Origin of the sequence: Breoghania sp. (genome assembly GCF_030066895.1) — a bacterium.
Classification (GTDB): domain Bacteria; phylum Pseudomonadota; class Alphaproteobacteria; order Rhizobiales; family Stappiaceae; genus Breoghania.
On record NZ_JASJAV010000003.1, the window covers coordinates 1 to 225560 of the forward strand.

The 225560-nt window shown below is 61.0% G+C and carries 218 protein-coding genes, 3 tRNA genes and 40 pseudogenes (1 of these 261 running past the window's edge); 133 read left to right on the top strand and 128 right to left on the bottom strand.

Annotated features, from left to right (window positions below; translation table 11 throughout):
- The 5 genes and pseudogenes from QNJ43_RS05140 to QNJ43_RS05155 all read right to left on the bottom strand — a co-directional run.
- Positions 1-774: ABC transporter permease subunit (locus tag QNJ43_RS05140; protein WP_300467987.1), on the bottom strand; the 774-nt coding region annotated here is incomplete at its 3' end.
- Between the two features lie 243 nt (positions 775-1017).
- The gene (locus QNJ43_RS26760; RefSeq protein WP_346432892.1) at positions 1018-2118 is read right to left on the bottom strand and encodes an extracellular solute-binding protein; all 1101 of its coding nucleotides are present in this window, start codon (positions 2116-2118) and stop codon (positions 1018-1020) included.
- A gap of 71 nt (positions 2119-2189) precedes the next feature.
- A pseudogene (locus tag QNJ43_RS26765) lies at positions 2190-2744 on the bottom strand (ABC transporter substrate-binding protein); the annotation flags it as partial.
- Positions 2741-4612, bottom strand: a complete 1872-nt coding sequence (locus QNJ43_RS05150; protein WP_300467989.1) for an extracellular solute-binding protein — start codon at positions 4610-4612, stop codon at positions 2741-2743. The gene QNJ43_RS05150 and the pseudogene QNJ43_RS26765, both read right to left, overlap by 4 nt.
- A gap of 244 nt (positions 4613-4856) precedes the next feature.
- Positions 4857-5450, bottom strand: coding sequence for a cytochrome c family protein (locus tag QNJ43_RS05155; protein ID WP_300467991.1), 594 nt, complete (start codon positions 5448-5450; stop codon positions 4857-4859).
- 390 nt (positions 5451-5840) lie between these two features.
- Here QNJ43_RS05155 and QNJ43_RS05160 point away from each other — a divergent pair, with 390 nt between their 5' ends.
- The 3 genes from QNJ43_RS05160 (at position 5841) to QNJ43_RS05170 (ending at position 8651) form a co-directional block, all read left to right on the top strand.
- On the top strand, positions 5841-6617 hold the full coding sequence (locus QNJ43_RS05160) for a 3-deoxy-manno-octulosonate cytidylyltransferase (RefSeq protein WP_300467993.1): 777 nt from the start codon (positions 5841-5843) through the stop codon (positions 6615-6617).
- Positions 6618-6676: 59 nt separating this feature from the next.
- Positions 6677-7567, top strand: a complete 891-nt coding sequence (locus tag QNJ43_RS05165) for a prephenate dehydratase (RefSeq protein ID WP_300467995.1) — start codon at positions 6677-6679, stop codon at positions 7565-7567.
- An 82-nt stretch (positions 7568-7649) separates the two neighbouring features.
- A complete protein-coding gene (locus QNJ43_RS05170; protein ID WP_300467997.1) occupies positions 7650-8651 on the top strand; it encodes an adenosine kinase in 1002 nt (333 codons plus the stop codon).
- A 78-nt stretch (positions 8652-8729) separates the two neighbouring features.
- Here the strand turns inward: QNJ43_RS05170 and QNJ43_RS05175 are convergent, their stop codons facing one another.
- The 4 genes from QNJ43_RS05175 to QNJ43_RS05185 form a co-directional block, all read right to left on the bottom strand.
- Complete coding sequence (locus QNJ43_RS05175) at positions 8730-9791, bottom strand: Ldh family oxidoreductase (RefSeq protein ID WP_300467999.1); 1062 nt, start codon at positions 9789-9791, stop codon at positions 8730-8732.
- A 181-nt stretch (positions 9792-9972) separates the two neighbouring features.
- Positions 9973-10143, bottom strand: coding sequence for an FCD domain-containing protein (locus QNJ43_RS26770; protein WP_346432863.1), 171 nt, complete (start codon positions 10141-10143; stop codon positions 9973-9975).
- 31 nt (positions 10144-10174) lie between these two features.
- Entirely contained in the window at positions 10175-10669 is a 495-nt protein-coding gene (locus tag QNJ43_RS05180) for a FadR/GntR family transcriptional regulator (RefSeq protein WP_346432864.1), read from the bottom strand.
- A gap of 11 nt (positions 10670-10680) precedes the next feature.
- Positions 10681-11733: a four-carbon acid sugar kinase family protein gene (locus tag QNJ43_RS05185; RefSeq protein ID WP_300468001.1), complete on the bottom strand. Its 1053-nt coding sequence runs from the start codon at positions 11731-11733 to the stop codon at positions 10681-10683.
- Positions 11734-12042: 309 nt separating this feature from the next.
- Here QNJ43_RS05185 and QNJ43_RS05190 point away from each other — a divergent pair.
- A pseudogene (locus tag QNJ43_RS05190) lies at positions 12043-12264 on the top strand (transposase); the annotation flags it as partial.
- 128 nt (positions 12265-12392) lie between these two features.
- Positions 12393-12521, top strand: a pseudogene (locus QNJ43_RS05195) (integrase core domain-containing protein); the annotation flags it as partial.
- 82 nt (positions 12522-12603) lie between these two features.
- Here QNJ43_RS05195 and QNJ43_RS05200 read toward each other — a convergent pair.
- The 3 genes from QNJ43_RS05200 to QNJ43_RS05210 form a co-directional block, all read right to left on the bottom strand.
- Positions 12604-12987 (bottom strand): hypothetical protein, encoded by a 384-nt coding sequence (locus QNJ43_RS05200; RefSeq protein WP_300468003.1) that lies wholly within the window; start codon positions 12985-12987, stop codon positions 12604-12606.
- An 86-nt stretch (positions 12988-13073) separates the two neighbouring features.
- The gene (locus QNJ43_RS05205; RefSeq protein WP_300468005.1) at positions 13074-13271 is read right to left on the bottom strand and encodes a hypothetical protein; all 198 of its coding nucleotides are present in this window, start codon (positions 13269-13271) and stop codon (positions 13074-13076) included.
- 18 nt (positions 13272-13289) lie between these two features.
- Positions 13290-13739 carry a hypothetical protein gene (locus tag QNJ43_RS05210; RefSeq protein WP_300468007.1) on the bottom strand — a complete coding sequence of 150 codons (450 nt, stop codon included), beginning with the start codon at positions 13737-13739 and terminating at the stop codon, positions 13290-13292.
- Positions 13740-13889: 150 nt separating this feature from the next.
- Between QNJ43_RS05210 and QNJ43_RS26775 the strand changes: the two genes are divergently transcribed.
- Complete coding sequence (locus tag QNJ43_RS26775) at positions 13890-14198, top strand: helix-turn-helix domain-containing protein (RefSeq protein WP_346432865.1); 309 nt, start codon at positions 13890-13892, stop codon at positions 14196-14198.
- Positions 14199-15029: 831 nt separating this feature from the next.
- Here QNJ43_RS26775 and QNJ43_RS05220 read toward each other — a convergent pair.
- The 3 genes from QNJ43_RS05220 to QNJ43_RS05230 all read right to left on the bottom strand — a co-directional run bounded on the left by QNJ43_RS05220 (position 15030) and on the right by QNJ43_RS05230 (position 16599).
- Positions 15030-15106: transfer RNA gene (locus tag QNJ43_RS05220), tRNA-Arg, on the bottom strand.
- 258 nt (positions 15107-15364) lie between these two features.
- Entirely contained in the window at positions 15365-16198 is an 834-nt protein-coding gene (locus QNJ43_RS05225) for a PAS domain-containing protein (RefSeq protein ID WP_300468009.1), read from the bottom strand.
- The gene (locus tag QNJ43_RS05230) at positions 16135-16599 is read right to left on the bottom strand and encodes a hypothetical protein (protein ID WP_300468011.1); all 465 of its coding nucleotides are present in this window, start codon (positions 16597-16599) and stop codon (positions 16135-16137) included. The genes QNJ43_RS05225 and QNJ43_RS05230 overlap by 64 nt, the downstream gene beginning before the upstream one ends.
- Before the next feature lie 430 nt (positions 16600-17029).
- Between QNJ43_RS05230 and QNJ43_RS05235 the strand changes: the two genes are divergently transcribed.
- Positions 17030-17533 (top strand): MmcB family DNA repair protein, encoded by a 504-nt coding sequence (locus QNJ43_RS05235; protein ID WP_300468013.1) that lies wholly within the window; start codon positions 17030-17032, stop codon positions 17531-17533.
- A gap of 205 nt (positions 17534-17738) precedes the next feature.
- Positions 17739-17918 (top strand): DUF1284 domain-containing protein, encoded by a 180-nt coding sequence (locus tag QNJ43_RS05240; protein ID WP_300468015.1) that lies wholly within the window; start codon positions 17739-17741, stop codon positions 17916-17918.
- 400 nt (positions 17919-18318) lie between these two features.
- Here QNJ43_RS05240 and QNJ43_RS05245 read toward each other — a convergent pair.
- Together QNJ43_RS05245 and QNJ43_RS05250 are read right to left on the bottom strand one after the other, a co-directional pair.
- Positions 18319-18892: pseudogene (locus QNJ43_RS05245) on the bottom strand (ActR/PrrA/RegA family redox response regulator transcription factor).
- A 131-nt stretch (positions 18893-19023) separates the two neighbouring features.
- Positions 19024-20370, bottom strand: a complete 1347-nt coding sequence (locus QNJ43_RS05250; protein WP_300468017.1) for an ActS/PrrB/RegB family redox-sensitive histidine kinase — start codon at positions 20368-20370, stop codon at positions 19024-19026.
- 254 nt (positions 20371-20624) lie between these two features.
- Between QNJ43_RS05250 and secB the strand changes: the two genes are divergently transcribed.
- The gene (secB, locus tag QNJ43_RS05255) at positions 20625-21101 is read left to right on the top strand and encodes a protein-export chaperone SecB (protein ID WP_300468019.1); all 477 of its coding nucleotides are present in this window, start codon (positions 20625-20627) and stop codon (positions 21099-21101) included.
- Positions 21102-21303: 202 nt separating this feature from the next.
- Here the strand turns inward: secB and QNJ43_RS05260 are convergent.
- Both QNJ43_RS05260 and hrcA read right to left on the bottom strand, forming a co-directional pair.
- Positions 21304-22099: pseudogene (locus QNJ43_RS05260) on the bottom strand (molybdopterin-synthase adenylyltransferase MoeB).
- 8 nt (positions 22100-22107) lie between these two features.
- Positions 22108-23198 (bottom strand): annotated as a pseudogene (gene hrcA, locus QNJ43_RS05265) (heat-inducible transcriptional repressor HrcA).
- Positions 23199-23434: 236 nt separating this feature from the next.
- Between hrcA and rph the strand changes: the two are divergent.
- The 8 genes and pseudogenes from rph to QNJ43_RS05305 all read left to right on the top strand — a co-directional run bounded on the left by rph (position 23435) and on the right by QNJ43_RS05305 (position 29271).
- Positions 23435-24148 carry a ribonuclease PH gene (rph, locus tag QNJ43_RS05270; RefSeq protein ID WP_300468021.1) on the top strand — a complete coding sequence of 238 codons (714 nt, stop codon included), beginning with the start codon at positions 23435-23437 and terminating at the stop codon, positions 24146-24148.
- Between the two features lie 10 nt (positions 24149-24158).
- Complete coding sequence (rdgB, locus tag QNJ43_RS05275) at positions 24159-24812, top strand: RdgB/HAM1 family non-canonical purine NTP pyrophosphatase (RefSeq protein ID WP_300468023.1); 654 nt, start codon at positions 24159-24161, stop codon at positions 24810-24812.
- The gene (gene hemW / locus QNJ43_RS05280; protein ID WP_300468025.1) at positions 24809-25960 is read left to right on the top strand and encodes a radical SAM family heme chaperone HemW; all 1152 of its coding nucleotides are present in this window, start codon (positions 24809-24811) and stop codon (positions 25958-25960) included. Before rdgB ends, hemW begins: the two co-directional genes overlap by 4 nt.
- 340 nt (positions 25961-26300) lie before the next feature.
- A pseudogene (gene phaZ, locus QNJ43_RS05285) lies at positions 26301-27727 on the top strand (polyhydroxyalkanoate depolymerase).
- Complete coding sequence (locus QNJ43_RS05290; protein WP_300468027.1) at positions 27658-27906, top strand: hypothetical protein; 249 nt, start codon at positions 27658-27660, stop codon at positions 27904-27906. Before phaZ ends, QNJ43_RS05290 begins: the two are co-directional and overlap by 70 nt.
- Positions 27907-28047: 141 nt before the next feature.
- Entirely contained in the window at positions 28048-28317 is a 270-nt protein-coding gene (locus QNJ43_RS05295) for a DUF2852 domain-containing protein (RefSeq protein WP_300468029.1), read from the top strand.
- A complete protein-coding gene (locus QNJ43_RS05300) occupies positions 28307-28408 on the top strand; it encodes a DUF2852 domain-containing protein (protein ID WP_300468031.1) in 102 nt (33 codons plus the stop codon). The genes QNJ43_RS05295 and QNJ43_RS05300 overlap by 11 nt, the downstream gene beginning before the upstream one ends.
- Before the next feature lie 110 nt (positions 28409-28518).
- Positions 28519-29271, top strand: a complete 753-nt coding sequence (locus QNJ43_RS05305) for a SprT family zinc-dependent metalloprotease (RefSeq protein ID WP_300468033.1) — start codon at positions 28519-28521, stop codon at positions 29269-29271.
- A gap of 198 nt (positions 29272-29469) precedes the next feature.
- Here QNJ43_RS05305 and QNJ43_RS05310 read toward each other — a convergent pair whose 3' ends face one another.
- Entirely contained in the window at positions 29470-29679 is a 210-nt protein-coding gene (locus QNJ43_RS05310) for a hypothetical protein (RefSeq protein ID WP_300468035.1), read from the bottom strand.
- 314 nt (positions 29680-29993) lie between these two features.
- Here QNJ43_RS05310 and QNJ43_RS05315 point away from each other — a divergent pair, with 314 nt between their 5' ends.
- From QNJ43_RS05315 to QNJ43_RS05325, 3 genes are read left to right on the top strand one after another with little or no spacing between them, the layout of a single operon-like run.
- Positions 29994-30359: a hypothetical protein gene (locus tag QNJ43_RS05315; RefSeq protein ID WP_300468037.1), complete on the top strand. Its 366-nt coding sequence runs from the start codon at positions 29994-29996 to the stop codon at positions 30357-30359.
- A gap of 12 nt (positions 30360-30371) precedes the next feature.
- The gene (locus QNJ43_RS05320; protein ID WP_300468039.1) at positions 30372-31589 is read left to right on the top strand and encodes a caspase family protein; all 1218 of its coding nucleotides are present in this window, start codon (positions 30372-30374) and stop codon (positions 31587-31589) included.
- On the top strand, positions 31586-31801 hold the full coding sequence (locus QNJ43_RS05325) for a hypothetical protein (protein WP_300468041.1): 216 nt from the start codon (positions 31586-31588) through the stop codon (positions 31799-31801). The genes QNJ43_RS05320 and QNJ43_RS05325 overlap by 4 nt, the downstream gene beginning before the upstream one ends.
- Before the next feature lie 24 nt (positions 31802-31825).
- Here QNJ43_RS05325 and polA read toward each other — a convergent pair whose 3' ends face one another.
- The 3 genes from polA to QNJ43_RS05340 all read right to left on the bottom strand — a co-directional run bounded on the left by polA (position 31826) and on the right by QNJ43_RS05340 (position 36747).
- On the bottom strand, positions 31826-34759 hold the full coding sequence (gene polA, locus QNJ43_RS05330) for a DNA polymerase I (protein WP_300468043.1): 2934 nt from the start codon (positions 34757-34759) through the stop codon (positions 31826-31828).
- 88 nt (positions 34760-34847) lie between these two features.
- Entirely contained in the window at positions 34848-35873 is a 1026-nt protein-coding gene (locus QNJ43_RS05335; protein WP_300468537.1) for an acyltransferase family protein, read from the bottom strand.
- Between the two features lie 319 nt (positions 35874-36192).
- Positions 36193-36747: an acyloxyacyl hydrolase gene (locus QNJ43_RS05340; RefSeq protein ID WP_300468045.1), complete on the bottom strand. Its 555-nt coding sequence runs from the start codon at positions 36745-36747 to the stop codon at positions 36193-36195.
- A 494-nt stretch (positions 36748-37241) separates the two neighbouring features.
- On the opposite strand from QNJ43_RS05340, the gene QNJ43_RS05345 reads away from it, so the two are divergent.
- The 3 genes from QNJ43_RS05345 (at position 37242) to QNJ43_RS05355 (ending at position 38278) form a co-directional block, all read left to right on the top strand.
- A complete protein-coding gene (locus QNJ43_RS05345; RefSeq protein WP_300468047.1) occupies positions 37242-37667 on the top strand; it encodes a hypothetical protein in 426 nt (141 codons plus the stop codon).
- 105 nt (positions 37668-37772) lie between these two features.
- Entirely contained in the window at positions 37773-37925 is a 153-nt protein-coding gene (locus tag QNJ43_RS05350; RefSeq protein WP_300468049.1) for a hypothetical protein, read from the top strand.
- A 134-nt stretch (positions 37926-38059) separates the two neighbouring features.
- Positions 38060-38278 (top strand): tryptophan-rich sensory protein, encoded by a 219-nt coding sequence (locus QNJ43_RS05355; RefSeq protein WP_300468051.1) that lies wholly within the window; start codon positions 38060-38062, stop codon positions 38276-38278.
- Between the two features lie 33 nt (positions 38279-38311).
- Here the strand turns inward: QNJ43_RS05355 and folK are convergent, their stop codons facing one another.
- Positions 38312-38836 carry a 2-amino-4-hydroxy-6-hydroxymethyldihydropteridine diphosphokinase gene (gene folK, locus QNJ43_RS05360; RefSeq protein WP_300468053.1) on the bottom strand — a complete coding sequence of 175 codons (525 nt, stop codon included), beginning with the start codon at positions 38834-38836 and terminating at the stop codon, positions 38312-38314.
- Entirely contained in the window at positions 38833-39678 is an 846-nt protein-coding gene (gene folP / locus QNJ43_RS05365; protein WP_300468055.1) for a dihydropteroate synthase, read from the bottom strand. The genes folK and folP overlap by 4 nt, the downstream gene beginning before the upstream one ends.
- Before the next feature lie 227 nt (positions 39679-39905).
- Between folP and QNJ43_RS05370 the strand changes: the two are divergent.
- Positions 39906-41475 (top strand): annotated as a pseudogene (locus QNJ43_RS05370) (alkaline phosphatase D family protein).
- A gap of 110 nt (positions 41476-41585) precedes the next feature.
- On the opposite strand, the gene QNJ43_RS05375 reads toward QNJ43_RS05370, so the two are convergent.
- Entirely contained in the window at positions 41586-41771 is a 186-nt protein-coding gene (locus tag QNJ43_RS05375; RefSeq protein WP_300468057.1) for a hypothetical protein, read from the bottom strand.
- Positions 41772-41985: 214 nt separating this feature from the next.
- Here QNJ43_RS05375 and QNJ43_RS05380 point away from each other — a divergent pair, with 214 nt between their 5' ends.
- The 3 genes from QNJ43_RS05380 to nudC all read left to right on the top strand — a co-directional run bounded on the left by QNJ43_RS05380 (position 41986) and on the right by nudC (position 43498).
- Entirely contained in the window at positions 41986-42303 is a 318-nt protein-coding gene (locus QNJ43_RS05380; protein WP_300468059.1) for a MarR family transcriptional regulator, read from the top strand.
- A gap of 241 nt (positions 42304-42544) precedes the next feature.
- Positions 42545-42805 carry a hypothetical protein gene (locus QNJ43_RS05385; RefSeq protein WP_300468061.1) on the top strand — a complete coding sequence of 87 codons (261 nt, stop codon included), beginning with the start codon at positions 42545-42547 and terminating at the stop codon, positions 42803-42805.
- A gap of 90 nt (positions 42806-42895) precedes the next feature.
- On the top strand, positions 42896-43498 hold the full coding sequence (nudC, locus tag QNJ43_RS05390; RefSeq protein WP_300468063.1) for an NAD(+) diphosphatase: 603 nt from the start codon (positions 42896-42898) through the stop codon (positions 43496-43498).
- Positions 43499-43507: 9 nt separating this feature from the next.
- Here the strand turns inward: nudC and pdxA are convergent.
- From pdxA to QNJ43_RS05410, 4 genes and pseudogenes are all read right to left on the bottom strand, one after another.
- Positions 43508-44475, bottom strand: a pseudogene (gene pdxA / locus QNJ43_RS05395) (4-hydroxythreonine-4-phosphate dehydrogenase PdxA).
- Between the two features lie 55 nt (positions 44476-44530).
- Complete coding sequence (locus tag QNJ43_RS05400) at positions 44531-45022, bottom strand: NAD(P)-dependent oxidoreductase (RefSeq protein ID WP_300468065.1); 492 nt, start codon at positions 45020-45022, stop codon at positions 44531-44533.
- A gap of 427 nt (positions 45023-45449) precedes the next feature.
- A complete protein-coding gene (locus tag QNJ43_RS05405) occupies positions 45450-46337 on the bottom strand; it encodes a dihydrodipicolinate synthase family protein (RefSeq protein WP_300468067.1) in 888 nt (295 codons plus the stop codon).
- Positions 46334-46870 carry a tripartite tricarboxylate transporter permease gene (locus QNJ43_RS05410; RefSeq protein ID WP_300468069.1) on the bottom strand — a complete coding sequence of 179 codons (537 nt, stop codon included), beginning with the start codon at positions 46868-46870 and terminating at the stop codon, positions 46334-46336. The genes QNJ43_RS05405 and QNJ43_RS05410 overlap by 4 nt, the downstream gene beginning before the upstream one ends.
- A gap of 161 nt (positions 46871-47031) precedes the next feature.
- Here QNJ43_RS05410 and QNJ43_RS05415 point away from each other — a divergent pair, with 161 nt between their 5' ends.
- Positions 47032-47274 (top strand): hypothetical protein, encoded by a 243-nt coding sequence (locus tag QNJ43_RS05415; RefSeq protein ID WP_300468071.1) that lies wholly within the window; start codon positions 47032-47034, stop codon positions 47272-47274.
- A 317-nt stretch (positions 47275-47591) separates the two neighbouring features.
- Here the strand turns inward: QNJ43_RS05415 and QNJ43_RS05420 are convergent, their stop codons facing one another.
- Positions 47592-47867, bottom strand: coding sequence for a hypothetical protein (locus QNJ43_RS05420; RefSeq protein WP_300468073.1), 276 nt, complete (start codon positions 47865-47867; stop codon positions 47592-47594).
- A 49-nt stretch (positions 47868-47916) separates the two neighbouring features.
- The gene (locus QNJ43_RS05425) at positions 47917-48234 is read right to left on the bottom strand and encodes a hypothetical protein (RefSeq protein WP_300468075.1); all 318 of its coding nucleotides are present in this window, start codon (positions 48232-48234) and stop codon (positions 47917-47919) included.
- A 615-nt stretch (positions 48235-48849) separates the two neighbouring features.
- Between QNJ43_RS05425 and QNJ43_RS05430 the strand changes: the two are divergent.
- Positions 48850-49966 (top strand): annotated as a pseudogene (locus QNJ43_RS05430) (iron-containing alcohol dehydrogenase).
- 178 nt (positions 49967-50144) lie between these two features.
- Here the strand turns inward: QNJ43_RS05430 and pyrF are convergent.
- A complete protein-coding gene (pyrF, locus tag QNJ43_RS05435; RefSeq protein ID WP_300468076.1) occupies positions 50145-50852 on the bottom strand; it encodes an orotidine-5'-phosphate decarboxylase in 708 nt (235 codons plus the stop codon).
- Between the two features lie 189 nt (positions 50853-51041).
- Between pyrF and hisB the strand changes: the two genes are divergently transcribed.
- The 8 genes from hisB to QNJ43_RS05475 all read left to right on the top strand — a co-directional run bounded on the left by hisB (position 51042) and on the right by QNJ43_RS05475 (position 56353).
- A complete protein-coding gene (gene hisB, locus QNJ43_RS05440) occupies positions 51042-51635 on the top strand; it encodes an imidazoleglycerol-phosphate dehydratase HisB (RefSeq protein ID WP_300468078.1) in 594 nt (197 codons plus the stop codon).
- A gap of 5 nt (positions 51636-51640) precedes the next feature.
- Positions 51641-52132: a DUF2628 domain-containing protein gene (locus QNJ43_RS05445; protein ID WP_300468080.1), complete on the top strand. Its 492-nt coding sequence runs from the start codon at positions 51641-51643 to the stop codon at positions 52130-52132.
- Positions 52129-52794 (top strand): imidazole glycerol phosphate synthase subunit HisH, encoded by a 666-nt coding sequence (gene hisH / locus QNJ43_RS05450; protein ID WP_300468082.1) that lies wholly within the window; start codon positions 52129-52131, stop codon positions 52792-52794. The genes QNJ43_RS05445 and hisH overlap by 4 nt, the downstream gene beginning before the upstream one ends.
- A gap of 37 nt (positions 52795-52831) precedes the next feature.
- The gene (hisA, locus tag QNJ43_RS05455; protein WP_300468084.1) at positions 52832-53569 is read left to right on the top strand and encodes a 1-(5-phosphoribosyl)-5-[(5-phosphoribosylamino)methylideneamino]imidazole-4-carboxamide isomerase; all 738 of its coding nucleotides are present in this window, start codon (positions 52832-52834) and stop codon (positions 53567-53569) included.
- On the top strand, positions 53569-54363 hold the full coding sequence (hisF, locus tag QNJ43_RS05460; protein WP_300468539.1) for an imidazole glycerol phosphate synthase subunit HisF: 795 nt from the start codon (positions 53569-53571) through the stop codon (positions 54361-54363). The genes hisA and hisF overlap by 1 nt, the downstream gene beginning before the upstream one ends.
- A gap of 167 nt (positions 54364-54530) precedes the next feature.
- Complete coding sequence (locus tag QNJ43_RS05465; protein WP_300468086.1) at positions 54531-54854, top strand: phosphoribosyl-ATP diphosphatase; 324 nt, start codon at positions 54531-54533, stop codon at positions 54852-54854.
- A 166-nt stretch (positions 54855-55020) separates the two neighbouring features.
- The gene (gene coaA, locus QNJ43_RS05470; RefSeq protein ID WP_300468088.1) at positions 55021-55974 is read left to right on the top strand and encodes a type I pantothenate kinase; all 954 of its coding nucleotides are present in this window, start codon (positions 55021-55023) and stop codon (positions 55972-55974) included.
- Between the two features lie 166 nt (positions 55975-56140).
- Complete coding sequence (locus QNJ43_RS05475) at positions 56141-56353, top strand: hypothetical protein (protein ID WP_300468090.1); 213 nt, start codon at positions 56141-56143, stop codon at positions 56351-56353.
- Here the strand turns inward: QNJ43_RS05475 and QNJ43_RS05480 are convergent.
- From QNJ43_RS05480 to QNJ43_RS05500, 5 genes and pseudogenes are all read right to left on the bottom strand, one after another.
- A complete protein-coding gene (locus tag QNJ43_RS05480; protein ID WP_300468092.1) occupies positions 56350-56640 on the bottom strand; it encodes a methyl-accepting chemotaxis protein in 291 nt (96 codons plus the stop codon). The genes QNJ43_RS05475 and QNJ43_RS05480 overlap by 4 nt on opposite strands.
- A gap of 12 nt (positions 56641-56652) precedes the next feature.
- On the bottom strand, positions 56653-57573 hold the full coding sequence (locus QNJ43_RS05485; protein ID WP_300468094.1) for a cache domain-containing protein: 921 nt from the start codon (positions 57571-57573) through the stop codon (positions 56653-56655).
- A 395-nt stretch (positions 57574-57968) separates the two neighbouring features.
- A complete protein-coding gene (locus tag QNJ43_RS05490; protein WP_300468096.1) occupies positions 57969-58166 on the bottom strand; it encodes a hypothetical protein in 198 nt (65 codons plus the stop codon).
- A gap of 114 nt (positions 58167-58280) precedes the next feature.
- Positions 58281-58802 carry a penicillin-binding transpeptidase domain-containing protein gene (locus tag QNJ43_RS05495; protein ID WP_300468098.1) on the bottom strand — a complete coding sequence of 174 codons (522 nt, stop codon included), beginning with the start codon at positions 58800-58802 and terminating at the stop codon, positions 58281-58283.
- Positions 58803-58866: 64 nt separating this feature from the next.
- Positions 58867-59313: pseudogene (locus QNJ43_RS05500) on the bottom strand (biosynthetic peptidoglycan transglycosylase); the annotation flags it as partial.
- Positions 59314-59858: 545 nt separating this feature from the next.
- Between QNJ43_RS05500 and QNJ43_RS05505 the strand changes: the two are divergent.
- Positions 59859-60151 (top strand): annotated as a pseudogene (locus tag QNJ43_RS05505) (DUF1330 domain-containing protein).
- A 100-nt stretch (positions 60152-60251) separates the two neighbouring features.
- Here the strand turns inward: QNJ43_RS05505 and QNJ43_RS05510 are convergent.
- From QNJ43_RS05510 to QNJ43_RS05565, 12 genes and pseudogenes are all read right to left on the bottom strand, one after another.
- On the bottom strand, positions 60252-61172 hold the full coding sequence (locus tag QNJ43_RS05510) for a GNAT family N-acyltransferase (RefSeq protein WP_300468100.1): 921 nt from the start codon (positions 61170-61172) through the stop codon (positions 60252-60254).
- A gap of 457 nt (positions 61173-61629) precedes the next feature.
- Positions 61630-61905, bottom strand: coding sequence for a response regulator (locus QNJ43_RS05515; protein ID WP_300468102.1), 276 nt, complete (start codon positions 61903-61905; stop codon positions 61630-61632).
- Entirely contained in the window at positions 61878-62147 is a 270-nt protein-coding gene (locus tag QNJ43_RS05520; RefSeq protein ID WP_300468104.1) for a hypothetical protein, read from the bottom strand. Before QNJ43_RS05520 ends, QNJ43_RS05515 begins: the two co-directional genes overlap by 28 nt.
- A 9-nt stretch (positions 62148-62156) precedes the next feature.
- Positions 62157-62279, bottom strand: coding sequence for a hypothetical protein (locus QNJ43_RS05525; RefSeq protein ID WP_300468106.1), 123 nt, complete (start codon positions 62277-62279; stop codon positions 62157-62159).
- Positions 62279-62665 (bottom strand): ATP-binding protein, encoded by a 387-nt coding sequence (locus tag QNJ43_RS05530; protein ID WP_300468108.1) that lies wholly within the window; start codon positions 62663-62665, stop codon positions 62279-62281. The genes QNJ43_RS05525 and QNJ43_RS05530 overlap by 1 nt, the downstream gene beginning before the upstream one ends.
- On the bottom strand, positions 62659-63345 hold the full coding sequence (locus QNJ43_RS05535) for a histidine kinase dimerization/phospho-acceptor domain-containing protein (protein ID WP_300468109.1): 687 nt from the start codon (positions 63343-63345) through the stop codon (positions 62659-62661). Before QNJ43_RS05535 ends, QNJ43_RS05530 begins: the two co-directional genes overlap by 7 nt.
- 21 nt (positions 63346-63366) lie before the next feature.
- Positions 63367-63717 carry a hypothetical protein gene (locus QNJ43_RS05540; protein ID WP_300468111.1) on the bottom strand — a complete coding sequence of 117 codons (351 nt, stop codon included), beginning with the start codon at positions 63715-63717 and terminating at the stop codon, positions 63367-63369.
- A gap of 312 nt (positions 63718-64029) precedes the next feature.
- Positions 64030-65594 (bottom strand): annotated as a pseudogene (locus QNJ43_RS05545) (YifB family Mg chelatase-like AAA ATPase).
- 428 nt (positions 65595-66022) lie between these two features.
- Positions 66023-66967 (bottom strand): glutathione synthase, encoded by a 945-nt coding sequence (gshB, locus tag QNJ43_RS05550; protein ID WP_300468113.1) that lies wholly within the window; start codon positions 66965-66967, stop codon positions 66023-66025.
- A gap of 157 nt (positions 66968-67124) precedes the next feature.
- Complete coding sequence (gene dut, locus QNJ43_RS05555) at positions 67125-67580, bottom strand: dUTP diphosphatase (RefSeq protein ID WP_300468115.1); 456 nt, start codon at positions 67578-67580, stop codon at positions 67125-67127.
- The gene (gene coaBC / locus QNJ43_RS05560) at positions 67577-68818 is read right to left on the bottom strand and encodes a bifunctional phosphopantothenoylcysteine decarboxylase/phosphopantothenate--cysteine ligase CoaBC (RefSeq protein ID WP_300468117.1); all 1242 of its coding nucleotides are present in this window, start codon (positions 68816-68818) and stop codon (positions 67577-67579) included. Before coaBC ends, dut begins: the two co-directional genes overlap by 4 nt.
- An 80-nt stretch (positions 68819-68898) precedes the next feature.
- Positions 68899-70116 carry a penicillin-binding protein activator gene (locus tag QNJ43_RS05565; RefSeq protein WP_300468119.1) on the bottom strand — a complete coding sequence of 406 codons (1218 nt, stop codon included), beginning with the start codon at positions 70114-70116 and terminating at the stop codon, positions 68899-68901.
- A gap of 284 nt (positions 70117-70400) precedes the next feature.
- Between QNJ43_RS05565 and rsmI the strand changes: the two genes are divergently transcribed.
- The 3 genes and pseudogenes from rsmI to cysK all read left to right on the top strand — a co-directional run bounded on the left by rsmI (position 70401) and on the right by cysK (position 72907).
- On the top strand, positions 70401-71348 hold the full coding sequence (gene rsmI / locus QNJ43_RS05570) for a 16S rRNA (cytidine(1402)-2'-O)-methyltransferase (protein WP_300468121.1): 948 nt from the start codon (positions 70401-70403) through the stop codon (positions 71346-71348).
- Entirely contained in the window at positions 71341-71709 is a 369-nt protein-coding gene (locus tag QNJ43_RS05575) for a YraN family protein (protein ID WP_300468123.1), read from the top strand. Before rsmI ends, QNJ43_RS05575 begins: the two co-directional genes overlap by 8 nt.
- Positions 71710-71945: 236 nt before the next feature.
- Positions 71946-72907: pseudogene (gene cysK / locus QNJ43_RS05580) on the top strand (cysteine synthase A).
- Positions 72908-73020: 113 nt separating this feature from the next.
- Here cysK and trpS read toward each other — a convergent pair.
- The 4 genes from trpS to mutS form a co-directional block, all read right to left on the bottom strand.
- Complete coding sequence (trpS, locus tag QNJ43_RS05585; protein ID WP_300468125.1) at positions 73021-74070, bottom strand: tryptophan--tRNA ligase; 1050 nt, start codon at positions 74068-74070, stop codon at positions 73021-73023.
- Between the two features lie 106 nt (positions 74071-74176).
- Positions 74177-75763: a murein biosynthesis integral membrane protein MurJ gene (gene murJ / locus QNJ43_RS05590; RefSeq protein ID WP_300468127.1), complete on the bottom strand. Its 1587-nt coding sequence runs from the start codon at positions 75761-75763 to the stop codon at positions 74177-74179.
- Entirely contained in the window at positions 75760-78579 is a 2820-nt protein-coding gene (locus QNJ43_RS05595; RefSeq protein WP_300468129.1) for a [protein-PII] uridylyltransferase, read from the bottom strand. Before QNJ43_RS05595 ends, murJ begins: the two co-directional genes overlap by 4 nt.
- Before the next feature lie 188 nt (positions 78580-78767).
- On the bottom strand, positions 78768-81485 hold the full coding sequence (mutS, locus tag QNJ43_RS05600; RefSeq protein ID WP_300468541.1) for a DNA mismatch repair protein MutS: 2718 nt from the start codon (positions 81483-81485) through the stop codon (positions 78768-78770).
- Positions 81486-81622: 137 nt separating this feature from the next.
- Between mutS and QNJ43_RS05605 the strand changes: the two are divergent.
- The 6 genes and pseudogenes from QNJ43_RS05605 (at position 81623) to QNJ43_RS05630 (ending at position 89433) form a co-directional block, all read left to right on the top strand.
- Positions 81623-83774, top strand: a pseudogene (locus QNJ43_RS05605) (NADP-dependent malic enzyme).
- Positions 83775-83872: 98 nt separating this feature from the next.
- Complete coding sequence (locus QNJ43_RS05610) at positions 83873-84538, top strand: phosphoribosylanthranilate isomerase (protein WP_300468543.1); 666 nt, start codon at positions 83873-83875, stop codon at positions 84536-84538.
- The gene (gene trpB / locus QNJ43_RS05615; RefSeq protein WP_300468131.1) at positions 84535-85749 is read left to right on the top strand and encodes a tryptophan synthase subunit beta; all 1215 of its coding nucleotides are present in this window, start codon (positions 84535-84537) and stop codon (positions 85747-85749) included. Before QNJ43_RS05610 ends, trpB begins: the two co-directional genes overlap by 4 nt.
- Positions 85750-86229: 480 nt before the next feature.
- On the top strand, positions 86230-87081 hold the full coding sequence (gene trpA / locus QNJ43_RS05620; RefSeq protein ID WP_300468133.1) for a tryptophan synthase subunit alpha: 852 nt from the start codon (positions 86230-86232) through the stop codon (positions 87079-87081).
- Positions 87082-87130: 49 nt separating this feature from the next.
- On the top strand, positions 87131-88069 hold the full coding sequence (gene accD / locus QNJ43_RS05625) for an acetyl-CoA carboxylase, carboxyltransferase subunit beta (RefSeq protein WP_300468136.1): 939 nt from the start codon (positions 87131-87133) through the stop codon (positions 88067-88069).
- Positions 88070-88113: 44 nt separating this feature from the next.
- Positions 88114-89433: a folylpolyglutamate synthase/dihydrofolate synthase family protein gene (locus QNJ43_RS05630; RefSeq protein ID WP_300468138.1), complete on the top strand. Its 1320-nt coding sequence runs from the start codon at positions 88114-88116 to the stop codon at positions 89431-89433.
- A gap of 21 nt (positions 89434-89454) precedes the next feature.
- Here QNJ43_RS05630 and QNJ43_RS05635 read toward each other — a convergent pair whose 3' ends face one another.
- The 3 genes and pseudogenes from QNJ43_RS05635 to QNJ43_RS05645 all read right to left on the bottom strand — a co-directional run bounded on the left by QNJ43_RS05635 (position 89455) and on the right by QNJ43_RS05645 (position 92517).
- Positions 89455-90321 carry a bifunctional helix-turn-helix domain-containing protein/methylated-DNA--[protein]-cysteine S-methyltransferase gene (locus QNJ43_RS05635; protein ID WP_300468545.1) on the bottom strand — a complete coding sequence of 289 codons (867 nt, stop codon included), beginning with the start codon at positions 90319-90321 and terminating at the stop codon, positions 89455-89457.
- 174 nt (positions 90322-90495) lie between these two features.
- Positions 90496-91968 (bottom strand): annotated as a pseudogene (locus tag QNJ43_RS05640) (ATP-binding protein).
- A 144-nt stretch (positions 91969-92112) separates the two neighbouring features.
- Positions 92113-92517, bottom strand: coding sequence for a DUF2244 domain-containing protein (locus QNJ43_RS05645; protein WP_346432866.1), 405 nt, complete (start codon positions 92515-92517; stop codon positions 92113-92115).
- Between the two features lie 156 nt (positions 92518-92673).
- Here QNJ43_RS05645 and nth point away from each other — a divergent pair, with 156 nt between their 5' ends.
- The gene (gene nth / locus QNJ43_RS05650; protein ID WP_300468140.1) at positions 92674-93417 is read left to right on the top strand and encodes an endonuclease III; all 744 of its coding nucleotides are present in this window, start codon (positions 92674-92676) and stop codon (positions 93415-93417) included.
- A 142-nt stretch (positions 93418-93559) separates the two neighbouring features.
- Here the strand turns inward: nth and irrA are convergent, their stop codons facing one another.
- Complete coding sequence (gene irrA / locus QNJ43_RS05655; RefSeq protein ID WP_346432893.1) at positions 93560-94000, bottom strand: iron response transcriptional regulator IrrA; 441 nt, start codon at positions 93998-94000, stop codon at positions 93560-93562.
- 573 nt (positions 94001-94573) lie between these two features.
- Between irrA and fabA the strand changes: the two genes are divergently transcribed.
- From fabA to fabI, 3 genes are all read left to right on the top strand, one after another.
- Entirely contained in the window at positions 94574-95080 is a 507-nt protein-coding gene (fabA, locus tag QNJ43_RS05660) for a 3-hydroxyacyl-[acyl-carrier-protein] dehydratase FabA (protein WP_300468142.1), read from the top strand.
- A gap of 205 nt (positions 95081-95285) precedes the next feature.
- On the top strand, positions 95286-96503 hold the full coding sequence (fabB, locus tag QNJ43_RS05665; protein ID WP_300468144.1) for a beta-ketoacyl-ACP synthase I: 1218 nt from the start codon (positions 95286-95288) through the stop codon (positions 96501-96503).
- 135 nt (positions 96504-96638) lie between these two features.
- Positions 96639-97469, top strand: a complete 831-nt coding sequence (gene fabI / locus QNJ43_RS05670) for an enoyl-ACP reductase FabI (protein WP_300468146.1) — start codon at positions 96639-96641, stop codon at positions 97467-97469.
- A 90-nt stretch (positions 97470-97559) separates the two neighbouring features.
- On the opposite strand, the gene QNJ43_RS05675 is transcribed toward fabI, so the two are convergent.
- Positions 97560-98117, bottom strand: a complete 558-nt coding sequence (locus QNJ43_RS05675; protein WP_346432867.1) for an SH3 domain-containing protein — start codon at positions 98115-98117, stop codon at positions 97560-97562.
- Between the two features lie 296 nt (positions 98118-98413).
- On the opposite strand from QNJ43_RS05675, the pseudogene QNJ43_RS05680 reads away from it, so the two are divergent.
- Positions 98414-99350: pseudogene (locus QNJ43_RS05680) on the top strand (D-glycerate dehydrogenase).
- An 89-nt stretch (positions 99351-99439) separates the two neighbouring features.
- Here the strand turns inward: QNJ43_RS05680 and dnaQ are convergent.
- From dnaQ to QNJ43_RS05705, 5 genes and pseudogenes are all read right to left on the bottom strand, one after another.
- Positions 99440-100156 (bottom strand): DNA polymerase III subunit epsilon, encoded by a 717-nt coding sequence (gene dnaQ, locus QNJ43_RS05685; RefSeq protein WP_300468148.1) that lies wholly within the window; start codon positions 100154-100156, stop codon positions 99440-99442.
- Positions 100157-100247: 91 nt separating this feature from the next.
- On the bottom strand, positions 100248-100838 hold the full coding sequence (gene coaE, locus QNJ43_RS05690; protein WP_300468150.1) for a dephospho-CoA kinase: 591 nt from the start codon (positions 100836-100838) through the stop codon (positions 100248-100250).
- A 3-nt stretch (positions 100839-100841) separates the two neighbouring features.
- Positions 100842-101699, bottom strand: a complete 858-nt coding sequence (locus QNJ43_RS05695; protein ID WP_300468152.1) for a shikimate dehydrogenase — start codon at positions 101697-101699, stop codon at positions 100842-100844.
- 16 nt (positions 101700-101715) lie between these two features.
- Positions 101716-102287 (bottom strand): annotated as a pseudogene (locus QNJ43_RS05700) (Maf family protein).
- Between the two features lie 73 nt (positions 102288-102360).
- Positions 102361-103075 (bottom strand): annotated as a pseudogene (locus QNJ43_RS05705) (pyruvate, water dikinase regulatory protein).
- Between the two features lie 533 nt (positions 103076-103608).
- Here QNJ43_RS05705 and hemE point away from each other — a divergent pair.
- The 4 genes from hemE (at position 103609) to QNJ43_RS05725 (ending at position 107069) form a co-directional block, all read left to right on the top strand.
- Positions 103609-104634 (top strand): uroporphyrinogen decarboxylase, encoded by a 1026-nt coding sequence (gene hemE / locus QNJ43_RS05710; protein WP_300468154.1) that lies wholly within the window; start codon positions 103609-103611, stop codon positions 104632-104634.
- Between the two features lie 9 nt (positions 104635-104643).
- Complete coding sequence (gene hemJ / locus QNJ43_RS05715; protein WP_300468156.1) at positions 104644-105090, top strand: protoporphyrinogen oxidase HemJ; 447 nt, start codon at positions 104644-104646, stop codon at positions 105088-105090.
- A 285-nt stretch (positions 105091-105375) separates the two neighbouring features.
- Entirely contained in the window at positions 105376-106641 is a 1266-nt protein-coding gene (gene rho / locus QNJ43_RS05720) for a transcription termination factor Rho (protein WP_300468549.1), read from the top strand.
- A gap of 299 nt (positions 106642-106940) precedes the next feature.
- Positions 106941-107069: a hypothetical protein gene (locus QNJ43_RS05725; RefSeq protein ID WP_300468158.1), complete on the top strand. Its 129-nt coding sequence runs from the start codon at positions 106941-106943 to the stop codon at positions 107067-107069.
- A gap of 780 nt (positions 107070-107849) precedes the next feature.
- On the opposite strand, the gene QNJ43_RS05730 is transcribed toward QNJ43_RS05725, so the two are convergent.
- On the bottom strand, positions 107850-108005 hold the full coding sequence (locus tag QNJ43_RS05730) for a hypothetical protein (protein ID WP_300468160.1): 156 nt from the start codon (positions 108003-108005) through the stop codon (positions 107850-107852).
- Positions 108006-108013: 8 nt separating this feature from the next.
- Positions 108014-109009 (bottom strand): hypothetical protein, encoded by a 996-nt coding sequence (locus tag QNJ43_RS05735; RefSeq protein WP_300468162.1) that lies wholly within the window; start codon positions 109007-109009, stop codon positions 108014-108016.
- A gap of 618 nt (positions 109010-109627) precedes the next feature.
- Between QNJ43_RS05735 and mnmE the strand changes: the two genes are divergently transcribed.
- The 6 genes from mnmE to QNJ43_RS05760 all read left to right on the top strand — a co-directional run bounded on the left by mnmE (position 109628) and on the right by QNJ43_RS05760 (position 115716).
- Positions 109628-110959, top strand: a complete 1332-nt coding sequence (gene mnmE / locus QNJ43_RS05740) for a tRNA uridine-5-carboxymethylaminomethyl(34) synthesis GTPase MnmE (RefSeq protein WP_300468164.1) — start codon at positions 109628-109630, stop codon at positions 110957-110959.
- 284 nt (positions 110960-111243) lie between these two features.
- The gene (gene mnmG, locus QNJ43_RS05745) at positions 111244-113121 is read left to right on the top strand and encodes a tRNA uridine-5-carboxymethylaminomethyl(34) synthesis enzyme MnmG (RefSeq protein ID WP_300468166.1); all 1878 of its coding nucleotides are present in this window, start codon (positions 111244-111246) and stop codon (positions 113119-113121) included.
- Positions 113122-113126: 5 nt separating this feature from the next.
- Positions 113127-113474 carry an RsmG family class I SAM-dependent methyltransferase gene (locus QNJ43_RS26780; protein ID WP_346432868.1) on the top strand — a complete coding sequence of 116 codons (348 nt, stop codon included), beginning with the start codon at positions 113127-113129 and terminating at the stop codon, positions 113472-113474.
- Positions 113475-113516: 42 nt separating this feature from the next.
- Positions 113517-113789: a hypothetical protein gene (locus QNJ43_RS26785; protein ID WP_346432869.1), complete on the top strand. Its 273-nt coding sequence runs from the start codon at positions 113517-113519 to the stop codon at positions 113787-113789.
- Positions 113790-113818: 29 nt separating this feature from the next.
- Complete coding sequence (locus QNJ43_RS05755) at positions 113819-114634, top strand: ParA family protein (RefSeq protein WP_300468168.1); 816 nt, start codon at positions 113819-113821, stop codon at positions 114632-114634.
- A gap of 167 nt (positions 114635-114801) precedes the next feature.
- On the top strand, positions 114802-115716 hold the full coding sequence (locus tag QNJ43_RS05760; RefSeq protein ID WP_300468551.1) for a ParB/RepB/Spo0J family partition protein: 915 nt from the start codon (positions 114802-114804) through the stop codon (positions 115714-115716).
- 135 nt (positions 115717-115851) lie between these two features.
- Here QNJ43_RS05760 and QNJ43_RS05765 read toward each other — a convergent pair whose 3' ends face one another.
- The 7 genes and pseudogenes from QNJ43_RS05765 to QNJ43_RS05790 form a co-directional block, all read right to left on the bottom strand.
- Positions 115852-116433, bottom strand: a complete 582-nt coding sequence (locus QNJ43_RS05765; RefSeq protein ID WP_300468170.1) for an NAD(P)H-dependent oxidoreductase — start codon at positions 116431-116433, stop codon at positions 115852-115854.
- 7 nt (positions 116434-116440) lie between these two features.
- Positions 116441-117852: pseudogene (locus tag QNJ43_RS05770) on the bottom strand (FAD-binding oxidoreductase).
- Positions 117849-118613 carry an amidohydrolase family protein gene (locus tag QNJ43_RS26790; RefSeq protein WP_346432870.1) on the bottom strand — a complete coding sequence of 255 codons (765 nt, stop codon included), beginning with the start codon at positions 118611-118613 and terminating at the stop codon, positions 117849-117851. The pseudogene QNJ43_RS05770 and the gene QNJ43_RS26790 overlap by 4 nt, the downstream one beginning before the upstream one ends.
- 66 nt (positions 118614-118679) lie before the next feature.
- Positions 118680-119186: a hypothetical protein gene (locus QNJ43_RS26795; protein ID WP_346432871.1), complete on the bottom strand. Its 507-nt coding sequence runs from the start codon at positions 119184-119186 to the stop codon at positions 118680-118682.
- A gap of 1 nt (position 119187) precedes the next feature.
- Positions 119188-119979: pseudogene (locus QNJ43_RS05780) on the bottom strand (ABC transporter permease).
- A gap of 53 nt (positions 119980-120032) precedes the next feature.
- Entirely contained in the window at positions 120033-120872 is an 840-nt protein-coding gene (locus QNJ43_RS05785) for an ABC transporter ATP-binding protein (protein ID WP_300468553.1), read from the bottom strand.
- A gap of 155 nt (positions 120873-121027) precedes the next feature.
- Positions 121028-122032, bottom strand: a pseudogene (locus tag QNJ43_RS05790) (ABC transporter substrate-binding protein).
- A gap of 476 nt (positions 122033-122508) precedes the next feature.
- On the opposite strand from QNJ43_RS05790, the gene QNJ43_RS05795 reads away from it, so the two are divergent.
- The 4 genes and pseudogenes from QNJ43_RS05795 (at position 122509) to pcaG (ending at position 125784) form a co-directional block, all read left to right on the top strand.
- A complete protein-coding gene (locus QNJ43_RS05795) occupies positions 122509-122817 on the top strand; it encodes a RidA family protein (RefSeq protein ID WP_300468173.1) in 309 nt (102 codons plus the stop codon).
- A 42-nt stretch (positions 122818-122859) separates the two neighbouring features.
- Positions 122860-124186: pseudogene (locus QNJ43_RS05800) on the top strand (8-oxoguanine deaminase).
- Between the two features lie 242 nt (positions 124187-124428).
- Complete coding sequence (gene pcaH / locus QNJ43_RS05805) at positions 124429-125154, top strand: protocatechuate 3,4-dioxygenase subunit beta (protein ID WP_300468175.1); 726 nt, start codon at positions 124429-124431, stop codon at positions 125152-125154.
- Between the two features lie 3 nt (positions 125155-125157).
- Entirely contained in the window at positions 125158-125784 is a 627-nt protein-coding gene (gene pcaG, locus QNJ43_RS05810) for a protocatechuate 3,4-dioxygenase subunit alpha (RefSeq protein ID WP_300468177.1), read from the top strand.
- Positions 125785-125873: 89 nt separating this feature from the next.
- Here pcaG and QNJ43_RS05815 read toward each other — a convergent pair whose 3' ends face one another.
- Together QNJ43_RS05815 and QNJ43_RS05820 are read right to left on the bottom strand one after the other, a co-directional pair.
- Entirely contained in the window at positions 125874-126323 is a 450-nt protein-coding gene (locus tag QNJ43_RS05815; RefSeq protein WP_300468179.1) for a putative metalloprotease CJM1_0395 family protein, read from the bottom strand.
- 484 nt (positions 126324-126807) lie between these two features.
- Entirely contained in the window at positions 126808-127896 is a 1089-nt protein-coding gene (locus QNJ43_RS05820; RefSeq protein ID WP_300468181.1) for a Glu/Leu/Phe/Val dehydrogenase dimerization domain-containing protein, read from the bottom strand.
- Positions 127897-128365: 469 nt separating this feature from the next.
- Between QNJ43_RS05820 and QNJ43_RS05825 the strand changes: the two are divergent.
- From QNJ43_RS05825 to QNJ43_RS05840, 4 genes and pseudogenes are all read left to right on the top strand, one after another.
- Positions 128366-129046 (top strand): annotated as a pseudogene (locus QNJ43_RS05825) (DUF1007 family protein).
- Positions 129043-129267 (top strand): hypothetical protein, encoded by a 225-nt coding sequence (locus tag QNJ43_RS05830; protein WP_300468183.1) that lies wholly within the window; start codon positions 129043-129045, stop codon positions 129265-129267. Before QNJ43_RS05825 ends, QNJ43_RS05830 begins: the two are co-directional and overlap by 4 nt.
- A complete protein-coding gene (locus QNJ43_RS05835) occupies positions 129264-130016 on the top strand; it encodes a nickel/cobalt transporter (RefSeq protein WP_300468185.1) in 753 nt (250 codons plus the stop codon). The genes QNJ43_RS05830 and QNJ43_RS05835 overlap by 4 nt, the downstream gene beginning before the upstream one ends.
- A 100-nt stretch (positions 130017-130116) precedes the next feature.
- Positions 130117-130830 carry a carbonic anhydrase gene (locus tag QNJ43_RS05840; RefSeq protein WP_300468187.1) on the top strand — a complete coding sequence of 238 codons (714 nt, stop codon included), beginning with the start codon at positions 130117-130119 and terminating at the stop codon, positions 130828-130830.
- A gap of 10 nt (positions 130831-130840) precedes the next feature.
- Here the strand turns inward: QNJ43_RS05840 and QNJ43_RS05845 are convergent, their stop codons facing one another.
- From QNJ43_RS05845 to QNJ43_RS05875, 7 genes are all read right to left on the bottom strand, one after another.
- On the bottom strand, positions 130841-131317 hold the full coding sequence (locus tag QNJ43_RS05845) for an SPASM domain-containing protein (protein WP_300468189.1): 477 nt from the start codon (positions 131315-131317) through the stop codon (positions 130841-130843).
- Positions 131318-131592: 275 nt separating this feature from the next.
- Positions 131593-131922, bottom strand: coding sequence for a radical SAM protein (locus QNJ43_RS05850; protein WP_300468191.1), 330 nt, complete (start codon positions 131920-131922; stop codon positions 131593-131595).
- Positions 131919-132140: a PqqD family protein gene (locus tag QNJ43_RS05855; RefSeq protein WP_300468193.1), complete on the bottom strand. Its 222-nt coding sequence runs from the start codon at positions 132138-132140 to the stop codon at positions 131919-131921. Before QNJ43_RS05855 ends, QNJ43_RS05850 begins: the two co-directional genes overlap by 4 nt.
- Complete coding sequence (gene pqqC / locus QNJ43_RS05860; protein WP_300468195.1) at positions 132124-133095, bottom strand: pyrroloquinoline-quinone synthase PqqC; 972 nt, start codon at positions 133093-133095, stop codon at positions 132124-132126. Before pqqC ends, QNJ43_RS05855 begins: the two co-directional genes overlap by 17 nt.
- Before the next feature lie 97 nt (positions 133096-133192).
- Complete coding sequence (locus tag QNJ43_RS26800; protein WP_346432872.1) at positions 133193-133489, bottom strand: hypothetical protein; 297 nt, start codon at positions 133487-133489, stop codon at positions 133193-133195.
- A 460-nt stretch (positions 133490-133949) separates the two neighbouring features.
- Complete coding sequence (locus QNJ43_RS05870) at positions 133950-134981, bottom strand: aspartate-semialdehyde dehydrogenase (protein WP_300468555.1); 1032 nt, start codon at positions 134979-134981, stop codon at positions 133950-133952.
- Between the two features lie 141 nt (positions 134982-135122).
- Entirely contained in the window at positions 135123-135248 is a 126-nt protein-coding gene (locus QNJ43_RS05875) for a hypothetical protein (RefSeq protein WP_300468196.1), read from the bottom strand.
- A 273-nt stretch (positions 135249-135521) separates the two neighbouring features.
- Between QNJ43_RS05875 and QNJ43_RS05880 the strand changes: the two genes are divergently transcribed.
- Positions 135522-136547: a hypothetical protein gene (locus tag QNJ43_RS05880; RefSeq protein WP_300468197.1), complete on the top strand. Its 1026-nt coding sequence runs from the start codon at positions 135522-135524 to the stop codon at positions 136545-136547.
- Positions 136492-137577: a methyl-accepting chemotaxis protein gene (locus QNJ43_RS05885; RefSeq protein ID WP_300468199.1), complete on the top strand. Its 1086-nt coding sequence runs from the start codon at positions 136492-136494 to the stop codon at positions 137575-137577. Before QNJ43_RS05880 ends, QNJ43_RS05885 begins: the two co-directional genes overlap by 56 nt.
- A 60-nt stretch (positions 137578-137637) precedes the next feature.
- On the opposite strand, the gene QNJ43_RS05890 is transcribed toward QNJ43_RS05885, so the two are convergent.
- The gene (locus tag QNJ43_RS05890) at positions 137638-138237 is read right to left on the bottom strand and encodes a hypothetical protein (protein ID WP_300468201.1); all 600 of its coding nucleotides are present in this window, start codon (positions 138235-138237) and stop codon (positions 137638-137640) included.
- Between QNJ43_RS05890 and QNJ43_RS05895 the strand changes: the two genes are divergently transcribed.
- Positions 138223-138894: a hypothetical protein gene (locus QNJ43_RS05895; protein WP_300468203.1), complete on the top strand. Its 672-nt coding sequence runs from the start codon at positions 138223-138225 to the stop codon at positions 138892-138894. The two genes, QNJ43_RS05890 and QNJ43_RS05895, sit on opposite strands and share 15 nt — an antisense overlap.
- Positions 138869-139129 (top strand): hypothetical protein, encoded by a 261-nt coding sequence (locus QNJ43_RS05900; RefSeq protein WP_300468205.1) that lies wholly within the window; start codon positions 138869-138871, stop codon positions 139127-139129. Before QNJ43_RS05895 ends, QNJ43_RS05900 begins: the two co-directional genes overlap by 26 nt.
- A gap of 110 nt (positions 139130-139239) precedes the next feature.
- Here QNJ43_RS05900 and QNJ43_RS05905 read toward each other — a convergent pair whose 3' ends face one another.
- The 4 genes from QNJ43_RS05905 to ftsE form a co-directional block, all read right to left on the bottom strand.
- Positions 139240-140019, bottom strand: a complete 780-nt coding sequence (locus QNJ43_RS05905) for a 1-acyl-sn-glycerol-3-phosphate acyltransferase (RefSeq protein ID WP_300468206.1) — start codon at positions 140017-140019, stop codon at positions 139240-139242.
- Positions 140020-140068: 49 nt separating this feature from the next.
- Positions 140069-140632: a YdcF family protein gene (locus tag QNJ43_RS05910; protein ID WP_300468208.1), complete on the bottom strand. Its 564-nt coding sequence runs from the start codon at positions 140630-140632 to the stop codon at positions 140069-140071.
- Between the two features lie 303 nt (positions 140633-140935).
- Positions 140936-142063, bottom strand: coding sequence for an ABC transporter permease (locus QNJ43_RS05915; RefSeq protein WP_300468210.1), 1128 nt, complete (start codon positions 142061-142063; stop codon positions 140936-140938).
- Between the two features lie 6 nt (positions 142064-142069).
- On the bottom strand, positions 142070-142729 hold the full coding sequence (gene ftsE, locus QNJ43_RS05920; protein WP_300468212.1) for a cell division ATP-binding protein FtsE: 660 nt from the start codon (positions 142727-142729) through the stop codon (positions 142070-142072).
- Between the two features lie 427 nt (positions 142730-143156).
- Here ftsE and QNJ43_RS05925 point away from each other — a divergent pair, with 427 nt between their 5' ends.
- The 3 genes from QNJ43_RS05925 to QNJ43_RS05935 all read left to right on the top strand — a co-directional run bounded on the left by QNJ43_RS05925 (position 143157) and on the right by QNJ43_RS05935 (position 145156).
- Positions 143157-143999 carry a hypothetical protein gene (locus QNJ43_RS05925; RefSeq protein ID WP_300468214.1) on the top strand — a complete coding sequence of 281 codons (843 nt, stop codon included), beginning with the start codon at positions 143157-143159 and terminating at the stop codon, positions 143997-143999.
- A gap of 62 nt (positions 144000-144061) precedes the next feature.
- Positions 144062-144616 (top strand): hypoxanthine phosphoribosyltransferase, encoded by a 555-nt coding sequence (gene hpt, locus QNJ43_RS05930; RefSeq protein WP_300468217.1) that lies wholly within the window; start codon positions 144062-144064, stop codon positions 144614-144616.
- A 144-nt stretch (positions 144617-144760) separates the two neighbouring features.
- A complete protein-coding gene (locus QNJ43_RS05935; protein ID WP_300468219.1) occupies positions 144761-145156 on the top strand; it encodes a response regulator in 396 nt (131 codons plus the stop codon).
- A gap of 25 nt (positions 145157-145181) precedes the next feature.
- On the opposite strand, the pseudogene QNJ43_RS05940 reads toward QNJ43_RS05935, so the two are convergent.
- A pseudogene (locus QNJ43_RS05940) lies at positions 145182-146147 on the bottom strand (NADPH:quinone oxidoreductase family protein).
- Between the two features lie 156 nt (positions 146148-146303).
- Between QNJ43_RS05940 and QNJ43_RS05945 the strand changes: the two are divergent.
- The 8 genes and pseudogenes from QNJ43_RS05945 to QNJ43_RS26815 all read left to right on the top strand — a co-directional run bounded on the left by QNJ43_RS05945 (position 146304) and on the right by QNJ43_RS26815 (position 152364).
- Positions 146304-146972, top strand: coding sequence for an RNA methyltransferase (locus QNJ43_RS05945; protein ID WP_346432873.1), 669 nt, complete (start codon positions 146304-146306; stop codon positions 146970-146972).
- 98 nt (positions 146973-147070) lie between these two features.
- Positions 147071-147565, top strand: a complete 495-nt coding sequence (locus QNJ43_RS05950; protein ID WP_300468221.1) for an invasion associated locus B family protein — start codon at positions 147071-147073, stop codon at positions 147563-147565.
- A 142-nt stretch (positions 147566-147707) separates the two neighbouring features.
- The gene (gene rlmN / locus QNJ43_RS05955) at positions 147708-148964 is read left to right on the top strand and encodes a 23S rRNA (adenine(2503)-C(2))-methyltransferase RlmN (protein ID WP_300468223.1); all 1257 of its coding nucleotides are present in this window, start codon (positions 147708-147710) and stop codon (positions 148962-148964) included.
- Between the two features lie 3 nt (positions 148965-148967).
- Positions 148968-149363, top strand: coding sequence for a hypothetical protein (locus tag QNJ43_RS05960; protein WP_300468225.1), 396 nt, complete (start codon positions 148968-148970; stop codon positions 149361-149363).
- Between the two features lie 268 nt (positions 149364-149631).
- A pseudogene (locus tag QNJ43_RS05965) lies at positions 149632-150610 on the top strand (WD40 repeat domain-containing protein).
- Positions 150611-150878: 268 nt separating this feature from the next.
- Positions 150879-151320 (top strand): annotated as a pseudogene (locus QNJ43_RS26805) (gamma-glutamyltransferase).
- A complete protein-coding gene (locus tag QNJ43_RS26810; RefSeq protein ID WP_346432894.1) occupies positions 151317-152015 on the top strand; it encodes a gamma-glutamyltransferase in 699 nt (232 codons plus the stop codon). The pseudogene QNJ43_RS26805 and the gene QNJ43_RS26810 overlap by 4 nt, the downstream one beginning before the upstream one ends.
- Positions 151999-152364 (top strand): gamma-glutamyltransferase, encoded by a 366-nt coding sequence (locus tag QNJ43_RS26815; RefSeq protein ID WP_346432874.1) that lies wholly within the window; start codon positions 151999-152001, stop codon positions 152362-152364. The genes QNJ43_RS26810 and QNJ43_RS26815 overlap by 17 nt, the downstream gene beginning before the upstream one ends.
- Here the strand turns inward: QNJ43_RS26815 and gluQRS are convergent.
- Positions 152361-153259, bottom strand: a pseudogene (gluQRS, locus tag QNJ43_RS05975) (tRNA glutamyl-Q(34) synthetase GluQRS). The gene QNJ43_RS26815 and the pseudogene gluQRS sit on opposite strands and share 4 nt — an antisense overlap.
- Before the next feature lie 146 nt (positions 153260-153405).
- On the opposite strand from gluQRS, the gene QNJ43_RS26820 reads away from it, so the two are divergent.
- The 4 genes from QNJ43_RS26820 to QNJ43_RS05985 all read left to right on the top strand — a co-directional run bounded on the left by QNJ43_RS26820 (position 153406) and on the right by QNJ43_RS05985 (position 154587).
- Positions 153406-153609, top strand: coding sequence for a hypothetical protein (locus tag QNJ43_RS26820; protein ID WP_346432875.1), 204 nt, complete (start codon positions 153406-153408; stop codon positions 153607-153609).
- Complete coding sequence (locus tag QNJ43_RS26825; RefSeq protein WP_346432876.1) at positions 153569-153817, top strand: hypothetical protein; 249 nt, start codon at positions 153569-153571, stop codon at positions 153815-153817. The genes QNJ43_RS26820 and QNJ43_RS26825 overlap by 41 nt, the downstream gene beginning before the upstream one ends.
- 66 nt (positions 153818-153883) lie before the next feature.
- Entirely contained in the window at positions 153884-154048 is a 165-nt protein-coding gene (locus QNJ43_RS26830; protein WP_346432877.1) for a hypothetical protein, read from the top strand.
- 80 nt (positions 154049-154128) lie between these two features.
- Positions 154129-154587 carry an MAPEG family protein gene (locus tag QNJ43_RS05985; protein WP_300468226.1) on the top strand — a complete coding sequence of 153 codons (459 nt, stop codon included), beginning with the start codon at positions 154129-154131 and terminating at the stop codon, positions 154585-154587.
- Here the strand turns inward: QNJ43_RS05985 and phbB are convergent.
- Positions 154584-155304: pseudogene (gene phbB, locus QNJ43_RS05990) on the bottom strand (acetoacetyl-CoA reductase). The gene QNJ43_RS05985 and the pseudogene phbB sit on opposite strands and share 4 nt — an antisense overlap.
- A gap of 129 nt (positions 155305-155433) precedes the next feature.
- Positions 155434-156620, bottom strand: a pseudogene (locus QNJ43_RS05995) (acetyl-CoA C-acetyltransferase).
- Positions 156621-157059: 439 nt separating this feature from the next.
- Here QNJ43_RS05995 and phaR point away from each other — a divergent pair.
- Positions 157060-157659 (top strand): polyhydroxyalkanoate synthesis repressor PhaR, encoded by a 600-nt coding sequence (phaR, locus tag QNJ43_RS06000; protein WP_300468228.1) that lies wholly within the window; start codon positions 157060-157062, stop codon positions 157657-157659.
- A gap of 112 nt (positions 157660-157771) precedes the next feature.
- Here phaR and QNJ43_RS06005 read toward each other — a convergent pair whose 3' ends face one another.
- The gene (locus QNJ43_RS06005) at positions 157772-158149 is read right to left on the bottom strand and encodes a heme-binding protein (RefSeq protein WP_300468557.1); all 378 of its coding nucleotides are present in this window, start codon (positions 158147-158149) and stop codon (positions 157772-157774) included.
- Between the two features lie 207 nt (positions 158150-158356).
- Here QNJ43_RS06005 and QNJ43_RS06010 point away from each other — a divergent pair, with 207 nt between their 5' ends.
- Entirely contained in the window at positions 158357-159874 is a 1518-nt protein-coding gene (locus tag QNJ43_RS06010; protein ID WP_346432878.1) for a gamma-glutamyltransferase family protein, read from the top strand.
- A gap of 38 nt (positions 159875-159912) precedes the next feature.
- On the opposite strand, the gene QNJ43_RS06015 is transcribed toward QNJ43_RS06010, so the two are convergent.
- The 4 genes and pseudogenes from QNJ43_RS06015 to mtgA form a co-directional block, all read right to left on the bottom strand.
- A complete protein-coding gene (locus QNJ43_RS06015; protein ID WP_300468232.1) occupies positions 159913-160236 on the bottom strand; it encodes a hypothetical protein in 324 nt (107 codons plus the stop codon).
- A 339-nt stretch (positions 160237-160575) separates the two neighbouring features.
- Entirely contained in the window at positions 160576-160842 is a 267-nt protein-coding gene (locus tag QNJ43_RS06020) for a hypothetical protein (RefSeq protein ID WP_300468234.1), read from the bottom strand.
- Between the two features lie 425 nt (positions 160843-161267).
- Positions 161268-161453 carry a 50S ribosomal protein L32 gene (rpmF, locus tag QNJ43_RS06025; RefSeq protein ID WP_300468236.1) on the bottom strand — a complete coding sequence of 62 codons (186 nt, stop codon included), beginning with the start codon at positions 161451-161453 and terminating at the stop codon, positions 161268-161270.
- 247 nt (positions 161454-161700) lie between these two features.
- Positions 161701-162219: pseudogene (gene mtgA, locus QNJ43_RS06030) on the bottom strand (monofunctional biosynthetic peptidoglycan transglycosylase); the annotation flags it as partial.
- 498 nt (positions 162220-162717) lie between these two features.
- Here mtgA and QNJ43_RS06035 point away from each other — a divergent pair.
- Together QNJ43_RS06035 and QNJ43_RS06040 are read left to right on the top strand one after the other, a co-directional pair.
- On the top strand, positions 162718-163569 hold the full coding sequence (locus tag QNJ43_RS06035; protein WP_300468559.1) for a farnesyl diphosphate synthase: 852 nt from the start codon (positions 162718-162720) through the stop codon (positions 163567-163569).
- Between the two features lie 238 nt (positions 163570-163807).
- A complete protein-coding gene (locus QNJ43_RS06040) occupies positions 163808-164113 on the top strand; it encodes a hypothetical protein (protein WP_300468238.1) in 306 nt (101 codons plus the stop codon).
- 42 nt (positions 164114-164155) lie between these two features.
- On the opposite strand, the gene QNJ43_RS06045 is transcribed toward QNJ43_RS06040, so the two are convergent.
- The 5 genes from QNJ43_RS06045 to QNJ43_RS06065 form a co-directional block, all read right to left on the bottom strand.
- The gene (locus tag QNJ43_RS06045) at positions 164156-164803 is read right to left on the bottom strand and encodes a septation protein A (RefSeq protein ID WP_300468240.1); all 648 of its coding nucleotides are present in this window, start codon (positions 164801-164803) and stop codon (positions 164156-164158) included.
- A 110-nt stretch (positions 164804-164913) separates the two neighbouring features.
- Positions 164914-166362, bottom strand: a complete 1449-nt coding sequence (ftsY, locus tag QNJ43_RS06050) for a signal recognition particle-docking protein FtsY (RefSeq protein WP_300468243.1) — start codon at positions 166360-166362, stop codon at positions 164914-164916.
- Between the two features lie 78 nt (positions 166363-166440).
- Entirely contained in the window at positions 166441-167736 is a 1296-nt protein-coding gene (gene mtaB, locus QNJ43_RS06055) for a tRNA (N(6)-L-threonylcarbamoyladenosine(37)-C(2))-methylthiotransferase MtaB (protein WP_346432879.1), read from the bottom strand.
- A gap of 3 nt (positions 167737-167739) precedes the next feature.
- Positions 167740-168642 carry a diaminopimelate epimerase gene (dapF, locus tag QNJ43_RS06060; RefSeq protein WP_300468246.1) on the bottom strand — a complete coding sequence of 301 codons (903 nt, stop codon included), beginning with the start codon at positions 168640-168642 and terminating at the stop codon, positions 167740-167742.
- Positions 168643-168749: 107 nt separating this feature from the next.
- A complete protein-coding gene (locus QNJ43_RS06065) occupies positions 168750-169292 on the bottom strand; it encodes a L,D-transpeptidase family protein (protein ID WP_346432880.1) in 543 nt (180 codons plus the stop codon).
- Positions 169293-169464: 172 nt separating this feature from the next.
- Here QNJ43_RS06065 and QNJ43_RS06070 point away from each other — a divergent pair, with 172 nt between their 5' ends.
- Entirely contained in the window at positions 169465-170148 is a 684-nt protein-coding gene (locus QNJ43_RS06070; protein ID WP_300468251.1) for a response regulator transcription factor, read from the top strand.
- 55 nt (positions 170149-170203) lie between these two features.
- Here QNJ43_RS06070 and ggt read toward each other — a convergent pair whose 3' ends face one another.
- Positions 170204-171946: a gamma-glutamyltransferase gene (gene ggt, locus QNJ43_RS06075; RefSeq protein WP_300468253.1), complete on the bottom strand. Its 1743-nt coding sequence runs from the start codon at positions 171944-171946 to the stop codon at positions 170204-170206.
- A 204-nt stretch (positions 171947-172150) separates the two neighbouring features.
- Here ggt and QNJ43_RS06080 point away from each other — a divergent pair, with 204 nt between their 5' ends.
- Positions 172151-172396, top strand: a complete 246-nt coding sequence (locus QNJ43_RS06080) for a cytochrome c (protein WP_300468561.1) — start codon at positions 172151-172153, stop codon at positions 172394-172396.
- 3 nt (positions 172397-172399) lie between these two features.
- Here the strand turns inward: QNJ43_RS06080 and QNJ43_RS06085 are convergent, their stop codons facing one another.
- Positions 172400-173356, bottom strand: a complete 957-nt coding sequence (locus QNJ43_RS06085; RefSeq protein WP_346432895.1) for an endonuclease/exonuclease/phosphatase family protein — start codon at positions 173354-173356, stop codon at positions 172400-172402.
- Between the two features lie 207 nt (positions 173357-173563).
- On the opposite strand from QNJ43_RS06085, the gene QNJ43_RS06090 reads away from it, so the two are divergent.
- The 3 genes from QNJ43_RS06090 to QNJ43_RS06100 all read left to right on the top strand — a co-directional run bounded on the left by QNJ43_RS06090 (position 173564) and on the right by QNJ43_RS06100 (position 174815).
- Positions 173564-173947 carry a YchJ family metal-binding protein gene (locus tag QNJ43_RS06090; RefSeq protein WP_300468254.1) on the top strand — a complete coding sequence of 128 codons (384 nt, stop codon included), beginning with the start codon at positions 173564-173566 and terminating at the stop codon, positions 173945-173947.
- A 103-nt stretch (positions 173948-174050) separates the two neighbouring features.
- Positions 174051-174404 carry a hypothetical protein gene (locus tag QNJ43_RS06095; protein WP_300468255.1) on the top strand — a complete coding sequence of 118 codons (354 nt, stop codon included), beginning with the start codon at positions 174051-174053 and terminating at the stop codon, positions 174402-174404.
- Between the two features lie 51 nt (positions 174405-174455).
- Positions 174456-174815, top strand: coding sequence for a hypothetical protein (locus QNJ43_RS06100; protein WP_300468256.1), 360 nt, complete (start codon positions 174456-174458; stop codon positions 174813-174815).
- On the opposite strand, the gene QNJ43_RS06105 is transcribed toward QNJ43_RS06100, so the two are convergent.
- Positions 174812-175054: a GNAT family protein gene (locus tag QNJ43_RS06105; protein WP_300468257.1), complete on the bottom strand. Its 243-nt coding sequence runs from the start codon at positions 175052-175054 to the stop codon at positions 174812-174814. The two genes, QNJ43_RS06100 and QNJ43_RS06105, sit on opposite strands and share 4 nt — an antisense overlap.
- Before the next feature lie 36 nt (positions 175055-175090).
- Positions 175091-175327 carry a hypothetical protein gene (locus QNJ43_RS06110; RefSeq protein WP_300468258.1) on the bottom strand — a complete coding sequence of 79 codons (237 nt, stop codon included), beginning with the start codon at positions 175325-175327 and terminating at the stop codon, positions 175091-175093.
- Positions 175328-176154: 827 nt separating this feature from the next.
- Here QNJ43_RS06110 and QNJ43_RS06115 point away from each other — a divergent pair.
- The 3 genes from QNJ43_RS06115 (at position 176155) to QNJ43_RS06125 (ending at position 179962) form a co-directional block, all read left to right on the top strand.
- A complete protein-coding gene (locus tag QNJ43_RS06115) occupies positions 176155-177696 on the top strand; it encodes a hypothetical protein (RefSeq protein ID WP_300468259.1) in 1542 nt (513 codons plus the stop codon).
- A 16-nt stretch (positions 177697-177712) separates the two neighbouring features.
- On the top strand, positions 177713-179725 hold the full coding sequence (locus QNJ43_RS06120; protein WP_300468260.1) for a heme biosynthesis HemY N-terminal domain-containing protein: 2013 nt from the start codon (positions 177713-177715) through the stop codon (positions 179723-179725).
- 161 nt (positions 179726-179886) lie between these two features.
- Positions 179887-179962 (top strand) — tRNA-Thr (locus QNJ43_RS06125).
- A 134-nt stretch (positions 179963-180096) separates the two neighbouring features.
- On the opposite strand, the gene QNJ43_RS06130 is transcribed toward QNJ43_RS06125, so the two are convergent.
- The 3 genes from QNJ43_RS06130 to QNJ43_RS06140 are packed head-to-tail and all read right to left on the bottom strand — an operon-like array spanning position 180097 to position 181107.
- Positions 180097-180534 (bottom strand): YeeE/YedE thiosulfate transporter family protein, encoded by a 438-nt coding sequence (locus QNJ43_RS06130; RefSeq protein WP_300468261.1) that lies wholly within the window; start codon positions 180532-180534, stop codon positions 180097-180099.
- Positions 180535-180565: 31 nt separating this feature from the next.
- A complete protein-coding gene (locus QNJ43_RS06135; protein WP_300468262.1) occupies positions 180566-180805 on the bottom strand; it encodes a YeeE/YedE thiosulfate transporter family protein in 240 nt (79 codons plus the stop codon).
- Complete coding sequence (locus QNJ43_RS06140) at positions 180745-181107, bottom strand: hypothetical protein (protein ID WP_300468263.1); 363 nt, start codon at positions 181105-181107, stop codon at positions 180745-180747. Before QNJ43_RS06140 ends, QNJ43_RS06135 begins: the two co-directional genes overlap by 61 nt.
- A 223-nt stretch (positions 181108-181330) precedes the next feature.
- On the opposite strand from QNJ43_RS06140, the gene QNJ43_RS06145 reads away from it, so the two are divergent.
- On the top strand, positions 181331-182179 hold the full coding sequence (locus QNJ43_RS06145; RefSeq protein WP_300468264.1) for an MBL fold metallo-hydrolase: 849 nt from the start codon (positions 181331-181333) through the stop codon (positions 182177-182179).
- Positions 182180-182196: 17 nt separating this feature from the next.
- Here QNJ43_RS06145 and QNJ43_RS06150 read toward each other — a convergent pair whose 3' ends face one another.
- The 4 genes and pseudogenes from QNJ43_RS06150 to QNJ43_RS26835 form a co-directional block, all read right to left on the bottom strand.
- Entirely contained in the window at positions 182197-182445 is a 249-nt protein-coding gene (locus QNJ43_RS06150) for a YeeE/YedE thiosulfate transporter family protein (RefSeq protein ID WP_300468265.1), read from the bottom strand.
- Between the two features lie 28 nt (positions 182446-182473).
- Positions 182474-183067 (bottom strand): annotated as a pseudogene (locus QNJ43_RS06155) (YeeE/YedE thiosulfate transporter family protein); the annotation flags it as partial.
- Positions 183019-183273 (bottom strand): hypothetical protein, encoded by a 255-nt coding sequence (locus QNJ43_RS06160; protein ID WP_300468266.1) that lies wholly within the window; start codon positions 183271-183273, stop codon positions 183019-183021. The pseudogene QNJ43_RS06155 and the gene QNJ43_RS06160, both read right to left, overlap by 49 nt.
- A complete protein-coding gene (locus QNJ43_RS26835) occupies positions 183164-183730 on the bottom strand; it encodes a metalloregulator ArsR/SmtB family transcription factor (RefSeq protein WP_346432881.1) in 567 nt (188 codons plus the stop codon). Before QNJ43_RS26835 ends, QNJ43_RS06160 begins: the two co-directional genes overlap by 110 nt.
- A gap of 594 nt (positions 183731-184324) precedes the next feature.
- Between QNJ43_RS26835 and QNJ43_RS06175 the strand changes: the two genes are divergently transcribed.
- The 14 genes and pseudogenes from QNJ43_RS06175 to QNJ43_RS06235 all read left to right on the top strand — a co-directional run bounded on the left by QNJ43_RS06175 (position 184325) and on the right by QNJ43_RS06235 (position 193767).
- Complete coding sequence (locus QNJ43_RS06175; protein WP_300468267.1) at positions 184325-185062, top strand: cytochrome c biogenesis protein CcdA; 738 nt, start codon at positions 184325-184327, stop codon at positions 185060-185062.
- A 32-nt stretch (positions 185063-185094) separates the two neighbouring features.
- Positions 185095-185694, top strand: coding sequence for a thioredoxin family protein (locus QNJ43_RS06180; RefSeq protein ID WP_300468268.1), 600 nt, complete (start codon positions 185095-185097; stop codon positions 185692-185694).
- 161 nt (positions 185695-185855) lie between these two features.
- The gene (gene soxX, locus QNJ43_RS06185; RefSeq protein WP_346432882.1) at positions 185856-186368 is read left to right on the top strand and encodes a sulfur oxidation c-type cytochrome SoxX; all 513 of its coding nucleotides are present in this window, start codon (positions 185856-185858) and stop codon (positions 186366-186368) included.
- 14 nt (positions 186369-186382) lie between these two features.
- Complete coding sequence (soxY, locus tag QNJ43_RS06190) at positions 186383-186832, top strand: thiosulfate oxidation carrier protein SoxY (protein ID WP_300468269.1); 450 nt, start codon at positions 186383-186385, stop codon at positions 186830-186832.
- Positions 186833-186859: 27 nt separating this feature from the next.
- A complete protein-coding gene (gene soxZ, locus QNJ43_RS06195) occupies positions 186860-187186 on the top strand; it encodes a thiosulfate oxidation carrier complex protein SoxZ (protein WP_300468270.1) in 327 nt (108 codons plus the stop codon).
- 97 nt (positions 187187-187283) lie between these two features.
- Positions 187284-187532 carry a hypothetical protein gene (locus QNJ43_RS06200; protein WP_300468271.1) on the top strand — a complete coding sequence of 83 codons (249 nt, stop codon included), beginning with the start codon at positions 187284-187286 and terminating at the stop codon, positions 187530-187532.
- Complete coding sequence (locus QNJ43_RS06205) at positions 187529-187651, top strand: hypothetical protein (protein WP_300468273.1); 123 nt, start codon at positions 187529-187531, stop codon at positions 187649-187651. Before QNJ43_RS06200 ends, QNJ43_RS06205 begins: the two co-directional genes overlap by 4 nt.
- Before the next feature lie 57 nt (positions 187652-187708).
- Positions 187709-187891 carry a hypothetical protein gene (locus QNJ43_RS06210; RefSeq protein WP_300468275.1) on the top strand — a complete coding sequence of 61 codons (183 nt, stop codon included), beginning with the start codon at positions 187709-187711 and terminating at the stop codon, positions 187889-187891.
- A 202-nt stretch (positions 187892-188093) separates the two neighbouring features.
- Positions 188094-189789, top strand: a pseudogene (soxB, locus tag QNJ43_RS06215) (thiosulfohydrolase SoxB).
- 35 nt (positions 189790-189824) lie between these two features.
- Positions 189825-191102 carry a sulfite dehydrogenase gene (gene soxC, locus QNJ43_RS06220; protein ID WP_300468277.1) on the top strand — a complete coding sequence of 426 codons (1278 nt, stop codon included), beginning with the start codon at positions 189825-189827 and terminating at the stop codon, positions 191100-191102.
- Complete coding sequence (locus QNJ43_RS06225) at positions 191086-191760, top strand: cytochrome c (RefSeq protein ID WP_300468279.1); 675 nt, start codon at positions 191086-191088, stop codon at positions 191758-191760. Before soxC ends, QNJ43_RS06225 begins: the two co-directional genes overlap by 17 nt.
- A gap of 25 nt (positions 191761-191785) precedes the next feature.
- Positions 191786-192490, top strand: coding sequence for a c-type cytochrome (locus tag QNJ43_RS06230; protein WP_300468280.1), 705 nt, complete (start codon positions 191786-191788; stop codon positions 192488-192490).
- 24 nt (positions 192491-192514) lie between these two features.
- Positions 192515-192679, top strand: coding sequence for a hypothetical protein (locus QNJ43_RS26840; protein ID WP_346432883.1), 165 nt, complete (start codon positions 192515-192517; stop codon positions 192677-192679).
- On the top strand, positions 192676-193767 hold the full coding sequence (locus QNJ43_RS06235) for an NAD(P)/FAD-dependent oxidoreductase (protein WP_346432884.1): 1092 nt from the start codon (positions 192676-192678) through the stop codon (positions 193765-193767). Before QNJ43_RS26840 ends, QNJ43_RS06235 begins: the two co-directional genes overlap by 4 nt.
- 158 nt (positions 193768-193925) lie before the next feature.
- On the opposite strand, the pseudogene QNJ43_RS06240 reads toward QNJ43_RS06235, so the two are convergent.
- The 6 genes and pseudogenes from QNJ43_RS06240 to hemC form a co-directional block, all read right to left on the bottom strand.
- A pseudogene (locus QNJ43_RS06240) lies at positions 193926-194346 on the bottom strand (Fur family transcriptional regulator).
- A gap of 67 nt (positions 194347-194413) precedes the next feature.
- A complete protein-coding gene (locus QNJ43_RS06245) occupies positions 194414-195028 on the bottom strand; it encodes a pyridoxamine 5'-phosphate oxidase family protein (protein ID WP_300468282.1) in 615 nt (204 codons plus the stop codon).
- Positions 195025-195534 (bottom strand): GNAT family N-acetyltransferase, encoded by a 510-nt coding sequence (locus tag QNJ43_RS06250; protein ID WP_300468565.1) that lies wholly within the window; start codon positions 195532-195534, stop codon positions 195025-195027. The genes QNJ43_RS06245 and QNJ43_RS06250 overlap by 4 nt, the downstream gene beginning before the upstream one ends.
- Positions 195535-195556: 22 nt before the next feature.
- A pseudogene (gene leuB / locus QNJ43_RS06255) lies at positions 195557-196648 on the bottom strand (3-isopropylmalate dehydrogenase).
- Between the two features lie 111 nt (positions 196649-196759).
- On the bottom strand, positions 196760-197464 hold the full coding sequence (locus QNJ43_RS06260; protein WP_300468284.1) for a uroporphyrinogen-III synthase: 705 nt from the start codon (positions 197462-197464) through the stop codon (positions 196760-196762).
- A gap of 37 nt (positions 197465-197501) precedes the next feature.
- Entirely contained in the window at positions 197502-198425 is a 924-nt protein-coding gene (gene hemC, locus QNJ43_RS06265; RefSeq protein ID WP_300468286.1) for a hydroxymethylbilane synthase, read from the bottom strand.
- Positions 198426-198544: 119 nt separating this feature from the next.
- Between hemC and tsaD the strand changes: the two genes are divergently transcribed.
- Positions 198545-199675, top strand: a complete 1131-nt coding sequence (tsaD, locus tag QNJ43_RS06270; RefSeq protein WP_300468288.1) for a tRNA (adenosine(37)-N6)-threonylcarbamoyltransferase complex transferase subunit TsaD — start codon at positions 198545-198547, stop codon at positions 199673-199675.
- Positions 199672-200664 carry an NAD(P)H-dependent glycerol-3-phosphate dehydrogenase gene (locus tag QNJ43_RS06275; protein ID WP_300468290.1) on the top strand — a complete coding sequence of 331 codons (993 nt, stop codon included), beginning with the start codon at positions 199672-199674 and terminating at the stop codon, positions 200662-200664. Before tsaD ends, QNJ43_RS06275 begins: the two co-directional genes overlap by 4 nt.
- A 4-nt stretch (positions 200665-200668) precedes the next feature.
- Here QNJ43_RS06275 and QNJ43_RS06280 read toward each other — a convergent pair whose 3' ends face one another.
- Entirely contained in the window at positions 200669-201196 is a 528-nt protein-coding gene (locus tag QNJ43_RS06280; RefSeq protein WP_300468292.1) for a gamma-glutamylcyclotransferase, read from the bottom strand.
- Between the two features lie 266 nt (positions 201197-201462).
- Between QNJ43_RS06280 and QNJ43_RS06285 the strand changes: the two are divergent.
- From QNJ43_RS06285 to QNJ43_RS06305, 5 genes and pseudogenes are all read left to right on the top strand, one after another.
- Positions 201463-202398 (top strand): annotated as a pseudogene (locus QNJ43_RS06285) (DUF2125 domain-containing protein).
- A 387-nt stretch (positions 202399-202785) separates the two neighbouring features.
- Entirely contained in the window at positions 202786-203844 is a 1059-nt protein-coding gene (locus QNJ43_RS06290) for a lipopolysaccharide biosynthesis protein (protein WP_300468294.1), read from the top strand.
- A complete protein-coding gene (locus QNJ43_RS06295) occupies positions 203844-204131 on the top strand; it encodes a polysaccharide biosynthesis C-terminal domain-containing protein (RefSeq protein WP_300468296.1) in 288 nt (95 codons plus the stop codon). The genes QNJ43_RS06290 and QNJ43_RS06295 overlap by 1 nt, the downstream gene beginning before the upstream one ends.
- 142 nt (positions 204132-204273) lie before the next feature.
- Entirely contained in the window at positions 204274-204876 is a 603-nt protein-coding gene (locus tag QNJ43_RS06300) for a hypothetical protein (RefSeq protein WP_300468298.1), read from the top strand.
- Positions 204839-205246, top strand: a complete 408-nt coding sequence (locus QNJ43_RS06305) for a GNAT family N-acetyltransferase (RefSeq protein WP_300468300.1) — start codon at positions 204839-204841, stop codon at positions 205244-205246. The genes QNJ43_RS06300 and QNJ43_RS06305 overlap by 38 nt, the downstream gene beginning before the upstream one ends.
- A 111-nt stretch (positions 205247-205357) precedes the next feature.
- Here the strand turns inward: QNJ43_RS06305 and QNJ43_RS06310 are convergent.
- Both QNJ43_RS06310 and QNJ43_RS06315 read right to left on the bottom strand, forming a co-directional pair.
- A pseudogene (locus tag QNJ43_RS06310) lies at positions 205358-206419 on the bottom strand (GTP-binding protein).
- A 244-nt stretch (positions 206420-206663) separates the two neighbouring features.
- Positions 206664-207728: a zinc ABC transporter substrate-binding protein gene (locus QNJ43_RS06315; RefSeq protein WP_300468302.1), complete on the bottom strand. Its 1065-nt coding sequence runs from the start codon at positions 207726-207728 to the stop codon at positions 206664-206666.
- A gap of 247 nt (positions 207729-207975) precedes the next feature.
- On the opposite strand from QNJ43_RS06315, the gene QNJ43_RS06320 reads away from it, so the two are divergent.
- From QNJ43_RS06320 to QNJ43_RS06340, 5 genes are all read left to right on the top strand, one after another.
- Entirely contained in the window at positions 207976-208842 is an 867-nt protein-coding gene (locus QNJ43_RS06320) for a metal ABC transporter ATP-binding protein (protein ID WP_300468304.1), read from the top strand.
- Positions 208835-209650 carry a zinc ABC transporter permease subunit ZnuB gene (znuB, locus tag QNJ43_RS06325; RefSeq protein WP_300468306.1) on the top strand — a complete coding sequence of 272 codons (816 nt, stop codon included), beginning with the start codon at positions 208835-208837 and terminating at the stop codon, positions 209648-209650. Before QNJ43_RS06320 ends, znuB begins: the two co-directional genes overlap by 8 nt.
- A gap of 341 nt (positions 209651-209991) precedes the next feature.
- On the top strand, positions 209992-210741 hold the full coding sequence (locus QNJ43_RS06330) for an electron transfer flavoprotein subunit beta/FixA family protein (RefSeq protein ID WP_300468308.1): 750 nt from the start codon (positions 209992-209994) through the stop codon (positions 210739-210741).
- A gap of 22 nt (positions 210742-210763) precedes the next feature.
- Positions 210764-211699 carry an electron transfer flavoprotein subunit alpha/FixB family protein gene (locus QNJ43_RS06335; protein ID WP_300468310.1) on the top strand — a complete coding sequence of 312 codons (936 nt, stop codon included), beginning with the start codon at positions 210764-210766 and terminating at the stop codon, positions 211697-211699.
- 198 nt (positions 211700-211897) lie between these two features.
- Positions 211898-212779 (top strand): 3-hydroxybutyryl-CoA dehydrogenase, encoded by an 882-nt coding sequence (locus tag QNJ43_RS06340; RefSeq protein WP_300468312.1) that lies wholly within the window; start codon positions 211898-211900, stop codon positions 212777-212779.
- A gap of 84 nt (positions 212780-212863) precedes the next feature.
- On the opposite strand, the gene QNJ43_RS06345 is transcribed toward QNJ43_RS06340, so the two are convergent.
- The 4 genes from QNJ43_RS06345 to QNJ43_RS06360 form a co-directional block, all read right to left on the bottom strand.
- Positions 212864-213055, bottom strand: coding sequence for a Trm112 family protein (locus tag QNJ43_RS06345; RefSeq protein WP_300468314.1), 192 nt, complete (start codon positions 213053-213055; stop codon positions 212864-212866).
- 88 nt (positions 213056-213143) lie between these two features.
- Entirely contained in the window at positions 213144-213818 is a 675-nt protein-coding gene (locus QNJ43_RS06350) for an LON peptidase substrate-binding domain-containing protein (RefSeq protein ID WP_300468316.1), read from the bottom strand.
- A gap of 68 nt (positions 213819-213886) precedes the next feature.
- Positions 213887-214801 carry a co-chaperone YbbN gene (locus tag QNJ43_RS06355; RefSeq protein ID WP_346432885.1) on the bottom strand — a complete coding sequence of 305 codons (915 nt, stop codon included), beginning with the start codon at positions 214799-214801 and terminating at the stop codon, positions 213887-213889.
- Between the two features lie 117 nt (positions 214802-214918).
- Positions 214919-215443: a prolyl-tRNA synthetase associated domain-containing protein gene (locus QNJ43_RS06360; RefSeq protein ID WP_300468318.1), complete on the bottom strand. Its 525-nt coding sequence runs from the start codon at positions 215441-215443 to the stop codon at positions 214919-214921.
- A gap of 274 nt (positions 215444-215717) precedes the next feature.
- On the opposite strand from QNJ43_RS06360, the gene QNJ43_RS06365 reads away from it, so the two are divergent.
- Positions 215718-215792, top strand: a tRNA-Gly gene (locus tag QNJ43_RS06365).
- A gap of 245 nt (positions 215793-216037) precedes the next feature.
- Positions 216038-217437, top strand: a pseudogene (locus QNJ43_RS06370) (NAD-dependent succinate-semialdehyde dehydrogenase).
- Positions 217438-217620: 183 nt separating this feature from the next.
- Here the strand turns inward: QNJ43_RS06370 and QNJ43_RS06375 are convergent.
- Both QNJ43_RS06375 and QNJ43_RS06380 read right to left on the bottom strand, forming a co-directional pair.
- Positions 217621-220605: pseudogene (locus QNJ43_RS06375) on the bottom strand (efflux RND transporter permease subunit); the annotation flags it as partial.
- A 2-nt stretch (positions 220606-220607) separates the two neighbouring features.
- Positions 220608-221824 (bottom strand): annotated as a pseudogene (locus QNJ43_RS06380) (efflux RND transporter periplasmic adaptor subunit).
- Between the two features lie 319 nt (positions 221825-222143).
- Between QNJ43_RS06380 and QNJ43_RS06385 the strand changes: the two are divergent.
- A complete protein-coding gene (locus tag QNJ43_RS06385) occupies positions 222144-222452 on the top strand; it encodes a TetR/AcrR family transcriptional regulator (protein ID WP_300468569.1) in 309 nt (102 codons plus the stop codon).
- Positions 222352-222669 (top strand): hypothetical protein, encoded by a 318-nt coding sequence (locus QNJ43_RS06390; protein ID WP_300468320.1) that lies wholly within the window; start codon positions 222352-222354, stop codon positions 222667-222669. Before QNJ43_RS06385 ends, QNJ43_RS06390 begins: the two co-directional genes overlap by 101 nt.
- On the opposite strand, the gene QNJ43_RS06395 is transcribed toward QNJ43_RS06390, so the two are convergent.
- Positions 222666-223334, bottom strand: a complete 669-nt coding sequence (locus tag QNJ43_RS06395) for a YggS family pyridoxal phosphate-dependent enzyme (protein WP_300468322.1) — start codon at positions 223332-223334, stop codon at positions 222666-222668. The two genes, QNJ43_RS06390 and QNJ43_RS06395, sit on opposite strands and share 4 nt — an antisense overlap.
- Positions 223335-223517: 183 nt before the next feature.
- Between QNJ43_RS06395 and leuS the strand changes: the two genes are divergently transcribed.
- Positions 223518-225560, top strand: partial view of a leucine--tRNA ligase gene (leuS, locus tag QNJ43_RS06400; protein ID WP_300468324.1) — the 5' portion only. It continues 570 nt past the right edge of the window; the window shows 2043 of its 2613 coding nt (coding positions 1-2043); its start codon is at positions 223518-223520; its stop codon lies beyond the right edge, outside the window.

The following is a 225560-nucleotide window of genomic DNA, read 5'->3' on the forward strand; positions in this document are numbered from 1 at the left end:
GATCTCGTCGAGGAACGAGTTCTTGGTCAGCAGCGTGGTGGTGGCGAAGGCCGACAGCGCCATGGCGGTGAGCGGCAGAACCAGATGCCAGAAATAGTCGACGATACGCACGCCCCAGGACAGGCTTTCCCAGTCATCGGAAACGAGGCCGCGCAAGGGGAACCAGTCGAAATACGACCCGCCTGCGAAGAGCACGATCAGGAGAACCGCGAAGAGAAAGCCCGGAATGGCGTAGCCGACGATGATGACGCCCGACGTCCAAACATCAAAGCGCGAGCCGTCCTTGACCGCCTTGCGCACGCCGAGGGGGATGGAAATGCCGTAGGACAGCAACGTCATCCAGAGCCCCAGCGAAATGGAGACCGGCATCTTCTCCTTGATCAGATCGATGACGGAGATATCGCGGAAATAGCTCTCGCCGAAATCGAAGCGGGCATAGTTCCACAGCATCTCGCCGAAGCGGGTGAGCGGCGGCTTGTCGAAGCCGAACTGCTTTTCCAGCGACTTGGTGAATTCCGGATCGAGCCCCTGCGCGCCGCGATACTTGGAATTGATGGATTCCCCGCCGCCGCCCGCCTGGGCCTGCTGGCCGCCGAAATCGCCGCCACCGCCGGAAATGCGCGAGGTTGCGGACACGTCCGTGCCCTGCAGCTTGGCGATAATCTGCTCAACCGGGCCGCCGGGAGCAAACTGAATGATAGCGAAATTGATCGCCATGATGCCGATGATGGTCGGGATCATCAAAAGCAGACGTCTTAGAATATAGGCGCCCATAGGCGAGGATCTCGTTTCGTGTCATTTGGCCGGAAGCGATGGCCTTTATCTGCGATTGGACTCGGAAAACGTCATGAATTCGGCAGGGGCGGAAATTCAGTCAAGCTTGCCGATTCGCTCCGTCTTGTCTTGGTCGTACCACCACGTGGTCTCAACCGGAAAACCGTAGACCGGAGGCTCTTTCGGCTGACCGAACTTGTCCCAATAGGCGACCGTATGACTGGCCTTGTACTAGTTGGGCACTCAGTAGTGTCCGGCCCTCAGGCCCCGGTCAAGAGCGCGCGCGGCGATGGTCATCTGTTTGCGTGATGTCGCATGGATGACCTTTTCGATCAGCGCATCGATCGCCGGGCTGGCGATGCCCGCAAGATTGGAACTTACCGCCGTCGTCGCCGACCGGATGCCCCAGAACTCGCGGATCGCTTCGCCGGGCGTGGCCGCCAGTGCGTAGCGTCGGCTGGTGACATCGAAGTCGAAATTGTTGAGGCGGGCCTGATACTGCGAGGGATCGACAAGGCGGAAGCGCGCATCGATGCCGAGGCGGATGAGCGCATTGGCGAAAGGCTGGACGATCCGCTCGAAGCTCGGTGAATTGGCGAGAAACTCAATCGTTAGCGGCTGGCCGTTCTCATCGATCAGTTGCTTGCCCTGCCGGATCCATCCCGCCTTTGTTAGAAGCGCGTTCGCACGGCCCAGCAGCTTGCGATCACGGCCCGAGCCGTCGGAGACGGGAGCGGTCCAGACCTCACCGAAAACCTCGTCGGGCACCTGGCCGCGGAAAAGCTCCAGCAGTTTCAACTCCTCCGGCGAGGGCTTTCCCATCGCCTTCATGGGAGAGTTCTCGAAGAAGGAGTTCGTGCGCGTATAAAGCCCGTAGAAGAGGGGCTCGTTCGTCCATTCGAAATCGAAGGCGAGCCCGATCGCCTCGCGCGTGCGCGGATCGGCGAACTTCTTGCGCCGAGTGTTGAAGAACCACCCTTGAGCTCCCGACGGGCGCCCATCCGGATAGGTCGTCTTGATCACGCGCTTCTGGCGCATGGCGGGGAAATCGTAGCCGGTCCCCAGGTCTGGAGACGAATCCTCGCGGAAGGTCAGATTGCCCTTCTTGAAGGCCTCAAACGCGATATCGCGCTCGCGGTAGAATTCGATGCGTAAGCGATCGAAATTGTAGGCGCCGCGCGAAACGGGCAGATCGCGTGCCCACCAGTTCTCCACCCGGTCGTATTCAATGGAGCGGCCCACATCCACGCTGCCGACCTTGTAGGGGCCGGAGCCGAGCGGCGGCTCGAAGGTGGAGGCGGTGAAGTCGTGCGTTTGGTAATAGGCGCGCGAGAAGATCGGCAGCGCTGCGACGGTGAGGGGAAGCTGGCGGGCTGCTTGCCGGAAAAGGCCACCTCGACAAGATCGTTGGAAACCGCGCGCGCCTCGACCATTTCCCCAATCGTCTGCATGATCGCCGGGTGCCCCTTTTCCTTCAGCAACATCAGCGAGAAGGCAACGTCATGCGCGGTAAGCAGCGTGCCATCGTGGAACTGCGCTTCGGGGCGCAGGCGGAAGGCGTAGACGTTACCGTCATCCGACACCGTGACGCTTTGCGCCACCAGGCCGTACATGGCGTCGGGTTCGTCTAGCGCACGGGTCATCAACATGTCGAAGCAAAGTTCCATGCGCGGCGGGGCGTTGCCCTTTAAGACGAAGGAATTGAGCGTATCGAAGGTGAGCGGGTTCTGGTTGTAGCCCCAATCCGGCGGCGTGAAGGCCATCGTTCCGCCCTTGGGCGCATCAGGGTTGAGATATTCGAAATGTCTGAAATCAGGCCCGTATTTCAGATCGCCGAAGACAGACAGGCCGTGGTGCGTGCCCGATCGCGTCTCCGTTTCGGCGCGAAGCGCGCTCAGCGGCAGGAGAGATCCGAGCACGGCGCCCGCGCTCATCGTCAGAACAGTGCGGCGGCTGAAGCCACGCGTCATCGCGGGTCTCCCACCTTCGCGGCCTTTTCCTTGTCCCACCACCAGATCTCGGGAAAGCCGGTTGTGTATCCGGTCATGTTCTTCGGGTGCCCGAACCGGTCCCAGCGGGCGGTGCGGTCGACGTCGAGATAGAACTGCGGGATCACATAGTGATGGGCGAGCAGAACCCGGTCGAGCGCATGGGTTGCGGCGACCAGATCCTCGCGCGTCTTGGCGAAGATCACCTTGTCGATCAGCGCGTCCACGCCTTTGTCCTTGATGCCCGCATAGTTGCGCGACTGATTGCGGTCGGCTGCTTCCGAGCCCCAGTAGTCGCGCTGTTCGTTGCCCGGCGAGAGCGATTCACCCCAGGCCAGCGTCGTCATGTCGAAATCGCGGCTGCGGATCCGATTGATATATTGCGGCGTGTCCAGCACCCGCATGGTCAGCGTGATGCCGATGCGCTTCAGGTTGTTGGCAAACGGCAGGACGTAGCGCTCGGAATTCGGGTTGTTGTCCATGAATTCGATCTCCAGCGGCTCGCCCATCTTGCCGTTGACCAGTTGCTGCCCCTTCAGCTCGTACCCGGCCTCCTTCAACAGGGAGAGCGCCTTGCGCAGGTTGGCGCGCATCTTCTGCGGATCGCCGCCGACAGGATTGGTATAGGGCTTGGTGAAGACCTCAGGCGGGACGAGATCGCGCACGCTCTCCAGAATTTCCAGCTCCTTGCCCTTCGACAGGCCGGAAGAGGCCAGTTCGGTACCCGCAAAGTAGCTGTCGATGCGCTTGTACTGACCGTAGAAGGTGGTGCGGTTGGCGGTCTCGAAATCGAAAGCGTAGTTCAGCGCTTCGCGTACACGCTCGTCCTTGAACTTGTCGCGGCGCAGATTCATCACGAAGGCCTGCATGACGCCGCGCGCCTTATCGGGAAAGGATTCCAGGATGACCTTGCCTTCCTTGCGGGCAGGGAAGTCATAGCCGGTCGCCCAGTTCTTGGCACTGTTCTCCTGACGGAAATCGAACTGATCGCCCTTGAAGGCCTCCAACGTCACGGTCGTGTCACGGTAGGAATCGTAGCGGATCTCGTCGAAATTGTTGGTCCCCTTGCGCACCGGCAGATCGGCGGCCCAGTAGTCCTTCACCCGCTCGTAGACCACCCAGCGGTTTGCCTCGAAGTCCTTGATGCGATAGTGACCGGAGCCCAGCGGCGGCTCAAGGGTGCTCTTGGAGATGTCGCGCTTCTTGCCGTTGGCGTCGGTTCCCTCCCACCAATGCTTCGGCAGAACCGGAAGCTGACCCATGATGTTCGGCAGCTCGCGATTGTTCTTCACGTCGAAGGTGAACCGCACGACGCCGTCAGCGACCTTCTCCGCCTTGACAACGTTGCGATAGTAGAAGCTCTGGGAGGGATTGATCTCGACCAGCTTGTTGAAGCTCCAGATCACGTCCTCGACGGTGATCGGCGTGCCGTCATACCAGCGTGCCTTCGGATTCAGCCGAAATTCCACCCAGGAATCGTCGGCAGGATGCCGGGTGGCCTCGGCGATCAGCTCGTATACGGCAGAGATATTCAGTTCATCCAGCGCCGGCTCCATCAGCGAGTCCATCGTCAGCCCGATGCCGGGCGCGGGATTGCCGCGGGGCAGGATCGGATTGAACGTGTCGAAGCCGCCCTGCGTCGCCAGCCGCACACGCCCGCCCTTGGGCGCATCGGGATTGACGTAATCGAAATGGTCGACATCGGGCCCGTATTTCGGCGTGCCTGTCAGCGCCGTCGCGTGTACCCATTGCGGCCCGTCATCGGCTGCGGAGGCGGCGAGGATCCCGCTCGTGGCAGCAAAGAGAGGCAGGAGGGCGGCAAGGAGAGTGCGGGAGAAAAATCCAGGCATTGATCCTCGGCAGCATGAAGGTGAATCACCAAACCGGCGCGAGTACCTACTAGGTCACGGTTGGCCGCGTATCACAAATTACGAAGATTTCATGATCTCAAGCTCACCTCGTAACGCGGAGGCGGACGCTTCACCGGCAATTGCGAAAGACGGTCATGAAAAAGGCCGAACGCAACTGCGATCCGGCCCTTCCCGATCCCGTATCAGCCCCCCTATCGGGCCAAGAGCCTACGGGCCAAGAGCCCTACTGGTCGGCCGGAGCAGCCTCGGCGGGCGTGGCGTCCGGCTCGGGCAGCGGCTTGGGGTTCTCATCGAGCGTGTGCAGGTAGACGATCAGGTCCGCGCGATCATCGGCCTTGGAAAGGCCGGCAAAGGACATCGCCGTGCCGGGGATGTGATCCTTCGGCTTGGTGACGAACTCGCCGATCTGCTCGAAGGTCCATTCCGGATGCTCTTCGGCGAAGGCGATCATGGCGGAAGAGTACTTGAAGCCCTCGTGGCCGGCGGGCACACGGCCGACCACACCCCACAGGTTCGGGCCGACCTTGTTGGCGCCGCCCTCTTCGAACGTGTGGCAGGCGACGCACTTCTTGGCGACCTTCTCGCCCTTGCCCGCATCCGCCTTCGCCAGCATCTGGGCAAGCGACAATTGCTCTTCCTCTTCGGCAGGCTGAGCCCCTTCCCCTGCGCCATCGGCAGACGCCACAGCGATCGGATAACCGGGAACCTCAGGCTTATGGCTGTCGAAGATAATGTCGGACGTCACCCCCAACGCCATGATGACGAGAAGGGAGAGCAGAACTGCTCCGGCGATCTTGTTCAGCTCGAAGCTATCCATGTCGGCCATTTCTCCGCTTGACTTACCGCCAGGGAGCGACCGGCAGCAACCCTCCCCGTCCCTGTCAGCATCTTTTCTCCAAAATCGCCGGAAACTACAAATTTTTTGACGTCGCTGTCCATAGGTATAAAATAACCACTTCCTGCGTCATTGGTACAAGAGCGTGATATGAAGAGCGCGGCGGAAGGCATTTGAGATCCCGCACGCTCCCTCCCGCCGGTACGCCGGAACTGCCCATGCGTCCCCGAAGGCCCCGATAAGGACGAGCCGCTTTGCCGGAGACGCAGCGACGCCGTTCCAAGACTTTGAACCCGATCGATGCCGCGGATCGCCGGCCGGCCCCGTCGGCCCCGCGTCGATCTCCGCATCGATCCAGGAGTGCTTTCCTTGATGTCTGCTTCCACTGGTAGCTCCGCCCGCCCCCCGCGCGTTCTCGTGGTGATCCCGGCGCGCATGGCCTCCTCGCGCCTGCCCGACAAGCCGCTGACCGATATCGCCGGCAAGCCGATGATCGTACAAGTCCTTGATCGCGCCCGCGAAGCCGATCTGGGCCGTGTCGTGGTCGCAGCGGACGATGCGCGCATCTGCGCGGTGGTGGAGGCGGCCGGGGGACGCGCGGTGATGACGCGCAAGGACCACGCCTCCGGGTCCGACCGGGTGCGCGAAGCCGTCAAGAAGGCCGATCAGAATTGCGACATCATCCTGAACCTTCAGGGCGACGTGCCGCTGATCGATCCGGCCTCGCTGGCCGCAGCGCTCGATCCGCTGAAGGATCCGGCCGTCGATATCGGAACGATCATGATCGAGATCCGCGACGAGGCGGGCCGACAGGATCCCAGCTTCGTCAAGGCGGTGACCACGCCGATCGAGGGCGGCCGCCATCGCGCGCTCTATTTCACCCGCGCCACGGCACCGACGGGGGAGGGGCCGCTCTACCAGCATATCGGCGTCTATGCCTGGCGGCGCGCGACCCTGGAGCGTTTCGTCGCCCTGCCGCCTTCGCCGCTTGAATTGCGGGAAAAGCTGGAACAGCTTCGCGCCCTGGAAGCTGGCATGCGCATCGACGTCAGCCTGGTTCCGGCAACGCCGATGGACGTCAACACGCCTCAGGACCTGGACCGCGTGCGCGCCGCTTTTGCGGAACTGGCCGTCGCCGACAAGGCCTGATCACAAAAAACCGATAATTGGTACAAGAAGTCCCCCAAGTCCCAAGGACCTTAGCAATCATGCCGCATATGAAGAAGATCGTGTTCCAGGGAGAGCCGGGTGCGAATTCGCACATGGCCTGCCGGGACGTTTATCCCGACTATGAGTCGGTTCCCTGCGCGACCTTCGAAGACTGCTTTCACGCGCTGGAATCGGACGAAGCCGAGCTGGGCATGATCCCGGTGGAGAATTCGGTTGCCGGACGGGTGGCCGATATCCATCACCTGCTGCCGCGCTCTTCCATGCGTATTATCGGTGAATATTTCATGCCGATCCGCTTTCAGCTGATGGCGCCTCCGGGCGCCACCATCGAGGGACTGAAGAGCGTGCAGAGCCACATCATGGCGCTCAGCCAGTGCCGCAAGCTGATTCGCCGCCTGGGCTTGACCGCTGTGGTGGGCGCGGATACGGCCGGGTCCGCCCGACAGATCGCCGAACGCAACGATCTGACCGCCTCGGCGCTTGCCCCGGATCTGGCCGCAGAGGCCTACGGGCTTGAAATCTTCGCCCGGGATGTGGTGGATGCGGCCCACAACACCACACGCTTCCTGATCCTGGCGCGCAACGACATGCGCGCCGCCGACAACAGACAGCACGTTATCACCACGATCATCTTCCGGGTGCGCAACGTGCCGGCAGCCCTCTACAAGGCGCTCGGGGGCTTTGCCACCAACAACGTCAACATGACCAAACTGGAATCCTACCAGCTGGAAGGGCAGTTCTTCGCCTCAATGTTCTATGCGGATATCGAGGGTCACCCGGACGAGCACAACGTCGCGCTGGCTCTGGAGGAACTAAAGTTCTTCTGCGCCGAGTTCAAGATGCTGGGCGTCTACCGCGCCAGCCCCTTCCGCGACAAAATCCGTGAGCCGGAAGCCAACCGGGCCCTGAGACCCACGCCCGGGATCTGACCCCTTCGTATCACCGGCCCGCGCAAGCGGGCCGTTTTGCGGCAAACTCACCCCTTCCGACCACCAACGAACGGACATCTGAATGACCGATCTGACTTATGACGTTCTCGGTATCGGCAACGCCATTGCCGACGTCTTCGCCCATGTCGAATCCGACTTTCTCGTCAAAGAGAACCTGGTGAAGGGCTCCATGCGCCTTGTCGATACCGAGGAGGCCGAACGTCTCTACGGGAAGATGGGCTCCGCCGTCAGTATGTCGGGCGGCAGCGCCGGCAACACCATTGCCGGTCTCGCCTCGTTGGGCGGCAAGGCTGCCTTCATCGGCAAGGTCGCCGACGACGAGCTCGGCGATGCCTACGGCCACGACATGCGCGACATCGGCGCGCATTTCGCCACCCCGCCGCTGATCGGCAGCAATCCCACCGCCCGCTGCATGGTGCTGATCACGCCGGACGGCGAGCGCACCATGAACACCTATCTGGGCGCGTGCACCGAACTCGGCCCCGACGACATCGACCCGCAGGTCGTGGGCGCATCCGCCATCACCTACATGGAAGGCTACCTGTGGGATCCGCCGACCGCCAAGGAGGCGTTCCGCTGCGCCATGGACATGGCGCATGCCGCCGGACGGCAGACCGCGCTCACCCTGTCCGACAGCTTCTGCGTCGACCGTTACCGCGGAGAGTTCCAGGATCTGGTGAGAAACGGCGACGTCGACATCCTGTTCGCCAACGAACACGAGTTGAAGGCGCTTTACGAAACGTCCGACATTCACACCGCGGTCAACGCGGTGCGCGAGGATGCAAAGCTCGCGACCGTGACGCTGTCGGAAAAGGGATCGCTCACCGTCACCCGCCACAAGACCTATCAGGTGCGCGCCAACCCAGTCGATGAGGTGGTCGATCTGACCGGTGCGGGCGATCTTTACGCAGCTGGCTTCCTGCTCGGCCTGGCGCGCGACTATCCGCTCCAGCGTTGTGCGGAACTCGGCTGCATGTCGGCCGCGGAAGTGATCGGCCACGTAGGAGCACGGCCCAACGGCTCGCTGAAGACGCTTGCCACCCAGAGTGGTTTCGACGTCTGATCACGAAAACCACTGCAGAAACACGAACGGGCGGTTTTTCGAAACCGCCCGTTTTTTTATCGGAAATTGCAGAACGGATTACGGCAGGATCGCCAGGGGCGCCGTGCCGTAGGTACGTGCGGTTTCCTGCAGCATCGCGATATCCTCGTCCGCACAGGGGATGCCGTCGCAGCGATAGGTTGCCTCGCAGCGCGCGCCGCGCTCGCCCGGCATCAAGACCTCATCGAAACCTTCGGCGCGCGGCAGCTCGTGCACCGTGCGCGCTAGGATTTCTATGCGCTCGCTGAATCCATCCGGGGTCACGAACAGGCCGGGCTTGATCGCCATGAACATGTGGTCCACATCCTGCGGCCGTTCCCCGCCGTAGAGATCGCCGACACTGCCGGCAAAGCCCGCACCCGCGAACACGCCGCTCATCAGGTCCATCAGCATCGCCAGTCCCGAGCCCTTCGGCCCGCCAATCGGCAGAACGACGCCCTCGAAGGCGGCCTTGGGGTCCGTGGTCGGCCGGCCTTCCGCATCGAGCGCCAGTCCGGGAGCGATCGGCGTGCCGTGGCGCATGGCACGGCGGATCGCGCCGCGCGTGGTGATGGCGGGCGAGAAATCGAGCACGAAGGGCGCGCCTTCTTCCAACGGCGCACCGGCGGCAAAGGGCGAGGTGTCCAGAAGCGGCGCGCGGCCGCCCCAGGTAGGCATGGCCGCAGGCCCATTGGAAAAGGCGAAGGAGATGAACCCGGCCTCGGCAGCCTGCAGAATGTAGGCTGCCGCCACGCCGTAGTGATTGGAGTGGTTGGCTGCGACCATACCGATGCCGAACTCGTCGGCCATCTTGATCGCTTCATCCATGGCGCGGGTCGCAACCAGGAAGCCGAGTCCGTTGTCCCCATCCAGATGTCCGACGACCAGCGTCAGCTTGGTTAGCTTCAGATTGGGCTTTGCGTTGATGAGACCGTCGCTCAGCCGCTCCATGTAGACCTGCATGCGGGTGATGCCGTGGGTGTTGATACTGCGCAGGTCCGCGCGCACGAGGCAGGCGGCAACGACCGCCGCATCCGCACCGGACAATCCGGCATGGCTCAGCAGATCAACGCAGAAATCGACGGCTGCAAGCGGCGTCACGCGCCGAGAGGTCTCGCTCATGGGGCTCCTTCGCCCGCGGCCAGCTGTTTCCGGCCGCTCGGCAGGTTCTCGTTCGCGACGTTGTTTAGCGGAAGAGCGACAAGAAAAACAATACCATGAGACCGCTCACCGACGATATGCGACGGTCACGTAGCGGCATGGAGAGCCGCACGGGCCAAGCCATGTGCTTCGCCCGTGCAGCCTATTTCATCGTGAGATCGATCAGCCCGCCGCCGAACAACCGATCGCGAGAATGTTCCAGATGCGCCTGCATCAACCGGCTCGCCTCTTCCGGCTTCCTGTCGCGAATGGCCTCATAGATCGCCGTGTGCTCCTGCAGCACGGCTTCCAGGCTCTTCGCCCCGTCGCGCATCAGCGTCTGCCGTGCAGCGCCATGCCCACGTTCACGTGATCGCGCAGAGCGTCGCCTCGAAATACTGGTTGTTCGACGCCTTGGAGATGGCGAGGTGGAAATCGAAATCCGCATCCTCGCGGTGCTGCTGCGAGCCGGTGGCGTCGCGCAGCAGGTCGAGCGCCTGCTCGATCTCGTTCAGGATCTCGTCATTGTGGCGCTCGGCGGCAAGTTCGGCGGTCTTGGTTTCCAGATTGAGACGGAATTCGTAGCAGCGCTGGATATCGGCCAGCGTCTCCACACGGGCGAAGCCGACGGGCGTGGATTGCGGCGCACGGACATAGTTTCCCGCGCCCTGTCGAGAATAGACCAGCCCTTCCTGGCGCAACCGTTCCAGTGCCGTGCGCAAGACCGGCCGCGACACGCCGAATTCCTGAGACAGGGTATTTTCGGGCGGCAATTTCTGGTTCGCAGGGTAATCGCCGTTCGAAATACGACTGAACAGTGAATGATAAACCCGATCTGCAAGCGACTTGCGCTGCTTCATTCTGATTTCCTTCAGAGATCGCGATCCGCAACCGCACTCAACAGGCGAACAAGCGTGTCCGGTTCTCCGAAGCCGCCCGATTTTGTGACCACATCCAGCCCGCCATCCACCCTGACCGGCCCGTCAAGGGCGCGGGAAACCGGAAGGCTGGGCAGGACTTCTCCCTTCAGTTCAAGCAGGCCGACATTGAGCCGGCGCAGAATGGCGGCGGCCGTTTCTCCGCCGCAGGCAAACAGTGTCGCCGGCGCAAGCCGTTCGACCAGCGCGCCGACCCCGGAAGAAAACCGGTTTTCGGCATCGCGCGCGGCAACCTTCTGCGCGCCTTCAACCATCTGTACGACCAAGAGATCCCCCCGCTGTACGTCCGGACCAGCTCCGTTCGGCGCACAGACGAGCACGTCCATATCCAATGCAGCGATCTGCCGCAACGTTATTGGATCGCGGGACCCGACGGCGACGAGAACGGGAGCCGCGATCGCCAGCGGCGCGCGCGCCGGATCGTCGCCCCTGGCGGGAACGAGCCGACGGGCAAGAGCGTGCGCCAGACCGACCGCGCCTATGAACAGCGTCCCGGCCAGATCGTCGGGAAGGATCTCGTCGAAATCTTCGTCCCGCCGAATGTCGGGAATGGCCACGGGCCGGTTGAGGATTTCGGAGACATCGATCGGGGTCTCGACCCCGACCCCGGTCACCGCACCATCGATCACGAAGCGGCCCAGGCGCGGAATCGCGGGCGCGGGCAGAACCGGACGCGGCACCGAAACGCTCAGCGCATCGACTTTGGCAGCGACAGGGCCCTTCAGACGGCTGTCGACCTTTTTCATCAAGATGCCGTCGAAACGACCGACAACCTCGCAGGCCCACCCAACAGCGGCGGCGGCGTCCTCATCCGACAGCTCGCGCGATCCCGTCGAGAGGGCGACGACATCGGCGCCTTGCGCCAGCGCACCGGCAAGATGCCCGGGATCGAGGGCAACGATCACCCGCAGACCGCGCTCGGCAAATGCCACCGAGCTGTCGAGCGCACCGGCCAGATCGTCTGCAATGATGAGAACCTGTGTCATTTCAAACGCCATTTCCCAAGCCGCGCCGCGAGAGGACTCGCGAAGGTATACCGCATCGTGCGCGGATTGTTTGTAAACCTGTATTTTTATTCATCCGGCTTGGCAAGGATGGATTTTAAACAAAATAATTATCTGTTTCGACAGATTTTTCCACCCGCCCCGCCGCGCCCTGCGACAATTTCGATGGCAGGATGCGGACATAAGGGATGACAAATATCCATATCTCCAGCAGTTTTGATGCCTCAACGGCATCAAGCAAACGGAATTGCGGTCACGATAAACAAGAACGAAGACGGATGCCGCTGCGTCATTTTGCGTCAGGCGAATAAAGGAACACCAGTTGCTGGCGTGTGCCGGAAGGCAGGCATCAGCGACGCAACCTTCTGCAACTGGCGCAAGCGCCATGGCAGCATGGCCCCGTCGGAGGTGAAGCGATTGCGGCAACTGAAAGAGGAGAAAAATCGTCTGAAGAAAATCGTCGCGGACCTGACGCTCGACAAGACAATGCTGCAGAACGTGCTGTCAAAAAAGCTCTGAAGCCTGCCCCGAACTTCATCCGGGGCCTACCGGCGGTCCATGTTCTTTTGCGTCGGGAGGACCGGACAAAGGCGGTGTATTCCAACGATGTCAGGGCCATGAATTTCGTTCATGCCAACCGGCGACCGGGAAACCCCACTGATATCGAGTCTTTCAACGGCAAGTTCCGCGGAGAATGCCTCAACGCACACGGGTTCCTGACGCTTGACGACGCCCGCATGAAAATCGAGGAATGGCGTGAGGACAACAACACGGTCCAGCCCCGTGGTGCCGTCGGCAACAAGCCGTCGATCGCACTCATGAAAGGCACATCGGCGGCATTGGCTCCCTGCGTCAGCCCCCGGCAAATTCCAGTCCGGGACGATCCAAATCGGGGGAGCACTTCAACGTAATCTTAGCGGCTCTCGACCTTCGCAATCGCGGCATCATTCCTTGCCAAAGCCGCCACGGCGTCACGCCATGCAGTGTCGCCCGGGTAGAGCTGCGAGCGCAGATATGGGAACGCACCGCCTGAACAAGTGCCGGGTTCTCATCCATCGTTTCGGAGAAGTCATAGCCGGAAATGTCGCCAAATATATGCTTGGCGCCGATAAAGGTCAGCAGGATCTTGTTGCCTGCGGGGCTCTTGCTGTAGGCGTCCCAGCGGTAGCTGAGCCGGGTAGAGAAAGCCAGGTTCAGATCCAGATCTCCTGCGATGATCAAGGCTGTTCCGGTCATCTTGGAAAAGTTGGTGTATCGCAACTGCGCGGAGCGCGATGCGGCGGCCGATGACGTCTCGCTGTCGGCTTAACCCGGAGGAGCAATCAGGAACCGCCCCCCACCTTGATGTACTTGTCGGAGATGTCCTTTTCGCGAGGATCGTTGGGATCAAGAACCTGCGCGCCCATCAGGAAGCCCACTGTTCCACCACCCGCAGAGTGGCCGACGGCAGCGACCTTATCCTTGTCAAGTCGCCCGGACAGACCGGGGACGGTTGCCTCGATCGTGTCGAGATGGTCCAAGATGTTAGTGGAAGTCCATCACGCGGTCGTAAAAAAAGTTGGGGCATCCGGCAACTCACTGCTCCGAAGACCGAGAACCTTGGAGTCCAAGTGGGTGGGTTGGATGACAACAAAACCATGCGCCGCCCAGAAGTCCGCCAGCAGGCCATATCCGTGCAGGGAGGATGCGTAATTCGTTTCCCCGTGGCCATGCGACAGCAGGATGATCGGAAGGTTCGCACCGGTAACAGGCATCGAAACCTTCACGCCTAGGGGCATGGGGCGGTCTGGAACATCGAACGTAACTGAAGTGTAGCTGACGAACGGCATGCTCTGGTTCACGGGGAAATTCCCTTCTTCGCCCACCGGTTTTCGAGCACTTGGGGCAAGGGAAATCGAATGGACCGTCTCGCTAAAACTCAGGAGCAGCAACATTGATGTGCCTGCGGCGATCAGAACTTTTTGTTTTGAGGAAGAGACTAGGTTCATGTGTCATTTCGACTCCTGAAAACGTTGCCAAGCAGCCTGCTCCCCACCGGTCATCGGCAATTGAGGTAGTCTGGAAGCCGCTTCGGAACTGTAATAAAAGGGACGATACTTCGTTTATACGGAATACATGTCAAATTAGCAAGGCAAATAATGGTAGACAAGTTTGAGGAAGGGCATCGGGAACCAATGACCGTCTCCCACGATCGTCCGGTTCGAGCCGATGCGCGACGCAACATCGAGGCACTGCTGAAGGCCGCAAGGGATGCCTTCAACTCCTCAGGCGTCGATGTGCCCATGCGGAAGATCGCTGAAGCCGCGGGCGTTGATGTGGGTACGATCTATCGGCACTATCCCACGCGCGCCGATCTCGTCGTGGCCGTCTTCAGGCGTGAAGTCGATGCGTGTGCGGAGAAAGCCCGGACCATTGCCCAAACCTATAAGCCGGAAGAAGCACTTTAAGACTCTGGATTGACCGCTTCGTGACGTTCCTTGACACGAAGCACGGGCTGGCGGCCGCTCTAAACAGCGGTGAGCCTGCCTATGATGGCTTGTTCGCTCATTTCAAATCAACGCTGCTCCCAACACTGGCCGAGTTGCTGGATGCTGCAGCTGAGGCGGATGAAATCCGCCAGGGGGTCCAGTGCCGAGGACCTGATGTTTGCGATAGGCAACCTCTGCGCTTACCGGTATCCAGACGATCCGATGCAGACCAGACGCAGGTCGCCCTGCTTCTGGATGGGCTGAGGGTACCTGAGAACGAGCTGCAACGATTTCCCTGACCTGCTCCCCTCGAACGTCCTCGGTGTCTTAGTTAGTCGGTTCAGGCCTGGCAACGTCCATGCATAAACCCGATACGAGTGTCTGTTCTGTTGAACATTGGGCCGATACCTGCAGATCTCCTCTCGGCCCCAAAACCGCCACCCGAGGAGAGGCACCGAAGAACCGCACTCCCTTCATTGCGGCTAACTTCTTTGACCTCAGTTCGTCGTCTCCCGGTAAATTGGGAAACGGAAAGAAATCTCCCTCCGGTGAACGACTTTCATCCTTCCCTCACCCCGCCAGCCACTCCCAGAGCAGCCCCCGTACCACGACTGAGTCTCAATCCGCGCGCTCTTCGAGCGGATATGATCGCTCTGCCCCTCCGATACGCGTCCATCCCGTGCGGGTTCGACGACGCCAAGCCCAAACTAATGGAGGTACGAAGGGGGTACGAACAAGGAGGTGCAAGGCCTTCCGAAGGCAATTTCAAAAGCTTAACAAAATTAATACCTTATTGCGCCGTAGGATGGATGGTGCACCCGGCAGGATTCGAACCTGTGACCTCTGCCTTCGGAGGGCAGCGCTCTATCCAGCTGAGCTACGGGTGCATGGCGTCAGCGCCAACGGCGCGCGCGGGTGTGTGTTGCATAGCCTAATCAATCGTCGCAGGCAACCGGATTGACCGCCCGATATTTCAACCCGAACGCAAAGATCACGATCCCTGCATCGGCAATCCGGCGCGCAACGCTCAGAACGACACGATCCCGCGGCGGGCCATTGGTCCGCGCATCAGCGGGCACGCTCGTCGGGTGATCGGATCGACCTCGGGGCGCGGGACGACGGCGGCGGTGAGGGCCCGGACTTGGCTAGAAATCCAGATGATCCACGACGCGACTCAACAGGCCCTTACGCGGGGTCGGCCCACGGGCAGGCGTCTTGGCGCGCTCACCGGCATGCGCCTTGGTGTTGTGAAACTCCAGCACCAGAAACATGCGCTCGTCGTCGGTGAACGCGCTTCCCTTGACCTGATAGTTGAGCGCGCCGCCCAGAAGACTGTGCACCGGGCAGACAAGGCCCGCTTCGCCGCCGTCGGACTCGATGTCCGTGCGGATCTGGTTGAAATCGTCGAGACGCATCAAAATCTGCGTGATCGTGTCGTTGCCCACATGTTCGCGCCGCAGGCCAAAGGCGCGCAAGGCGGCGGCGTTTGCCGCCATGATGACGTTGTCCTCCTGGCTGACCGCCATCGCGGGCGTCGGAAGCCGGTCGAAAACCGCGCCCATGTTGATCGCGTCAGGATCGGTCACCTCGCCCGCAAACAGCATGCTCTGGCCGCTGTCATCCACGCCGAAACGCTGGCAGCGGAAGTTCAGCGTCACCGTGGAATTGTCGGCGAGCTGGAAGCGCTGCTGGGCCTTAACCGCGGTCTTGCCGTTATCCAGCAAAGCCGAAATAGCAGCGACGAAACTCTTGCCGAGGACATTCGCCGAGGCGCGGATATGGCGCGCAACCACCAGACGCTCGTCGGAAATGCGGAAGGTGTGGAGGAACTCGGGGTTGGCGGAGTGGATCAGGCCGCTGCCGTCGAGCAACAGAATTGCGGAGGGCGACATGGACATCAGCCGGTTCAGCAAGGTCAGAGCGTCCTGGAGCGCCACTTCGCGCCCGACATCCTCCTCGTCCTCGCAGTTGCGGAACACACGCCGCGCACCACGGGCGCGCCGGATTTCGTTTCCGCACGGATTGCAGCACTTTCGATGTGAGTGGGAATTCCGACCCGGTTCATGACCGTGAAACGCACGGGACCGTGATGGCCGTCACGCAGCGCCGATTCATAATGGCGCAGCAGATTGGAGCGCTCTTCCTCGCGATAACGGGAGACGACGTCGCTCAGGCGCTCGGTCGACTGGGGGCGGATTTCCCCTGGCGTCTCCGCGAAGATGCGCTGCCAGGTAATCGTGTTCTTGTGGGGGTCATAAACCCAGGTCGCCACACGGAGCAGCGACAGGAGACCATCCGTCTCCGAATCCATCGACGCACCGCCGCCCAAAAACACGCTTTTCCCTTCAGGCGACATCTTCGTCTCCGAAGCAGTCGCCATCGGCTTTGCCTTACGCTGAGTTGCTTCGGCCATAAACCCCTTATCCGCGTTTCTCCGTGCGCACGACTTTTCCGGCGTATCTGTAACCGCCAAGCCCTTAATATTCCGTTTTCCAGATAGGTTTCATTGTCCGGATTTCGAAAATCGACAGATGTTTATCGCCTTGTTTTCAAATAATATTTTTCAACGACATGGAAAAAGTACGAGAAGAAAGCTCGCGCTGAGGTAGGTGAACAATGTGTTACCGCTCATCATCATCAACGTGCGGTTACATCCGGATTCACAACAGATCTTCCGGTTGTTTTTCTCTCGACCGACCGTGAATTGCGCAGGCCGGAACCATTGCCCCGCGACAGACGCCTCGACCACATTCTTGATTTTTCCGAACATAGCAAGAACAATAGCGCCTCGCTATCTGGAACCAGATGCCATGAACATTTTCGAACAATCCATCGCCGCCGGGCTGATCGACGGGCGCCAATCGGAGGCGGCGCTCATGGCACCGCGCGGGGTCTCGCGGCTTTTGCGGCGCTCGGGCGCGGCCTGCGTGATGGAATTCACCTTGCCGACAGGACGACGCGCCGACCTTATCGCCATGGGCGCGAAGGGAGAGATCTGGATCGTGGAAGTGAAATCCTCGGTCGCCGATTTCCGCTCCGATTCAAAATGGCCGGATTATCAGACCTGGTGCGACAGGCTTTTTTTCACCACCCACCCGGAAGTGCCGGCAGACATCTTTCCGCAGGAGACGGGACTGATCATGTCGGACAGGTTCGGCGCCGACGTCCTGCGCCAGGCACCTGAGCATCCGCTCCCTGCCTCCAGGCGCAAGGTGTTGACGCTGAAGCTTGCCCAATGCGCGGCAAACCGCCTGCACGATCTGATGGATCCGGCGATGATACGCGGCGAGGCCAGTAGCGGGTTCGGGCTTTGAACGGAACGGACAGGGCGCCCGGCCATACTGAGGCGCGATTGAGCGGACGCGTCAAAGGGTCTTGAACGAGGTCCGGAAAATTCGCAATCGTTGCAATACCCTATTCAAACGCTATCGTTCGCAGCCGATTGAAACGATTGCCGCGCCGCACCTCCACCGGCCGCCGTGCGACATCGTGAATGGATATGCCCCGAATGGATGAACAATGACTGTCGAACTGCGTGGCCACCACCTTCTGTGTCTGCTGACCTATGTCGGGAACGGCTACAGCGCCACCTTTTCCGCCGCCTACGACAAGGTCGTGGAACGACTCAATTCGGGCAAAGAGGTTGAGATCGTTCGCGGGCCCGATGCGATCTGCCGGGCGCTGATTGCGGAGGAGTAGGAGCCGCACTGTTTCCTGGCGCGCGTGAGCGGGCGCGACGGACGGGCTATGGAGGCGATCACGCAGCTACTCGGTCGCGAGATCGGCGAGGGCACGCGGATCGTACTGAACCACGACATCGTGTACCGCCTGCGCAGCGCGTTTGCGCAAGGGACCATTCGTCAGGCTTGCGAAGAATGCCCTTGGTACCGGCTGTGCACGAAAGTGGCGAGAGCAAATTACCGGAGGTGCGGCTGCTCTCCCACCGGAAGCGAGAGCTGAGCCGTTCCCCGGCGCCATGACGATTGCGTCGGAATCGACGGCGTCAAACACCCCCCCGCTCGCTCAGGCGGGCTCGCCCGAGCAACGATACGGTCATGACGACCTTCTGCTCAACGCATCACTTTCGGGCACGCCCTGCTTAGCGCGGAGCGCGCTTGGCCAGGATACGCTGCAGCGTGCGGCGATGCATGTTCAACCGACGGGCGGTTTTTCCGAGACATTGCAGTCGCAAAGCTCATAAACGCGCTGGACTGGATATGCTCCCAGCGCACTCGGTCTGCCGACATCAAATTTTCCGGCGGGGGAGCCATCTGGTCGAGCTTGCGGGTCAGCGCGGCGAAGATATCGTCCGCATCCGCAGGCTTCGACAGATAGTCGATCGCACCCAACTTCACGGCGGTCACTGCCGTGGCAATATTGCCGTATCCGGTGAGGATGATGGCGCGCGCATCGGGATTGTGTTCATGCAAGGAGCTGATCACATCGAGACCGTTGCCGTCGCCCAATCGCATGTCAACCACTGCGAAGGCAGGAGGTTCGGCCGCGATCCGGGTCTTTGCCTCCTCAACGCTATCCGCAGTGAGGGTTTCAAAGCCGCGCTTTTCCATCGCCCGAGCCAGCCGCTGCAGAAACGGCTTGTCATCGTCGACGATCAGAAGGCGAGCACCCGCAAAATCGCCTTCAAGTGGCTCACTCGGCACATCGTCTGTCATTTGTATTTCCTGCAATTCTGGGAGGCAGAGCAACCCCATACACCCCGCTTATAAGAGAATCGACGCCCTTGGGCAATCGAGCCTCCCCATCCGTTCCTCCCCCCTGTCGCTGCATTTCTGCGGCGTTCCGCTCACGCGAACCGCACTTCCTCCGTCGCAGCTGCGGAATCCTCTGCACTCTCCAGCGCAATGCGCGGCCATACGATCTGCACGACCGCGCCTCCCTCCAGGCTATTGCGCAACGACAGGCGAGCGCTCGTGCATTCGAGCAACGTCTTGGCGATGAAGAAACCAAGACCGAGGCCGCCGGCATTCGCCTGGGCGGCCACCTCCGTCGGCCGCGCCCGCGAGCGCGCCCGCGTCGTGACATAAGGTTCACCGATCCGATCGATCACTTCATCGGCGAAGCCCGGTCCGTCATCGGCGATGGTGACAGACACGTTCGCATCGCTCCAGTTCAGCCGGACACTGACGGCGCTGGATGCGAAATCGACAGCGTTTTCCAGAAGATTGCCGAGCCCGTAGAGGATTGAGGCATTGCGCCGGACCGTCGGCTCGCCCTCGTCGCTTTCCTTGATGATGGTGATGGTGACGCCGAAAGCGCGATGCGGATCCGCCACCTCTTTGACCAGATGCGACAGGCGCAGGCTCAGGAACGACTGATCGCTGGAAAGCGAGGTGAGCTTGCGCAGGATCTCGCGGCAACGGTCACCCTGGCTGCGGATCAGGGTGACGTCCTCACGCTGGCTGCTGCCTTCCGGCAGATCCATTTCCAGTTCCTTTGCGGTGAGCACGATGGTCGCCAGCGGCGTGCCGAGTTCGTGCGCGGCAGCCGCCGCCAGACCGTCAAGGGCGTGAAGATGCTGCTCGCGTTCCAGCGTCAGTTCGGTGGCTACAAGCGCTTGCGACAACTGCCGCGCCTCGGCGGCCACCTGGAACGTGTAGAAGGCGAGGATGGCGAGGATGGCGACAAGCGCCGTCCACACGCCGAACTGATAGATGCCGAGAAGTTCGAAAACCTCGCCTTCCTGCCAGGGCAGAGGCAACTGGTAGAAGGCGAGAAGACTTGCGGCGATCACCACGACCCCGCCGAGCGCGACCGTGTCGCGGGGAGGAAGGGCTGCGGCAGAAACCGTGACGGGCACGAGCAGCAGCAACGAGAAGGGATTGCCCAGCCCGCCGGTCATGAACAGCAGGCCGGAAAGTTGCAGGACGTTGTAACAAAGCAACACGGCGGCCCAACGTTGCGGCAGGCGCTGCACCTTGGCGCGCACGAGCTTCAGAAACAGGTTGAGCCAGGCCAACAGCGCAATCAGCGCGAAGACCAGGCCCAGAGGAACCTTGAAGCCGAACCCGTAATTCACGACGAGAACCGCCGCCGTCTGCCCGGCAATCACCAGCCAGCGCAGCCGAACCAGCGTATCGAGCTTCAGCAGCCTTTCGCCGAAATCATTGCGGGCAGGGGCTGTGCCGAACACGAAGGCTCTGTTTCGCATCGCTCAGAAAATATTTCTCTCTTCTGAATAGACCGCCTTGTCGCCTTACGCCAAGCCATTGTAATCCGACTATTTCATGGTGCCGTAACGGCATTTTTGCTTCAAACGACCGGTTTTGAGCCTTGTTGCGCGCCAGATCGCTTGTCTCACACCTGCCCGACATGGTAGCCAGCCGCATCGAGGCTGGCCCGTATCGCGGCCCGCCACCAGAACCAACACATGGATAGCGACACTCGATGAGCGACACGAACGAGCCCGCCGCGGGCACCCAGCAGCAGCAGCCCGCCATGAACATTCTGGTCCAGTACATCAAGGACCTCTCGTTCGAAAACCCGAACGCACCGGCGACGCTCCGCCCCAGTCAGCAGCAGCCGCAGCTCGACATCAACGTCAATGTCAGCGCGACCAAGCACGAGGACGGTCAGTTCGAAGTGACCCTTTCGCTGGAAGCGAAGGCGGTGTCGAACGGTATGGCGATGTTTGCCGTGGAACTGGTTTATTGCAGCATCTTCCGCATCCAGGGCATCCCCGAGGAGCACATGCACCCCTTCGTGCTGATCGAGTGCCCGCGCATGCTCTTCCCCTTCGCGCGCCAGATCATTTCCGACTGCACACGCAACGGCGGTTTCCCGCCGCTGATGATCGACCCAATCGATTTCGCCGCGCTCTACCGGCAGAACATGGCGCAGGGCAACACCCAGTCGCTGAACTGATCGCCGCAAGCGGTCTGGAAAGATCAAGGGGCGCCGACGGCGCCCCTTTTCGTATTCGCTGATGCGTTCAAGGGCGCTTTTCGAGCGCGGCTTGTGGCTCATCCTTTGCGATGGGCGCAGGTAAGCCAATCACGAAAGCGGCCGTATCCGCCCCCTCTCCCCATGGGAGAGGTGAGTTCTGCCAAACACCCCGAAGTGCGCTCTACCCTTGCGCGGCGGCCTGTGCGGCTTCGCCGTTCAGCGGGTTTTTCGCCGACCAGGCGTAGCGGATCGTTTCCATGCGCATGGAGCGGGCGTCGAACAGGATCAAGCGATCGACGAGATCCTCGCCGAGCCCGACGATCTCCTTGATCACCTCCATCGCCTGCATGGTGCCGACGATGCCCGGCAAGGCGCCCAGCACGCCCGCGACGACGCAGGTCAGCAGCAATCCTTCCGGCGGCTGATCGGGGAAGAGGCAGCGATAGGTCGGGTTCGGCTTGCCGTCCGGCCCGTTGAGATAGGGTTTCAGCGTCGTCAGGGACCCGTCGAACTGGCCGATAGCCGCCGTCACGAGCGGCCTTTTTGCGTAGAAAACAGGCATCGGACACGCAGTAGCGGGTGGTGAAGTTGTCCGAGCCGTCGGCGACGATGTCGTAGCCGGAAATCAGCGCTTGTGCGTTCTCTGCTGTAATGCGCGTCTTGTGCGCTTCCACGGTTACATGCGGATTGAGGCGGGCGAGCGCTGCCTTGGCACTCTCCACCTTCGGCTGCCCGACCGCATCGGTGTCGTGGATGATCTGGCGCTGCAGGTTCGACAGCGAGACCTCGTCGTCATCGACGATGCCGATCGTGCCGACGCCCGCGGCGGCAAGATACTGAATGAGCGGGGCGCCGAGACCACCTGCGCCGATGATCAGCACGCGGGCGGCTTTCAACTTCTGCTGGCCGGGACCGCCCACATCGCGCAAGATGATATGTCGCGCGTAGCGTTCCAGTTCCTCAGGCGAAAGGGACATGAAAATTCCTATCCGAGCAGTCGGCTGACGGCCTTGGCGGTGTAATCGACCATGGGAATGACGCGCGCGTAGTTGACCCGCGTCGGCCCGATGACACCGAGAACGCCGACGATGCGCTGCTCCTTGTCGCGGTAGGGCGAGACGATCAGCGAGGAACCGGACAGCGAGAACAGCTTGTTCTCAGACCCGATGAAGATGCGAACTCCCTCTCCGCGCTCCGCCGCTCCAAGAAGCTGGATCAACTCGCGCTTGCTTTCAAGGTCATCGAATAGCAGGCGAATTCGCTCCATGTCCTCTACCGTTGCGGCATCCAGGAGATTGGAACGGCCGCGCACGATCAGCGTGTCGTGGCGCCCGGTTTCGCTGCCCGCCCATGTCGCAAGTCCGGCATCGACGAGCTTGCGGGTCAACTCGTCGATTTCCGCCTGGCGCTGGTCCTGCAACGTTTCCAGCGCGGTGCGCGATTCCGACAGGGTACGGCCGCGGATATGAGCGTTGAGATAGTTCGACGCCTCCAACAGGGCGGACGCGGGCAGGCCTTCCGACAGGTTGATGATGCGGTTTCCACCGATCCGTCTTCCGCCACCAGCACGACCAGCGACTTGGTCGGCTCCAGACGGACGAATTCGATGTGCTTCATGCGCGTGTCGGACTTGTGGGTGAGCACCACGCCAGCGCCGTGCGAGAGACCCGACAGCATCTGGCTGGCTTCGGTGAGCACCTGCTCAACGCCGCGCATGTCGCCCGATGCCTTGACGCGGGCCTCAATCGCCTCGCGTTCGTCGCGCGTCACATCGCCCACCTCCAGCAGCACGTCGACGAAGAAGCGCAGGCCCAGTTCGGTCGGCAGGCGACCGGCGGAGGTGTGGGGCGCAAAGATCAGGCCGAGATGCTCCAGATCCGACATCACGTTGCGCACGGAGGCCGCCGACAGGCTCATCGGGAGAATGCGCGAAACGTTGCGCGATCCCACGGGTTCGCCGGTTTCCAGATAGCTTTCGACGATGGAGCGAAAGATCTCGCGCGACCGGTCGTCCAGGTCGCGCAAGCCTCCGCCCGGGTTCTCGATGGAAATGGATGGCTTGCTCAGATCTTGCATGTTCTTCTCTCAAAGCCCCGATTAGATGCCCGATGGAACGGACAACCCGGTGGGCAACCGGATTGACGATATTTAGTCCCAAATGACGACAAGTGGGCAAGGGCCCTTTACGCACCTTGTCCGGCGCGGCTACAAGGCAGCCAATGATCCCGGCGCGGCCCTCGTTCGCCGCCCGAAAGGGCGAGCGCCCGTCGCATCGGAAAACCAGGGGCGGCCCGCCGAAACGGAGAGCTTGCATGCGACCTTCCAAACGCGCCGAAGACGAACTCAGGCCAGTAACCCTTGAACGCCGCGTGTCCAAGCACGCGGAAGGCTCCTGCCTGGTCAAGTTCGGCGATACGCACGTCCTGTGTACGGCAAGCCTCGAAGAGCGCGTTCCGCCCTGGTTGCGCGGTCAGGCCCGCGGCTGGGTGACCGCCGAATACGGCATGCTGCCGCGCGCCACCGGCGAGCGCATGCGCCGCGAGGCGTCGGCCGGCAAGCAGTCCGGCCGCACCCAGGAAATCCAACGCCTGATCGGCCGTTCGCTTCGCGCCGTGGTCGATCTGGAAGCGCTGGGCGAGCGTCAGATCTCCGTCGATTGCGACGTGCTGCAGGCCGATGGCGGCACCCGCACCGCCTCCATTACCGGTGCCTGGGTCGCGTTGCACGACTGCATCGAATGGATGCGGGCGCGCGACATGCTGACCAAGCCGGTGCTGAAGGATCACATCGCCGCGATTTCCTGCGGCATCTATGCCGGCAAGCCGGTCCTCGATCTCGACTATCTGGAGGACAGCGACGCCGACACGGACGCCAATTTCGTCATGACCGGCTCCGGCTGCCTCGTCGAGATCCAGGGGACGGCCGAAGGCGCGCCGTTCTCCGTCGCCGAATTCAATCACCTTCTGGAGCTGGCGCAGGGCGGCATTTCCCGCCTCGTCGACCTTCAGAAGATGGCGATCCTTTGAGGATTTCGCAATGACCGCTCGTACGCTTACGCCCGGCCATCTCGTGCTTGCCAGCCACAACAAGGGCAAGCTCCGCGAGATCCGTGCGCTGGTGGAGCCGTTCGGCATGGAAGTTGTCTCCGCCGGAGATCTTGGCCTGCCCGAGCCGGAAGAGACGGGCACTACGTTCGAGGCGAACTCGGAACTGAAGGCCCGCGCGGCGTCAACGGCTGCCGACCTGCCCGCGCTTGCCGACGATTCCGGCCTTGCGGTCGATGCGCTGGGCGGCGATCCGGGCATCTATTCCGCACGCTGGGCGGGGCCTGAGAAGGACTTCGCCATGGCCATGCGCAACGTGGAGGAAAAGCTCCAGCAGGCGGGAGCCACAAGCCCGGACAAACGCACTGCGCGTTTCGTCTGCGTGTTGTGTCTTGCCTGGCCGGACGGCCACATGGAGACGTTTCGCGGCGAGATCGAAGGCACGATGGTCTGGCCGCCGCGCGGTGATCAGGGTTTCGACTACGATCCCGCCTTTCAGCCGGAAGACCATGAGCGCACCTTCGGCGAGATGAGCGCGGAGGAAAAGCACGGCCGGACGTCGGGCGATGCCAATCCACTGTCGCATCGCGCCCGCGCCTTCAAGCTTTTCGCCGACGCCTGCCTGGAGCCTGCACGCGCCAAATGACGCAAGACTCGGGATTTGGGATCTACATCCATTGGCCGTTCTGCGCGGCCAAATGCCCTTACTGCGACTTCAATTCCCACATTCGCCATCAGGCGATCGATCAGGAGCGGTTTGCCCACGCCTTCGCGATCGAGTTTGCCCATTTCGGGGCCGAGACGCGCGGGCGCGAGGTCACGTCGATCTTTTTCGGCGGCGGCACGCCCTCCCTGATGAAACCGCAGACCGTGGAAGCCATTCTGAACTCGGTCGCGAAGAACTGGCGTTTGTCCGATACGGTCGAGATCTCGATGGAGGCGAACCCGTCGAGTGTGGAGGCGGAACGCTTTCGCGACTATTGCACGGCGGGCGTCAATCGCGTCTCGCTGGGCGTTCAAGCGCTCAACGACCCTGATCTGCGCTTCCTCGGCCGACTGCACGACGTCGACACTGCGCTTCGCGCGATCGATATGGCGTGCGAGACCTTCCCGCGTCTCTCCTTCGATCTGATCTATGCCCGACCCGGCCAGACGCCGGAAGCCTGGCGCATGGAGCTTGAGAGGGCCATCGGGCTCGCCGCCGACCACCTGTCGCTCTATCAGCTCACCATCGAGCATGACACGCCCTTCTTCAAACTCTACGAAGCGGACAAGCTCGTCGTGCCCGATCCGGATGCTGCGGCCAATCTCTACGAGATGACGCTGTCGACCTGCGAAGCGCACAGCATGCCGGCCTACGAGATATCCAACCATGCGGTTCCGGGTGCGGAATGCCGGCACAATCTCGTCTACTGGCGTTACGGCGATTATGTCGGCGTCGGTCCGGGCGCGCATGGGCGCCTGACGGGTGGCAACGGCAAGCGCGCCACGGCCACCGAGCTTCACCCGGAAACCTGGCTGCAGAAGGTCGAGGAACGCGGGCACGGGATGGTCGAGGATCAGGTCCTGACCATGGAAGAGCAGGGCGACGAATACCTGATCATGGGGCTGAGGCTGAACGAGGGCGTGGACCTCGCCCGCTACGAGCGGCTGTCGGGCCGCAACCTCGATCCGCGCCGTCTCAACGACCTGATCTTCCACGGCATGGTGGAACGGATGGGCGACACCCGCGTGCGCGCCACCCACGACGGGTTCTTCGTGCTGGATGCCGTGGTGGCCGATCTGGTGGCCTGAGCGCGCGTGGCCGATTGGCCGCCCTGTTGAATTTGTGGCCCATACTTCGAGACGGGCGCTGGCGCGCCTTCCTCAAAAAACCAATGATACGAGCACGGTTGTCATCCCCATGCAGGCGGGGATGACAGTCTTGGACAAAATGTGCCTTGTTCTAGGCTTAATTCCGGGAAGAACGGGCCGTGAATATCTCTCCGAAATCCCTTCCAAGCCATTTCCTTAGGCGGTTTACTTTCTGCCTTACCCTTAGGCAATTACCTGCTCCTGCGTCGCTTTCGGTTGGGCTTGCCGTGCTTCTGATTTTAACATGTTGCATTGCGAAAATGACGCAGGGGTTTCCGGCATGGACCTTCGGGATTTCATTCAGGTGTCGTACTATCACCTATACGAGTTGAACCACGCGGCGCTCAGCCCGATGCGGGCGGCGGTCGACGTGACCCTTCTCTATTTCAAGAACCCGCTCAATCCCGCCGCTCACACCCCGGCCGGGCGCAACGTGGCGGCGGCGTGCGAGTTGTTCGAGCGCGTAACCCGGCGCTACGGGAAACCGTCCTTCGGCCTGGACTCCGTCCAGGTGAGTGGCGTGCATGTGCCGGTGCATGAGGAAGTCGTCTGACAACGGCCGTTCTGTCGGCTGATCCGCTTCCGGCGCAATCTGGAAAAGCCGCGCAACGATCCCAAGCTGCTGATCGTGGCGCCCTGCCCGGCCACTACGCGACCCTGCTGCGCGGTACGGTGGAAGTTTTCCTGCCGACCCATGAGGTCTACATCACCGACTGGATCGACGCCCGTCAGGTGCCGCTGTCGGACGGCAGTTTCGATCTCGACGACTATATCGACTACGTCATCTCGATGCTGCACCGGCTGGGCGGAGAGACGCACGTGATGGCGGTCTGTCAGCCCGCCGTGCCGGTGCTGGCGGCAGTCTCCGTGATGGAGGCAGACGGGGATCCGTACGCGCCCAACACGATGACGCTGATGGGCGGCCCAATCGACACCCGCGAGAGCCCCACCGCCGTCAACGATCTGGCGGTCGCCAACGGGATCGACTGGTTCCATCATGCAGGTGCCGTTTCCCCATCCCGGCTTCATACGCGAGGTCTATCCGGGCTTTCTGCAGCTTTCGGGCTTCATGAGCATGAATCTCGACCGCCATCTCACCGCCCATCACGAGTTCTTCAACCATCTCGTGTCCGGCGACGGCGACAGCGCGGAAAAGCACCGCGATTTCTACGACGAATATCTGGCGGTGATGGACCTGACGGCGGAGTTCTATCTGCAGACGGTGGAGACGCTCTTCATCGATCATGCCCTGCCGAGGGGCGAGATGATGCACCGCGACCAGCCCATCGAGCCGTCCGCCATCCGCAACACGGCCCTTTTGACCATGGAAGGCGAGAAGGACGACATTTCCGGCATCGGCCAGACCTACGCGGCACACACGCTGTGCACCAACCCGACGACAAGCGTCGCCATTACATGCAGGAGGCCGTCAGCCACTACGGCGTTTTCAACAGGTCCCGGTTCCGTTCCGAAATCGCGCCGCGCATCGCCGATTTCATCCGCTCCAACCGTACGCCCGTGGGCGAAGCGAGCCCCCCGCGCGCGCGTCAGGCCTGTTGCCGTCTCCGCCGCGGGCAGGACATCGCCCCGCCCCCACTCCGGCACAGGAACCGGCCGCCAAGCCCGCTGCGGCGCGATTGCAGGCCGTTCCCGCCGGACTTGCCGCCATCGCTCTTGCCGCGCCTGAAGGGGAGGCGGACGATCTGAAACGCATTTCCGGCATCGAACCGAAACTGAAAACGGCATTGAACGGGGTCGGGATCTATCATCTGCGCCAGATCGCGGCGCTGAGCGAGGCGCAGCTTGCCGAGCTCGACGATAAACTCACCCTGCGCGGTCGCGCCGCCCGCGACGGCTGGATCCGTCAGGCCAAGGCTCTGGCGTAAGCAAAATAGGCCCCAACGGCGGGAATCCGCCGCTTGTGTCCTTGAAACGTCTTGCCCCCGCCCCCAGCTGCCATTCTGGGTTGGGTAACCTGGGAAAAGACGATGACGCAGTGCGGATCGTTTCGTACCGCCTGAACACCGTTGACGGTCGACATGATCGTCCTCGGTTTCGTATTCTTCTGGCCGCTAGGGCTGGCGATGCTGATCTATGCCGTGTGGAGCGCGCGGCGGAACAGGGCGTTTCGCAGTGTTCCCGGCGAGTTTCGCGACGGCGTACGCAATCTGCGCGAGGAATTCTGCACGTCGCGGCGGGACAATCGTTCATCGGTTGACGATGACGAGGCCGAACGGCAGCGCCAGGAGGAAGGAGGAAGAACGGCGCAGTCACGAGAAGATGCGGGTGGAATTTGACGCCTATCTCGACCATCTGCGCCATGCCCGCGAGCGCGAGGAATTCGATCACTACATGGCCGAGCGCCGAGACGGGAAGACAGCGGCGTAATCCAAGCGCCGTCAGGCTCCGCGAACAGCGACGGAATACCGTTCGGTAACCGGGTGAGACGGCGATAATTAACCGTCTCGAATCGCCCAGGCTCTCATGCGGATCCGCCGATGCGTTTCTTCCCCCCCGGCCGTGCGGAGCCGGATCACATCATGCTCGATATCGAGGGCCGTCCGGTCCGCGTTGAGGTGCGCCGCAATGCGCGCGCGCGCCGCTATACGCTGCGCCTGGCCGCATCCGGCGGCAATCCCGTCCTGACGATCCCCGATCGCGGCACCTTCAAGACCGCCAGCACCTTTGCCGAAGACCATCGCGGCTGGCTTGCGGACAGCATGAAGAAGATGCCGGAAGCGCAGCCCTTTTGCGCCGGAGGCACCGTGCCACTGCGCGGGGTCCCGCATCTGATCGATCAGCGCCCCACCGCGCGCGGCACCGTCCGGACAGAGAAGACGGAAGAGGGCCTGAGCCTCGTCGTTTGCGGGGAGGAGCCCTATCTGGCCCGCCGCCTGACGGACTACCTGAAACGCGAAGCCCGGCGGGATCTGAGCGCGGCCGTGGAGCACCATGCGACGACGCTCGCCCGTCTGCATGCCACGAACCGCAAGCCGACGGGCCTTTCCATCCGCGACACGCGCTCGCGCTGGGGATCATGCACGGCGAAGGGCAAGCTCAACTTTTCCTGGCGGCTGATCCTCGCCCCGCCCTTCGTGCTCGACTACGTCGCCGCGCACGAGGTGGCGCATCTCGTCGAAATGAACCATTCCGACCGCTTCTGGGCAGTGACGCACGATCTCTTCGCGGAGACGGAGAGGGCACGGAAATGGCTCAGACGATACGGCAACGAGCTGCATAGCTACGGGTGAGGGATGAAGGGGTTAGAGACAAGGTGACTGCGCCGTGCGGCCCATCCTTCGAGACGCGCTCGATGAGCGCGCCTCAGGATGACGTTGTGTGTTTTGTTAGATTTTCCATAAATAACAATATGATAACGTTATCCTGAGGAGGCGCGCAGCACCGTCTCGAAGAATGGACAGCGCGTTTCCATGCCAAGGCCTTCCGCCTCAGCCAAACTTCATCACAAGAAAAATGAGCGCACAGATCAGGACGACGACGAAAATCCGGCGTCCCGTCTGAATCCGTTGCGTGTGGACGAATGTCGGCCGAGAAACGGCGGCAAAGCGCTTCTTGAGGTTCGCCACGCGTTCTTCCCGCGTCATGCCCTCCACGCCATCGCCCTCGTAAACGCGCCAGGAATCCGACCTATCGACCATCGTGAAGCTCCGTGAAACGATCAATTGCACGGGCAGCACTCTGGAATCCGTTTGGGGCGCTCACATGGCATGGCGCATTTACGAAAAGGCCGGGCAGTCTCCATTTCAACGTCCGGCCCCAAAGTCCGATATAATGCAGCCATGCGGACTCAATACTGCCGTCAGTACCGAATAAATATATATTTATATAGTTCTGCCGTCTGGACGATTTTCCTGAGTTGTTTCTTATTAATTTTTCTGCAATTCCCGGCCGTGTTAATCTCTATCGAATTTACGGGAATTTTCGTATATTTTCGGGGGATAGGGGGATATATGTGAATATCGATATCGATTTCACTTCGGATCGACTGCCCATTCCTTTGCGACAGAAGCTGGCGCGCGAATTCCTGCGTCGTGCGAAAGCTCTCGACGAAATTGAGGAAGCTCCCAGCGGGACGATCCAAGACCCCACAGAACGCGGAGAGCCAATTACGGCCGGAGCAATCGCTCTTGCTGTTCTCGGAAGCACCGCAGTTGCCGAACTGGTGAAGCTGATAAGGTCTTTCGCCGAACGTGACACGTCATTGCATCTGGAAATGGCCTTGCCCGACGGGCGGAAATTCTCGATTTCCGGCTCAAATATCAACGCCGCGAAGATCGATGAACTGACCCAGGCGGTTCGGTGCGCGCTCGAAGCGTAGGGAGCGACCGCCATGCCTCCCAAGACTTCTGAAGATGGGCGAAAGGTCGCTATCCTCTTAGGAAATCGAGTGTTTCCCGACGAGCCGGGATTGCACGATCTCAAATGCCCAATCAATGACGTCGACGGCTTTGCAGCCATCCTTCGCGATCCGAAAATCGGCGATTTCAACGACGTCGTGATCCTGAAAGATCAGGTCCATGGCGACGTGCTGGAGACCGTTCACGAAACCATCTCGACCTTGATGCCTAAGGACACTCTGTTCTTCTACTATTCCGGGCATGGCAAGCTGGACCTGGACGGTCATCTGCATCTGGCAACGCGCAACACGACACTCGATAAGCTGGCAATTCGCTCTCTGTCCTTTGGCACTGTGCGCGGTCTCATTACCAATGCGAAGAGCATTTCCAATGTGTTGATGCTCGATTGCTGCTTCAGCGGCGCCATTGATGAGCAATTTCACAAGGGCGACGTCCTAGAGGCGGCAATACGCCCCCAGCAGGGGTCGGGTATAGTCGTCTTCACGTCTTCCTCCGATATACAGACGTCGCGGGAAGATCCTGAAACCGGGCACGGTCTTTTCACGGGTGCAATCATCGAAGGCATCCGCAGCGGGCATGCGGATATGGATGCGGATGGCCAGATCGATGTGGCGGATCTCAGAGCCTATATCGGCAGAAATTTCGAAGGCACGCAGACACTGCAATTCTTTGCTCGCAAGCTCGAAGGTCGGATCATCATCGCAAAGAGCGGGCATGACATCCTGGCCAAGACCATGGAAGAGTTGAAAGAACAACTCACCGAATGGCTGAAAACCGAAGAAATCACCGAGCCGCAATATTCAGCCGTTACCAGTGCCATGAAGAAACCGGCGGCCGACCGTTCAGCCATTAAAGTGGAATTGGTTCGGCTTGCCCAGGACGTAATCGCAGGATGCGCTTCTGTCGAACAATTCTGGGCGCGGTATCACGAAGCATTAGAGAGTACTGCAACCAAACCGATCATTCCGCCCGCACCGCACCGGAAGGCGTTCGGCCAAATGCCCCGGCCCCGGCAAAGGATCATCGCGCAGAAGATATTCCAAGACGCCGAAAGGACGACACACCAGCAAACAAACACCTCGAAGACGCCGAAAAGATTACGCCAAGGTCGTCTTTCTATATCTCGATTTTCAAGATCTTCCTGTCGGGATTTGGCGGATTCATCCAGGCTCCGATCCTCCTCGGTATGATCGGCGCCTTTGCCAATAGAGAATTCGGCGCTACCGCAGATACGATCACGGGGTTTCTGTTTGTGGTTTCTGTCGCGGGATTGATCGGGGCGTGGCGCTTTTCACGGAACAACCGGCCACGCATCTACCTGCGGACTTTTTATTTCGCAACTTTCATTTCCGCGACCATGTTCACCGTTGTGGCCGCCATTGTTATCGCCAACAACCTCTGAACCGGCTCGGCCCGCTCAGGGCCGTCAGTGCGTCTCGCCCCAGTTGTCGGCGGCGCGGGCCTCGACCTCGAGGGGCACGCGGAGCAACAATGCGGGGGAGGGCGCATCCTCCATGAGGCGGACGACGAGCGGGACGGTCGCCTCGACCTGGTCCTCTGGTACTTCGAAGATCAGTTCGTCGTGCACCTGCAGGAGCATCTGCGCGGTGAGCTTCGAGACGGCCAGCGCATCTTCCATGCGCACCATGGCGCGGCGGATGATGTCGGCGGCAGAACCCTGGATCGGGGCATTGATCGCCGCGCGCTCGTAGAAAGCGCGCATGTTCGGGTTCTTCGTGTTGACGTCCGGATAATGCGCCTTGCGCCCGAAGATCGTCGTCACATAGCCGTTGGCGTGAACCTGACGCTTCATCTCTTCCATGTAGTCGAGGATGCCGGGGAAGCGCTCGAAATAGGTCTTGATGTACTCGCCCGCCTCGCCGCGCGAGATGCCGAGCTGATTGGCCAGCCCGAAGGCGGAAATCCCGTAGATGATGCCGAAATTGATCGCCTTGGCGCGGCGGCGGATCATCGGATCCATGTCCTTGACGGGCACGTTGAAGATTCCCGATGCCGTCATGGCGTGGATGTCGAGCCCGTCGGCGAAGGCCTGCACGAGCTGCGGGATCTCCGCCATGTGGGCGAGAACGCGCAATTCGATCTGGCTGTAGTCGGCCGAAAGCAGCTTGGCGCCGTCGGCCGCGACGAAGGCCTTGCGGATCTTGCGGCCGGCCTCCGTGCGCACGGGAATGTTCTGCAGGTTCGGCTCCGACGACGACAGCCGCCCCGTCGTGGTGGAGGCCAGCGAATAGGAGGTGTGAACGCGGCCGGTCTCGGCGTTGATGTAGTTCGGCAGCGCATCCGTGTAGGTCGATTTCAGTTTGGAGAGCTGACGCCATTCCACCACCTTGACCGGCAGCGGATGGCCCTCGACCACCAGGTTCTCCAAAACGGAGACGGATGTGGACCATGCCCCGGTCTTGGTCTTCTTGCCGCCGGGAAGCCCCATCTTACCGAACAGGATGTCGCCGAGCTGTTTGGGCGAACCGATGTTGAAGTTCTCGCCCGCCAGTTCGTGGATTTCCGCCTCAAGAGCGGCGGCTCCTTGCGCCAGATCGCCGGAGAGACGCGACAGCATCTGCCGGTCCACGTGCACGCCGCGCATTTCCATGCGCGAGAGAACCGGCACCAGCGGGCGTTCCAGCGTCTCGTAGACGGAAACCATGTTCTCGCCCGGCAGGCGGCACTTCAGCACCTGCCACAGGCGCAGCGTGACGTCGGCGTCTTCCGCCGCATAGGCGCGCGCCTTGTCGAGGCCGATCTTGTCGAAGGTAACGGCGGACTTGCCCTTGCCGCAGACCTCCTCGTACTTGATCGGCGTGTGACCGAGCCAGCGTTCCGACAGCGCATCCATGCCGTTGCCGCCCTGGAGCCCGGCGTCGAGCGCGTAGGACAGCAGCATCGTATCGTCGAAGGGTGCAACCTCGATATCTAGACGCTTCAGGATCACCCAGTCGTATTTAAGGTTCTGCGCGATCTTGAGGACGGAAGGATCCTCCAGCATCGGCTTGAGCAGATCGAGCGCGTCTTTCAATGGGATCTGACCTTCGAGAAGACCGCTCCCGCCCAGAAGATCGCCCTCACCATCGCGGTGGCCGAGCGGGATGTAGCACGCCTTTCCCGGCGTGGTGGAGAGTGAGACACCGCAAAGCTCCGCGACCATCGGGTCGAGCGAGGTCGTCTCGGTGTCGACCGCCACGAAGCCGGTCTCGTAGGCATCCTCGATCCAGGCTTTCAGCCGGCCGGTATCCTGCACCAGTTCATAGGCGGAGGTATCAACCGGAATTGCCTTGATCTCGGCCGCACGCACCTCTGCAAGGGCGGAGGGGCCGTCGCCAGCCGTCGCAGCAGCTCCCGACTTCTCACCCTCGGCGGAACCTTCCGGCTTTTCGGGCGCTTCCCAGCCCTTGATGATCAGATCGGCAGGGTCCACGGAGGCCGCGTCCGTTCCGGACGTTTCGGCGACGCGGCGCGTCAGCGTGGTGAATTCCATCGCCTTCAGGAAAGCCAGCGCCTTTTCCCCATCGAGCTTGCACACCGCCGCCTCAGAGAGAGGAACCTCGACCGGCGTTTCGCAGTCGAGCTTGACGAGGCGATGGGAAATACGCGCCTGATCGGCGAATTCGATCAGATTCTCGTGGCGCTTCTTCTGCTTAATCTCCTCGGCGCGCGACAGCAACGTTTCCAGATCCCCGTACTCGTTGATGAGCTGGGCCGCCGTCTTCACGCCGATGCCGGGAACGCCGGGAACATTGTCGATGCTGTCGCCGGCCAGCGACTGCACGTCCACCACCTTGTCGGGCGTCACGCCAAATTTCTCCAGCACCTCCGGCTCGGCGATGCGCTTGTTCTTCATCGTGTCCAGCATGATCACATGCGGACCGACGAGCTGCATCAGGTCCTTGTCGGAGGAAATGATCGTGACCTCGGCTCCCGCCACAACCGCCTGACAGGCATAGGTCGCGATGATGTCGTCGGCCTCGTAGCCCACCTGTTCGATGGACGCGACGTTGAAGGCGCGCACCGCATCGCGAATGATGCCAAACTGGGGGATCAAGTCTTCCGGCGGCTCGGGCCGCTGGGCCTTGTACTGGTCGTAGATCTCGTTTCGGAAGGTTTTGGCCGAATGATCGAAGACCACCGCGATATGGGTCGGCGTGACCCCGGCGGCGGTCTCGTCCGCCTCCTGCAAGAGCTTCCACAACATGTTGCAGAACCCGGCAACGGCGCCAACGGGCAGACCGTCAGATTTTCGCGTCAGCGGGGGCAGCGCATGGTAGGCGCGGAAAATATAGGACGACCCGTCGACCAGGAAGACATGGTCGCCAGCTTTCAGGGGGGAGGAGGATTCGCTCGACATGGGCGGATCATGCCCATGGCGAGGCCCTGCGGACAAGGGAGAACTCCGCGAGGGACGCTTTTTCCTCCGGTGCCTGCCGCCCCACGCCTTATTCCGCCGGCTGCAAGGCCGGTTTGGCGCGGCACGTATAGGCCCAGCCGGGGCGCTTGAAGAGAAAGTCGAACCGGGTTCCGCGCACCGCCAGGAATGCAATGACGGGGCCGATGAGCCCGGCGAGCGCGACGAGAAGCGCGACCGTCCCGAGATCCAGGAAAGGCGCAAATTTCAGGAGCAACGCCCGGGAAAGACCCATCGGCAGGAAGAACGCCAGGTAGATGACGATCGAGTTCTGCCCGGCAAAGCGCAGCACATCGGCAAAGCTGAGCCGCGACAGAAGGGCGGAAAAGAGGATGACGGCACAAGCTCCCGTCGCCCCCAACGCGAGCGAGACGACGGGAAGAGTGGCATAGCCCATCGCCACCAGGACGCCGTTGGCGAACCCCCAGGCGAGCAGGGCCGACAGCGCCTTGGGCACGTTGGCCATCGCCCAGGCGGCGAAGCGGAAGACATGCGCCGCCGCGATATAGTCCGTGTAGAAATAGACGAAGCGGGCAGCGAATTCGTCGACCAGCACGAGGCCGGAGGAAAACGGAGGAATGCCCGCCGCATGGGCGATCTCCAGCACCACCCCGAAGCCCATCACGACCTGCCAGGGCACGTTCCGGTCGCGCGCGAGTTTCGCGATGGTGAAGAAGATCGGCAGCATGTAGATGAACCACAGCGTGCCGAAAGGCTGCCAGAACGCTCGCAGATAGGCGAAGGCAGTACCCTGCCATCCCAATTCGGCGACGAAAACAGTCTTTTTCAGCGCAAACTGGATCGCCACCCACAGAATGTAAAAGTAAGCAAAGTGGACGACCTTGCGGTCGAAATAGGTGCGCCAATCGCGGTCGATGACATTGGCGAGGAACAGGCCGGAGATGAGAAAGAAGTCCGGCATGCGGAAGAGGCGGCAGAACTCGATCACGTGGTGCATCCAGCCGGTCGCGCCCGCGACTTTCTCCACGCCCAGCGTGGAATGCATCATCACCACGGCGACGATGCAAAAGCCTTTTGCGTAATCGACCCAATCAATCCGCTGTCACGCCACGGCTTGCCCTCGTCCTATTTCCCGAACGACGTAAAACGCCCCGCCTTGCCGTAGACAAAACGGAACATAGAATCATTTTTATTCAAAATCGTCGAGCAGGCGACCGATTCCGTATTTTTGATGAATTAATACTAACGGCCATTCACCCCAAAGAGGGCTCGCCGACACATGAGACGGGTGAAATCGGCACCCACACACCCCAGCTACCAGGACGCGGAACCGACGGTCAACGGGCAGACGGGCGCTAGGCACAAAAAAGGCCCGAACCGGGCCTTTTCAGCAGAACATCGATTTTCTCGTCGGCTCAGAATGCGTAACCCAGACGCATGCCCACGTTGGTCAAGCCGTCATTGTCGGAGCAATAACCGTTGTTGGACGAATGCTCGATCATGGCGGTGACGTTCCACGCCTGATTGATTCGATAACCGACGGAGGTCGATTCGCGGAACATCACGTTGCAGCCGAGCGCCAGGCCGCCCTGGCTTTCCTCGGTGTTGCCGTTATGCGCCATGCCGCCGAAGGAGCCTTCGATGAAGAGGGCATCGGTCAGGTCGATCGTCAGCGTGTAACCGGCATAGATCATCGACGTGTCGCCGGCGGTGTTCAGGTTGCCGCCCAGGTGGGGACGCAGCATCAACTGGGTGTCGAGGAACGGTGTTTTCCACGCCAAGGCGCCCCAACGGCTGAGGATTTCAGCGTTGATGTCGACGCCGGTCTCGCGATCCATCGTGTCGTGATAGAAAATGCCGCCGCGCACTTCATTGTAAGGCGCGAAGCTCCGGGTCTGGAGCGGAGGGGCCCCGTAATAATCAGCGGCAAACGCCGCAGGGGCACATGTTGCAGCGAGCAGAGCCGCCACCAACATTTTCTTTGAAAGGGTCAACATCCGCACCTGAAAGGCCTCAACGAGTTACGTTCCGAACACCGTTCTGAACAGGCGCTACCATTCCCCATTGCGCGACCAGATGCAATCGACCTGTTTTCATTCCGACCCGGGAGCGCAAAAGAATAAGGCACTTTGCCACAGCGTTGTTGCGGTTCGGTTACACCCGAAACACCACGAAATCCGCGCTCTTGAGGCGAGATCATGAACGAAAACGAGACCGATGCCCTGAAACGTCAACTGGCCGAAGACGGGTTCCTGTTGCTCGGCGGTTTTCGCCCCGCCGATGGCGATTCATACCCGGCAGCGCTCGACACGGTCGTCATGCGGCGACGCTGCTTCTCGTCGGCAATGCGGGAGCGGCACTGTGGCATGCGTTCACCGGAGCCCCCGAGTTTTCCGACGGTGCGCCCGATCCGCTCGATCGCTACACCCGGCGCACGCTTTCGCGGACCGCGGCCGAATTCGAAATGGCCGTCGTCTTTCCCTTCGAGCGTCCATACCAACCATTTCAAAGCTGTGCACTGGCCATCAACGGCTGTTCCCAAGGCCCCATGGGGGCGCTCTCCCATCGTGAATACGGCCCCTGGGCGGGGTTTCGTGCCGCGTTCATTTCGGCGGGGCGAATCGCCGGCGTCGAGCAAGACGACACGGCGGGCCCCTATCAGACATGCCACGACAGGCCCTGCCTGTCCGCCTGCCCGGCGCATGCTCTTTCCTTAAACGGCTACGACGTGCCGCGTTGCCTTGCCTATCTGGAGGAAACGCCGGGGAACAACTGCCTTGCAGGCTGCCGGGCACGCTTTTCCTGTCCCTACGGCACGGCATTCCGGCAGTCCCGCGATCAGGCGAGCTTCCATATGCGTGCTTTTACCGGTTGGAACGATGACACTTGAGAAGGCGCCCGGCAATTCGCTATCAGTGCGCTCTCCGGTTGTGGCGTCGGGCACTCCGCCGGTTGCATCTTGCCATTTTCGCCTGAACTCACGAAAGGATCGACCATGCGTCGATGGTTTGTTCTCGCCCTCTTTCTGATCGTTACCGTGGGAGGCGGCCTCGCGATCGGCTACGTCACCGCACCAGGTGCCCTGAGCACTCTGTCCGGTACCTGGTTCGCATCGCTCGCAAAGCCGGTCGGCGCGCCGCCAAACTAGCTCTTCGCTCCCGTCTGGACGATCCTTTATGTCATACTCGCCGTGGCAGGTTGGCGGACCTTCGAACGCGACAAGGTCGTGCAGGCATGAAGCTGTGGGTCGGGCAGCTCGTGTTCAACTTCACCTAGAGCCCGATGTTTTTCCTGTTCCAGGATCCCTATCGCGCCCTTGTCCTTATCGTGCTGCTGCTGATCCTGTACCTGTGGTTCCCGAAGGAGACATGGAACCGGGACAAGATCGCGTCTCGCCTGTTCGCCGTGTATACGGTCTGGATCGTCTATGTGACGTACCTGAACGCGATGATCTGGTACCTGAACCGCGTTCCGGATCAGGCCCCCGTTCTCGGCCACTGAGGCGGGTTCCCCGCCTCCCGCACATGTCAGCCGTCAGTCCGTGATCGGTTCGGTCGTATCGGCGTCCGGACAGGCGGCCAGAGCAGCGGATGCGGTGAGGCCGCCGCCGATCGGCGCCTCGGGCCAGCTCTCGGCAAGCGGCACCAGAACGAAGGCACGTTCGGCGATGCGCGGATGGGGAACGGCGAGCCCCTCGCGCGCAATCGTCTGCCCGCCATAGACCAGCACATCAATATCAATCTTGCGCGGGCCCCAGCGAATGTCGCGCACGCGGCCGAGATAGCGCTCGATCTTCAGAACGCGCCTCAGCAACGCGTCGGCGCTGAGCGTCGTCTCCACCACCAGGCAGGCATTGACGAACCAGTCCTGCTCGGTCAGCCCCCAGGGGGCGGTGCGATAGTCGTGCGAGCGGGCAACCAGCGAGATTTCGTCATCGGCTGCAATCTGCTCCACGGCGGTGCGGACGGACGCGCGCTTGTCGCCGATATTGGAGCCAAGACCGAGCGCAACGCGCACGGTTGCCACGGGGGACGCCTGATCGGCCGCCTCTGCGGTCATTCACCCGTCCCCTGTTCAAGTGTCTCGTTGCAAATGGCGTCGGCCATGCGCAAGGCATCGACGTGCATTTCCACCTCATGGGCGCGGATGATGTCGGCGCCGTGCGCCGCGGCCACCAGATGCGCGCCGAGGGATCCCGTGTCACGTTTGTCCGTTTTGCGACCGGTCACGGTCCCGATGATGCGCTTGCGCGATGCGCCCACCAGGATTGGCAGATCGAAATCAGCCTTCAGGTCCGCCAGGTGGTTGATCGCAATGAGGTTCTGCAGCGGCGTCTTGCCGAAACCGATGCCCGGATCGAGCACGATCCTGTCCCGATCGATGCCCGCTTCCTCGGCGATCTCCAGCGTCCGGGTGAAGAAGACCTGCATGTCGGCCACGATGTCGAGCGCGGGATCGATCGTCTCGCGATTGTGCATGGCGATGACCGATGCTCCCATCCGGGCCGCCACGGTCGCCATGTCGGGATCACCCTGCAGGCCCCAGATATCGTTGATCGCGTGGGCTCCCGCTCCGAGAGCGGCGGCCGCAACTTCGGCCTTGTAGGTGTCGATGGTGATCGCACAGCTCATGTCGCAAATGCGCGACAGCGCCGGAAGCAGACGCGTCAGCTCCACATCTGCGGAGATCTTCTCCGAACCGGGCTGCGTGCTTTCCGCGCCTACGTCGATGATATCGGCGCCCTGGGCAATCATGACCCGGGCGTGCGCCTCTGCGGCGTCGGCACCCGAATAGAGACCGCCGTCGGAAAAGGAATCTGGGGTGACGTTGAGGATACCCATAACGAGGGTTCGCATGCCCACCTGGTGGGAGAGCGAGCCTATCTGAAGAAGGCGTTTCATCACAATCCGAAGGTTCGAAGAAAATCGAGGAGGTGATGCGCTTTCGCGGGGGGAAATGCAAGGCGGGAGGGGAAATGCGCGGAACGTCAAGTCATTGCCGCCATATTCGCATTCCGAAGCATCATATAAGTTTATCGAAAGCATCGTGGGCACGATAACGCTGTGTCATGCAAAGTCCTCACCTTGCGGCGCCGCACAATTCTCTGTGCAAAGGGGAGAAACCAACCATGACCTATTCACGCCGTACGTTCCTCAAATCAACCACCGCAACCGGCTTCATCGCCGCCGCCGGCACGCTTGCCATGCCCACGCTGAGCCGCGCCTCCAGCCGTCCCGTGATCAGCCACGACCCGCAATCGGGCGACATCACCACCAATTCTGGCATGGTGTGGACGCGTACCGACCGTCCCTCCAAGGCGATGCTCGAAATCACCACCCGCGAGGATTTCGCCAATGCCCGCCGTCTGCCGTCGCTGAACGCACTGCCCGAAAGCGACTTCACCGCCGAGCAGCTCATCGAGGATCTGCCGGCCGATCAGGACATTTTCTACCGCGTTATACTCACCGACCTGAACGACGTCAACGCGACGTCTGCGCCGATGGTCGGCCATTTCCGCACCGCGCCCGCCTCCAAGCGCGACGTGAAGTTCGTCTGGTCTGACGACACCGCCGGTCAGGGCTTGGGGCATCGACGCAGATCGCGGCAGCATGAAGACCTACGCCACCATGGCGCAGCATCAGCCCGATTTCTTCATCCATTCCGGCGACACAATCTATGCGGACGGCCCGATCAAAGAAGAGGTCGAGCTAAAGGATGGCACGGTGTGGAAGAACATCGTCACGCTGGAGGAGATGAAGGTCGCCGAGACGCTGGAGGAATTCCGCGGCCAGTGGAAGTACAACATGATGGACGAGAACGTGCTGGCGTTGTCGCACGACGTCCCGACCTTCTACCAGTAGGACAACCATGAGGTGATCAACAACTGGTCGGCCTCCAAGGACCTGACCGCGGATGATCGCTACACCGAGAAGCACCCACGTTCTCGCAGCCCGCTCCGCGCGTGCCTTCCACGAAATGACGCCGATCTCCTACACGCCTGCCGATCCCGGTCGCGTCTATCGCAAGATCCCCTACGGCCCGATGCTGGGCGTCTTCTTCCTGGATCTGCTTCCTGGATCTGCGCAGCTATCGCGGTCCCAACAGCGACGGGATGCAGGACACGGTCGACGCCGCCTCGCAGGCGTTGGGCGCGGAACAGATCGCATGGCTGAAGCGGGAACTGGTCCAGTCCAAGGCCACCTGGAAGGTGATCCCCTGCGACACGCCGATCGGGCTGTGCGTATGGGATCGCAACGGAGACGAGAAGCGCATCGAGGCGGTTTCCAACGGCGACAACGGAGCCGCCAAGGGCCGCGAGCTGGAATTCGCGGACCTGCTGCGCTTCATCAAGACCGCCGGGATCAACAACACGGTCTGGCTGACGGCGGACGTGCACTACACCGCCGCTCATTACTACAACCCGAACAAGGCATTTCGACCCGTTCTGGGAGTTCGTCTCCGGTCCGCTGCACGCAGGTACCTTCGGCCCGAACGATCTGGACGGCACGTTCGGCCCGGAAGTGAAGTTCGTGAAGGTTCCGACCAAGGAGCAGGGAGCCAACCTGCCGCCCTCCATGGGCCTTCAGTTCTTCGACATTGTGGAGATCGACGGCGCCACGGAACAGTTGAAGGTGCGACTGATGGATTCCGGCGATACCGAACTCTATTCGGTCACGCTCGATCCGAAATTCGCCTGATGACAAGGACGGGGAGCGCGGGTTCGTGCTCCTTCTCGTTTTGGAAGGGAAATGGAGGCGTTGTCGCGCCCGCTATTGCGCTGGATTCCGGATCAGCGTTCGGCTTTGCCTCACTTGTCCGGAATGAGGGAGTGTGAGGCTGAGTTGTAACCACACGCGAACACTGGGTTCTGCTCGCACATAAGTCGCGTGTGCTTACAACTCACCGCTTGCTCGTCATTCCGGACGGTCTGCAGCGCAAGCTGCATGGCCAGATCCAAAATCCAGCGCAATAGCGGGCGCGACAGCGCCTCCATTTCCCTTTCTTCCCTTCCTCCTCAGACCAAAAACCCACAAGACAACCGAATACTTTCCAGTCACAATACCTTCATCAGGGGCTGGTAGATCCACGGATATGAGGTTCAATTACAAAAAAGCATCACCTTCCGGCTGTCCCAGACGGCCAAGGCTTGCCGGTCGCGATCGGGCGCCCATCTGTCGCGTATCGGTCTGCATCCCGGACAGAAAACGGTGCTTAAAACTCTGGCCGACAGCGACGGGCTATCGATGATCGAACTAGAGCTCGCGCTTGGCGTGCAACCGCTGGCCGTCACCAAGATGGTCACACGGATGTCGGCTCGGGGCCTGCTGACGCGCCGATCCGCCGACACGAACGGCCGCCTCGCCCGAGTCTATCTCACCGATACGGGTCGCGACTGCGTCAAGCTGATCGACCGGGCCTGGAAGCAGCTGGAGAAGGAAGCACTCGAGGCCTCAACGATAAGGACAAGAAGCGTCTGCGCAAGCTTCTGCGCGCCGTGGAACGCAATCTGGTCGCCACCGCGGTGAAGGATATTCCGCTAGATGCCGAAGCCACCGCGGTTGCCGACGACGAACCGGCGGCTCCGGTCGCGGTGCGCGAACCGGCCGAGTAGAACGATCTGATCCGACAAGCCATTTCCCCTCCCGCCAAGCATGTTCCCGGCTCCCAGAAGCATGTCTGCGACCGGCAGTCGACCACGTCGCCCCTTTGCCTCGGACCCGGAACGGAGTAGCGTACGCACGCTTTAAACCGGAGCGCCCGCAGCCCATGCCCGATGACAGCTTCCCCGCCTATTGTGACAATGCTCTCGACCGAGCCGCGTTGCGGCGCGACGATGACGCCTGGCTGAGCGAGCAGCAGACGCGCCCGGATGCCGGTTACGTGTTGATGGCCGATGACAGACCCGTCGTCGCGGTAAGGGGCGAAACCCTTTGCATTCGCCACCCGCTGTCGCTCGCAAAAAGCCTCGGGATTGTCGCCGACGAAATCGCACTTCTGGGGATCGAGCAGACGAAGAGCGGGGACTGACCGGTATTCTGCGCCCGGGTTCGCGCGGCGCCGAAAGAAATCGAGGCGGATATCGAGGCCGCAAGCACGTCGGCGCTGAAGCTGATCGGCATGCGCTCGCTGGCCGTACAAGGCGTGCTGCCTCGCGGCGATCTGGAGCTTCTGGCGCAGGTCCGCTCCCTGGCCCATTGGCACACCTCCCACCGGTACTTCTCCCATTGTGGGCATGAAACCCGGATGGCGCAGGCTGGATATCGGCGCGATTGTCCGTCCTGTTTGGCGGTGCATTTTCCGCGCACCGACCCGGTCGTCATCATGCTGATCGCCGATGGCGACAAGGCACTGATAGGCCACCCGCACCGGTTGGCGGAAGGGGTTTACACCACGCTGGCCGGGTTCATGGAGCCGGGAGAAACCATCGAGCAGGCGGTTCGCCGCGAGGTGATGGAGGAATCCAGCGTGCGCGTGAGCGACGTCACCTTCATGAAGAGTCAGCCATGGCCTTTCCCGACCTCGCTGATGCTCGGCTGCGTCGGCAAGGCGGAAAGCCGGGACATCGTGCTGGGCGACAACGAGCTGGAGGATTGCCGCTGGTTTCCTCGCGACGAGGTGCGCGAGATACTGGCCGGACGGCACCCGGAAGGGCTCCACGTGCCGCCCGAAATCTCCATCGCCCACTGGCTGATCCGCACCTGGGCGGATGCCGAGGCTTGAGAAGACGCTCTAGGACCGGCCGGCGGCCAGCTTGCCCGCGTACGCAAGTGCGGACAGCATATTGGCGTGGTTAGCCTTGCCGGTTCCCGCGATATCGAAGGTCGTGCCGTGTTCGACGGAACAGCGGTCGATGGGAAGGCCCAGCGAAACATTCGCCGCCGTATCGAAGGCAATCAGCTTGATCGGGATGTGCCCCTGATCGTGATACTGCGCGACGACCAGATCGAACGCGCCCTAATTGGCCCGGTGATAGACCGTATCGGCCGGGATCGGGCCGACGACGTTGATACCCTCGGCCTGCGCCTGTTTCACGCCCGGAACCACCTGCTCGTCATCTTCGCGCCCAAACAGTCCGTTCTCGCCGCAATGGGGATTGATGCCCGCAACCGCGATGCGCGGGGCTTCCACGCCCATCCGACGGAAGTGCTTGTACCCAGTGCGCACCGTCTCCAGTACACGCTCCGGCGTCGCCCGGCCGATGGCATCCTTCAGCGAGACATGGGGGGAGACGTGGATGACGTTCAGCGTTTCCGAAGCCAGAAGCATCCACGAACTCTTGCAGCCGGTCAGATGCGCCAGCATGCCGGTATGGCCGTCATAATGATGACCGGCATGATGACCGGCGGCATTGAGCGCCTCCTTGTTGATCGGCGCGGTGACCATGCCGACCGCCTCGCCCGCCTGGATCAGGTCCACCGCCGTGTTCACATAGCGAAACGAGGCTTCGCCGCAGGCAGGCGACAAGACGCCGAAACGGCCCGGCAGATCGTCCACAGGCACGTGGACGACGGCCAGCGAGCCGGAGGGTGCCGTCTCGCCCACAGCATGCAGCGCGAGGTCGAGGCCGCAGACGTCGCGGGCACGTTCCAGCGTATCGAGAATCACCGATAACGGCGTAGCGCGCACGCTCGGCCTCGCTCAGGCTGGCCATCTCCTTGACGGTCACCTTCCGCACCGACGCCGGAGGGATCGCCCATGGTGATGACGATGGGTTTATCCGTTCATGTCTCAACTCCAATGGGCGTGTGCGTGTCAAAGATCGGCGACGTTCAGGCAGCGACGCGGGATCTTGCCGTCGATGATGGTCTGGATGTCCTCGATCACCATCAACCCGACATTCTCCACCGCCTCCTTGGTATCCGCACCGGAATGCGGCGTGCAGACGAGGCGCGGATGCCGGAAGATGGGATGGGTCGCATCGGGCGGCTCGCTCACATAGGCATCGAGCGCGACCCCGCCGAGCCGATCGCCCTCAAGTGCGGCGGCAACCGCATCGAGATCGATCACCTCGCCGCGGGAGAGATTGAGCAGGCAGGCCGTCGGCTTCATCAGCGCCAGTTTTTCGGCATTGATGAGCGCGGCATTGTCCGCCACGCCGAAAACATGCAGCGAGACGTAATCGGAGATCTTCAAAAGCTCGTCGAGATCGGCGTAAGGATCGTTGGCGACAACAGACATGCCGAGGCCGATCGCCTTGAGCGCGAGCTTGCGGCCGATATTGCCGAGACCCACGATACCCAGCACCTTACCGCCGAGCTGGGTGCCGACCTTGCGGTCCGAATCCCCCGGAAATCACCGAGGCGTGTCCGGCGGGAATGTTGCGCGCCAGCGAAAACATCATGCCGAGACTGAGTTCGGCCACAAGCATCCGCATTGGCGCCCGGCGTGTTGACGACCGGAAGCCCCTTCGCGGTGCAGGCGGGAATATCGATATTGTCGACGCCGACGCCGTGCTTGAGAACGCCCTTGAGCTTCTCGGCGCCTTCAAGCGAGTCCGCCGTGACCGCGACGAGCCCTGCGACCAGAAAATCGGCTTCGGCGATATGTTCCGACACGCCGTTATCGGGCTTAGAGGTGTCGACGCAACGGATCAGCGTCCAGCCCTTTTGTTCAATCAGATCCGGCACTCGGCCGTGCTTGCCGAACCCGGGAGAGGTGGTGAGGATCGTGGTCATGCGGACAGCCGCCCGTGCTTTTCGAGGATCGCGCGAATCTGAGCATCCTGCTCGGGGTTGGGCAGGAGGGCGGGCTGGCGGCTGGCGCCGACGGAATGATCCATGACCCACAATGCGCATTTGACCATGGCGGGCGGAAAGCCCAGCGCATAGAGATCGACGCGCATGGCGGTAAAGGCTTCCTGGGCCGCGGCGGCGGCGACCTCGTCTCCAGCATTGAAACAGGAAACAATACGCGCCAGCACGTCCGGCAGCACGTTGCCGAGATCGGAAATGCAGCCCGCGGCGCCATTCTGCAGCGCCCAGTGAACCAGATGATCGGGGCCGGAATAAACGTCGAAGCCGTCCACCTCGCGCCCGATCGCCATGTAGGCCTCCAGCGTATCCTGCTTGCCGCCGGAATCCTTGATACCCGCGATATTGCCGTGGGCGGCCAGAGCCCGGGCCGTTTCCGGCTCGATGTGGTTCTGGGTGCGGGCGGGGATGTCATAGAGATAGACCGGCATCTTCACCGCATCGGCGACGGTCTTGAAGCGGCGCTCCAGACCATCCTGCGTGCAGGAGATGAAGAAGGGCGTGATGACGGCGATGTCGTCAACGCCGATCCGGTCGAATTCCCTTGCAAACTTCACCGTCCCGAAGGTAGCGGGCATGCCGGCATTGACGATCACCTTCACCTTGCCGGCGACCTCATCCACCACCGCCTCGGTCAGCTTGACCTTCTCGTCGAAGGTGAGGGCGGAGAAATCGCCGTTGGTACCGGCGCACAGGATATTGTTTCCGACCGCGATATGGCGTCGGACCTGGGCGCGCGTCGCATCGAAATTGATGGTCTCGTCTTCGTTGAAGCAGGTCACGAAGGCGACATAAGCAAACTTGGTCATTTCGTTTCCGCGTTCATGGATTTGGCCTCGCGCCGGTTGGCGAGGATCCGGGAGAGGACCGGCCAGCCAAGCGACAGCACCGTCAGGATAAGAAAGAGCAGGGTGAGGAGACCCGAGGCAAAGGCGAAGAGGTCGTCATGGGTCTGCAGGAGATCGCGACGCAGGTTCGACTCCATCATCGGACCCAGGATCATGGCAATGCACAGCGCCGCCTGGCTGAAGCCGAATTTCTGCATCGCCCAGCCGAGAACGCCGAAGCCGACCATGGTGTAGAGATCGACCAGGTTCAGGTTGATGGCAAACGAACCGATGAAGCAGAAAATCATGATGGCCACGGCGAGGATGTGGCGCGGCACGGCGAGAATACGGCTGAAGAGCGGGATCAGCGCCATGCCGAAGATGAACATGAAGATGGTCGCCAGGAAGGTGCCGCCGAAGATGCCGACGATCACGTCCGGATTGGTCTGGAACATGATTGACCCCGGGGCGAGCCCCTGGATCATCAGCCCGCCCATGAGAACGGCGGTCACCACGTCGCCGGGGATACCCAGCGCCAGAAGGGGGGATAAGCGCGGCGGCGCAGATCGCGTTGTTGGCGCTCTCGGTCGCCGCGATGCCCGGCGCATAGCCGGTGCCGAATTTCTCCGGCGGCGCAGAGGCACGGCGGGCCTCGTTGTAGGAGATCCACGACGCGGTGCCGGAGCCGACGCCCGGGATGATGCCGATCAGCGTTCCGATGAGCGAACCGCGCAGCAGGGCGCCGCGGCTTTCCTTCAGATCTTGGCGCGAGGGCCAGCGACCGCGCACGGGCTGGATGTTCGGTTCCGAACGCGCCATGCGCTCCATCAGCGCGAAGACTTCCGACAGGGCGAACAGGTCGATCAGCGCCGGAGTGAAGGCGAAGCCGGAGGCAAACCCAGAAATGCCGAACGTGTAGCGCAGGACCCCGGAAATGGGATCGGCGCCGACGCAGGAAATCAGGATGCCGAGGAGCCCGGAAATCGCGCCCTTCAGCAGGTCGCCCGACAAGGAGGCAATGATGGTGAGGCCGAACAGGGAGAGCGCGAAATATTCCGGCGCGCCGAATTGCAGCGCGATGGAGGCAAGCTGCGGGGTGAACGGCACACCCTTGCAGACCACCAGAACCTGCAGCGAACGGGCGAAGAGACCGACGAACTCGGCGTCTTCCATCTTGTAGTCGGTGCCGCCCAGAGGATGGCTAGTCGGTGCCGCCCAGAGGATGGCGAGCGGACCCTAGGCACCGGCACCCAGCGTGTAGCCATCGGGGCGGACGTGAAGCGTGGCGGAGGTGCCGATCGCGCCGCCACCGCCGAGCTGGTTGCGCACGACGATCTGGCTGCCGTCATAGAGACGCTTGAAGGCATCGGCGACCACGCGCAGCGAAAGGTCGGTGCTGCCGCCGGCCGAATACGGGACGATGACCTGAACCGGGTGGGCCGGGAAATCGGCGGCTACCGCCGGAGTGCCCACGAGGGTCAGAGTCATTGCAAAGATGAATTTACGCTTCACGTCGGTTTCCTCTGTATCGTGTCAATGACTTGAGCCAGGGCCGCGATCGTCAGCCGATCACGGCAGCCATACATTCAAAAATATGGTGAAGGCGTAGTAGACGCCGGCCGTCGCGATGCAGGGCAGGAGAATAAGGACCCAGATGCGACACTCGCCGAAAAGGAACAGGCCCGCCACGAAGACGACCAGTGTGGAGGGGATATACCCCACGCTCACGAAAGCCGCCGCATAGGCTCACCATCAGGGCGGCAAACAACACCATGCGGATGAAGGTCGGGCGATCGGAAAGGCTGATTTCGTTATCGGGATTGCCCAATGTGTTGCGCAGGACGGCACGGACGATGAGACCGATCGCGAGCAGCGCCATCAGGGCGATTGCCAGCCAGGGCACGAACGAGGGACCGGCGACCGTTCCGGTCGGCGCAGCCGACACATAGGCCGTACGCCAAGCCGCAAAGGCGCAGAAAAACAGAATGATCCCGCCGATTACGGCGTCGCTTTTTCGAGAGTCCATCCCGACCATGGGTGTCTTCGATCTCGGCCATCGGAGCGGCTCCCGGCCGACCCACCCGCGCCTCCCTAACTCGCTTCATGGGCGTGGGAAGAATGCGCAGCTCGATATTAGATGTCAAATTACAAATAAACATACGTGCCCAATTGATGAAGTTATCTCTGCATACCGTGCATTTTACGAATGCATCGGCTTTTTTCGGCACTTTCAGTACGTATAAAAATTTATATATTTCAATGAATTGTAACTCGACATCCCGTGCGATCGAGCTGTAGCCGAAGAAGGCAATTTCCTCGCATGACAAACATATACCAATTGATAAATTTTATATGCCGTACAATTTTCTTCTCGAATTCACGAGCATGCGGCCGCCCGGACCGCGCTGCCTCAAGCAGCAAAACGGGAGGCCAGTGCTGACGATTTCGAACCCCTAAGGCTCGACAATCACTCCCGAACCCGCCGGAGATCATAATGCTCGACTTGACCAATTCCATCGAACTGCAGAGACCGCCGATGCTACATTTTGGCGCAGGCACGCTGGTGCGCCTTGCCGAGTGGGCACAGGAAAATGGTTATTCCCGACCCTTTGTAGTCGCGGATCCGGTCAATGCGGCGCGGCTCGACCAGCTCGGGCTCGGCGAGGTCAACTGTTTCGGAGATGTCACCGGGGAGCCGGATATCGCGATGCTGGAGCACGCCGTGAAGGCGTCGGACGGCGCCGATCTCGTCATCGGTTTCGGTGGCGGATCGGCGATGGATCTGGCCAAGCTCGTTGCGGTAATGACCGGCCGCAACATCAGTCTCGGCGAGATTTCCGGCCCCAACCACGCTCCGAAACGCGAGGTGGGCCTGGCGCAGATCCCAACCACGGCGGACACCGGCTCGGAGGTCGACACCCGCGCGCTGATCACCGATCCCGAGACCTAACTCCAAGATCACAACCGAGAGCCTGCACATGCTGGCCGATATCGCGATCATCGATCCGGCGCTGACCCAATCCGTGCCGCCGTTCGTGACCGCGGCCACAGGCGTCGACGCCATGGCCCATTGCAAGGAGGCCTTCACCTCCAAGCGCGCGCATCCGCTGATCGACGCCTATGCGTTGCAAGGTATCCAGCTTGTCGGCAAGTACCTGAAACGGGCGGTCGATGACGGATCAGACACCGAAGCGCGCGCTGGCCTGTCGCTTGCCGCCTTCTATGGCGGGGTGTGCCTGGGGCCGGTCAACACGACCGCGGGCCATGCGGTGTCCTATCCGCTGGCGCGCTACAAGATTGTCCACAGCATCGCCAACGACTTGATTTTCGAGCATGTTCTGGCCGCGAATGCGGACGCTACGCCCGAAAAGACGGCCCAGGTCGGGGCCGCTCTCGGCTTTGCCACGGACACCGCACAACAGGTGCTGGACGGGTCGATGGAGTTCTGCCGCTCGCTGAAACTCGACATGCGGCTCAGTGCCCACGGCGTGCCGAAGGAGGACCTAGCAAGCATGGCCGAAGACGCGCACGGCATCCGGCGGCTTCTCGACTGGAACCCGGTTGATCTCAGCGTGAAGAACATTCTGGAGATCTACGAGTGCGCCTGGTAGGCGCGCCTCACATCGATTTCTCCGTAATCATTGCCCGGCTTCGTCCGGGCAATCCATCAGACAACGGCACACGCGGAGAGCGCTGGATCCCCCGGACAAAGCCGGGGGATGACGGCGTGGGGTAACCGTGGACTGAAGAAACCTGTCTGCGTCCTTGCGGGCAGGCGTTCCACGTCTCTCACAAAGCAGCGGCAATCTCTTCCATGACGCGTTTGGCCGCCGCGTGGCGGTCGGGGGCGCCTGTGATCGGACGGCCGCAGACGAGATAGTCGGATCCGGCGTGGATCGCATCGCCCGGGGTCATGACGCGCTTCTGGTCGTCGGCCGAGGATCCGGCCGGACGAACGCCCGGGGTGACCAGCACCAGATCGGGACCGGCGAGCGTGCGCAGTTCACTTGCTTCGCGCGGCGAGCACACGATGCCGCCCATGCCGGCTGCACGCGCCGCAACCGCGCGCGATTTCACCAGATCGGATGCCGTTTCCGCATAGCCAGCCGCCTTCACGTCCTCATCGTCCATGGAGGTAAGGACCGTGACGCCGAGCAGGCAGAGATCTGCGCCATCGAGCCCGGCCACGGCCGCGCGCATGGTCTTGGGATAAGCGTGGATGGTGACGAAGGTCATCCCCATCTTGGCGATGTTGCGAACCGCCTGTTCCACCGTGTTGTCGATGTCGAACAGCTTCACATCGAGGAAGACCTTTTGGCCCGCGCGCGCCAGCTCTTCGGCGAAGGGCAGACCGCCGGCGAACTGAAGCTGCATGCCGATCTTGTAAACGCCTACGGCGCCTTGCGTCTCCGCCACGATCGCGCGGGCTTCCTCCACCGTGGGCACGTCAAGCGGCAGGACAAGCCGGTCCGTCGCGGTTGCGGGCTTGAAAGACATCGGCAGGCTCCTCGATTCGGGTATGGCCCCTATGGTTAGTCGATCCGGGTTCGGGAGGGAATCGGTGCACGCGGAAATCCGTCACGAAAAGTCCCGCCCCCACCGTTACGGACGTTCAGCGCTATTTTCTTGGCGACGTTCGGCTGCTAAGACACTTGCCGTTCCTCGGAATTGAAGGATTTTTCCCGTATGCGTTCCGCTTCGATCACGCGCGCTACCAAGGAAACCGACATCCAGGTCTCCGTCGATCTCGACGGAACCGGCGCCTACAATGTCGCGACCGGTATCGGCTTTCTCGATCACATGCTGGAGCAGCTCGCCCGGCATTCGCTGATCGACATCACCGTGAGGGCGGCGGGCGACACGCATATCGATTTCCATCACACCGCCGAGGATGTGGGCATTGCACTCGGCCAGGCCGTGCGGCAGGCCCTCGGCAACGTGGCAGGCGTGACCCGCTATGCGGACGTGCACCTGCCCATGGACGAGACGATGACGCGGTGTGCGATCGACATCTCCGGCCGTCCGTTCCTGGTCTGGCAGGTGGAATTCTCCAAATCGAAGATCGGTGATTTCGATACCGAACTCTTCGAGGAGTTTTTCCGCGCCTTCGCCATGAATGCCGGGATCACGCTGCATATCGCCAATCTCTACGGCACGAACTGCCACCATATCGCGGAGACCTGCTTCAAGGCCGTGGCGCATGCGCTGCGCGGGGCGGTAACGCTCGATCCGCGCCAGGGTGCGCGCGTCCCGTCCACTAAGGGTCGGCTGGGAGATTAATGGCAATGACCGTCCATATGGTGATGGCACCAACGCCTTCCAGCGATGCGCAATCCGATGCCAAAGACGTCGTCTTCATCAAGGATGGCTTCAACTGGCCCGCCTTCTTCCTCGCCGTGCCGTGGCTGCTGATACGCGGCCGGTGGCTGGTGCTTGTCGGTTATCTGATCGTGGCGATCGTTGTCGCCGGGCTGGGTGCACTCATCGGTGGACTGAGAACGATCGTCGGCAGGATCGCCCTTTCGCTGCTGTTTGCGCTGGAGGCCAATGGTTTGCGCCGCTGGACGCTGGAGCAGCGCGGCTGGACCTTCATCGGCGTTGCGGCCGGTGCGAACCGCGACGAATACGAAGCCCGGTTCTTCTCGGACTGGTCAGGTCCGGTGGAGGTTCTTCCTCAGACCCCGTCCACGTCCGGAACACCCGCGCGGACACCTGTTTTTCGTGCCGCAACGCCTTCCGATGAGGTGATCGGCCTGTTTCCGGAGGCCACACTATGACCGTCGCCATGATCGATTACGGGTCCGGCAACCTGCACTCCGCCACCAAGGCGTTCGAACGCGCGGCACGCGACAACGCGATTATCGAAGAAATCCGCCTAACGGCCGATCCGGACGTGGTCGCGGCAGCCGACCGCGTGGTTCTGCCCGGCGTCGGCGCCTTTGCCGATTGCCGACGCGGCCTTGCGGTCGTTTCCGGCATGGATGCGGCGCTTGAAAAGGCTGTGATCGCCAAGGGCCGTCCCTTCCTCGGCATCTGCGTCGGCATGCAGCTCATGGCTGAACGGGGGCTTGAATACCAGACCAGCGAAGGACTTGGCTGGATCGCGGGCGACATGGTGATGATGAAGCCCTCCGATCCCGCGCTGAAGATCCCGCATATGGGCTGGAACACGATCGATCTGAGCCGGAATGCGGCAGGCAAAACGCATCCGCTCTTCGACGGCATTCCGACCGGGCCGGACGGACGACACGCCTATTTCGTCCACTCCTACCACCTGGAGGCGCGCAAGCCGGAACAGGTCGTGGCGACCTTTGATTACGGCGGCACGTTCACGGCCATGGTCGGACGTGACAACATGGTCGGAACCCAGTTCCATCCGGAAAAGAGCCAGAAGCTCGGCCTCGCCCTCATTGCCAATTTCCTGAAATGGAAGCCGTAAGTCCCACCGGGAGCTTGCGCGCGACACGGACAAAACCATGATCCTCTTTCCCGCCATTGATCTGAAGGACGGCCAGTGCGTGCGCCTGAAACTCGGCGACCTGGAACAGGCCACCGTCTTCAACGACGACCCTGGCGCCCAGGCCCGCGCCTTTCAGGACCAGGGCTTCGAATGGTTGCACGTGGTCGATCTCGACGGCGCATTCGACGGTAAAAGCCACAATGGTGCGGCGGTCGACGCCATTCTGGCGGCCACCTCGAACCCGGTGGAACTGGGCGGCGGCATCCGCAACATGGCGCAGATCGAGGCGTGGCTCGACAAGGGCGTGCGCCGGGTGACCCTCGGTACGGTGGCGGTGCGCGATCCCGATCTCGTCAAGGCCGCCTGCAAGACTCATCCCGGCCGCATCGCCGTCGGCATCGACGCCAAGGGCGGCAAGGTGGCGGTGGAAGGCTGGGCGGAGACATCCGAACTCACCACCGTCGATCTCGCCAAACGTTTCGAGGATGCGGGCGTTTCGGCGATCATCTACACCGATATCGACCGCGACGGCGTGTTGAAGGGGCTCAACATTCCTTTCACGCTGGAGCTTGCAAGCGCCATCTCCATTCCGGTCATCGCATCGGGTGGTCTTGCCTCCATCGACGACGTGAAGCGACTGCTGGAACCCGACTGCGCCATTCTGGAGGGCGCGATTTCCGGCCGAGCGCTCTATGACGGGCGGCTCGATCCGGCGGAGGCGCTGGCCCTCATCAAGGCGGCACGAGGAGACTGATCATGCTCAAGGCCCGCGTAATTCCGTGTCTCGACGTCAAGGACGGCCGTGTCGTCAAGGGCGTTAACTTCGTCGATCTCATCGATGCCGGGGATCTGGTGGAAACGGCCAAGGCCTATGACGCGGCCGGGGCCGACGAATTGTGCTTCCTCGACATCACCGCAAGCCATGAGGATCGCGGCATTTTGCTCGACGTGGTGCAACGCACCGCCGAACAATGCTTCATGCCGGTCACCGTCGGCGGCGGGGTGCGTACCGTAGAAGACATCCGCGCATTGCTGAAGGCGGGCGCGGACAAGGTATCGATCATGACGGCGGCGGTTAAGGACCGGCAGTTCGTGCGCCGGGCGGCGGAGAAATTCGGCAGCCAGTGCATCGTCGTGGCGATCGACGCCAAGCGCGTCAGCCATGAGGGCGAACCGGGCCGCTGGGAGATCTTCACCCACGGCGGACGCAACGCGACCGGCATCGACGCCCTGGAATACGCGCAGGAAGTCGTGGAGCTGGGGGCGGGCGAAATCCTGCTCACCTCCATGGATCGCGATGGCACCAAGGCCGGTTTCGACATAGAACTGACGCGCACCATCGCCGATTCCGTGCACGTGCCGGTGATCGCCTCGGGCGGCGTCGGCACGCTCGACCACCTTGTCGAGGGCATGCGCGACGGGCATGCCACAGCAGTGCTCGCCGCTTCCATTTTCCATTTCGGCACCTACACGATCGGCGAGGCGAAACGGCACATGGCAGCTGCCGGGATCCCAATGCTCTTCGACGGCGACGCGAATTTGTCCTAAATGATGCGGCGCACGCGCTCCGGGTTTCTACGGGGGGAGTTCCGAACGCGTGCAGGGCACATCGCCTGAAGTCGCTGAACGGCGGGCCGAACCGGGTCGCTCGACAGCAGACGGCTTCAAGGAATATGCTCGAAGTTCCCTGCTGCCCCCCCTGACGAAGGCCCGCCATGTCCGCTTTCACGCTCAGCGATCTCGCCGAGATCGTCGCCAAACGCGCCCGGTCCGGCGATCCCGGATCCTATACGGCCAAGCTCGTTGGCAAGGGCATCGCCAAATGCGCCCAGAAACTCGGCGAAGAAGCCGTCGAGACGGCGATCGCGGCGGTCGAACGCAACAAGGCCGGGGTTACGGCGGAAGCGGCGGATCTCCTCTATCACCTGTGCGTGGTGCTGGAAGCCTCGGGCGTGCCGCTCGATGACGTCATGGCGGAACTGGCCGGGCGGACCAGCCAGACGGACCTGCAAGAAAAGGCGTCCCGGCCGCCAGAGTGACCTGATTAGGTGACCCCCGACAGCAAAACTCGGCGCTTCATGCGCCCACATCGCGGTTGCGACCGTCCCCCGGTCGCCTGTTCATCGGGAGGAAATCGCCGTCAAGGCGGGTGGACACGAGCTGCAGGATCTGGTTGGAGCGCGCAAAACCTTGCACGGTGAACGCATGGATGAAGTGGTACCGTCGGAACTCTCGCCCTACATGTTTTTTCTGGAAACCGAATGGGCGAGGCTTCGCGCCGATACGCCGATGACGCTGACGGCGGAAGAGATCCGACGACTTCAAAGCCTCAACGACCCCGTTTCGCTGGCGCAGGTTGAGAGCATCTACCTACCTCTTTCACGCCTTCTGTCCTTCTATGTCGAAGCGATGCAGGGCGTGCATCTGGCCACCAAACGCTTCCTCGGTACCACCAACAAAAGAGTTCCCTACATTATCGGCGTGGCGGGTTCGGTCGCGGTGGGAAAGTCCACGACGGCGCGCCTGATGCAGGCGCTTCTGGCGCGATGGCCCGCGAGCCCGAAGGTCGACCTGATCACGACCGACGGTTTCCTCTATCCCAATTCGGTGCTGGAATCGGGAGGACTGATGCGACGCAAGGGATTTCCGGAAAGCTACGACCTGCCGGAATTGCTGCATTTTCTATCCGACATCAAGGCCGGGCGGCGCAACGTGCGCGCGCCCGTCTATTCTCACTTCTATTACGACGTGATGCCGGGCCAGTCGGTCTTCATCGATCGGCCTGATATCCTGATCGTGGAGGGGCTGAACGTCCTGCAGACCTCCAAGCTGCCGCAAGATGGCAAGGCCGTGCCCTGCGTCTCCGACTTTTTCGATTTTTCAGTCTATATCGATGCGGAGATCCCGGTCTTGCACGACTGGTACGTGCAGCGTTTCATGCGCCTTCGCGAAACGGCCTTCCGCGACGTGGGATCCTACTTCCACAAATATTCCAAGGTGACGGATGCGGAAGCGCTGGAGATCGCCAACGATCTTTGGACCAGCATCAACCTGGAAAACCTCACCGAGAACATCCTGCCGACGCGCCCGCGCGCAGACCTGATCCTCACCAAGGCTCCCGATCACTCCATCGAGCGCGTGGCATTGCGCAAGATTTGAGCCAGCCTTATTCATCTCCAAGAATGCAAAAAGGCCCGCCGAGTATCCCCGGCGGGCCTTTGATCTGGAAAGTCTGCCCGGATCAGGCGGCTTCCGACGTCTTGATGGCCTCGAGGAACTGTCCGACCTGCCCCCACGCAGGACATTCATTTCCCTCTCGAGTGCCGTGGAGGCATCGGCAACCATCGTGGCGGCTTCGTTGGTGATCTGCGCCGCGCCGGAAACACCTTCGATGTTTTCGGACACATCCTGCGTACCACGCGAGGCTTCCTGCACGTTGCGGGCGATTTCCGTCGCCGCCGCACCCTGCTGCTCGACCGCGGTGGCGATGCTGGAGGAGATCTGCGAGGAGGTGTCTTCCGTCGCTTTCGAGGTCTAGTTTGCGAGTTCCTTAACCTCCGCGGCGGCGACCGCAAATCCTCGGCCCGCCTCACCGGCGCGCGCGGCCTCGATCGTAGCGTTGAGCGCCAGCAGGTTTGTCTGCTCGGCAATCGCCTGGATAAGGCTAGCGATTTCACCGATGCGGGTCGCCGCATCCGACAGCCCCTTGATGCAAACGTTGGTTGTGTCGGCCTGGGACGCGATTTCGCTGGACGAGGACACCTGACGGCCGATCTCCGCAACGGAGGCGGCGAGTTCCTCGGCGGCGGAGGCAACCGTCTCCACGTTGGAGGAGGCTTACGCAGCCGCTCCGGCCACGGCCTTGCTCTGGCTGGTGGTCTGCTCGGCCCCGGCGTTCAGGTTGGTCGATGCATTCTGCAGATTGGTGACGGAAACGGCGATCGTTTCCAGGAGGGAGCCCATCTGCCCCTCGAAATCCTTCGAGACGGCGCGGATTTCTTTGGCCCGCTCGCGGTTCTTTTCGAGCCGCTCCTTCTGCGTCGCTTCCAGGGAGCGGCGCTCGCGCTCGTTCTCTACGAAGTCGGCCATGGCGCCGATTTCGTCGCGGCGGTCTGCCCCTTCGATCTCGATCTCGGTGTTGCCGTCGGCCAGTGCGCGCATGTTTCCGATCAGCTTCTTGAGCGGGCCCGTCACATTGCGAATGGCAGCAAAGGCGATCAGGAAGCCGACGAGACCGAAGCCGATGACGATCGTCGCGTTGTTCCAAAAGGTCGACTCGATGTCGTCAACAAACACACCAGTGGCGAGAACCCAGCCCCAGGGCTCGAACCGCTCACCCCAGGAGGTCTTCAGCGACACTTCGATCTTGCCGGTGCGGTTCCAGTAATAGACAGCCGATCCGCCGCCCTTGTCCGCGGCCGTGAACAGATCGCGTATAAAGAAGTTGTCCGCCTTATCCTTGATGTTCATCACCATCTTGCCCTCGTCGGCGAGCTTTGGCGGCATGACAACGCGGCGTCCGTTCTTGTCGAGACCGAAGACGTAGTTCGATCCGTCAAAACGGAGGGCGCGGATAAGATCACGTGCCTGACTGGTCGCCTGCTCGTGGGTCAGCTCGCCCGACTGCTCTTTCTTGTAGTAGTAGTCGGCTACCGAGTTCGCGAGCTGAACGATCGTCTTCGTCATCTCCGACCGCTCCTGGTAAAGCGTATTCAGATAGAGTGACGACAGAATGACGCTGATAATGGCCAGGGCCAAGACCGGTAACCAGACCTTTGTGCCAATTCCGAGTTTGTTGAGAGACATTGGATGTTGCCTAAGTACTGTGAGAGTTTCTCAATTTTTCTCTCCACCTCTTAATATTCCTTAAAATTATCTATATAATTCAAAATGTTAAAATTATCGAAACGTCAATTTCGATCATCTTTACCTGGTCATATCTCGCTCGGATCATAGACCAACCCAAGGTTTTTCACCCAATATCCGAAATTACTTGCTTGCCTGAAGATGAGGAAGGACGAGTAAATTCTGCCCTCGACAGAAACATTGCCTTACAAATGTCAGGCAGAGCAAATGGCGCCGGACGAACTTCCCGCAAGGCGTGCAGGAGGCTTCGATACCACCGTTTCCGGAAGGCTTAGGACGGGTTGGGATCAGCCGCCGAAAAGCTTGTGAAAGAAGCCGTCGCCACCCGCAGAAGGGAGGACCCGATTGCCGTGCTCGACGGTCCCTCCGCCAATGGCGACGTTGCGTGGCGGAGCCGGTACGGGTGGCGTCTGCACAACCAGCGGACCTCCCACGGGAATACCGGAAAGGGGCACCATCGGCATATGCTCGTGAGCCTTTGCCATGAAATCGTGCCAGATCGTTGCCGGAAGCGAGCCGCCGGTTGCCGACTTGGTCGGCGATCCGTCATCGTTTCTAAGCCAGACGGCGGCCGTGTAATTCGCCGTGAAACCAATGAACTAGGCGTCATGAAAATCCTGACTAGTGCCCGTCTTTCCGCCTGCCGGTCTATCACCCAGACGCGCGCGCTTTCCCGTGCCGGAAAACAGGGTCTCTCCGAGCATGGAATCCATTTCGCGCAGCTTGTCGGGCGCAATCACCTGACCGGGACCATCGACCACGCGGTGATAGAGCACCTTGCCGCTTTCCGTCTTCACCTCGCGAATGACATGGGGGACGACACCCCAACCGCCATTGGAGAAGGGCACATAGGCGGCGGCAATTTCCAGCGGCGTCACCTCCGAGGTGCCGAGCGCGATGGAAGGATTGACCTTCAACGGCGAGGTGATGCCGAGCCGCCGGGCGGTGGCGGCGACATTCTTCGGTCCGACTTCCTGTCCAAGGCGGGCGGCAACCGTGCTGAGCGAATGGGCCAGGGCCGTTTGCAATGTCACCGGTCCGCGATAGCGCTTGGAATAGTTCTTCGGCTTCCAGCCATTGATGGAAATCGGCCCGTCGACCCGGATCGTATCCAGCGTCAATCCCTGCGGCCGCATCGACGCCATAGGCGCCGGCGCCAAAATAGACCCGGTTGAGATACAGCTCCAGGACCTGATCCTTGGAGTAGCGGGTCTCCAGCCACAGGGCGAGCACCACCTCCTGCATCTTGCGGCTGATGGTGCGCTCATGGGTCAGGAACAGGTTCTTGGCGAGCTGCTGGGTCAGGGTCGAGCCGCCCTGGACCACTCCGCCGCGCACAAGATTGGTGACCATGGCCCGCAACAGATCTATGAAATCTATGCCGAAATGACTTCTGAACCGACGGTCCTCGATGGCGATGACCGCGTTCGGCAGATATTTGGGAAGCTCATCGATATGAAGCGCTTCTCCGCCGGTCTCGCCGCGATTGGCGATCAGCCGCCCCTCGGCGGAAACGATCTTGATGTTCGGCGGACGGGCCGGAACCTTACAGTCATAGCTCTGGGTCAACTGGGCGGCAAAATAGGCGAGCGTTCCCGCAACGACGATCGTGCCCCAGACGCAGGCAACCATTCCCCAATAGAGCGCGCGGCGAAAAGTGGGTGAAGCGACCACCGCCGCCACCGGTCTTGCGGCGCGCCTTGCGGCGCTTCCCACCCGATGCCGGACGCGCACGGCGGGGCGCTGCGGACGCCGTGTCCGTCCGTGCGGGGGCGGGCGCCTTGTGTGCAGACTTTGGCGGTCGCTTCTTGGCTCCGGCAGCCTTCTTCGTCCCCTTGGACGCGGCTGGACGATCGGACGGGTCGATCCGCGGGCCGGATTCAGCGCGAGCGCTGCCCATTCTCGGTTCGATGCGTTCGCCGCATCTACCGCGCCTGCTGGCCATTGGCCGCCTCTCGCCTCGCATATCAGTTGGGTGGAATTGCGCCGGTACGCATCCGTCGCGCATTACGCCTAACGCTAGAATGCAGCGTTTTAAGGGGCGGTTAAGCTTGACGGAGTTTCACCAACCGAGATCGATCCCAGGTAGCTTGTAACGCGCGAACCAGTTTCCGCTTGAACCGCGCCCGGCTCTCGCAAACACTGCATCGACAATTTTCAGTATGAGGGAGACGTGAATGACAAAGGCCTATTGGATTGCGCGGGTCGATGTGGAGGATCCGGAGATCTACAAGGATTATACGCCACCGCCAAGCCGGTCTTTGAACGCCACAAGGCGCGATTCCTGGTTCGCGGAGGAGAATACTCCGCATTGGAGGGAACCAACCGCAACCGCAACGTCGTGATCGAGTTCGACAGCTACGAGGAGGCGCTGGCCTGTTACAACTCGCCGGAATATCAGGCCGCGAAAGCCATCCGCACGGCCGTTTCGACCGGCGATCTTCTGATCATCAAGGGATGTGACGGGTAGGGTTCGCTTGCCCGCAACCAAATGGGCGGCCGTCCCCAGGGACGGCCCTCGCATGTCTGCGTCGAACCGTTCCGCCGGTTCCGCCCGATCAAATGGCGCCTTAGCTGGCGAACCGTTCCGCACCGCTGCCGTAGTAATTCACGTAGCGCGCGCTCAACGACGCGACCGGGGCGATGATCAGCACATCGGTCGTGCCGAACTGGTGATCGACCACGGCGCCGTCGCCGATATGTGCACCGAGCCGCAGATACCCTTTGATGAGCGGCGGCATTTCCCGCATCGCGGCGCGCAGATCCACCGCTTCCGCCGGCATGCGGTTCATCTCCACATAACGCTCATCGAGCGCCCGCACGCGCCATTCCTCCGGTGCGCGGTTGAAATGGTGCAGGAAGGAGAGCGGCAGGGCTAGGCAGTCCGGGTCGGTATTCTCGAAGGAGGCGCAGCCGATCATGGCATCGATGCCGTGCATCAGCACGTAGGCCCAGATGCCGTGCCACAGAAGCTCCACCGTGCGCTTGTTGCGGTAGGGCTTGAGAACGCAGGAGCGGCCGAGCTCGAGGAATTTCAGGTCGGGCTTGGCATCGATCAGGGTCTGGATGTCGTATTCACCGGCGGTATAGAACCCGCCGCACCCTTCCGCCGCGGACTGGCGCAACAACCGATAGGTGGCGACGATCTTCGGCTTGCGGCGGCCGAACGGCTTGGCACGTTCGGGCACATCATGATCCAACACGAGAAGGTGATCGCAGATATCGTCGAAGGCATCCGCATCACGCCCAGTAGAAAGCATATGGCCGTCGGCGATCGCGGACATCTCCTCATAGAAGACGTGGTAGCGCAGTTCCTGCGCCTTCTTGATTTCAAACGCCTTGCGGGCAATGCGCACTTCCAGCGGACCGATGCGACCGAGCGAAACCGGCGCGTCGTTGCTCCGCCGGGTATCCACTCCGCCGCGCGGCAATGCGAATCCGTGAACCGGCAGCCAGCCTCCGACCCCCGTGCTGTCACGATGAATCGGCATGAATTTGCGCACCAGTCTGGTAGGCGACAATTTGCCTTGCTGTCTCATGAAATCCGGCCTTTGCCCCGCATTGATGCCCGTTGTTCAGGCGCGGCTTGGCGCTTACCCATCTATGGCCGGTTCAGACCCGGCTCCCTCATCAAACGCTTGAGCGGGAGGTCTTACGTAGCGAAAACCGACCCAGCTTAAGCGTTCATAAACCTCAGATTTCCAACAGTTCAATGACACCCGGTCCCGCTGTTGAGGCAGAGATGACATTCGCGGCGGGTTGCTATGGTTAGCCGGCAATGTAACGGCTGTCCGGCCCCTAGTCACGTTTCCCGGTGTAGAGGAGCAAGAAACCGGGGAGCCGCTTATGCCAGGCCTGCACGCTTCATAAGGCCCGACAGGACCGTCGGGGTCGAGCGGCTTTGTCAGGAAGTCGTCAGCGCCGGAGCGCTCCGCTTCCGCCCGCGATTCAGGCGTGATATCCCGCCGTCAGCGCATAGATGGGGACAGTCTCCAGACCGTGCGCCCGCTCAGCTTCCCGGATACGACGGATGGCCTCCAGGCCGTCCGCACCCGGCATGTGCAGATCCATGAAGATTGCGGAGAACGGGGGATCTTTGCCCGTGTGACTGCGCGTGACGGAGGCCAGCGCGGTTTCGCCGTTGCGCGCAACGACCGGATCGTGGCCATGCCGTTTCAAAAGCGCGGTGGTGAGCATCAGATTGATGTCATTGTCTTCGGCCACGAGAATGCGAAACGACCGGGACGCGAGAGCGGCGAAGCGCCGGACTCGTCGCGCCATGAGGCTTCCCCGTCGCCCACAGGTTCGCCTGCAATCAGCGCGGCCACGACCTTGATCAGCGACACGCTGCGCACGGGCTTGACCAGATAGGTATCGAACCCGGCAGCGCGTAGCGCAGGCAACTGGCCGCGTTCGGCCGGAATGACCAGAACGATGACGGGCGCCGTTAATTCCTTGCCCCGCACGCCTTCAAGCTAGTGGGCCGGATCGCGAAGCGAGGCATGGTCGACCAGCAACACATCCGAGGCGGCTTTGACGTCGGCCTGTTCGTCAACCTGATCCACCGTGAAGCCAAGATCGCGCAACCGGCGCTCCATCAGGGTACCGCCATCCCTTCCGAATAGAGCAGGCCAATGCGACGGTCGGCGAAATCCGCCCGGTTCGGTAGGGCGGTGTCCTTGCCGGCGGCAACGTCGAAATCGAAGGAGAAGGTCGCGCCCTGTCCGGGCTCGCTATCGATGGAGATACGTCCGTTCATCGCCTCGACGATGCGCTGCGAAATCGCAAGGCCGAGGCCGGTGCCGCCGTAGCGCCGGGCCGGACCGAGATCGACCTGTTCGAATTCGGTGAAAAGCCGCCCGGCCGCCTCGGTGGTCAGATCGATACCGGTATCGTGAACGCGGGCGGTCAGGCGCAGGGTTCCGTTCTTGGCGGGGATTTCACCCGTGCCGTGGGACGGCGCACGGAGGATCTCGATCAGCACGCCGCCACGGTCTGTGAACTTGATGCCGTTTCCGGCCAAATTGATGAGGACTGGCACAGGCGCGCAGCATCAAGGAGGACGTCCTCCGGCACATCCGGGGCGACGTAGCACGCGATATCGAGGCCCTTGACCTGAGCGCGCGGGGCGAGAAGCTCGACCACCCGTTCCGCCAGAAGCTCCAGACGGGTCGGTGTCGGCTGCAGGACCATCTTACCCGCTTCGATCCGCGAGAAATCCAGCACCTCATCGATCAGCCCAAGCAGCGCCTCGCCGGAGGAGGCGATCGCGTCGACGTAGCTCGCCTGTTCCGCGGTCAGACTGGTGTCTCGCAAAAGCGTGCCCATGCCGAGGATGCCGTTCAAGGGCGTGCGGATTTTATGGCTGACGGTCGCCAGAAAGCGCGACTTGGCCTGATTGGCCGACTGGGCCAGATCGCGGGCCTCGACAAGCGCCTCTTCCGCCCGGCGCCAGGGGGTGACATCGCGCAGAATCGTCTGCACCACCGGACCGAGACCGCCGTCGCGTACAGGCACATCGAGACGGGCAAACCAACGCGGACCGGCCGCCGTTTCCAGCGCGAGATCGCCGGTGCCGGGCAGAACGTCGTCCCCGACGCCTGAGGATTGCGCCCGCGGCAGACGGAAAGGTTCATCGCCGAGCCGAGCCGGGCCGGATCGCAATTGAAGGAGCGCACAAACGTCTCATTGGCATAGACGATGCGCCCGCGCATCCCGCCTGAAGATGACATCTCCGAGCGCGTTGATGACGGAGATATGGCAATCGTCGAATTCGCGCAATTCCCAGACGAGATCGTCGAGCGCTTCCGCCTGGCGGCGCAACTCAGCCGTTTCCGCCTCGTGAGCGGACTTGTGCCCGCCGATATCGACGGCCCGCAGGATCGCAACAGCACCGGCACCGGCCAGGAAAGCAATGGCGAGACCGGCGAGAGGCGCCGGGGACGGACGGTCGAGGAGGAAGACGCCAAAGGCAATAGCGGCGAGAACAAGCGCGGATGCGGCCGAAAGAAACCAGGGCGTGATGTGATGGCGCACATTGGTATGCGGCTCGTACCAGGCGGTGTTTTCAGTGTGGGAAGGTGGGACAGAAGTCGATTGCGAACGCGAGTGGGCGGAAGACGATGCGGATTGCGCGTCCTCAAAACCGTCACCGGTGTTTTCTACCCCTTACCGCATGGGCGGTTTCAGTCCCTGTCTACCCCGTCAGGAACGCTTGCCCGAACGCGCGAAATTCGCGGAAATCGCGCGGCAACCGTCTCCCGTTGCAGACAATGTGGCGCAAAGGCATTGCCAAAGCCTTGCGATGATCCGCGACAGATCCTTCCGATCCGACGGATTGTCCGGTTTTCAGGGATTGAGCTGTCGCGTGCGTGTGCGGCTAAGGTCAGGCAGCCGAGGTCGTTGTGCGCCGGAACCGCGATAGGCGAGGGCTTCGGCGATATGGGAGCGGCCAACCTCAGCACATCCGTCGAGATCCGCGAGGGTGCGGGCGAGCTTGAGGACCCGGTGATAGCCGCGCGCCGACAATGCCAACGCATCGGCGGCTTCGCTCAACAACGTCACCCCGGCATCATCCGGCCGGGCAACCTGTTCGATCAATCGTGCGCCCGCCTGGGCATTGCAGCGGGCCGCAACATCGAGCGCGGCATACCGTTCCGCCTGAAGCCTGCGCGCGATTGCGACACGCTCGGCAATTGACGCGGAGCTTCCCGAGACGCCGGGACGGATCAGATCATGGGCGGTTACAGCGGGGACCTGGATGGTCAGATCAATCCGATCGAGGAAGGGATCGGAGATGCGAGCTTGATAGTCGGCGGCACATTGCGGCCCACGCGCGCATACATGGCCCGGTTCGCCCGCATGGCCGCACCGACACGGATTCATGGCGGCAACAAGCTGTATACGCGCAGGGTAGTGACCCGTGATTGGCGCGCGCGATGACCGTTTCGCCGTTTTCCAGCGGCTGGCGCAGACTGTCGAGAACCTGCGGATTGAATTCGGGCAGCGCATCGAGAAAGAGAACGCCATTATGGGCAAGCGAGGCTTCGCCCGGACGCGCCTTGATGCCGCCGCCGACCAGAGCGGGAATCGAGGCGGAATGATGCGGCGCGCGGAAGGGGCGGCGATCTGACAGACGCCCATCGGCCAGTTCACCGGCGAGCGAGGCGATCATGGAGACCTCCAGAAGCTCTTTCGGCGTCAACGGCGGCAGGATGGAGGGAAGGCAAGCGGCCAGCATCGATTTGCCCGCACCGGGTGGCCCGACCATCAGCAGGTTGTGTCCTCCGACCGCCGCCACTTCCAAGGCGCGGCGCGCGCTTTCCTGACCGCGCACCTCCGACATGCCGGGCAGGTCTTCGGCAAACGGCTTCAATCCGGCACGCGGCCGGGCGAGGAGCTGCGTTCCCTTGAAATGACTGGCGAGCTGAATGAGGCTGCGAGGCGCCAGAATATCCATGTCGGAACTTGCCCAGGCGGCTTCCGAGCCGCCGTCGGCGGGACAGATGAGCCCGCGTTCCATCGCATTGGCCCCCATGGCCGCGGGCAACACGCCGGCGACGGGTGCGATCGTGCCGTCGAGCGCCAGTTCGCCGACCACCACATAGCCCCATCAGCTTTTCCGCCGGAATGGCGCCCATGGCAGCCATCAGACCGAGCGCGATCGGCAGATCGTAATGCGAGCCTTCCTTGGGCAGGTCCGCAGGCGCGAGATTGACCGTTATCCGCTTGGCGGGAAGCGACATTCCCGATGCAAGCAGGGCACTTCTGACGCGCTCCCTGCTCTCGCCCACCGCCTTGTCGGCCAGACCAACAATGTTGAAGACGACAGATCCTGGCCCGACCTGAACCTGAACATCGACAGGAACCGCCTCGATCCCCTGGAAGGCCACTGTCGTGACGCGACTGACCATGCTGCCCTCAACCTTTCGGCCGTCTCCACCCGGAATTTACCCTACGGTGTGTTTTCAGGCGTTTCAAGAACGTAATGAGAACAAAGAGGACCCGAAACCCAAGATCCTAAAACAACGAAAAAGGCCGGCAAGTGCCGGCCTCTTCGATTTAGGAATTTGCCCTCAGGCAACTGCGAGAATAATTGCGGTTGCGGCGCCGCCGGCAATCAGCGGCACGAGAAGAAAGGGCAGGGTCAGGCGAACCATCGGGTTTCCTTCCTACGCCAAGTTCAGCCGCCGCGTTCGGGCTGCGTCTTATACAGGAAGGCGCATGTCTCATTTGCGAGTTTTTTTTCGCATCTAGCGAAAAATTATTCGCTTTCAATACCCCGTTTGACGTTGCCCGCAATTTGCGCAGGCCCAACCCGTGTGCAGGTAACCTCCCCGGCTCAACCGGCCCGCTTGGCCTCGATCACATCCCAGACGCGAGCTGCGATATCGGGCCCGCCGAGCTTGGCAACCGCGCGGATACCCGTCGGCGCGGTGACGTTGATTTCCGTCAGCCAGCCGTCGATGACGTCAATGCCCACGAGCAGCAAGCCGCGCTCGCGCAGCCGTGCTCCGAGGCGGGCGCAGATTTCCCGCTCGCGATCGGTCAGATCGGATTCACGCGGAGCGCCACCGCGCACCATGTTGGAGCGCAGATCGCCTTCCGCCGGAAAACGGTTGACCGCGCCCGCGAACTCGCCGTCAACCAGTAGGATCCGCTTGTCACCGTGCTTGATGTTGGGCAGGAACTTCTGGATCACCCAGGACTCGTGGAAGGTGACGGCAAAGAAATCGTAGAGCGAGCCGTAGTTGAGATCGTCCTTCGTGATGCGGAAGACCGCCGCGCCGCCATGGCCGAAAAGTGGCTTCATGACGATCTCGTCGTGCTCGGCGCGGAAGGTGTCGATTTCGCTCTTGTCGCGCGTGATCAGCGTGGGCGGCATCAGATCGGCGAATTCGGTGACGAAGAGCTTTTCAGGCGCGTTGCGCACCGATGTCGGATCGTTCACCACCAACGTGTTCGGGTGGATCTTCTCCAGCATGTGCGTGGCGGCGATGTAGGAGAGATCAAAGGGCGGATCCTGACGCATCAGGATGACGTCGATCTCGCTCATGTCCGTGCGCACGCCCTCGCCAAGCGTGTAGTAATCGGCAAGATCGTCACGCACCTCGACCGGCTCGAGCCGCGCGGTGACGGTGTTGCCGGTCATCGCCAGACTGTCGGGCGTGTAGTGATACAGCGTGTGACTGCGCTTTTGAGCTTCCAGCATCAAGGCGAAGGCGCTGTCTCCGGCCATGTTGATCGTGGAAATGTGGTCCATCTGGACGGCGACGCGAAGCGGCATAAGCTTTGGCTCCGATGAAATTCAGGTCGCCCGCTTGGGACAGCGGCAATGGTTATCAGGAACAAGTCGGCCGTCTTGTGAGGCCGACGGGGGTGGGTTTCGTCATTCATATGTGGTGGCGGCGCGGATTTGTCCACGCCGCACTGCACCTGAGCCGCTAATGCGTGCCGGTGGAGCCGAAACCACGCCCACCGCGAACCGTTGCACCGAGATCGTCGACGGGAATGATCTCGGCGCGCGAAACCGGCGCGACGACGAGCTGGGCGATCCGCGCGCCGCGGGTGACCTCGAAGGGCTCCTGACCCAGATTGATCAGGATTACCTTAATTTCACCGCGGTAATCCGCGTCGATCGTGCCCGGCGTATTGAGGACGGTAACCCCGTTCTTGATCGCCAGACCGGAGCGCGGGCGAACCTGGGCCTCAAAGCCCGGCGGAAGGGCGATGGCGATCCCGGTGGAGACCAGGGCGCGCTCACCGGGGGCGAGGCGCACCGGCTCTCCCTCCTCCAATGCGGCCATGAGATCGACCCCAGCTGCTTCTTCGCTCTGATATTCCGGCAGGGGTAGGCCGACACCGTGCGCCAGAAGGCGCAATTTAACGGGAACGCTCATTCATCCTCCGGTTCAAAATAGGCCGCAATCCGCGCGACGAGCCGCTCTGCCACCTGCCGCTTGTCGAGCCGGGGCCATTCTTCGACGCCGTCATGGAAGACGAGTCTGATCTCGTTGGTATTGCCGCCCATGATACCTTCGCCCGTTGACGGCAGACTGACATCGTTGGCGACGATCCAGTCCGCGCCCTTGTGGGCAAGCTTGGCTTGGGCGTTGGCCAGGAGATCAGCCGTTTCCGCGGCAAAGCCCACGACAAGGGCGGGGCGATCTTTCGTGCGGTGACCGATCCCGGCGAGAATGTCGGGATTCTCCGCAAATTCGAGCATCGGCGGACGTCCGGACCCGTCCTTCTTGATCTTCTGCGCCGCCGTCCCCTTGGCTCGCCAGTCGGCGACCGCAGCAGCCAGAACGGCGATGTCGGCGGGAAGGGCGGCATCCACAGCCGCCTGCATTTCGCGCGCGGTTTCCACGTGCACGACCTCGACCCCGGCGGGATCAGGCACGGTGACAGGACCCGAAACGAGCACGACCTCCGCACCTGCGGCGGCAGCCGCAGCGGCAATCGCATGCCCCTGCTTGCCGGAGGACCGGTTGGCGATGTAGCGCACCGGATCGATCGGCTCATGGGTCGGGCCGGAGGTGACGACCACGCGGCGCCCAGCCAAAGGGCGCGCTACACCCGGTGCGGGCGATGTCTCGAAATGCGCCTGGACCGCGGCGGCGATATCCAACGGTTCGGCCATGCGCCCGACACCGGCTTCTCCGGATTCCGCCATTTCCCCGCTCATCGGACCGATGAACGCGATCCCGTCGGCACGAAGCTGCGCCACGTTGCGCTGCGTTGCCGGATTGGCCCACATCACTGAATTCATTGCAGGCGCGATGAGAATCGGCGTCTTGGAGGCAAGGAGCGTCGCGGTTGCCAGATCGTCCGCCAGCCCGTGCACCATCTTGGCCATCAGATCGGCGGTCGCAGGGGCGACAAGCACGAGATCGGCCTCGCGCAGCAATCGGATATGGCCGACGTCATGTTCGGCCGCGCGGTCGAAAAGCTCGATGAAAACCTGATTGCCGGTAATCGCACCGAACGCGAGCGGGGTGACGAACCGTTGCGCCGCCGGGGTCATCACGGCCCGTACGCTTGCCCCGCGTTCGCGAAGACGGCGAACGAGATCCAGCGCCTTGTAAACGGCGATCCCGCCCGAGACGATCAACAGAATGCGTTTGTCATGCAGCATGAAGTAGCCTCTGCGACGGGACATCCCGCCGAATGCCTGTCCCGCCGGGGAGGCGGGACAGGGACAGTGCAATGCGGATATCAGTTGACCGCCTGGAAGGTCTTCGGCGCGGGCGAGATGACGTTCAAGCCGGAGCCAGCCGCCTCGTAAACCGCCAGACCGCGCTCGTTGGTGCCGTCGCGGTTGAAGCGGAAGACGCCGTCAATGCCGAGGAAGCCGTCGCGATTGGTCAACACGCCGGCGGAGAAGCGACGCTGACCGGCGCTGCGCACCAGACCGGCGGCGAGCACGGTCGCGTCATAGGCGAGCGTGGCGTTACGCGGCGGCGGCGATCCGTAAGCGGCGGCATAGCGCGGCGCAAAGGCCTTGAAGCCTTCCTTGTCGGGGGCCGGATACCAGCCGCCCGCGACCAGACGATCGGACAGCACCTCGGGATCATCCCACTGCCCGGAGCCGAGGAACTTGACCGCGTCGCGCTTGATGCCCTGTGCGATCAGCACGCCAATCGCATAGGCGGGAACGCCGCCGCCATCGGGAATGAAGATGGCATCGGCGCGGCTTGCGGAACTGACAAGGTCCGTCGCCTTCACCTTCAGATCCGCCGTATCGACCCCGCGCGCGGGGTCGACATTGTAGCGCTCGATCCCGACGATCCGTCCGCCGGTCCGTCCGACGGCCTGGCGGAACGCGCCTTCCGCGATCGCACCGTAGCTGTTGTCGGGGATAAGGGCCGCATAGGAGGAGCGCCCCTTAGAATTGGCATAGGAGATGATGCGTGACACGTCCTGCTGCGGCAGAAAGGAGAGCAGGTAGACACCCGGTGAGGGCGTCGATGCATCAGAGGAGAAGGCGATGACGGGCACGCCCGACGTGCGCGCGGCAGCGGCCGCGCCGCTGACGGCCGGCGCGAAGACTGGGCCGAGAATGAGTTCGGCGCCTTCGGAAATTGCAGCCTGCGCAGCCGCACGTCCGCCGTCAGCCGTGCCGCTCGTATCCTTGACCAGGACCTGAACGTCGGCGCCGGGGAAGTCCTTCAATGCCAGTTCGGATGCATTGCGGAACACGGTCGCGATCTGCCCCGCATTGGATCCGGCGGATTTCGGAAGCAGCAGCGCCACACGAACCGCGCCGTTTCCGACGACTTCGCCGGTCGGCGTACCGGTTCCCTGCCCCAGGCCGGACTGCGGATAGAAACCAGGCGTTGAACCGGTGCACGAGCCAAGCGCTCCGAGCGCTATCGCCATCACCGCCGCCACGATGGGTCTTGGGCTTCTGATCTGCCCGAATACACTGCGCACGTCTTGTCCTTCCCCGAAGTATCCCAAGCCTTTACGAAAGAATACCGGATTTTGGCGATTTGGCGTAAGCCTGTCAAAAACTTCGCACAAACCACCATCGCCACGGCTCGGCATCGACCTCTTATGAGGCGTATCGGTTGCACGGTTTGCAGGGCCGGCTCACAGCCGGTTACAAGGATCACCGAAGCTTCAAACGATGCCGGCAACCCTTCGCCGATGTCGTCATGGCCCATTTACCGCCGACAGGCAAGGCTGCCCGTTTTGGCAAGACAGGGACTTAACGAATGGAAAGCGGGCCTTCAGGCGTAAATGAGCGCACGCCCGACGCGCATCCGCGCGACGTAAATACCCGACGCCGATACGTCATCGGCGCAACGAACTTCGATGCGCCTGCAGCGGAGGCCGCCCTCCACGTCGTTTCCACGCCCATCGGAAATCTCGGTGATATTACCGTTCGCGCGTTGGAAACCCTGGCCGGATGCGAGCTGGTGGCCTGCGAGGACACGCGCGTCACACGGGTTCTGATGGAGCGCTACGAACTTTCCGCCCAGCTCGTTGCCTATCACGAACACAATGCCGCGAAGGTCGGACCGCACCTATTGGCCGCGCTGGAGGAGGGCAAGGCGGTGGCCATCGTGTCCGATGCCGGAACGCCGCTCCTGTCCGATCCCGGATACCGGCTAGTCGGCGCGGCGGTGGAGGCCGGTCACAAGGTGATCCCGGTGCCGGGGGCCTCCGCACTGCTTTGCACACTCGTGGGAGCGGGGCTACCGAGCAACACGGTGCTCTTTGCAGGGTTCCCGCCGACGAAAAAGGCCGCGCGTCAGACGAGGCTGGAGGAATTGTGCACCGTTTCGGCCACGACCGTCTTCTACGAATCACCGCGCAGGCTCTCCGCGACCCTTGCCGACATGATCCAGGTTCACGGGGACGACCATCGGGCCTGCGTGGCACGGGAGCTGACGAAGCGCTTCGAGACCTTCAAGCGCGGCACCTTGCGCGAGCTTGCCGATTTCTTCAAGGAAAACCCGCCAAAGGGGGAGATCGTCATCGTGCTCGCGCCGTCCGAGCCGCAGCAGGCGGAAGATGCGGACGTGGAGAAAATGCTGAAGGAGGCGCTTGCCGAAATGCCGGTCAGCGCGGCGGCCGCGCAGGTCGCCAAACGGACAGGACGCGACCGCAAGACGCTCTACCGGCAGGCGCTGGCCCTTCGCAAGGGCGACGATGACTAGGCGGTCGCGGCGAGCGGCCTATCAACACGGCCTCTCCGCCGAGAGCCGCGCCGCCCTGTGGCTGCGCCTCAAGGGCTACCGGATCCTGGCACGGCGCCACAAGACGCCCGTCGGCGAGATCGATCTGATCGCCCGGCGCGGAAAGACGGTTGCCTTCGTCGAGGTCAAGGCGCGGGAAAGCCGCGAGGCGGCGCTGGAAGCGATCACGCCACAGACGCAACGGCGCATCGTGGAGGCAGCACATCTGTGGCTGGCGCGCAATCCCCGCCACATGAATCACACCCTGCGCTTCGATGCCGTTCTGGTGACACCGCGACAAATTCCCCGCCATATCGCCAATGCTTGGAAGACGCCTCGGTGAGGGTCAAGGCCCTCCTGTCGATCCCCTTTCACGAAACAAAATTCGACGCAACGTTAGCTTATATGAATTTCGTAGAAAATTTTTCTAATTTAGCGCATTAATTGGGATTTTATCCTATTTCAACATGACCCCGGTCGAACGGACGGACTCGCCGGAACGCCCCTGCCACACTAGAGTTACGCTCAAGCCCGGCGGGAGAGCGGGTGGGGAGAACAATTCAGGAAGGGAGAGTACCGATGAGCGACAAACGCGCACGTATCTACAATTCGATCACGGAGACTGTCGGCGACACGCCTCTCGTGCGGCTCGACCGCCTTGCCAAGGAAAGGGCGTCGAAGCCAATCTGCTGGCCAAGTTTGAGTTCTTCAACCCAATCGCAAGCGTCAAGGACCGTATCGGCGTCGACATGATCGACGCGATGGAAGCCGAAGGAAAGATCAAGCTGGGCGAAACGACGCTGATCGAGCCGACCTCGAGCAACACGGGTATAGGCCTCGCCTTCGTGGCGGCGGCGCGCGGCTACCGGCTGATCCTGGTGATGCCGGAGACCATGTCGATCGAACGCCGCAAGATGGTGGCGCTGCTGGGTACAGAGCTTGACCTAACCGAAGGCGCGAAGGGCATGAAGGGTGCGGCCGCGCGCGCCGACACCGAAGAGCTGAAGAAGGAGATCCCGAACTCGGTGATCCCGCAGCAGTTCGAAAACCCAGCTAACCCGGATATCCATTCCAAGACGACGGCCGAGGAAATCTGGAACGACACGGCCGGCACGGTCGATGCGTTCGTTTCCGGCGTCGGCACCGGCGGCACGATTACCAGCGTCGGCCGGCTGCTGAAGGAACGCAACCCTGAGGTACGGGTGATCGCGGTTGAACCGGCCGACAACCCGGTCCTGTCCGGCGGACAGTCGGGACCGCACAAGATCGAGGGCATTGGCGCCGGGTTCATTCCGGGCGTGCTCGACACGAAGATTTATGACGAGGTGGTTTCGATCATCAACGACGAAGCCTTCGAAATGGCCCGCTTCGTCGCCAAGACTGAAGGCGTGCCGGTCGGCATTTCCTCCGGCGCGGCGCTGACGGCGGCGGTCAAGGTCGGCAAGCGGCCGGAGATGAAGGGTAAGAACATCGTCATCATTATCCCCTCGTTTGCCGAGCGCTATCTCTCCACGGCGTTGTTCGAGGGTCTGGGCGAATAGGACGCACGGGGCAGTTCGCCCCCCTCCATCCCCTTTACGCACGCAATACGAAAAACGCCCCGACGGTTGATCCGCCGGGGCGTTTTTTTCGGATCGAACTGTCTGCCAGACGCTTACTTGCGCGAGGACAGTAAGCCGACGATGTCCTTCACGCCCTGCAGCACGGGGCGGGCGATTGCGTCGGCACGCTCGGCGCCATCAGCTAGAACGCCCTCGATATATCCCGGATCATTGTTCAAGCGACGCATCTCGTCGGCAATCGGGGCAAGCTTGGCGACGGCCAGATCGGTCAGCGCGGGCTTGAACGCGAAGAACTGTGCACCCGCGTGCTCCTTCAGCACGTCCGCGGTCGTCGTCTCGGCCAATGCGGCGTAGATGCCAACCAGGTTCGCCGCATCCGGGCGCTCCTTCAGACCGTCGACCTCACCGGGAAGCGGCTCGGTATCGGTCTTGGCCTTGCGGACCTTCTTGGCGATCGCATCGGCATCATCGGTCAGATTGATGCGGGCGAGATCGGGCAGGTCCGACTTCGACATCTTCTTGGTGCCGTCACGCAGGCTCATCACGCGCGTTGCCGGACCGCTGATGACCGGTTCGGTCATCGGGAAGTATCCCTCTTCCCCGCCAAGGTCCAGCTCGGCGATGCGATCGGCATAGTCGTTGTTGAACTTGGCCGCGATATCGCGGGTCAGTTCCAGATGCTGCTTCTGATCCTCGCCCACCGGCACGTGAGTGGCCTTGTAGAGAAGGATGTCGGCGGCCATCAGGCTGGGATAGACGAACAGACCGGCGGATGCGTTTTCCCGGTTCTTGCCCGCCTTCTCCTTGAACTGGGTCATGCGATTGAGCCAGCCCATGCGTGCGATGCAGTTGAATACCCAGGCAAGCTCGGCGTGACCGGAGACCTGGCTCTGGTTGAAGATGATCGAACCCTTGGGATCGATACCGGCGGCAATATAGGCGGACGCGACTTCGCGGATCGCAGCCTGAAGATGGGCCGGATCCTGCCAGACGGTGATGGCGTGCATGTCGACGACGCAATAGACGCAATTGTGGGTTGATTGCAGACCCGCAAACCGCTTGATCGCACCGAGATAGTTGCCGAGATGGAGATTTCCGGACGGTTGGACGCCAGAAAACACGCGAGCTTCAAACGCACTCATCGATGGGTAACCCTTCGTAAAAATCCGCTCCGGTGGAGAGAGCTTGCGCGTTATCGCCAACGAAGAGCCCGTGCGCAAGAGCGCAGGACGACAGAATCTTGGCCGATTATTCGGATTTGGCGGATTTGGCCCCGCGCCGCTTCAAGGCGGCGCGGAAATAGCCAAGAAGATCGACCGCGCCGGTCATCTGGATGAAGATCGCGAAAGTCATCATTCCGATATCGACGAGAACGGCAAGCGCCCCGACGCGCAGAAGCAGGGAGGCGGAAGTGAAGATCGACGCCAGGAAGACATAGTAACCCGCGAAAACCAGGACACCCATGAGAGCGCTCGCCAGGACCAAAAGGGGGAAGTGCTTTTTCAGCGAGGCATCAGGTACGAACGAGCCGCGCCGCCACAACGTGACCATCAGAAGCCCCGCATTGGCCCAACCGGCGATCGACGTCGCAAGTGCGATGCCGACATGGGCAAGGACCGGCACCAGCAGCAACGCCCCGGCAACATTGACCACCATGCCGACCCCGGCGAACCACATCGGCGTCGCCGTATCTTCCCGCGCGAAGAAGGCTGACGAAAAGACCTTGATGAGCACGAAGGCGGGCAGGCCGATCCCGTAGGCGGCCAGGGCGGAGGTAGTCGCGGCCGCATCGACTGCATCGAAAGCGCCGCGCTGGAACAGCACTTCGACGATTGGATAGGGAATGACGATAAGAGCGACGGCGGCGGGAAGCGTCAGCGAGAGACCGAATTCCAGGGCGCGGTTCTGGGTGGCAAGCGCCCCTCGGGTATTTCCGGAGCGCAGAAAACGGGAAAGGTCTGGCAGAAGCACCACGCCGATGGCAATGCCGACGATGCCGAGCGGCAACTGATAGACGCGGTCGGCATAGTAAAGATAGGAGACGGCGCCGGCCTGCGTGGAGGCGATGATCGTGCCGACCGCGATGTTGATCTGGGTGATCCCGCCCGCAATCGCCCCGGGAAGCCCGAGCTTCCAAAGACGCCGCACGGCAAAGGTGTAGTGCGGACGGCGCAGCTTCAACGAAAAGCCGAAACGCTTCAAAGCGTAGATCAGCGACAGGAGCTGCACGACGCCAGCAAGGGCCACGCCGCAGGCCAGCACGATGACGGATGTTTCGCTCGCATCCAGCCCCAGAACCGCGATCACCGTCAGCACCGCGATCATCACGATGTTGAGGAGCACGGGCGCCAGCGCGGAGGCCGTATAGCGGTTGAAGGTGTTCAGCACGCCGCCGATCAGGGCGAGCAGCGACATGCACAGAAGATAGGGGAAGGTGATCCGCGACAGCAGCACCGCCAGATCGAATTTGCTCGCATCCTCGGCAAAGCCCGGTGCCAGCACCCAAACGAGCGCGGGCATGGTGATTTCCGCAAGCGCCGTCAGAACCACCAGCGTCCAGAACAGAGCGGCCAGGATTTCCTCGCCGAACCGACGCGCGCCGTCGCGCCCATCCTCTTCCAGCGATCGGGCAAAGAGCGGCACGAAGGCAGAATTGAACGCGCCTTCGGCAAAAAGCCTGCGGAACAGGTTCGGCAGGCGGAAGGCGACGAAGAAGGCATCAGCCACCGGCCCGGTGCCGACGAAACCGGCGATCAGCACATCGCGAGCGAAACCCAGAACACGGCTTGCGGCGGTCGCCCCGCCGACGGTGGCGAAGTTCCGCAAGAGGCTCATTTGGCAGCAACCACGGCGCGTTGACCGGGCTTGGCCGCGCGGGCCTGCCCCTCACCGTCGAAGGCCTCCGTCAATCGCTGACGGATATTGGCCTGCCGCGAGATGTTGGAGATCTTCTGCCCCGTCAGATCGGTCACATAGAAAACGTCGACCGCGCGCTCACCGAAGGTCGCGACGTGAGCCGAGGCGATATTGAGATTGAGCGCGGAAATCTCGCGGGTGAGATCATAGAGCAGGCCCGGCCGGTCGAGACCGGACATTTCCAACACCGTGTGCTGCTCGGAAACGGCGTTCTTGACGAGAACCTCCGTCTCGAGCCGGAAAGCCTTGGCGCGGTTTCGCCCGGCGGATGCGCTCTTGTGAACGACACTGTCGGGCAGTTTCTGCTGGCCGCGCAGGCAATCGCGAATGAGCTTGGTCACCCGCTCGCCGCGCCGGGTCTCGTCCGCATCGTCCGGCAATTCGCGCGTGACGAAAATGGAATCGAGCGCGAGCGCGTCGGTCATCGTGTAGATATGCGCATCGACGATGTTCGCACCGGCAACCGAGCAGGCCCCGGCAATAGTCGACAGCAAACGGGGATGATCGGGGGCGAGAACCGTGATTTCGGTGACGCCCTCGAAGGCATGGGTGTCGACGCTGGTCGCCAGCCGATCGCCGGAGGTATCGGCCTCGCGGATCATGGCCGCGTGAGCGCACTTCTCCTTCAGGTCGACGCGCACCCAATAGGCAGGATAGTGGCGCTGGCGGTAGGCCTCGATCTCTTCCGCACTCCACCCGCCGAGAATCTTGGCAAGTTCGGCCTGGGCCGCCGCGACATGGCTTTCGCCGATATGCGAGGACCCACCGGTGAGTACGGCTTCGGTCTCGTAATAAAGCGTGCGCAGAAGCTGACCCTTCCAGCCGGTGAAGACACCCGGCCCCACGGCCTTGATGTCGGCGACGGTCAGGATCAGCAGGAGTTTCAACCGTTCCGGCGTCTGCACCACGGAGACGAAATCGGAGATCGTCTTGCGGTCGTTGAGATCGCGCGACTGGGCGATGGTGCTCATCACGAGATGATACTCGATGAGCCAGGAAACTGTTTCCGTTTCGCCCGGCGTCAGCCCGAGCCGCGGACACAGCCGCTTGGCAATGCGCGCACCGACGATGGAATGATCTTCCGGCCGCCCCTTGGCGATATCGTGCAGGAACAGCGCGACGTAGAGAACGCGGCAGCTCTGGATTTCCTTGATCAGCCCGGTCGCCAGCGGATGATCGTTGCCGCGCTCGCCGCGTTCCAGTTCGGAGAGAACGCCGATGGCGCGCAGCAGATGCTCGTCCACCGTGTAATGGTGATACATGTTGAACTGCATCATCGCCACGACCTTGCCGAAGTCGGGAATGAAGCGGGAGAGAACGCCTGCCTCGCTCATCCGTCGCAAAACCGTTTCGGGATCGTTGCGGGAGGTGAGGATGCAGAGGAAGAGCCGGTTGGCTTCCTGATTGGAGCGCAGATCCTTGCCGATCAGCCGCCGCGAGCGGCGCACGAGGCGCATGGCTTCGGGGTGAAAGAGCAGGTCGTGCCGCTCGGCCAGCGCGAAGATGCGGATCAGGTTGACCGGATCGCGGGTGAAGACGTCCTCGTTGGCAACATTCAGCCGGTCGTGCTCGACGACGAAATCCTTCGAGCCGTCCAGCAGCCGACGCCGGTGAGATCCGCGCAAGACGCCCAGAAAACGCGACAGGTCCGGCGTCTGCTTGACGTGCTTTTCCTCCAGATTGGCGCAGACGATCCGCGTCAGATCGCCGACATCCTTGGCGACGAGGAAATAGTGCTTCATGAAGCGTTCGACGTCGCGCTGGCCGGGATGTTCCGTATAGCCGAGGCTCTGGGCGATTTCGCGCTGGATATCAAAGGAGAGACGCTCCTCGGACCGCCCGGTGAGGAAATGCATGTGGCAGCGCACCGCCCACAGGAAATCCTCGCACTGAACGAAGCGATTGTACTCGCGCTTGGAGAAGACGCCCGCCTTCACCATCTCGCTGCCGGATTGCACGCGGTAGGCGTATTTGGCGATCCAGAACAGGGTGTTGAGATCGCGCAAGCCGCCCTTACCCTCCTTGACGTTGGGCTCCACCAGATAGCGCGAGGCACCCTGGCAGCGATGGCGATCATCGCGTTCGGCAAGCTTGGTCGCGACGAATTCCGTATCCGTATTCTTCACGACCTCTTCATCGAAGCGCTTTTCCAGCTCTTCGAAGAGGGCCCCATCACCCCAAAGACAGCGCGCCTCGAGAATAGCGGTGCGGATGGTCATGTCGGAACACGCGAGACGGATGCAATCGTTGACCGAACGCGTGGCGTGACCGACCTTCAGGCCGAGATCCCAGAGCATGTAGAGAATGTATTCGACAACCTGCTCGTCCCAGGGCGTCTGCTTGTAGGGTAGCACGAACAGGAGATCGACATCGGATCCGGGCGCCAGCGTGCCGCGGCCGTATCCCCCAACAGCCACCACCGACATATGTTTGGCCGACGACGCATTCGTGACCCGATAGACGTGCCAAACCGCGAAATCGTAGATCACGCGGATGAGCTCGTCCTGGATATAGGCCAGGCGCTCGGCGCATCTCACCCCGTCGCCATCCTCGCGCAGCCGCCGCTTCACTTCCGCGCGTCCTTCCTGATAGGCGTTCTTGAGAACCGTCAAAACCTTGGAACGAATCTTGGGATCGGAACCGTCCCCGTCCTTGTCAGTGGTCAGCGCATCCAGGGTCGCGCGTAAATCCTCGGCGTCGATCAGTCCGGCGAAAATGTCGCTCTTATTGGTCATGGGGGAGGGATCTGGGTACAGCGAGTCACGTCACGTTATATCAAGGGTCAAAGCAACGCACGCGAGGCTTTTCGGTTTTGGCCGCATTGATGGGAGCGAAAGAGCAGGCCCGTCGGGAAACATCCCCTTCAGATAGCATTATCGGGTGAATGATCCGTCAGCCGGAATCCGTACTGCCCGTACGGATCTCACGGCTTGGTTTCCGCCCGCTTCGCCTTCAGCTTGTAAAGCGCCTCGTGCGCCTGGCGCGGCGTCATGTCATCGGGGTCAAACGTATCGAGGAGTTCGGCCAGCGCGCCATCATGAAGAGAGGCGGCAACCTGCGGGCGAGGATTCTGCGCAGCGAAAAGCGGCAGATCGTCGATCAGGGCTTCTGCTGGGGCACGCCGATCCTGTTCCTCAAGCTGGGCCAGGACCGCGCGGGCACGTTCCACCACAGATCCCGGCAAACCGGCGAGCTTCGCCACCTGAATGCCGTAGGAACGATCCGCCGCGCCAGGCACGATCTCGTGTAGGAAGACGACATCGCCCTTCCATTCCTTGACCTTGACGGTGGCGTTTTCCAACCGATCGAGGCGTTGGGAAAGTGCAGTCAGTTCGTGATAGTGGGTAGCGAACAGGGATCGCGCCCGGTTGATCTCGTGCAGATGCTCGATCGCCGCCCAGGCGATCGACAGGCCGTCGAAGGTCGCCGTGCCGCGCCCGATCTCGTCGAGGATCACCAGCGAACGCTCGCCCGCCTGATTGAGGATGGCGGCGGTTTCCACCATCTCCACCATGAAGGTGGAGCGACCGCGCGCCAGATCGTCCGCCGCGCCGACGCGCGAGAAAAGGCGGTCGACCACACCGATATGGGCAAAGGCGGCCGCAGGCACATAGGACCCCATCTGCGCAAGCACCGCGATCAACGCGTTCTGGCGCAGGAATGTGGACTTACCGGCCATGTTCGGGCCGGTCACCAGCCAGATCCGGCCGTTTCCTTTGCCTGCTTCGGGCCCGAGATCGCAGTCATTGACAACGAAGGGCTCGCCCGTATCGCGCCGAATCGCCTGTTCGACCACCGGATGCCGTCCGCCCTCGATATCGAAAGCGAGGCTGTCATCGACGGTCGGGCGGGCATAGCCTTCCGCTTCCGCGAGCACGGCAAGGGCAGCCGTCACATCGAGAATGGCCAAAGCCTCGGCCGCCGCCTTGACCGCATCGCCCGTGGCCACGATGGAGGCGGCCAGATCTGCGAAGATCTCCAGTTCGATAGCAAGCGAGCGCTCGCCCGCATTGGCGATCTTGGTCTCCAGATCGGACAGCTGAGTGGTGGTGAAACGCATCGCACCGGCCATGGTCTGGCGATGGATGAAGGTGCCCGGATCACTGGTGAGCTTTTCCGCATGCGCGGTGGGAACCTCGATGAACCAGCCCAGCACGTTGTTGTACTTGATCTTGAGAACGCGGACACTGGTCGCCTCAGCATAGTCGGCCTGAAGACCGGCAATAACCTCTCGGCTTTCGTCGCGCAACCGGCGCAATTCGTCGAGTTCGCCCATGTAGCCTTTGCGCACAAACCCGCCGTCGCGCTTGAGCAGGGGCAGTTCGTCATCAAGCGCGGCCGCAAGCGTTTCCATCAGATCGCGCGGCGACGCGGCCAGGGCATTGAGCGCGGAGGCCAGTTCCGAGGGCGGCTTGCTCGGGCAATTCTTCAGGAGATCAGCGATCTCAAACGCGGCTTCCAGCCCGTGCCGGACGGCGGCGAGATCACGCGGACCGGCGCGGTCGAGCGCGATCCGCGACAGGGCACGCGGCATGTCGGGCGCGGCGCGAAGCGCACTACGTAGCCGCTCGCGCAGCAACGTGTCCTCGTGCAGATAGGCGAGTGAATCGTGGCGCCGCGCAATCTCGTCCGGATCGGTGAGCGGAGCGGCGAGACGATCGGCAAGCAGTCGCGAGCCGCCGCCGGTCACCGTGCGATCAATGACGGAGAGAAGCGATCCGGTCTTTTCGCCCGACAGCGTACGCACCAGTTCCAGATTGGCACGCGTTGCCGGATCGATCAGCATGGCGCGGCCGATATGGTCACGCACGGGAGTGTCGAGCGGCGGACGCTGGTCGAGCTGGGTCTTCTCCACATAGGCGACGACGGCGGACGCCGCACACAATTCTGCCCGCGTGAAGGTGCCGAACCCGTCAAGCGTCGCGACCTTGTAGAAGGAAGCGAGCCTGTCGGCGGCCGTCGCGCCGTCGAAGAGTGCGCGGGCAACGGGCACCACCGCTCCGCGCAGGTTTCGCCAGACGGTTTTCAGATCCGGATCGTCATCGAGCACATCGGGAATGACGACTTCGCTGGCGTCAATTCGGGCGAGTTCGGCGGGCAGATTTATGCCGTCGGCCTCCGTCACGCGGAAGACGCCTGTCGAGATATCGATCCAGGCGATGCCGAATGTGCCGGATCCTTCGCCGGTGCGCAGACGGGAGACGGCGGCCAGATAATTGTTGGCGCCTGCCTCCAGCAGCCGGTCCTCGGTGAGCGTTCCAGGCGTGACCAGGCGCACCACATCGCGTCGTACCACCGATTTGGAGCCACGTTTGCGGGCTTCGACCGGGTCCTCCGTTTGCTCGCACACCGCAACGCGGTGGCCGAGCGCAATCAGCTTTTGCAGATATTCGTCGGCGGCATGGATCGGCACGCCGCACATGGGAATGTCTTCGCCCAGGTGCTTGCCGCGCTTGGTCAACGTGATGCCGAGTGCGCGCGAAGCGACCCCCGCATCCTCGAAGAACAATTCGTAAAAGTCCCCCATCCGATAAAACAGCAGGTTATCGGGATTGGCGGTCTTGATCTCAATATATTGCTCCATCATCGGCGTGATCTGCCGGGAGGAAGCGGGTTTGGTCTCAGCCTTGACACTCGTCATGGCGGCGACGTTATCAAACTGATTGTCCAGTTTCACGGCCCACACGGGCAGCTCTGCCTTGTGACACTTGTTTTCGGGGGATAATGGCACGCCCGCCCTGACGTAACCTACGTTAGGGAAAGAACACGGGGAGAATGATGGCATCACGCGACGAGTCGGCCAAGAGCAGGCTTTCCTTCACCGATCATGAAGTGCTCCTGTTTCATCAGCAGGGCAAGCCCAGCAAGCTGGAAATCGTACCCACCAAGCCGATGGCGACGCAGCGCGATCTGTCGTTGGCCTATTCGCCGGGCGTCGCGGTACCAGTACTGGCCATTAAGGAAGATCCCTCGCGCGCCTTCGACTACACCGCCCGCGGCAATCTCGTCGCGTTGGCGACCAACGGCTCGGTCATTCTCGGGCTCGGCAATCTGGGTCCGCTCGCCGCCAAGCCGGTGATGGAAGGCCAGTCGATGCTGTTCAAGCGATTTGCCGACGTTGATTCGATCGATCTGGAGATCGACACGGCCGACGTGGACGAATTCATTAACAGCGTGCGGTATCTCGGCCCCACCTTCGGCGGCATCAATCTGGAAGACATCAAGGCGCCGGACTGCTTCATCATCGAAAGCCGTCTACGCAAACTGATGGACATTCCCGTCTTTCACGACGACCAGCACGGCACCGCGATCATCGCAACCACCGGGCTCATCAATGCTGCGCTGATCACCGGACGCGACATCAAGACGATGAAGGTGGTGCGCAACGGCGCGGGAGCGGCCGGGATCGCCTGTATCGAACTGATCAAGGCGATGGGCGTGCCGCATGACAACGTCATCCTGTGCGACACCAAGGGCCCGATCTACACCGGCCGCGAAGAGAGTATGAACCAGTGGAAGTCGGCACATGCCGTCAACACCGACGCCCGCTCGCTGGCTGAAGCGATCAAGGGCGCCGACGTCTTCATGGGCGTTTCGGTGAAGGGCGCGCCGACGCCGGAAATGGTCGCCTCCATGGCCGACCAGCCGATCATCTTCGCGATGGCCAATCCGGATCCGGAAATCACGCCGGAGGAAGTCGCAAGCGTACGCAAGGACGCCATCATGGCGACGGGGCGCTCCGACTATCCCAACCAGGTCAACAACGTTCTGGACTTTCCCTATATCTTCCGCGGCGCGCTCGACGTTCAGGCGACGACCATCAACGAGCCGATGAAGATCGCGGCGGCGGAAGCGCTGGCGGCTCTGGCGCGCGAAGACGTGCCCGACGACATGGCAACCGCCTACAAGGGCAACCGCCCGAAATTCGGCCCGAAATACATCATTCCGGTGCCCTTCGATCCGCGCCTGATCACCTGCGTCTCGCCGGCGGTTGCCAAGGCGGCGATGGATTCCGGCGTGGCGCGCAAGCCGATCGTCGACATGGAAGCCTATGCCGCCTCGCTCAACGCGCTGCGTGATCCCGTTGCCGGCACGCTGCAACGCATCTTCACCAAGGTCCGGTCTGCGCCCAAGCGGGTGGTCTTTGCCGAAGGCGAGGAGCCGCAGGTGATGCGTGCCGCCTCCAATTTCGTCGCCCAGAGGCTCGGCGAGGCGATCCTGATCGGGCGGGAGGACGAGGTCAGCCCCGTCGCCGACGAGAAAGGCATCGAACTCAGGGCCGGGATCGAGATCCAGAATGCCCGGCTTTCCAACAAAAACTAGGATTACACTGAATACCTTTATGCCCGCCTGCAACGACGCGGCTATCTGCTGCGTGATTGCCAGCGCCTGGTCAACAACGACCGCAACTACTGGGGCGCGATCATGGTCGCGCGGTCGCACGGTTCTTGTGGCAGACACCGCCGTTCACGACATGCCGAGTTCGGAAGAGCTGGCCGATATCGCGGAAGAGGCAGCCCACGTTGCGCGTCGGCTCGGCTACGAGCCCTGCGTTGCGATTCTCGCCTTCTCCACCTTCGGCCATCCGGCATCGGAGCGTGCGGAGCGGGTTCGCGAAGCGTTGCAGATCCTCGACAAGCGCCGGATCGATTTCGAATATGACGGCGAAATGGCCGCTGATGTGGCGCTCAACATAGACGCCATGGCCGCCTATCCGTTTTGCCGTCTGTCGGGCTTGGCCAACGTGCTGATCATGCCCACCTTCCACGCCGCCCCCATCTCCACCAAGATGGTGCAGGAGCTGGGCGGCTCGACGATCATCGGCCCGCTGCTCGTCGGTCTCGACAAGCCGGTGCAGATCGTGCCAATGTCCTCGAAAGATAGCGACATCATCAACATGGCGGCTGTGGCGGCGTATAACGTGACCTGACACACGGGGGCGGCCGGCTCTCGTACCGCCCGTTTTCTCACAGAGCCGTCCTTCGGGACGGCTTTTCTTTTCGAGGCGCTGTGAAAGTACGTTCGATCATGCCGACCCTCATCAAGATCTGCGGTCTTTCGACGGCCGACACCATGAAGACGGCGCTTGATACGGGCGCCGATCTGGTGGGGCTCGTCTTCTTTCCCAAAAGCCCGCGCCACGTTTTCTTTGATACGGCGCGGGAACTGGCGGACATGGCGCGCGGAAAAGCCGAGATCGTCGCGCTGACGGCGGATGCCGACGATGCGCTTCTGACTGAAATTACGGACAAAATAAACCCCGACTGGCTGCAGCTTCACGGATCGGAGACGCCGGAACGCATGCGCGAGATCCGCAACCGCTTCGCAACGCCCGTCATGAAGGCGCTCGGTATCCGGGAACACGGCGATCTAGATGCTATCGAGCGCTATGCCGGAATTGCAGACCGGATCCTCTTCGACAGCAAACCTCCAAAGGGCGCTACGGTCCCCGGCGGTTCGGGCAAACGCTTTGACTGGCACCTATTGGAAAGCCTTGACCTAGATACGACCTTCATGCTTTCCGGAGGACTGGATGCCGGAAATGTCGCTGACGCCCTGGAGATCACGGGCGCGGGCGCAGTCGATGTTTCTTCCGGTGTCGAAGCGGCGCGGGGCGTCAAGGACCCGGTGCTGATCCGCACATTCATCGAAACCGTGCGCACATTCGAGAAAGAACGAGGACAGGCGAAGTGAGCCAGAAGCCGAACACATTGCGTTCCGGACCGGACGATACCGGTCATTTCGGCATTTTCGGCGGACGCTTTGTCGCCGAGACGCTGATGCCGCTGATCCTCGAGCTGGAAAAGGCTTACGAGGCGGCCAAGGCCGATCCGGCCTACGCGGCGGAGCTTGAAAACCTCAACACCCATTATACCGGACGGCCGAGCCCGCTCTATTTCGCCGAACGGCTGACGGGGGAACTGGGCGGCGCGAAAATCTATCTGAAGCGCGAAGAGCTCAACCACACCGGTTCGCACAAGATCAACAATTGCCTTGGCCAGATCGTGCTCGCCAAACGCATAGGCAAGACGCGCATCATCGCGGAAACCGGTGCCGGTCAGCACGGTGTAGCAGCTGCCACCGTCTGTGCGCGCTTCAGTTTTCCGTGTGTCGTCTACATGGGCGCGACCGATGTGGAGCGGCAGGCTCCGAACGTAGTTCGCATGAAGATGCTGGGCGCAGAAGTCATCCCCGTGACCGCGGGTGCCGGGACGCTCAAGGACGCCATGAACGAGGCACTGCGCGACTGGGTGACCAATGTCGAGGACACCTACTATCTCATCGGCACGGCCGCCGGACCTCACCCCTATCCGGAAATGGTGCGCGACTTCCAGGCGGTGATCGGCCGCGAGACGCGCGAACAGATCATGCAGGCCGAAGGACGGCTGCCGGACATGCTGATAGCCCCCGTGGGCGGCGGCTCCAATGCGATCGGCCTATTTCATCCCTTCCTCGACGATCCGGACGTGCAGATCGTCGGCGTGGAAGCGGGCGGTCTCGGGCTTGACGGCGACAAACACTGCGCGTCGCTCAATGCAGGCAAGCCCGGCGTTCTGCACGGCAACCGCACGTATCTGCTGCAGGACGGTGACGGCCAGATCTACGAAGGCCATTCGATCTCCGCAGGTCTCGACTATCCCGGCATCGGGCCCGAGCATTCCTGGCTCAACGACATTGGCCGCGTGAAATACGTCCCGATCATGGACGACGAGGCGCTGGATGCCTTCCAGCTTCTCACCCGCGTGGAAGGCATCATCCCTGCGCTTGAATCGGCCCATGCCGTGGCACAGGTGGTGAAGGTCGCCCCGACCATGGACAAGGACCAGATCATCGTCGTGAGCATTTCCGGACGCGGCGACAAGGATATATTCACGGTCGGCAAGATCCTGGGCTACAACCTCTAGAACCGGTTTCAGCCTGTCTTTCAGAACAGCGGATTTCCTTCGCGCGGGATGACCTTGCGCGAAAGATGTGGCGAGCCATGCGGTTCGCACACGACACCCATGCCACAATCCCGATTGTTGCATATGTCATTTGAAGCCATATTGAAGCCAGAAAACTCCGGAATTTAAGGAGAAATTAGAAATGGCTTCGCGTTCTTTCCTGGGATCCGTCCTGTGGGTCTTTGACTATATCCAACGTGCCGGGCGCGCCAGCACCGCATATCACGATCTGTCCATGATGTCGGACAGCGAACTTGCATGCCGCGGCATGACTCGCGGTGATCTTCCCCGGATCGCTTTCAAGGCCGGTTTTGGCGATCTCTGACCCGTCCGGGCGACGCTGCGCATTGACAGAAGGTCGCCACCCCTCCTACATCCTCTGTCTGATCGCGGTGTCGGGCATAACGCCCCGCACGAAGAACGGATGATGGGACTTTGCCTATGAGCCCGACGGACGGGACCCGGATCGACAGTCGCTTTGCGGCCTGCGCCAAGGAAAATCGACCGACCCTGGTTACATTCATCACCGCGGGTGATCCCGACCTCGAAACGTCGCTGGAAATCCTCAAGGCCCTGCCGGGTGCGGGCGCCGATGTCATCGAACTCGGCATGCCCTTCTCGGATCCCATGGCCGAAGGCCCAATGATCCAGCTCGCCACGCAGCGCGCCCTAGCCGCCGGCCAGACCATGAAGAAGACGCTCTCCATGGTCCACGCCTTCCGCGAAACGGATGCGGACACGCCCATCATGCTGATGGGTTACTACAATCCCATCTATGCCTACGGTAACGACACCTTCCTGAAGGATGCGCGCGAAGCCGGTGTCGACGGACTAATCGTCGTCGACCTGTCGCCGGAAGAAGACAGCGAACTCTGCATCCCCGCCATCAAGGCCGGGATCAACTTCATCCGCCTCGCGACCCCGACCACGGATGATGCGCGACTTCCCGCCGTACTCGCCAACACCTCCGGTTTCGTCTACTACGTGTCCATCACCGGCATCACCGGGACGGCGACACCCGACGCACACCGGGTGGCAGAGGCGGTCACCCGCATCAAGGGCCACACGAAACTTCCCGTCGCTGTCGGCTTCGGCGTCAAATCCGCCGCCCAGGCCAGCGAAATCGGTCGCAACGCCGCCGGCGTGGTGGTCGGTTCGGCGATCGTGAATGCGGTGCGCGAGAGCTTGGATGCGCAGAACCGTGCCACAGAAACGACGGTTTCGGCCGTCAAAGAACTGGTTGCCGATCTTGCGCGCGGCGTGCATGCCGCGCGGTCCCAAGCTGCCGAATAGGCGCTTTTGAGGCGAACCATCCGTTTAAACAGATACCGGAATTCGACCCGTGAACTGGATCAACAACGTCGTCCGACCGAAAATCCAGAGCTTCCTGCAAAAGCGGGATACCCCGGAAAACCTCTGGATCAAGTGCCCCGAGACGGGCGAGATGGTATTCCATCGCGATCTGGAACAGAATCAATGGGTGGTGCCCAGTTCCGGGTGTCACATGCGCATCGGTTCGCACCAGCGGCTGGACTTTTTCTTTGACGACGGCGCCTTCGAGACGCTTGAAACCCCGGAAGTCGTGGTCGATCCGCTGAAGTTCCGCGACGAGCGGCGCTATACCGACCGCCTGAAGGACGCCAAAGCCAAGACCGGCATGGAAGATGCCGTAATCGTGGCAACCGGCGCGGTGAAGGGACTGAAGATCACCGCAGTGGTTCAGGATTTCGCCTTTATCGGCGGGTCTCTCGGCATGGCAGCGGGCGAAGCGATCATCGCCGGGCTCGATCATGCGCGCAAGAACGGGACGCCGTTCGTGCTGTTCGCCGCGTCCGGCGGCGCCCGCATGCAGGAAGGCATTCTGTCGCTGATGCAGATGCCGCGCACCACCGCGGCCATCCGCCTCCTGAAGGAAGCCGGACTTCCCTACATCGTGGTGCTGACCAATCCGACCACCGGCGGCGTGACCGCGTCCTACGCCATGCTCGGCGACATCCACATTGCCGAGCCGGGCGCCCTGATCGGCTTTGCGGGCCCGCGCGTCATTGAACAGATCATTCGCGAGAAGCTGCCGGAAGGCTTCCAGCGCTCCGAATATCTGCTTGAGCACGGTATGGTGGACATGGTGGTTCATCGCCACGACATGCCGGAGACAATTGCACGGATCTGCTCGCTGCTGATGAGCGAGCCGGTGATCGCCGAACCAGTCGTCGAAAAGCCGGAAACAGTCGAGACGGACAGGGAAGAGCCCGCCGAGAAGACGGTAGGCGCTGAAGCCTAATCGTCCCTTTCCAGATTTCAAAGAGATATTGCGAAGATCCGCCGATGGATCACAGTACGCCTATCCTTGAGCGCCTGCTCGGTCTTCACCCTAAGGAGATCGACCTTTCGCTCGGCCGCATGCAGCGGCTTCTCGATGCAATGGGCAACCTCGAACGCCGGTTGCCGCCCGTCATCCATGTGGCGGGCACGAACGGCAAGGGGTCAACCACCGCCTTCATGCGCGCCATACTGGAGGCATCGGGCAAGACGGTTCACGTCTATACCTCGCCCCATCTGGTGCGCTTTCACGAACGCATCCGGCTCGGACAGGAAGGCGGAGGCAAGATCATCGAGGACAACGTCCTTTGCGAGGCGCTGCGCACCGTCGAGCAGATCAATGCGGGCGAACCGATCACCTTCTTCGAAATCGCCACCGCGGTGGCGATGCACCTCTTTTCGACCCATCCGGCCAACGTGCTGCTGATGGAGGTCGGCCTCGGCGGACGGCTGGATGCGACGAATGTCATCGAGGCGCCGCTCGCCTCCGTGATCACGTCCGTTTCGCTCGACCACGAACGTTTTCTCGGCAACCGGATCGAAGAGATTGCACACGAGAAGGCGGGAATCCTGAAAAAGGGTGTTCCCGGCGTGATCTCTCCGCAGGACGATGTCGTGCGTGCCGAAATCGAGCGCTGTGCGGCTCGCGTCGGCACGCCGCTCAAGATCGGCGGGCAGGACTGGGTCGCGCATGAGGAACACGGCCGTCTCGTCTACCAGGATGAGGACGGGCTTCTCGATCTGCCCAAGCCGCGCCTTGTCGGCCATCATCAGTACACCAACGCGGGAACGGCGATCGCGACCTTGCGTGCGGCCGGTGTCTGGCCGGGAACCGAGGCGACGGAAGCCGGGCTTCTCAACGTTTCCTGGCCCGCGCGCATGCAGCGGCTGCGCGAAGGACTGATCATGGATCATGTCCCCGCCGACAGCGAAGTCTGGCTCGACGGCGGGCATAATCCGGGCGCAGGTGCGGTCGTTTCCGCCGCCATGGCCGAACTCAGAGACAAGGTCGATCGCCCGCTCTATCTCGTTGCGGGCATGCTGACGACCAAGGATCCGGTCGGGTTCTTCCGGTCCTTCGAAGGGTTGGCGCACTACGTGGTCACCGTCCCCATCCATGCCTCTCAGGCTGGACGCACGCCGAAAGATCTGGCGGATCTGGCGGCACAGGCGTGGCTGATTGCCGAGCCGAAAGCAGATCTTCTGTCCGCACTCGACCGGGTCTCGGAACTGGCGGCCGGTGATATCCCGCCGCGGATCCTTCTATGCGGCTCGCTCTATCTCGCCGGCGACGTGCTGGCCCTCAACGGAACGCCTCCGGAATAAGCCGTCGATGTTGCGCGGCTTTCACGACGTGGCGGTGCTGTTCACGCCCGCTTCCCAACCGAGAATGGCCTGCTTGCGGGTCAGGCCCCAGTGATAGCCGCAGAGCGTGCCGTTCTTGCCGAGCACGCGATGGCAGGGCACGACAAAGGAAATCGGGTTCCGGCCGACGGCCGAGCCGACCGCGCGAGCGGCAGACGATTTGCCGATGTGAGCCGCAATATCCGAATAGGTCGTTGCTCCGGCGAAGGGGATCGCCAGAAGCGTTTCCCAGACCCGAACCTCAAAATCCGTGCCGATCAGCACGACGCGTAGCGGCGTTTCGCTCGACCATTGTGCCGGATCGAAGATGCGGGCCCGATAAGGCTCGCTCGCCGCGCGATCCTCCACATAATCGGCATTGGGCCACCGCTTGCACATATCCTCAAGTGCGGCCGCCTCGTCGCCAGGATCGGCGAAGGCAAGGCCTGCGAGACCGTGTTCGGTCACCATCACCAAAGCCTGACCAAACGGCGAGGAGTGAAAACCCCAGCGGATCGTCAGCCCACGTCCTTTAGCCCGGTAGGCGCCGGGCGTCATCGCCTCATGCACCACGAAAAGATCGTGCAGGCGCGCTGGACCGGAGAGCCCGACCTTATAGGTCGTATCCAGCACAGAAGCTGATCCTTTCAGCATTTCGCGCGCATGATCGAGCGTGATCGTTTGCAGGAACTGCTTTGGCGTGAGCCCGGCCCATCGGCGAAAAACACGCTGCAGATGCATCGGCGACAGACCGATCCTGTCCGCGATTTCACCGAGAGAGGGCTGATTGCGCCAATGCTCGGTGATGAATTCGAGCGTCGCGCGCACGGTTGCATAGTCGCCGCCTATAGTATCGCACAACGGCTTCATTTCGGCCGCTTGGGGTTTGGCAAACGCAACGGTCATGGGACTTCTCCCTGGAATGGGCGGGTCCGGAAAATACCCGGACCTCATTTCAGGATAGGAGGTAGGGGGCCAAAGTGCGACGAACCACCCGTTTCTTGCGGCGGCACGCGTCATCTGGCGACAATCGGCAGTGCCGGATCAAACGTGATCACTTGCCGTTTCAGCCGTCGCGTTCGGATCGCCCGAGGCCGTGCGCCAGCCGAATTCCGGGATCGCGATCTGGCGATTGCCGGAGAAATCGGTGCTAACGACGATGATATCGCGCTCTTCCATATAGGTGATCAGACGGCGGGCACGCCCGGTGGAGCGCGTTCCGTAAATCCGCGCGATCTCGGCATCGACCGCCCACCATGGTGGCCTTCGCCAGAACCAGAAAGACGCCCTGCATGTCATCGGGCAGACTGTGCGACAGCTCGATGGCGTGTTCCCAATCGGGTGTTGCGCCTTCTTTAAGCCCGACACCCGCACGCGCCACGGCAAGTCGCTGGCGAAAGCTGGGCAGATCCATCGCCGCGCTCAGGCGGGCAATCCGCATGCGCACCTGAAAATCCTGGTAGAGCACCGACACGGAGCGGAAAGCCACCTCCGGATCCTTCAGGATTTCCTGCAATATGGCGTCGATCCCGACTTCGCGTTCATGCTTGTCCATAGGAGGACTTGCCGCTTCCACCTGCTCGTTGGCACTGACGCGCGCTTCGGCGAGTTGGGTAAGCAGATCGGGGGCAAGCGTTGGCGCAGGGCGACGGGACGGTGATACTCTTCCGACTCGTCGGCACCGCGCGTGAAAATCAGATCGCGGGCGTCTTCCGGCGGCTTTTCAGGCAGCGGCATGAGCTTGAAGCCGCCGCTTCGCGCCGCGGTCTCTACCGGGTCGATCTTCACGGTGATGGCGGAACCAAGCGCAATGAAATGTCCATGCTCCAAATTGCGGAAATCTTCGGCCTGAAGACGCTCCATGCCGAGGAGATCGGCCGCGCGCGCCATGTCGATATCGAGGAAGGTCCGGTCCATCAGAAAGTTGGCAGTTTCGGCGGCCACGTTCTTGGCGAGTTTCGCCAGACGCTGCATGGCGATGGTGCCGGCAAGACCGCGCTTTCGGCCGCGACACATCAGGTTCGTCATCGCGCCCAATGAGACACGGCGCGCTTCGTCGGAAACCTCACCGCCGGAGGAGGGGCGAAAAGCTGAGCCTCGTCGACAACAACGAGCATGGGATACCAGAGGTCGCGCTCGGCATCGAAAAGCCCGTTCATGAAGGCGGTAGCGGCCTTCATCTGGATATCTGCGTCCGGTCCCTCCAGATTGAGGACGACGGAAACGCGGTGCTGGCGGACGCGACCGGTGATTCGGGTGAGATCGGCCTCGCTCGCCCCTTGAACCTCCACCACCACGTGGCCGAACTTGTCGGCCAGCGTAACGAAATCGCCTTCCGGATCGATCACCGCCTGCTGTACTCATTGCGCATTCTGCTCCAGAATCCGGCGCAAAAGGTGGGATTTGCCTGAATCAGGAATTGCCCTGGACGAGAAGACGGGTCGGCAGCAGTTCCTCCAGATCGAACATGGCCGGCGTCCCCTTAGACGTCGTACCGATGTCGATGCCGACCTGCATTCCTGCTCCTGAAACTGGTATGGGAGGATGCGACGCGCATATCGCCGCATTCCTGCCCGCTCGGAATAACACAAACCCGCTCAGGTGCGGTGGGAAGAGCCCTCTTCCTCCACAGCTAAATGGCACGATTTCCACATGTTCGCTCTATGCAGGACTTGATGCGGGTCCACCGGAACGGGCGGCGGCCAGAGCGTGGGAAAAATCCTCGCGGTCACCGGGGTTCAAGGAATCGCCGACCGGCACATCGCATCCGTGCGAGCGAAGGCGAAGCCGGGTGACGCCCTCGTCTTCTATCCGTTCCACGTCAATGCGAACCCAGACCGGATTGAAGCGGATGACCTGCTCTTCTCCACGCGCAGAGAACTTGCGCAAGATGACCTCGTCGCAAGAGACGTGCACTTCCTCGAACGCGCGAGCATCGCGGTAATTGCTCCGGAAGGCGAACCAGACGAGCGCCACGTCGAGGCCGAAGAAGCCAAAGATCGGCCAGGCCCCGATCGCGATGCAGAAGAGCCCGGCGGTGAACGACACGCCGCACAAAACCAGCATCAACACGAAAAACCCCTGCGGACCGAGCGAACGGTAGGGGTCAGGACAGCGGAAAAGAACGGTTCGGCCGCAGCTTCCTGCCCGACCCGCGGTCCGTCCACCGTCGGTTGCGTTTTCGTATTGGCGTCTGTCATAGGGCTTCAGTATAGAAGACTAATGGCCAAAACCAAGACAGCATCACCCACCACGCAAAACAAGGCCGGCTCGTCGGCAAAAAAGGCAGCGGCAAGCCCTGCAAAACGGGCCCGACGCGCGAAAATCCCGAAATATACGGCAGCCGAGATCGAAGCGATCTTCGAACGCTTCCATACCCATGATCCGGGACCGAAGGGCGAGCTGGAATATGTGAATGCGTTCACGCTGCTGGTGGCTGTGGTGTTGTCGGCCCAGGCCACCGATGCGGGCGTGAACCGGGCGACGCGCGGGCTTTTCGCAATCGCCGATACGCCGGAAAAGATGGTGGTGCTGGGCGAGAACAAGGTTCGCGACGCGATCAAGACCATCGGGCTTTACCGCAACAAGGCGAAGAACGTGATCGCGCTGTCGCAGATGCTGATCGCAGAGCATGACGGGGAGGTGCCGCGCTCGCGCGAAGCGCTGGAAGAGTTGCCGGGCGTGGGCCGCAAAACGGCCAATGTGGTGCTCAACATCGCCTTCGGCGAACCGACGATCGCAGTCGATACGCACCTTTTCCGGATCGGCAACAGGCTTGGCATTGCACCGGGCAAGACGCCGCTGGAAGTGGAACGGAAACTGGAGAAGATTATACCCGATGCCTACCGGCTCCACGCCCATCACTGGCTGATCCTGCACGGTCGCTACGTGTGCAAGGCACGCACGCCTGATTGCGGGCGCTGCATCATCGCGGATCTGTGCAAACCACCCCAAAAACGGGCCTAGAAGGCCACCCCACGCGCGCTCCGGCCAAGAAAGCCGGACAGGACAAGGGCGGGTACGCCGAGATGTTGACAGGCCTTCACCCGTGTTCGCGCGGCAAAGCCGCGGCAGGTTGCCGCGTTCGGCTGATTCTGCTGATGCCCTATCAGTCGGTCTGGCGAAGACGCACAACCACGTCGACCCGAACGACTTCCATGCCGTCCGGCGGCGTCGGCAGATCCTTGACCGATACGTTCGAACCGGGAATGTCGACCACGCGGTTCTCACCCTCGATAAAGAAGTGGTGATGATCGCTGACATTCGTGTCGAAGTAGGTTTTGGTGCCTTCGGCCGCGACTTCGCGCAACATGCCTGCTTCAGTGAGCTGATGCAGGGTGTTGTAGACGGTCGCAAGCGACACCGGCACGCGGGCGAGCACCGCCTCTTCGTGGAGAAGCTCCGCCGAAATATGGCGGTTGCCCTTCGAGAAGAGGATCTCAGCCAATGCCAAGCGCTGTCGCGTCGGCCGCAAACCGGCTTCACGCAGCATGTCGCGTACGCTGTTGCGCGATTCCGGCGAGTGGATATTAATTTGCTGCTCGACCATGACGTTTACGAAGCTGCCATCAAAAAGGGTGCCATACACGTGTACCTGGCTACACCATGTATACGTGCAGACGGCCACACTTAACTTGCCGTTGAAGGACGTTCATCGGGAGTTTCCCGCTCGCCTCCGGCCATCTGAACCAATCGTCCGGTCCGTTCCCGCGGTCATATTCCCGGAAATTTCCAGGCTTCCGAAGTCGAACCGCGAACCGTAACCGATATTATCTCGCATCCTTCCTTCCGGATGCCCGATCGCTTTACCTGCCAGGTCCACATCAGTCTATATAATAGGAAATCGCGGCGTTTAACGCAATCTGGCAGCTCCGCGGCACTCGGTTCCGTTGGCAGAATGGGTAGAGGTCGGGAAGCGAGCAGCTTCAAAATACCGCAAACTGGATCCGGCCCGCCGTTTTCGGCGAATTCGCGTTGCCCGTTGCCCTTTCGAAGCTGATACTCCTGTGATAGGAAAACGCCATCAAAATGATGGACGAAGGAATCCGCCCGAAACGGCGCACCTTTTACGGATGCGCGAACGGGCCCAAATGACCTTCGCGAAAACAAGTGCGGGATCGGAATGCAGGAACGCGCCTCTAGCTACGACTATGAAGACCTACTCGCTTGCGGGCGCGGGGAACTGTTCGGCGCGGGAAACGCGCAATTACCGCTGCCGCCCCTGCTGATGTTCGACAAGATCACGGAAATCACCGAAGACGGCGGCGCCAACGGCAAGGGTGCAGTGCGCGCGACGCTCGAGATCAAGCCGGACCTCTGGTTCTTCCCCTGTCACTTCAAGGGCGATCCCGTCATGCCGGGCTGCCTGGGCCTCGATGCGCTGTGGCAGATGGTCGGCTTTTTCCTCGGATGGCTCGGCTCTCCGGGACGCGGACGCGCGCTTGCCGTCGGCGAAGTGAAGTTCACCGGAATGGTCACGCCCGAGATCAAGCAGATCGAATACGGCGTCGATCTGAAGCGGGTGATGCGCTCGAAGCTCGTCCTCGGCATCGCGAACGGCTGGGTGAAGGCCGACGGCGAAGAAATCTATCGCGCGTCCGATCTCAAGGTCGGTCTGTTCCAGAGCTGATCGGCTTCAGGAACGCACCGGGCTTACCGGCATGATCAGCAGGCGAGTCGTTGCGGCTCGTTGCCGGCAGGTGTCCGCGTGTAGTCATCCCAAGGCACCTTCAGGCGCCTTGGTGCAATAGTTATCGCTTAAAAATAAGCTTCCGGCCGACGATGAAACCGAAACGACTACCGGACCGGAGCGAAACAGCATCGAGGAGACCGCCATGAGGCGTGTGGTCGTCACCGGAATGGGCATCGTGTCGTCTATCGGCAATACGACACAGGACGTTCTGGCGAGCCTTCACGACGCCAAGCCGGGCATCGTTTTCGCCGAGGACCATCAGAGGATCGGTTTCCGCTGCCAGGTTCACGGCGACCCGAAACTCGATCCGGCCGACATTCTCGACCGGCGCGCCATGCGCTTCATGGGCGCAGGGGCTGCATGGAACTATATCGCCATGCAGCAGGCGATCGCCGACAGCGGCCTGGAAGGCAGCGACGTCACCAACGAGCGCACCGGCCTGATCATGGGATCGGGCGGGCCCTCGACAAAGGCGATCGTCGAGGCGGCGGACATTGCTCGTGACAAGGGGCCGCGGCGCATCGGCCCGACCGCCGTTCCCAAGGCGATGTCGTCGACCAATTCCGCGACGCTGGCCACGCCCTTCAAAATCCACGGCGTGAACTATTCGATCTCAGCGGCTTGCGCGACCACCAATATCTGCATCGGCAACGCGGCCGAGCTCATCCAGCGGGGCAAGCAGGACGTGGTCTTCGCCGGCGGCGGCGAGGAGCTGGACTGGACGCTGTCCGTCCTCTTCGACGCCATGGGCGCGATGTCTTCCAAGTACAATGACACGCCCTCAACCGCCTCACGCGCCTATGACGCCAATCGCGACGGTTTCGTCATCGCGGGTGGCGCAGGTGTGCTCGTCCTGGAAGAATACGAACACGCCAAGGCACGCGGCGCGAAGATCTACGCAGAAATCGTCGGCTACAGTGCAACGTCTGACGGTTACGACATGGTGGCGCCTTCGGGCGAGGGCGCGGCGCGCTGCATGAAGCTGGCGCTTTCCAACGTCGATTGCCCGGTCGATTACATCAACCCGCACGCCACCTCCACGGTGATCGGTGATCTGAAGGAAATCGAAGCCATTCGCGAGGTCTTCGGCGACAAGATTCCGCCGATCTCGGCCACGAAGTCGCTCACCGGCCATTCGCTCGGGGCGGCCGGCGTCCAGGAAGTGATCTATTCGATCCTGATGATGAACAACGATTTCATAGCCAAATCGGCAAACATCGAAGAGCTCGATCCTGCATTTGCCGATATGCCCATCGTTCGCGAACGCATCGACAACGCCAAGATCAATTGCGTACTGTCGAACGGCTTCGGGTTCGGCGGAACGAATGCGTCGCTCGTTTTCAAACGGTGCGACGGCTGATTTGAATTGTGCCGTTCTTCTCCCCCGAATCCGAACGGCACAATCGTCTAAAACTAACAAAAGCAGAAATATGGAAACCGGCAGTTGGCATATCCGACCGCGCGGCGTCCTTTTTAGCAGAATAAGGAGAGTCGCATGATCGGTTTGATGGAGGGCAAACGCGGCCTTGTCATGGGTGTCGCGAATGATCACTCTATCGCTTGGGGCGTTGCCAGGGCATTGGCTGAAAACGGAGCCGAACTGGCCTTCACCTATCAGAGCGAGGCTTTTGGTCGGCGGGTGAAGCCGCTTGCTGAATCGGTGGGATCATCCGACATCCTGATCCCGTGCGATGTGGAAGACCTTGTGTCCGTGAAGAACGTCTTCGCCACCTTGAAGGAGCGCTGGGGCAAGATCGATTTTCTCGTTCATGCCATCGCGTTTTCCGACAAGGGCGAGCTGAAGGGGCGATATGCGGATACCAGCCGCGAAAATTTCTCGCGCACGATGGTGATCTCCTGCTTTTCCTTCACCGAAATCACCAAGCTGGCCACCGAGCTGATGCTGGACGGTGGATCGATCATCACGCTCACCTATGGCGGCTCGACGCGGGTAATGCCGAATTACAATGTGATGGGTGTCGCCAAGGCCGCTCTTGAATCTTCGGTCAGGTATCTCGCCGCCGATTACGGTGCCCAGAATATCCGCGTCAACGCGATCTCGGCCGGTCCGGTGCGCACGCTTGCCGGCGCCGGTGTTTCCGACGCGCGGCTGATGTTCAATTTCCAGCGCGATAATTCGCCGTTGAAGCGCCCCGTGACCATCAACGAGGTCGGCAATGCGGGCGTTTATCTGCTGTCCGATCTGTCGTCCGGCGTCACCGGCGAGATCCATTTTGTCGACAGCGGCTTCAACATCATCTCCATGCCGCGGCTCAACGAGTTGCAGGCACTCGAAGAAGCTGCGGAAAACGCTGCGGCAGAATGATGCACCTTCAGAAGTGAAGGAATGCGGATGTGCTACGGCGCGTCCGCTTCGCTTCAAGAGATCCGGCAAGCCATTGCCCGCCTTCGTCCGTCAGTCGAACGTCTCGTCGGGATAGACGCCGAAGAGCAAGATCTGATCGACCCACCCCTCCCAATCGTTTCCTGAAATCTTGCAGAGGCCCTTGCCACATTCCGATACAGAGGCGAGCACGTTGGGTTCCAATTCTCCAACGATGGCGGCGTTTAAATCGGGTCCGGAACGAAGTGGAACGGTGCCCGTCTTTTCCCACGGCTTGACCAATGCCGTGCGGCGACCTGACAGAAGCGAATGGAAGACCCAGCCTTCGCTGCCCTCCCAATCGCGGATTCGTCGCCAGTTCTCGAATTCCTGAACGATCTCAACCGGCAATCCGGCGTGCACGAAGGTCCACACAACCTCATGATCCCGGCCGGGACCGCGACGCACATTCACCCGATCCGACTTGAGACTGACGAAGCGTGGAACTGGCAAGCCGCTGGCGCCTTCCGTGGTGCCCTGAGCACCCGCACCGACCACCGATCCGACCATCACCGGAGTCAGGAAAGCCAGGACCAGAAAGGCGTGCGCAAGGATGCGCAGCGAGTTCCGTTTTGTGTGCTTTCGGTTCATGGGGCTGTTCGGTCCGTAATCCATGAGTCTAACCGGAGGCTTCCGTCTCATTGTTCAGCTTGAAGAAACCCACTTGAGGACGCTACGGTCTGCCCTGAATCCCGCCGACTGAAGGTGCGGGCCCCGGTGCGAGCTACGTTTCGTGCGATTCAGGCTGCGGTTTCGGTCAGTTCGGCTTGTTTCTTGCCCACCATCTGGTTAGGAAAGCTACAAGCTTCGGCTGACACCGCTCGGCGACACAATGCGTCGATTACGGTTAAGGACCCCTCAACGAACTGGTCTAGGCGAGGACCGCAATGCCCATCAAGAAACCCCTTGTCATGGTTACCCGGACCTTGCCGGATGTTGTCGAGACGCGCATGCGCGAATTGTTCGACACCCGTCTCAATGACGGAGACCGGCCGACGAGCCAGGCAGAACTGGTCGAAGCGGTGAAAACCGCCGACGTTCTCGTGCCACCGTCACGGACAGAATCGACACCGCCGTCCTGTCCGAGGCTGGCCCCAATCTCCGACTGATCGCGAATTTCGGCAATTATTTCTATAATATCGACGTGAACGCTGCCAATAATCGCGACATCACCGTGACCAACACGCCGGACATTCTCACCGAGGATACGGCCAACATGACCATGGCGCTGATCCTCGCGGTTCCTCGCCGGATCGCCGAAGGCATCAAGATCCTGGAAAACGGCGAATAGCATGGCTGGTCACCGGATCTGGGGCAAGCGCCTCGGTATTGTCGGCATGGGCCGAATCGGTCAGGCGGTCGCGCGCCGCGCCAAGGCGTTCGGCATGTCCATCCACTATCACAATCGCCGCCGCGTGCCGTTCAAGGTCGAAGACGCGCTGGAAGCGACCTATTGGTTGGGACAGCCTCGACCAGATGCTGGCGCGCATGGACGTGATTTCGGTCCATTGCCTGCACACGCCCGCAACCTATCACTTGTTGTCGGCCCGGCGGCTGGAGCTTCTGAAGCCGGAAGCCTATCTGGTCAGCACCGCGCGTGGCGAGGTCATCGACGAAGTCGCACTGACGCGAATAATCGAAGCCGAAGAGCTGGCGGGAGCGGGGCTGGAGCTCCTCAAGTCGGAACGCGTTCTGCTCCTGCTGCATATGGGCTCGACCACGATCGAAGGCCATATCGACATGGGTGAGAAGGTGATAATCAACATCCGCACCTTCACGGACGGGCATTGCCCGCCCGACCGCGTCCTGCCGTCGATGCTCTGAAGGCATTGACTCACTGGATCAAGCCGTCGATTCGAATCTGAAACGTATTGGGAGCCTACCGTCGGATTTCGTTCCGAATTCGGCGCGCTCTACGGTTTTGCCTTCATATCCAGGTATTTCGCCCAGATCACCTCGTCACCAAACCTGGCGATAAATTCGGCGTGCGCCGCAATGTCGGCTTCGCTCAGGCGCGAGGGCAGGGGCGTTGCACGTGGCTTGACGGCGCGGCGAATGACGGGACCGGCATCGTCGTACTCTTGCTCACTGGCGCTACTTGTCAGTCCGAGAGAGGACTGCTTGCCGCCGATCAGCTCGATATAGACCTCAGCCAGAAACTCAGCATCGAGAAGAGCGCCGTGGATCGTACGACGGCTGTTGTCGATCCCGTATCGCGAGCACAAAGCATCGAGCGAATTGGGCCCGGCAGGATGGCGACGGCGGGCGAGCTGAAGGGTATCGAGAACCTGCTCGTTGCCGATCGGCGGGATGTTGAGGCGCCCGAGCTCCATGTTGATGAAGCCCATGTCGAAGGCGGCGTTGTGAATGACCAGCGTCGCATCGCCAACGAAATCCACGAATTCCTGCGCCAGCGTAGCAAAGACCGGTTTATCGGACAGAAATTCCTCCGACAGGCCGTGGACGTTGAAGGCTTCCTCCGGCATGTCCCGCTCAGGATTTATGTAGACGTGATAGTGCTGGCCCGAGGAAATATGGTTCACCAGTTCGACGCCGCCGATTTCCACCAGGCGGTCGCCACCGCGGGGATTCAGGCCGGTCGTTTCGGTATCGAGCACAATCTCGCGCATATCGCGTTTCCAGTTCTGCAGCGCGAGTCAGCCGCGCTTTAGAAGGTCATTCTCGTCTGAGCGAATCAGGGCAACAACCGCCGGATCCTGCTTATCCACCCATTGAGGCGGTAGCGCGCAAAATGGCGGAAACCCGTCGACGGACCTGGTCCAGCCCATGGCCGGTCTCGATCATGAAATGGGACCGCTGCCGCTTTTCCGCATCCGGCATCTGCCGGGCGAGGATCGCATCGAGTTTTTCCGCCGTCATTTCAGGCCGCTTGAACACCCGTTCGCGCTGGATTTCCGGGGTCGTGGTGACAAGAACCACGGCATCGACCTGTTTGTCACCGCCTGTTTCGAACAACAACGGAATATCGAGAACCGCGACCGGGCACAACCTCGCGCGGGCATCGGTGAGAAATGCGTCGCGGACGTCCCGGACAAGCGGATGGATGATCGCTTCCAGATGAGCCAGGGCTTCCGGTTTGCCGACCACATATTTTCCAAGCGCAGCGCGATCGACCGCCCCGTCGACAACCGTTCCGGGGAAAGCCTCCTCGATCGCTGGCGCAGCCTTTCCTGCGTAAAGGGCATGAACGGTGGTGTCTGCGTCATAAACGGGAACACCAGCCTCGGCAAAGAGCTTGCCGGTGGTCGATTTTCCCATGCCGATGGACCCGGTGAGACCGAGAATAATCATGTTTCAGGCTTCTCCCAGCTTTTCGTCCCAGGCCATATCCTCCAGAACGATGCTCCGCAATTCCGCGGTCACCTGCGGGCGGTGCCCGAACCAGAGTTCAAATCCGGGGATAGCCTGATGTAGCAACATACCGAGACCGTCTACGGTTTGCAGACCGCGATGGCGCGCCAAGGCCAGAAGCGGCGTTTCGAGCGGAACGTAGACGATATCCGTGACGACCGCCGAACCCGGCATCGGCGACAAATCGACATCGAGAGCGGGCTGACCTTCCATGCCGAATGACGTCGTGTTGACGAAGATCGACACGGTTTTCAGGATCGTGGGCAGATCGTCGAACTCGTGAACCTGAACTCCGGATCCGAAACGATCCGCCAAAACCTTTGCGCGCTTGCGGGTACGGTTGAACAGATGAACCGTCAGTCCGCGCGACAGAAGTGCCCAGACAACGGCGCGTGCAGCACCTCCCGCGCCGAGCACGATTGCCGTTTTACCGATCTCGTCCCATCCCGGCGCGCCGGAATCGAGCGATCCGAGAAAACCGAACTCGTCGGTGTTGCTGCCAAGAAGACGACCGTCCTTAAGGACGATCGTATTGACCGCGCCAAGAACGCGGGCGGTTTCATCGACCTCATCGCAACAGGAGAAAGCCGTTTCCTTGTACGGGATGGTGACGTTTGCGCCGACAAGACCGGATGACGAGAAGGAGCGGAAAAACGCTTCGGCTTTTTCGGGTTCCAGTGCGAGACGATCGTAGCTTCCCGCCAGATCATAGGTTTTCAGCCAATGACGATGAATGATCGGTGAGCGCGAATGCTTCACCGGCCAGCCTATCACCGCCGCGCGCGGTGCGTTTTCCATCATATCCCCCAGACAATCATTAGAATTCGAGCACGCCTTCGGCCCGAAGGAAGGCGAGAAGCGGCAAAAGCGGCAAATCGATGATCGTGGTGTAGTCGCCCTCGATCTGATAGGAACGGACGCTCTTCAAGGCGTTTTCTCCTATATGAGCCAGATAGTACCCCAGAAATTGAGGTAAGAAATCGCGCATCATCAATGTTGCCGATGAAATATGACGCTAGATCGCTTCCTCGTCGCGAACGCAGACGATTGCGAAATGAAGCTGATGGGGGAGCCCGCGCAAGGCAAGAAGATTGACGCGAGCCTGTTCGATGGTTTCCGGCTTGAAGAAAATCTCGCCGTCGAAATCCAAAACCTGATCCGCGTCGATCACGATCGCACCGGGACGGCAGGCGGAAACATTGTCCGCCTTCGCCTCTGCCAGAATTAAGAACTAATGTCTTCAGGAGGGAGTTTCGCCTCTCTCAAAGGCGCATCGACGGCTCGTTCGTCGATGTCAGCGGCTTGCGTCGAAATATAGAGACCGGCATCGCGCAACATCTGCGCGCGCCAGGGGGACTTGTGCTCGCCAGGACGAGATCGCTCATTCATTCATTCATTCTCCCGGAATATCATGAAATTGACGACGTTACTTCATCAGGTACATGATCACCGTGGCCGTTTCCTAGATCGAGCGGCGGGTCACGTCGATGACGGGCCAGCCGTGCTCGGCGCACAGTCACCGCATGAAACTAATTTCCTCCGAGATCGCGGAGCGATCGACACAGCGATGGTTCTGACCGATGGCGTTCAATGACAAAAGCCGGTTCTGGTGGACCTGGAGGATACGTTCGGCACTGGCAACAAGTCCGACCACGAGCGGACGGCGAACCTCGAAGAGGGACGGGGTGATCGGAACCTCGGGCATGATCGGAATATTTGCGACCTTGATGCCCCGATTGGCGAGATAGATGCTCGTCGGCGTCTTGGAGGTTCGGCTGATACCGATCAGCACGGCATCGGCTTAGTCGAGGCCGTCCGGCATCTGCCCGTCATCGTGCATCATCGTGTAGTTGAGTGCGTCGATCCGCCGGAAATAGTTGACATCCAGCGCATTTTGTCCGCCGACCCGACGGAATTCCTGAACCTTGAGATTAGGACTGGAAGACCGCGAAAACGGGATCGAGAATGTTGACGCACGGCACGCCATGCTCGCAGCAGACGCATTCCAGACGGCGGATCTGCTCATCGGCGACGAGCGTATAGAGCACGATGCCGGGAGCGGCCTCGATTTTCGTCAGAACACGGTCGAGCTGGCGATCTGAGCGGACGAGGGGGTAGACGTGCTCGACCGGCTGTATGTCCTCGTACTGTGCCAGTGCCGCGCGGGAAACCGTCATCAAGGTTTCGCCGGTGGAATCCAAAATCAGGTGTTAATGGAAGAAGCTACGCGGATCTCTCGGGTTATCATCCCCAGATGATCTTCGACCCTGTGCATGAGCGGGCATGACTCTGCCTCCTTCGGCGCGTGACCTAATCCATCATGCCCATAGCAGCTTTTTCATCAACAGAGAGCGCAGCGCGGGACAATTTCAGGAGGTGGATTCTGAGAATCTGGGAATTCGCATCCAGAGATGGAGTTACTGACTCCTCATCCGCACTTTATGCACAGCGTCAAATTCGTTAACAAGGCGTTAACGTCGCCGAAATCCTTAAGGTCCGTTTAAGAAATTGGTCGAGTTCGCTCAGGTATGGAGAAATGTCATCCCCAACGTCCCTGAAGGCAAAATAACTAATCGAAAAATTGTGGAGGGATTATAATCACGGCAATCCACACGCAAATTAAATAAACAAATCTCTTCTAAGAGATTCATTGATTAGAAGTTTGAAGGAAAAAGGGACGAGACGCATGCGATCGAAGGAGCGAGCCGTAATGCGGGTGCTGGCAGGAGAACAGCTTTGGCCACCTCCCGTCTGGATGATGCGACAAGCGGGACGCTATCTTCCCGAATATCGCAAAACCCGAACGAAGCAGTCCGACTTCCTGAAATTCTGCTACGACACGGATCTGGCGGTCGAAGTGACCCTGCAACCGATCCGTCGCTTCGGCTTTGATGCAGCAATCCTATTCTCGGACATTTTCGTCGTTCTCGATGCGTTGGGCTATCCAGTTCGCTTTGAGAAGGAACGAGGTCCGGTCCTCACGCCTCTCTCCAGCGAGATCCTCGATACACTGAAACCTGAAAGGACTCACGATCATCTTGCGCCGGTCATGAGAACTATGGAGCGGCTGAGAGCGGAACTTCCCGAGGATACGACTCTCCTGGGCTTCTGCGGGGCTCCCTGGACGGTTGCGTGCTATTCGGTGGCCGGTCACACCACCCAGGATCAAACTGCGGCCCGTATCGGCGCCTATTCCGATCCTGAGACGTTCCAGCACTGGATCAACCTGCTGGTCGAGGCCTCCGCCGACTATCTGATCCATCAGCTCGATGCGGGCGCCGATGCGCTGCAGATATTCGATACCTGGGCCGGTGTACTCGATGATGAGGGATTTGAACGCTGGTGCGTGGATCCAACGCGACGGATCGTGGAGCGTGTGCGCGCGGCCAAGTCTGATGCGGTGATCATCGGATTTCCGAAAGGCGCCGCCGGTCGATTGCAGTCTTATATTGCGCGTACCGGTGTGAACGCCGTCGGTCTCGACTGGACTGCGCCGATGGATTTAGCGCGCGATGTTCAAAAGACCGTGCCGGTTCAGGGAAATCTCGACCCGATGCGGCTGGTTGCGGGCGGTGATGCTCTCGATCAGGGGGTCGACACGGTGCTCCGCTATCTCGGGCAGGGGCCTCTGGTGTTCAATCTCGGTCACGGAATAGTGCCACAGACATCGATCGCACATGTAAAGAGAATGATAGAACGGGTTCGGTCTGCATCCGATCCTAATCAGAAAAAGTGAGTAGAATCGGTGAGCGATGATCTTGTACTTTTGTTAAAATCCTTTCACATCATGTCGGTTATCGCGTGGATGGCAGGATTTTTCTATCTTCCGCGACTGATGGTCTATCACACAAAGGCCGAGATCGGTTCGGAGACTTCTGAAATCTTCAAGGTGATGGAACGTCGGCTCATGAAGGCGATCATGAACCCGGCGATGATCGCTTCGTGGATTTTCGGGTTGGTTGTTGCCTGGGAATATGGGTACCTTACGGAAGGTTGGTTTCACCTGAAACTCCTTCTTGTATTCATTCTTTCTGGTTTTCACGACCTTTTGGCGAAACACGTGAAAGATTTTGCGGCTGATGCAAACCAACATTCGGAGAAATATTTTCGGGTTATAAACGAATTCCCGACCCTGATCATGATTGTGGTCGTTCTTCTGGTAATCCTGAAGCCCTACGGCTTTTTTGATTGAGACTTAAATAATTATTTTAAAAAGAAATTTTGACCGACACCTTGATCGCGGATTTAAATTGCGACGAAATGGTCGGCATGGGGATATCCCCTTGTCGGTCACAATAAAAGTGACTATGTTCGCGATACTCCACGACATGCAGACAGGCGTCCGGCGTTTTTTATGAGGCGCCAACGCGGCGGTCCAAATGGCCGTGACAAGGTCTGCTAACTCCCCATAACGCTTTTCATCTAGCCGGAAAATCCCATCCACAGCCCGGCACAAATGCGGACCATGATCCAGCCCATGCGGGAAATGAAGCTTCAGGACCTCAAGTCCAAATCCCCTACCGAATTACTCGCCTTTGCCGAGGAATTGGAAGTCGAGAATGCCAGTACCCTGCGGAAGCAGGAGCTGATGTTTGCCATCCTCAAGCAGCTCGCGATGCAGGATGTCATTATTATTGGCGAAGGCGTTGTTGAAGTATTGCAGGACGGTTTCGGCTTTTTGCGATCGCCGGATGCGAACTATCTGCCCGGACCTGACGATATTTATGTTTCGCCCTCTCAGATCCGGCGCTTTTCGCTGCGCACGGGTGATACGGTTGAAGGCCAGATCCGGTCTCCCAAGGATGGCGAACGGTATTTTGCCCTCCTCAAGGTCAACACGATCAATTTCGAAGATCCTGAAAAGACCCGACACAAAATTCACTTCGACAATCTGACACCGCTCTATCCGGAGGAACGCTTCCGGATGGAAGTGGAAAATCCGACGATCAAGGATCTCTCCCCGCGTGTCATCGATCTCGTTGCGCCGCTCGGTAAAGGTCAGCGCGCTCTGATTACTGCGCCGCCGCGTACCGGTAAGACGATGTTCCTTCAGAACATTGCGCGCGCGATCACCATGAACCATCCCGAGTGCTACCTGATCGTTCTTCTGATCGACGAGCGGCCGGAAGAAGTGACCGACATGCAGCGCACTGTCGATGGCGAGGTGGTGTCCTCGACCTTCGATGAGCCGGCAGCACGTCATGTCCAGGTTGCGGAGATGGTGATCGAAAAGGCGAAGCGCCTGGTCGAGCACGGCCGGGACGTCGTCATTCTCCTCGACTCGATCACGCGACTGGGGCGCGCCTACAATACCGTCGTGCCGTCTTCGGGCAAGGTGCTGACCGGTGGTGTCGATGCTAATGCGCTGCAGCGGCCGAAGCGCTTCTTTGGTGCAGCACGTAATATCGAAGAGGGTGGCTCGCTGACGATTATCGCGACGGCGCTCATCGATACGGGTTCGCGCATGGACGAAGTGATCTTCGAAGAATTTAAGGGTACGGGTAACTCGGAAATTATCCTCGACCGCAAGGCTGCGGACAAGCGTGTGTTCCCGGCGATCGATATTCAGCGGTCCGGTACGCGTAAGGAAGAGCTTCTGGTTGCGCTTCAGAAACTCAAGAAGATGTACGTGCTGCGTCGGATCCTTAATCCGATGGGGACGATAGACGCGATCGAATTCCTGCTCGATAAACTTCGGCAGACGAAGAGTAATCAGGATTTCTTCGATAGTATGAATACTTGATTTTGGATCCGCGGCTTTGGTGGTATCGAGGGGTATTATCGTTTAGTTTAGGCCGATTCACGTGAAATAAAACGCGCCGGACAATTCCCCATCCGGCGCGTTTTGTTTCACGTGAATCATTCGATTCGGATTTGGTTCGATCAGGGGATCTCCTGATGATCGCCGATTGTCGAAATCCCGAGTTCTATATCAAGATGAGCTGTCTATTGCTCCGTCACTGGAAACAGGATGATTTTGCGCCTTTCGCCTAAATGAATTGTGATTCGGAAATGATGGTATTTTTTTCCGAATGTCTGACTGTGGCACAGGTAATCGAGTTAATCGGTGTTCTGGAGAAGCTGATCGGGATAAACGGCTTCAGCTATCTTGCTGCAGAGGAACTGGATACGGGTCGCTTCATCCGGTTCGTCGGGCTTGATCGTTCGTAATTCAACGGGTCTGTCGATTTTGCGCCGTGCGTCGATATTGGTTGGCGGCTGGTGCGCTGGGTATGGGCAGGGGGTATACCACGAAAGCGGTAAACGCTTGGCTTAGATTCGGTTTCGAAACTTTGAGGCTCAATGAAATCGTGTTTTTTGCTGTGGTAGGTAATGAGCGTTTGACGACCGTCATGCGTCGCATCGGTATGTCGGCGGAAGGAACGTTCGAGCATCCCGACGTACCTGCGGAATTCTCAGACAAGCGACGTCATTAGCTTTACCGACTGACCAAGCAGGCTTGGCGTGTTTAGTAGGGCAAAGGGATGTCCGGGCCTCAGTGAACCGGTTGTCGTTCCCGGCTTGTTTCTCAAAGGCCTCTATCAGAGCCAGTACGCGCGTTATATCGATCGGGCTCTAGCGCCCTCATGAACTCCTCGGAGCTTATCCATTGGCAAAGAGCATGTTTCTCCCTGACAGAGGTAGGCAACGCTTTCCGAAGTGCCCTTTGCGGTCTTGCCGGCTGCAGGGTGATTGTCCGGGAGGTCCTGGCCGGGGTAGGCGTGCAGCACGTGAGGTTAGTGGCTCCGGCATTCCGCATGATATCGGTGGACCGTCTATCATCTGGCTTGCGACCACGACAAGCTGACTTGCGTTCAAACGGAAATCAAACGCATTCAGAAAGGCTCGTGCTCGCAAATGCGTTTTCCAGGATTTGAGGGGTAAAGATATCGATGATGGCGTTGGCGCGATTGCGATATCGCTCTTCTCCTGTCAGATGTCAAAGCTCGATCAGGTACGCGCCATGATGCCGTTGGCGTTTGGAGCCGCTTCGTCGGCGTCGTTTTTCGGTCGAACGACAAGGTCATTTGCGTCACTGGCCGTCAGAAAATAGCCCTGTCCCGACTGATCCCAATGGTAGTCGAATAGGGTCTTCTCCAGATTCATTGCTCTGGTCAGATATAGTTTGGATTGGCAGTTCCCCGATATAGGGCGAGGGCCGCCAATATGGCATTGGCATAATAGGACGCAAGACCGGGAAAGCTCAGACGTCTCGATCGCCAGGAGTGACCGAGACGACCGGAGCCCGTCATCGATTCGGATATGAAATGGAATGCGCACTCAGCAAGAAATAACCATTCAGGTCTCGCCAGAACTTCCGAAGCTCGCACGCGGGCTGCGATCATCAGGCCCTTCCAGTCCGCCAGGATTTTGTCATCGAGTGCGGGGCGGACGCGCTTATCTCTTTCCTTCAGAAGGATCTGACGAATGCGTGTGAGTCGCTCCTCCTCCTCTGGGTTTGAGTATGGAGCGGAGCACAGCCAGTTCAGAATGGTCTTACCTTCCCAATTGCCGGACGGCATCAGGTCGTAGGTTTGCGTGAAGAGTGTGTAATCATCGGGAGAGAGGATCTTCTCGATATCCGAAGCGTACCAAACGTAGAACCGACCTTCTTCATGCTCGCTATCGGCATCGAGCGAAGCTGCAAAGCCGCCGCCCTCGGTCGTTATTTCCCGTTCAAGCCAGGCGATCGTTTCTTCGATTCGCACACGGAACAAGTCCTGTCCGCTTTCGACAAAAGCTTCGCTCAGAAGCACTATGAGCTGTGCGTTGTCGTAAAGCATATTTTCGAAGTGCGGAACGAGCCATTCCTCGTCGACAGCATAGCGCGCAAATCCGCCGCCGAGGTGATCGTAGATCCCGCCGGAGCAGATCTGCATCAATGTCTTGATGACGAGATCGTGGTATCGCTTGTCATGCGTCTTCAATCCGGCGCGCCAGAACAATTCCAACAGCCCTGCTTGCGGGAATTTCGGTGCGCCTCGGATCCCACCGTTGACCGGATCGGTCACGCCGAACAATTGCTTCGCTGCCGTATCGAGTAGCGACGGCGTCGTGCCTTGGGTAACTTGCGTGGCGCCCTGGTTGGCTTTCCGCAAGATCTTCATCAATAGAGTCCGCATTGGATAAGATCTTCTCACCCTCGGCTTCGCGGATGCGGGCTATTTGTTTGAGGACGTCCACAAAACCCGGCCGTCCCCATCGGACTTGTTTGGGAAAATAGGTTCCTCCCCAGAACGGCTCGGCATTCGGCGTCAGGAACATGGTGAGCGGCCACCCTTCTTGCTGGTCGAAGGCGTGGAGCGCGTTCATGTAAATCTGATCGACGTCGGGACGTTCCTCCCTGTTGAATGAAAAGGGCGTTGATGACCTCGGCCATGGGAGCATCTTCAAAGCTCTCATAGGCCATGACATGACACCAGTGACAGGCGGCATATCCGACCGAAAGTAGAATGGACTTGTTCTGATCGCGCACTTCGGTGAGGGACTGCGCGTTCCAGGCACGCCAATGGATCGGATCGTCCTTGTGCTGAAGAAGGTAGGGGCTATCTATTTGGCGAGCTGGTTTTCGGTCATTGCGTAGATCGGGTGCCTTTTGCGTCTTGTGGGGGATGTTTGCTGTCGGGGACTTGGGTTCTATTCAAAATAGGGTTATCCCCGTTGTCTTCAACAAGGCTAAGCGGCTGTATCTGCCTCTGGCCGGGGTTTGCTGAACGGGAATTTTGTTGATGAGCGAGCGGGAAACGATCTACGCGCTTTCGAGCGGCGACCTTCCTTCCGGGGTGGCTGTGGTTCGGATATCCGGGCCCCGTGTTCGATTCGTCGTCGAAACATTGTGTGGATCATTGCCGGCGCCGAGACGGGCAAGCGTACGCAAGCTTCGCGATCCCGCGAAAGGAGAGGTCCTCGACGAGGCGCTTGTTCTCTTCTTCGAAAGGCCGGCGAGCTTCACCGGCGAGGATGTGGTGGAGTTCCATCTGCATGGTGGCCGTGCGGTCGTGGCAGCCGTTCTGAGCGCTCTGGAGACGTTTGAGGGTGTCACCCCTGCTGAAGCCGGAGCCTTCACCAGACGGGCCTTTGAGGCCGGTCGGTTGGATCTCACCGAGGTGGAAGGACTGGGCGATCTCATCCAGGCGGAAACCGAGGCGCAGCGGCGTCAGGCCATTCGCCAGATGGGAGGGGAACTCGGCGCGCTTTATGAGTCCTGGCGGACCGTTCTGGTCTGCTCCCGGGCCATGATCGAAGCTGAGTTCGACTTTGCTGATGAAGATGATGTTCCAAGAAACGCGAGTGACGCGATCTGGGAGAATGTGATTCGGATCCGAGACGAAATCTCCAACCACCTTGTGGACAATCGTCGGGGTGAGCGATTGCGGTCCGGATTGCAGGTCGTGCTTTTGGGCCCGCCCAATGCGGGCAAATCGAGCCTCCTCAATGCACTCGCCCGTCGCGAGGTGGCGATCGTCACCGAGGAAGCGGGAACGACGCGGGATCTGATTGAGGTACATCTGGACCTTGGTGGGTACCCGGTAACGGTCGTCGACACCGCGGGGCTGCGGGAGGAGGGAGCGGGAGTCATCGAACGGGAAGGGATGCGTCGGGCCCTTGTTCGAGCCGGGACGGCCGATCTGGTTCTCTGGTTGAACCCGGCGGGACAGGAGAGGAGAGAAGAACCCGCGGAGATCAAGGCGGAGCAGATCAGAGTGGTGCGGTTGGCCACGAAAGCGGATCTGGTTGACGTAGATCTTGGTGAAGGCGAAGTCCCCTGTTCGGTCAAAGCATCTGATGGTCTGGGGCCCTTGCTATCGGAGCTTGAAGGATTCGCCAACGATATGATCGGGCAGAGTGATAGCCCGGTTGTGACGCGAGCCCGGCACCGGTGTAGCCTGAGGAGATGTCTCGAGGGATTGAACCGTGCATTGGAAGGTGGGAGCTGGCCGCTGGAATTGCGGGCGGAAGACCTGCGCGTCGCGGGGGATGGGCTTGGTCGGATCGTTGGAAAGACGGACGTTGAAGACCTGTTGGATGTGATATTTAGAGATTTCTGCATCGGGAAATAGTGGGGATAGGCTGTGGATTGAGCGTAAGGTCCTGGGGATGTTTCACGTGAAATATTTTATTTAGCCATTGATTCTGACCCGGATTGAATCGGGTCTGATGGAGGTAAAATACCGAACAGCCGTTGGGCGCTATATGGCAGTGACAGGGACTCGCAAAGACACAGCGGTGTTATGAACTAAAGCGAGTTCTTTTTGACCCGGGTCCGGGCTTGCAATATGTTAGACGCAACCAATTTTCCCGACAGAGTGAAATCTGTTTCGTGTGCGAGAGGGGCTACCGATTCATGGTGACGTTCGACGTTATTGTTATCGGCGGAGGTCATGCCGGATGTGAGGCCGCAGCGGCTGCGGCACGGATGGGCGCGTGTACTGCGTTGCTGACCCATTCCGCCGACACGATCGGAACCATGTCCTGCAATCCGGCGATTGGAGGTCTTGGGAAGGGGCATCTGGTTCGTGAGATCGATGCTCTCGATGGTCTCATGGGGCGTGTGGCTGATGCGGCCGGTATCCAGTTTCGCATGCTCAATCGCCGCAAGGGGCCTGCCGTTCGTGGGTCCCGCGCACAGGCGGATCGCAAGCTCTATCACCAGGCGATGCGTGCGGCCATCGAGACGACCGAGAAACTCACCGTGGTTGAGGGCGAGGTTGATGACCTGGAGATCTCTGACGGCCGCGTGCAAGCGGTGGTCACGACGGACGGGCGTCGATTCGGATGCGATTCGGTTGTCCTGACGACCGGTACCTTTCTTAGGGGCCTTATCCATATCGGTGATATTCAGATTCCTGCAGGGCGCGTCGGTGAACAGCCGGCGATCGGCTTGTCCGATACGCTGGAATGCGCGGGCTTCCGTCTCGGCCGGTTGAAGACGGGGACCCCGGCGCGTCTCGACGGGCGTACGATCAATTGGGCTCAATTGAACGAACAGGCCGGCGACGAGGATCCCGTTCCTTTCTCGACCCTGACCAAACGCATTATGACGCCGCAGGTCGCGTGTCACATCACCCGCACCACGCCTGAAACGCATGCGGTCATCCGGGATAATATAAACCGCTCGGCGATGTACTTCGGCAATATCATCTCCATGGGGCCGCGCTATTGTCCGTCCATCGAGGATAAGATCATGCGGTTCGGGGAGAGGGACGGCCATCAGATCTTTCTGGAGCCGGAAGGTCTGGATGATCCCACCGTCTATCCGAACGGGATTTCGACGTCTCTGCCTGAAGAGGTGCAGAGAGCGTTCTTGAGGACAATCCCTGGTCTGGAAAAGACGGAGATCATCCGTCCGGGATATGCAATCGAATATGACCACGTCGATCCACGGGAGCTTTCTGCTTCTCTTGAAACAAAGCGCGTCGAAGGGCTGTTTCTCGCCGGTCAGATCAACGGAACGACGGGTTACGAGGAAGCAGGAGCGCAAGGACTTCTCGCCGGGCTCAATGCTGCTTTGAAGGCCGGGGGAGGAGCTGCTCGGACGATCGGGCGGGCCGACGGCTATATCGGCGTGATGGTGGATGATCTGATTACGCGCGGGGTCAGCGAGCCATATCGTATGTTCACCTCGCGCGCGGAATATCGCCTCACCCTCCGGGCTGACAATGCCGATCAAAGGTTGACCCCTATTGGGATCGATCTTGGTTGTGTGGGGAAGGAGCGTCGAGTTGCTTTCGAAACGAAATGTGAGGACCTCGAGCATGCGCGTGCTCTTGCTGGGGCGTTGTCTCTTTCGCCCGCGGAAGCGCGTCAGCACGGTCTTGAAATCAATCAGGACGGGGTTCGACGGAGCGCCTTCGATCTCCTGTCCTATACGTCGATCGATATCGCGCGCCTCTCTCAGATATGGCCGGAACTTGGGGTAATTCCGAAGGCTGTCGCGGAACAGATTGAAATCGATGCGACCTACGCCGTCTATCTCGATCGGCAAGAAAGCGATATCGCGGCGCTGCGACGTGAAGAGTCATTGTCTATCCCCGAGGATTTCGACTATGTAGCTCTTTCCGGGCTATCGAACGAACTCCGGGCGAAGCTCGAAACCGTTCGGCCGGGGACGCTCGCCCAGGCGGAGCGGATAGACGGAATTACACCGGCAGCGTTGACGCTCATTCTTGCGCACGTCAAACGCCTGAGCGCGGGCGCAACGGGGGCACGCGGTGCAGCTTGATACCCATGGTGACGGACGGTACGGAGGTTCTGGATCGTTTCTTTTTTGTTTCATGTGAAACGCGTGAGCGACTGACCGTCTATGTCGACCTTCTTCGGCGGTGGCAGAAGGCACAAAATCTGGTCGCGCCGTGTCGACCTTGTCGCAAATTTGGTTGCGGCAATGTGGCCGACAGTCTCCGTATTTATCACCTGGCTCCGGATTTTTTGCACTTGATTGATTTTGGATCCGGCGCCGGATTTTCCAATCTCGTGATTACAATTCTTCTGGTTGAAAAATCGTCCGAGGGAATGGTTTATCTGGTAGAGAGAAATCAGCGCAAGGCGGCCTTTCTGAGAACGATCATTCGCTAGACAGGTGCGCGGGCCTGTGGCCATGCAGATCGAATCGGCTCCGTGACGGATCGTTGGGATGAAGAGAAGGACGGGCACATCAAAGGCGTCTCCGCGCGCGCCCTGGCCGATCTGGATGTTCTTTGCTGTTTCTCACAGCTTTTCGTTTCCGGTGGAGCACAGGCGTTTTTCCACAAAGGACGTGAATCGCGTTCAGAGATTGTTAAAGCGTCTCACGCCTGTCATCTGGATCTGGTAGAAGATAAAAGTCTCATCGATCCGCAGAGCGTCATTCTTGAAATCTCGGAAATCCACCGGATCGACCCTTTTGATTAAATGGTGAATCGGGTGAGGGCTTTGACCGCATGAGTGTGCTTCCTAAATCTCCGCGCGTGCTCTCGCTCGCAAATCAGAAGGGCGGCGTTGGCAAGACGACCACGGCCATCAATCTTGGGACGGCCCTGGCGGCCATCGGCGAGCGGGTACTGGTGATCGATCTCGATCCCCAGGGCAACGCGTCGACGGGTCTCGGTATCGACCGGTCGCAGCGCACCGTGTTCACCTATGAGGTGCTTTACGGTGAGGCAACCTTGAAGGGAGCCATCCGCGAGACGGTCGTGCCCCGGCTTTGGGCCGCACCGTCAACGATGGATCTGCTGGGACTGGAACTCGAAATCGCGGATTCGCCCGATCGTGCTTTCAAGCTGCGCAAGGCGATCGCGGACTACGTGGCCGAGCACGACAATCCCGGTTTCAGCTATATTCTGGTTGATTGCCCGCCGTCGCTCAATCTTCTGACGATCAATGCGCTCAGCGCGTCGCATTCCATTCTGGTGCCGTTGCAGTGTGAGTTCTTCGCGCTGGAAGGGTTGAGCCAGCTTCTGAGCACCGTCGAGCAGGTCAAGCAGGCGCTCAATCCTGAATTGAGCATCCACGGCATCGTGCTGACCATGTACGATAGCCGCAATAACCTGTCGACGCAGGTCGTTGCCGATGTGCGTGAGACAATGGGCGAGGCGGTCTACGACACGGTCATTCCGCGGAACGTGCGTGTGTCGGAAGCGCCGTCTTATGGAAAGCCGGTCTTGCTCTACGATTTGAAATGTCCCGGGAGTCAGGCTTATTTGCGGTTGGCCTCCGAGATCATTCAGCGTGAGCGGAAAATCCGGAAGGCGGCATAGATCCGCAGTTTCGTAATTCGGATTTTACGGTTGGTGTTCGAAACGGGTATTACAGATGATCGGTTTTTGTAAACTCGGCGTCCGGTGCGTCCGATTCGGAACCGAATTGATGCAAGCTAAACAAACGACAGCCGAAAAGCTGCGTCTAAGGAAGCGGGATTATGGCCATGGCGGATGAAGCCGGTGGTACTCGAAACAAGAGATTGGGGCGCGGACTGGCCGCACTGATCGGCGATGTCAGCACCGATGCGCCCAGCGGCGGCGGCAATGCGGATGATGCAGCGGGTGCGCATGGACGCTCCGGTATCCGCAAGATCCGGATCGAATATATCCGGCCCAATCCGCGTAATCCGCGCAAGACCTTTAGCGAAGATGATCTGAGCGACCTGACCGAATCCGTGCGCGAGAAGGGGGTCGTGCAGCCGATCCTTGTTCGCCCGTCGGCAATCGAGAAGGGTACGTTCGAACTCATCGCTGGTGAACGGCGCTGGCGGGCGGCGCAGAAGGCGGGGCTCCATGAGATGCCTGCGGTCGTCCGCGATGTTACCGACCAGGAAGCGCTCGAGCTCGCGATTATCGAAAACGTGCAGCGCGCCGATCTCAATCCGATCGAAGAGGCGTTGGGTTACGATCAGCTTGTTGCCGATTTCAATTACAGCCAGGCGGCATTGGCGAAGGTGATCGGCAAGAGCCGTTCGCACGTGGCAAACACGATGCGGCTGTTGAAGCTTCCGAACGCGGTGAAGGATTATCTGGCCCAAGGTCTGCTGACCGCAGGTCACGCACGAGCTCTGATCACCGTGGACGATCCGGCTGCCCTGGCCGAGATCATTGTGCAAAAGGGCTTGAGCGTTCGCGACGCGGAAAAGCTCGCCCATGACCCGGAAGCGTTGAAGAAGGCAAAGGGTGCTGCGCTGAAGCCGGCCGACACGGTCGCCCTGGAGAAGCGCCTTTCAGATGGTCTCGGGTTGGCGGTCGCAATCAACAACAAGCCGAATGCGGAATCCGGTGAACTGAAGATCAAGTATAAGTCGCTTGAGCAGCTCGATCAGGTCTGTCGCCTGTTGGGTGTCAGTAACTAACTGATATAATTAATATTTTAATGAAAAATCCTTCCACTGGTGCGGGGGCCTTTGTCTTTTTGGGCTGTTCCGTGAGCCTCACGGCAAAGTCTCTGCGAAACGCGGGTTAGCGCGTTTCTCTTAGACTGGCTGCATTCAGAAATGCGCCATCTGCGTTTCGACCTTCTTGAGGAAGGAGGAGCTGTCGGTATCAGTTGCGCGGCTCATGTCGTAGAGCGCGAGGTAGTTCAGCGGCGCCATTGGTTTGATCTGAGCGCGCAGGACCCGCTTGACGATCTTGCGCGGGGGATCTCCCGCCAGGAAGGCCCCTGTCCGTGAGCCGCCATAATGGGTAACGGCGGCGAGTTTGGTGATGTTGTGGAGGCTCGGCACCACCTTGCCATTCTCCATCCGGAAGGAAACGCCAGGCAGGAAGACCCGGTCGAAGAAGCCCTTCAACATTGCCGGGAAACCGAAGTTCCAGACCGGATAGCACAGCACCAGCGCTTCGGCCTGTTCCACCCGTTTGACGTAGTCCGCAACATTCGCCTGGTTGCGATCGAGCTCGTGATAGTCGATGCGCTTCTGACGGGAGAGGGCGGGGCTGAAGCCTTCGGCATAGAGATCGCAATCATCGACCTCGTGGCCGGAGACTTTCAGCGTCTTGACGACCGTTTCGTGCAGTGAGGCATTGAAGCTGGTTTCGACCGGGTGGGAGTAAAGAACAAGGATGCGCACGTGAGATTTACCTCAAACCTTGGAACAGGAACCGCCCGTCGGCCTTGAAGTCGAAATCGGGGTTGTCCCAGGTGATCATCTTGCCGGGGTTGAGCAGGCCCTTGGGATCGGCTTCACGCTTGAAGGCGAGTTGTTGTTCGTCGGTCTGCTTCATGCCGCCCTCCTCAAGGGTGTAGCGGTGCGGATTGAAGATTGGCAATTTACTTCCTCGTGCAGGCGGATGATCTCGTCCAGGCGCTCCTCGCTCGTGTAGCGCACGACCGGCAGGCCGAAGCAGGTGACATTGCCGTCGAAACGCACGAATTCCAGGTGCCCCGGCAGCTCGTCGCCGAAGAGTTTGGTCATCGCTTCGACCTTGGCCATCTGATCGGGGTAGGGGTAGAGGATCTGAAGATAGGTGATGCTGGAATCAACCCGCAGGCCGCGCAGCGTGGTGTGGTTCCAGGCCAGTTCGAAGACCGGCGGAAGCCCTTTCTTCTCTTCTTCGCCTGCCGTGTCCGACCGATAGACGATTGATGCCTTCCGATGCTCTGCGAAGGCCGTCAGGGCTGGCATGGCAAAGGGGGCGACAATCTTATCACGCAGACGGACTGATCGGGCCTCAGGTACTTCCTGTGGCGCAGGAAATACTCATGCGGCACCGGGGCAGCGATAACTCCCAGTTCCTTCAACAGAATGCCGTCCTGGGCGCCGAGTGCATCGGCGAAGCGCGCGCCGTCCATGAAGGTGTCAAAACCGACGATCACGTCGACCCAATCGTAGGCAGCGGTCAGCGGCATCTCGACTTCGGTGATGACGCCGTTCGTGCCGTAGGCATGCATGACCTTGGCAAGATCGGCGCCGGTCATGTCGAGAACCCTCGGTTCCGCTTCCATGGTCACGACGCGCGCGCTGATGACGTTGCCGAGATCGCGCAGAGCTCTCCAGCGGATCTAACCGATTCCGCCCGATCCGCCCGTAACGAAACCGCCGACGGCGGTGGCTGTGCTATAGGTGGAGGGATGGAGGCGCAATTCCTGACCGGTTTCGCTCGCCGCGTCATGGATTGCCGACAGCAGCGCTCCGGACTCGCAGACGATGCGACCGGGGCCGATGTCCTTGATCCGGTTCATCTCCGCCAGATTGAGAACGCCGCCGCCGGCCAGAGGCATGGCCTGACCGTAGTTTCCTGTGCCGGCGCCACGGACGGTTACGGGCACATCGTGCTCGTAGCAGGCCTTGAGCACGCGGACGGCGTTTTCTTCAGATTTCGGGGTAATGACGACGTTGCCGGAGACCTGATCGAGCTGCTTTTTCAGGACCGGCGAATACCAGAAGAAGTCGCGGCTCTATCTGTTTGACGATCGAGGGATTATCCTCGATGGAAAGATCGCTGAGTGTCTTCAGCACCGGTTCGAGACCGGGAATTTCGGCGCTCATGATGCACCTCCCATAAGATCATCGAGTTCTCGGTAGTCTGGCAAGGCGGTGTCTATGGGCCTACCGTAACGGAAAACATCGTGCGACGCCCTAGGCCGCGCCATGATTTCAAACAAATCGCGTCCTTGAAATGCGATGAAGTCGGCCCGCCCGCCAACCTGCAGGAGACCGTGCTCCGGCTGGCGCAGGATGCGGGATGGTGTCGTGGTCACCGCACGGATCCAGTCGGAGGCCGGATGATCGAAATGCGCGATCCGCGTCGCCTGGGTGAAGACTTCGATCATGTCGAGATTGCCGTAGGCATAGAAGGGGTCTCGAGTATTGTCGGAAGCGACCATGACGGGAACATCACGGCTCTTGAGTTCGTGCAGAAGCGTGATCCCCCGCCAGCGCGGCGTACCGGGGGCAGAGCCGGGGTTTCGCCGTCCCTGCAGGTACATGTTGCACATGGGGAGCAAAACGATGGCGAGTCCCGCCTTCGCGACGAGATCCATCGTGCGGTTGGCTTCGTCCTCCTCCTGACAGGCCAATGAACAGCAATGGCCGCAAAGGATATTTCCGAAAAATCCGTTGCGGATCGCCGCCTCGGCAATGTGCCGGAGTGTCTGGACTTGCGGATCCGATGTCTCGTCGACGTAGAAATCGAGATCGAGACCGCGTGCCCCCGCCGCCCGCATGATCGCATCGAGGTGTTCGTCGAGGCGCGGGATCATATAGGTGACCGCGCCCAGGACTCCGTTTGCCGCATTTACGTGATCCACCGTCCTCTCCAGGTAACCGTCGTCGGCATCCAGCCTTTCAATGCCGAACAGGCACGATCCGTGTAGCTATATGCGGTCCGACCAGTCCTGAACGACTTCGCACAGGATAGGCCAGGAAATCTCGTTTTGCGGCGGCAGGCTGTCGATATGGGGCCGGATCAGCGACGTGCCGTGCGCGTAGGCGCAGCGCAGGGCGAAATCCATGTGTCGGCGGACTTCTTCACCGGACCAGCTGGTAGCCCTGTCCTCGAAGGTTGCATTGAGCGTGCTACCGAAGGTGCGGTCTCTGTTGGGACGGCGCGGCCAGATGTGCCCCTTGTCGAGATGGGTATGGCAATCGACCAGTGTTGGGAGGACCATGCCACCATCGAGATCGATGTTGGGTTCGGTGCCTTGATCGAGGCTTCTGGCGGTTGCGAATTGCGTGAACTTGGCGTTTTCGACGCGAATATCGATCCGGGCGAGATCTTCGGACTCGGATATCTGATCGATTCCATCGGTCACGAAGGTCGATACGGTGGCGTTCGTGAGCACATAGCTGTCGGTGCTGTTCAGAACAGCGAAGTCGGTCACGTCAGTTTTCTTTTTTCAGCGCGTTCTCGTGCCATTTGTGAAACAACAGGTGGGAGATCGTGTTCGTGGTGAGGAAGAGCGCGGCGAAGAGGCGGGGAATGTTGAGGCGGAACTGGGATTCCAGCAGGTGGAAGGCGAGACTGGATTCCGCACCGGCGGAGCCGGCGGCGAATTCGGCAACGACCGCGGCGATGAGGGCGAGACCCCCGGCGATCTTGAGGCCTGCAAGGAAGAAGAAGAGGGCGTTCGGCATTTTCAAGTAGACCAGCGTCTGCCAACGACTTGCGCCATAAAGCTCGAACAGGTTCAGAAGGTTATGGTCGGTCGACTTCAGCCCCTGCACCGTGTTGGACAGGATCGGGAAGAAGGCAACGATCCAGGCGCAGATGAGCAGGGTCGCTTGTGTGGAGGGCGCGTAGATCAGAATCAGCGGTGCGATCGCGACGATCGGCGTGACCTGCAAGACGACCGCGTAAGGATAAAGCACGAGCTCGGCAAAACGCGATTGCGCCATGAGAACAGCGAGCGCAATATTGCCGACGAGCGCGATGGCAAGCGCGGTGAAGGTGATCTTGAGCGTGACGAGGAGCGCCGGTCACAGGATCGGCCAGTCGGTATAGAGAGTCTCGGCCATGCGCATAGGACTCGGCAGAATGTAATGCGGCACGTCGAAGGCCCAGACGTAGAACACCCAGACGCCGGTCAGAAGCACCAGCATCATCAGAGGGATGGCGATCCGCCAGAAGGTCGCCGCGGTCTTTGCGGTCTCGGTGGCGGATCCGATTTTCGTCATGACCGCCCTGAGCGAACGCGGTCCCGGTGCAGCGGATTGAACGGTTGCCATCGTCATGCCGGTTCGCTTGCCTCCATCGCGCTTTGCAGGGCCTCCGAGGCCCGGCGGCAGAAATCGTTGTAGATGACGGAGGTGCGGAACTCCTCCTCTCTCGGGTAGGGCGTGTCGATGGGAATGTCCTCCATGACGCGGCCGGGACGGGCGGCCATGATGATAATCCGGTTGGAGAGGTAGACGCTCTCGAATACGGAGTGGGTTACGAAAATGACCGTCCAGCCGAATTTCTCCCACAGGTGCAGGAGATCGTTGTTGAGCTTGAAGCGGGTAATTTCGTCGAGCGCGGCGAAGGGTTCGTCCATCAGCAGCAGCTTCGGCTTGGTGACGAGCGCACGCGCGATGGAAACGCGCATCTTCATGCCACCGGACAGTTCGCGCGGATAGCTCTTGGCTAAGCTTTCCAGCCCGACCATCTCCAGAGTGTCCATCACATCGGCCTGGGCATCCGCCTTGGAGCGGCCCTTGAGCCTCAGCGGCAGATAGACGTTGTTGAAAACGGTGGCCCACGGCATCAGCGTGGGTTTCTGGAACACGAAACTGATGTTCTGATCGGCAACTCCGTTTGCGGAGATGGCGTCGGTGCCATTGGCGCCCTTGTGCCACTCGACGCTGCCGGGAGAGGCGTCGCCGAGCCCGGCGACGATGCGCAGTGCGGTGGACTTGCCGCATCCGGAAGGTCCCAGAAGGCTGACGAAATCTCCTTCGCGAATGTCGAGCGACATGTCGCGGAGCGCGATCGTGCCGTTGGCAAAGGTCTTGGAGACGTTTCGGAGAGAAACGAGGGTCGGCGCAGTCTGCGCGGCACAGCTCGTCTGTTCTTTGTTCTTGAGTGTGATTGTCACTTCATCGGTCCGTTTAGCGCCAGGAGAGCCGGTGGTGGTCATGGATGGATGCGAATTACGGTTTCTGACCGGGCGGAGCCCTCGGCCCGAGGCTTCGGGCTCCGCCGCGATTTGACGTTTAAGTCGGCCTTCGAAGGGAAAAGGTCGGCCTAGTTCTTGATGTCCATGCCGACGCCCTTGCAGATGAATTCGGTCGTGTAGACCTTCTCGACATCGAGATCGGCATTCACCACGCCCGCCTTGACCATCTGGTCGTAGAATGCAGTGATGTGGCCCGCGTTCATGCATCCGATGCCCTTTTCCAGGGCCTCTCCCGATTCAATCAGGCCAAATTCTTTCATCGTCTTGATCGAGAAGGCGATCTGGCTATCCGTTATCTCCGGATTGTCCTTCTTGATGGCGGGATTCGCGGTTTCGTTGTCGCCATAGAGATAGTTATAGCAGCCGATGATCGAGGCTTCGACGAAACGCTGAACGAGATCCTCGTTCTTTTTGACGAAATCTACCTTCGCCTCGATCGTGGTCGAGTAGATCTCAAAGCCGGCATCGGCGAGAAGGAAAAGCTTCGGCTTGAAACCGCCTTCGGTTTCGATCACATAGGGCTCGGAGGTGATGTAGCCCTACTGCGTGGACTTCTTGTCGGCGATGAAGGGGGCCGGGTTGAAGGTGTAGAGCTTGTACTGCGCGTCGGAGAAGCCCTCATAGACGTTCTACATCCATTGGAAATAGGAGGCGGAGCCGTCCTTGCCCATGAAGATGGTCGGCAGGCTCGCCAGATCCTCGAATTTCTCCAGCCCCTGATCGGGGTGGGCGATGAGAACCTGCGGATCCTTCTGGAAGATCGCGGTGACCTCGATCAGCGGAATACCCTGTTCGACGGCCGAGAACGAGTCGAGCAGGTTGCCGTTCATGTAGAAGTCGATCTTGTCGGCCATCAGCAGCGCGCGGTTTGCCGCCTGCGGACCGCCCTGAACGATTTCCACGTCGAGGCCGTATTTCTCATAGGTGCCGTCGACGACGGCCTGATAGAACCTGCCGTGTTCGGTCTGAGCGAGCCAGTTGGTTTCGAATTTCACCTTGTCGAGCTCGGAAGCGGGAGCCGCCGCGGCCAAGGTTCCCGTAAGTGTCAGGACCGCAAACGCGATCTTTGCCATGCGATTCATTTGTAAATCCCCCTGCTGATTCTGCGGGTCTTTCCAAGTCGTGCCGCCGGCTGCGATGAGCCCGTGCAACCAGACAAAAATCACAAGAGACATACCTCTCGGGGAGATTTGCGGTCGTGTTCGTGAAATATAATTAAAAAGTTAAATATTAGACGAGAGAGGCTTGGCTCTTGAGTGTCGCAACTTGCCTAGCGGAAGAGGATCGACTTCCGTTGCCTAAAAAATAGTCTCTCACAGACTGTTTGGAAGACGAAGCTCGACCGTACGGTTGTTCTTTGTGCTACAATGCCGGACCGGGTTCGCGCGAATTTTCCGCAACGGCGAGATTTGCAGTTTCGTTCCGGTGGACTAGCGTCTACGGGAACAACTCGGAGGAGTTTGCGATGTTGAGGCATCTTGTGCCTGACCAGATACGCACGCCGTTCGCACGTTACAGCCATAGGGTCGAAATACCGGCGGGATGCCGGATGCTCGTGTGCTCGGGCCAACTCGGCATCGGCGCGGACGATGCCATCCCGGAAGGGGCAGAGGCGCAGTCCAAGGTTTGCTTTGAAGCCTATCCGGGCGCTTCTGCGCGAGGAGGGTATGGACGTTACCGATATCGTGCGCCTCAAACGCCTACTGTTACAGCTCGCGAACACATGGCGGGCTACATGGCTGCGCGGGATGCCTTTATCGGAACGCCATCCCCGGCTTCCACGCTGATGATCGTCTCCGGCTTCACCCGCGAGGATTTCGTCTTTGAAATCGAAGCGCTGGCGGCCAAGACTGACTAATTCTTCCGGCTCAAGGTCGGCAAAAGACAAAAAGAGGTTTCAATGCGTCTGTGGATCAAGAACCCGATAGCCATTCTCGCGGACGACGCGGAACGCGGCGTTGTGGTCGAGGGCGGGGTTATCGTCGAATGCGTGGGCAAGGGGACGGAACCGCAAGCCCACGACAAGGTTTTCGACGCATCGCGGCATGTGTGATCATGCCGGGGCTGGTCAACACGCATCACCACTTCTTCTAGACCCTGACGCGTGCGCATCCGTCTGCCATCAACAAGGAGCTGTTTCCCTGGCTCAAGTCGCTCTATCCGATCTGGACCAGGAACGTGACGCCTGAGATTTTTCGGCTCGGGACGCGCTTTGCGCTGACCGAACTCCTGATGTCCGGCTGCACGACCGCCTCAGACCATCACTATCTCTTCCCCGCCGGGCTTAAGAACGCGATGGATATTCAGGTGGAGGAGGCTCAACGTCTCGGCATCTGCATGACGGTGTCGCGCGGATCGATGGACTTGTCTGAAAAAGATGGAGGGCTGCCGCCGGACGGCGCGGTTCAGGACGAGGATACGATCATCGCCGACTGCGAGCGGGTTCTTTAGAAGTACCATGACCCGTCCGAAGGCTCGTTCATTCAGGTGGCGCTCTCTCCTTGTGCGCCATTCACCGTCACCAAGCATCTCATGACCGAAAGTGCGCGGCTTGCGGACAAGTGCGATTGCCGCCTGCACACGCATCTGGGCGAAACGCTGGATGAGAACGACTATTGCGAACATCATTTCCAGTGCCGTCTGGTGGATTATCTGGAAGAGGCCGGCTGGCTCAATGGTCGGGTTTGGCTTGCGCACGGCATTCATTTCAACGATGACGAGGTGAAGAAGCTCGGCCAGCATTGCGTCGGGGTCTGCCATTGCCCGACCTCCAACATGGTGCTCGCCTCCGGTCAGTGTCGAACCAGGGAACTGGAAGCCGCCGGAAATCCGGTGGGCCTCGGCGTCGAACGACAATTCCAACCTGATGGGAGGGGGTTCGGCACGCTTTGATGATCAATCGGCTGACCTACGATGCCACAGTGAGCCATTTCGATGTGTTCCGCTGGGCGACCGAAGGATCCGCCCGTTGCCTGGGGCGCACCGGTATCGGCAAGATCGAGGTTGGCCGTCAGGCGGACATGTCGTTCTACACGCTCGATGAGTTGCGCTTCTCCGGTGGCGGCGATCCTCTGGCGACGCTGGTGCTCTGCGGAGCGCATTCGGCCGACCGGGTCATGATTGCCGGTGACTGGAAGGTCGAGGACGCGGTGCCGGTGCGTATGGACATAGAGCGTCTGCGCTTTGAGCACGGCGAAGCGGCAAAGCGGTTTCTGGAAGGGCTTTGACATCCGACCGCTGATGTGTACCAAATAGCGCTTGGCGGTCCCGGAATATGGTCGGGGTCGCCCCCCGTTTTGACTGCTTCCGGTTAAACCGATTTAGCTTTCAGATCATTCGTATTCCGTACAAATCATTGATTTTCCTGCGTCATCCGCCGCAGTTTTTGATCTATGTTAAAGCTGCTCGCAGCCCCTTGCCGGGAAGGTGCGGGCCTCAACAAGATCAACATCCCGACCGGAGGATTCTCATGGAACCCAAGGGGGAATATTATCAGCTCGATCGGCTTCTGCACCCGCCCGCGCTTGCTCCCAACTACAAGACGGACGTGACCCGATCGTACAAATACGCTCTGCTGTCGTTGCAGAATTCCTTGTCGGAGATGACGGGTCCCGTCTTCGGCCACAATGAACTCGGTCCGCTCGACAACGATCTCATTCGCAACTACGCGAAGGACGGGGATCCGATCGGCCAACGCATCATCGTTCACGGCCGTGTTCTGGATGAAAACGGTCGTCCGGTGCCCAATACGCTGCTGGAGTTTTGGCAGGCCAATGCGGGCGGACGCTATCGGCACGAGAAGGATACCTACCTGGCGCCGATCGATCCGAATTTCGGCGGTTGCGGTCGCACGCTCACTAACGAGGACGGGTACTATTTCTTCCGCACCATCAAGTCGGGTTCGTATCCGCGGCGCAACTTCGTCAATAACTGGCGTCCGGCCGACATCCACTTCTCGATCTTCGGCCCGGCGTTTGCCCAGCGCCTGATCGCCCAGATGTATTTCGAAGGCGATCCGCTGATCTGGTCCTGCCCGATCGTGCGCGCCATTCCTGATGACGAAGCCATCCGCGCACTCATCGTGCCGCTCGACATGAATGCGACGGTTCCCCTCGATTGCCGTGCCTACAAGTTCGATATCGTGCTGCGCGGACGGCGTTCGACCATGTTTGAAAACCGACTGGAGGGGAACTGAGCCATGGTGCAGCCTCTGAACTATCTGCGCGAAACCGCATCCCAGACGGCCGGTCTCTACGTTCATATCGGCCTCATCCCCAAACAGGTGGGTTTCGATATCTTCGAAAATCAGCTCGGGGAAACCATGGTGACGCCGCAAACGAAGGGCGAGCGGATCACCATCGAGGGGCGCGTTTTCGATGCAACGGGAACGCCGTTGTGCGACGTGCTCTTGGAAATCTGGCAGGCCAATGCCGAGGGGCGCTACAATCACCCCGAGGACAATCAGGACAAGCCTGTCGATCCCGATTTCCGCGGATGGGGGCGGATCGGCTCGCACTTCGATACCGGCGTCTATCGTTTCGAGACGATCAAGCCGGGCGTTGTGCGCGGACGCAACGCTCGCGCGATGGCGCCGCATATCAATTTCTGGATTGTCGCGCGCGGCATCAATATCGGCCTCAACACGCGGATGTACTTCTCCGATGAAACCGAGGCGAATGCCAAGGATCCGGTTCTCAACCTGATTGAGCTGAAAAAACGTCGTCAGACGCTGATTGCAGACCGTCAGGAGCGGGACGGCGAGGTGGTCTATACGTTCGACATCCACCTGCAGGGCGATCAGGAAACCGTGTTCTTCGATATCTGATCCGTTCCCACCGTTTGAAAAGATGAAGGCCGATCTCCCATCTCGGGAGGTCGGCCTTTTTTATCGGATCAAGGGATGAGCGGGCAGGCTCAGATCACAAGCGAACCGACGAGGCGGCTGGATTGCTCGTAAGCGCGTTGGGCCGTGAGATTGTTGTCGGCGGTTTGCCTGTCGGATGATCGGGTTTGCTCAAGTGGGCTTGCCTGATCGACGTCCTGATTGGTGTCCGCAGTGATGCCTGTTTCTTCCCCGTCCTCTCTGCCATTGAGTTCTTCCGCCTGCAATTTGACCAGCTCGGCTTGTGCTTCGGCGCGCATCTGGCGTGTTGCTACGGCGACGCGGACATCCTGGGGGGGGGAGGGGTCGGCAGGAGCGAGCGCGGTGCGCTCGACCTGTTCGGCCTTGGCGATCGTGGCGCTGGGGGTCTGTTCCGGGGAAACGTCGATAGCGACCTCTCCGCCGACGACATAGGTCCGGCCGTCAGGGCCGTGTTCTGTCTCGTAACTGGGAGATCCGGCGGGCTCCGCCGACCGAGGCATGCGCCTGTTTATGCGCCCTGACTTCGGCTTCGCGCTTTTTCAGTCGCTCGACTTCGCGTTCCTCCTCCTCGCTGAGTTCCTGAGAAAGCGCGTAAGAAGCGTTGTTCGTTTCGTCTTTGGCTTTTGAGTTTTCGGGAGACACAAGTCTTTGGGGGGGGGAGGAGAGAGACTGTCCTCCCGAGAACCTTTCAAGTGCCGCTGGGGGGGCGGCGTAAGATCCTACTGCTGCGACCATGGATCTTAGCCAAATAAACAGTGTCCGATGGTGAAATAACTCAGCGTAACAAGCGTTTCATTTTCGCGTGAGCCACATTGGCAAAGTCGACAAGAAGGTGAGATTTGGATGCGCGACGAGCTGTCACTGCGGCAAAAAGGGATTTGCATCCCTCGATCACGCCGCACACGCCTTTATCGAGCTTTTGCAGGACGTTGACCGCTTCGATCCCGACCGCCTCTGGCGGCCGGAATAAGGCGGTAGAGCGCCCTATCGGGAGAGCGGGGCGGCGGCCAGCCGTTCTTCGGCGAGTTCGTCCGCAACGACCTGGGTCGGCCGGTCTTCCGCATCCGCGCGTTCGAAGATACGGGTGAGTGTATCGCCTATGGCGACGGTCTTTTCACGAACCAGCGTGTCCTCGTCTCTTGGCCCGGCGAGTGCGATGGAGATGATGCCGCCTGCGTTGATGGCATAATCGGGCGCATAGAGAATTCCGGCGCGACGCAACCGCTCTCCGTCCTCGTCGGTGGCTAGCTGGTTGTTGGCCGCACCAGCCACGATCTTTGCCCGGATCTCCGGGATGGTCACCGAGTTGAGCCCGGCGCCCAGAGCGCAGGGGCAGAAGATATCGGCGTCCACCTCATGGGCGCGTGTCGGGACGATGGATTTCGCTCCAAAGGACTCGACTGCTCGTTCAACGGAAGCCGTGTTTATGTCGGAAACGACGAGTTTGGCGCCTGCCTTGTGGAGATATCGGATGACCGCGAACCCGACATTGCCGAGACCCTGGACGGAAACGATCAGCCCGGTTGGATCGTCCTTCTGCAATCGATAGCGCATGGCTGCCTTGATGCCTTCGAAGACACCAAGTGCTGTATAGGGTGAGGGATCGCCCAAGCCGGTGCGTGACGTTCCCAGCGCGTAGGTGGTCCGACGGCCGACTACATCCATGTCGGCGCTTGAGATGCCGACATCCTCCGCGGTGAGATATCGGCCCGAAAGATTGTCGACCTGGGTTCCAAAGGCCTCCAGAAGGGCTTCCGTCTTGTCCGTGCTCGGATCGGCGATGATGACGGCCTTGCCGCCGCCGAGATCAAGACCTGCCAGCGCGTTCTTGTAGGTCATTCCGCGCGACAGGCGCAGCGCATCGGTGAGGGCGTCCGCATTGCAGGCGTAACGCCACATGCGGCATCCGCCCGCCGCCGGCCCAAGCCGCGTGTCGTGAATGGCGATGATCGTCTTCAATCCGGTTACAGGCTCATGGCCGAAGACAATCTGTTCGTGGTTCCTGAATTCGGGATGATCAAATGCCGTAGCGGCGTTGACCTTATGGGCCGTGTGGGATGTCGATACGTTCATTTTGTCCTCATTTCAGGGAAGGTGCCCGGGACGAGTGCGAGCGCTGGGCGGATCTTGTTTTTCTATCTCGCCAAGATCCGGCTGTTGTTGAGCCGGAATGCATCGCCTCGTGTAGTCTATACCCTGCGTCAGTTTATCCGCTTGAGGATAATAAACTTCATAACTGGAATATACCTGTCAAAATATAGCGAATTTCCGATCTCTGGTGTGAGATAACTCTCATATTTAGCGATTGTGAATATGTTCTATCCGAAGGACCTCTCATTTAAGCACGAATCCGTACGGACTACCTCAACGAAATTCGCTGCGGAAATTCCGTCTTTCGCCGCGAAGATTGACGACATGTTTGTCTGCGCTAAAGCCAGCGATCAGGTCCGGTAATCCGGATTTGCTTTTGTCGCTTTTGCACCGCAGGAAAGGGCACGCATCCAGCGATCGCTCTTCAACACTTCGCGGGAGGGTCCGTGTTATGCGATCCAACTATCTGAAATTTGCGGCGAAAGCCGTCATTGTCGGCCTCACCGCCTGGATTGCCGGTGCGGGCGCGGCCTCGGCGCATCCTCATGTCTTTGTCGAAGCGCGCAGCGAAATGGTCTTCGACAATCAGAGCAGTCTCGTCAGCATTCGGCATGTTTGGCGGTTCGATGCGGCGTTCACCGCATTCGCGGTTCAAGGTCTTGATGCGAATGGCGACGGGGCCCTGTCGCATGAAGAGCTTCAACCCCTGGCGAAAGTGAATGTGGAATCGCTGAAGTAGTATGATTTCTTCACGTTCCTGACGGTCGACAACAAGGATCAGCTGTTCCTGCAGCCTTCCGAGTACTGGCTCGATTTTTCCGACGGTCGCCTGACCCTGTTCTACACATTGCCGCTCAAAACGCCCCAACCGGTGAAGGCAAAAGCCGTCTCTCTGGAGGTCTTCGATCCCACCTATTTCGTTTTCGTGGATTTCGCGATCACCGAGCACGATCCGTTCGTTTTGACCGATGCACCTGCCGGGTGCGATCTCGAGGTTCATCTGGCCGGATCTCCGAATGCCGCACTCGCTGCTCAATTGGCACAGATTCCGGCCGATGTGTGCGACCTGCCTCCTCAATTTCAGGCCGAGACGTCGACCTGGTCCAACGAAGCGCGTGTGATGTGCCCATGAGCGAACCGGGGCTTCTCCGATATCGATCCGATCCGGCGGGCCAGACGGTTCTTGTTGCGGCGCTTGGCGTTGGTCTGTTCGCAATCTCGCTGGCAACGGCACAGGCTGCTTCCTCGCCGTTCGGGGTGGGGTTGCCGGAGCCTTCGGCCATGCCGGGCGGGTGGTTCGCCGGCTTCTTTGCCTGGATCGCGCGCAATCAGGCGACGTTCATCGTTCTTTGACCGAGGCTCTGCAAAGTCTGAAAGCCGACGGGTCGGTCGGATGGTGGCTTGCGGGTCTTTCCTTCATTTGCGGCGTCTTTCATGCCGCGGGGCCCGGTCACGGCAAGGCGGTCATCTCGACCTATGTTCTCGTCAATCGCCAGACGATCAAAAAGGCGGTGGCCCTGTCGTTTACCTACGCTCTTGCCCAGGCGGTCATGGCGATCACGAAGACCACCGAGATCTTCGAAATCGGCTCCTATGCCCTGATTGTTGGGCTCGGCGGCTGGATGATCTGGACGAAGGCATTGCACGGCTCGCTTCGTCTGTCGCACGGTTCCTGCTATTTTCACGATCACGAGCATCATCACGTCCATCATGGTCATGGAGAAAACTGCTCCTGCGGCCACAGTCATGCGCCCGATCCGGCCATGCTGGAAAAGCCGGTGACATTGGCGCGTGCCTGGTCGGTCATCCTTGCGGTTGGGTTGAGGCCCTGCACGGGTGCGCTGATCATTCTTGTTTTTGCGCTGTCACAAGGGCTTGTTATCGTCGGCATTGCTTCCACCTTTGTGATGGCGCTCGGCACGGGACTGACGGTTTCGGTTCTGGCTGTATTCGCCGTTACCGCTCGCGGCCTTGCGATGCGTTTTGCAGGAGAGGGCAGCGCGCTTGCCTACAGACTTCACCGGATGGTGGAGATCGGCGGATCCGTGTTGGTCTTCCTGCTCGGGCTTGTTCTCCTCACCGCGGCGATCGGCTGGCGGTGAGCTGCGCGCTGATGGTCAGAGGCGGCGCAACGGGTTAGAGAACGGCCCACTGGCTTTAGAGGGTGTCCAGTACGCCCTATCGAACGGGACGATGATGTTGATGAGTGACTCTGAGAAATCTGCCAATTCGCCTTCCGATGGTTCCGATAAAACGCCGCCGACCGGGTCCAATGCGTCGGGACCGGCGTTTCCGGCAGATCTTCTGAGTGGCTATGCGCGCTATCGCGAGGGGAGCTTCCTGCCCAATCAGCGAGCGCTTGAAGATTTGGCGATCTACGGGCAGAAGCCGAAAGTGCTGGTGATCAGCTGCTGTGATTCACGTGTAACACCCGAAAGCATCTTCAATGTCGGGCCGGGAGAGCTGTTTGTTGTGCGCAATGTCGCCAATCTGGTTCCGCCTTACGAGGAGCACGGCGACTATCACGGCACCAGCGCTGCGCTGGAATTTGCGGTTCATGGGCTGAAGGTTGAGCATATCGTCGTCATGGGACACGCGCAGTGCGGCGGTATCGCAGCGTTCCGTTCCGAGAATTCAAAGCCGCTGTCTTCCGGTGATTTCATCGGCAAGTGGATCACGCTTCTGCAGCCCGCAGCGGTTGCCTTGGCCTGCAACCCGGTCGAGCCCGGTCTGGATCCGCAGATGGCGATGGAATTTGCCGGCGTTCGCCAGTCGCTGAAGAACCTGCGGACCTTTCCGTGGGTCAAGAATCTGGAAGAGAACGACCGGCTTGCCCTGCACGGGGCGTGGTTCGATATCTGGACCGGAAAGCTCAAGGTCATGCAACGCGAGGATGGCGTCTTCGTCGACGTCTGATGATCGGACTTCAGACCGGATCGAACGCGTGGCCGATGACCCGGTGCCGGATTTCCCCTGGCGCGGGCAGATCGCGCAAGGCGTCGTGGTGCGGTGAGCGTATGCAGCTTGGATCGGTGGTGGCCGCATCGCCCGTCAGCGCGAAGGCCTGACAGCGACAGCCGCCGAAATTGATCTCCTTGCGCGCGCACGATCGGCAGGGTTCCGGCATCCAGTCGGTGCCGCGGAAGCGGTTGAAGCTAAGCGAGTTTTCCCAGATATCGCGAAGCATGCGCTCGGTGATGCGATCAAAGGTCAGGCCGGTGATCGTCTGCGCGGTATGGCATGGCAACATGGTCCCGTCGGGCGTCAACGCAAAGGCATCGGCTGCCCAACCGCCCATGCAGGGCTTGGGATAATCGGCGTAATAGTCAGGTGTGACGAAATCGATATTGAGCTGTCCGACCAGCTCGTCGCGGATCCGTTCCACATACTCGACCTGCCGCATGACGGCGTTGCGGTCGGGTAACAGGCTTGCCCGGTTGAGAGAAGCCCAGCCTTAATCTGGACATTGGCGATCTCCAGTCGTTGGGCATCAAGCTCCATGGCGAGCGCGACGAAGTCCGGCACTTTCTCGATATTGAGGCGGTGGATCGGCGCGTTGATGGTCAGTGCAAGCCCGGCTTCGCGGGCCCAAGCTGCGACCGCGCGCTTCTTTTCATGAGCGCCGTGATACCGTCCCACCAGCTCCGTGGTGTCGGCACATGCGCCCTGAAAACTCACCTAAATATGCCGAAGATCGGCGTCCCGGAACGCAAACAGACGGTCGCGGGTGAGGGTGACGTCCGTCGTGATCAGGTTCGTATAGACGCCACTTTTTGAGAGGTCGGCGATCAACCCTTCCAGATCCCGGCGCAAGGTGGGCTTGCCGCCGGACAAATGGGCTTGGCGCACCCCGAGTTCCTCCGCTTGCGCGAAGGCGTTCAGCCAGTCCTGCGTTCCAAACTCCCTGTCGGCCTTCAATAGGTTCAGCGGATTTGAACAATAGCCGCATTGAAGGGGGCATCGGTGGGTCAGTTCCACGAGCATGCCGAGGGGAGGGGAGACCGTCATGCACATGCCCCGAAAGGTTCGGTCTCATCGTGACATGTCGGTGTGACGTCGATCAGCAGCCTGTCGCTCCAATCTTGCAGGAAGGCGATGAGGTCCGTTTCGATCTCCGTTTCGGGCGCGTCGTATTCACGAGCGAGCCCCCTGGCGATGGCGCGAACGTCGGCGGTTCCGTCGCAACGCTCAAGGATTGCCGTCGATATCTCATCCGGCCAGAGCATCTTTTTCCGGCGCAAGCAGGATGGATCTGCCGTAGAGCGCATCGAAGCGCAGTTGAATATGGTCAGGCAGATACGGCCGACTGGCGGGCGTGATCATGATGCGCGCGCGGCGCATGGCCTGCAGATCCTCGGGGCAAAAGGCGCCCGGCGGCGTGTTGGCCGGATCGACATAAGCATATTCCAGCGCATCCAGCATGGCCCAGAGCATGTCGCACTTGGCGATCAACGCGTTGACGGCATCGGCCTGCTTCTGCGGGGTATCGGCATTCGTACAAACATAGGCGAGCGCGAAATCCGCATCGCGCGGGGCCTGGGTGAGGCGCGGGGTGAAATAGGTTAGCGTTTCCTCGGTGATGTAGTCGTACCGCGCCAACATCGCAGGAACGCGTTGGGCAATGGCGGCCTCGGAGAACATCTCCGTCAGCGATGAGGCAACGGCGACGAGCAGCGAATGCTTGGTCACGAGATCGATATAGGAGACAACCGCGTAGCGCGTGGCGGGCAGGGCGTAGCGGGTCGAGATCACCATCTCGGGATCGAAACTGACGCCTTCTGCCAGCTTGATCCAGCGCCGGATCGCGCCCTCCGAGCCCGCATCGTCCCCGTCATGATCGACGATGTGCTTGCGCCACTCGCGGTGAAAGGCCGGATCGTCCGATTGCGCGAGGATGAGAGCATCTTTTCGCGGGATCACGGCCTGGTAGCAATAGCGGTTGAGCGCCCAGGCCTGCATCTGGGCCCGGGTCAGCTCACCAGCGTTCATTCTCTGATGGAAGGGATGGAGGATATGGTAGCGCGCTGCCCCAACGCTACGCAGTGCGGCTTCCAGCTCTTCGTTCGTCAAAAGACGATCACCACTTCCCATGGGCAGAAACTTTGCCGCCGGGCCCGGGTTGTAGTTGGAGGAATTCGTTTCGGGCAGCACATCGCTCAGCGTTTCGGCCAGCGCGCTCATAGCTCGATCTTCATCCCGTCATATCCGATTTCCCATCCCGCCTGCATAACGACCGTTTCGGCCTCGGACCCCGGTTCAAGGATTGGATTGGTTGTGTTTATGTGCACGAAGATGCGTCGACCGTCGGCGATATCGCGGAGAGCGTTGAGAGATCCGTTCGCGCCGGAAATCGCCATATGGCCATGCGGGCTCCGGTCTTTTCGCCCACGTCTGCGCGCCGCATCTCGTCATCCTCGAACACCGTTCCTTCGAATAGCAGCCCGGTAATATGGTCGACGTCGGCATTGATCAATACGACCGTGCCGATGGGCGTGTGGCGCGCGGGCCCGGTTGCAGAACGGGATTTGCCGCGATCTGCTGGCGAATATCGGGCGAGGCATTGAAGACCGCCCATGTCTTCCCGTCGGCGTTTGCCGCCATGCTCGATTGCGTGCGGGCGAGGACGCTGGGCCTACCTTGGCGAACGGCCTGGCTCAACGCAGCGTTACAATTCCATTGCGGAAATCCGCCGCCCGCGGCGGAGCCGAGAATCAGAAATTTCACGGCTTGTGGTCCGCCTGTTATTTCTTGCGGCCGCAGCTGCCGATCTCGGCGGGCATGTAACGGGTGACTTCGAAACCAGCTTCGACGCTGGTCATGGTCGGCTTTTTTCAAGTCTTCATGTCGCTTCCTCCTCATTGGCTGTTAAATACAGCGAGGATCAGCGTAGCGAAGAGAAAGACGGGAGAAATAGGACTTTAGTGCCAGTCCAGCTTACCGTTAGCTGGACTGGCAGAAAGATATCTCGAATACAGAAATTCCGCTAGGTAAAATTAAACCGGCATTGGGTGCGAAATCTTGAAACGCAACGGGTTTCAGGCCGCGTTCTGCTTCCTCAGAAGACCGCGATTGACGAGAACTTCCGCGATTTGAACGGTGTTCAGAGCGGCGCCCTTGCGCAGGTTGTCCGAAACCACCCACATGTTGAGACCGTTCTCGACCGTTGCATCCTCGCGGATACGGGAAATGTAGGTCGCATCCTCGCCGGTCGCCTCGTAGGGCGTGACGTAGCCGCCGTCTTCCTGTTTGTCGACGACAAGGCAACCGGGAGCCTCACGCAGGATGTCGCGGGCCTCGTCGGGGCTGATCGGGTTCTCGAACTCGATGTTGACCGCTTCGGCATGGCTGACGAAAACCGGCACGCGCACGGCCGTGCAGGTGACCTTGATCTTCGGATCTAGCACCTTCTTGGTTTCGGTCAGCACCTTCCATTCTTCCTTGGTGTAGCCGTCTTCCATGAAGACATTGATGTGCGGGATCACATTGAAGGCGATGCGTTTGGTGAACTTTTGCGGCTCGACCGGGTCGTTGACGAAAATGGCGCGGGTCTGCTCGAATAACTCGTCCATGGCAGCCTTGCCGGCGCCGGAGACCGACTGGTAGGTCGAAACGACGATGCGCTTGATCTTGGCGGTGTCATGGAGCGGCTTCAGCGCCACGACGAGCTGCGCGGTCGAACAGTTCGGGTTGGCGATGATGTTCTTGTTGGAGAAGCCGACAATCGCATCCGCATTCAATTCCGGCACGATCAGCGGCACGTCCGCGTCGTAGCGCCAGGCGGAGGAGTTGTCGATGACGACACAGCCCTGCGCGCCGATCTTGGGCGCCCACTCTTTCGAAATCGATCCACCCGCGGACATCAGGCAGACATCGGTATCGGAGAAGTCGTAATTCTCCAGCGCCTTGACCTTCAGGATCTTGTTGCCGAAGGAGACTTCCGTACCCTGAGAGCGCCGGGAAGCGAGCGCGACGACTTCGTCGGCGTCGAATTGGCGTTCGTCAAGAATTTCAAGGATTTTCCGCCCGACATTGCCGGTGGCGCCGACTACAGCGACCTTGTAACCCATGATGCGTCCTTTCTGATCTTTGTCGGAGCCGCCCGTCATGGTGGATCCGGTGCCGGTTTCGTCTCCCGTCAAGCCGTGACCTCTCGGTCGACCGGCCTTCCGAGCCCCTCGACCCCGGGGAGCACGGGACAAGCGGCACCGTCAGACGGTCGTCGCGGCGGTCGTTTTCGTTGTTTTGATCGTGATGGAGACGGCAACACGGGTGCCCCCGCGCGCGCTGCGGCGGCTGGTGTCGATCGCAAAGCTGGCGTTGTGGCGCTGCATCATTGTCGCGATAGGAACCGTGTTTCCGATGCCGTTCTCATGAAGGCAATACCGGGAAAAGTCAATTGGGCCGTGTGCGGCACAAGGCGACACAAAAGCGCTTCCGATCGCAGCCTTCGTAAGGATCTGACCTTACGTATATATTATAAGTATTTATAATATAAGGATATTTTTTGAAATTTAGAAGCGTTTGTTCACTTCTTCGCCCCATTGTGGCCCCTCCAGGCAACGAAGCGGGCAATCTTTTCGATGAATTCTTCCCTCTCTTCGCGTCTCTTGAACATCAAGATCGGAACGCGCGTCTATGGGCTTGCAACCCTCTCCGTGATCGCGGCGGCGGTGCTAGTTTCCGTCTATCTTTTCGGCGACCGGCTCGTTGCCCGAGACGTTGCAAATCAGCTCGATTTTTCCCATCTTGCGCAGTTTTCGGAGCAATTGAAGACTGGCACCTTGCAGATGCGCCGCAGGGAAAAGGATTTCCTTCTTCGAAAGGATATCGAATATGCGCGCGCCTACGGGGACGAGGTCGGAACCGTCAGAAAGAGGATCAGCGAGATCGCCGCTCTGCCAAACTCAGCTTCGGTCAACTCGCAGCTCAAGGCGCTCGATACCGGTATCGACAGTCTGAATGCGCAATTCGCGGTCGTGTCCAGGCTCTATGCGGATCTTGATCTGACCGAGGATGAAGGCGTGCAGGGGCGGCTGCGAAATGCCGTTCATGCGGTTGAGAAGACGATCGATGCAGCCGATCTCGACGCCTTGACGGTCAAGATGTTGATGATGCGGCGACATGAGAAGGATTTCATGTTGCGGGGCGGGGAGAAATACATCGAACAGATCGACAAGCGCAGGGCCGAATTCGATGCGCTTTTGAAGGATGCGCCGCTGTCCGACGCGGTCAAGGCGGAGCTGAGCAGCCAGATGGATACCTATCAGGCCGGGTTTCACGAATATGCGGAGACCTCGGAAAAGCTCAAAAGCGCGATCGAACAGCTTAGCACGATATTTGCCGAACTCACTCCGGATTTCGACGCGGTTTTCGCTGCAGCGGAAGCGGGCAAGCAATCGGCGGAAAGCCATCTGAACGAAACCCGCGTGTGGACGCGGCAGATCTTCATCTATTCGGCGATCGCCGTGTTCCTCCTGGCATGTTCGCTCGGTTTCGCGATCGGGCGCAGCATCACGAGACCGTTGCGCGGGCTGACGTCGGCGATGCGTGTTCTGGCCGACGGCGAGACTTCGGTTGATGTGGCCCAATACGGCGAATTCCAACGAGCTCGGCGATATGGCGCGGGCGGTTGAGGTGTTCAAGGCCAATGCCATCCAGAACCAACGGCTCGTTGCCGAGCAGGAATCTCAGGAAGAGCAGGCACGTGCGGAGAAGAAGGAGCTGATGCGGAACCTGGCCGATGCCTTCAGTGAAAGCGTCGGACAGATCGTTTCTTCCGTCTCCGCGGTCTCAGCCCAGCTCAATGGGATGGCGACGCAGGTGTCCGGCTCCTCGCAGAATACCGATGAGCAGGCCAACACCGTTGCGGCGGCGGCGGAACAGGTTGCGGCCAATGTGCAGACGGTGACGAGCGCGGTGGAAGAGATGTTGGCGTCCGTGTCCGAAATCAATCGTCAGGTCTCGCGTGCTTCCACGGTTTTCGAGCGGGCCGCGAAGGCAATCGGCCAGACGGCGGAACAAATGCAGGCGCTCTCGGGGATGATCGACCGGATCGGCGAGGTTGTCTCGATGATTTCGGAAATCGCCTCTCAGACCAATCTTCTGGCATTGAATGCCTCGATTGAATCGGCGCGGGCTGGCGAGGTCGGCAAGGGCTTCGCCGTCGTGGCCAGCGAGGTGAAGGAGCTCGCGGGTCAGATGTCGAAGGCGACGGAGAACATCGCCAAGCTCATCGAGGAAATCCAGTCCGGAGCACACACGGCGGTGGCCGGTATCGGGGAAATCGGCGAGGTCATCGATGAACTGGAATCCCTGTCCCGTTCGATCGCGACCGCAATGAACGAACAAGGGGACACGACGCAGGAAGTCGCCCCAACATTACCGAAGCCGCGAGCGGCACGCAGTCGGTGTCCGGAAGCATCGCGACCGTGTCACGCGCATCGCAGGAAACGAACGCTGCTTCGGCGCAGGTGCATTTATCGGCCGAGCAACTGTCCGCTCAGTCCATCCGGTTGCGTGAAGAGGTCGATTGTTTCCTTGAAAGGATCCGTGCCGCCTAGGTTCCTTACGGCAGTGCCGGATATGGATCTGGAATTGCGTGATTTTACTTCGTGTTCTGGAGGTCAAAGGCACGCGCGCGGGATCAATGTGCTTTCCGGGTGATTGTCATCTCTCCGTCATTGGATATTCGCGACAACGTCACGAGGGTCCGAATGACCGCAGCTAACATGGCGAGGCAGAGAATGGCGTCAATAAGCCTTGAGGTTCTCCATGTGTGCCAAACCCACTCGCTTCCTTCCATTGTTTTGATTTGCGCTGACCGCTGCGCTGCGCTGTACTTTTTCGGCGGCCGAACTGTCCTTCTTCGACCGGATCGAGACCTTCCCCGTCTACAAGACGCTGCCTGAAGGCGTCGATCAGGCGACCGAGACGGCCGCAGAAATTATTGCTGCTTCCAAAGACGGCCAGACCCTCATCTTCACCGACAGTTCCGGCGAAGCCCTGGGTTTCATCGATGCGAGCGATCCCGCGAAACTGCTTTCCAAGGGGCGGGTCGCGCTTCACGGCGAACCGATTTCGGTCGGCATCGCGGGTCACTTCGCGCTCACTGCCGTCAATACCAGCGAAAGTTATGCCAATCCGTCGGGCAATCTGAGCGTTGTCGACATTCCTTCCCATGAGGTCAAGGCGATGTGCGACGTCGGTGGGCAGCCGGATTCCGTCGCCGTCAGTCCCGATGAGCGGTTTGTTGCGGTCGTTGTCGAAAACGAGCGCGACGAAGATCTGAACGAGGGTGAAATCCCCCAGTTGCCCGCCGGTCATCTGACGGTTTTCGACCTCGGCAAGGACGGTATGCCCACCAACTGGGATAGCGCACGCATTATCGATCTTCGCGATCTTGCAGAAATCGCCACCAACGATCACGAGCCGGAGTTCGTTTCGATTAATTCCACCAATCAGGCGGTCGTGACGATCCAAGAAAACAATCACCTGGCTATCATCGATCTGGCATCGGGAAAGGTGGCGGCGCATTTCTCTGCCGTAACGTCGAGTGCTGAAAACATTCCGGTGAAAAAGGCGCGCATGAGCGATGCATCCGGGTCGATCACGGATGTTCCCCGGGAGCCGGATGCGGTTGCGTGGCTCGATAATGAGCGCTTCGTCACCGCAAACGAAGGCGACTACAAGGGTGGGTCGCGCGGCTTCACCATCTGGAATAAAAAGGGCGATGTGCTCTACGACAGCGGCAATACGTTGGAGCATATGGGCATGCGTACCGGACAATATCCGACCAAGCGCACCCACAAGAAGGGAACCGAACCAGAGGGCGCGGCCGCAGGTACCTTTGGCGGCGAGAAGCTCTTTTTCATCAGCACTGAGCGTGCAGATTTCACGGCCGTTTATCGGGACACCGGCGGGGAGCCAGAATTCGTCCAGTTCCTACCCACTCACGTTGCTACGGAAGGTCTCCTGGCGTAATCTCTTCATTGTCGCAAATGAAAAGGACAGCGCGGATGACGGCGTCCGTGCCCAGGTCGGCATCTATCGCTATGGCGCCAAGGCACCGCAATACCCGACGATCGTTTCGGCCGAAGATCCCGCCAAACACGCTCCGATCGGGTGGGGCGCTCTCTCGGGGCTGACGGCCGATTCCGCGGACCCGGCTATCGCCTATTCCGTCAATGACAGCTTCTATGACGTTTCCCGCATCTAATGACCAACAACCTGTCCACATTACATGGAGTTCAGTGTGGGTTGAGATAAGGCTTGGAAATGTGTTCTAAATCAAAGTTTTGGGAGAAATCTGAGAGATTTTGCGGGGAATTATCCACGCCGCCGGTCATTGATGGCGACGGCGATCTCACAAGCGCGCGGCGGCGGGTTCTTCGCCTGTGCCGCTTCCAGAAGCAGGTTGTCCGTGGCCTCTTCCAACGACGTCTGCAGGGCGTCAATGAAATCGCCGTTCTGCAGCCCGGGCTCGATGGGGGGGAGAATGTCGACCACGACTGTTCCCGGGTAACGCTTGAAGGTATGGCGCGGCCAGAACAGACCGGAATTGAGGGCGATAGGCAGGACCGGGCATTTCAGTTCCCGGTAGAGATGGACGATGCCGTACTTGTAGTTGGGTTCGCCCCCGGCCGGGCGGCGCGTGCCTTCGGGAAAGATGAGGATCTGCCGGTTTTCGGCAACCGCGTCGCGCGCATGGGCGGTCATGGCGCGGAGAGCCGCGGACCGCTTTCCGCGGTTCACCGGGATCATCTTTATCTTGATCGTGTACCAGCCGAAGATCGGCAGCCAGGTCAGCTCGCGCTTAAGGATGAAAGTCGGGTCGGGGAACAGGGTGAGGAGGGCGAAGGTCTCCCACACGGACTGGTGCTTGGCGGCGACGATGAAACCGCCTTCGGGGATATTCTCGCGTCCGCGCACGTCGAGCTTGATGCGGGTGATCACGCGCAGCATCCACAGGCTTGCGCGCGCCCACAGAACGACCAGCGGCCAGCCGACTTTTCGCGGAAGGAAAAAGGCAGGCGTGTAAACGAACAAAGCGACGACGATGTAAAAATAGAAGCAGAAATTGAACAGCGCGGAGCGCAGAAGAACCATAGGAAGCGGTCCAGGGCTGGCCGGGGTTTGTTGAAAACGCTCCCCGGCGTCAGGGCTTAGCGTCGGTCGAAACCGCTGCGGTTGTCGTATCGTCTTGCGCCGGTTCCACGCCCGTGCGCAGCCACGCGACGATATACTTCACATATTCGCGCATGAGAAGCTTCATGGTCTCCGCCTTTAGATACCAGTGCGGCAGATTGAGGTCCGCGGCAAAGACCGGGTAGGGGAGAAAGAGCATATGCGGCATGGCGGTGCGCAGTTCCAGGATCCCGCGCGGCATATGGTAGGCGCTGGTGACGACGATCAGCGACTTGAAGCCGTGCTTCTCCGCCCACTTGTGGCTTTCGGTCGCGTTTCCCATCGTGTTTTTCGCCCGCCGGTCGAGATCGACGCAGCAATCGAAGATGCCTTCGTCGCTTTCGGTGAGCTTCATGATCTGCTGTGGCGTTGTGGCGGGATGCACGCCGGAAATCAGCAGGCGCTTGGCGTGCCCTGCTTGCAACAGGCTCAGCGCGCCCGATACCCGTTCGCGCCCGCCCGTCAGGACCACGATCCCGTCCGCGGTCGCCTTCGGATCTGCCACGAACGAGACGACGTGGATCGCAAACAGCACGTATCCCGCCAGAAACAGCGCGACGCTACCACCGCTCAGTACCGCCAGGGCAGCAACGAACTGCCGACGTCGCCTGTGAAGGCGATCGGCCGTGCGATCTTTCGACGTATTCGGGGGCGAGAGCAGCGTTTCGTCTCCAGATGAACGAAGCTCGGTCTAGGTGATTCAGATGATGCTAGCAGAATCGGGCCCCGGCGGGGTAAGTCTGCAGGACTTCGAAAGGGGCCGGTTCGATATTGCGGATGCAGATGGTGTCTCGACCGACGCCCGACGTGTTCTTGCCGATCGAGTCGGGGATACAAGCTAGTCCATATGCGTGAGATGATTGTGCACTGCAATGCGGGAGGTCAATGCGGTTAGAAGTGCCACCAGAACGACGACACCCGCAACCCCGAGATATCCGGTCAGCCCGATGCCTGCGCCCCCAATGAGTGCCGCGACCTGATCCGCCCCGGCAAAGCCGGTATCGCGGCTGTTCATGAGGTTGAAGATCACGAAGGACACGGCCGCCGCGCCGCCGCCGGCAATTCCTCCCCTGAGACCGAGCCAAAGGAAGTGGCGCTCGAACTCGCGGGCGATGAAGCTGTTTTCCGCACCGACCAGGTGCAGCACTTCCACGACCTCCCGGTTTCCCGCCATGGCGGCACGGGTGGCGAAGACGACGCTCAGCATCATGGCGATCAGCATCAGCATCAAGATGAGAAGGCCTCCGGTAACCACCGCTCCAGCCATGGAGGACAGCCTCTGCGTCCATACGGAGTGATCGTCGAGACTGCCGCCCTTGATGTTGGAGCTGATGGCATCGCGCAAGCCATGGAAATCGACCGTTTCCGGGTTGGTCAGTTTGACGGCGATGAGGCGCGGGACGGGCAGCGACTTCAGGTCAAGGTCGGAACCCAACCAGGGCTGCAGGAGAGAGCGGGTCTCCTCGTCAGACAGCGCACGTACCTCGCCGATACCCGAAAATTTCTGGGCAAGCGCGATCGCCTTGTCGATCTCGCGCACCATGTCCATGCCGTCGATGGGCTTGATCTGTATCGTCACCTCGCGCACGAGATCGTTTTGCCAGTCATGGGCGGCATCGCTGACGAGCGTCACGCCGCCGACCGTCAGGCAGGCGAGAAATGCCATGATGGCGACGACAAGCGTCAGCGCGCGGCCCGCAACGGATTGCTGGGGAACGATTGCGGCCGGCGGACGAATGGTGTGCTGGCTGCCTCTGGCCTGTCTCCGTTTGAGCGGTGGCTTGCGCAACTTGGAGCGCTTTGTCTTCTGCTTCGGACCGCGGGAGCCAGAGCCGCCCTTGCCGTCGTCACCGTTCGCGGGGCGTTTGCCCGCGTCCCTTTCCGCGATCGGTTCGCGCGCGGAACGGTCCCCCGCGCGTTTTGCGGCGGGGCCATTCGGCGGCTGTCTGGTCGGTGCCTTGCTCATACGGCGTCATTCATAAATGGTCATGCGGCCGTCGGCCAGCACGAGGCGTCGGGCATTGATCTGTTCCATCAGCCCGAAGTCGTGCGTGGCGATGACGATTGATGTTCCCAGTCGGTTGAGTTCGATGAAAAGCCGGAGAAGCCGCCGCGCCAGGGGTGGATCGACGTTGCCGGTCGGTTCGTCGGCAAGCAGCACTTCCGGCTTCGTGATCAATGCGCGCGCGATGGCTGCGCGTTGCTTTTCTCCGCCGGACAGCACCTGAGGCTGCACGTGCATGCGCTCGCCGAGGCTGACCCACTTCAAAAGCTCTATCACGTCGTCGCGGTACTGCGCCTCCTCGCGACCGAGCACGCGCAAGGGCAACGCGACGTTTTCATAGGTGGTCAGGTGGTCGAGCAGGCGGAAGTCCTGAAACACGACCCCGATGCGACGACGCACGACGGGTAGGTCGCGCAGGGAAATGGTTGCCGTGTCGCGCCCGAACGCCTTGATGAGACCGCGGGTCGGTTTCAGGGCCATGAAGAGAAGGCGCATCAGGCTCGTCTTGCCGGCGCCCGAAGGTCCGGTCAGGAACTGGAACGACTGCGGTTCGATCCGGAAGGTGATGTCGCGCAGCACCTCCGGGCCCATACCGTATCGCAGGCCGACATTCTCGAACCGGATCATGCGCACGCGCTCCCCGGTTGCACTGTGTCGCACTGCCGCGCGATTACGGATGCGGGGAATTCGCACAGGAACGTAACGTTATTCATGGTACCGTTCGCCAAACGGGGTTTTGGGGGGACTCGAATATCTCAAGCGTGCGGTTGTTCGTGCCGGAAAAATCATCAACAGGCAAATTCCGTGCGGGCGGTCGGGTTAACGTTTCATTAAAGATATCTGCGTCCCCTGTCGTGCGCGATTTCGCATACTGAGCGTGCCGTGGTTCCGACGTTCTGAAGTCGCGCAAAATGCCCGGAACCGGGAGCTTAAACGCGGCTGCGGGAGTGATTCGGACGTGAAGATAATCTGTCCGAACTGCAGCACAACATACGAGGTCGGAGCAACCAACATTGCACCGGATGTTCGTGATGTGCGCTGCTCGCGCTGCGGGATGATCTGGCATATGGATCCCGAAACGACCTCGGAAATGCCGTTCGATGCGTCGAGCGGGACGTCCGATGAGGACGATGCGTCTTGGATGGACGAGGTCGACGCGTCCAATGCGGACGACACGGACGAGATGGAGAACGCTCTCTCCGAGGAGCAGGACGAAGAGGGCGGCTCCGAGGACGACGGGAAATTCGACGACGATCCCAATTGGGCTTTTGCAGGCGCGGACGAGGAAGAGGCCGATCAGGCTCTCGAGAAACGCGACGCGAACGACGATTGGGAAAGCGAGATCGGGCTGAAGGATGCCTCTTCATCCGAAGATGATGAAGAGGGAGAGAGCGACGAAGAGGCCGTCGAGGATATCGAGCACGCGGCTGCGGCCGGAAGGAAGCGGCGCGGTCGCAAGAAGGCCTCGCGCGCTGCGGCGCGCTATTGGGTTTCGCCGCAGATGCGCGCGGTTCTGGGGTTTGCCCTTTTCGCCGGGTCAATTGTCCTGTCGATCACGATGATCACGCTGCGCGAGCCGATCGTGCGGGCCTCTCCGAACCTCGCCGATCTTTACGCCGCCGTCGGACTGGACGTGAATTTGCGGGATCTGGGATTTCGCGACCTGCGCACGTTCCGCGAATACGAAAAGGGGTGCGCCGATGCTGATCGTCGAAGGCACGGTGGAAAACATCCGCAATACGTCCGCACATGTCCCGGCGATCCGGCTGGCGCTGAGAAGCAGCGATTCCCAGGAGATCTACGCCTGGACGGTCGAGCCGCGCCAGCTTCGTCTGCGTGTGGGGCAAACCTTGCGTTTCAGCACAAGATTGGCCTCACCGCCCGATGTTGCGGCTGACGTTCTCCTTCGTTTCACAGACCGCACCAAGCGCCAGACAGATATTTGAACTCGGGTTCGACATGACGACCACTCCTGAAATCGCCGTCCTCTATGATGAGGACGTTATCGCCCAACGGGTGGACGAGATTGCTCGTGCGCTGGCGGAGGCAAAGCCGGAACGGTTGCTGGCCGTCGCCATCCTCAAGGGGAGCTTCGTCTTCGCCGCGGATCTAATTCGCGCCATGCACCGCGCCGGACTGATGCCGGAAATGGAGTTTCTTCATCTGTCGAGCTACGGGGCGGGGACGCAGTCTTCGGGCACCGTCAGGATCCTGCGCGATATCGGGAGCGACGTCGCGGGTCGCGACGTTCTGCTCATCGATGACATTCTGGAATCCGGTCGCACGCTGCTTTTTGCGCGCAATCTCATCGCCTCGCGCGGTGCACGCTCCGTTTCGGTGGCGGCGTTGCTCGATAAGCCGGGCCGTCGGGGGGCGGATCTGGAGGCCGATTACGTCGGTTTCACATGTCCCGACAAGTTCGTCGTGGGCTATGGAATGGACGCCGCTTACGCATTCCGGCAACTGCCGTATATCGGCTATCTGGTAGGGACGGACGATACAGCCTCAAAATAGCCTTGACTGGCGGCGATCCTTTAGAATCGATGCAATAACATGATGGAAATAAATACTGGGGCATTGTGCTTTGCGAGAACGGGCAATGCAGCTTCAGACGTTCCGACGCCGATCAGGGTCGGCGTACCGGACAGGAGGTTGAGGATGGCACGTATACTGGTGACCGAGGACGACGAGGCGGTTCGCTCTTTCGTGAGGCGGGCTCTCGAACTCGATGGCCATACGGTTGAAGTCGCCGAAGACGGCGGGCAGGCCGTCGATGTCATAAAGCAGGCCGACGGCGATTTCGATCTGTTGCTTTCCGACATCAAGATGCCGGTGATGGACGGTATCGCGCTGGCGCTGGTCGTTGCGCGCGACTGGCCGTCCCTGCGTATCCTGCTGATGACCGGCTTTGCCGATCAGCGCGAGCGGGCGCACAATCTGGAAGCACTGGTCCATGACGTCGTGACCAAGCCGTTCTCTCTGGCCGACATCCGTCGTGCCGTGTCTCTGGCGCTTGCCGGTGTGATCGACGACGATCGCAAGCTCTACGCCTGACATCGCTCGCCCGGCGGATCTCGCCTCAAGGCTCGATGATCACTTTGCCGCGCGCGCGCCTCTCCGCCAGTTCTGCGAGCGCGCGGCCCGTTTCTTCCAGCGGATAGACCGCATGAATGTGCGGTTTCAGTTTTCCTTCGACGACCCAATCGGGAAGCTGGGTGACATCCGCCCAGTGCTCCTCCGATTCGCGCACGATCGCTTCGCCACAGAAGATGCCGCGGATATCGCATCCCTTCAACAGCACGAGATTGAGCGGGATTTTCGGGATCTCGCCGGCCGCAAAGCCGATGATGAGATAGCGGCCCCGCCATGCGGTCGCCTTGAGCGCCTGTTCGGTGTAGTCGCCGCCGACGGGATTGTAGACCACGTCGACACCGCATCCGTCCGTCAGCGCCTTCAGCCTCAGCTTGAGGTCTTCCTCGGCATAGTTCACCGTCTCCACGGCGCCGAAGCTTTTGGCTAATTCGAGTTTTTCCGCCGATGAGGCGCAGGCGATGACGCGGGCTCCCATCAGCGTTGCAATTTCAACGATCGCCTAACCGCCACCGCCCGAGGCGTCGAGCACGGCAACGGTTTCGCCCGGCTGCAGGGCCGCACAGGGCATGAAGCGTCGTGCCCTAGGTCACGAGAATTCCGGCCGCGACCTCGAAGAAAACGCCTTTTGGCATGGCGATGACGTCTCTTCGGTGACGACCACCTTCTCCCGGCAGGTGCCGAAGCGGGGGTAGGCGACGACACGATCGCCCGGTTTTACACGGGTGACGCCGTCTTCGACTTCCAGAACTTCGCCGGCCAGTCCGGCGCCCGGTGAAAAGGGCATGTCCGGCCGGATCTGGTAACGGCCTGCGATAATGAGTGTGTCGGAAAAGTTCAGCGCCGCGGCTTTGACCCGCACCAGAACCTTTCCGGGACCCGCAGTCGGTTCGGGAAGGTTTTCAACTGCGAGCCTGTCCGGTGGCCCGTAAGCCTTGCAAAGGACGGCCTTCATTTGTGTTTCAGCCCATTTTTCGCTAGATCCTCTCTCCGCTGGTACCATGACCCCAGCGGCATTGAAAGATTTCGTTAACCATAATTGGCCGTTCGGCGGTCGCCAATGACGCCCTTCCGGTAGGCGAGGGGGCGGTTAGAAGCGGGATGTACTTGTATGCACGGCTATTTCGCGATCGGAATCGAAGGCGTGTCGAAGGTGATGAACCTCGGCAATCTGATACGCACCGCGCACGGGTTCGGAGCGTCGTTCGTCTTTACCGTTGATGCGAACAAGCGTCTGGGACGCGTTCCGCCCTCCGACACCTCGCGAACGCCGGATCACACGCCGTATTATGCCTGGAAATCGATCGACGACATGCAGCTTCCCGGCGGCTGCAAGCTGGTTGGTGTGGAATTGATCGACGATGCTGTGGATCTGCCCAGTTTCGGCCATCCGCTTAAGGCAGTCTATGTTCTGGGCCCGGAACACGGCTCGCTCTTGCCGCAGATGCTGGAGCGCTGCGATCACGTGATCTGCATTCCGACCGGCTTTCGCATCAATGTGGCAACGGCCTGGGCAATCGTGATGTATCACCGGGTCCGGACAATGGGGCGTTTTGCCGAACGTCCCCTGGTGGGCGGGGCATCGCGCGTAGGAACTCGCGGCGCATGTCCATGGTGGGCCGATCACGCAAACCGGAAAAACGCGGCAAACTTTGGAAGGGTTAAGTGGTCAGGAGCCACACTCTCGCCAGATTTTTCGGGACAGCGTTGTCCGTGTCCCACCGGATATGCCCTTATCCCCCGAAACGGAAGGCCTGCGGAACGGTCAACCCTTTCGTAACCCTGGTTTGGGTAACCTTTGATTGAGGTTTACGACCGATGAATTCGGCCGGCCCGTTTTTATTCAAGCAAAGCGGTTTGGAGATGATGTACGCACGTATGCTGGCTATGGCCATTCTGGCCTTCGCTCTGTCGGGCGCTGCCGCGAACGCGCAGTCCCCCTCCCTCCTGAGCACGTTCAACGATTGGGCTGCCTATGCCCATTCCGGCCAGAAGGGCAAGGTCTGCTACGCCTTGTCGAAACCGACCGACATGCAGCCCGCCGACCGCAATCACGGCGAGGTGTTTGTCTTCGTCTCGACACGGCCCGGCGAGAACGTTCGCGACGAGCCGAGCTTCCTGGTCGGCTATCCGTTCAAGGAAGGTTCGTCTGTGGCGGTCGATGTCGACGGCAACAAGTTCACGATGTTCACCAAGGGCGACGGCGCCTGGGTGGAGAATGCAGCGGAAGAACAGCGCCTGGTTGTGGCCATGAAGGCCGGACACTCGATGAAACTCTCCGGTGTTTCTTCGCGCAATACCAACACGTCCTATACGGTGTCGCTGTCGGGCGTCACGGCTGCGATCAACACGGCCGACAAGGCCTGTCAGTAAGCTTTTCGCCGAGCGTGGGACTCTCGCATCGCCGGCGAAAAACGATATATAGAGGCCACGGGCTGGGGGCGGTGACAGGCAGTCGCCGCCCCTTTTGCCGTATCGACACTTCATCAGACAGCCGAGTTCAAGAGAGAAACCCATGGCGGTATCCCTCGATACGTCCCAGATGCGCGCCGCACGCGCGACAGCACGGCCGCAGCCGACCCCCATGGCAGCGAATGCCCCTGCGCACACGGAAGCGGAGGAGAAGCCGTCGCTTGTCAGTCGTTCGCGCGAGGAACTCGGCAATGCGCTGATGCATATCGGTGTGCCGGAAAAGCAGGTCCGCATGCGGGTCGCGCAGCTCTGGCACTGGATCTATGTGCGCGGCTTCACCGATTTCGATCGGATGACGAACGTGTCGAAGGACCTGCGCCAACGTCTGGCGAATACCTTCACGCTGGCGCGTCCGGAACTGGTGACCGAACAGATCTCAAACGACGGCACGCGCAAGTGGCTGCTGCGCTTTCCCTCGCGCGGCGCCGGGCGTCCGGTGGAGATCGAAACCGTCTACGTTCCCGAGGAAGGTCGCGGGACGCTGTGCGTTTCCTCGCAGGTCGGCTGCACGCTCACCTGCACCTTCTGCCATACGGGTACGCAGACACTGGTGCGCAATCTGACCTCGGAAGAGATTATCGCCCAGATCATGGTCGCGCGTGACCGGCTTGGCGATTTCCCCGATGCGTACACCCCGCAGGGCGCGATTGTGCCGAATGAGGGGCGGATGGTCTCCAATGTCGTAATGATGGGCATGGGCGAGCCGCTCTACAATTTCAACGAGGTGAAGAAAGCGCTGCTGATCGCCTCGGACGGCGAGGGCCTGAGCCTTTCCAAGCGTCGGATCACGCTTTCCACCTCCGGCGTCGTGCCGATGATTGCGCGCGCGGGGGAAGAGATCGGCTGCATGCTGGCGATTTCGCTGCATGCGGTGCGCGACGAGTTGCGCAACAAGCTGGTGCCGATCAACAAGAAGTATCCGCTGAACGAGCTTCTGGATGCCTGCCGCTCCTATCCGGGGCTGTCGAATGCCAAGCGCATCACGTTCGAGTACGTCATGCTGAAGGACGTCAACGATTCGCTCGACGATGCGAAGGAACTGGTGCGGCTGCTGAAGGGAATGCCGGCGAAGATCAATCTGATCCCGTTCAATCCCTGGCCAGGCTCGCCCTATGACTGTTCCGAGTGGGAGCAGATCGAGATTTTCGCCGATTACGTGAACCGGGCCGGCTATGCCTCGCCCATCCGTACGCCGCGCGGGCGCGATATTTCGGCCGCCTGCGGGCAGCTCAAGAGCGAATCCGAGCGGTTGAGGCGGGCGGAACGCGAGAAGCTCGAGGGTATATCGCACGGCGACTGACGGGTGCGCCATGTTGCCTTCCACATCTTCGGACGGCTTTTCGCCATTGCCTTTGCCTATTGCCTGGCAGCTGTTGCGGCGAGTTTCTTCCTGGCCTTCGCCGTGCCCGGTTGGGCGCCGGGGGCCTGGATGGTCGATCATTGGCGCATCGGCGGTGACGTCTTCATCTACGACTACCACGCCTCCGGAGAGGTTGCGGATCTGGCCGATACGATGACGCGCATCGTCGTCGGAGCGGTCGGGGTCAGCGTTATCGGCGGTCTCGCCTTTGTGCCGGCGGGACTTGCGATCGTCATGGCCGAGATCTTCCGACTTCGCTCCATTCTCTATCATGTGCTCGTTGCAGGACTGATCTCGATCGTCCTTCTCGTTGCGACCTGGATTCCTGGGGCTGGGTAGGAACGCCTGCCGCCCGACTGGAACCTGTTTCTGGCGGCCGGTTTTGTCGGCGGTCTCGTTTATTGGCTCATCGCGGGTCGCGGATCCGGCTTCTTTCGGCAACGGCAAGACGCTACGTGATCGAGCCTCCTATTGAGCGCGCAAGCTGGCGCTGTCTGCACTGAATCGGTCGGGTGTCGGCGGTGAATAGTCGGGACCCGCTTGTCCTCGACCGCCGAGCCTGCTAGCCCCGATGCATCCTCTGTGAACATTGTTACACCGGTCCGCCATGCCCACACTTGCTTCCCATTCTTTCGATGCCTTCGTCGTTTCCGCTGGTTTCCTCGGCGATACCGCGTATTTTGCCCTGGGTGACGGGGCCGTCCATCTGATCGGGCCGGAAACGCATGTCGTTCAGGCTCACAAGGGCTCCGTTCTGGCGGCAAGTCCGGCGCGGGACGGGAAAAGCCTGGTGACATCCGGCGACGATGGGCGGGTCGTGCGTATCTCGGGCGACGGCACGCTCGAGGTCCTTGCCGAACGCCTCCGCAAGTGGATCGACATTCTTGCCACGGGACCTGACGGAGCCGTGGCATTTACCTGCGGGCGCACCGCGTGGACGCGGGACGCAAAGGGCGTCGAGAAGGAATTCGCCGCCGATCGTGCGGTGGGCGATCTCGCTTTCGCGCCGAAGGGCATGCGTCTTGCCATGGTGCGATACGGCGGTGCGACGCTCTATTGGATCAATACCGAGGGCAAGCCGACTAAGTTTTCCTGGGCCGGGGCGCACAATGCGATCCTCTGGTCGCCGGACGGAAAATACGTCGTCACGTCCATGTAGGAAAACGCCTTGCACGGGTGGCAGCTCGCCGATGGGCATGACATGCGCATGACCGGGTATCCAGGCAAGGTCAAATCGATGTTCTGGTCGGTTCGCGGGCGCTATCTGGCGACATCCGGCGCGGCCGCTGCGATTCTCTGGCCGTTCTCCGGCAAGTCCGGTCCTATGGGACAGGAGCCCCTGCAGTTCGGCGCGCGCGGTGAAGGGTACCTGGTGACCTCGGTTGCCTGTCACCCGGACGATGAAGCCATCGCGATCGGCTATCAGGACGGCCTGATCCTCGCCAGTCGGTTCATGGACGGGGGCGGAGCGGGTTCTGCGGCGTCCCGGCGAGAGGGCTATTTCAGCTCTCTCCTGGAGTGCCGACGGCATGAAGCTCGCCTTCGGCACCGAGGAAGGCGCCGGTGGCATCATTGCACTGGCTTGAAATCTTTCCCGCAAAAGCTCCGGTTTCGCGTCCCCGTTCGCGGAACCGCAGTGGGTTCAAGTCCATCTTGGATTCGGAATAACTTCTTTTCCCCCTTGCGTCTTTTCGCGCTGTTGCCGTATGGTATGTTTTACATCGCAATAGACCATGATCGGGAACCTTCATGGAAACGATAACTTCGAGCGCGGGTATGGTGGTCGCGCCGCATATGGCGGCTGCGAATGCGGGCGCGGAAGTACTGAAAGACGCGGGAACCGCCGTCGATGCCATGATTGCGACGGCGGCCACCGTCGCGGTTGTCTATCCGCACATGAATGCCATCGGCGGACGGCTTCTGGTTGATCGCGCCGAAGGGCAGGGATCCCTGGTATGTCGAGGCCTGCGGTCCCGCCGGGGCGAAGGCCTCGATTGCCGCCTATCACAAGGCGGAATGCGAAACTGTTCCGACACGTGGTCCGCTTGCAGCTCTGACGGTGCCAGGCACCATCGGTGGATGGGCGAGGGCGCACGAAATCGGGACGCATCTTGGGGAGGGCTCCCTATGGCCGTCTTGCTCGAAGATGCCACGCGGCGCGCGCGCGAAGGAATCTCGGTTTCCCGCAGCCAGTTTGCTCTCACGACTGAAAAGCGCCACGAACTCGAAAATCAGTCGGGCTTTGCCGATATCTAAATTCCAGGTGGAAAGGTTCCCGAGGAAGGCACTCTCCTGAAGCAAGAGCGGCTTTCCGATACGCTCGATTATCTCGGACATACCGGTCTCAATGATTTCTATCGCGGCGATGTGGCGGCGACGCTGGCCGCCGATCTGGAGGAAATTGGTTCGCCGGTGACATTTGCCGATCTGAAGACCTATGAGGCGCGCCTTCGCCAGCTCCTTGAAACCCGCCTAAAGGTCGGTCGCCTCTTCAATTCTGCTCCGCCGACACAGGGGCTCGCCTCGCTCATCATTCTCGCTCTTTTCGATCGGCTCGACGTGGCGCGCGCGGAGAGCTTCGACCATGTGCATGGTCTGATCAAGGCAACGAAACGAGCATTTCTGATCAGGGATCGTTTCGTGACCGATCCGGCCCATATGGACGTCGATCCGAAAGACTTCCTGTCTCCGGACTGGCTTGATCGCGAGGTCGGGGAGATCGACCGCAAACGCGCAGCACCCTGGCCGCATATTGCACAAAAGGGCGATACGGTCTGGCTTGGTGCGATCGACGCGGCCGGGAATGCGGTTTCTTTCATTCAATCGATCTACTGGGAATTTGGGTCGGGCTGCGTTTCGCCGCGCACAGGGATCCTGATGCAGAACCGCGGCGCGAGCTTTTCGCTCAATCCGGCGGACGCGGTAAACCCGCTTCAGCCCGGTCGTCGGCCCTTCCACACGCTCAATCCCGCGCTTGCCCAGCTTCGATGATGGGCGAACCGTCGTTTACGGCACCATGGGCGGCGAAGGGCAGCCGCAAACGCAGGCCGCCATCCTATCGCGTGCGATCCTATCCGGTCAGGATATCGGAGAGGCGATCGACGCGCCGCGTTGGTTGCTCGGTCGGACCTGGGGCGATGAGACGACCGCGCTTCGCCTGGAAAATCGATTCGACTCCGATCTCGTCAGGGATCTCGAACGGGTCGGGCATCGTGTTGTGGTGATGGACGAGGCGTATTCCGACACGATGGGACATGCCAGGATGATCGTTCGCGATGCGGCCGGGTCACTTCTTGAAGCGCATGATCTGCGCGCCGATGGCGGTGCTGCAGTCGGTTAGCGCGAGGCAGTCTGACCCTCAGCACTGTCCAGGCCGACCTTGCGGCGGATATCGTCGGGTGTCGCGCCTACCGCGCGCAGTTCCGAAAACCCTGTGGAAGCTGCCGACTTGGCGAGCTTGTGGCCGTCTTCGTCCAGGATCAGGCGATGGTGACGGTACTTCGGGGCGGGCAGGCCAAGCAGGTCCTGAAGAAGGCGATGAATGGATGTGGCCTGAAGGAGGTCGCGTCCGCGCACCACGTCGCTGATCTCCTGCAGGGCGTCATTCACGACCACGGAGAGGTGATAACTCGTTGGCGTTTCCTTCCGCGCCAGCACGACATCGCCCCATTGAAGCGGATTGCCGACGATCTCCGTTTCCCTGTCAGGGCCCGCTTCCCGCCATTTCGGAGCCGAACCAAGGCGCGCAAGGGCGGCCGTCGTATCGAGCCGCAATGCGGTCGGTTCTGCCTTGAGCCTGCGGGTGATCTCGGAGGCGTCGAGAATAGCTTCGTCGCCGGGGAAGAGCGGGGTGCGCCATCGGGATCCTGCGGCCAAGGTCGTCCGTCAGCGGCGGCCTTGGTCGCTCCCTCGCGAATTTCGCGGCGGCTCGCCACGCTGCGTTTGACGAGGCCCATGGAATCGAGCCGTGCGAGCGCCTGCGCATAATCCTCGAAATGTTCCGATTGGCGATGGACCGGGTCTTCCCATTCAAGCCCGCTCCATCTGAGGTCGCGATAGATTGCGTCCTCGAATTCGGGACGGCACCGGGTGGTGTCGATATCCTCCATGCGCAACAGCAGTCGTCCGTCCACTCGGTCCGCACATTGCTGATTGAGCAAGGCGGAATAGGCGTGGCCCAGATGCAGAAAGCCGTTGGGCGATGGGGCGAACCGGAAAGTGGGGCGTTTAAACATTCGACTTCCGAACCACGGCGGATTGCAAAGGCGGCAAGGCTTGTGTTGAACGTTGATACTGGTCGCGTGGATATTATGGAACCGTTTCGGGATGTCTGCTTCTATCAGCGTGCGCCTTAATGAAGCGAGTCGGTGAGGGGAGCGCCGTGAAAAGTCTGAATACCCTTGAGGATATTCAGGACGGGCTGGATGCGCTGCTTGCGCTCGATCCCCGACTGACCGCCATCGCGCAGGCTGCCGGTCCGTTGCCGCTTCGGCGGCGTTCGACCGATCTGAAAGAGGCTTGCCCATATTGTCGTCGGTCAACAGGTGTCGGTTGCCAGTGCAACCGCGATCTATTCGCGGTTTGAAGCCCTCGTCGATCCCTTTGATGCCGCCACGTTCAGGACGCACGACGATGCGGCTCTTGCCGGAGCCGGTCTGTCGCGGCCGAAGATCTGCACGCTTCGCGCCGTATGCGCGGAAGTGGAGGCGGGGCTCGATCTGGCGGCGCTTGCCGAGGCTCCGGGGGACGAGGCGCATGCCCGGCTTTGTGCGATTTCGGGAATCGGTCCCTGAACGGCGGATATTTTCCTGCTGTTCTGTGTAGGGCATCCGGATATCTTCCCTGCCGGTGATCTCGCCTTGCGGGAGGCTCTGCGCGCTGCCTTCATGCTCGATGAACGACCGAAGATCGGGGAGGCGGCGGAGATGGTGCGAGCCTGGACGCCATTGCGTGGTATCGCGGCCTGGCTTTTCTGGTTCTACTATCGAATCCTGCGCCAGGGCCGCGAGGTTCTGCCGATCTGATGCCTCATCGGAAACGAAAGTCTTGAAAGGCCGCTTGCCCTGAAAAACGCGAAAGAGACCGGGCGGCAAAGGGAGGAACGATGTCTTTTCCTGTTACCACCTGGCTGATTGTGGAGCTTTCGGTGCTGTTTCTGATCCTGACCGCGCGCGTTATCCAGCATCGCATTCGCTGCAAGGTGTCGCTTGGTGATGGGGAGGATCCGGGGCTTCGCAGCGCCATTCGCGCTCAGGGCAATCTCGTGGAATCCGCACCGTCCTTCGTTCTGCTCATTCTGGTGGCGGAACTTCAAGGGGCTGCGGTGTGGCTGATTGGGGGGGGGGGGCTCGCGGCGGCCTTCTTTCTGGGGCGTGCGATCACGGCCTATGCCTTGGCTTTCTGTGCAATCGAGCATGCCGCTTCGCTCCGGCGGCATGCTCCTGACCATGTTGCCGATGATCGCCGCGATCATTGTCGATCTGGCGATCGTGCTCGCCTGAAGCGTGGTGTTGCCCCAGGTGAGCGGCGGTCGATTGTTTGGTTTCGCTCGTATTTCGGCTAGCCGTTGGCGATGTACTGCGCACCGTTGATCGTCAGGGACCGAGCCGGTCATGAAGGCGGCGGCGTCTGAGGCGAGATAGGTGGCCAATTCGCCGATTTCCTCCGGATGCCCCAGACGTCCGACGGGAATGGTCGAGACGATGCTCTCCAACACCTTTTCGGGCATGGCCGCGACCATGTCGGTGTTGATGTAGCCGGGACAGATGGCGTTGACGGTGATGCCCTTGCGCGCATTTTCCTGGGCAAGCGCCTTCGTGAAGCCGATGACGCCTGCCTTGGCGGCGGAATAGTTCGTCTGTCCCATCTGGCCGTTGATCAAGGAAATGTTGATGATCCGGCCGTGCCCGCGCTCGCGCATGCCGTCAATGACTGGACGGGTCATGGAGAACATGCTGTCCAGATTGGTGGACATGACCTCGCGCCACTGTTCCCAGCTCATCTTGTGGAACATTCCGTCACGGGTGATGTCCGCATTGTTGACGAGAACGTCGACCGGGCCGAGTTCTTCCTCGACTTTTGCAATTCCCGCGACGCATTCCTCGGGATGCGATACGTCTCACTTGTAAACGTGGATGCCGGTTTTCGCCTTGAAGGCTTCCGCCTTCTCCACATTGCCGCGGTAGGTCGCCGTGACCGTGTATCCGGCTTCTTTCAATGCAAGCGAGACCGCCTCGCCGATGCCTCGCGTGCCACCGGTTACCACTGCAACTGAACTCATAACTTCCCCCTGACCTAGTCCTCACCTCGTGCATCGCCTTACGTAGGGATTCGCACGTATTCTCCCAAGAGTAAGGCGACAGCCTAAAGAAAAGGGCGGGTGTAATCAATCCCGCCCTTGGTCGTAGTGTCAGGCGTTCTCCAGACACATGGCGATGCCCATGCCGCCGCCGATGTAAAGGATCGCAAGGCCCTTGGCGGCCTTGCGGTGCTTCATCTCGTGCAGAAGCGTGACGAGAACGCGGGTTCCCGAAGCTCCGATGGGATGGCCGATGGCGATCGCCCCACCGTTGACGTTGACGATTTCCGGGTTCCAGCCCATGTCCTTGTTGACGGCGCAGGCCTGCGCGGCGAACGCCTCGTTGGTCTCCACGAGATCGAGATCTTCGACGGACCAGTCGGCTTTCGCCAACGCCTTGCGCGAAGCCGGGATCGGGCCGGAGCCCATGACCTTGGGATCGATGCCCGCGGTTGGCCAGGAAGTGATGCGCGCAAGCGGCGTCAGGCCGCGCTTTTCTGCCTCCGCGGCCGTCATCAGGACCACGGCTGCGGCGCCATCATTGATACCCGATGCGTTGCCTGCGGTAACGGAGACTTCCTTGTCGAAGGCGGGGCGAAGCTTGGCGATGCTGTCCAGCGTCACGCCGTGGCGGATATATTCGTCCTCATCGATGATCCGCTCGCCCTTGCGCTCATACAAGGTGACGGGGACGATCTCGTCCTTGAACTTTCCTGCCTTCTGCGCGGCTGTCGGCCTTGTTCTGGAAGGCGACGGCGAACTCGTCCTGCTGTTCGCGGGTGATCTGCCACTTGGTTTGCGACATTCTCCGCCGTATTGCCCATGTGATAGCCGTTGAAGGCATCCCACAGGCCGTCCTTGATCATGGTGTCGATCATCTTGACGTCGCCCATCTTTTGACCGCTGCGCATGTAGGCGCAGTGCGGGGAGAGCGACATGGATTCCTGTCCGCCGGCCACGATGATCGAGGCATCTCCCGTTGCGATCTGCTGCATGCCGAGGGCGACGGTGCGCAGGCCCGAACCGCAGACCTGATTGATGACCAGAGCGGTTGCGCATTCCGGGATTCCGGCGGCGATCGCGGCCTGGCGGGCCGGGTTCTGGCTTTCTCCGGCCGTCAGGACCTGACCGAAAACGACCTAATTGACATCGGTGGCCTCCACGGAAGCGCGCGACAGCGCTTCGCGGATCACCGTGGTTCCCAGTTCATGCGCCGGGGTCTTGGCAAAGGCGTCGTTGAACGAGCCGACGGGCGTGCGTGTGGCGCTAACAATGACGATATCGCTGTTTGCGTCCATGAAAACTCTCCGCTTGGGGCATCCGCTGCCGGGCAGGGTGGGGACAAAATGGTCCCGAGCACCGGGTGGTTGGACTGTAGTCAGGAATACTGCCCTTACGTCGTGTGAAGTCAACTGCTCCATCGGTCGAGATGACGCAGTAGGAAGGCCTCCGATCTGGGTTTGCGCGCTTGCAGTTTTTCCGGGGTAATAAAAAGCGGTGGTGAATCCGAGGATGTTTGGCCTATCGTGATGCATCAGGGGAAACGGGGCGGATGCATGGCGAGAGGGCGATGTCGGTCCCCTGCCTGGAGCGGTTTTCGAGGGGATCGCACCGATCCGACTGAAAAGGTATGCTCCTGTTCATAATTCCGGAGTAGTAAGATACCGTCCGAATCAGTTCGGCGAAGTTGTAACGGGCTCCGGAATTCGATTTGCGCGCAACAACGCGGTAGGCAAAATGGCAAAGAAAGACGGACCGACCACGATCAAGAAATATGCGAATCGTCGGCTCTACAATACCGGCACCAGCACCTATGTAACGCTGGAAGATCTTGCATCGATGGTGAAGAGTGGGGAGGACTTTCAGGTCTTCGATGCCAAGTCGGGCGAGGACATCACCCGATCCGTACTTACTCAAATCATTTTCGAACAGGAAGCGAAGGGCCAGAATTTGCTGCCCGTCACCTTCCTGCGTCAGCTCATCCGATTTTACGGTGATCAGATTCAGGCGCTGGTTCCCAGCTACCTGGAATATTCCATGGCGTCGCTCACCAAGGAGCAGAACAAGCTGCGCGAGCAGATGTCGCAGACATTCGGATCCTCCACTTTCGACGCAATGGAGGAGCAGGTGCGCCGCAACACGGAAATGTTCGAGCGCGCCATGCGCATGTTCGTGCCGTTTCCTCAAGGCTCCGATTCAACGTCGGAAAGCCAGCCGCAGCCTGCAGCGCCCGCCGAGAGCGAGAGCGCCAAGCAGTCCGGCGATCTGAATGCGTTGAAGGAACAGCTCGCCGACATGCAGAAGAAGATCGACGAGCTGGCCAAGCCGAAAGGATAATCAAGCAGGCGAGTTGCCGGCGGGCCTGCGGCCAGGCAGGCTTGTTTGATCGGGCTCAGGCGCCCGTATCGGCGGTGAGACCGGCCGCCTGAATGCCGGCGACGGCACAGGCTTAGTCATTATCGGAGGTGTCGCCCGTGATGTCTACGGCGCCGATGCCCTGACCCTGCGCATCGCGGATCATCACTCCACCGGGAACGGAGATGATGGATCCGCCGGACGCGCTATTCAGTGCCTGAATGAAGTGGGGACGGCTTTCCGCATTGGCGTTGAGCCAGCGCGTGCCGGTGCCGACGGCAAGCGCGCCATAGGCTTTGCCGTAGGCGATCTGCGGCCGCATGATGGACGAGCCGTCCTGACGGGCCAGTGCGGTCAGATGGCCGCCGGCGTCGAACACCGCGACGGTGATCGGCTTGATCTTGAGTTCTGCCGCCTTCTCTATGGCGGCAGCGATAATCTTCTGGGCGGTTGCGAGCATCAGGTCCGTCATGGTTTCAGCCTCGAATTCAAGTGTTGTTTCCCTCATGGATATCCTGACCTAGCAGGCCGCCGCCCAAGGGGAAACAAACGCGGAAGAAAAACAGCTGTTCTTCAACGGCGTATAACCGATCCTGGAGGGGCAATGCATCGCGATTTCCAGAAACCCGGGCGTCCGCCCGTTCAATCCCGCACGGCCACGGCTGCAACGTCGCACCCGTTGGCGACCTCGGCGGCACTCAATGTGCTGCGAGAGGGCGGCAATGCGGCCGATGCCACAGTGGCGGCCGTTGCCGTGCAATGCGTGGTCGAGCCGCATATGACGGGGATCGGCGGCGACTGCTTCGCCATTGTCGTGCGCCCCGACGGAACCGTTTACGGCCTCAACGGGTCGGGGCGCGCCGCGAAAGGCGCAACGCCCGAGCGGTTGATGGCGGCAGGACTGAGCGATGAGATTCGGGACGATTCCATTCATGCCGTGACCGTGCCGGACGTCGTCAAGGCCTGGGAAACTCTGCTGCGCGATCACGGGTCGTGGTCCCTGTCGCGGGTTCTGGCTCCGGCGATCGACTATGCCGAGAACGGCTTTCCCGTGGCTTCGCGTGTCGGAACGGATTGGCCGGATCTCGTTGATCTTCTGCGCCGTGATGAGGGGGTGGCGCGACATTATCTGGTCGATGGCGCGGCTCCGGCCATCGGCAGCGTGCATCGATTGCCTGCGCTGGCTCAGACGTTGCGGGAAATCGCGGAAGACGGCGCCTGTGCGCTCTACGAGGGCCCCATTGCGGTGGAAATCGCGGCGACGGTTCAGGCCAAGGGCGGTTTCCTCACCGAAGAGAATCTTGCGGGTATCGACGTCCTGGCCGTCGAGCCGATCGTCTCGAACTATCGCGGTACGCAGGTGCTTGAACTGCCGCTGAACGGCCACGGCGTTACGGCGTTAATCCTCCTCAACATTCTAGAGAATTTCGACCTCTCGGCGCTCGACCCGACGGGGCCTGAACGGTTCCATCTGGAAATGGAGGCGGCGCGACTTGCCTATTCCGTCCGTGATCTTCACGTGGCCGATCCCGACGCCATGGTCGTATCGACCGCGGATTTGATCTCGAAGGAATTCGGCGCGCGTCTTGCGGCGAGGATCGATCCTGCGGCACGACTTAGCGGGTTGCCGACAGATGTCCTGACGCCCGATTCGGATACCGTCTACCTGACGGTGGTCGATGGGGACGGAACGGCCGTCTCGCTCATCAACTCGATCTATTGCGGGTTCGGCGCCGGGGTTGCGACGCCGAAATCGGGGATCGTCCTGCAAAATCGGGGAGCGTGCTTCCGGCTTAAGCCCGGTCACCCCAATTGCATCGGACCGCGCAAGCGGTCCCTGCACACAATCATTCCTGCGATGGCGTTCCGCGAAGGTCGGCCGTGGCTGTCATTCGGGGTGATGGGCGGCGCCTATCAGCCGTGCGGTCATGGGCATGTGCTGGGAAATATTCTCGATTTTGGGATGGACGTGCAGCAGGCAATCGATGCTCCGTGCATCTTCTTCGACGGGATTGACGGTCCGCTCATGGTGGAGACCGGCGTGAGCGAGGCGACTCATGCGGGCTTTCTGGAGCGGGGACACACCCTCACCCCTGCTCGGCAGGCAATCGGTGGCAGTCAGGCGATCATGATCGGGGATGGGCTGCTCACAGCGGGGTCTGATACGCGCAAGGACGGGTGCGCGCTCGGCTGGTAATCCGGGATATCGGTTGATGCCCGATTGGCCGATTTGCTTCAGGCAGAGCGGTTGAGGATGGAGCCGGGCTTCAGCAGAAACGTCGAACCGGCTGTCGCGGCATAGGCCTTGGCGGAGGGTTCCGGCTCTTCCTTGCGGCGCGTGCGGGTCTGCGGCACGCCGATGTCCGTTGCGATCAGATGGGTCAGGAACGCGGCATTGGCGCCGTAGTAATGGTAGCGGGCCGGTTCGCTGCTCCGTGCGGCGCTGACTGCGACCAGGGCGCGGCCTTGACCCTCCTGCGAGCCTGACGGTGATGGCGGCGGCGGGGCGGTCGCTCTTCGAGCTGGGTTCGACCCGGCGGTGCCCGCTAAGAGGTCCACCTGCATGTCCGCTCGGTTCGACTGGTGCCACCATTGGCCTCGCCTCCACGTGTTCCGTAGCGGGACATTCGCGTTTCGCCTGCATTCTTCTGCGCAAGTCGGATGCCACTTAGTAACCATCTGTTAACCTTTTGTCGTAACGCAATAGTGAAATCGCACGAATCAGCGCTTTTCGGATCACTTTTGTCTTGGGAAATTTGCGGAGAGACCGTCGATCAGTTGGTGTCTGGCACGTCAGGCGTGCGCTGGAACTCGGCAAATGGCCGATTTCGAAACAATTTTAATCAAAAATGATACGGGCCGGGATTTCCCGTCCCGATTACGCTGTGCGGCTCGAATTCACGAGCCTTCGCCGGGACCGAAGGTAATATCGCGCTGAGCCGAGTGGGTGGCGACGGTAAATCCGGCGATCATGTCGAGCAGCGAGATCAGCAGCAGAATGAAGAAGACCGACGTCGCGCCCGCCCGCACGACGAGGAATTCGACGAGATAGGTCACGAAAACCAGTGCGGAGAGGATGTGGTCGATGACCGATCCCCATCCTCGGCCGACGCGCGTGGCCTTGAGGATTTCGAAAAACAGCAGAAACAAGCCCACCGCGATCATCAGGTCTCCCAAAAGGAGCGACCAGCGGGCATCTGAGGGGAGGGGAATGGTGGCGACCGGCAGGACCCAGGAATTGTCGGGATCGGTGCCGAGCAGGCCGAATGCGATGATGTTGTAGACGATCAGCGGGGCAATGGTCAGCGGAATATTATAACGAACGGCATGGGTGGCCTCATGCGTTGCCGGTAACTGTCGTTCCTGAAGGCATATGCGGTTCTGAAAGCGTGTCGGGAAATACCCTAACCCACGAACAGGGGGTGACGGAAATCGTCAATATGGGTGAGGGAGGAGCCGCGTCTGCCCGCGCTCAATGGCGCTCTCACCGGGGTGAGCCAGAGGGCGGACATGAAAAAGGCCGACGAAATGCGCCGGCCTCGATCATCGTCTTCAGCGTTCGCGAGAGATCTCGCAAGCCGCTCGGATGCTTAGATGCTATCCTTCGGCTCAAGGATCTGACGCCCGCGATACATGCCGCTCTTCAGGTCGATGTGATGCGGGCAGCGAAGTTCGCCCGAATCCTTGTCCTCGACATAGGCCGGCTGCTTCAGGGCGTCCGCGGAACGGCGAAAACCGCGCTTCATGCGCGACGTCTTTCGCTTCGGAACGGCCATGTTCAACTCTCCAGTGGTCAAAGACGGACCACGCCCGAATCCGGTTTAGCCGGGTTGGACATGCCTCGCCTGAAAGAATGGCCGCCTTGTACAGGCATCCTTGCGCCAGCGCCACCCCGTTGAGGCATATTTTTTATATTCATCAATTAATAAATTAAATCTCTTCGAGAAGATCGCGTCCGATTCTGGCGCGTTCGCGCACTGCGCGGGCATGATTGGCGTGTCCGCGCGACAGGTGCATCGGGTTGCGGGCGATCGGGTTGGGCAGGGTGTTGCCAGCCGCGCGGCCTGAGTTGCGCTCAGTTTGTCGGCCGATACGCCGTAATAATGGCGCGCCGCCGCCTCGATGCCGAAAATCCCATCGCCCTATTCCGCGATGTTGAGATAAAGCTCCAGAATGCGTCGTTTGGACAGGACCAGATCGATCCACAGTGCCAAAGGTATCTCCATCGCCTTGCGCACGTAACTGCGCGAGGGCCAGAGAAACAGGTTCTTGGCAAGCTGCATGATGGTGGAGGCGCCGCGCACTTCCTCGCTGTCCTCAAGCTTTGACACCTGACGCATCAGGGCATCCCAGTCGACGCCTGTATGAACGCAGAAGCGGGCATCCTCGGAGGGCGATCACGGAGCGCTGCAGGACTAGCGAGATCGTATCGAGCGGCGTCCAGATCCGCTCTACCTTCTGTCCCGTCAGAAGACGCGCCAGCATCGGTGTGGAGACGGCGGGCAGGATCGAATAGACGAGTGTAATCTCCAGCGGCAGCATGGCGAGAAAAACGGCGGCCTTCAGCAGCACCCGCACCAGACGCTGGCGGGTGGTTTCCTTCCCCCCATTGCGTCGGCTGCCGCCAGTCGCCTTTTTTGCACCCGCGCGAACCAGCCCCTTGCCGCCAAACCGGCCTGTCCTTCCGTTTACGCTATTGTGCTCAATTCGTTGCAATAGGGTCGTGTGCGAGCCCGCACGTCAAGGTCGGGAGGCGAAAAGCCTTGCGCATTGAGTCGCGCCCCGCTGTTCCCGGCAGAGCACCCCATGCGTCCTGATCGGGCACATGACGTGCCTCAAGTAACTGCCCGGAGCCGGGTTTGGTCGTGTATGATCCCGCGTGCGTCGGATGGGGGCGGTTGATTGACAGTGTCGTTCCCATCGGGCAATTCGAACTGCAACACTTCGCGTTTTCCTGACCCGGTTTTCCATCCCGTGACCCTCGAACTGCCAGATACCTTCACCGAGCGCCTGACCGCGACCGCTGCGTGCGTGGAGACGATGCTCGATTCGTTGCTCGATGAGCTGCCGCTATCCGGCGAGGTCTGCCGTCCGGGCCGGTTGCTGGCCGCCATGCGGCATGCGGCTCTGGGCGGGAGCAAACGGCTGCGGCCGTTCCTGCTGATCGAGGTGGCCCGTCTGTTCGATCGCGACGATGAAGGGGTGCTGCGGGCCGGTGCGGCGCTTGAATGCGTCCACTGCTATTCCCTCGTCCATGATGATCTCCCGGCGATGGACGATGACGACATCCGCCGCGGGCGGCCGACGGTTCACCGGGCTTTTGACGAGGCGACCGCGGTTCTGGCCGGCGATGCGCTGCTGACCTTTGCCTTCGATATCCTTGCCGACCCGGCGACGGACGAGGATGCGGAATTGCGGGCGGGTCTGACGCTCGATCTCGCGCGGGCCTCCGGTCTCGGCGGGATGGCCGGCGGTCAGATGCTCGATCTTCTGGGAAGTGCGGTTTCCAGCGAGGAAGAGGATATCCGTCGTCTCCAGTCGATGAAGACCGGCGCGCTCATTCGCTTCGCAACGCGGGCCGGTGCGCGCATGAGCGGCGGCAATGACGGCGATATCACCCGGTTGACCCGCTTCGGCGAAATTGCGGGGCTCGCCTTCCAGCTTGCCGACGATCTGCTCGACGTGGTGGGCGATGCGGAGGCCCTGGGCAAGGCGACGGGCAAGGATGCCGTGTTGGGCAAGGCGACCCTGGTCGAACTCAACGGAGTGGAATGGACGCAAAAGACGCTTTCCGACCTCGTGGAGGAAGCGGACGCTCTGCTGGATAGTTACGGCGAGCGAGCTGCGATTTTGCGTCAGACGGCGCGCTTCATTGCCGAACGACACAGTTGATCTCTGACATGCCGGAGACCTGCCGTCTCACTCCGCCTGATCTGGAGGGAAACCTCGAATTGACCGCCGCCGCTGCGTAAAGCAATAGTTAACGACTTCTTGCGACGATTCTCCGGCGGAATGGCCCAGAAGGGTCTTCCATTTTTGGATGGTTGAGGCAGCGGGAACGTTGCTCCGGGGGCTGTGATAAGGGCAGGAAGCCGATATGTCTTAGACGGTCGACAGGATCCCCGCACCCGTGCCGCTTGTTAAGGCTGCGGATCACAATCCGCGGGAACAGCAGCAATTTGACCAGCAGGACGAGGCTGCGCTCCACGTCGCGGGCGATGGCGATCCCGATCCCCCTCACGGTTCGGACGAGCCTGCGGTCGTGGTCGATACCGGCGTTCATGAAACCACGCCGCTCGGCGGGGTCGCGGCCTATCAGGCAGTCGCACGCCATGCGATCGAGGCCTTGGGGCGCGATCCGTTGGCGGAAGATGATCCGACCATCAAGGAAGCCGAAGAGCCCGAGCCGTGGCGGCTGGGCAACGACGATTCCTGACGGCCTTCCGACCTCGTCCTATCTCAACGTCCAAGGCGTTCTTCAGTGCATCTTGTCGTCCTTTGCGCTCAGGGAATGCCGGTTGATCAGCGGCAATTGCGAGAGCGTGAAACAGAAGGTGATCGGCATGATGCCGAAAACTTTGAAGGTCACCCAGAAATCGGTCGAGAAATTGCGCCAGACGATTTCGTTGAGGATGACCAGGAAGAGGAAGAACAGGCCCCAGCGAAACGTGAGCTTGCGCCAGCCTTCCGCATCGAGTTGAAAGACGCTGTCGAAGACATAGCCCAGAAATGAGCGCCCGAAAGCGAGTCCACCGAGCAGCACCGCGCCGAACAGCGTGTTGATGATGGTCGGCTTCAGCTTGATGAAGACATCGTCGTGCAGATAGAGCGTCAACGCGCCGAAGACGATCACGACGACACCGGCCACCAGCGGCATGACCGACAGGCGGCGGTAGATGGAATAGGAAACGATCAGCGAGATCGAAATCGCCACCATGAAGGCGGCGGTCGCAATGAAGATCGGGCCGCCAAGGGCGCCGAGGGCGGGAAAGCTTTCCGCCAGTTGTTTGCCGCGTGCATTAGCGAAGAAAAAGATGGCGAGCGGCCCCAATTCCAGTGCCCGCTTCAGAAGCGGATTTTCGTCGCGCTTTCTATCCGGCGCATTTGGGTCGTGTTCGAATTCCAAGTCGCAAAACCCCGTTTGCGTTGATGTCGCTCAGCGTTCCGCCTGACGCGGGTCCCGTCTACATGGGGACGGATGACCCGTTGTGCGAGGGGCGTGTCGCCAGCCTAGCATTAAGATTGCGTCATGCCCGCGATGGCGGCCGCAAAATCTTTTGCAGTGAAGGGCTCCAGATCGTCGATCCCCTCGCCGATACCGATGAAATGTACGGGCATGGGGTGCTTGGCGGCGATCGCCACCAGGATGCCGCCGCGCGCCGTGCCGTCGAGCTTCGTCATGACGAGGCCGGTGACGCCTGCCTTCTTGCCGAAGATCTCCACCTGGCTCATGGCGTTCTGCCCGGTGGTGGCGTCCAGCGTCAGCAGCACCGTGTGAGGGGCCTCGGGATCGTGCTTCTTGATGACACGCACGACCTTTTCCAGTTCCGCCATCAGCTCCGCCCGGTTCTGCAGGCGACCGGCGGTATCGATCAGCAGAACGTCGCTCTGCTCGGCCTGCGCCTGCTTCATGGCATCGAAGACGAGGCCAGCCGCATCCGCGCCCGTGGGACGGGAAACGACCGTGGAATTGGTTCTGTCACCCCAGATCTTGAGCTGCTCGACGGCGGCGGCGCGGAAGGTGTCTCCCGCGGCCAGCATCACCTTCTTGCCTTCGCGGGTAAGCTTGGCGGCGAGCTTGCCGATGGTCGTGGTCTTGCCAGTCCCGTTGACGCCCACCAGCAGCACAACGTGGGGCTTGTGACCGGTGTCGAGATCGAGCGGCTGGGCGACGGGCTCCAGCACCTTCTCGATCTCGTCGGCCAGAACGCTGCGAACTTCCTCTTCGGAGATTTCCTTGTCGAACCGGCCTTCCGCCAACCGCTCGGTGATGGTGATCGCCGTATCCGTACCGAGATCTGCCTGGATCAGCAGATTCTCCAGATCCTCCAGCGTCTCCGCATCGAGCTTGCGCTTGCGGAAGACGGAGGTGATGCCTTCGCCAAGCGCCGAGGAGGAGCGGGAAAGTCCGTCGCGAAGCCGCTGGAACCAGGACCGCTTGGGCGTGGTCTCATCAGCAGGGACTGCCTCTGCTGTTTCCGGTTCTTCTGTCGATATTTCGGTCTCGGCAGCCTCGTTAGTCACTTCGTCGGGGATTTCAGCCTCGACTTCCGGCTCGGTCACATCGGACTGAGCGTCCGCTTCGGGGGCTGTCCCGGCGACATCCGTCTCCGGCACCTGTTCTTCGGTGCTGACGGGGGCGGCTTCGGCCTCGGGAGCCGGGACTTCGCCGCTTTGCGGGGCTTCGAGCGTCGCGCTGTCGTCTTCGACTGGCTCCGGTTCAACCGGTTCCTCGGTCTCAGCCGTTTCGTCTGGGGTGGGCTCTTCCGGTTGAGGAGCGTCTATCCCGTCTTCTTCCGGTGCGGTGTCGGGCTCGTGGGTCTCGAGCTCTGGTGTCTCGGCTTCCGGCGTTTCGCTTTCGGGTGTTTCCGTTTCCGGGGTCAGAGCTTCCGGGTTCTCGGTCGGCGTATCTTTCTTGCCGCCGAACAACCGTCCGAAAAATCCGCGCTTTTCGCTCTCCGCCATGAAATTCCGTTTTTTCGCTCAGGTTGGTCGGCAGGGACATCCGACCCTGTACCTGATTGTCACGATCTGCAGCTTTTGTCATCCCGAACGCGGTGCGGCGCGAGATGCCATTTGCCGCTCAAGGCTCTCAAGCCGCTTCGGCCATGAGGTGACGGCGGCTGTGACCGGTGATGCGGGCCGTGACGATGGTGCCGGCGTGCCGAAGCTCAGTTCCGTTTCGGTGAATTGTCCGGTCCGCCCCAATCCTTCGCGTTCCACCAGAATGCGGCGGGTGAGACCGATTTCGCTGGAAAGGTGGCGCATGAGGGCCGCTTCGCCCGCCTCGCGCAGCCGTGCGGCGCGCTCCTTGACGAGGGCGCGGTTGACCTGGGGCATGCGGCCTGCGGGCGTTCCCTTGCGCGGGGAAAACGGAAAGACGTGGAGATGCGTCAGGCCGCAGTCCTCGCCGATCCTCAGCGGGTTTTCGAACATCGCTTTGGTTTCGGTCGGGAACCCGGCGATGATGTCAGCGCCGAAGATCACGTCTGGTCGGTGGCGGCGCACCTCTTCGCAGAAGGCGATGGTGTCCTCGCGCGAATGGCGGCGCTTCATGCGCTTCAGGATCATGTTGTCGCCGGATTGCAGGCTGAGGTGGAAATGCGGTATCAGCCGGGGCTCTTCGGCGATCGCGCGCATCAGGGCGTCATCGGCCTCGATGGAGGAGAGACGCAGCCGCTCCAGATCCGGCACCAGTTTCAGGATCTTTTCAACGAGCGTTCCGAGCTTCGGCTCGCCGGGAAGATCTGCACCGTAGGAGGTGATGTCGACGCCGGTCAGGACAATCTCGTGATAGCCGTTCTCGACGAGGCGGCGGATCTGGCCGACCACTTTGCCCATGGCGACGGAGCGCGAATTCCCCCGGCCGAAGGGGATGATGCAGAAGGTGCGGCGATGATAGCAGCCGTTCTGGACCTGCACGAAGGCGCGAACGCGGCCTTCCAGTCCGTCGATCAGGTGGCCGGCGGTCTTCCGCACGCTCATGATGTCGTTGACGATGACCTTCTCGTTCTCGTCGATGCCGAAATCCGCCACGCGCTTGTAGGAGGCGCGTTCAAGCTTCTCGGTATTGCCGATGACGAGATCGACCTCCTCCATTTGCGAGAAGGTTTCGGCCTCGATCTGTGCCGCACAACCGGTGACGATGATACGGGCTTGCGGATTTTCGCGGCGCGCACGGCGGATCTGCTGACGGGCCTGGCGCACCGCCTCACCCGTCACCGCGCAGGTGTTGACGAGGATGGCGTTGTCGAGGCCCGCGGCCTCCGCTTCGCGCCGCATGATCTCGGACTCGTAGGTGTTGAGCCTGCAACCGAAAGTGACGAGCTTGATGGTCATGGATCAGGCCGCGCCCTGCGTCTCGCGCCGCCATTCGGGCTTGCCGCCGTTGAGCGAATCCAGATCCAGCGTGCCGAGGAATTCAAGCTCGGTGTCGCCGGTCATCATCACGTGGCCGTCGCTCTCGCGCCATTCGATGTCGAGAGGGCCGCCGGGCAGCGTCACCGTGACATGGCGGCCGGTCAGCCGCTTGCGGGCGGCCACAACCCCGGTGGCGCAGGCGGCGGTGCCGCAGGCCCGGGTCAGGCCGACGCCGCGTTCCCACACCTTCGCGCGGATTTCGTTCTGGCCGGTAATTTGGGCCAGCGTGACGTTGGCGCGTTCGGGAAAAACCGGGTGATGTTCGAGAAGCGGGCCGAAGCGTTCCAGATCGTAGGCCTCGATATCGTCGACGAAAAAGATTGCGTGCGGATTGCCCATGTTCACCACGGCGGGCGAATGCAGGACGGGCTCATCGATTGGGCCGATCTGCAACTCGATGACGCGGGTATCGCGGAATTCTTCTGCGAGCGGAATGTCCTGCCATTCGAGCTTCGGTTCGCCCATGTCCACCGTGACGCGAACCTCGTTGCCCGTCGCATAGGCTTTCAGGAAGCCCGCATTGGTCTGGATCGTGGCGCGGTCCGTGTCCTTTTCCTCCATCACCAGACGACCGATGCAGCGGGTGGCGTTGCCGCAGGCATCGACCTGGCCGCCGTCGCAATTGTAGATTCGCATGAAGGCATCGACACCCATGGGGGAAGCTTCGACGATGATCATCTGGTCGAAGCCGATACCGGATGTCCGGCTCCCGATCGCAGCGATCTGAGTGTCGGAAAGGCGCGCGGGTTCTTCGCGCGCATCGAAAACGACGAAGTCGTTGCCGAGCCCGTTCATCTTGACGAAGGGGAGTTCGCGCGCAGTCATCGTGGGATACTTTCCTGAGCCTTGGTCGGATCCACAGTGGAAACTGGCCTCTATATGGCGGAAACGTCGCCGGAATGCCAGTGGTCACAAATTCCGCAACAGGGCGTTTACGCAATATGGATCGCGGTTGTTTTGTCTGCCATGGCGAGCAGGCGACACATGTCGGCAAGGCTTACCGCCACGCAGCCTTCGGTGGGCAGATAGCCGGGCCTTGCCAGATGGCAGAATACCGCGCTGCCGCCTCCCAGGCTGCGGGGTTTCTGGTTGTGATCGAGGATGACGACCACGTCGTAGAGATGGTCCTCGCGCCAAAGCCGTTCGTGCGATGCGGAAAATGGCAGGCGAACGGGGCGGTTGTAGCGTCCATGACGGGGATCATCGCACCAGCCGTCATGAGGTTTGAGTGCACACACGGGAAGGCGTGTGATGGGCCTTTGAATGCGGTCGGCTCGGTAAAGGACTTGCAGCAGGCGATAGCGGCCCGAGGGAGTGGCGCCGTCTCCTTCGCGCTTTTCGTGTGAAATTCCGGTGCGGCCCAATGCACAGGCGACAGAAAGCGGGCCGAAAATCAGCCTGCCTCGCGTTCTGGATGCCGACAGGGCGCGAACGTATATGTTTCCCATTGTCATCTCTGACCTTAATGCTGCCATAGGGCCGGTATTCCCTCACCGCGCCGTGATCACGATTTGACCCGAATACCACCTAGCCATGATGATTGGCCCCCCGCAATCGTGATTCCGACCTGCCATTTATGGCCGTGGACCGGCAAGCGACCGCGCCGCTGACCAGATCGGATTTGAGGGAGAGCGCCGGAGGACGGGAATGACCGCTCGCAGGATTCTGATTATCGACGACGACGCCGATCTGCGCGAGGCGTTGGTCGAGCAATTGTCGCTTTTCGAGGAATTCGAAACGTTGACCAGTGATTGCGCTGCCTCGGGTATCCGGGAGGCGCGGGCCGATCATCTGGATCTTCTGATCATGGATGTGGGACTGCCGGACATGGACGGGCGCGAGGCAGTGAAGGTCTTGCGCAAAGGCGGCTTCAAGGCGCCGATCATCATGCTGACCGGGCACGATACCGACAGCGACACGCTCCTCGGTCTGGAAGCGGGCGCCAACAACTACGTGGTGAAGCCGTTCAAGTTCGCAGTCCTGCTTGCCCGCATCCGCGCGCATCTGCGCCAGCACGAGCAGAGCGAGGACGCCACCTTCGCCATCGGTTCCTACACGTTCCGCCCTTCCGCCAAGCTGCTGCTGGATGCCAGCGGCGGAAAGATCCGGCTGACGGAGAAGGAAACGGCGATTCTGAAGTATCTCTATCGCACGGGCGAAAAGCCGGTGACGCGCGATGTGCTGCTGCACGAGGTGTGGGGCTACAATTCCGGCGTGACTACGCACACGCTGGAGACCCATATCTACCGGTTGCGCCAGAAGATCGAGACGGATTCTTCGAACGCCACGCTTCTGGTGACCGAGGCGGGCGGCTACAAGCTCATGCCGTGACTTCCAAGGATCGGCAACTCACTCTGTTTTGGAGTGCGTTGCCGCTTCCTTCCGCTCAATAGCCTGCAGCCAGATCGCCTTCAGTGCGTGGATCGGATGCGCCCATCAGGATGCCCTGGTCCGCCATGATCGATTGCGTGGAGCCCATGGTGTTCTTCACGGCAATCTCGTAGCCCATGTCGCGCAGGAGCCTCAGCGTGTCGGGGCTAAGGCCGTCCTCCACGCGCAACTCGTCCGGCAGCCATTGATGGTGCACGCGCGGGGCGGCATTCGCTTCCGCGATGTTCGTGCCGTGGTCGACCACGTTCAGGATGACCTGCAGCACGGTAGTGATGATGCGGCTGCCGCCGGGCGAGCCGGTCACGAGCCAGGCCTTGCCGTCCTTGAAGACGATGGTCGGGCTCATGGAGGAGAGCGGCCGTTTGCGCGGGCCTACCGCATTGGCCTCGCCGTCGATCAGGCCATAGGCGTTGGGCGTACCCGGTTTTGCGGAAAAGTCGTCGAGTTCGTTATTGAGAAGAACGCCCGTTCCCTTCGCCATGAAGCCCACGCCATAGGAAAAGTTGAGCGTGTAGGTGTTGGAAACGGCGTTGCCTTCTTTGTCGATCACAGAGAAATGCGTGGTCTGATTGCTCTCGTAGGGCAGGGGATTGGCCGGGGCGATTTCATTCGACGGGGTCACTTTGCCGGGCTCGATGCCTGTGCGCAGCGCATCGGCATAGGCCTTCGACGTGAGCCCCCCGACCGGCACTTCGACGAAATCCGGATCGCCCAGATATTTCGAGCGATCCGCATAGGCGCACTTCATTGCCTCCGCCATGATGTTGATCGTTGCCGCCGAATTTGGTCCGGTTTCGCGCAGATCGAAGCCTTCCAGAATATTCAGGATCTCGATGATGTGGATGCCGCCGGACGAGGGGGGCGGCATGGAGGCGATGTCGTAACCGCGATAGGTGCCGCGCACCGGTTCACGGATGACGGCTTGATAATAGGCGAGGTCTTCCGTCGTCATGCCGCCGCCGCGGTCCTGAACGGTCTGTGCGATCGCGTCGGCCACGGGGCCCCTGTAAAAGCCGTCCGCACCTTCCTGGGCGATCCTTTTCAGGGTCGCTGCGAGATCTGGTTGCTTGAATAACGTGCCGGGCTCAACCGGCAGTCCCGCCTCGCCGTAGAAGGTGACGTAGGCTTCCGCATCGAGCGACAGTCGCACGCGGACCCGCTCCAGCGACTGTGCAAGGCTTGCGGGCATTTCGAATCCGTCTTTCGCCAGCCGGATGGCGGGGGCCATGACTTGCGCCAGCGTCAGCTTGCCCGAGCCGTAGTCGCGATGAGCGGCAACAAGCCCGGCCACCGTTCCCGGCACGCCGACGGCTAACCCCGAAAAACGCGATTTCAACGGGTCGGCATCGCCTTGCTCGTTCAGGAACATGTCCTTGAAGGCGGCGGCCGGGGCTTTCTCTCGGTAATCGATCGCCACCGTCTCGTTTCGATCGGCGCGATGAACCATCATGAAGCCGCCGCCGCCCAGATTGCCCGCGCGCGGCAAGGTCACCGCCAGCGCAAATCCGACCGCCACGGCCGCATCCACGGCGTTGCCGCCTTCCTTCAGGATCTCCACGCCGACCCGTGTCGCCGTCTGCTCCTGACTGGCCACCATTCCATGTTCGGCAATGACGGGATGAACAAGATCTCGGCCCGACAGAATGGGCGTCGTTTCCTGCGTGTTGCCGGTCGATGGCGTGAAGACAAGGGTGACGGCCAGGGCCGCACTGGCAAGGCCGGAAAGAACGGGCCGCATTTCGGATCCTCCCAATCGATGCTCGAAACGATTCCACTATCCTGCTTAATACTGGCGTATGTAGCGGCAGTTTCCAGAGAGCCGTCGTGAGAAATCGATTGCAACCGATGAGGCCGCCCGCGATTGCGCGGCGGTCCGACAGCAAGGGATATCAATGTCATGACGGCACGACGCTTCGCAAAGACCTTCTTGCAACCGCAGTGACTGCGCTTTTCTCGTGCGGCGGGAGAGCGATTGGCGAAGCTGTGGTGCGCGAACTGTCATGTCGTCGCAGCGGATCAGGCGCAGAGCAATCCGGACGTGCCGCCCTTTTCCGAAATCGCCGCAAAGCCGGATCTTTCCGTCGAGCAGATCAAAACGATGCTCTCCGGCACGCATCCGGACATGTCGCTGAGCCGGGCGGAGATCGCAGCACTCGTCGCCTATATCCGCTCCCTGAAGGAAGGCTAGGCGTTACGGCGTCTCGAGCTCGTCGAAGGTGGCCACGAGAGGAGCATGGAAGGAGCCGAGCGCTGCCGGAGTGCCCGCATCTTCGATTTCGTCGGCAAGGTTCCTGTTGTGAGAATCCGGACGTCCTTTAGTCGCGAGAACAGTGCGCGGCTCACGAGGATGTGGTCGAGCATGTGATGACGGCCGCGATGGCTGACCGTGAAACGACGTTCGCTTGAGACCGAAGCTTTCCACCGGCAGGAGCTCCCGGCTCGCCAGTTCGCAATTCCCGGTGTCGTCGAGCTCCGCAAGGATGATCCTGAGCGCCGGTTCCACTTCTACGGCGTTGAAATCCCCGACGGCCGCGACGAAAGCGTCTTCCTCCTTATCGAAGACCGCATCGACGGCTTCGCGCAATTCCAGCGCCTGTCCTGTCCGCTTCATGGCGGCCGCGAAATAGCCCTCGGCCCAGCCGGGGACCGACTTCCAGCTCTTTGCCGTCAATTTCTGGCCCGGTACGGGGGCTGTGAGCGGTGCGCGCAGGTGGACGCAGAAGAGGTGGAGCGGTCGGTTTTCGGGAAGATCGAGAGAAACGGCCAGAATCGGCCGGTCGAAATGGATTGCCGGGGCGGATTTGTCGGGCGGATGGGCATGTCGGCGTCGCCAGTGCGGTGGATCGATGTAGTCGTTGAGAATGTCCCGACATGCGATCACGGGATAGCGGGAGAGGATTGCGAGATTGTGCCGCTCGGTCGGATCTCCGTCGCCGCTCGTTGCGAGGTGGAAGCTTTCATAGGAGGTGTTTTGAATGAGGACCTGCAACGCATCGAAGCCGCGCGCCCATTCTCCTTTGCGCCGTTGCGTGTTCACTTTCTGCAGGCAGAGGATATCGGCGTCGAGTTGCTCCAGAATGGGGCGAAGCCGCGTTATGCAGGGTTCGAGATGCAGGGTTCGAGCGCTTGCGCGTCGAAGGGGTCCGATTCAAAGGATTCCAGGTTGAAGGTCGCAATCCGCATGGGATCAGAGTGCTAGGTTCTGTTACGTCTGTCGAGGGCGAGGGCTCTTGCGCTTTGTCGCAGTCCGGGGCAAGAGCGGCAGAGAGAGATGAAACCTGGCTGTAAGGAGCCGATATGACCCTTTGCCCCCTGCTGTTCCGGGCGAACGTTTGAGGAATGCTGCGGTCCCGCCTTGGAGGGCCGTGCCTGGCCGGAGACGGCGGAGGCGCTGATGCGCTCGCGCTATTCAGCCTTTGCCTTGCGCAATGTGGGTTGGCTGAAGGAAAGCCTCTGGCCGAAATACCAGAAGACCCTGGATATGGCGGAGCTCACGGAATTCGCCCAGACGCGGCAATGGATCGGACTGGAGATCCTTCAGGTCGAAAAAGGCAGCGTCGACGACAAGACGGGCATGGTCAAGTTCGTTGCCAAGGCGCTGGAAAACGGCGAAGTGCGCGAACACCGTGAGGCCAGCCTGTTCCGCAAGAAGAAAGGGACGCTGGTACTACGTGGCGGTCGTGGCCGAAGAGCAGGTGAAGGCGTTGCTGAGGCAATGATTCGGAGATGTCGGCCGTAACGGTCGCCCTGTTGTCTGAAATTCGCAATTCAAACAGGTAATGGGTAGGGTGCCGTGCGAACCGACCCGTTCGCTTGTCGCCCAGTGGGATAGGGCGTCTGATTTGGATCTGCTCACCACGTTCATGCCGCCGGACCTGTCACCGGCTTTCGCACTCACTCTCGTCTTCGTCTCCTTTCTAACCTCCGGCATGACGGCGGCTGTCGGGCTTGGCGGCGTGGCGCTTCTGGCGGTGATGGCCTTCGCCATTTCCATGGCCGTTCTGATCCCCGTCCACGGCGTGATCCAGCTCGGTTCGAACGCCGGGCGGATGATTGTCCAGGCCCGTCATATCGATCGTTCGATCCTGCTCTACATCGCGATCGGCAGTCTGGTGGGCGCTTGGGTCGGCGGTCACGTAGTGATGCGGCTGCCCGATGCGCCGCTCAAGATCGCGCTGACGCTATTCGTGTTGTGATCGATCTGGGGCAAGAAGCCGTCCTTTGCGAAGCTGCCGCGCTCGCTTCTGGTGCTGGCGATGTTCGTGACGACGATCCTGACCATGTTCTTCGGCGCGACGGGGCCGTTTGTGGGGGCCATCATCAGCCCCCTGACCAAGACCCGTCACGGTTTCGTCGGAACCTTCGCGGCTTGCATGACCCTGCAGCATCTGATCAAGGTGACCGTCTTCGGCTTTCTGGGCTTTGCCTTCGGGCCGTGGCTCTGGCTGATGATCGCCATGATCGTCACCGGCTTCATGGGCACGCTGGCTGGCTCCATGTTGCTCGGGCGCATGCCGGAGACGACTTTCCGAATGGGGTTCAGAACGGTGATGACGCTGTTGGCGCTCAATCTGGTTCTGCAGGCCGCGGGCATCAATCTAGTCTAGTCGGACATCTTGTCCAACCGTGCCTCAAGCCCGACTTTCACGCCCGGCCATTCCTCCGCGAGCACAAAAAAGAAGACCGAATCGCGCCAGCGCCCGTCGGGTAGGAGAATTCGGTGGTGGCGCAGCGTTCCCTCGCGGGTGGCTCCCATCTTCTCCATGGCGGCCTGGAAATGGAGGTTGCGGGCGTCGGTCTTGAGCTGCACGCGTCCATATCCACAGCTTTCGAAGACATAGGTCATCAGCAGAAGCTTGCATTCCGGATTGGTCAGGCCGTCCTAGAAGTTGGGTTGATACCAGGTCCAGCCGATCTCGAGGCCGCGATTGTTCGGGAAAATGTCGAACAGCCGGGTCATGCCGATGAAGGCGTCATCTTTTTGCCTGCGCACGACAAAGGGTACGTGAACGTCCGCTTTGCAGGAGGAAAGCGCGGTGTTGAAATAGTTTTTGAACGAGCCCGGAAAGGGGGAGTTCAGGAAGATACGCTCCCCTGCACCCGCATGGAGGGCGGCCAATCCCTCCCGGTGGTGTTCTGCAAGCGGCTCGAGCCGTACGAAACGACCTTGCAGGAGGCAAGGGAGAACCGGGGCAACGGGTTTTGTGGGAGGAGATTCGAGCACAGTATGTTCCTGCGATGATTTGCATCATGTCGCGGCGGCGACAGATTCCAACATGGAGCGGTAAACTTGCAGAAAATGCAAATTGGGCCGGTTCGACCAACGGTTGCGTCCATAGGTTTTCACGGCGCGGTTTCGTCACAGCTACAATGGGGTACAATGGATTTCGAATTTCCGATTTTTCGCGGGCTTTCCTCCCAAGCCCCGAGATCGGAAAGGCGGGCCGCACCCGAGCTCTGAGGAATAGCTGACAATCATGAAGGGTGTCGCGAATCGGTCGTAAAGAACACTGCCGCCGATGGGGCAAGTTTGTATAATCGCTTTAGCGGGTAGCGTGGCGCGCCAGAGACGCGCGGATTTTGAGGAACGGAATGGCCTCCGAGAAAGACAAGACGTCGAGCGAAAACGCCAAGTCTGGCGAAAAGAGCAGCGCCAAGCCCGCCGCGGGATTCGGTGCGCGTGCCAAGCCTGAGGGATCGGGAGCGAAGGGCGAAGCAAAAAGCGGCGCCTCCGCCGGTGCCAAAACAGGTAGCGCTCAGGCCTCTTCGGGAAAACCCGGTTCTGATCAGAAAAGTTCTGCACAGCCAGGCGCCGGCCAGACGTCGGGCGCCGGTAAATTCGAGGCGGGTCGCAGCGGTTCGAATCAAACGGGTTCGGGCCAGGCCGGTGCCGGCCAGGCGAGTCGAGCCGGTGCTTCTGGGGTTGCCAAGACTGGCAAGCCTCTGATGATCGATCTGACCGCGGAAAAGGTTCAAAGCAAGCAGGCGCAGGACGAGCCCAAGGCTGCTTCGAAGGAAGCTGCAGGCAAATCCCAATCGATCGCGTCCGCATCCGAAACCTCGAAAGAGAGCGGGAAGGAAACCGGCACGTCGGTCGGGAGCCGTTCCTCCGCCGGTGGGGCGCGTTTCGGTTCGGGCGCAAGTTCTTCCGGTTCAGGCGGGGGCGGTGTCGGTCGGGTCATTCTCGCCGCCGGGATCGGTGCGGTCGTTGCCTTTGGCGGTCTCTGGGGCGCGGAGCGCGCCGGGTACGTCACGTTCACGGGCAATCAGGAAATCGCCGATCTTCAGAGACGGCTGGCTTCGACGGATGGGCGATTCGCCGCGCTTGACGAGCGCTTGCGCAAGATTTCCGAAACCGATGCAACGCCGACGGTTGCGCCTTCCGTCGTCAACGACATGGCGGCGCGTCTCCAAGATCTGGAAGATCGCCTGCGGGCGGAAGCCGGCCTCAGCGGAGAGGTCAAATCGGTTTTCGACGGGCTCGATGAGCTGCGCCGTTTCGTTTCCTCCAGCGGAGCCGGATCGTCGGCCGCCTTGGTCAGCCTCGGCGACAGCGTCGACAAGCTGAAGAGCGAGGTCGACGAGATAGGGGGCAAGGTCGGCAAGCTTGAGGAAGATACCAGCCCCGTGGTGCGCAAGGCGCTCGATAACGTGGATGCCAAGATCTCCGCCCTGGAGGGACGCACGAAGGCTGCTTCGGAAGCCGCCAGTGCGGCGGTGAAGGCTGCGAGCGAGGGCGATGCGGTCGCCGGAAACACGCTCAAGGCATTCTCCGGCAGACTGGATGCGTTGAGCGATTCGCTGGACGTCACGCGCAAGGATCTGGGGGCGCAGGAGGCGCGGCTGGGCACGCTGGAAGATGCCGCCGATTCCGCACGCAAGGAGATTGCGGCGATCCATGAGGAAATCGCCGGGCTCGTCAAGCGGGTCGCGGCGATGGAAGAGCGGATGGGCGGGCCCGGTGCGCGCGAGACCGCTTCGCGCGCCATTGCCGTGTCGCTTCTGAAAAGCGCGGTCGATGCAGGAGGCCGCCCCTACACCAGCGAGCTTGCGGCCGTTCGGTCCGCCTTGCCGCCTGAAACCGATTTCTCGGCGCTGGAGGCGAATGCTGGCAAGGGCATCGAAACCGTTACCCAGCTGATTTCCTCCTTCCCCTCCGTGGCCGCACATATGGCGTTGACGCTGGAGCGGGTGGATACGGGTAACTCGGTCGCCGATAAGTTCCTGAACAACATGCGGTCTCTCGTGCAGGTGCGAGCGACCGGTGACGGTGCCGGTTCGGGTCCCATGGGAGCGCTCGGACGCATGGAAGAGAACGTCCGTGCAGGCAATCTCGCTCAGGTGCTGAAGATCTACGATACCTTGCCCGATGGGACACAGAACGCTGGCAAGGATTGGGCGGCCTCGGCCCGCGCGCGTCTTGCCGCCGATGCCCTGGTCGACAAAATGACCGCCGAGGTTATCAAGGCGCTTGCCAAAGACAGCTGACCCGGAGACGCCTTAAATGGTTCGCGTTCTTTCCTTTTTTTCCGCCGTCTTCGTGATCGCGATGGGTTTTGCCTGGCTGGCCGACCGGCCGGGCCTCGTCATGATCGACTGGCAAGGCTATCGCATTGAAATGGGGCTGATGACGCTGCTGATCGCCCTTGGCGTGCTCATGGTGGTCATCGGCATCGTCTGGTCGATCCTGCATACGCCGGGATCTGTATCGCGCTTTTTCAAGCGTCGCCGCCGCGATCGCGGGTTCGGTGCCCTGTCGCACGGTTTGATCGCGCTGGGGGCGGGCGATGCTCGCTCGGCTGGTAAATACGGCAACGAGGCGCAGAAGCTTCTCAAAAACGAACCTGCTGCCAAGCTGCTGCTAGCCCAGTCGGCGCAGATGGCGGGAAAGCGTGAGGAAGCGCGCGCCTATTTCGAGGCCATGCTTGAGGACGAGGCGACGCGGCTTCTGGGTCTGCACGGTCTGTTCGTGGAAGCGGAACGGCAAAAGGAGCCGCTTGCGGCCCGCCATTATGCCGAAGAGGCGCACAAGCTGTCTCCGGTCCTTGCCTGGGCCGACAAGGCGGTTCTTGCCTATCAGGCTGCCGCCCACGACTGGGAAAAGGCGATCGTGACGCTGGAGCGCAATGCACACGCCAAGCTCATCGACAAGCCGACCTTCCGGCGGCAGAAGGCGGTTCTGTTGACCGCACGGGCGATGGAGCTGGAGAATCACGAGCCCGATCGCGCCCATCAGCTCGCCATGGAAGCGCACGGTTTGGCGATCGATCTCGTGCCTGCGGCGGTGATCGCCGGACGGCTTCTGACGCGCCGCGGCGATGTGCGCAAGGCATCCAAGGTGCTTGAGGCGACCTGGAAGAAATTCCCCCATTCCGATATCGCGGAGGCTTATGCCCATGTGCGGCCCGGCGACAGCGCGCGCGATCGACTGAAGCGCGTCAAGGCGCTCAACGACATGCGCGGTCACCACGTGGAAGGTGGCTTGGCGATTGCGCGGGCGGCCATCCAGGCGCGCGACTGGGCGCAGGCGCGCGATTATCTGCGCCCCTTGCTGCGTACTCAGCCGACCCAGCGCGTCTTTCTGCTGATGGCGGATCTGGAAGAGAGCGAACACGGCGATCGCGGCCGCGTGCGGGAATGGTTGTCTCGCGCGGTTCGTGCTCCGCGCGATCCAGCATGGACCGCCGACGGGATCGTCGTCGATGCATGGGCGCCGGTTTCTCCGATCACCGGCAAGCTTGATGCTTTCGAGTGGAAGGTTCCGGTGGAACATCTGGGAGCGCCGGAGACAGAGCCGGACGGTGATCTCCTTGAGTTGCCCGCCGAATGGCCGGCCCCGGAAGATAAATCCGCCAGCGCTACCCCGGTTGAGACTATGAAGCCGGAAGTGTCTGCGACGTCGAAGGTTGCGTCTGTCTCGCCCGTCACCGCGCCTGCAAAGCCCGCTGAACCTGCGGCTCCTGCTCCTGCTGCAGAGAAGAAGGCTGCAAGTGACGCCAAGACGGATACACCGAAGCTGGAAGAGCTTCTTGCGGCCACTGCACCGAAGTCGGCGCCCAAGCCGGAATCGGCTGCGGCGGAGCCGGACGTGAAAAAGCAGGAAGCGGAAGCGAAATCGGCATCTCCTGCTTCGGCAAAGACGGCCTCGGAAACCTTCGCTCCGGCACAACCGGCTGCGGCGCAGGAACCGAAGTCTGCACAGGAACCCAAGATCCCGGCCGACAAGGTCAAGGCTCGGATTGCTCAACGCCTTGCGTCTGGCAAGACGGCGCCTGTGTCTCAGGGCGAAAAAGCGGCATCGGATGAAGCGGTGACGCTGAAGCTGGAAACGATTGCCAAGGCGCCGTTCGCCCACGGCGAGGAGACGCCCGAAATCGAGCTGGAAGCGGAGCATATGCAGCGCACGGATGCGGGCGCGCTGGAGACGGTCGGTGAGGTGGAAATTCCGCGGCTGCCGGATGATCCGGGCGTGGAAGCGGAGGACGATATTTCGCGACGCAGCCGGAAGTTCTTCTAGGCTTTTCAGTTGCCGTCGGTGTGACGATGCGCCCGAAACGGGGCGCGTCGTCGTATCCGACGGTACGTCTTTCGGGAAAGACACATGCAAGCGGTGTATCGCCCCTTGCATCACCCCGGCGAAGCGTATATCAAGCGCTCACTTTCCGGCTTCGGCCCAAAGCCGCTTTAGCTCAGTTGGTAGAGCACATCATTCGTAATGATGGGGTCGTCAGTTCGAGTCTGACAAGCGGCACCACTTCCACTCTTCAAAAATTCGGTTCTGGTAATTCGGTCCTCAGGGACGCGAAGCCGTGTTGCTGTTTGTCGCCTACTGCGCTGCAACGTGGGGCGAGAGACGTGGTTTCCCGCGCCCATCAACGAGATAGTGCGTCATCCTGCGGCAAGCCAGATCGCTCTGAGCGCGACCCAGGCGGTGAGTGCGAAGACGGAAGCTCCGGTTATCCCTGCACCGACCGCACAGCCCCCGGCAAGCATGCCGCCGAATCCCATCAGCGCAGCGCCCAGCAGATAGCGGCGCATCGAATATCCGTCGTGAAATCCGACGATCTTCCATTTCCGCGCGATGAGTGTGGCGAGAGCCGAGCCGAGGAATACGCCCGGCACCAGGCCCACATTGAAATCCAGGACGTCGCCGGGTGGCGACAGAACCAGCATCAACGTATCGGCGGAAGGGCCGGTGAAGGTGACGGCCTCCACCTGCATGGGGTCGAATGCCTGTCCCGACATGCTTGCGGTGAACCACCAGGCGAAAGGGATGGCGAGACCGGTCAGAGCCGCGGCAACCGCCTGCCAGGCGCGTACGCGCATGCGAAAGGCAACGACAAAGGCTTGCGACAAGCTACAAGACCGCGAAGGCCACCGCCCAGCCGGTCGTCGACTCGGCGAAGGCGAGCAGGTCGTTGCCGCCGATCTGGTTGGTGGTGAAGCCTGCCGCCAGCCACTCGCGCGTGGGACGCAGGATGCCGCGCAGGCTGGCTTGGGCGACGACGGCGAAAACGAGGCCGGAGAGCAGTGCCCTCAGGTTCCCCGTGGCCGAGAGGACCAGCAGACGACTGGCGCAGCCGCGCGCGAGCACCATGTCTGCGCCGAACATTGCTCCGCCCAGTGCCGCCTTTGCCGGGAGGCGATCTGGCGGGCTTCCGACAATTGCGCCTGATCGGCCAGCACCAGCAACTGCGTGCCTAGCACGGCGATGGAGAACGTGAGAAGCCAGATCGCGAGCTTTGCGCCGGGGGCCGCATCCACGAATTCGATTACCGCCGCGCGCAGGCAGAACCGGCTTTGCTGGGCGAAGGTCCCGAACAGCAGCCCGATAAAGAGTCCGCCGCACGCAAGGATTGCGGGCTCGGGAAAGCGATCCAGAAGAAATGTCAGATCCATGGGTCTCGTCCGTTGCCGTGCCGAAAACGGAAATATCTTACGTAAGGAAAGTTCACGCGACGTCTCTCGCATTGACGCCGGTCAAGTGTCAGCCATATAAATTCAAAAAAATACTATATTTAATGGGAGGAGACATCATGACCCGGGAAATCCCTAGGCCCAGCCGACGCACAGTGCTTGCAGGAGCAGGGGCGTTGATCGCTCTTGCGGCAAGCGGCGTGCCGTGGCGCGCGGCGCAGGCCTCCACGCTGCAATTGGTCGCTGCCTCTCTTCAGGTCGTTTCCGACTGCAATCTCGTCCTGCCAATGGGGTCATTCTTCCCAATCGTTCAAAGGACGAAATCAAGAATCTGCTCGGCCTGCACAGCTTACCGCTCGATGCTGCCGAGCCCGCATGCAACCTGACCTTGCTGCGGAAGGGCGACCGCCTCGTTCTCTTCGATGCGGGATCGGGACCCAATTTTCAGCCGACGGTGGGCCGATTGGCCGACAGTTTCGAGGCTGCCGGCGTCGATCCGTCCGAGATCACCAACATCGTCTTCACCCATGCCCATCCCGATCGCATCTGGGGTGTGCTCGATGATTTCGGCGATCCGCTTTATGCGGATGCCCACCCTTGGATCTCGCAGGCCGAATGGGATTTCTGGCGTGCCAACGATACGCTGGATCGCATGCCGGAGGAACGGAAATCTTTCGTTGTCGGTGCCCGCAACCGGTTTGATGCGATCGAGGACCTGGTCACTTTCTTCAATCCCGGCGACGAGCCCGTACCCGGCGTCGAAGCGGTCGATACGCATGGACATACGCCGGCCCACGTCTCCTTCATGCTGCACGGGGGGCCGGACCCTGTTCTGGTGACCGGGGATGCGATCAACCATCCGGTGATTTCCTTTGAAAAGCCGGATTGGGAAATCGGGTCGGATCAGGACCGCGCACAAGGAGCGGCCACACGTTCCGCCCTGATCGACCGGCTCGCAGCGGACAAGGCGGCGATCGTAGGTTTTCATCTGCCCTATCCGGGCATCGGTACGGTTGAGCGTTCGGGCGCGGCGTACCGGTTCGCCCCGGCCTGAGAATATCTCGCGGTCCTCTATTCTGCCGGATGACGATGACCGAGGCCGGGGATGAGCGAACGGACCGAGCCTTCGATCAGCCAGGCAAGATCGAACCGTGCGCCAACGGCGATGGAAATGAAGACGATGGGGGCCAAGATTGCCAGCGTGAAGGCGACCGAGATGCCCTGTCCGATCGTACAGCCCATCGCGAAGACGCCGCCGACGCCCATCAGGGCTGCACCCAGAAAGTGACGGCTTAGCTCGCGGGGCTTCCCAGCGCGCATCCTTCTTGCGCCATGCGGCGACGGTGGCGCCCAACAGCGTGCCGACGACGAGACCGACGCCGTAATCGGGCAGCGTTTCGGTGTAGGTGACCAGCTTCAGGAGCGTGTCACCCACGGGCACGACGAAGGAGGTTGCCTCGATCTGGATCGGTGCGAAAGCGTGCGCGGAGGCCCAGGTGGTCGCGACCCAGCCGAAGGCGACGCCGAGCCCGATGAGGATCCCGGTGACGATATTCGACAGGTCCCATCGATAGCGCGGGGCTGCAAAGATCGATGCCAGCAGTCCGATGGCGACGGCCGGCGCGACAACGATCCCCAGTTCGGTTCCGGTGGCGTGGGAAAGAAGGTTTGCGAGCGACTGATCTCCCGCGGCGGAGAAATCGAAGGCCAGATCGTCGACGATCTGGACCCGCAGCGGGGTCAGCAGACCGCGTTGCGCCGTCAATGCGGCAATGCCGAACACGACCGCTGAGCGCAGACTGCCGCCGCCGATGCGGACCAGGGCGCCGAAGCCGCAGGTTCCCACGAGCGCCATGCCGAACCCGAACACCACTCCACCCAGGACGGCGCCGGTCAGCGCGAAGTTGGACTGAGGTAGAAGCTTTGCGAGAGATCGGCCCATCCCAGCGCGTCCGCCGTCTGGGAGGCGATCAACGCAACCGCTGCTGTCAGTATCCAGGTTCGCAAGCCGCTGGAACCGTTTGCGTACCAGTGCCGTTCAAGGACTGAGAGAGTGCAAAATTGATTGATGCGGGCCGTATAGCCGATAAGGCCGCCCGCTCCCAATCCGAGGAGCAGCAGCAGGATCAGCTGATCCCATCCGTCCATGGTCGTTTCCTCCCGGGCCCGCTCTGCGGCAGGGCTTCCTGTTCCGAGAAGTCACAATGACGTTAGGGAATATCTGGTTCAAGGAAATTCGGGGGCGCGGCCTCAGGCCGGGCGCGGACGGACCGGTGTGCAGAACAATGGAATAGAGGTTCTCGACGATGCCGCGCACTTCGTCATCGACGAGCGAATAATAGATGATCCGATCTTCCCGGCGCGGATTGACGAGGCTTTTCATCCGAAGCCGGGCAAGCTTTTGAGAGACGGCGGCCTGCGGCATGGTCAAGATCTCTTCCAGTTCGGAAACCGACTTTTCCCCCTTCGACAGGATGTACAGGATCAGCAACCGCGTTTCGTGCGACAGCGTCTTGAGAAGGTCGCTGGCCTTGCGCGCCTGCTCCAGGAGACGATCTCGTTCTTTCGGGTCGGCCAGAATGGCCAGATCGGGGAGGTCTATCATTCTCGTCAATTTCCGACTGAGGCGTTCAAGGAAGGGGCGAGCAATGTCGTGGCGGGCAAAGCGGCAGCGGTTTTCAATGCCCTATCGTTTTCCTTCCGGCGTTTCGTTTTCCAGCTTCTGCAGCATCTCTCCCAGTCGCGGCCAGAAAAACTGATCCCCCGGATACCCGCGCATCCGGGCCAGTCCCCGCCCGTCCTCCACAAGAATGAAAGTGGGCGTGAGTCGGTCGCGGGCAATAGCCGCAAGATCCTGGGGCCAAGGGTCATTTATATCCACGCGACGCAACGGCGCTATTCGTCCTTCCACGGTGCGTGGCATAGGCCGGAGCGATCTCGGCGTTGAAGCGTGCACACCACGCACAACCGGATTGTTCCAGTATCACCAGTTCGGCGGCCCCGGCCGAACAGACAAGATTGGCCAGAACCATCAACGCCATAGCCTGTGCGGCCATCCGATACCGCATTTGCAGCTCCTTGCGATTCCGTGATTGCTAAATATATTAACATATGAATATTTTTATTCATTACGATCGCGGACAAATGGTCGCGAGTCACGATCTCGACAAAAACAGCGGCTGAAGGGGGGAAGCGACCAATGCTCGATGTGTCTTTCAGCGCGGCTTTCGTCGCGGGGCTGCTGTCATTCGTCTCGCCTTGCGTCCTGCCGATCGTGCCGCCATATCTGTGCTATCTGGCCGGCATCAGTTTCGAACAGCTGTCCGGTGAGGATCCCACACCGGGAACGGGGCGGCAGATCGTTCTGGCGGCGGTGTTCTTCGTGGCGGGCTTTGCCACCGTGTTCGTCGCCCTCGGGGCGACGGCCAGCATCATCGGTCAGACAGTGGCTCGCTACTTCGACACGATGGCGATCTTGGCCGACATTATCATCGCGGTCATGGGCTTGCATTTCCTGGGCGTCTTCCGGATCAGCCTGCTTTATCGCGAAGCCCGGGTGAATGTAGCCGCAAAGCCTGCCGGACTGGTGGGTGCCTATGTGATGGGGCTCGCCTTTGCTTTCAGCTGGACGCCTTGCGTGGGGCCGGTTCTGGCGGCGATCCTGTTCATCGCCGGATCAACGGCGACCGCGCTTGCCAAGGGGGCGGCGCTGTTTGCCGTCTATGCGGCTGGGATCGGTCTGCCGTTCATTCTGGCGGCGGCCTTTGCCGGGCGCTTCCTGAGCGTGGCGGGGCGCCTGCGCAAGCACATGGCGACGGTTGAGAAGGCCATGGGAGGGCTGCTCGTACTGACCGGAATTCTCTTCATGACGGGGCAGATGTCGGCCATCGCCCAATGGCTTCTGGAGACTTTTCCCGTCTTCACTCAGGTTGGGTGAGGGAGCGGACGGGAAAATGGGAGGAGGAAATCATGGTTACGTGGATACGGGCGGCAGCCCTTGGCGTCGCACTTGTCGCAACGGCGTTCATTTCGACCGGCAATGCCACATCGCTCGGCGATGACGGGCTCCACAAGGAGGACTGGTTCTCCCTCACTTTCCGGGATGTGGCGGAGGACATCGAGGCCGCGCGCGAGGAGGGCAAGCGTCTGGCTCTCGTCTTCGAGCAACGCGGCTGCATCTATTGCAAGCGGATGCACGAGGAATTGTTGACGGACCCGGAAGTCACCGACTTCATCAAGGCGCATTTCAAGCTCGTTCAGCACAACATGTCCGGCGATGAGGAGGTGACCGACCTCGACGGCGACGTCCTCACCGAAAAGACGGCCGCGCGCAAATGGGGCTACGTCTTCACGCCGACGCTCGTCTTCATGCCCGAAGAGGTTCCCGAAGGAATGAGCGTGCGGAAGGCGGCGGTCGCCACCATGCCCGACGCCTTCGGCAAGTGGACCTTCCTGAACATGTTCCGCTGGGTGCAGGAGAAGGGATACGAGGGCGATGAGCATTTCCAGAAATACCACGCCCGAATCATCCGGGAACTGCGCGATGCGGGCCGGTTGAAGGGCGAATAAGCGCTAAAATTCAATCGATTAATAGACACCAAGAATCTCGGCTTGCGTAAAGCATGCAAAAAATTATATCTCTTTGATATGTCTAAACTCCACGTTGTCGTGCCGCAACGGCATAAACGGCGTAGTGTGGGGAGCCTGCAAGCCGGGACAAATGGTTGGAAATGGAAGGAAGCGGCACATCATGCGCGCGCATATCAACAAGGCAGTCGCGGCTCTTGCCGCCGGTGCTGTTCTGTCAGGGGGGCCGTCCTGTCGGGAGGCGCGGGCGCCCTGGCGGGAACGATCGCACCGAACATAGTCAAGATCGAGGATACGGAACTCGGTCAGCCGTTGACCGATACCGCAGGGGACGCGAAACGCGGCCGCGAATCTTCGCGTCGCACAAGCTCGGCAATTGCCTGGCCTGCCACGTCAACAGCAATCCCAAGAACGAGCTTTTCCACGGTGAGGTCGGGCTCTCGCTCGACGGAGTCGGGGCGCGCTGGTCAGCCGCCCAGCTTCGCGCAATCGTCGTGGACTCCAAGCAGGTCTTCGGTGACGAGGCCATCATGCCCGGCTTCTACACGCTCAAGGTCGGCATCAATGTCGACGAGAAATTCGCGGGCAAGACGATCCTGTCGGCCCAGGAAGTCGAAGACGTCGTCGCCTATCTGACGACCCTCAATCAAGAATAATCAACAAAAACGCGATGACGCTCAATCGTCGCGAAGCACTGGCCATAGCCGGGGGCGCGCTCGCCTTTGCGGTGACCGGCGCCCGCATGGCCTGGGCCACGGCAGAGGACACGTACAAAGCGATCATGGCCTTTACCGGCGGTGCGGAACCCGCCACCGGACGCATCACGCTCAATGCACCGGAGATCGCGGAAAACGGCAACACCGTTCCCATCTCCGTGTCGGTCGAAAGCCCGATGTCGGCCGAGGATCATGTCGCCTCCGTCACCATCCTGGCGGAAGGCAATCCCAATCCGGAAACCGTTACCTTCCACTTCACCGCGATGAGCGGCGAGGCGATGGCGTCCACGCGCATCCGTCTGGCCAAGACCCAGAACGTCATCGCGCTTGCAAAGATGAGCGACCGGTCGGTCTTCATCGACACCAAGGAAGTGAAGGTCACCATCGGTGGCTGCGGCGGCTAACGACCGATATTCGAGGAGGAAGCCGTCATGGCCAAAGTAAAAACCCGCGTCAAATTGCCGAAGAAGGCCGACAAGGGCAAGGTGATCACGATCAAGACGCTGATCAGTCACCCGATGGAGTCCGGTCAACGCAAGAACAAGTCCGGCAACATCATTCCGCGCAAGATCATCAATTCCTTCAAGTGCGCGTTCAATGATCAGGCCGTGTTTTCCTGCGACATGGAGCCGGCGATATCCGCCAATCCGTATCTGGAATTCACCGCCCGTGTGGAGAAGAGCGGAACCTTCGCTTTCACCTGGGTGGACGACGACGGAAGCGTCTATTCGGAAGACGAGAAGATCACGGTTGGATAGTAACGCATCGCGCGTCGTCGGCGGAGGAAACAGCCTATAGGAGGAAGGCAGTTGAGGAAAACAATCATTATGGGGGGCGGCACTGGCGTTTGTCGGCTTGAGCGCGGGCGGCTTTGCCGAGCCGGTCGACGACGATCTCGTTATCGACAGCGACATCCAGATGGTGACCCGCGTCAAGACGCCAGAGGGGCATCTGCTGGAGGAAGCACGGTCGAGTTGGCTCTACCGCACCAAGGAAACGCGGACGCTGGAAGCCGATACGTTCGAGAACCCCGGCATGCTCTATGTGGAGCGTGGCGAGGAGATCTGGAACTCCAGATCAACGCGTGTCGCGAAGTCAAAATGAAGGCGGAGTCTTACAAGTTCGATGCGTCGGACCAGAAGGTACTCGTCACCTACATCAATCATCAGTCTCTCGGCATGCCTGTTCAGATCGATCTCAATGCCGGTGACATGAAGGCGTAGTGGGAGAAGGGCAAGGAAGCCTACTACACCCGCACCGGTCAACTGAATCTCTCCTGCGTGATCTGCCACGAGAACTACAACGGCAAGTACATCCGGGCGGATCACCTCAGCCAAGGCAACACGAACAGTTTCCCGACCTATCGTCTGAAGCAGGCCAACATGGTCTCGTTGCACAACCGCTTCCGCGATTGCATCCGTGACACGCGGGGGTCAAGCCCAAGGCGTTCTCGGACATCCTGATGGCGCTGGAAGTCTATGTCGCCTAGCGCGGCACCGGGCTTTCGGTCGAAACCCCTGCCGTGCGGCAGTAGCAAAACTCGGGGCGGCGGCATGACCGTCGACCCAGATCAACACATCTTTGAACAGAAGCGGCGGCTTGTCCGGCGCACGGGGTCCGTGCGTCAATGGGGGAGGCGTGCGCTTTGAGGAGCGAAAGAGCGGAATGTTCTCCAGACGCGAATTCCTGATGGAAGCGGTGGCGACCAGTGCGGTGCTGGGCTCTGGCATGGCCGGGCGCTGGAGCCGGGTCATGGCGCAACAAGGCTTCAGCGAAGTGGCCCTTCTCGACATGGCGCCGGTCGGCAATCTGACCCTGGCTCATGTGACCGACATCCATGCCCAGTTGAAGCCGACCTATTTCCGCGAGCCGTCGATCAATCTTGGCGTCGGCGATGTGGCGGGGAAGCTGCCGCACGTGACGGGCGCGGATTTCCTAAAGCTCTACGACATCAAGCCGGGGGCGCCGGATGCCTATGCGTTGACGTCGGAGGATTTCGTTTCGCTTGCCAAGGCCTACGGTCGCATGGGCGGCATGGATCGGGTGGCGACCGTCATCAAGCATATCCGTTCCGAGCGCGGCGACGACAATGTGGTGCTGCTCGACGGCGGCGATACCTGGCAGGGGGGGCCTATACGGCGCAGCAGACCCAGGGCGCGGACATGACCGAGGTTATGAATTCGCTGGCGCCCGACGCCATGACCGGCCATTCGGAATTCACCTACGGCACGGACCGCGTTCAGGAAGTGATCGACGAACTGCCGTTCCCCTTCCTCGGCTCCAATATCTACGACAACGAGTGGGATGAATCCGCCTTCGAGCACACGGTGATGCTGGAGCGCGGCGGTTTTAAGGTCGCGGTTATCGGTCAGGCCTCCCCTATACGCTGATCGCCAATCTGCGCTGGATGATCCCCGGCTGGTCATTCGGCATTCGCGAGGAAGACATCGCCGCGCACGTGGAAGAGGCGCGCGAGGCGGGGGCCGATGTGGTCGTGCTCCTGTCGCATAACGGTTTCGATGTGGACCGCAAGCTTGCCTCCCGGGTTCTGGGTATCGACGTGATCCTGACGGGTCACACCCACGACGCGTTGCCGGAGCCGGTGATGGTCGGCAAGACACTGGTGGTTGCATCCGGGTCGAATGGCAAGTTTGTCTCGCGGATCGATCTCGACGTGCGCGACGGGAAGGTGACCGACTGGGGCTACCGCCTGATCCCCGTCTTTTCCGACGTGATCACGCCGGACGCCGATATGGCGGCGCTGATCGACAAGGTGCGCGCGCCTTACGAGGCTGAGCTTGCGCGCGAACTGGCGACCACGGACGAGCTTCTGTTCCGGCGCGGGAATTTCAACGGCACGTTCGATGATCTCATCTGCGAGGCGCTTCTTCAGGAACGCAATGCGGAGATTGCGCTCTCGCCGGGCTTCCGGTGGGGGACGAGCGTGTTGCCGGGCACGGCGATCACGGTCGAAGACCTGCACAATGCCTGGGCCATGACCTATCCGGCCGCCTATCGCTCCACCATGAGCGGGGCGACGTTCAAGGACGTGCTGGAGGATGTTGCCGACAACCTCTTCAACGTCGATCCCTACTACCAGCAGGGCGGCGACATGGTTCGGGTCGGGGGCATGGGCTACGCGATCGATCCCAAGGCAGAGATGGGATCGCGGATTTCCGACATGACGGTGCTTGCCACGGGCGAGCCGATCTATCCGGCGCGCGACTACACTGTTGCTGGCTGGGCCTCGGTCAACGAGGGCACGGAAGGTCCGGCCATCTGGGATGTGGTGGAGAGCTACCTCACCCGCACCGGCACCGTGAGCCTGCCTGACAACCAATCGGTGAAGGTGGCGGGCTGATGCGAGACGAGACAAGACACGTTCGAGGGACGAGGATGAGCGACACGACAGAAAAGCCTGCGGGCGGCATGAACCGGCGCGACTTCCTGAAGGCTGGACTTGCCGCGGGCGGGGCTGCCGCATTCGGCGGGGCCGCGGCGGCTGCCGAAAACGATCCGCTGATCACCGAGGTCCAGGACTGGAACCGTTATCTCGGCGCAGGCGTTCAGGCCGCGCCCTATGGCGTGCCGTCGGAGCACGAGCCCCATGTGGTGCGCTGCGATGTGGAGTGGCTGACGGCATCGACCGAAAGCTCGGTCAATTTCACGCCGCTGCATGAGCTTGATGGCATCATCACGCCGAACGGCCTGTGCTTTGAGCGTCACCACGGCGGCGTGGCGGATATCGCGCCTGCCGATCACCGGCTGATGATCAACGGTCTGGTAGATACCCCGCTCGTTTTCACCATGCAGAATCTGATGCGTTTTCCGCGTGAAAACCGCGTCTACTTCCTGGAATGCGCGGCCAATTCCGGCATGGAATGGCGCGGATCCCAGTTCAACGGCTGCCAGTACACGCACGGCATGGTCCATTGTGTGATGTATACGGGCGTGCCGTTGAAGCTTCTTCTCGAAGAAGCGGGTGTGAAGGCCAACGGCAAGTGGCTGCTTGCCGAAGGCGCGGATGCGGCCGCGATGACGCACTCGATCCCGATGGAAAAGGCACTCGACGATTGCCTTGTTGCCTTCAAGATGAACGGCGAGGCATTGCGTCCCGAACAGGGCTATCCGCTGCGCCTGTGGGTTCCCGACTGGGAAGGCAACATGTGGGGCAAGTGGCTGCGGCAACTGGAAGTCGGCGATGAGCCCTGGCAGCAGCGCGAAGAAACCTCGAAATACACCGATCTGCTGGCCAGCGGAAAGGCGCGGCGCTTCACCTGGGTGATGGATCCGAAATCGATCATTACCAATCCCTCGCCGCAGATGCCGATCACGCACGGCAAGGGGCCGCTGGTCATATCCGGGCTTGTCTGGTCGGGTAACGGACAGATCAAGCGGGTCTATGTCTCGATCGACGGCGGGCGCAACTGGAAGACCGCCCGCATCGACGGGCCGAGCTTCTTCAAGGCGTTGCATCGCTTCTATCTCGATATCGAGTGGGACGGCTCCCCGCTTCTGTTGCAGTCACGTGCGCTCGACGAGCACGGTTTCTATCAGCCGACGAAGAATGAACTGAGGGCCGAGCGCGGCGAAAATTCCATCTACCACAACAATTCTGTCCAGACCTGGCATGTGAAAGAGGACGGGACGGTTGAAAATGTCGAAGTTTCCTAAAGCCCTGATCGTTCTCCTCTCTGCCGGTGTCGCTCTTCCCGCATTTGCGGCCGATGGCGGCAAGCTAGGCCTCGGTCGGCCCGCAACGCAGGAAGAGGTTTCCGCCTGGGATATCGATGTCCGTCCGGACGGTACGGGCCTGCCGGAAGGACATGGCACCGTGGCGGAGGGCGAAGTGCTCTTCACCGATAACTGCGCATTCTGTCACGGCGATTTCGGCGAAGGTATCGGCCGCTGGCCGGTGCTCGCCGGTGGACAGGGTACGCTGACGCACGAGCGCCCGGAAAAGACGGTGGGTTCCTACTGGCCGTATCTCTCCACCGTCTATGACTACGTTCGCCGGGCCATGCCGTTCGGCAATGCGCGGTCGATGACGGGTGACGAGGTCTATGCGCTCACGACCTATATCCTCTATCTGAACGACATCGTCACGGACGAGGATTTCGAACTCTCCAAGGAGAACTTCACCGACATCTATCTGCCGAACGAGGCGAATTTTATCTCCGACAGTCGTTACGACGAGCCCTTCAACACCGAAAAACATCAACCGTGCATGACGGATTGCAAGGCGGAGCCTGCAAAGATCACCATGTGCGCGCGTATTCTCGATGTGACGCCGAGCAGCGTGGAGGATGACGGTGCGGGCACGGTGGATTGAGTACCAAAGCGACAGGGTAGGGCCAATGGTACGGCGCAAGGGACTGCCCGGTTCTGTCTTCGTCGTGGTCGCACTGGCCGTGACGACCCTTGCCGCCGCGCCGGATGCAGCTCCCGATTCGGAACGCGGCCAGATTATCTTTCAGACCTGCGAGGGCTGTCATCAGGTGGGCGAGGGCGCGCGGCACGGGATCGGGCCGCATCTTGACGCGTTTTTCGGTCGCTGCGCGGGCTCGCTCGATGCGTTCAAGTATTCCGGCGCGATGCACCGGTATGGGGAAGACGGGCTCGTCTGGAACGCGGAGACGCTGGATGCCTATCTTGCCCGACCGCAGGCCATGGTGCCGGGAACGCGCATGTCCTATCGGGGGCTGACGGACGCGGCGAAGCGGGCGGATCTCATTGCCTATATTGCCAGCGCAACGGCGGTCGACCCCACGCTTGCGCCTGCGCCGCGCGCGGAAATCGGCGCTGCTGCCATGGGGATCGACGGCGATCCGGACTATGGCGAATATCTCGCCGGAGAGTCCGTGACCTGTCATCAGCGCTCCGGGCGCACGGACGGCATTCCCTCCATTGTCGGCTGGCTGCGCGGGGCCTTTATCCGCGCGCTTTTTGAATACAAGACCAATGTGCGGCAACATCAGGTAATGAAACTGATGGCGGTCAATCTCGGCAATGAGGAGATTGCTGCGCTGGCCGCTTATTTCAGAGGGTTCGACCCGCAATAGACGTGTTGAAAGGGAGGAATGACGATGGTTGCTGTCACCCGAAGGCAATTCGGTCTGCTCGCCAGCCTTGTCGCTCCCGCTTATCTGCGTGCGCAGACGCCGCCCAAGGTCGTCGTGCTGGGCGTCGATCCCGGCGGGGTTCTACATCGCCAAGGATGCGGGCGAGGCGCTGGACGTCACCCTCATTGAGGCCAATCCAACGCTATACGACCTGCTTCTTTTCCAATCTCTATCTCGGCGGCTACCGCAGCTTCGACTCCATCACCCACGGCTACGACACGCTTGCCGCCAACTATGGCATCTCGGTCGTCAACGCCTTTGCCTCCGTCGTCGATCGCGAGGGTAAAACCGTGCGGCTAGCCGACGGCAGCACCCTTTCCTACGACCGGCTGATCATCGCGCCGGGCATCGATCTCATCTACGATTCCGTTCCCGGTTATTCGGAAGAAGCGGCTGAGATCATGCCGCATTCCTGGAAGGCGGGGCCGCAGACACAGCTGTTGAAGGCGAAGCTCGATGCCATCGAGGACGGCCAGCAGATCATCATCGTGACGCCGCCCAATCCCTATCGTTGCCCGCCCGGTCCCTATGAACGCGCCTCGATGTTCGCCCATGTGCTCAAGGCCAAGGGCTTCACGTCCTCCCGCATCATCATCCTTGATCCGAAGCCGAAATTCTCCAAGCAGGCGCTCTTCTCGGAAGGTTGGGAGAAGTATTATCCCGGCATGATCGAATGGTACGGCTCGGACGTGCATGGCGGGATCAAAAGCGTCGATCAGAAATCCGGCGAAGTGGCGACCGATCTCGATACGTTTAAGGGCTCACTCGTCAATGTCATCCCGGCCCAACGTGCCGGGCGGATAGAGCAGGATGTCGGGCTGACGGACGACAGCGGGTACTGCCCGATCGATCCCGCCTCCATGCGCTCGAAGATGGATGAGAACATCTTCGTCATCGGTGACGCCGCGATTGCCGGAGACATACCGAAATCGGCCTTTGCCGCCAACAGTCAGGCCAAGGTTGCGGCGATGAACGTGCGTGGCGATCTGATCGAATCGAAGGTCTTTCCCGCTAAGTACGCCAATACCTGCTGGAGCCTGATCGAGACCGATGACTGCGTGAAGGTGGGCGCGCAATATGCGCCGAACTCGGAGAAGATCGCGTCCACGTCGAGCTTCATCAGCCAGACGCATGAGCCCGCGGATCTGCGTCGGACGAATTACGAAGAATCGGTCGGTTGGTATAAAGGGATCACGACCGATATTTTCGGGGCGTGATGAACTGCCTATTGGCTCCATCTATGCAACGTCATTGCCCGGCGAAGTCCGGGCAATCCATCCGGTAGCGACGTGTACCGGACCTGCTGGATCCCCCGGACAAAGCCGGGGGATGACGGCGGAGAGAGTTCGGCGGAACGGCAGGGTGGCACTTCAGGTTACCGTCGCTTGCGGCCGTAAAGTTCCAGCCGGTGATGGACGATCTCGTAGCCGAGACGGCGGGCAATCTCTTCCTGCAGTTCTTCGATTCGATCAGAGGTGAATTCGATGACGTCGCCAGTTTCGATATCGATCAGATGATCGTGGTGAGAAGCGTCCGCGTGTTCGAAACGGGACGGACCGCCCTCGAACGTGTGGCGGTGAATGGCGCCCTTGTCTTCAAGAAGCTTCATAGTGCGGTAGACGGTGGAGAGAGATGCTCGCATCCACTTTCACCGCACGGCGAAAGATCGCCATTGCGTTCGGGTGATCGTCGCGCTCGGCCAGAATCTCGAGAATGACGCGCCGTGGCCGCGTGATGCGGACACCTGCCTCCCGCAACACGAGCTCGTAGTCGTTGTTTTTCGGTACGTTCGCCATAGATGCGAAAATAGCCAGTTGAGAAGCATCTGCAAGAGAAGAGCGCTGTCGCCGATCCGAAAGGCGATCAATAGATCGTTCGGGCGAGGTGCTCCGTATAGCCGTCGTCATAGGATTTCGCGTCGAATTCCTCATCAAGCGCCTTGATGATCGTTCCCGTGGAGGGCAGGGCGGAGCGCTCGATCTGCGTTTCCTGCGCCCATAGCCTGGATCGCACCAGCGCCTTCTGGCACTGGAAATAGGCCCGCTCGGCCGTGATTTTCAGGACGGTCGCAGGTTCCTTGCCGTTCACAGCAAAGGACGCGCAAAGTTCGGGATCGGCGGAGATTTCAGCCTGCCCGTTGATCCGCAAGGTTTCGCCGACGCCGGGAATGAGGAACAGCAGCGAGACGTGCGGGTCGCGTACGATGTTGCGCAAGGTGTCGATGCGGTTGTTGCCGCGCCGATCCGGGATCAGCACGGTTTTGGGATCGACAACACGCACGAACCCTGCTGGATCGCCGCGCGGCGAACAGTCGAGGCCTTCCTCGCCCACACTGGCGATGACCACGAAGGGGGCGGCATCGATGAAGGCTCGGTAGTGGTCGGAGATGTGGTCGAGTTCCTTGATCAGCGACCGCTTGGCGGGCTGACCATAGAGCGCTTCGAGCTCCTGAAGCGTGGTGATCGTGTGTGCGGTCATCTTTCCTCCCCTTGCGAGCCTGCCAAGGCTGTCAGTGATCTGTTGTCGAACCTGTAGGCGATCTTGTCAGTGACGGGCGCGCCGCTGAGCCGGGCATAGAACCGCGCGGCACCTTCGTTCGGGGCATCGACGGTGAGGTCGATCCGATCGACGCCGTGTTTGACGGCGAGCCCGGCAAGGAACCTGACAAGCGCTTCCCCGGTTCCGTGGCCGCGCGCTTCATCACGAACGAAAAGATCTTTCAGAAAAAGTGATCGGGGATGAAAGAGGTCATGTCGGAAGAGTGCGAAACACGCGATGCCGACCGGTGCGTCACCGATCCGGGCGACCGCGTAGCGGAGACCACTTTCCGGCTCCAGCAATTGCCGCAGGGCCGTCTCGCTCCAGTCCTGCCGGGCGAACGTGCGGCCCTGATAATGAAGGTCCATCGCGGCAAACAATGCCACGACGGTGTCTGCGTCGTCAGGGCCGGCAAGCGAGACGATCGGTTTTTCACTATCGCTTATCGGCCGGTCCTTTCGGTGTTGATCAGGCGAGTGCGTTCATCTCGGCGAGGATCGCGTCACCCATTTCGACCGTGCCGACCTTGGTCATGCCTTCCGACATCAGGTCCCCGGTGCGCAGGTCCTTGTCGAGGGCGGCCGAAATCGCCTTTTCCACCATTCCCGCTTCTTCGACGAGGCCGAAAGAATAAAGCAGCGCCATGGCGAAAGAAGAGATCATGGCGATCGGGTTGGCGGCACCCGTGCCTGCGATATCGGGGGCGGAGCCGCGCACCGCGGCTCGTACATGGCCTTGCGCATGCCGGTCTTGGCATCGGGCGCGCCCAACGAGGCGGAGAGCAGCATGCCGAGCGAACCGGTCAGCATGGCCGCGATGTCGGAGAGAAGGTCGCCGAACAGGTTGTCGGTGACGATAACATCGAACTGCTTCGGCTGACGCACGAGCTGCATGCCGCCGGCATCCGCCAGCATGTGGGAAAGCTCCACGTCCTTGAACTCGGCATCGTGAACCGCGGTGACGACCTCGTTCCAAAGAAAGCCCGACTTCATCACGTTGCGCTTTTCCATCGAGCAGACCTTGTTCTTGCGGTTGCGCGCAAGATCGAAGGCGATGCGTTCGATTTCGAACGTGTCGTAGACCTGGGTGTCGACGGCGCGCTTCTGGCCGTTGCCAAGATCGGTGATCTCCTTCGGCTCGCCGAAATAGACGCCGCCGGTCAGCTCGCGCACGATCAGGATGTCGAGGCCCTCAACCACGTCCGGCTTCAGCGAGGAGGATGCGGCCAGTGCCGGGTAGCAGATGGTGGGGCGCAGATTTGCGAAAAGCTCCAGAACGCAGAAGTCCGGCCTCAGGACGGCAATCGTAGGGAAGGCCATCCCACTTGGGATCGCCGACTGCGCCGAAGATGACCGCGTCGGCGGCCAGAGCCTTGGCCATGTCCTCTTCGGAGATCGCCTTGCCGCAGGCATCATACGCCGCGCCGCCGACGAGGCCTTCGTCGGTTTCGAAGGTCGAGCCGCCGCGTGCGTTGAACCAGCCGATGATCTTCTTCACCCCGGCCATGATTTCGGTGCCGATGCCGTCACCGGGAAGAAGTAGGAGATTATGCGTTGCTATGGGAGTTTCCGCGCCCTGTTCGTTGAGACTATCTGCGATTTTGCTAAAGGCTGGCGAGGCGGTTGGCAAGGCTGGGCGCGTGCTTAGCAGTACGGTACATCGCTTGAGCGATTATGCGCGAAGGAGCGCCATCAGTCCGGTTTCGTCCGGCGTTTCGGCCACGAAAACGGGACACTCGACGGCTGCGAGCGGCTCTGCGGCAGCGCTGGAGATTGCGAGTATTCGAAGGCCTTGCGGCTTGATTCCTGCCGTTTGCAGGGCCTTGACGAAGGCTTCAGCCGTGCGGCGCGAATAGATCAAGACGGCGTCGATCCGATGTCCCTTGAGGGCGTCGCCGATTTCATCGGGGAAGTTCTTTTGCTTCTTTGCCGCATAGAGTTCGACGGGTCGAACCGTGAAGCCCGCTTTCACAAGACGGCTTTCCAAATCGCTCCGCCGGTCGTGTCCGCACGGGTAAAGGATCGGTCCCGAAATCCGGGGACGGGCATCGACCAGGGTCTTGCCGAGGGAGGCGGCGTCTCCGGCGGCAGGCTTTACGGATGCGAACCCGGCCTTATGCAGAGCGTCGGCCGTTCTTGCTCCGACGGCGAAGACGGGGAGTGATTGCAAGGCCGGAAATTCAGGCCGTGCGGGTAGCACATCGGCAATGCGGGCGCTGGTGGCGGCAATGGCGGCGATATCGTCGGTTGGAAAGGTTGGAGGATCCAACGCTTCGATCTTCAGCATCGGCGCAAACAGCATGTCGTGCCCGGCCGCGCGCAACCGCTCGGCGGTGGCGCGGGCCTGATCGATCGGCCGGGTCAGGAGAATGTGCATGTCGCGGTCTCTCCTCTGCTGTTTCTGCTGGAGGTGCTCAGAGCGTCAGGAAGCCGGGGCCGGCCTTCGCCTTCAACGCGCAACCGAGTTCCGCGCCCATTCGGGCCGCTTCCGCGCTGCTTGCCTCGCGGATCTCTTCATGGGCGGCGCTGCCGTCGGGCTTCAATATGAGGGCCCGCAGCACAACCTTGTCCTCCGACACCCGCGCGAGCCCCGCGATGGGCGTGCGGCATGAGCCGTCGAGTTCCTTCAGGAAGGCGCGTTCGGCGGAAAGGCAGATTGCGGTTTCTTCGTCGTGGATCGCATTCAGAAGTGTGCGGATGCGTTCGTCGTCGATGCGGCTTTCGATGCAGATCGCGCCCTGGCCGACGGCGGGCAGGAAGGAATCCTCGTCGAGCACCGAGGTCGCGACGTCCGCCATGCCGAGGCGGCGTAGCCCCGCATAGGCCAGCAACGTCGCATCGACCACGCCTTCTTCCAGCTTTTCCAGACGGCGCTGGACGTTGCCGCGATAGGTGACGACCTCGAGATCCGACCGCAGGCGTTTGACGATGGCCTGACGGCGGAGCGAGGCGGAGCCGACGACGGAGCCTGCGGGCAGATCTGCGAGCGTCTTCGCCTTGGGCGAGATGAAGGCGTCGCGAACGTCCTCGCGCGGCAGGAAGGCGGAGATCTCAAGCCCCTCCGGCAGCACGGTCGGTATGTCCTTGGAAGAATGCACGGCGAGGTCTATGTCACCGGAATAGAGCGCGTCCTCGATTTCCTTGGTAAAAAGGCCCTTGCCGCCGACTTCGGCCAGCGGCCGGTCGAGAATCTTGTCACCCGATGTTTTAATAATTGCGATCTCGAAGGCCTCCTTGGGGAGGCCGTGAGCCTTCATCAGACGATCGCGTGTCTCATGGGCCTGGGCGAGCGCCAGCGCACTGCCGCGCGTACCGATCCGGACAGGTTTCGATTGCAATGATCTTGACCCCGGGTTAGGGCCGCTTGCATCCGGTCTGCCTGGACCGAAACGAGAAGCGGTGAAGGTGGGCCGGCGTGACCGGTGAATGTGCCGCAATGATAAGGCCCGATGGCGCCATGTCCAATTCGCTCGCCGGAGAAAAGCCGGCAATACGAAAAGATTTCTTTTCCGCCCTCGTCTTGGGCATCGAAACAAGTTGCGACGAGACTGCCGCTGCAATCGTCAGGCGAACCGGCGAGGGGCGGGGCGAGATTCTGTCCAACGTTGTTCGTTCGCAAATCGACGATCATGCGCTCTACGGCGGCGTGGTGCCGGAGATCGCTGCACGCGCCCATATCGCCATGCTCGACGGTATCGTGCGTCTGGCCATGAAGGATGCGGATGTCGCCTTCGCCGATCTCGACGCCATCGCCGCGACGGCCGGTCCCGGCCTCATCGGCGGCGTGATCGTCGGTTTGATGACCGCCAAGGCCATCGCGCTTGCCGCCGACAAGCCGCTCGTTGCCGTCAATCATCTGGAAGCCCATGCGCTGACGGCCCGGCTGACGGACGGCGTTCCGTTCCCCTATCTCATGCTACTGGTCTCCGGCGGGCACACGCAGTTCGTCATGGCGCGCGGCGTCGGCGACTATGTCCGCCTCGGTTTCACCATCGACGATGCTCTGGGCGAAGCGTTCGACAAGACGGCGAAACTGCTGGGGCTCTCCTATCCCGGCGGTCCCGCGGTGGAGAAGGCCGCGCGCTCGGGTGATGGGACGCGATTCGATCTGCCGCGCCCGCTTCTCAACCGGCCGGGGCTCGACATGTCGTTTGCGGGGCTGAAAACGGCTGTTCGCGTTGCCGCGGAGCGTTGCGAGCCCGTCAGCGATCAGGACGTGTCGGACCTGTGCGCCTCGTTTCAGGAAGCTGCGGCCGACGTGGTTTCCAGCCGCGCACGTCGGGCATTGGAACAGTTTTCGCAGACCTACCCCGGAATCGAGCCCGTGCTGGTGATGGCGGGCGGTGTGGCCGCCAACACGCGGATCCGTGAGGGATTGAACGAAGCGGCCCAGGCCACGGGAGCCCGTCTCGTTGCGCCACCGCCGCATCTGTGCACCGATAACGCGGCCATGATCGCTTGGGCGGGGACTGAACGACTGGCCCTGGGGCTTGTCGATCCGCTGAATGTCAGCCCGCGTCCGCGTTGGCCGCTCGATCAGGAAGCCAAACCGATGCTTGGCGAAGGCCGTAAAGGGGCGAAAGTATGAAGTTCGACAGGATCGGGGTCGTCGGCGGCGGCTCCTGGGGAACGGCGCTGGCCCTTGTCGCCGCGCGCGCCGGGCGAACGGTCATGCTTTACGCCCGTGATCGCGATGCGGTTGCAGCGATCAACAAGACGGGTCAGTCGCCGCGGCTTCCGGGGATCACCCTCGATCCGCCGCTCACGGCAACGACCGGTCTTGAAGAGGTTCTGGGCGCGGATGCGGTGCTTCTGGTCACGCCCGCCCAGACCACGCGCAAGCTGGCATTGCAGATGCGCCCCTTTCTGGCCGCCGATACGCCGGTCGTCCTGTGCGCCAAGGGGCTGGAGCATGGCAGCGGCGCTCTGCTGACCGATGTCCTCAACGATGCTCTGCCGCAGGCAACCGCCGCGGTGTTGTCAGGGCCGAGTTTCGCTTCCGATGTCGCGCAGGGATTGCCCACGGCCGTCACGATCGCGTCCGAGGATGCGGCGCTGGCCGACAATCTCGCCCGTGCGCTCGCCAGCGACAGTTTCCGACCTTATTTCTCCACGGACGTGATCGGCGTGCAGATCGGCGGGGCTTTGAAGAACGTGCTGGCGATCCCTTGCGGGGCGATTGTCGGGCGTGGCCTCGGCGCGAGCGCGCAGGCGGCACTGATCGCACGGGGATTTGCCGAGCTTTCCCGCCTCGCCAAGGTCATGGGCGTACGCACGGAGACGCTTTCGGGACTTTCCGGGCTCGGAGATCTTGTTCTGACCTCGTCCTCTCCGCAGTCGCGCAACATGGCGTTCGGTATCGAAATCGGGCGCGGACACAGCGTGGCGGAATTGACCGGGCCGGGCACGAAGCTCGTCGAGGGCGTTCATACGGCGCCGGTGGCGGTGAAACTCGGCAAGCGACGCGGTGTGGAACTGCCGATCTGCGAGGCGGTCGCGGCCGTCCTCGAGGACACGCTTTCCGTCGATGAAGCGTTGCAGATGCTGATGAGCCGACCGCTGAAGCGGGAAAGCTGAGGCGCTACTCGTTGCGCCGCAAGGCGTCGGCCAGCAATTGCAGGCCACCGTCGCGGATGTCGAGATCGATCAGATGATCGGCCGTATTCAGAACATAGTCGCGGTTGGGGCCGGACTGGCCGTGCCCTCGGCTGACGATTTCAAGCTGGCGTTCGTGCGACAGGGCTCCGGCATATTGCTCGTGAGCGCGTTCGACCACGTAGCTCAGTGCCTTCACCCGACGGCCGTCATCGAGCACGACGTCGCGCAGGACTTCGCGATAGACCATGGTCACCTGTTCGCGGTCGCGCAGATAGGCAATCACCTCGTCGCGCAAATGCGGCTCGACGCGAAAGGCAAGTCCTCGGCATGCGCCGCCCCTGTCGAGGCCGAGAACCAGCCCCGGTCTCTCCTGCGTTCCGCGATGTACCCAAGAATAGACGCAAAGCGAGCGGTGCGAACCGCGCAGCAGGGCGGGCACGGCGTGCGTGTGCGCGAAACCCGGTTGCCACATCAGGGAGCCGTAACCGAATACCCAGAGATCGTCGTCCATGCCTAACCTTGCGTTCGCATCGTGGGCCTGCCGCTCTAGCAGCGGGGAGGGGACGGTGCAAGGCATGGGTTTTTCATGAGGGGAAACGCCGGACGGGGCGTTCCTTCGGCTACCGGATTTTCTATCTCTCTCCGTCATGATGCCGCCGTTTCCGCACGCCAAGGGTGGTGGTGCCGACACAAGCCGTCCGTGACGGCCCGTTCACCTGGGAATTTTCGCCGACGCGCCGTCGCTATCTTCTGATCCTTCTTGCCATTTTCGTCGTCGTGGGCGGCTGGTTGGCCTTCTGGTTTTATGCGGCGGGGGAGGTGGAGCGCCGGCTCGACATCGCGCTTGAGGACTATGCCCGACAGGGGACGCAGGTCGTCTGTGCAAAGCGCACGGTCGGCGGATTTCCCTTCCGCATAGAAGTGCGTTGCGACAAGATCGATATTCTGCTGGCTGATGACAGCCAGGTTTCCGGCGGAAGCGTGCGGGCGGTCGCGCTTATCTACAAGCCGCGTCACATCATCGTCGACGCCGACGGCCCGCTGTCGGCCAGAGCGGCGCCGGTACCCGCCGTTTTCACGGGGCAGTGGAATGTTACTCATGCGAGCATGATCTTTAAGGGAACCGCCATATCGGCAGCCTTTCTTTCGCTGGAAGGGTTCGACGGGGCGATGGCGGGCGGTTTCGGGACGCAAAAGGCGGGGGGCGAGCGCGTTGAAGTGCATGTCCGCCGTGCGCCGGAGGCGGCCGAAGTCGCGCTACGCCTCGATCGCGTCTCGCTCGAAGGGCCGCTGGTCGAGGCCGATCCCTTCAGTGCGGGGCTTCTTCTTCGCCTTCCCGACGGAACGGACTGACTTTCCGGGCGCGAGAAGCTCTCGGCGATGATTGGGATGCCGATCGAAGTACAGGATGCCTTTCTCTTCCGCGATGAAGCGAAACTTTCCGCGACAGGGGGGCTGACCCTGGAGAGTGACGGCTATCTGGCCGGGGACCTGCAGATAACCGCAACGGATCCGGAGCGGATCGCGGAGCTCGTTCGTCCGTTCTACCCGCCTGCCTCTGCCGTTCCGCAGGCATTCCAGGGAGCATTGACCGGGTTCGGGCAAAAGACGACATTGAACGGACGGCCCGCGGTTACGGCCAAGTTCACCTTTCGCGAGGGGGCTATTCGTATCGGCTTCGTTCCGATCGCGCAGATGGTGCCGTTCTTCTGAAGTCTCGATTGGGGCGAGGCGAAGGACTGGTGCCTTGCGCTCGGAAGGCCGGGTTTGGCCGTACAACAGGAATGGCTGAACCGCCTTGTGTTGCGGAGGCGGTGCCGAGGGCAGAGACGGAAAATTAAATTTCCCGTGCAAAATGTGACAGAGTTGGCAAACGCGCATCTTGCATACATTCCGGAGACGGTCGTCATCTTGCGTCAGGCTTCCGGCCCACGAAGCAAGCCCGTAGGCTTCAGTAATTAGGGACGGTTCATGAAGATGTTTCCGCGCAGCGAAGATGGATGCCAGTCAGGTTCGGGGCATCCGGAGCAGTCCTCTCAAGATTGCGATCCTCACGAAGAAAACGAACAAGAGACTCGCGAGAAGGGCGCGGAAAACATCTTGCAGCGCATTCGCACGCTCCTGCGCGGTGACGGCGATATCGGCAAGGCGCAGCGCATGGTGCTGTTCACCTTCGGCGTTCGGGTTTTTGGGGCTGCATTTGCCTATTTTCTGCAAGTGTTTCTGGCCCGCTGGATGGGGAGCCACAAATACGGCATCTACGTCGTGGTCTGGACGCTGGTCATCGTACTGGGCGTGATCGCTCCGCTAGGGTTCAATTCGTCCGTTCAACGGCTGATCCCGGAATATCTCGTCCGTGGCCGGCACCGTCTCTTGCGCAGGCTTTTGAGTGCGAGCCGTATTATCGCGGTGGGTTCGGCGACCGTTCTGATGCTCGTCGCCCTGAGCGTCATCTGGCTCGCCTCCGATCACATCCCCGCCTATTACATCGTGACTGCCTATCTCGCCGCCCTCTGTCTGCCGATGTTCACGCTGACCGATGTGCAGGAAGACATTGTGCGCGCGGGGGAATGGGGCGATCTGGCGATGCTGCCGACCTATATCTGGCGCCCGCTGCTGATCGTCATCGGGGTTCTTGTCGCCAGCTTTGCCGGCTTTTCGCACACCGCGACCACAACGTGCCTGGCCGCGATCTGTGCCACCGCGCTGGCCGCGCTCTATCAGAAATTCTCGATGGATCGGCGTCTGAAACGGGTGGTCGTCCCGGGTTCGAAGGATTGGGCGGCGGGGGATTGGCTGCGCCTGTCCCTGCCGATCTTTCTGGTTGAGAGCTTCTTCACGCTGTTCACCAGTGCCGACGTATTGATGGTCAGCTATTTCGCGCCGCCGGACCAAGTCGCCGTCTACTACGCCGCCGCCAAGACATTGGCGCTCGTCCATTTCGTCTACTACGCGGTCAAGACCGCGTCGGCCCACCGGTATTCCCGGCTGCATTACAGCGGCGATCACGAGGGGCTGGCATCGTTCGTCCATCGCTCCGTCAGGTGGACCTTCTGGCCCCCGCTGATCTGCGCGGCGGTATTGTTGTTCTCGGCGGCTATATCCTGCGTCTGTTCGGCAAGGACTTTGTCGGCGGGCATGACATTCTGGCGGTTTTGATGCTGGGCGTGCTGGCCCGTGCCGCGGTGGGGCCGGTCGATGCCCTGTTGACGATGGCCGGAGAGCAGAAGCGGTGTGCGGTCGCCTATGCGATCGCGTTCGCCGTCAATGTCACCTTGAATTTATCGCTCATCCCCTTCTACGGCTTGATCGGAGCCGCATTTGCTACCAGTCTTTCCATGTGCTTCGAGGCAGTAAACCTGTTCTGGGTGGCGCGGACCCGGTTTCACATCAATTCCTTTATCTGGACCGGGTCAGGAACGAACAAGAGGAGAATGCATGGATAAGGACCAGGCTCAGCGGGAGAGGGCATCCGCTTCCCTCGCCGCTCCGCTACGGTCAGTCCATTCGAGCCCTTGTTCCTGATGCCTCTGGAGGTTGAAAACGAGATTTCCGCTTCCTTATCTGCGTTATGCGGAACCGGAAGCGGTGACGATCGCCGCTGTCTGCCACCGCAGCGACGGCGTCCTGGTCGCGCTTGCTCCGCTCGGACGGCGACCGCTCGGACTGGCCATATCGGCGGCCCATGTCTGGACCCACGCCTATGCACCGCTCGGTACGCCACTATTGGTGCCCGATTGCGCGCATGAGGCCGCGGTCAAGTTCATCCGTCTCGTTACCATGCAGACGGGGCCAATGCTTGCCCTACCGGAACAGCGGCTGGATGGAAGCGTTGCCGGGATCATTCAGGACGCGGCGGTTTCCCTAGGATTCAGGGTGGGGCGAACCTCGACCTATCTGCGTCCGGTCCTGTCGGCGCATGACACGATGGAGCGGTTCCTGTCGGAGGTTTCCAGCCAGCGACGGAGACGCATCGCGAAGGGGTATCGACGGCTGAAAGGTGAAGGTCATCTGGTGCGCGATCACCTGAAAGGCGCCCACGCCGCACAGGCCTTCGACGACTTTCTCGAACTGGAACAGGCTGGCTGGAAGGGCGAGCACAACACCGCCATTGCCGGCAATCCGGCATCATGCCGCGTTTGCGCGCGAGGCGATGAAGGGGCTGGCGGCCTCCGGTTGCCTCATGCTTGACCGGTTGCGTCTGGACGGTCAGACGGTCGCCGCGCTGGTGTCCTTTCGCGACGGGCCGCGCGCCTACGCCTGGAAGACGGCGTTTGACGAGACCCATGCGCGCTCGTCGCTCGGCATTCAGGTGACGCTTGCGGCGATGGAGAACTATTTCTCGTTCGAGGATCTGGTGGAGGTGGATTCGCTCGGCGGTCGCGTGCCGTCCTACGTGGAGGACCTGTGGCCGGATCGGACGGATTTCGGGACGCTCATGATCGCAGGAGGCAGCGTTGCCTTTGCCCGGTTCGCGGCTGCGCGGGTCGATATCGCGGCCCGGGAAGGCGCACGGCGCAGCGTCAAGAAGATCATCGCAAGCCTGCCGGGCAAGCACTGATTATAGTCAGGCGATACCGATATCCGGCTGGCGGATGTCGCATGGCGTTCGAAAAGAAAACGGAGGCCCGGGAACGCTTTATCGTCCCGGGTCTCGCGCATCTTGGGTCGTTCAGGCCGCGCAGGCAGCGAAGTGGGCTTCCAGCATTTCCATCGGCAGGTTGCGGCCGATGAAGACGAGGCAGCTTTCCCGCTTTTCGCCTTCTTTCCAGGGGCGCTGGTGGTCACCTTCGATGATCATGTGCACGCCCTGCACGACGTAGCGGTCGTCGTCCCCGGCAAAGGCGAGAATGCCCTTCATCCGCAGGATGTTCGGACCCTGAAGCTAGGTCGTCTGCTGGATCCAGGGGAAGAATTTCTGCGGGTCGAGTTCGCCGGCGCGCAAGGCGATGCTCTTCACGCCGTGCGGGTTCTCATCATGCTCATGATGGTGATCGTGGTCATGGTGATGATGATCGTGATCGCAGTCAGGCCCGCAGACAGGGTCGTCTTCGTCCAGGAAATGCGGTTCGAGATGGAGAATGCGGTCGAGATCGAAAGAGCCGCGGTCGAGATCGAAAGAGCCGCGGTCGAGAATCTTGGAAAGATCGATCGCGCAGCGCTCCGTCTTGTGAATGACGGCATAGGGATTGATCGCGCGGATCGCGGCTTCCACCGACTGGACCTCTTCGGCGGAGACGAGGTCGATCTTGTTGAGCAGGATTACGTCGGAGAAGGCGATCTGATCGCTCGCTTCTTCGGTATCCTCGAGGCGTTGCGGCAGATGCTTGGTGTCCACCACGGCCACCACCGCATCGAGTTTGGCCGCCTGGCGCACGTCCTAGTCTATGAAGAAGGTCTGGGCGACGGGGACCGGGTCGGCGACGCCGGTGGTCTCGACGAGGATGCCGTCGAAGGAACCCTTGCGCTTCATCAGGTTCTCTAGCGTGCGGATCAGGTCGCCGCGCACGGTGCAGCAGATGCAGCCGTTGTTCATTTCGAAGATTTTTTCGTCCGACTCCACGAGGAGGTCGTTGTCAATGCCGATCTCGCCGAATTCGTTGACGATCAACGCGTATTTCTTGCCGTGCTTCTCGGTGATGATGCGGTTCAAGAGCGTCGTCTTGCCGGAGCCGAGATAACCCGTCAGCACGGTGACTGAGATCTGGCCTTCTTCGGAAGAAGCTTCAGACATGAAATTTTCTTCCGCACGAAAAAATTCGGCGGCTCCGAAATCGGACCGGAACCACCGGCGTTGCCCGCAATATAGGGTCTTGATGCACTCTCGCGAAGGGGGAGAGACTCTCAGCATTTGAAAATGCCCGCCAGATAAGGGATTCGACGAGCGGGACGGTATCTCGGGTAGATCGCCGTCTCGCCCGCCGACCCCAGCCATGCACCGGGGATTCGGGACCTAGGTCCGGATGGTCATCCCGCGATCATGAGCCCGCAAGACAGTCGTGCAGGTTCTTCGCAAGGTTCTCCATCATCTGGGTGTAGGCACCTGCGCCGGGCTTGAGGTCCGCGCCCAGGGGATCGAGCACGCCGGAACGGGCCGAAGTCCCTTCGATCAGGGTGTTCACAAGCTGCGGCTTGAATTGCGGCTCTGCGAAAACGCAGATCGCGCCCGAGTCCTTGATGTGATCGCGGATCTCACGCACCCGGGCTGCGCCGGGCTGGTGCTCGGGGCTGACCGCGATGGAACCGACCGCCTCAACGCCGAAACGATGTTCGAAATAGTGGTAGCCGTCGTGGAAGACGATGAAGTTGCGGCCCTTTACCGGAGCGAGTTCCTCGGCGACCTTTTCCTCAAGGGCTGCCAACTGGCCGTTCAGCTTCGCGGCGTTTTCCTTGTAGGTGTCCTGGTGTTCGGGGTCGGCTGCGGCGAGCGTCGCTGCGATGGCGTCGACCATGGCGCGCGCATTGGCCGGATCGAGCCAGACATGAGGGTCTACGCCGTGATGGTCATGGTGATGAGCCTCATGCTCATGCTCATGTTCATGCTCATGAGCAGCTTCGTGCTCATGCTCGTGGTCCACCTCATATTCGTGTTCATGGGCTTCATCGGCATGAGCGTGTTCGTCTTCATGCTCATGTTCGGCGTCTTCATGGTGGTGCTTTTCCCACAGTACGCCTTCACGAAAATTCAGGGTCTTCACGCCGTCGACCTCGCCGAGATCGACGACAGTCGCCTTCTCCGACAGGGTTTCCAGCGGATGATTGAGGAACGTCTCTAGGTTCTCGCCAACCCGGAAGACGACGTCGGCGTCATTGAGCGCGCGGGCGTCGGAGGGCTTCAACGCATAGGTGTGCGGGGAGGCTCCGCCTTGAACGAGCAGCTGCGCCGTTCCCAAATCGCCCATGACTCCGGCGACGAGGGCGTCAATCGGCTCGATCGAGGTGACGACTTTCGGTACTTCCGCGTGGACAATGCTGAGCGTGGACAGCGTCAGGCCGATCAGACCGGCGACGGCTGAGCCCCACGCGATCGGGCGAAAACTCATATTGGTCACTCCGACTTTATGTTATAACGTAACATTCAATGAATGAGCTTTGTCGTCAAGGGGCATTCGTCCAGATCTTACCTCATATGGGGCACTTCTTTCATGTGAAAGGTGTTGCCAAGACCGTCCGGAGACGCTCCTCAACCGGTGCGTGTCCTTGGAAATGACCGGAACGTGATCGAAAACGACCGCGGAACCGTCATGCGTTGCTCTTGCGTGTTAAGTCGATTCGACGGAAGAACAGGGAATGACAATTCAGACCGCCCATATGGGGGCCTCTCCGATGCCGACGCCCGGCGCCAAACTTGTCACGACGCACGACCTTGGCGTGTACCGGTCCGGGCGCTGGCTGATCGAGCATGTCGACCTGTCCGTTTCGCAGGGCGAAATCGTCACGCTGATCGGCCCCAATGGCGGCGGCAAGACGACGCTGGTGAAGGCGGTGCTTGGTCTTGAGACGCATGATGCGGGCTCGATCGACCATGCTCCGGGCACGCGGATCGGTTATGTGCCGCAGAAATTCCATCTCGACTGGACCATGCCGCTCACCGTTTCGCGCCTGATGACGCTGACGGTGCGCGCATCGCGGGCGAAGGTGCTTGCCGCGCTGGAGGAGACGGGCGTGGCGCAACTTGCGGGCTCAGCAGTCCAGTTCCTCTCGGGCGGCGAAATGCAGCGCGTGCTGATTGCCCGCGCTCTGTTGCGCGAACCCGATCTTCTCGTTCTCGATGAGCCCGTACAGGGGGTCGATTTCACCGGCGAAATCGTGCTCTACGAAATGATTTCGGGCATTCGCCGCGCACGCGGCTGCGGCATTCTGCTGGTTTCCCACGATCTGCACGTGGTCATGCGCGAAGCCAACCGCGTGGTTTGCCTCAACCGGCATGTCTGCTGTTCAGGGGTTCCGCAGGCGGTTGCCTCCAGTCCGGAATACCAGCGTCTGTTCGGCCCGCGCGCGGTCGAGGCCGTGTCCGTCTATCACCATCATCACGATCACACCCATGCGCTCGATGGATCCTGCCCCGGCGATCATGCCTGCGGGCATAATCACTACCATGAGCACGCGGGCGAGCGGGCTTCCGCGAATGACGAAAAGGCGCTTTCCGATGTTTGACGATTTTCTCGTGCGCGCCTTTCTCGCCGGGATCGGAGTCGCCCTGGTCGCGGGGCCGCTCGGCTGTTTCATCGTCTGGCGGCGCATGGCCTATTTCGGCGACACGATGGCGCATGCCGGGCTGCTCGGCATCGCGCTCTCCTTCTTGCTCGATGTCGATGCGACCTTTACCGTTCTTGCCGTCTCGCTCGCAATCGCACTCATCCTGCTGGCTCTTCAGCGCCAGCGCGCCATTCCCGCAGATACGCTTCTCGGCATCCTGTCTCATTCCGCGTTGTCCATCGGTCTGGTGACCGTCGCCTTCATGGCGTGGCTGCGGATCGATCTGATGGGCTATCTGTTCGGAGACATTCTGGCCGTCGGCCGTTTCGATCTGGCCGTGATCTGGGGCGGCGGAGCGCTGGTTCTGGCGGTGCTTGCCTGTATCTGGCGGCCGTTGCTCGCGGCGACGGTGAACGAGAACCTGGCGCGTGCGGAAGGCGTGCCGGTGGCGGTCTACAAGTTCGTCCTGATGCTGCTGGTTGCCGCCGTGGTCGCCATCGCCATGAAGATCGTCGGCATTCTGCTGATCACGTCGTTGCTGGTCATTCCGGCCGCCGCCGCGCGCCGTTTTGCCTCGACGCCGGAGAGCATGGCCGTCTTCGCCGCCCTCATCGGCGTGCTTGCCGTGGTCGGTGGACTGGGCTTGTCGATGGAAGCTGATACCCCGTCCGGGCCTTCCGTGGTGGTTGCTGCGCTCGTCCTGTTCCTTCTCAGCCTGCTGCCGTTCGGAAAGCTGCGCCGGGACGTTCGGCACGCCGGTTCCTGATAGCCTGCGGCGCGATGTCTCCGCCTTATTCTTGACATGACGTAGCGTCGCTGTGGTGCGGCGCGCAATGGTGACGACGGCCTGCAAGCGCAACGGGCGATAGGATAAGGCAATACCCCTCCCAGGTTTGGAAAAAGACCTTATCCGTTTTTTGCGGTTTGTTGCAGCGCAAACATTGACACCTTTCGAAGGTGCCAGTACCGTCCTCGCCGAGCTTACGCTCGGGTCGGAAGCCCCGTTATTTCCGGCCGAATCCGGCCAATCCAGTGACAGCCGGTTGCACAATTCCGGCGCGTGCCCCGCGCCATTTCGGTGGCGGGCAATTCGGAGGTCAACAACCCATGAAAGTGCTGGTGCCCGTTAAGCGGGTGATCGACTACAACGTCAAGGTTCGCGTCAAGTCCGATGGTTCGGGCGTCGATCTTGCCAATGTCAAAATGTTGATGAATCCGTTCGACGAGATTGCCGTCGAAGAAGCGATCCGGCTGAAGGAAGCAGGCAAGGCAGACGAAATCGTCATTGTCTCCGTCGGTCCGCAGCAGGCCCAGGAAACGATCCGGACCGCTCTCGCCATGGGCGGCGACCGCGGAATCCTGGTCAAGGTCGAGGACACGGTGGAACCGCTGGCGGTTGCCAAGATCCTGAAGGCCATCGTCGAGGAAGAGGGATCGGAACTGGTCATCCTCGGCAAGCAGGCGATCGATGACGACTGCAACCAGACGGGGCAGATGCTTTCGGCTCTGCTGGGGTGGTCGCAGGGTGCGTTTGCCTCCGAGCTCAAGTTCGGCGAGGGCACCGTCGATGTGACCCGCGAGATCGATGGCGGCTTGCAGACCGTCCAGCTCAAGATGCCGGCCATCGTCACGGCCGACCTGCGCCTCAACGAGCCGCGCTACGCTTCTCTGCCGAACATCATGAAGGCGAAGAAGAAGCCGATCGCCGAAAAGGCGGCGGCCGATTACGGCGTCGACCTGACCCCGCGCCTGAGCGTCATCACCACCAGCGAACCGGCCGCCCGTCAGGCCGGCGTCAAGGTGGCCGACGTCGCAGAGTTGGTCTCCAAGCTCAAGAACGAAGCCGGCGTGCTTTAAGGTATCCAGAAGGAGTAGGAAAATGACCACGCTTCTTGTGGCTGAACATAGCAATGCCGACCTGTCCGATCAGACCGTCAAGGCGATGACGGCCGCCAAGGCGCTCGGTGGAAACGTTCACATCCTGGTCGCCGGCAAGGGCTGCAAGGCGGCGGAGGTTGCTGCCAAGCTCGACGGCGCCGCGAAGGTTTTGGTGGCGGAAGCCGACGCGCTGGAGCACCAGCTTGCCGAGCCGATGTCGGCGCTGATCGTCTCCCTGGCCGACGGCTATGACGCGATCGTCGCCCCGGCGACGTCTTCGGGCAAGAACTTCATGCCGCGCGTTGCCGCCCTTCTGGACGTGATGCAGCTTTCCGACGTGATCGAGGTGGATTCCGCCGACACGTTCAAGCGTCCGATCTATGCCGGCAATGCCATCCAGACCGTGAAGTCGGGCGACGCCAAGAAGATCCTGACCGTTCGTACCGCCTCCTTCGCGGCGACGGGCGAGGGCGGATCCGCGGCGATCGAAGAGGTTTCCGTGCCTGCCGATCCCGCACTCTCTTCCTTTGTCGGCGAAGAGCTGTCGAAGTCCGATCGTCCGGAGCTGACGGGCGCCAAGGTCATCATCTCCGGCGGCCGCGCGCTCGGCTCCAAGGAGAAGTTCGACGAGGTGATCGTGCCACTGGCGGACAAACTCGGCGCCGCGGTCGGTGCCTCGCGTGCCGCCGTCGATGCCGGATATGTGCCGAACGACTGGCAGGTCGGGCAGACCGGCAAGGTGGTCGCCCCGGATCTCTACATTGCCTGCGGCATTTCCGGTGCCATTCAGCACCTGGCGGGCATGAAGGACTCCAAGGTGATCGTGGCGATCAACAAGGACGAGGGGGCGCCGATCTTTCAGGTTGCCGACTACGGCCTCGTTGCCGATCTCTTCGAGGTCCTGCCGCAGCTGGATGCGGAACTCAGCAAGGGCTGACTTCGGTCCCCGGATTTGCTCTTCGATCCGGGGTTTCGAGCGGCTTTGCAGATGAATTCGAAAAGACTGGCCGGTGAGACGCTTGCTCTCTCCGACCATGCCTGTAAGTAATAGCTCACAACAACGTTGCGGGCGATCATCGTATCCGCAAACGAAATTTGGGTGGCTTCGGCCGCTCTGGAGAGACCGGGATAGACCATGGCTGTCGAGATCAAGAGGGTCGGCGTTATCGGCGCCGGTCAGATGGGTAACGGGATTGCGCATGTCTGCGCTCTAGCCGGTTACGAAGTCGGCCTGCACGATGTCTCCCAAGAGCGCATCGAGAAGGGGTTCGCGACCATCAACGTGAACTTCAACCGACAGGTTTCCAAGGGAAAGATCACTGAGGAAGAAAGCCGTCGGGCGCTGGAGCTGATCAAGCCCGCCCCGCATCTCGACGATCTGTCCGAGCACGATCTCGTCATCGAATCCGCTTCGGAAAACGAGCAGGTCAAGCGCAAGATCTTCTTCCAGCTCTGCCCGACGCTGAAGCCCGAAGCGATTCTTGGAACGAATACCTCCTCGATTTCCATCACCCGCCTTGCCGCTTCGACCGACCGGCCGGGACGGTTCATCGGGATTCACTTCATGAATCCGGTGCCGCGGATGGAGCTGGTGGAGCTGGTGCGCGGTATTGCCACGGAAGACGAGACCTTCGAGGCGTCGAAGGAGTTCGTCGCCCGGGTCGGCAAGACGATCGCGGTGGCGGAGGATTTTCCCGCTTTCATGGTCAATCGCATCCTGTTGCCGATGATCAACGAGGCGATCTACACGCTCTACGAGGGCGTCGGTTCGGTGGAAGCGATCGATACTGCCATGCGGCTTGGCGCCAATCACCCGATGGGCCCGCTTCAGCTGGCCGATTTCATCGGTCTGGATACCTGCCTTTCGATCATGCAGGTTCTCTACGAGGGGCTCGCCGACAGCAAATATCGCCCCTGTCCGCTTCTGGTTAAATATGTGGAGGCGGGCTGGCTCGGCCGGAAGGCTCAGCGCGGCTTTTATGACTATCGCGGCGAAACGCCGGTGCCGACACGCTGATCCGCATCTCTTTTCAAACAAAAGCCCGGTCTTGAGCCGGGCTTTTTCGTTTTGGTTCTGGCTTGAAGAGGCGCCGCTGCCCCGTCAGTCCTCCAGGGGGCGGGCCTCGTCAGGCAGCATGATCGGAATGCCATCGCGGATCGGGTAGGCAAGGCGGGCGGCGCGCGAGATCAGCTCCATCTTCTCCTTGTCGTATTCCAGCGTCGTCTTGGTCACCGGACAAACCAGGATTTCCAAAAGTTTACGGTCGATGATGTTCACCGGCACGTCTGTCATGCATCGTCCCCTTTCTGAATGTTCGGCAGGCGGCAACAACGCCTCCCGCCCGATCATCGGATCCGTGGCCGGATCCGTCGATATTCGTCTATTGCAGCGTCGAGCCCGGATCGCCGCGGCGCGCCAGTTCCATTTCCGTAATCGCGATCAGCGTTTCGGCGCGCGATTTTAGGTCCGGAGCTTCCAGCAGGGCCTGCTTTTCCGCCGGGCCGTAGGGGCTCATCATCGACAGGGCGTTGACGAGGATCTCGGTCGACGCCTTGCGGATGCTGTCCCAGTCGGTCTCCAGATTGTTGGCTTCGAGATACGCCTTGAGCGTCGTCAGCAAGGTCGCACGATCCACCATCTCTTCATCGGCTTCGCCCAGATCTTCGGCGTATTCGGTGAAGCAGACACGCGCCTGACGATAGGCGCTGCGCCGGTCGATTTCCTCGACGAGCTTGAAACGGGCAACACCCGTCAGGGTCAGGTGATAGCGGCCGTAGCCCGATTCAACCAGAGCGGTGATCCGTCCGACGCAGCCCACCTTGCACAGTTCCGGCTTGCCGGAAAGCTCTTCGGGCGTCGTCGAGAACACGGGCTGGATCATGCCGATCAGCCGGTCTCCCGCCAGTGCCCAGTCGACCATGGAGAGATAGCGCGGCTCGAAGATCCGCAGCGGCAATTCTCCGCGCGGCAGCAGGAGCGCCCCAGGCAACGGAAATACCGGTATGACCTGGGGCAGATCGGCGAGCTTGTCGTATCGCTTGTTGCCTGCATACATGGTGTGCCGATCCGTCCTTGTCTCACCCGTCCCAATATTCCCCTTTCCGGGGCCTTCGTTCCACGTCCTCAGGAAAAGAGCACCGCGGAAAACTTGCGGCGTCCGTAGGCCGAGGCGGGGTCCTTGAAGCCCCAAGCTTCGAAGAACTGCAGAAGCTGCTTGCGGACCGCCTCGTCATTCCATCCGCGCTCGCGCGTTACGATCTCGATCAGCGCGTCGACCGCTTCGGTCTTCTTGTCGTGGGCGCCGAGCGCCACGGCGAGATTAAAACGGGCCTGATGATTGTTCGGATCGGCCTCAACGGCCGCCTGAAGGTCCGCCAGATCGCCGGCTGCTTCCGCCTGGGTGGCAAGATCGAGAGCCGCCTTGGCGGCCACGACTGCCGGGTCGTTGGCCTTTTCCGGCGGCACCGTTTCCAGCGCCTGACGGGCACGCTCATGGTCGCCCGCCTTGATCTGGCATTGGGCGATACCGGCAATGGCGGCGGCGTTGGTCGGCTCCTGGCCGAGAACGCCGGCATAGAACTGCGCAGCACTCGAAATGTCACCGGACTGGAACATGGCCTCGGCCTGTTCCAGCATCATTTCCGTCTCGGAGGGATCGACCGGGCCGGCCAGCTTCTCGATGAATTTCTGGATCTGGCTCTCCGGCACCGCGCCGGAAAAGGGGACGATGGTGGGCACGGACTGAATGCCCATCTGGACCGGAATTTCCGGATTTTCATCGATGTTCAGCTTCACGAGCCGCACCGCACCGCGGGCATTCATCACGACCTTTTCCAAGGTCGGCGTGAGCTGCTTGCAGGGGCCGCACCACGGGGCCCAGAAATCGACCAGAACCGGAACCTGCTGCGAAGCCTCGATGACGTCGGCCATGAAAGTGGCTGTCGTCGTGTCCTTGATCACGTCGCTCCCGCCGGTGGCTGCCTGGTCCGGCATGGCTGTCCCCGCCGTGTTGCCGAACGTGAAGGTCGGTTCGCTCATGTTGTTCAAGTCTCTGGGTTGTCGCCGTCCAGCCTCGTGTCTGGGAACGGAACAGGTTGCTTTCGCCTCGGCTCCGCCTTCAGATCTTTGCCCTAAAATGGGGCAAGGTGGCGCGAATTACAAACGTTCCACCGTCATCTTTGCTTCTTCGCTGAAGGCAAGGATTTGCAGTTCATGGACGCAGGCGCGCGCGAAGGCAATCAGATCGTCTCGGGCGATCGTGGTCGTCGCGTCATTGGAAAGCGGATGGTAGTTGAGCAGCTCGTGCGTCATCATCTGCGCATCGAATACGGGCGTGACCCGGTGCTCCGTGTCATTCATCAGCGCAAACGGGGTGACCGAGTCGGGCATCACGCCCAGAACTTCCTCCAGAAGATCGGCATTGCCGAAGGAAACCCGCCCCTGCGCTCCAATCACCTTGTGAACATGCTGCAGGTCGATGGTCGCATCACTCAAGGCCACGACGAGGAAAAGCCGTCCCTTCTTGTCCTTGAGAAAAAGGTTCTTGGAATGCCCGCCCTCGATGTCGCGATCGATCTTCGAGCTTTCGGCGACGGTGAAGACGCGCTCGTGGTCAATGGTCCGGGTCTCGATGCCGAGTTCGTCGAGACGGGCCATCAGGTCTTCGCGGGTCGCGGGCATTCGGGGCGCTCCTCAGGTCGTTCCTCGCGTCACCGGGAGGAGGCGCGCGATTGCTTCTACCGCGTCGTGCTGGGACGAAACAAGGGGCGACTTGCGAGGTACATGGCGCCGGGGAGGGGGATGCCGCAACGTCCGGTCAGCTTGCGAATCCACAGGCTTATCCAACGATGATCCACATCCGTGGTTTTCGGTAAAATCCCCTGTTGCAATCCCCCGACGCTTGGTCCATACAGTGCCCCACCTCATCGGCGGCACCCGCCGACTGCCAATGGATGCGGGCGTAGCTCAAGGGTAGAGCACAACCTTGCCAAGGTTGGGGTCGTGAGTTCGAATCTCATCGCCCGCTCCAAATTTCTCTCCGAAAATCAGATCTGACGAGCCATACTTTGCCATGGCTGATTGTCCGCGACGCGTATGCGTTCGGCGGCCTTTCATCCTTTCCCGGCTCCATATTTTCATATTCGTATTTTTCTCTCCCAACAAGGGAACATTCCTGAACGCAACAAGGGAACATTCCTGAACGGCAACGGCGTTGACCCGCGAATCACGAAGGAATCGCGAGTTGACGCGATGAGCCGTGAAAGGAAGACAAACATGCTGTACGCAACAATAAATCCCTTCACCGGCGAGGTTGTGAAAACCTTTCCCGACGCCACCGACGAAGAGGTGCGCAACGCCATCGCAAAGGCGCATGAGACGTTTTTGAACTGGAAGGAAGCGCCGTTCTCGGCCCACGCCGCCATCCTCCAGAAGGCGGTGGACCTGCTGCGCAAGGAAACCGACCAACTTTCGGCTCTGCTGACTTTGGAAATGGGCAAGGTCACGGCCGAGGCGAAGGTCGAAGTCAAGCTTTCCACCCAGATCCTGGGATATTATGTGAAACACGCCGAGGCTCTGCTCGCGCCGGAGGACCTGCCCGTCCTCGACCCGGCAGAGGGCAAGGCGAAGTTCGTTCACGAGCCGTTGGGGGTTCTGCCCGCCGTCGAGCCCTGGAACTTCCCCTACTATCAGATCGCTCGGATCATGGCGCCGCAGTTTTTGGCCGGTAACACGCTGCTGCTGAAGCACGCGTCGAACGTGCCGCAATCCGCCGCGGCCTTCGAGGACCTGATGAAGCGTGCAGGGCTGCCGGAAGGCGGTCTGACCAACCTCTATGCCACCCGCTCGCAGATCGAGATGATCCTCAATGATCCCCGAGTACACGGCGTGGTCCTGACCGGGTCGGAAGAGGTCGGTTCCTCGGTCGCCGCGATCGCAGGCAAGGCGTTGAAGAAGTCGACGCTGGAACTGGGCGGCGCGGACGCTTTCGTCGTGCTCAAGGATGCCGAATTGCAGAAGAAGGTCGATTGGGCGGTCTTCGGCCGACACTGAAACGGCGGTCAGGTCTGCATCTCCTCCAAGCGGATGATCATCGTCGATGAGGTCTACGATGCGTTCCTGGAGAGCTACACGAAAGGTGTTGCAGCCCTGAAGGCCGGCGATCCGGCAGATCCTGAGACCACCCTTGCGCCGCTGAGCTCCCAGGAGGCGGCCGACAAGGTCAAGGGCATGATCAAAAAGGCCGTCGAGCACGGTGCCACCGCAACCAAGGTCGGGCTGGCTGTGCCGAATCAGGGTGCCTTCGTCCAATCGACCATTCTGACGAACGTCGGCGAGGACAATCCCGCCCGGTACTGGGATACTGGGAGTTCTTCGGCCCGGTTTCTATGCTGTTCCGTGCTGTGGACAAGGAAGATGCGGTGCGTATCGCCAATGACACGCTGTTTGGTCTGGGCGGATCTGTCTTCACCGCCGACACCAAGCACGGCGCCGAGGTCGCAAACCGCATTTCGACCGGCATGGTCTTCGTCAATCACCCGACGATGGTGAAGGCGGACCCGCTATTCGGCGGCATACGTCGGTCCGGCTACGGCCGCGAACTGACCGGGCTTGGCATCAAGGAATTCGTCAATCACAAGCTTGTCGACGTCGTCGACATCAACGCCGAATTCTGATTGCCCGCTTCGCGTGAGCAAAGCGCAAAAGACAACGCCGGCCTCGGATCTCCGGGGCGTTTTTCGTATCGTCTTGAACGACGGGCGTTCGCAACGCTCTAGGTAGGCGTGTTGCGCGGTGCCCGGATCGTCCTGAGGCGCCGCGGCATCTTCTTCCGGCGCATGCGCGCGGTCCGCATGGCCCAGATACATGTAGAACATCGGCACCACGAAGAGCGTGCCGATCGTCATGCCCGTCATGATGACAAGGCCGATGGAATAGCGCGCTGCAGCGCCCGCGCCCTCGGAAATGACGAGCGGGGCCACGCCCAGCACCATTGCGCCGGTCGTCATCAGGATCGGCCTCAGACGCTCACGGGCCGCCTCGATGATCGCCTCCAGCTTGGTCAGACCGTGTTCGTCACGCTGGGCGTTGGCGAAGGCCACCATCAGGATGCCGTGCTTGGTGATCAATCCGACCTCGGTGTAAATGTTCAGCGTACCGAGCCCGAGATTGAGCGGTACCATCGCGCTGAAGATCGACAGCGGCACCGACATCATGATGATGAACGGATTGCGGAAGCTCTCGAACTGTGCGGCCAGCACGAGATAGATCACCACCACCGCCACCAGGAAGGCGATGATGATCGTATTGCCTTGCTTCACTTCCAGGCGCGACTGCCCGGCATAATCGAGGAAGAAGCCGTCCTGCATGGCGGCGTTTGCCAGTTTCTGCAGTTTGGTCAGCCCGTCGCCGGTCGTGACTGTCGGCAGGGGCAGGGCGGAGATGGAGGCGGAATTGAGCTGGTTGAACTGCTCGATCGCCGCCGCCGAGGCCTTGGTCTTCACGTCGATGACCGCCGACAATGGCACCATCTCGCCATTGGCGGAGCGCACATAGAAGTTGCCGAGATTTTCCGGATCGGCCCGGTAATCGTCGATCACCTGCGGCACGATCTTGTAGGCGCTACCCTCGTGGTCGAACTTGGAAACCTGCGCGTTGCTGACCAGAAGGTTCAGCGTCTCGCCGATCGTGGAGATCGGCACGTCGAGCGCGGCGGCGCGGTCGCGGTCGATGGTCACCCGTGCGAGCGGATTGGAGAAGGACATGAGTTCTGGACGATGATGAACTTGCCCGACGCCATCGCCTCGTTCTTCACCTTCTCCGCCACCTCGTAGACCTGTTCGGGGCTGTCGGTCGTCTGCAGAACGATCTGGATCGGCAGGCCGCCGCCGGAGCCGGGCAGCGAGGGCGGGGCGAAGACGAAGGCCTGGACGCCCGCCGACTTGGAGATGCGCGGCTGGATCACCGCCTTGATCTCCGCCTGGCTCTGTTTACGCTCGCCCCACGGCTTCAGCGCCCAGATGGCGAAGGCACTGTTGACGCCGTCGGCACCGACGAACTGGAAGCGGGCTTCCACGCCGGGCACGTCGTCGGTCATCTCGTAGAACTGGCTGGTGTACATCTCCGTGTAATTGGCGGTCGCGTAGTGCGGGTCGTTCACGATCGCGAAAAGGCCGCTCTGATCTTCGTTGGGAGCCAGCTCCGTCGTGGTCTTGGTGACCAGGAAGCCGGTCGTTCCAAGCAGAACGACGACGATCATCAGGATCAGCGGCTTCATCCTGAGCGCGCCCTCCAGCCGCCGGCCGTACCAGTTGGCAAGGCCGGTGAAGGTTCAGTCGACGATATCCTGGAAGCGGCTTCCGTGCATTGACAGAAGGCGTGCCGACATCATCAGGCGTGCCGACATCATCGGCGACAGGGTGACCGCGACGAAGCCGGAAATGATCACCGATCCGGCGAGCGCGAAGGCGAATTCGCGAAACAGCGCGCCCGTCGCGCCCTGAACAAAGCCGAGCGGAGCGTAGACGGCGGCAAGCGTGATCGTCATCGCGACGACGGGGCCGAAGATTTCCTTCATGCCGACGATCGCCGCCTTCATGGGCTTGAGGCCCTCTATCGAGGTGGCGATGAATGTTCTCCACGACGACGATGGCGTCATCGACCACCAGTCCGATGGCAAGCAGGGTCAGCGTGTTGAGCGAATAATCAACCGCCCACAAAAAGAAGCGCACGCCGACAAGCGACAGCGGGATGGTGACGATCGGGATCAGGATCGCGCGGAAGGAGCCGAGGAACAGCAAGATCACCAGCACGACGATGACGACCGCCTCGCCGATGGTCTTGAACACCTCTTCGATGGAGGCGGAGATGAACTTGGTGGAATCGTAGACCACCGTCATCGACATGCCTTCGGGCAGATTGCGCTCGAGCCGGGGCAGTTCCGCGCGCACCGCTTCGGCCGTATCGAGCGGGTTGGCGGACGACGTCGGCATGATGCCGATGAAGATGCCTTTCTGGCCGTTGAAGTAGACGCGCACGTCCGTCGTCTCCGAGCCAAGCTCGATCTTGGCTACGTCGTGCAGGCGCACGACCTCGTCGTCGTCGGAGCGCAGCGGCAGGGCGCCGAAGGCCTCAGGCGTCTGCAGTGTGGTCTGCGTTTCCACGGTGAAGGCGACGTATTCGTTCTCGGTCTTGCCGGGCGAGGACAGGAAGTTGGCGTTGCGGATGGCCTGCAGCACTTCTGCTGCGGTCACTCCGCGTGCGGCGAGCCGGATGGGATCGATCCAAACGCGCATGGCGAAGATCTGGTTGCCGAGCACCTGCGCGTCCGCCACACCGTCCACGGTGGCCATCTGCGGCTGGATCACGCGGGTCACGTATTCGGTGATTTCCTGCGGCGACATGCGATCGGACAGTACCGACAGGTACATCAGCGCGAATGTGCGGCCGGTTCCCTTCTGGATGACCGGATCTTTGGCCTCGGTCGGCAGTTCGCTGCGGACATGCCGGACCTTGGTGACGACCTCGGTCAGCAACTTGTCGGGATCCACGTTCAGCCGCATGTGGACCGACACGGTTGAGGAGCCGAGCACGCTCTTGGAGCTCACATAGTCGACACCCTCGGTCGCGGCGACCACTTTGTCGATCGGGGGCGTGATAAAGCCCTGAATCAGCTCCGAATTGGCACCGGGATAGACGGTGGTGACGGTGATCACCGTCTCCTCGATCTCGGGATATTGCCGGATCGACATGTTGAAGATGGCCTGCGCGCCGATGAGCAGGATCAGCAGCGCCACGACGGTCGACAGGATCGGGCGGCGGATAAAGAGCTCGGAGAAGTTCAAGGCTAGTCTTCTTGCTTTTCCGTGTCGCGCAATTGCATCTCGAAGGGCTTGGTCGGATTGATCGTGTTGTCGACGCGCACCGGGTTGCCGACGGAGAGCTTGTTTTGACCGGCGGTGACGATGACCTCTCCCGCCTCCAAGCCCGAGGTGATTTCCACCTTGCCGGAGAAGCGGCGACCCGTCTGGACAAAGACCTGCCGTGCGACGATCTTCGCACCGTCAGCCTCCTTCTCCTTACCTTCCCTAGCGGCCTTTTCGGCCTCGGCCAGGGTCTTTTGATCGAGCGCGCCCGGGTTTTTTCGGTGTCTTTGCGGATCACGTAGACATACGTCCCGTAAAGGCTTTCGACGACAGTCGTCTGGGGCAGGGCGATCACGTTGTTTTTGATCGGCTGCTCGATGCGCACGAAGGCGAATTGGCCGGGGCGAAGCTGATTGTCCGGGTTGTCGACTTCTGCCTGCACTTTCACCAGCCGGGAGGAGGGATCGATCTTGGGGTCGATGCCGACGATCTTGCCCTTGTGCGAAAGGTCGCTCTCCTGCAGTCCGATCCGCACTGTCTGGCCGATGGAAAGCTCCTCCAGATCCTGCTCGGGTACGGAGAAGTCGACCTTCATCCGCTCCAGATCCTGCAAGGTCGCGATGATCGTGCCAGGGGTGATGTATTGGCCGAGATCGATGCGCACGATGCCGATCGTGCCGGTGAAGGGCGCATAGATCTTCTTCTGGTCGATCTGCGCCTTCACCTTTTCAAGCTGGGAGCGCGAGGCATCGAGAGCCGCCCTTGCATTGTCGAGGGTGGAGGCGGAGTTGAAGCCGCGGTCGGTAAGGGTGGAGGCGCGTGCGAGAGCCTGGGTGTCGCGGGTGATGTTGGCACGCGCGGCGATCAGGTCCGCCTGCTCCAGTTCGTCATTGAGCTGAACCAGCGGCGCGGATTTCTCCACCTTGTCGTTGGCCTTGAAGTTGATCGCCTTGACGATACCGGAGGAGCGCACCGCTACATCGATGCCCTGACGGGCGAGAACGGTGCCGATCGTCTCGATGCCGGGTTGCCAGCTTTCCGGTGTCACCGTCGTCGTGGAAACGGTGACGGTCGGGTGACCGCGATTGGCGAAAAACTCGCCGATCATCTTGTCCCGGAACATGTTGAACCAGACCAAACCGCCGGCGATCACGCAGACCAGAACCAGAAAGAAGAGCGAAAGAAGAAGGCGTTTCATGCGCCCGCAACCCGGCGGTCTCGTGACCGCCTGGAAGAGAATAAAAACACACAAACACGCCGCTCACCCGGTTGAATGAGCGCCATACACGTCGTGCAGCGGTCGGCAGCTCAAGAGCTGCGGGAATTGGCTTGAGATCTTTACCGTCCAGACGGTAAAGTCAAGGCACGTAACTGTCATAAAACCGTTGGTAAGCCCCGAAAATTGACTAGATAGATAAAGCGTGTCCCAGAGGCAACAGGTGCCTCCTGCGAACAGGCGGGTGGATTCACGCGAACAGATCATCGATGCGGCGCTCGAACTGTGCTAGGAAGACGGAATCCGGCATCTGTCGCTTGATGCGGTGGCGGAGCGCGCGGGTCTGTCGAAAGGGAGGCTTCTCTACAATTTCGGCAACAAGTCGGTGTGGTTGCAGGCCATGGTCACCCGCCATGTGGATGTGCTGCAGGAGGCCGTGGAGCTGCCGAGCGCGGAAATCGCCAAGGACGGGCGGCCGAACGCCCGGATCCGCGGTTTATCTATCCGCAGTGCGCAATCTGCTTTGCGTCAAGGGCAGTGCGCCGTCGGGGTTCCTGGCGGCAATTGCGGAGGAGCCGGGGTTGCTCGATCCCGTGCGTGCGCACAATGAGCAGCTTGCCCGTGAAATTCGGGCGGAAAGCGAGACGCCGGACCTCACCTTCCAGGCCTTCCTGGTGGTCGAAGGGATCCGCAGCATGCGGTTGTTCGACCTCTGCCCCTTCAGCGACGGCGAATTGTTGGAACAACTGGACCGGATGAGCGACAGGTTGGCCGATGCCGGGCCGGCGACGTGCAACGGCACGGAGGCGGGGTTTCAGGCGGGCTAGTCGCGATGTCCGAAAATGGCGCTGCCCACGCGCACGTGGCTGGCGCCGTGGCCGACCGATGTTTCGAAATCGCCCGACATGCCCATGGAAAGCCCCTTAATTCCATTGCGCTGCGCGATCTTCTCAAGCAGGGCGAAATGCGGAGCGGGTTCTTCGTCGACCGGCGGAATGCACATCAACCCGCAAATGGTGAGGCCGAATTCCTCGCGGCAGCGTTTGATGAAGGCGCCCGCATCCTTCGGGCTGACGCCCGCCTTTTGCGGCTCGTCGCCCGTATTGACCTGGATGAAGAGTTTCAGGGTGCGGCCCTGAGCTTTCATTTCGCGGGCGATCGCGCGGGCTATCTTGTCGCGGTCGACCGTGTGTATGGCGTCGAAAAGAGTCACTGCATCATGAGTCTTGTTGGACTGCAGCGGACCGATCAGATGAAGCTCGATATCGGGATATGCTTCTTTCAGGGCGGGCCATTTGCCCTGAGCTTCCTGCACGCGGTTTTCGCCGAAGATGCGCTGTCCGGCATCGATGATTGGCTGGATATCCGTAGCGTCGAAGGTCTTGGAAACCGCGATCAGCGTGACCTCGCCGGGTGCGCGGTTGCTTTCGCGCTCCGCAACGGCAATTCGGTCCCGGATCTGGGCAAGACGGCCGGCAGCGGTCTCTGCCATCGGTAAACTCCTTTCGAGACGCGGCAATTTGAAATGCACCTGTCATCCAAAAAATGCTACCCTGCTTTCGGCGCAAATTCATATTCGCGTATCGCTTTCGGTTGACCACGGGGCCGATTTCTGGTGCCTGTCGCGCCGATACGAATTCCATACTTCCGCAGAAAAAAGAAGACGGCGATATCAATGGCGAGCGAGCGATACAACGCGCGCGAGGTGGAAGCCCGGTGGCGGAAGGTCTGGGACGAGAAGGCGGTCTTCAAGATCGATAATGACGACCCGCGGCCGAAATACTACGTCCTGGAAATGTTCCCGTACCCTTCGGGACGCATTCACATGGGCCATGTGCGCAACTATGCGATGGGCGACGTGGTCGCCCGTTACAAGCGCGCCAAGGGCTTCAACGTCCTGCATCCGATGGGCTGGGACGCTTTCGGCATGCCGGCGGAAAACGCCGCGATGCAGAACAAGGTTCACCCCAAGGGCTGGACCTACGACAACATCGCCACGATGCGGGCGCAGCTCAAATCCATGGGCCTTTCGCTCGACTGGGCGCGTGAATTCGCGACCTGCGATGTCGAATATTATTCCCAGCAGCAGCACCTGTTCCTGGATTTTCTGAAGGCCGGGCTCGCCTATCGCCGCAAGTCCAAGGTCAACTGGGATCCGGTCGACATGACCGTGCTCGCCAATGAGCAGGTGATCGACGGGCGCGGCTGGCGTTCCGGCGCCGTCGTCGAACAGCGCGAGCTGACCCAGTGGTTCTTCAAGATCACCGAATTCGCGCCCGAGCTGCTCGAAGCTCTGGAGACGCTCGATCAGTGGCCTGAAAAGGTCCGGCTGATGCAGAAGAACTGGATCGGCAATTCGGAAGGTCTGCGGGTTCGCTTTGAATTCACCGAGCCCGCGCCCACCGGCGACGACACGCTGGAGATCTTCACGACCCGCCCTGACACGCTGTTCGGCGCGAGCTTCATGGGGCTTTCGCCCGATCATCCGATCACCGCCAAGCTTGCGGAGAGAAATTCGGAAATCGCGGCCTTCGTGGAGGAATGCCACCGCGTCGGCACAAGTGCTGCGGTGATCGAGACGGCGGAGAAGAAGGGCCTCGATACGGGTCTGAAGGTTCGCCATCCCTTCGATCCGGAGCGGCTGCTGCCGATCTATGTCGCGAACTTCATCCTGGTGGATTATGGCACCGGCGCGATCTTCGCCTGCCCGGCGCACGATCAGCGCGACCTGGATTTCGCCAACAAGTACGGCCTGCCCGTCACGCCGGTCGTCCTGCCCACGGACGCGGATGCGGCGAGCTTCCGAATCACCGACGAGGCCTATACCGGCGAAGGCACGATCTTCAATTCCGACTTCCTGAACGGGATGGAGATCGAGGCCGCGAAGAACGAGGTCGCAGGTCGTCTTGAGGCGCGCATGATCGACGGTGCGCCGCAGGGCGAACGTCAGATCAACTACCGTCTGCGCGACTGGGGCATTTCGCGCCAGCGCTACTGGGGCTGCCCGATCCCGGTCATCCATTGCGATGATTGCGGCGTCGTTCCGGTTCCCGTGGAGGACCTGCCGGTCAAGCTTCCCGAGGACGTCACCTTCGACAAGCCGGGTAATCCGCTCGACCGTCATCCGACCTGGAAGAATGTCACCTGCCCGCATTGCGGCAAGTCCGCACGGCGGGAGACGGACACGATGGATACGTTCGTCGATTCGTCCTGGTATTTCGCCCGCTTCACCGCTCCGCATGCGGACACGCCGACCAACAAGCCCGCGGCCGACGGCTGGCTGCCGGTCGATCAGTATATCGGCGGCATCGAGCACGCGATCCTGCATCTGCTCTATTCGCGCTTCTTCTCCCGCGCCATGAAGGTGACGGGCCACATGGATATCGAAGAGCCGTTCAAGGGCATGTTCACGCAGGGCATGGTGACGCACGAGACCTACAAGGCCTCGGACGGCACCTGGCTGAACCCGGCCGAAATCAGCATCGAGGGCGAAGGCGGTGCGCGCCATGCGGTGCGCCTGTCGGACGGCTCGGAAGTGACCATCGGCTCCATCGAAAAGATGTCGAAGTCGAAGAAGAATACGGTCGACCCCACAGACATTCTCGGCGTCTACGGTGCGGATACGGCACGCTGGTTCATGCTGTCCGACAGCCCCCCGGAGCGCGACGTGATCTGGACGGAAGAGGGTGTGCAGGGCGCGCATCGCTTCGTTCAGCGC

Coding starts and splice junctions, on each gene's coding strand:
- QNJ43_RS06395 (WP_300468322.1), bottom strand. CDS start 223,334: ATGGCAGAGACCGCTGCCGGCCGTCTTGCCCAGATCCGGGACCGAATT.
- QNJ43_RS06345 (WP_300468314.1), bottom strand. CDS start 213,055: ATGACAGACGTGCCGGTGAACATCATCGACCGTAAACTTTTGGAAATC.
- QNJ43_RS05465 (WP_300468086.1), top strand. CDS start 54,531: ATGTCCGCTTTCACGCTCAGCGATCTCGCCGAGATCGTCGCCAAACGC.
- QNJ43_RS06225 (WP_300468279.1), top strand. CDS start 191,086: ATGTCGAAGTTTCCTAAAGCCCTGATCGTTCTCCTCTCTGCCGGTGTC.
- QNJ43_RS05845 (WP_300468189.1), bottom strand. CDS start 131,317: ATGCGGCAGGTCGAGTATGTGGAACGGATCCGCGACGAGCTGGTCGGA.
- soxX (WP_346432882.1), top strand. CDS start 185,856: ATGGAAGGAAGCGGCACATCATGCGCGCGCATATCAACAAGGCAGTCG.
- QNJ43_RS26770 (WP_346432863.1), bottom strand. CDS start 10,143: ATGCGCGACGGGGCGAAGAGCCTGGAAGCCGTGCTGCAGGAGCACACG.
- QNJ43_RS05795 (WP_300468173.1), top strand. CDS start 122,509: ATGCTCGTGTGCTCGGGCCAACTCGGCATCGGCGCGGACGATGCCATC.
- ftsE (WP_300468212.1), bottom strand. CDS start 142,729: ATGATCCGGTTCGAGAATGTCGGCCTGCGATACGGTATGGGCCCGGAG.
- znuB (WP_300468306.1), top strand. CDS start 208,835: ATGTTTGACGATTTTCTCGTGCGCGCCTTTCTCGCCGGGATCGGAGTC.
- murJ (WP_300468127.1), bottom strand. CDS start 75,763: ATGAGCCTCTTGCGGAACTTCGCCACCGTCGGCGGGGCGACCGCCGCA.
- QNJ43_RS05820 (WP_300468181.1), bottom strand. CDS start 127,896: ATGAACGTATCGACATCCCACACGGCCCATAAGGTCAACGCCGCTACG.
- QNJ43_RS06175 (WP_300468267.1), top strand. CDS start 184,325: ATGCTCGATGTGTCTTTCAGCGCGGCTTTCGTCGCGGGGCTGCTGTCA.
- trpS (WP_300468125.1), bottom strand. CDS start 74,070: ATGAGTGCGTTTGAAGCTCGCGTGTTTTCTGGCGTCCAACCGTCCGGA.
- QNJ43_RS26800 (WP_346432872.1), bottom strand. CDS start 133,489: ATGGGCGGTCTTCAATGCCTCGCCCGATATTCGCCAGCAGATCGCGGC.
- QNJ43_RS06140 (WP_300468263.1), bottom strand. CDS start 181,107: ATGGATCTGACATTTCTTCTGGATCGCTTTCCCGAGCCCGCAATCCTT.
- secB (WP_300468019.1), top strand. CDS start 20,625: ATGAGCGACACGAACGAGCCCGCCGCGGGCACCCAGCAGCAGCAGCCC.
- QNJ43_RS06315 (WP_300468302.1), bottom strand. CDS start 207,728: ATGAGTTTTCGCCCGATCGCGTGGGGCTCAGCCGTCGCCGGTCTGATC.
- QNJ43_RS05610 (WP_300468543.1), top strand. CDS start 83,873: ATGCCGACCCTCATCAAGATCTGCGGTCTTTCGACGGCCGACACCATG.
- rdgB (WP_300468023.1), top strand. CDS start 24,159: ATGACCGCTCGTACGCTTACGCCCGGCCATCTCGTGCTTGCCAGCCAC.
- QNJ43_RS06130 (WP_300468261.1), bottom strand. CDS start 180,534: ATGCGCGTACGCGCCTGGCAGGCGGTTGCCGCGGCTCTGACCGGTCTC.
- QNJ43_RS05575 (WP_300468123.1), top strand. CDS start 71,341: ATGACTAGGCGGTCGCGGCGAGCGGCCTATCAACACGGCCTCTCCGCC.
- QNJ43_RS05325 (WP_300468041.1), top strand. CDS start 31,586: ATGATCGGCGCCTTTGCCAATAGAGAATTCGGCGCTACCGCAGATACG.
- folP (WP_300468055.1), bottom strand. CDS start 39,678: ATGAAACGCCTTCTTCAGATAGGCTCGCTCTCCCACCAGGTGGGCATG.
- QNJ43_RS05595 (WP_300468129.1), bottom strand. CDS start 78,579: ATGACCAATAAGAGCGACATTTTCGCCGGACTGATCGACGCCGAGGAT.
- mnmE (WP_300468164.1), top strand. CDS start 109,628: ATGAGCGAGCGGGAAACGATCTACGCGCTTTCGAGCGGCGACCTTCCT.
- QNJ43_RS06340 (WP_300468312.1), top strand. CDS start 211,898: ATGGCTGTCGAGATCAAGAGGGTCGGCGTTATCGGCGCCGGTCAGATG.
- QNJ43_RS05240 (WP_300468015.1), top strand. CDS start 17,739: ATGACTGTCGAACTGCGTGGCCACCACCTTCTGTGTCTGCTGACCTAT.
- hpt (WP_300468217.1), top strand. CDS start 144,062: ATGACGACCACTCCTGAAATCGCCGTCCTCTATGATGAGGACGTTATC.
- QNJ43_RS05830 (WP_300468183.1), top strand. CDS start 129,043: ATGAGCGAACCGGGGCTTCTCCGATATCGATCCGATCCGGCGGGCCAG.
- gshB (WP_300468113.1), bottom strand. CDS start 66,967: ATGCCGCTTCGCGTCGCCGTCCAGATGGACCACATTTCCACGATCAAC.
- QNJ43_RS26835 (WP_346432881.1), bottom strand. CDS start 183,730: ATGATAGACCTCCCCGATCTGGCCATTCTGGCCGACCCGAAAGAACGA.
- QNJ43_RS05815 (WP_300468179.1), bottom strand. CDS start 126,323: ATGCCTCGGTCGGCGGAGCCCGCCGGATCTCCCAGTTACGAGACAGAA.
- QNJ43_RS06275 (WP_300468290.1), top strand. CDS start 199,672: ATGAAGTTCGACAGGATCGGGGTCGTCGGCGGCGGCTCCTGGGGAACG.
- QNJ43_RS06005 (WP_300468557.1), bottom strand. CDS start 158,149: ATGACGGACCTGATGCTCGCAACCGCCCAGAAGATTATCGCTGCCGCC.
- QNJ43_RS06160 (WP_300468266.1), bottom strand. CDS start 183,273: ATGGACGGATGGGATCAGCTGATCCTGCTGCTGCTCCTCGGATTGGGA.
- soxC (WP_300468277.1), top strand. CDS start 189,825: ATGAGCGACACGACAGAAAAGCCTGCGGGCGGCATGAACCGGCGCGAC.
- pqqC (WP_300468195.1), bottom strand. CDS start 133,095: ATGAGCGCGCTGGCCGAAACGCTGAGCGATGTGCTGCCCGAAACGAAT.
- QNJ43_RS05890 (WP_300468201.1), bottom strand. CDS start 138,237: ATGACCGGCGGGCAACTGGGGGATTTCACCCTCGTTCAGATCTTCGTC.
- QNJ43_RS06330 (WP_300468308.1), top strand. CDS start 209,992: ATGAAAGTGCTGGTGCCCGTTAAGCGGGTGATCGACTACAACGTCAAG.
- nudC (WP_300468063.1), top strand. CDS start 42,896: ATGCGCTCGCTGGCCGTACAAGGCGTGCTGCCTCGCGGCGATCTGGAG.
- QNJ43_RS06065 (WP_346432880.1), bottom strand. CDS start 169,292: ATGGCAGCATTAAGGTCAGAGATGACAATGGGAAACATATACGTTCGC.
- QNJ43_RS06135 (WP_300468262.1), bottom strand. CDS start 180,805: ATGGTGCTCGCGCGCGGCTGCGCCAGTCGTCTGCTGGTCCTCTCGGCC.
- QNJ43_RS06105 (WP_300468257.1), bottom strand. CDS start 175,054: ATGACCTATGTCTTCGAAAGCTGTGGATATGGACGCGTGCAGCTCAAG.
- QNJ43_RS05320 (WP_300468039.1), top strand. CDS start 30,372: ATGCCTCCCAAGACTTCTGAAGATGGGCGAAAGGTCGCTATCCTCTTA.
- dut (WP_300468115.1), bottom strand. CDS start 67,580: ATGAGCGTTCCCGTTAAATTGCGCCTTCTGGCGCACGGTGTCGGCCTA.
- hemE (WP_300468154.1), top strand. CDS start 103,609: ATGCGGGTGCTGGCAGGAGAACAGCTTTGGCCACCTCCCGTCTGGATG.
- hisB (WP_300468078.1), top strand. CDS start 51,042: ATGCGTTCCGCTTCGATCACGCGCGCTACCAAGGAAACCGACATCCAG.
- fabI (WP_300468146.1), top strand. CDS start 96,639: ATGATCGGTTTGATGGAGGGCAAACGCGGCCTTGTCATGGGTGTCGCG.
- QNJ43_RS05155 (WP_300467991.1), bottom strand. CDS start 5,450: ATGGATAGCTTCGAGCTGAACAAGATCGCCGGAGCAGTTCTGCTCTCC.
- QNJ43_RS06180 (WP_300468268.1), top strand. CDS start 185,095: ATGGTTACGTGGATACGGGCGGCAGCCCTTGGCGTCGCACTTGTCGCA.
- dnaQ (WP_300468148.1), bottom strand. CDS start 100,156: ATGCGCGAGATTGTGCTCGATACCGAAACGACCGGCCTGAATCCCCGC.
- QNJ43_RS06150 (WP_300468265.1), bottom strand. CDS start 182,445: ATGCGCGCTGGGAAGCCCCGCGAGCTAAGCCGTCACTTTCTGGGTGCA.
- rsmI (WP_300468121.1), top strand. CDS start 70,401: ATGGAAAGCGGGCCTTCAGGCGTAAATGAGCGCACGCCCGACGCGCAT.
- QNJ43_RS05855 (WP_300468193.1), bottom strand. CDS start 132,140: ATGCTCTGGCCGGATGAGATATCGACGGCAATCCTTGAGCGTTGCGAC.
- QNJ43_RS05630 (WP_300468138.1), top strand. CDS start 88,114: ATGGATCACAGTACGCCTATCCTTGAGCGCCTGCTCGGTCTTCACCCT.
- polA (WP_300468043.1), bottom strand. CDS start 34,759: ATGTCGAGCGAATCCTCCTCCCCCCTGAAAGCTGGCGACCATGTCTTC.
- QNJ43_RS05350 (WP_300468049.1), top strand. CDS start 37,773: ATGCGTCGATGGTTTGTTCTCGCCCTCTTTCTGATCGTTACCGTGGGA.
- QNJ43_RS05375 (WP_300468057.1), bottom strand. CDS start 41,771: ATGGAGGCGCTGTCGCGCCCGCTATTGCGCTGGATTTTGGATCTGGCC.
- dapF (WP_300468246.1), bottom strand. CDS start 168,642: ATGACTGCGCGCGAACTCCCCTTCGTCAAGATGAACGGGCTCGGCAAC.
- QNJ43_RS05985 (WP_300468226.1), top strand. CDS start 154,129: ATGTCTTTTCCTGTTACCACCTGGCTGATTGTGGAGCTTTCGGTGCTG.
- QNJ43_RS26780 (WP_346432868.1), top strand. CDS start 113,127: ATGGTGACGGACGGTACGGAGGTTCTGGATCGTTTCTTTTTTGTTTCA.
- pcaG (WP_300468177.1), top strand. CDS start 125,158: ATGGTGCAGCCTCTGAACTATCTGCGCGAAACCGCATCCCAGACGGCC.
- QNJ43_RS06115 (WP_300468259.1), top strand. CDS start 176,155: ATGATCGATCTGACCGCGGAAAAGGTTCAAAGCAAGCAGGCGCAGGAC.
- QNJ43_RS06295 (WP_300468296.1), top strand. CDS start 203,844: ATGCTGGGCGTGCTGGCCCGTGCCGCGGTGGGGCCGGTCGATGCCCTG.
- QNJ43_RS05850 (WP_300468191.1), bottom strand. CDS start 131,922: ATGACGGTCTCCCCTCCCCTCGGCATGCTCGTGGAACTGACCCACCGA.
- phaR (WP_300468228.1), top strand. CDS start 157,060: ATGGCAAAGAAAGACGGACCGACCACGATCAAGAAATATGCGAATCGT.
- QNJ43_RS06230 (WP_300468280.1), top strand. CDS start 191,786: ATGGTACGGCGCAAGGGACTGCCCGGTTCTGTCTTCGTCGTGGTCGCA.
- QNJ43_RS05180 (WP_346432864.1), bottom strand. CDS start 10,669: ATGAAGCAGCGCAAGTCGCTTGCAGATCGGGTTTATCATTCACTGTTC.
- QNJ43_RS05405 (WP_300468067.1), bottom strand. CDS start 46,337: ATGACCAAGTTTGCTTATGTCGCCTTCGTGACCTGCTTCAACGAAGAC.
- QNJ43_RS05230 (WP_300468011.1), bottom strand. CDS start 16,599: ATGGCGACTGCTTCGGAGACGAAGATGTCGCCTGAAGGGAAAAGCGTG.
- QNJ43_RS05935 (WP_300468219.1), top strand. CDS start 144,761: ATGGCACGTATACTGGTGACCGAGGACGACGAGGCGGTTCGCTCTTTC.
- nth (WP_300468140.1), top strand. CDS start 92,674: ATGGCCAAAACCAAGACAGCATCACCCACCACGCAAAACAAGGCCGGC.
- rph (WP_300468021.1), top strand. CDS start 23,435: ATGCGACCTTCCAAACGCGCCGAAGACGAACTCAGGCCAGTAACCCTT.
- QNJ43_RS05170 (WP_300467997.1), top strand. CDS start 7,650: ATGACCGATCTGACTTATGACGTTCTCGGTATCGGCAACGCCATTGCC.
- QNJ43_RS05760 (WP_300468551.1), top strand. CDS start 114,802: ATGGCGGATGAAGCCGGTGGTACTCGAAACAAGAGATTGGGGCGCGGA.
- QNJ43_RS05925 (WP_300468214.1), top strand. CDS start 143,157: ATGATCTGGCATATGGATCCCGAAACGACCTCGGAAATGCCGTTCGAT.
- QNJ43_RS05840 (WP_300468187.1), top strand. CDS start 130,117: ATGAGTGACTCTGAGAAATCTGCCAATTCGCCTTCCGATGGTTCCGAT.
- QNJ43_RS06120 (WP_300468260.1), top strand. CDS start 177,713: ATGGTTCGCGTTCTTTCCTTTTTTTCCGCCGTCTTCGTGATCGCGATG.
- hisH (WP_300468082.1), top strand. CDS start 52,129: ATGACCGTCGCCATGATCGATTACGGGTCCGGCAACCTGCACTCCGCC.
- QNJ43_RS05355 (WP_300468051.1), top strand. CDS start 38,060: ATGTTTTTCCTGTTCCAGGATCCCTATCGCGCCCTTGTCCTTATCGTG.
- QNJ43_RS06205 (WP_300468273.1), top strand. CDS start 187,529: ATGAAGGCGGAGTCTTACAAGTTCGATGCGTCGGACCAGAAGGTACTC.
- QNJ43_RS05200 (WP_300468003.1), bottom strand. CDS start 12,987: ATGACCGGAACAGCCTTGATCATCGCAGGAGATCTGGATCTGAACCTG.
- tsaD (WP_300468288.1), top strand. CDS start 198,545: ATGTCCAATTCGCTCGCCGGAGAAAAGCCGGCAATACGAAAAGATTTC.
- QNJ43_RS05385 (WP_300468061.1), top strand. CDS start 42,545: ATGCCCGATGACAGCTTCCCCGCCTATTGTGACAATGCTCTCGACCGA.
- mtaB (WP_346432879.1), bottom strand. CDS start 167,736: ATGACCATCAAGCTCGTCACTTTCGGTTGCAGGCTCAACACCTACGAG.
- QNJ43_RS05730 (WP_300468160.1), bottom strand. CDS start 108,005: ATGAATCTGGAGAAGACCCTATTCGACTACCATTGGGATCAGTCGGGA.
- QNJ43_RS05510 (WP_300468100.1), bottom strand. CDS start 61,172: ATGCCGATTCATCGTGACAGCACGGGGGTCGGAGGCTGGCTGCCGGTT.
- rpmF (WP_300468236.1), bottom strand. CDS start 161,453: ATGGCCGTTCCGAAGCGAAAGACGTCGCGCATGAAGCGCGGTTTTCGC.
- QNJ43_RS05885 (WP_300468199.1), top strand. CDS start 136,492: ATGTGGCCCAATACGGCGAATTCCAACGAGCTCGGCGATATGGCGCGG.
- irrA (WP_346432893.1), bottom strand. CDS start 94,000: ATGGTCGAGCAGCAAATTAATATCCACTCGCCGGAATCGCGCAACAGC.
- QNJ43_RS05310 (WP_300468035.1), bottom strand. CDS start 29,679: ATGGTCGATAGGTCGGATTCCTGGCGCGTTTACGAGGGCGATGGCGTG.
- QNJ43_RS06020 (WP_300468234.1), bottom strand. CDS start 160,842: ATGATCGCGGTGGGCTTGTTTCTGCTGTTTTTCGAAATCCTCAAGGCC.
- mutS (WP_300468541.1), bottom strand. CDS start 81,485: ATGACGAGTGTCAAGGCTGAGACCAAACCCGCTTCCTCCCGGCAGATC.
- QNJ43_RS06035 (WP_300468559.1), top strand. CDS start 162,718: ATGCTCGATTCGTTGCTCGATGAGCTGCCGCTATCCGGCGAGGTCTGC.
- QNJ43_RS06070 (WP_300468251.1), top strand. CDS start 169,465: ATGACCGCTCGCAGGATTCTGATTATCGACGACGACGCCGATCTGCGC.
- QNJ43_RS26840 (WP_346432883.1), top strand. CDS start 192,515: ATGGTTGCTGTCACCCGAAGGCAATTCGGTCTGCTCGCCAGCCTTGTC.
- QNJ43_RS06260 (WP_300468284.1), bottom strand. CDS start 197,464: ATGCACATTCTCCTGACCCGGCCGATCGATCAGGCCCGCGCCACCGCC.
- QNJ43_RS05165 (WP_300467995.1), top strand. CDS start 6,677: ATGCCGCATATGAAGAAGATCGTGTTCCAGGGAGAGCCGGGTGCGAAT.
- QNJ43_RS05235 (WP_300468013.1), top strand. CDS start 17,030: ATGAACATTTTCGAACAATCCATCGCCGCCGGGCTGATCGACGGGCGC.
- QNJ43_RS06320 (WP_300468304.1), top strand. CDS start 207,976: ATGACAATTCAGACCGCCCATATGGGGGCCTCTCCGATGCCGACGCCC.
- rlmN (WP_300468223.1), top strand. CDS start 147,708: ATGGCGGTATCCCTCGATACGTCCCAGATGCGCGCCGCACGCGCGACA.
- QNJ43_RS05305 (WP_300468033.1), top strand. CDS start 28,519: ATGCGTTTCTTCCCCCCCGGCCGTGCGGAGCCGGATCACATCATGCTC.
- pcaH (WP_300468175.1), top strand. CDS start 124,429: ATGGAACCCAAGGGGGAATATTATCAGCTCGATCGGCTTCTGCACCCG.
- QNJ43_RS05210 (WP_300468007.1), bottom strand. CDS start 13,739: ATGAACCTAGTCTCTTCCTCAAAACAAAAAGTTCTGATCGCCGCAGGC.
- QNJ43_RS05915 (WP_300468210.1), bottom strand. CDS start 142,063: ATGAGCAAGGCACCGACCAGACAGCCGCCGAATGGCCCCGCCGCAAAA.
- QNJ43_RS05950 (WP_300468221.1), top strand. CDS start 147,071: ATGCTGGCTATGGCCATTCTGGCCTTCGCTCTGTCGGGCGCTGCCGCG.
- hisA (WP_300468084.1), top strand. CDS start 52,832: ATGATCCTCTTTCCCGCCATTGATCTGAAGGACGGCCAGTGCGTGCGC.
- QNJ43_RS05160 (WP_300467993.1), top strand. CDS start 5,841: ATGTCTGCTTCCACTGGTAGCTCCGCCCGCCCCCCGCGCGTTCTCGTG.
- hemW (WP_300468025.1), top strand. CDS start 24,809: ATGACGCAAGACTCGGGATTTGGGATCTACATCCATTGGCCGTTCTGC.
- QNJ43_RS05875 (WP_300468196.1), bottom strand. CDS start 135,248: ATGATGCAGCGCCACAACGCCAGCTTTGCGATCGACACCAGCCGCCGC.
- QNJ43_RS26775 (WP_346432865.1), top strand. CDS start 13,890: ATGGTAGACAAGTTTGAGGAAGGGCATCGGGAACCAATGACCGTCTCC.
- QNJ43_RS05755 (WP_300468168.1), top strand. CDS start 113,819: ATGAGTGTGCTTCCTAAATCTCCGCGCGTGCTCTCGCTCGCAAATCAG.
- coaBC (WP_300468117.1), bottom strand. CDS start 68,818: ATGCTGCATGACAAACGCATTCTGTTGATCGTCTCGGGCGGGATCGCC.
- QNJ43_RS05425 (WP_300468075.1), bottom strand. CDS start 48,234: ATGGCGCTGCTCGCGATCGGTCTCATCGTCCGTGCCGTCCTGCGCAAC.
- QNJ43_RS05695 (WP_300468152.1), bottom strand. CDS start 101,699: ATGATGGAAAACGCACCGCGCGCGGCGGTGATAGGCTGGCCGGTGAAG.
- QNJ43_RS05345 (WP_300468047.1), top strand. CDS start 37,242: ATGGCCGTCGTCTTTCCCTTCGAGCGTCCATACCAACCATTTCAAAGC.
- QNJ43_RS05525 (WP_300468106.1), bottom strand. CDS start 62,279: ATGGAGCGCCGGTTGCGCGATCTTGGCTTCACGGTGGATCAGGTTGAC.
- QNJ43_RS06355 (WP_346432885.1), bottom strand. CDS start 214,801: ATGAGCGAACCGACCTTCACGTTCGGCAACACGGCGGGGACAGCCATG.
- QNJ43_RS05445 (WP_300468080.1), top strand. CDS start 51,641: ATGACCGTCCATATGGTGATGGCACCAACGCCTTCCAGCGATGCGCAA.
- QNJ43_RS05645 (WP_346432866.1), bottom strand. CDS start 92,517: ATGCTGGTTTTGTGCGGCGTGTCGTTCACCGCCGGGCTCTTCTGCATC.
- coaE (WP_300468150.1), bottom strand. CDS start 100,838: ATGATTATTCTCGGTCTCACCGGGTCCATCGGCATGGGAAAATCGACC.
- QNJ43_RS06335 (WP_300468310.1), top strand. CDS start 210,764: ATGACCACGCTTCTTGTGGCTGAACATAGCAATGCCGACCTGTCCGAT.
- fabA (WP_300468142.1), top strand. CDS start 94,574: ATGCAGGAACGCGCCTCTAGCTACGACTATGAAGACCTACTCGCTTGC.
- ggt (WP_300468253.1), bottom strand. CDS start 171,946: ATGCGGCCCGTTCTTTCCGGCCTTGCCAGTGCGGCCCTGGCCGTCACC.
- QNJ43_RS05870 (WP_300468555.1), bottom strand. CDS start 134,981: ATGGGTTACAAGGTCGCTGTAGTCGGCGCCACCGGCAATGTCGGGCGG.
- QNJ43_RS05150 (WP_300467989.1), bottom strand. CDS start 4,612: ATGCCTGGATTTTTCTCCCGCACTCTCCTTGCCGCCCTCCTGCCTCTC.
- fabB (WP_300468144.1), top strand. CDS start 95,286: ATGAGGCGTGTGGTCGTCACCGGAATGGGCATCGTGTCGTCTATCGGC.
- QNJ43_RS06280 (WP_300468292.1), bottom strand. CDS start 201,196: ATGGACGACGATCTCTGGGTATTCGGTTACGGCTCCCTGATGTGGCAA.
- QNJ43_RS05175 (WP_300467999.1), bottom strand. CDS start 9,791: ATGAGCGAGACCTCTCGGCGCGTGACGCCGCTTGCAGCCGTCGATTTC.
- QNJ43_RS06350 (WP_300468316.1), bottom strand. CDS start 213,818: ATGTATGCAGGCAACAAGCGATACGACAAGCTCGCCGATCTGCCCCAG.
- pyrF (WP_300468076.1), bottom strand. CDS start 50,852: ATGTCTTTCAAGCCCGCAACCGCGACGGACCGGCTTGTCCTGCCGCTT.
- QNJ43_RS05905 (WP_300468206.1), bottom strand. CDS start 140,019: ATGGTTCTTCTGCGCTCCGCGCTGTTCAATTTCTGCTTCTATTTTTAC.
- rho (WP_300468549.1), top strand. CDS start 105,376: ATGCGGGAAATGAAGCTTCAGGACCTCAAGTCCAAATCCCCTACCGAA.
- coaA (WP_300468088.1), top strand. CDS start 55,021: ATGGATGAAGTGGTACCGTCGGAACTCTCGCCCTACATGTTTTTTCTG.
- QNJ43_RS06360 (WP_300468318.1), bottom strand. CDS start 215,443: ATGCCCGCGACCCGCGAAGACCTGATGGCCCGTCTCGACGAACTCGGC.
- soxZ (WP_300468270.1), top strand. CDS start 186,860: ATGGCCAAAGTAAAAACCCGCGTCAAATTGCCGAAGAAGGCCGACAAG.
- trpA (WP_300468133.1), top strand. CDS start 86,230: ATGAGCCCGACGGACGGGACCCGGATCGACAGTCGCTTTGCGGCCTGC.
- soxY (WP_300468269.1), top strand. CDS start 186,383: ATGACGCTCAATCGTCGCGAAGCACTGGCCATAGCCGGGGGCGCGCTC.
- QNJ43_RS06305 (WP_300468300.1), top strand. CDS start 204,839: ATGAAGGGGCTGGCGGCCTCCGGTTGCCTCATGCTTGACCGGTTGCGT.
- QNJ43_RS05675 (WP_346432867.1), bottom strand. CDS start 98,117: ATGAACCGAAAGCACACAAAACGGAACTCGCTGCGCATCCTTGCGCAC.
- mnmG (WP_300468166.1), top strand. CDS start 111,244: ATGGTGACGTTCGACGTTATTGTTATCGGCGGAGGTCATGCCGGATGT.
- ftsY (WP_300468243.1), bottom strand. CDS start 166,362: ATGGCGGAGAGCGAAAAGCGCGGATTTTTCGGACGGTTGTTCGGCGGC.
- QNJ43_RS05490 (WP_300468096.1), bottom strand. CDS start 58,166: ATGGCAAAGGCTCACGAGCATATGCCGATGGTGCCCCTTTCCGGTATT.
- QNJ43_RS05635 (WP_300468545.1), bottom strand. CDS start 90,321: ATGAAGCCGTTGTGCGATACTATAGGCGGCGACTATGCAACCGTGCGC.
- QNJ43_RS05185 (WP_300468001.1), bottom strand. CDS start 11,733: ATGACACAGGTTCTCATCATTGCAGACGATCTGGCCGGTGCGCTCGAC.
- QNJ43_RS05945 (WP_346432873.1), top strand. CDS start 146,304: ATGCACGGCTATTTCGCGATCGGAATCGAAGGCGTGTCGAAGGTGATG.
- QNJ43_RS06245 (WP_300468282.1), bottom strand. CDS start 195,028: ATGACCGCACACACGATCACCACGCTTCAGGAGCTCGAAGCGCTCTAT.
- folK (WP_300468053.1), bottom strand. CDS start 38,836: ATGACCGCAGAGGCGGCCGATCAGGCGTCCCCCGTGGCAACCGTGCGC.